This is a genomic window from Streptomyces sp. NPDC093544 (genome assembly GCF_040683495.1).
GTDB lineage: Bacteria > Actinomycetota > Actinomycetes > Streptomycetales > Streptomycetaceae > Streptomyces.
This window is the reverse complement of the sequence record NZ_JBFBEA010000006.1, coordinates 113,989-342,311: the sequence shown is the minus strand read 5'-3', so window position 1 is coordinate 342,311 and position 228,323 is coordinate 113,989. Positions and strand designations below refer to the sequence as shown.

205 protein-coding genes, 1 tRNA gene, 5 pseudogenes and 2 riboswitches (2 of these 213 only partly in view) are annotated in these 228,323 nt (G+C 69.8%); of the genes and pseudogenes, 106 read left to right on the top strand and 105 right to left on the bottom strand.

Annotated features, from left to right (window positions below; translation table 11 throughout):
• Nucleotides 1-387: the final stretch of a glycoside hydrolase family 38 C-terminal domain-containing protein gene (locus tag AB0N66_RS11575; protein ID WP_365431657.1), read on the top strand. 2,670 nt of this gene lie to the left of the window's left edge; only the last 387 of its 3,057 coding nucleotides appear in the window; the start codon falls outside the window, past its left edge; its stop codon occupies nt 385-387.
• An 83-nt stretch (nt 388-470) separates the two neighbouring features.
• On the opposite strand, the gene AB0N66_RS11570 is transcribed toward AB0N66_RS11575, so the two are convergent.
• Nucleotides 471-2,150 (bottom strand): carbohydrate binding domain-containing protein, encoded by a 1,680-nt coding sequence (locus AB0N66_RS11570; protein ID WP_365431654.1) that lies wholly within the window; start codon nt 2,148-2,150, stop codon nt 471-473.
• 151 nt (nt 2,151-2,301) lie between these two features.
• Nucleotides 2,302-3,555 (bottom strand): ATP-grasp domain-containing protein, encoded by a 1,254-nt coding sequence (locus AB0N66_RS11565; RefSeq protein WP_365431651.1) that lies wholly within the window; start codon nt 3,553-3,555, stop codon nt 2,302-2,304.
• A gap of 261 nt (nt 3,556-3,816) precedes the next feature.
• Here AB0N66_RS11565 and AB0N66_RS11560 point away from each other — a divergent pair, with 261 nt between their 5' ends.
• Nucleotides 3,817-4,725, top strand: coding sequence for a metallophosphoesterase (locus AB0N66_RS11560; RefSeq protein WP_365431648.1), 909 nt, complete (start codon nt 3,817-3,819; stop codon nt 4,723-4,725).
• A complete protein-coding gene (locus tag AB0N66_RS11555) occupies nt 4,673-5,362 on the top strand; it encodes a 4'-phosphopantetheinyl transferase superfamily protein (RefSeq protein WP_365431645.1) in 690 nt (229 codons plus the stop codon). Before AB0N66_RS11560 ends, AB0N66_RS11555 begins: the two co-directional genes overlap by 53 nt.
• Nucleotides 5,363-5,393: 31 nt before the next feature.
• On the opposite strand, the gene AB0N66_RS11550 is transcribed toward AB0N66_RS11555, so the two are convergent.
• Complete coding sequence (locus tag AB0N66_RS11550; RefSeq protein ID WP_365431642.1) at nt 5,394-5,630, bottom strand: hypothetical protein; 237 nt, start codon at nt 5,628-5,630, stop codon at nt 5,394-5,396.
• Between the two features lie 287 nt (nt 5,631-5,917).
• Here AB0N66_RS11550 and AB0N66_RS11545 point away from each other — a divergent pair, with 287 nt between their 5' ends.
• Nucleotides 5,918-6,955, top strand: coding sequence for an alpha/beta hydrolase (locus AB0N66_RS11545; protein WP_365431639.1), 1,038 nt, complete (start codon nt 5,918-5,920; stop codon nt 6,953-6,955).
• Nucleotides 6,956-6,998: 43 nt separating this feature from the next.
• On the opposite strand, the gene AB0N66_RS11540 is transcribed toward AB0N66_RS11545, so the two are convergent.
• From AB0N66_RS11540 to AB0N66_RS11530, 3 genes are read right to left on the bottom strand one after another with little or no spacing between them, the layout of a single operon-like run.
• The gene (locus tag AB0N66_RS11540) at nt 6,999-8,198 is read right to left on the bottom strand and encodes an MAB_1171c family putative transporter (protein ID WP_365431636.1); all 1,200 of its coding nucleotides are present in this window, start codon (nt 8,196-8,198) and stop codon (nt 6,999-7,001) included.
• Between the two features lie 6 nt (nt 8,199-8,204).
• A complete protein-coding gene (locus AB0N66_RS11535; RefSeq protein ID WP_365431767.1) occupies nt 8,205-8,735 on the bottom strand; it encodes a toxin-antitoxin system, toxin component in 531 nt (176 codons plus the stop codon).
• Between the two features lie 32 nt (nt 8,736-8,767).
• Nucleotides 8,768-9,424 carry a helix-turn-helix transcriptional regulator gene (locus AB0N66_RS11530; RefSeq protein WP_365431633.1) on the bottom strand — a complete coding sequence of 219 codons (657 nt, stop codon included), beginning with the start codon at nt 9,422-9,424 and terminating at the stop codon, nt 8,768-8,770.
• A 222-nt stretch (nt 9,425-9,646) separates the two neighbouring features.
• On the opposite strand from AB0N66_RS11530, the gene AB0N66_RS11525 reads away from it, so the two are divergent.
• The 7 genes from AB0N66_RS11525 (at nt 9,647) to AB0N66_RS11495 (ending at nt 18,809) form a co-directional block, all read left to right on the top strand.
• Nucleotides 9,647-10,303 carry a hypothetical protein gene (locus AB0N66_RS11525; RefSeq protein WP_365431630.1) on the top strand — a complete coding sequence of 219 codons (657 nt, stop codon included), beginning with the start codon at nt 9,647-9,649 and terminating at the stop codon, nt 10,301-10,303.
• Nucleotides 10,304-10,595: 292 nt separating this feature from the next.
• On the top strand, nt 10,596-11,594 hold the full coding sequence (locus AB0N66_RS11520; protein WP_365431627.1) for a LacI family DNA-binding transcriptional regulator: 999 nt from the start codon (nt 10,596-10,598) through the stop codon (nt 11,592-11,594).
• Nucleotides 11,595-11,739: 145 nt separating this feature from the next.
• On the top strand, nt 11,740-13,086 hold the full coding sequence (locus AB0N66_RS11515; protein WP_365431624.1) for a sugar ABC transporter substrate-binding protein: 1,347 nt from the start codon (nt 11,740-11,742) through the stop codon (nt 13,084-13,086).
• An 8-nt stretch (nt 13,087-13,094) separates the two neighbouring features.
• Entirely contained in the window at nt 13,095-14,057 is a 963-nt protein-coding gene (locus AB0N66_RS11510) for a sugar ABC transporter permease (RefSeq protein WP_365431621.1), read from the top strand.
• Nucleotides 14,054-14,929, top strand: a complete 876-nt coding sequence (locus AB0N66_RS11505; protein WP_365431618.1) for a carbohydrate ABC transporter permease — start codon at nt 14,054-14,056, stop codon at nt 14,927-14,929. Before AB0N66_RS11510 ends, AB0N66_RS11505 begins: the two co-directional genes overlap by 4 nt.
• Nucleotides 14,930-14,967: 38 nt before the next feature.
• Entirely contained in the window at nt 14,968-16,578 is a 1,611-nt protein-coding gene (locus AB0N66_RS11500; protein ID WP_365431615.1) for a glycoside hydrolase family 13 protein, read from the top strand.
• A 65-nt stretch (nt 16,579-16,643) separates the two neighbouring features.
• Nucleotides 16,644-18,809 carry a discoidin domain-containing protein gene (locus tag AB0N66_RS11495; RefSeq protein WP_365431612.1) on the top strand — a complete coding sequence of 722 codons (2,166 nt, stop codon included), beginning with the start codon at nt 16,644-16,646 and terminating at the stop codon, nt 18,807-18,809.
• Here the strand turns inward: AB0N66_RS11495 and AB0N66_RS11490 are convergent.
• Genes AB0N66_RS11490 through AB0N66_RS11475 form a run of 4 tightly spaced genes read right to left on the bottom strand, consistent with a single transcriptional unit; the run spans nt 18,781 to nt 22,161 of the window.
• Nucleotides 18,781-19,587, bottom strand: a complete 807-nt coding sequence (locus tag AB0N66_RS11490; protein ID WP_365431609.1) for an ABC transporter ATP-binding protein — start codon at nt 19,585-19,587, stop codon at nt 18,781-18,783. The two genes, AB0N66_RS11495 and AB0N66_RS11490, sit on opposite strands and share 29 nt — an antisense overlap.
• A gap of 20 nt (nt 19,588-19,607) precedes the next feature.
• The gene (locus tag AB0N66_RS11485; RefSeq protein WP_365431764.1) at nt 19,608-20,372 is read right to left on the bottom strand and encodes an ABC transporter permease; all 765 of its coding nucleotides are present in this window, start codon (nt 20,370-20,372) and stop codon (nt 19,608-19,610) included.
• 50 nt (nt 20,373-20,422) lie between these two features.
• Nucleotides 20,423-21,196 (bottom strand): ABC transporter permease, encoded by a 774-nt coding sequence (locus AB0N66_RS11480; RefSeq protein WP_365431607.1) that lies wholly within the window; start codon nt 21,194-21,196, stop codon nt 20,423-20,425.
• A complete protein-coding gene (locus tag AB0N66_RS11475; RefSeq protein WP_365431604.1) occupies nt 21,193-22,161 on the bottom strand; it encodes an ABC transporter substrate-binding protein in 969 nt (322 codons plus the stop codon). The genes AB0N66_RS11480 and AB0N66_RS11475 overlap by 4 nt, the downstream gene beginning before the upstream one ends.
• Before the next feature lie 211 nt (nt 22,162-22,372).
• On the opposite strand from AB0N66_RS11475, the gene AB0N66_RS11470 reads away from it, so the two are divergent.
• On the top strand, nt 22,373-23,188 hold the full coding sequence (locus AB0N66_RS11470; protein WP_365431601.1) for an IclR family transcriptional regulator C-terminal domain-containing protein: 816 nt from the start codon (nt 22,373-22,375) through the stop codon (nt 23,186-23,188).
• Here AB0N66_RS11470 and AB0N66_RS11465 read toward each other — a convergent pair.
• The 29 genes and pseudogenes from AB0N66_RS11465 to AB0N66_RS11325 all read right to left on the bottom strand — a co-directional run bounded on the left by AB0N66_RS11465 (nt 23,139) and on the right by AB0N66_RS11325 (nt 50,227).
• Nucleotides 23,139-24,092, bottom strand: a complete 954-nt coding sequence (locus AB0N66_RS11465) for a PDR/VanB family oxidoreductase (protein ID WP_365431598.1) — start codon at nt 24,090-24,092, stop codon at nt 23,139-23,141. The two genes, AB0N66_RS11470 and AB0N66_RS11465, sit on opposite strands and share 50 nt — an antisense overlap.
• Entirely contained in the window at nt 24,089-24,304 is a 216-nt protein-coding gene (locus AB0N66_RS11460; RefSeq protein ID WP_365431595.1) for a hypothetical protein, read from the bottom strand. The genes AB0N66_RS11465 and AB0N66_RS11460 overlap by 4 nt, the downstream gene beginning before the upstream one ends.
• A complete protein-coding gene (locus AB0N66_RS11455) occupies nt 24,301-25,365 on the bottom strand; it encodes an aromatic ring-hydroxylating dioxygenase subunit alpha (RefSeq protein ID WP_365431592.1) in 1,065 nt (354 codons plus the stop codon). The genes AB0N66_RS11460 and AB0N66_RS11455 overlap by 4 nt, the downstream gene beginning before the upstream one ends.
• Nucleotides 25,366-26,271: 906 nt before the next feature.
• On the bottom strand, nt 26,272-26,694 hold the full coding sequence (locus AB0N66_RS11450; RefSeq protein ID WP_365431589.1) for a transposase: 423 nt from the start codon (nt 26,692-26,694) through the stop codon (nt 26,272-26,274).
• Nucleotides 26,695-27,178: 484 nt separating this feature from the next.
• Complete coding sequence (locus tag AB0N66_RS11445; RefSeq protein ID WP_365431586.1) at nt 27,179-28,084, bottom strand: alpha/beta hydrolase; 906 nt, start codon at nt 28,082-28,084, stop codon at nt 27,179-27,181.
• 121 nt (nt 28,085-28,205) lie between these two features.
• Nucleotides 28,206-29,972: a biotin carboxylase N-terminal domain-containing protein gene (locus AB0N66_RS11440; RefSeq protein WP_365431583.1), complete on the bottom strand. Its 1,767-nt coding sequence runs from the start codon at nt 29,970-29,972 to the stop codon at nt 28,206-28,208.
• 86 nt (nt 29,973-30,058) lie between these two features.
• The gene (gene ahcY, locus AB0N66_RS11435) at nt 30,059-31,456 is read right to left on the bottom strand and encodes an adenosylhomocysteinase (protein WP_365431580.1); all 1,398 of its coding nucleotides are present in this window, start codon (nt 31,454-31,456) and stop codon (nt 30,059-30,061) included.
• Nucleotides 31,437-32,302 (bottom strand): annotated as a pseudogene (gene metF, locus AB0N66_RS11430) (methylenetetrahydrofolate reductase [NAD(P)H]). The gene ahcY and the pseudogene metF overlap by 20 nt, the downstream one beginning before the upstream one ends.
• 61 nt (nt 32,303-32,363) lie before the next feature.
• Nucleotides 32,364-33,347, bottom strand: a complete 984-nt coding sequence (locus AB0N66_RS11425) for a carbohydrate kinase family protein (protein WP_365431577.1) — start codon at nt 33,345-33,347, stop codon at nt 32,364-32,366.
• A 1-nt stretch (nt 33,348) separates the two neighbouring features.
• The gene (gene metK / locus AB0N66_RS11420; RefSeq protein WP_365431574.1) at nt 33,349-34,584 is read right to left on the bottom strand and encodes a methionine adenosyltransferase; all 1,236 of its coding nucleotides are present in this window, start codon (nt 34,582-34,584) and stop codon (nt 33,349-33,351) included.
• A complete protein-coding gene (locus AB0N66_RS11415; protein WP_365431571.1) occupies nt 34,581-35,657 on the bottom strand; it encodes a methyltransferase in 1,077 nt (358 codons plus the stop codon). The genes metK and AB0N66_RS11415 overlap by 4 nt, the downstream gene beginning before the upstream one ends.
• Nucleotides 35,654-35,881, bottom strand: coding sequence for a hypothetical protein (locus AB0N66_RS11410; RefSeq protein ID WP_365431569.1), 228 nt, complete (start codon nt 35,879-35,881; stop codon nt 35,654-35,656). The genes AB0N66_RS11415 and AB0N66_RS11410 overlap by 4 nt, the downstream gene beginning before the upstream one ends.
• Nucleotides 35,874-36,203 (bottom strand): TcmI family type II polyketide cyclase, encoded by a 330-nt coding sequence (locus AB0N66_RS11405; protein WP_365431566.1) that lies wholly within the window; start codon nt 36,201-36,203, stop codon nt 35,874-35,876. Before AB0N66_RS11405 ends, AB0N66_RS11410 begins: the two co-directional genes overlap by 8 nt.
• 42 nt (nt 36,204-36,245) lie before the next feature.
• Entirely contained in the window at nt 36,246-37,376 is a 1,131-nt protein-coding gene (locus AB0N66_RS11400) for an acyl-CoA dehydrogenase family protein (protein WP_365431563.1), read from the bottom strand.
• Between the two features lie 45 nt (nt 37,377-37,421).
• Complete coding sequence (locus AB0N66_RS11395; protein ID WP_365431560.1) at nt 37,422-38,627, bottom strand: acyl-CoA dehydrogenase family protein; 1,206 nt, start codon at nt 38,625-38,627, stop codon at nt 37,422-37,424.
• Nucleotides 38,624-39,106, bottom strand: coding sequence for an SRPBCC family protein (locus AB0N66_RS11390; protein WP_365431557.1), 483 nt, complete (start codon nt 39,104-39,106; stop codon nt 38,624-38,626). The genes AB0N66_RS11395 and AB0N66_RS11390 overlap by 4 nt, the downstream gene beginning before the upstream one ends.
• A 2-nt stretch (nt 39,107-39,108) precedes the next feature.
• Nucleotides 39,109-39,369, bottom strand: a complete 261-nt coding sequence (locus AB0N66_RS11385) for an acyl carrier protein (protein WP_365431554.1) — start codon at nt 39,367-39,369, stop codon at nt 39,109-39,111.
• Nucleotides 39,370-39,427: 58 nt separating this feature from the next.
• Entirely contained in the window at nt 39,428-40,648 is a 1,221-nt protein-coding gene (locus tag AB0N66_RS11380) for a beta-ketoacyl synthase N-terminal-like domain-containing protein (protein ID WP_365431551.1), read from the bottom strand.
• The gene (locus AB0N66_RS11375) at nt 40,645-41,907 is read right to left on the bottom strand and encodes a beta-ketoacyl-[acyl-carrier-protein] synthase family protein (protein WP_365431548.1); all 1,263 of its coding nucleotides are present in this window, start codon (nt 41,905-41,907) and stop codon (nt 40,645-40,647) included. Before AB0N66_RS11375 ends, AB0N66_RS11380 begins: the two co-directional genes overlap by 4 nt.
• The gene (locus AB0N66_RS11370) at nt 41,904-42,299 is read right to left on the bottom strand and encodes a cupin domain-containing protein (protein ID WP_365431545.1); all 396 of its coding nucleotides are present in this window, start codon (nt 42,297-42,299) and stop codon (nt 41,904-41,906) included. The genes AB0N66_RS11375 and AB0N66_RS11370 overlap by 4 nt, the downstream gene beginning before the upstream one ends.
• 49 nt (nt 42,300-42,348) lie before the next feature.
• The gene (locus AB0N66_RS11365; RefSeq protein WP_365431542.1) at nt 42,349-43,494 is read right to left on the bottom strand and encodes an amidohydrolase family protein; all 1,146 of its coding nucleotides are present in this window, start codon (nt 43,492-43,494) and stop codon (nt 42,349-42,351) included.
• Complete coding sequence (locus AB0N66_RS11360; RefSeq protein WP_365431539.1) at nt 43,491-44,378, bottom strand: NAD(P)-dependent oxidoreductase; 888 nt, start codon at nt 44,376-44,378, stop codon at nt 43,491-43,493. The genes AB0N66_RS11365 and AB0N66_RS11360 overlap by 4 nt, the downstream gene beginning before the upstream one ends.
• Nucleotides 44,375-45,106 carry a SchA/CurD-like domain-containing protein gene (locus AB0N66_RS11355; RefSeq protein WP_365431536.1) on the bottom strand — a complete coding sequence of 244 codons (732 nt, stop codon included), beginning with the start codon at nt 45,104-45,106 and terminating at the stop codon, nt 44,375-44,377. Before AB0N66_RS11355 ends, AB0N66_RS11360 begins: the two co-directional genes overlap by 4 nt.
• Nucleotides 45,103-46,323, bottom strand: coding sequence for an FAD-dependent monooxygenase (locus AB0N66_RS11350; RefSeq protein ID WP_365431533.1), 1,221 nt, complete (start codon nt 46,321-46,323; stop codon nt 45,103-45,105). Before AB0N66_RS11350 ends, AB0N66_RS11355 begins: the two co-directional genes overlap by 4 nt.
• On the bottom strand, nt 46,320-46,673 hold the full coding sequence (locus AB0N66_RS11345; RefSeq protein WP_365431530.1) for an antibiotic biosynthesis monooxygenase family protein: 354 nt from the start codon (nt 46,671-46,673) through the stop codon (nt 46,320-46,322). The genes AB0N66_RS11350 and AB0N66_RS11345 overlap by 4 nt, the downstream gene beginning before the upstream one ends.
• Nucleotides 46,670-47,785 (bottom strand): Gfo/Idh/MocA family oxidoreductase, encoded by a 1,116-nt coding sequence (locus AB0N66_RS11340; RefSeq protein ID WP_365431527.1) that lies wholly within the window; start codon nt 47,783-47,785, stop codon nt 46,670-46,672. The genes AB0N66_RS11345 and AB0N66_RS11340 overlap by 4 nt, the downstream gene beginning before the upstream one ends.
• A gap of 41 nt (nt 47,786-47,826) precedes the next feature.
• The gene (locus AB0N66_RS11335; protein ID WP_365431524.1) at nt 47,827-48,483 is read right to left on the bottom strand and encodes a flavodoxin family protein; all 657 of its coding nucleotides are present in this window, start codon (nt 48,481-48,483) and stop codon (nt 47,827-47,829) included.
• 243 nt (nt 48,484-48,726) lie between these two features.
• A complete protein-coding gene (locus AB0N66_RS11330; protein WP_365431521.1) occupies nt 48,727-49,515 on the bottom strand; it encodes an SDR family NAD(P)-dependent oxidoreductase in 789 nt (262 codons plus the stop codon).
• A gap of 46 nt (nt 49,516-49,561) precedes the next feature.
• Nucleotides 49,562-50,227 carry an NAD(P)H-dependent oxidoreductase gene (locus tag AB0N66_RS11325; RefSeq protein ID WP_365431518.1) on the bottom strand — a complete coding sequence of 222 codons (666 nt, stop codon included), beginning with the start codon at nt 50,225-50,227 and terminating at the stop codon, nt 49,562-49,564.
• A gap of 98 nt (nt 50,228-50,325) precedes the next feature.
• On the opposite strand from AB0N66_RS11325, the gene AB0N66_RS11320 reads away from it, so the two are divergent.
• Nucleotides 50,326-50,859, top strand: coding sequence for a MarR family winged helix-turn-helix transcriptional regulator (locus AB0N66_RS11320; RefSeq protein ID WP_365431515.1), 534 nt, complete (start codon nt 50,326-50,328; stop codon nt 50,857-50,859).
• A gap of 40 nt (nt 50,860-50,899) precedes the next feature.
• On the opposite strand, the gene AB0N66_RS11315 is transcribed toward AB0N66_RS11320, so the two are convergent.
• The 3 genes from AB0N66_RS11315 to AB0N66_RS11305 form a co-directional block, all read right to left on the bottom strand.
• Entirely contained in the window at nt 50,900-53,683 is a 2,784-nt protein-coding gene (locus tag AB0N66_RS11315) for a LuxR C-terminal-related transcriptional regulator (RefSeq protein ID WP_365431512.1), read from the bottom strand.
• A gap of 78 nt (nt 53,684-53,761) precedes the next feature.
• A complete protein-coding gene (locus AB0N66_RS11310) occupies nt 53,762-55,285 on the bottom strand; it encodes an FAD-binding oxidoreductase (protein ID WP_365431509.1) in 1,524 nt (507 codons plus the stop codon).
• A gap of 70 nt (nt 55,286-55,355) precedes the next feature.
• Nucleotides 55,356-56,390, bottom strand: coding sequence for a methyltransferase (locus tag AB0N66_RS11305; protein WP_365431506.1), 1,035 nt, complete (start codon nt 56,388-56,390; stop codon nt 55,356-55,358).
• Between the two features lie 966 nt (nt 56,391-57,356).
• Here AB0N66_RS11305 and AB0N66_RS11300 point away from each other — a divergent pair.
• From AB0N66_RS11300 to AB0N66_RS11285, 4 genes and pseudogenes are all read left to right on the top strand, one after another.
• Nucleotides 57,357-58,211 (top strand): methyltransferase domain-containing protein, encoded by an 855-nt coding sequence (locus tag AB0N66_RS11300; RefSeq protein WP_365431503.1) that lies wholly within the window; start codon nt 57,357-57,359, stop codon nt 58,209-58,211.
• A 53-nt stretch (nt 58,212-58,264) separates the two neighbouring features.
• The gene (locus AB0N66_RS11295) at nt 58,265-59,293 is read left to right on the top strand and encodes a methyltransferase (RefSeq protein WP_365431500.1); all 1,029 of its coding nucleotides are present in this window, start codon (nt 58,265-58,267) and stop codon (nt 59,291-59,293) included.
• A 336-nt stretch (nt 59,294-59,629) separates the two neighbouring features.
• Nucleotides 59,630-59,803: pseudogene (locus AB0N66_RS11290) on the top strand (IS701 family transposase); the annotation flags it as partial.
• Nucleotides 59,804-60,074: 271 nt separating this feature from the next.
• A complete protein-coding gene (locus AB0N66_RS11285; protein ID WP_365431782.1) occupies nt 60,075-60,317 on the top strand; it encodes a hypothetical protein in 243 nt (80 codons plus the stop codon).
• A 756-nt stretch (nt 60,318-61,073) separates the two neighbouring features.
• Here the strand turns inward: AB0N66_RS11285 and AB0N66_RS11280 are convergent.
• Nucleotides 61,074-62,294: a metallophosphoesterase gene (locus AB0N66_RS11280; protein WP_365431497.1), complete on the bottom strand. Its 1,221-nt coding sequence runs from the start codon at nt 62,292-62,294 to the stop codon at nt 61,074-61,076.
• 149 nt (nt 62,295-62,443) lie between these two features.
• Nucleotides 62,444-63,133 carry a GMC family oxidoreductase gene (locus AB0N66_RS11275; protein ID WP_365431494.1) on the bottom strand — a complete coding sequence of 230 codons (690 nt, stop codon included), beginning with the start codon at nt 63,131-63,133 and terminating at the stop codon, nt 62,444-62,446.
• On the opposite strand from AB0N66_RS11275, the gene AB0N66_RS11270 reads away from it, so the two are divergent.
• Nucleotides 63,042-63,671 carry a class I SAM-dependent methyltransferase gene (locus AB0N66_RS11270; protein WP_365431491.1) on the top strand — a complete coding sequence of 210 codons (630 nt, stop codon included), beginning with the start codon at nt 63,042-63,044 and terminating at the stop codon, nt 63,669-63,671. The two genes, AB0N66_RS11275 and AB0N66_RS11270, sit on opposite strands and share 92 nt — an antisense overlap.
• Nucleotides 63,672-63,680: 9 nt before the next feature.
• Here AB0N66_RS11270 and AB0N66_RS11265 read toward each other — a convergent pair whose 3' ends face one another.
• Complete coding sequence (locus AB0N66_RS11265) at nt 63,681-64,277, bottom strand: helix-turn-helix domain-containing protein (RefSeq protein WP_365431488.1); 597 nt, start codon at nt 64,275-64,277, stop codon at nt 63,681-63,683.
• Between the two features lie 93 nt (nt 64,278-64,370).
• Between AB0N66_RS11265 and AB0N66_RS11260 the strand changes: the two genes are divergently transcribed.
• Both AB0N66_RS11260 and AB0N66_RS11255 read left to right on the top strand, forming a co-directional pair.
• Nucleotides 64,371-64,796 (top strand): nuclear transport factor 2 family protein, encoded by a 426-nt coding sequence (locus tag AB0N66_RS11260; RefSeq protein ID WP_365431485.1) that lies wholly within the window; start codon nt 64,371-64,373, stop codon nt 64,794-64,796.
• On the top strand, nt 64,793-65,647 hold the full coding sequence (locus tag AB0N66_RS11255) for an NAD(P)H-binding protein (protein ID WP_365431483.1): 855 nt from the start codon (nt 64,793-64,795) through the stop codon (nt 65,645-65,647). Before AB0N66_RS11260 ends, AB0N66_RS11255 begins: the two co-directional genes overlap by 4 nt.
• A 60-nt stretch (nt 65,648-65,707) precedes the next feature.
• Here AB0N66_RS11255 and AB0N66_RS11250 read toward each other — a convergent pair whose 3' ends face one another.
• The 3 genes from AB0N66_RS11250 to metE all read right to left on the bottom strand — a co-directional run bounded on the left by AB0N66_RS11250 (nt 65,708) and on the right by metE (nt 69,668).
• A complete protein-coding gene (locus AB0N66_RS11250) occupies nt 65,708-66,436 on the bottom strand; it encodes an FAD binding domain-containing protein (protein WP_365431761.1) in 729 nt (242 codons plus the stop codon).
• A 179-nt stretch (nt 66,437-66,615) separates the two neighbouring features.
• Entirely contained in the window at nt 66,616-67,206 is a 591-nt protein-coding gene (locus tag AB0N66_RS11245; protein ID WP_365431480.1) for a histidine phosphatase family protein, read from the bottom strand.
• A 143-nt stretch (nt 67,207-67,349) separates the two neighbouring features.
• A complete protein-coding gene (metE, locus tag AB0N66_RS11240) occupies nt 67,350-69,668 on the bottom strand; it encodes a 5-methyltetrahydropteroyltriglutamate--homocysteine S-methyltransferase (RefSeq protein ID WP_365431477.1) in 2,319 nt (772 codons plus the stop codon).
• Nucleotides 69,669-69,833: 165 nt separating this feature from the next.
• A riboswitch (cobalamin riboswitch) is annotated at nt 69,834-70,053 on the bottom strand.
• A gap of 369 nt (nt 70,054-70,422) precedes the next feature.
• Between metE and AB0N66_RS11235 the strand changes: the two genes are divergently transcribed.
• Nucleotides 70,423-72,474, top strand: coding sequence for a phosphocholine-specific phospholipase C (locus AB0N66_RS11235; protein ID WP_365431474.1), 2,052 nt, complete (start codon nt 70,423-70,425; stop codon nt 72,472-72,474).
• 61 nt (nt 72,475-72,535) lie between these two features.
• On the opposite strand, the gene AB0N66_RS11230 is transcribed toward AB0N66_RS11235, so the two are convergent.
• Entirely contained in the window at nt 72,536-73,489 is a 954-nt protein-coding gene (locus AB0N66_RS11230; RefSeq protein WP_365431471.1) for a DMT family transporter, read from the bottom strand.
• The gene (locus tag AB0N66_RS11225) at nt 73,486-74,373 is read right to left on the bottom strand and encodes a phosphatase PAP2 family protein (protein WP_365431468.1); all 888 of its coding nucleotides are present in this window, start codon (nt 74,371-74,373) and stop codon (nt 73,486-73,488) included. Before AB0N66_RS11225 ends, AB0N66_RS11230 begins: the two co-directional genes overlap by 4 nt.
• 254 nt (nt 74,374-74,627) lie before the next feature.
• Between AB0N66_RS11225 and AB0N66_RS11220 the strand changes: the two genes are divergently transcribed.
• Complete coding sequence (locus AB0N66_RS11220) at nt 74,628-75,242, top strand: TetR/AcrR family transcriptional regulator C-terminal ligand-binding domain-containing protein (protein ID WP_365431465.1); 615 nt, start codon at nt 74,628-74,630, stop codon at nt 75,240-75,242.
• A 179-nt stretch (nt 75,243-75,421) separates the two neighbouring features.
• On the opposite strand, the gene AB0N66_RS11215 is transcribed toward AB0N66_RS11220, so the two are convergent.
• Genes AB0N66_RS11215 through AB0N66_RS11205 form a run of 3 tightly spaced genes read right to left on the bottom strand, consistent with a single transcriptional unit; the run spans nt 75,422 to nt 78,909 of the window.
• Nucleotides 75,422-76,399 (bottom strand): DUF2510 domain-containing protein, encoded by a 978-nt coding sequence (locus tag AB0N66_RS11215; protein WP_365431462.1) that lies wholly within the window; start codon nt 76,397-76,399, stop codon nt 75,422-75,424.
• A 55-nt stretch (nt 76,400-76,454) separates the two neighbouring features.
• Complete coding sequence (locus AB0N66_RS11210; protein WP_365431459.1) at nt 76,455-77,609, bottom strand: anhydro-N-acetylmuramic acid kinase; 1,155 nt, start codon at nt 77,607-77,609, stop codon at nt 76,455-76,457.
• A 4-nt stretch (nt 77,610-77,613) separates the two neighbouring features.
• Nucleotides 77,614-78,909, bottom strand: a complete 1,296-nt coding sequence (locus AB0N66_RS11205; protein WP_365431456.1) for an MFS transporter — start codon at nt 78,907-78,909, stop codon at nt 77,614-77,616.
• Between the two features lie 259 nt (nt 78,910-79,168).
• Between AB0N66_RS11205 and AB0N66_RS11200 the strand changes: the two genes are divergently transcribed.
• Nucleotides 79,169-81,838 carry an AAA family ATPase gene (locus AB0N66_RS11200; RefSeq protein WP_365431453.1) on the top strand — a complete coding sequence of 890 codons (2,670 nt, stop codon included), beginning with the start codon at nt 79,169-79,171 and terminating at the stop codon, nt 81,836-81,838.
• A 120-nt stretch (nt 81,839-81,958) separates the two neighbouring features.
• Here AB0N66_RS11200 and AB0N66_RS11195 read toward each other — a convergent pair whose 3' ends face one another.
• The 8 genes from AB0N66_RS11195 to AB0N66_RS11160 form a co-directional block, all read right to left on the bottom strand.
• Nucleotides 81,959-82,753 carry an SDR family NAD(P)-dependent oxidoreductase gene (locus AB0N66_RS11195; protein ID WP_365431450.1) on the bottom strand — a complete coding sequence of 265 codons (795 nt, stop codon included), beginning with the start codon at nt 82,751-82,753 and terminating at the stop codon, nt 81,959-81,961.
• 115 nt (nt 82,754-82,868) lie between these two features.
• Complete coding sequence (gene pcaD / locus AB0N66_RS11190) at nt 82,869-84,017, bottom strand: 3-oxoadipate enol-lactonase (RefSeq protein WP_365431447.1); 1,149 nt, start codon at nt 84,015-84,017, stop codon at nt 82,869-82,871.
• Complete coding sequence (gene pcaB / locus AB0N66_RS11185) at nt 84,014-85,363, bottom strand: 3-carboxy-cis,cis-muconate cycloisomerase (protein WP_365431440.1); 1,350 nt, start codon at nt 85,361-85,363, stop codon at nt 84,014-84,016. The genes pcaD and pcaB overlap by 4 nt, the downstream gene beginning before the upstream one ends.
• Entirely contained in the window at nt 85,360-85,923 is a 564-nt protein-coding gene (gene pcaG / locus AB0N66_RS11180) for a protocatechuate 3,4-dioxygenase subunit alpha (RefSeq protein ID WP_365431437.1), read from the bottom strand. The genes pcaB and pcaG overlap by 4 nt, the downstream gene beginning before the upstream one ends.
• Nucleotides 85,924-85,925: 2 nt before the next feature.
• Nucleotides 85,926-86,696, bottom strand: a complete 771-nt coding sequence (gene pcaH, locus AB0N66_RS11175; RefSeq protein WP_365431433.1) for a protocatechuate 3,4-dioxygenase subunit beta — start codon at nt 86,694-86,696, stop codon at nt 85,926-85,928.
• Between the two features lie 10 nt (nt 86,697-86,706).
• The gene (locus AB0N66_RS11170) at nt 86,707-87,909 is read right to left on the bottom strand and encodes an acetyl-CoA C-acyltransferase (RefSeq protein WP_365431758.1); all 1,203 of its coding nucleotides are present in this window, start codon (nt 87,907-87,909) and stop codon (nt 86,707-86,709) included.
• Nucleotides 87,910-87,911: 2 nt separating this feature from the next.
• Entirely contained in the window at nt 87,912-88,559 is a 648-nt protein-coding gene (locus tag AB0N66_RS11165; protein ID WP_365431430.1) for a CoA transferase subunit B, read from the bottom strand.
• The gene (locus tag AB0N66_RS11160) at nt 88,559-89,341 is read right to left on the bottom strand and encodes a CoA transferase subunit A (protein WP_365431427.1); all 783 of its coding nucleotides are present in this window, start codon (nt 89,339-89,341) and stop codon (nt 88,559-88,561) included. The genes AB0N66_RS11165 and AB0N66_RS11160 overlap by 1 nt, the downstream gene beginning before the upstream one ends.
• 266 nt (nt 89,342-89,607) lie before the next feature.
• On the opposite strand from AB0N66_RS11160, the gene AB0N66_RS11155 reads away from it, so the two are divergent.
• Nucleotides 89,608-90,072 carry a MarR family transcriptional regulator gene (locus tag AB0N66_RS11155; protein ID WP_365431424.1) on the top strand — a complete coding sequence of 155 codons (465 nt, stop codon included), beginning with the start codon at nt 89,608-89,610 and terminating at the stop codon, nt 90,070-90,072.
• 129 nt (nt 90,073-90,201) lie between these two features.
• Here AB0N66_RS11155 and AB0N66_RS11150 read toward each other — a convergent pair whose 3' ends face one another.
• Both AB0N66_RS11150 and AB0N66_RS11145 read right to left on the bottom strand, forming a co-directional pair.
• Nucleotides 90,202-91,224: a DUF3048 domain-containing protein gene (locus AB0N66_RS11150; RefSeq protein WP_365431421.1), complete on the bottom strand. Its 1,023-nt coding sequence runs from the start codon at nt 91,222-91,224 to the stop codon at nt 90,202-90,204.
• 189 nt (nt 91,225-91,413) lie between these two features.
• Nucleotides 91,414-92,484: an ATP-dependent DNA ligase gene (locus AB0N66_RS11145; protein ID WP_365431419.1), complete on the bottom strand. Its 1,071-nt coding sequence runs from the start codon at nt 92,482-92,484 to the stop codon at nt 91,414-91,416.
• A 74-nt stretch (nt 92,485-92,558) separates the two neighbouring features.
• Here AB0N66_RS11145 and ligD point away from each other — a divergent pair, with 74 nt between their 5' ends.
• Nucleotides 92,559-93,575: a non-homologous end-joining DNA ligase gene (ligD, locus tag AB0N66_RS11140; protein WP_365431416.1), complete on the top strand. Its 1,017-nt coding sequence runs from the start codon at nt 92,559-92,561 to the stop codon at nt 93,573-93,575.
• A gap of 82 nt (nt 93,576-93,657) precedes the next feature.
• On the opposite strand, the gene AB0N66_RS11135 is transcribed toward ligD, so the two are convergent.
• Together AB0N66_RS11135 and AB0N66_RS11130 are read right to left on the bottom strand one after the other, a co-directional pair.
• A complete protein-coding gene (locus tag AB0N66_RS11135; RefSeq protein ID WP_365431413.1) occupies nt 93,658-95,874 on the bottom strand; it encodes a family 16 glycoside hydrolase in 2,217 nt (738 codons plus the stop codon).
• The gene (locus tag AB0N66_RS11130; RefSeq protein ID WP_365431755.1) at nt 95,874-98,303 is read right to left on the bottom strand and encodes a ThuA domain-containing protein; all 2,430 of its coding nucleotides are present in this window, start codon (nt 98,301-98,303) and stop codon (nt 95,874-95,876) included. Before AB0N66_RS11130 ends, AB0N66_RS11135 begins: the two co-directional genes overlap by 1 nt.
• Before the next feature lie 274 nt (nt 98,304-98,577).
• On the opposite strand from AB0N66_RS11130, the gene AB0N66_RS11125 reads away from it, so the two are divergent.
• The 5 genes from AB0N66_RS11125 (at nt 98,578) to AB0N66_RS11105 (ending at nt 102,626) form a co-directional block, all read left to right on the top strand.
• Nucleotides 98,578-99,531 (top strand): multicopper oxidase domain-containing protein, encoded by a 954-nt coding sequence (locus AB0N66_RS11125; RefSeq protein ID WP_365431410.1) that lies wholly within the window; start codon nt 98,578-98,580, stop codon nt 99,529-99,531.
• A gap of 479 nt (nt 99,532-100,010) precedes the next feature.
• Nucleotides 100,011-101,057, top strand: a complete 1,047-nt coding sequence (locus AB0N66_RS11120; protein WP_365431407.1) for a LacI family DNA-binding transcriptional regulator — start codon at nt 100,011-100,013, stop codon at nt 101,055-101,057.
• Nucleotides 101,058-101,106: 49 nt separating this feature from the next.
• Nucleotides 101,107-101,343 (top strand): hypothetical protein, encoded by a 237-nt coding sequence (locus AB0N66_RS11115; protein ID WP_365431404.1) that lies wholly within the window; start codon nt 101,107-101,109, stop codon nt 101,341-101,343.
• A 19-nt stretch (nt 101,344-101,362) separates the two neighbouring features.
• Nucleotides 101,363-102,154, top strand: coding sequence for a VOC family protein (locus tag AB0N66_RS11110; RefSeq protein ID WP_365431401.1), 792 nt, complete (start codon nt 101,363-101,365; stop codon nt 102,152-102,154).
• A 199-nt stretch (nt 102,155-102,353) separates the two neighbouring features.
• The gene (locus AB0N66_RS11105; RefSeq protein WP_365431398.1) at nt 102,354-102,626 is read left to right on the top strand and encodes a WhiB family transcriptional regulator; all 273 of its coding nucleotides are present in this window, start codon (nt 102,354-102,356) and stop codon (nt 102,624-102,626) included.
• Between the two features lie 349 nt (nt 102,627-102,975).
• On the opposite strand, the gene AB0N66_RS11100 is transcribed toward AB0N66_RS11105, so the two are convergent.
• From AB0N66_RS11100 to AB0N66_RS11090, 3 genes are all read right to left on the bottom strand, one after another.
• The gene (locus AB0N66_RS11100; protein WP_365431395.1) at nt 102,976-103,953 is read right to left on the bottom strand and encodes an acyl-ACP desaturase; all 978 of its coding nucleotides are present in this window, start codon (nt 103,951-103,953) and stop codon (nt 102,976-102,978) included.
• Between the two features lie 259 nt (nt 103,954-104,212).
• Nucleotides 104,213-104,989: a dimethylargininase gene (ddaH, locus tag AB0N66_RS11095; RefSeq protein ID WP_365431393.1), complete on the bottom strand. Its 777-nt coding sequence runs from the start codon at nt 104,987-104,989 to the stop codon at nt 104,213-104,215.
• A gap of 152 nt (nt 104,990-105,141) precedes the next feature.
• On the bottom strand, nt 105,142-106,776 hold the full coding sequence (locus AB0N66_RS11090) for an ABC-F family ATP-binding cassette domain-containing protein (RefSeq protein WP_365431390.1): 1,635 nt from the start codon (nt 106,774-106,776) through the stop codon (nt 105,142-105,144).
• A gap of 338 nt (nt 106,777-107,114) precedes the next feature.
• Between AB0N66_RS11090 and AB0N66_RS11085 the strand changes: the two genes are divergently transcribed.
• Nucleotides 107,115-107,795 (top strand): GPP34 family phosphoprotein, encoded by a 681-nt coding sequence (locus tag AB0N66_RS11085; protein ID WP_365431751.1) that lies wholly within the window; start codon nt 107,115-107,117, stop codon nt 107,793-107,795.
• Between the two features lie 119 nt (nt 107,796-107,914).
• Nucleotides 107,915-108,160, top strand: coding sequence for a hypothetical protein (locus tag AB0N66_RS11080; RefSeq protein ID WP_365431387.1), 246 nt, complete (start codon nt 107,915-107,917; stop codon nt 108,158-108,160).
• An 18-nt stretch (nt 108,161-108,178) separates the two neighbouring features.
• Here the strand turns inward: AB0N66_RS11080 and AB0N66_RS11075 are convergent, their stop codons facing one another.
• On the bottom strand, nt 108,179-108,595 hold the full coding sequence (locus tag AB0N66_RS11075; RefSeq protein WP_365431384.1) for an SsgA family sporulation/cell division regulator: 417 nt from the start codon (nt 108,593-108,595) through the stop codon (nt 108,179-108,181).
• Between the two features lie 294 nt (nt 108,596-108,889).
• Here AB0N66_RS11075 and AB0N66_RS11070 point away from each other — a divergent pair, with 294 nt between their 5' ends.
• The 4 genes from AB0N66_RS11070 to AB0N66_RS11055 all read left to right on the top strand — a co-directional run bounded on the left by AB0N66_RS11070 (nt 108,890) and on the right by AB0N66_RS11055 (nt 111,398).
• Nucleotides 108,890-109,951: an oxidoreductase gene (locus AB0N66_RS11070; RefSeq protein WP_365431382.1), complete on the top strand. Its 1,062-nt coding sequence runs from the start codon at nt 108,890-108,892 to the stop codon at nt 109,949-109,951.
• A gap of 89 nt (nt 109,952-110,040) precedes the next feature.
• Nucleotides 110,041-110,370 (top strand): plasmid stabilization protein, encoded by a 330-nt coding sequence (locus AB0N66_RS11065; protein ID WP_365431379.1) that lies wholly within the window; start codon nt 110,041-110,043, stop codon nt 110,368-110,370.
• Nucleotides 110,371-110,478: 108 nt separating this feature from the next.
• On the top strand, nt 110,479-111,168 hold the full coding sequence (locus AB0N66_RS11060; RefSeq protein WP_365431376.1) for an endonuclease V: 690 nt from the start codon (nt 110,479-110,481) through the stop codon (nt 111,166-111,168).
• A gap of 83 nt (nt 111,169-111,251) precedes the next feature.
• The gene (locus AB0N66_RS11055; RefSeq protein ID WP_365431779.1) at nt 111,252-111,398 is read left to right on the top strand and encodes a hypothetical protein; all 147 of its coding nucleotides are present in this window, start codon (nt 111,252-111,254) and stop codon (nt 111,396-111,398) included.
• Between the two features lie 102 nt (nt 111,399-111,500).
• Here the strand turns inward: AB0N66_RS11055 and AB0N66_RS11050 are convergent, their stop codons facing one another.
• Nucleotides 111,501-112,691 carry a saccharopine dehydrogenase NADP-binding domain-containing protein gene (locus AB0N66_RS11050; RefSeq protein WP_365431373.1) on the bottom strand — a complete coding sequence of 397 codons (1,191 nt, stop codon included), beginning with the start codon at nt 112,689-112,691 and terminating at the stop codon, nt 111,501-111,503.
• Nucleotides 112,692-112,808: 117 nt separating this feature from the next.
• Between AB0N66_RS11050 and AB0N66_RS11045 the strand changes: the two genes are divergently transcribed.
• From AB0N66_RS11045 to AB0N66_RS11020, 6 genes and pseudogenes are all read left to right on the top strand, one after another.
• Nucleotides 112,809-113,189, top strand: a complete 381-nt coding sequence (locus tag AB0N66_RS11045; protein ID WP_365431370.1) for an MmcQ/YjbR family DNA-binding protein — start codon at nt 112,809-112,811, stop codon at nt 113,187-113,189.
• A gap of 129 nt (nt 113,190-113,318) precedes the next feature.
• On the top strand, nt 113,319-114,458 hold the full coding sequence (locus AB0N66_RS11040) for a CaiB/BaiF CoA-transferase family protein (RefSeq protein ID WP_365431367.1): 1,140 nt from the start codon (nt 113,319-113,321) through the stop codon (nt 114,456-114,458).
• 61 nt (nt 114,459-114,519) lie between these two features.
• Entirely contained in the window at nt 114,520-115,662 is a 1,143-nt protein-coding gene (locus AB0N66_RS11035; protein WP_365431364.1) for an acyl-CoA dehydrogenase family protein, read from the top strand.
• Between the two features lie 21 nt (nt 115,663-115,683).
• Nucleotides 115,684-116,898, top strand: a complete 1,215-nt coding sequence (locus tag AB0N66_RS11030) for an acetyl-CoA C-acetyltransferase (protein WP_365431361.1) — start codon at nt 115,684-115,686, stop codon at nt 116,896-116,898.
• Between the two features lie 94 nt (nt 116,899-116,992).
• Nucleotides 116,993-119,224, top strand: a complete 2,232-nt coding sequence (locus AB0N66_RS11025; RefSeq protein ID WP_365431359.1) for a 3-hydroxyacyl-CoA dehydrogenase NAD-binding domain-containing protein — start codon at nt 116,993-116,995, stop codon at nt 119,222-119,224.
• Nucleotides 119,225-119,375: 151 nt separating this feature from the next.
• A pseudogene (locus tag AB0N66_RS11020) lies at nt 119,376-119,894 on the top strand (SDR family oxidoreductase); the annotation flags it as partial.
• Nucleotides 119,895-119,948: 54 nt separating this feature from the next.
• Here AB0N66_RS11020 and AB0N66_RS11015 read toward each other — a convergent pair.
• Complete coding sequence (locus tag AB0N66_RS11015; RefSeq protein ID WP_365431748.1) at nt 119,949-120,647, bottom strand: MerR family transcriptional regulator; 699 nt, start codon at nt 120,645-120,647, stop codon at nt 119,949-119,951.
• Nucleotides 120,648-121,199: 552 nt separating this feature from the next.
• On the opposite strand from AB0N66_RS11015, the gene AB0N66_RS11010 reads away from it, so the two are divergent.
• The 3 genes from AB0N66_RS11010 to AB0N66_RS11000 all read left to right on the top strand — a co-directional run bounded on the left by AB0N66_RS11010 (nt 121,200) and on the right by AB0N66_RS11000 (nt 123,897).
• Nucleotides 121,200-121,934: a dienelactone hydrolase family protein gene (locus AB0N66_RS11010; protein ID WP_365431356.1), complete on the top strand. Its 735-nt coding sequence runs from the start codon at nt 121,200-121,202 to the stop codon at nt 121,932-121,934.
• 305 nt (nt 121,935-122,239) lie between these two features.
• Nucleotides 122,240-122,719: a macro domain-containing protein gene (locus tag AB0N66_RS11005; protein ID WP_365431353.1), complete on the top strand. Its 480-nt coding sequence runs from the start codon at nt 122,240-122,242 to the stop codon at nt 122,717-122,719.
• Between the two features lie 236 nt (nt 122,720-122,955).
• Complete coding sequence (locus tag AB0N66_RS11000) at nt 122,956-123,897, top strand: adenosine kinase (RefSeq protein WP_365431350.1); 942 nt, start codon at nt 122,956-122,958, stop codon at nt 123,895-123,897.
• Here the strand turns inward: AB0N66_RS11000 and AB0N66_RS10995 are convergent.
• Nucleotides 123,891-125,402, bottom strand: a complete 1,512-nt coding sequence (locus tag AB0N66_RS10995) for a M1 family metallopeptidase (protein WP_365431347.1) — start codon at nt 125,400-125,402, stop codon at nt 123,891-123,893. The genes AB0N66_RS11000 and AB0N66_RS10995 overlap by 7 nt on opposite strands.
• Before the next feature lie 182 nt (nt 125,403-125,584).
• Between AB0N66_RS10995 and AB0N66_RS10990 the strand changes: the two genes are divergently transcribed.
• From AB0N66_RS10990 to AB0N66_RS10980, 3 genes are all read left to right on the top strand, one after another.
• Entirely contained in the window at nt 125,585-127,546 is a 1,962-nt protein-coding gene (locus AB0N66_RS10990; RefSeq protein WP_365431344.1) for a Xaa-Pro dipeptidyl-peptidase, read from the top strand.
• An 11-nt stretch (nt 127,547-127,557) separates the two neighbouring features.
• On the top strand, nt 127,558-128,826 hold the full coding sequence (locus AB0N66_RS10985; protein ID WP_365431745.1) for a M14 family metallocarboxypeptidase: 1,269 nt from the start codon (nt 127,558-127,560) through the stop codon (nt 128,824-128,826).
• An 80-nt stretch (nt 128,827-128,906) separates the two neighbouring features.
• Nucleotides 128,907-130,580, top strand: coding sequence for a BCCT family transporter (locus AB0N66_RS10980; protein WP_365431341.1), 1,674 nt, complete (start codon nt 128,907-128,909; stop codon nt 130,578-130,580).
• Between the two features lie 221 nt (nt 130,581-130,801).
• On the opposite strand, the gene AB0N66_RS10975 is transcribed toward AB0N66_RS10980, so the two are convergent.
• Nucleotides 130,802-131,755, bottom strand: a complete 954-nt coding sequence (locus AB0N66_RS10975) for an FAD-dependent oxidoreductase (RefSeq protein ID WP_365431338.1) — start codon at nt 131,753-131,755, stop codon at nt 130,802-130,804.
• A gap of 66 nt (nt 131,756-131,821) precedes the next feature.
• Between AB0N66_RS10975 and AB0N66_RS10970 the strand changes: the two genes are divergently transcribed.
• Nucleotides 131,822-132,841, top strand: a complete 1,020-nt coding sequence (locus tag AB0N66_RS10970; protein ID WP_365431335.1) for an oxidoreductase — start codon at nt 131,822-131,824, stop codon at nt 132,839-132,841.
• Nucleotides 132,842-132,970: 129 nt separating this feature from the next.
• Nucleotides 132,971-134,611: an ABC-F family ATP-binding cassette domain-containing protein gene (locus tag AB0N66_RS10965; protein WP_365431332.1), complete on the top strand. Its 1,641-nt coding sequence runs from the start codon at nt 132,971-132,973 to the stop codon at nt 134,609-134,611.
• A gap of 254 nt (nt 134,612-134,865) precedes the next feature.
• Here AB0N66_RS10965 and AB0N66_RS10960 read toward each other — a convergent pair whose 3' ends face one another.
• The 3 genes from AB0N66_RS10960 to AB0N66_RS10950 form a co-directional block, all read right to left on the bottom strand.
• Entirely contained in the window at nt 134,866-137,256 is a 2,391-nt protein-coding gene (locus AB0N66_RS10960) for a Tex family protein (RefSeq protein ID WP_365431329.1), read from the bottom strand.
• 124 nt (nt 137,257-137,380) lie between these two features.
• Nucleotides 137,381-137,512 carry an LPFR motif small protein gene (locus AB0N66_RS10955; protein ID WP_365431326.1) on the bottom strand — a complete coding sequence of 44 codons (132 nt, stop codon included), beginning with the start codon at nt 137,510-137,512 and terminating at the stop codon, nt 137,381-137,383.
• Between the two features lie 52 nt (nt 137,513-137,564).
• Complete coding sequence (locus AB0N66_RS10950; protein WP_365431323.1) at nt 137,565-138,437, bottom strand: hypothetical protein; 873 nt, start codon at nt 138,435-138,437, stop codon at nt 137,565-137,567.
• A 124-nt stretch (nt 138,438-138,561) separates the two neighbouring features.
• Between AB0N66_RS10950 and AB0N66_RS10945 the strand changes: the two genes are divergently transcribed.
• Complete coding sequence (locus tag AB0N66_RS10945; protein WP_365431320.1) at nt 138,562-139,515, top strand: GlxA family transcriptional regulator; 954 nt, start codon at nt 138,562-138,564, stop codon at nt 139,513-139,515.
• A 28-nt stretch (nt 139,516-139,543) separates the two neighbouring features.
• Nucleotides 139,544-140,173 carry a DJ-1/PfpI family protein gene (locus tag AB0N66_RS10940; RefSeq protein ID WP_365431317.1) on the top strand — a complete coding sequence of 210 codons (630 nt, stop codon included), beginning with the start codon at nt 139,544-139,546 and terminating at the stop codon, nt 140,171-140,173.
• Here AB0N66_RS10940 and AB0N66_RS10935 read toward each other — a convergent pair.
• Nucleotides 140,165-140,914 (bottom strand): enoyl-CoA hydratase/isomerase family protein, encoded by a 750-nt coding sequence (locus tag AB0N66_RS10935; protein ID WP_365431314.1) that lies wholly within the window; start codon nt 140,912-140,914, stop codon nt 140,165-140,167. The genes AB0N66_RS10940 and AB0N66_RS10935 overlap by 9 nt on opposite strands.
• 259 nt (nt 140,915-141,173) lie before the next feature.
• On the opposite strand from AB0N66_RS10935, the gene AB0N66_RS10930 reads away from it, so the two are divergent.
• Nucleotides 141,174-141,680, top strand: a complete 507-nt coding sequence (locus AB0N66_RS10930) for an ATP-binding protein (RefSeq protein ID WP_365431742.1) — start codon at nt 141,174-141,176, stop codon at nt 141,678-141,680.
• A 13-nt stretch (nt 141,681-141,693) separates the two neighbouring features.
• Here AB0N66_RS10930 and idi read toward each other — a convergent pair whose 3' ends face one another.
• The 3 genes from idi to galE form a co-directional block, all read right to left on the bottom strand.
• The gene (gene idi, locus AB0N66_RS10925) at nt 141,694-142,287 is read right to left on the bottom strand and encodes an isopentenyl-diphosphate Delta-isomerase (RefSeq protein WP_365431311.1); all 594 of its coding nucleotides are present in this window, start codon (nt 142,285-142,287) and stop codon (nt 141,694-141,696) included.
• A gap of 416 nt (nt 142,288-142,703) precedes the next feature.
• Nucleotides 142,704-143,642 (bottom strand): cation diffusion facilitator family transporter, encoded by a 939-nt coding sequence (locus tag AB0N66_RS10920; protein ID WP_365431308.1) that lies wholly within the window; start codon nt 143,640-143,642, stop codon nt 142,704-142,706.
• A 135-nt stretch (nt 143,643-143,777) separates the two neighbouring features.
• Nucleotides 143,778-144,758 (bottom strand): UDP-glucose 4-epimerase GalE, encoded by a 981-nt coding sequence (gene galE, locus AB0N66_RS10915; RefSeq protein WP_365431305.1) that lies wholly within the window; start codon nt 144,756-144,758, stop codon nt 143,778-143,780.
• A 325-nt stretch (nt 144,759-145,083) separates the two neighbouring features.
• Between galE and AB0N66_RS10910 the strand changes: the two genes are divergently transcribed.
• The 20 genes from AB0N66_RS10910 (at nt 145,084) to AB0N66_RS10815 (ending at nt 166,278) form a co-directional block, all read left to right on the top strand.
• Nucleotides 145,084-146,880, top strand: a complete 1,797-nt coding sequence (locus tag AB0N66_RS10910) for a DUF5941 domain-containing protein (protein ID WP_365431739.1) — start codon at nt 145,084-145,086, stop codon at nt 146,878-146,880.
• Nucleotides 146,877-147,629, top strand: a complete 753-nt coding sequence (locus AB0N66_RS10905; protein ID WP_365431302.1) for a phosphocholine cytidylyltransferase family protein — start codon at nt 146,877-146,879, stop codon at nt 147,627-147,629. Before AB0N66_RS10910 ends, AB0N66_RS10905 begins: the two co-directional genes overlap by 4 nt.
• Nucleotides 147,617-148,678: an iron-containing alcohol dehydrogenase family protein gene (locus tag AB0N66_RS10900; RefSeq protein WP_365431299.1), complete on the top strand. Its 1,062-nt coding sequence runs from the start codon at nt 147,617-147,619 to the stop codon at nt 148,676-148,678. Before AB0N66_RS10905 ends, AB0N66_RS10900 begins: the two co-directional genes overlap by 13 nt.
• The gene (locus tag AB0N66_RS10895; RefSeq protein ID WP_365431296.1) at nt 148,656-149,438 is read left to right on the top strand and encodes a CDP-alcohol phosphatidyltransferase family protein; all 783 of its coding nucleotides are present in this window, start codon (nt 148,656-148,658) and stop codon (nt 149,436-149,438) included. Before AB0N66_RS10900 ends, AB0N66_RS10895 begins: the two co-directional genes overlap by 23 nt.
• 26 nt (nt 149,439-149,464) lie before the next feature.
• The gene (locus tag AB0N66_RS10890) at nt 149,465-150,337 is read left to right on the top strand and encodes a glycosyltransferase (protein WP_365431737.1); all 873 of its coding nucleotides are present in this window, start codon (nt 149,465-149,467) and stop codon (nt 150,335-150,337) included.
• Nucleotides 150,338-150,437: 100 nt separating this feature from the next.
• Nucleotides 150,438-151,367: an ABC transporter permease gene (locus AB0N66_RS10885; RefSeq protein WP_365431294.1), complete on the top strand. Its 930-nt coding sequence runs from the start codon at nt 150,438-150,440 to the stop codon at nt 151,365-151,367.
• Nucleotides 151,360-152,139: an ABC transporter ATP-binding protein gene (locus tag AB0N66_RS10880; RefSeq protein ID WP_365431291.1), complete on the top strand. Its 780-nt coding sequence runs from the start codon at nt 151,360-151,362 to the stop codon at nt 152,137-152,139. Before AB0N66_RS10885 ends, AB0N66_RS10880 begins: the two co-directional genes overlap by 8 nt.
• A gap of 357 nt (nt 152,140-152,496) precedes the next feature.
• Entirely contained in the window at nt 152,497-153,399 is a 903-nt protein-coding gene (gene hpnC / locus AB0N66_RS10875) for a squalene synthase HpnC (protein ID WP_365431288.1), read from the top strand.
• Nucleotides 153,396-154,346: a presqualene diphosphate synthase HpnD gene (hpnD, locus tag AB0N66_RS10870; RefSeq protein ID WP_365431285.1), complete on the top strand. Its 951-nt coding sequence runs from the start codon at nt 153,396-153,398 to the stop codon at nt 154,344-154,346. The genes hpnC and hpnD overlap by 4 nt, the downstream gene beginning before the upstream one ends.
• Nucleotides 154,346-154,486: a DUF6380 family protein gene (locus AB0N66_RS10865; protein WP_365431282.1), complete on the top strand. Its 141-nt coding sequence runs from the start codon at nt 154,346-154,348 to the stop codon at nt 154,484-154,486. The genes hpnD and AB0N66_RS10865 overlap by 1 nt, the downstream gene beginning before the upstream one ends.
• The gene (gene hpnE, locus AB0N66_RS10860; RefSeq protein ID WP_365431279.1) at nt 154,483-155,898 is read left to right on the top strand and encodes a hydroxysqualene dehydroxylase HpnE; all 1,416 of its coding nucleotides are present in this window, start codon (nt 154,483-154,485) and stop codon (nt 155,896-155,898) included. Before AB0N66_RS10865 ends, hpnE begins: the two co-directional genes overlap by 4 nt.
• On the top strand, nt 155,898-157,025 hold the full coding sequence (locus AB0N66_RS10855) for a polyprenyl synthetase family protein (RefSeq protein ID WP_365431276.1): 1,128 nt from the start codon (nt 155,898-155,900) through the stop codon (nt 157,023-157,025). The genes hpnE and AB0N66_RS10855 overlap by 1 nt, the downstream gene beginning before the upstream one ends.
• 112 nt (nt 157,026-157,137) lie before the next feature.
• Nucleotides 157,138-159,141, top strand: a complete 2,004-nt coding sequence (gene shc, locus AB0N66_RS10850; protein ID WP_365431273.1) for a squalene--hopene cyclase — start codon at nt 157,138-157,140, stop codon at nt 159,139-159,141.
• A complete protein-coding gene (locus tag AB0N66_RS10845) occupies nt 159,141-159,782 on the top strand; it encodes a 1-hydroxy-2-methyl-2-butenyl 4-diphosphate reductase (protein WP_365431270.1) in 642 nt (213 codons plus the stop codon). Before shc ends, AB0N66_RS10845 begins: the two co-directional genes overlap by 1 nt.
• A 5-nt stretch (nt 159,783-159,787) precedes the next feature.
• On the top strand, nt 159,788-160,810 hold the full coding sequence (gene hpnH / locus AB0N66_RS10840; RefSeq protein WP_365431267.1) for an adenosyl-hopene transferase HpnH: 1,023 nt from the start codon (nt 159,788-159,790) through the stop codon (nt 160,808-160,810).
• Between the two features lie 4 nt (nt 160,811-160,814).
• Nucleotides 160,815-161,972 carry a flavodoxin-dependent (E)-4-hydroxy-3-methylbut-2-enyl-diphosphate synthase gene (ispG, locus tag AB0N66_RS10835; protein WP_365431264.1) on the top strand — a complete coding sequence of 386 codons (1,158 nt, stop codon included), beginning with the start codon at nt 160,815-160,817 and terminating at the stop codon, nt 161,970-161,972.
• 28 nt (nt 161,973-162,000) lie between these two features.
• On the top strand, nt 162,001-163,896 hold the full coding sequence (gene dxs, locus AB0N66_RS10830) for a 1-deoxy-D-xylulose-5-phosphate synthase (RefSeq protein ID WP_365431261.1): 1,896 nt from the start codon (nt 162,001-162,003) through the stop codon (nt 163,894-163,896).
• Entirely contained in the window at nt 163,893-165,362 is a 1,470-nt protein-coding gene (locus AB0N66_RS10825; RefSeq protein ID WP_365431258.1) for an aspartate aminotransferase family protein, read from the top strand. Before dxs ends, AB0N66_RS10825 begins: the two co-directional genes overlap by 4 nt.
• A 116-nt stretch (nt 165,363-165,478) precedes the next feature.
• Nucleotides 165,479-166,129 (top strand): XRE family transcriptional regulator, encoded by a 651-nt coding sequence (locus AB0N66_RS10820; protein WP_365431255.1) that lies wholly within the window; start codon nt 165,479-165,481, stop codon nt 166,127-166,129.
• Entirely contained in the window at nt 166,126-166,278 is a 153-nt protein-coding gene (locus AB0N66_RS10815) for a DUF6126 family protein (protein WP_365431252.1), read from the top strand. Before AB0N66_RS10820 ends, AB0N66_RS10815 begins: the two co-directional genes overlap by 4 nt.
• A 31-nt stretch (nt 166,279-166,309) precedes the next feature.
• Here the strand turns inward: AB0N66_RS10815 and AB0N66_RS10810 are convergent, their stop codons facing one another.
• On the bottom strand, nt 166,310-167,107 hold the full coding sequence (locus tag AB0N66_RS10810) for a tyrosine-protein phosphatase (RefSeq protein ID WP_365431249.1): 798 nt from the start codon (nt 167,105-167,107) through the stop codon (nt 166,310-166,312).
• Nucleotides 167,108-167,682: 575 nt separating this feature from the next.
• Nucleotides 167,683-167,858, top strand: a riboswitch (cyclic di-AMP (ydaO/yuaA leader).
• Nucleotides 167,859-167,862: 4 nt separating this feature from the next.
• On the opposite strand from AB0N66_RS10810, the gene AB0N66_RS10805 reads away from it, so the two are divergent.
• Both AB0N66_RS10805 and AB0N66_RS10800 read left to right on the top strand, forming a co-directional pair.
• Complete coding sequence (locus AB0N66_RS10805; RefSeq protein ID WP_365431246.1) at nt 167,863-168,813, top strand: LysM peptidoglycan-binding domain-containing M23 family metallopeptidase; 951 nt, start codon at nt 167,863-167,865, stop codon at nt 168,811-168,813.
• Nucleotides 168,814-169,085: 272 nt separating this feature from the next.
• The gene (locus tag AB0N66_RS10800; protein ID WP_365431734.1) at nt 169,086-169,871 is read left to right on the top strand and encodes an SGNH/GDSL hydrolase family protein; all 786 of its coding nucleotides are present in this window, start codon (nt 169,086-169,088) and stop codon (nt 169,869-169,871) included.
• 223 nt (nt 169,872-170,094) lie between these two features.
• On the opposite strand, the gene AB0N66_RS10795 is transcribed toward AB0N66_RS10800, so the two are convergent.
• Both AB0N66_RS10795 and AB0N66_RS10790 read right to left on the bottom strand, forming a co-directional pair.
• Nucleotides 170,095-170,715, bottom strand: a complete 621-nt coding sequence (locus AB0N66_RS10795; protein WP_365431243.1) for a TetR/AcrR family transcriptional regulator — start codon at nt 170,713-170,715, stop codon at nt 170,095-170,097.
• Nucleotides 170,716-170,798: 83 nt separating this feature from the next.
• Nucleotides 170,799-171,977, bottom strand: coding sequence for a Glu/Leu/Phe/Val dehydrogenase dimerization domain-containing protein (locus tag AB0N66_RS10790; RefSeq protein WP_365431240.1), 1,179 nt, complete (start codon nt 171,975-171,977; stop codon nt 170,799-170,801).
• 338 nt (nt 171,978-172,315) lie between these two features.
• Between AB0N66_RS10790 and AB0N66_RS10785 the strand changes: the two genes are divergently transcribed.
• The 11 genes from AB0N66_RS10785 to AB0N66_RS10735 all read left to right on the top strand — a co-directional run bounded on the left by AB0N66_RS10785 (nt 172,316) and on the right by AB0N66_RS10735 (nt 184,055).
• Nucleotides 172,316-173,551 (top strand): MBL fold metallo-hydrolase, encoded by a 1,236-nt coding sequence (locus AB0N66_RS10785; RefSeq protein WP_365431237.1) that lies wholly within the window; start codon nt 172,316-172,318, stop codon nt 173,549-173,551.
• Between the two features lie 393 nt (nt 173,552-173,944).
• Nucleotides 173,945-176,215, top strand: coding sequence for an ATP-binding protein (locus tag AB0N66_RS10780; protein ID WP_365431234.1), 2,271 nt, complete (start codon nt 173,945-173,947; stop codon nt 176,213-176,215).
• A gap of 80 nt (nt 176,216-176,295) precedes the next feature.
• Nucleotides 176,296-176,730, top strand: coding sequence for a roadblock/LC7 domain-containing protein (locus tag AB0N66_RS10775; RefSeq protein ID WP_266835426.1), 435 nt, complete (start codon nt 176,296-176,298; stop codon nt 176,728-176,730).
• Between the two features lie 2 nt (nt 176,731-176,732).
• Entirely contained in the window at nt 176,733-177,104 is a 372-nt protein-coding gene (locus tag AB0N66_RS10770; protein ID WP_365431231.1) for a DUF742 domain-containing protein, read from the top strand.
• Nucleotides 177,082-177,681, top strand: coding sequence for an ATP/GTP-binding protein (locus AB0N66_RS10765; protein ID WP_365431228.1), 600 nt, complete (start codon nt 177,082-177,084; stop codon nt 177,679-177,681). The genes AB0N66_RS10770 and AB0N66_RS10765 overlap by 23 nt, the downstream gene beginning before the upstream one ends.
• A gap of 132 nt (nt 177,682-177,813) precedes the next feature.
• The gene (locus AB0N66_RS10760) at nt 177,814-178,431 is read left to right on the top strand and encodes a GAF domain-containing protein (RefSeq protein ID WP_365431226.1); all 618 of its coding nucleotides are present in this window, start codon (nt 177,814-177,816) and stop codon (nt 178,429-178,431) included.
• Between the two features lie 250 nt (nt 178,432-178,681).
• Nucleotides 178,682-179,710 (top strand): L-threonine 3-dehydrogenase, encoded by a 1,029-nt coding sequence (gene tdh / locus AB0N66_RS10755; protein WP_365431223.1) that lies wholly within the window; start codon nt 178,682-178,684, stop codon nt 179,708-179,710.
• Nucleotides 179,711-179,729: 19 nt separating this feature from the next.
• Entirely contained in the window at nt 179,730-180,923 is a 1,194-nt protein-coding gene (locus AB0N66_RS10750; RefSeq protein WP_365431731.1) for a glycine C-acetyltransferase, read from the top strand.
• A gap of 97 nt (nt 180,924-181,020) precedes the next feature.
• Nucleotides 181,021-181,923, top strand: a complete 903-nt coding sequence (locus tag AB0N66_RS10745) for a LysR family transcriptional regulator (protein ID WP_365431220.1) — start codon at nt 181,021-181,023, stop codon at nt 181,921-181,923.
• A 196-nt stretch (nt 181,924-182,119) separates the two neighbouring features.
• The gene (locus AB0N66_RS10740) at nt 182,120-182,479 is read left to right on the top strand and encodes an MmcQ/YjbR family DNA-binding protein (protein ID WP_365431217.1); all 360 of its coding nucleotides are present in this window, start codon (nt 182,120-182,122) and stop codon (nt 182,477-182,479) included.
• Nucleotides 182,480-182,744: 265 nt separating this feature from the next.
• On the top strand, nt 182,745-184,055 hold the full coding sequence (locus AB0N66_RS10735) for an MFS transporter (RefSeq protein WP_365431728.1): 1,311 nt from the start codon (nt 182,745-182,747) through the stop codon (nt 184,053-184,055).
• 187 nt (nt 184,056-184,242) lie between these two features.
• Here the strand turns inward: AB0N66_RS10735 and AB0N66_RS10730 are convergent, their stop codons facing one another.
• Nucleotides 184,243-185,154 carry a transketolase gene (locus AB0N66_RS10730; RefSeq protein ID WP_365431214.1) on the bottom strand — a complete coding sequence of 304 codons (912 nt, stop codon included), beginning with the start codon at nt 185,152-185,154 and terminating at the stop codon, nt 184,243-184,245.
• 53 nt (nt 185,155-185,207) lie between these two features.
• Entirely contained in the window at nt 185,208-185,909 is a 702-nt protein-coding gene (locus AB0N66_RS10725; RefSeq protein WP_365431211.1) for a transketolase, read from the bottom strand.
• Between the two features lie 152 nt (nt 185,910-186,061).
• On the opposite strand from AB0N66_RS10725, the gene AB0N66_RS10720 reads away from it, so the two are divergent.
• A tRNA-Pro gene (locus AB0N66_RS10720) sits at nt 186,062-186,135 on the top strand.
• A gap of 117 nt (nt 186,136-186,252) precedes the next feature.
• Entirely contained in the window at nt 186,253-186,417 is a 165-nt protein-coding gene (locus AB0N66_RS10715; protein WP_365431208.1) for a hypothetical protein, read from the top strand.
• A gap of 19 nt (nt 186,418-186,436) precedes the next feature.
• Here the strand turns inward: AB0N66_RS10715 and AB0N66_RS10710 are convergent, their stop codons facing one another.
• The 10 genes and pseudogenes from AB0N66_RS10710 to AB0N66_RS10665 form a co-directional block, all read right to left on the bottom strand.
• On the bottom strand, nt 186,437-188,218 hold the full coding sequence (locus AB0N66_RS10710) for an FAD-dependent oxidoreductase (RefSeq protein ID WP_365431205.1): 1,782 nt from the start codon (nt 188,216-188,218) through the stop codon (nt 186,437-186,439).
• Nucleotides 188,218-188,478: a UBP-type zinc finger domain-containing protein gene (locus AB0N66_RS10705; RefSeq protein ID WP_365431202.1), complete on the bottom strand. Its 261-nt coding sequence runs from the start codon at nt 188,476-188,478 to the stop codon at nt 188,218-188,220. Before AB0N66_RS10705 ends, AB0N66_RS10710 begins: the two co-directional genes overlap by 1 nt.
• A gap of 6 nt (nt 188,479-188,484) precedes the next feature.
• A complete protein-coding gene (trxA, locus tag AB0N66_RS10700; protein ID WP_365431199.1) occupies nt 188,485-188,943 on the bottom strand; it encodes a thioredoxin in 459 nt (152 codons plus the stop codon).
• Entirely contained in the window at nt 188,940-191,579 is a 2,640-nt protein-coding gene (gene clpB / locus AB0N66_RS10695) for an ATP-dependent chaperone ClpB (RefSeq protein ID WP_365431196.1), read from the bottom strand. Before clpB ends, trxA begins: the two co-directional genes overlap by 4 nt.
• Nucleotides 191,570-191,938, bottom strand: coding sequence for a MerR family transcriptional regulator (locus AB0N66_RS10690; RefSeq protein ID WP_365431193.1), 369 nt, complete (start codon nt 191,936-191,938; stop codon nt 191,570-191,572). The genes clpB and AB0N66_RS10690 overlap by 10 nt, the downstream gene beginning before the upstream one ends.
• Nucleotides 191,938-192,873, bottom strand: coding sequence for a J domain-containing protein (locus AB0N66_RS10685; protein ID WP_365431190.1), 936 nt, complete (start codon nt 192,871-192,873; stop codon nt 191,938-191,940). Before AB0N66_RS10685 ends, AB0N66_RS10690 begins: the two co-directional genes overlap by 1 nt.
• 2 nt (nt 192,874-192,875) lie before the next feature.
• Nucleotides 192,876-193,460, bottom strand: a complete 585-nt coding sequence (locus tag AB0N66_RS10680; RefSeq protein WP_365431187.1) for a nucleotide exchange factor GrpE — start codon at nt 193,458-193,460, stop codon at nt 192,876-192,878.
• A gap of 10 nt (nt 193,461-193,470) precedes the next feature.
• Nucleotides 193,471-195,378 carry a molecular chaperone DnaK gene (gene dnaK, locus AB0N66_RS10675; protein ID WP_365431185.1) on the bottom strand — a complete coding sequence of 636 codons (1,908 nt, stop codon included), beginning with the start codon at nt 195,376-195,378 and terminating at the stop codon, nt 193,471-193,473.
• 68 nt (nt 195,379-195,446) lie between these two features.
• Nucleotides 195,447-195,728, bottom strand: a complete 282-nt coding sequence (locus tag AB0N66_RS10670; protein ID WP_365431182.1) for a hypothetical protein — start codon at nt 195,726-195,728, stop codon at nt 195,447-195,449.
• Nucleotides 195,722-195,841 (bottom strand): annotated as a pseudogene (locus tag AB0N66_RS10665) (glycine zipper family protein); the annotation flags it as partial. The pseudogene AB0N66_RS10665 and the gene AB0N66_RS10670, both read right to left, overlap by 7 nt.
• 409 nt (nt 195,842-196,250) lie before the next feature.
• Here AB0N66_RS10665 and AB0N66_RS10660 point away from each other — a divergent pair.
• Nucleotides 196,251-197,960: a helix-turn-helix domain-containing protein gene (locus AB0N66_RS10660; protein ID WP_365431179.1), complete on the top strand. Its 1,710-nt coding sequence runs from the start codon at nt 196,251-196,253 to the stop codon at nt 197,958-197,960.
• A 686-nt stretch (nt 197,961-198,646) separates the two neighbouring features.
• Here AB0N66_RS10660 and AB0N66_RS10655 read toward each other — a convergent pair.
• From AB0N66_RS10655 to AB0N66_RS10635, 5 genes are read right to left on the bottom strand one after another with little or no spacing between them, the layout of a single operon-like run.
• The gene (locus tag AB0N66_RS10655; RefSeq protein WP_365431178.1) at nt 198,647-199,957 is read right to left on the bottom strand and encodes an MFS transporter; all 1,311 of its coding nucleotides are present in this window, start codon (nt 199,955-199,957) and stop codon (nt 198,647-198,649) included.
• Nucleotides 199,958-200,001: 44 nt separating this feature from the next.
• Nucleotides 200,002-200,985 (bottom strand): PDR/VanB family oxidoreductase, encoded by a 984-nt coding sequence (locus tag AB0N66_RS10650; protein WP_365431176.1) that lies wholly within the window; start codon nt 200,983-200,985, stop codon nt 200,002-200,004.
• Complete coding sequence (locus tag AB0N66_RS10645; RefSeq protein ID WP_365431174.1) at nt 200,982-201,464, bottom strand: hypothetical protein; 483 nt, start codon at nt 201,462-201,464, stop codon at nt 200,982-200,984. The genes AB0N66_RS10650 and AB0N66_RS10645 overlap by 4 nt, the downstream gene beginning before the upstream one ends.
• 34 nt (nt 201,465-201,498) lie before the next feature.
• Nucleotides 201,499-202,785: a Rieske 2Fe-2S domain-containing protein gene (locus AB0N66_RS10640; RefSeq protein ID WP_365431172.1), complete on the bottom strand. Its 1,287-nt coding sequence runs from the start codon at nt 202,783-202,785 to the stop codon at nt 201,499-201,501.
• A gap of 21 nt (nt 202,786-202,806) precedes the next feature.
• Nucleotides 202,807-203,991, bottom strand: a complete 1,185-nt coding sequence (locus tag AB0N66_RS10635) for a zinc-binding dehydrogenase (protein WP_365431170.1) — start codon at nt 203,989-203,991, stop codon at nt 202,807-202,809.
• A 105-nt stretch (nt 203,992-204,096) separates the two neighbouring features.
• Here AB0N66_RS10635 and AB0N66_RS10630 point away from each other — a divergent pair, with 105 nt between their 5' ends.
• Entirely contained in the window at nt 204,097-204,852 is a 756-nt protein-coding gene (locus AB0N66_RS10630) for an IclR family transcriptional regulator (RefSeq protein WP_365431168.1), read from the top strand.
• Here the strand turns inward: AB0N66_RS10630 and AB0N66_RS10625 are convergent.
• Both AB0N66_RS10625 and AB0N66_RS10620 read right to left on the bottom strand, forming a co-directional pair.
• Nucleotides 204,842-205,231 (bottom strand): annotated as a pseudogene (locus AB0N66_RS10625) (thiamine pyrophosphate-dependent enzyme); the annotation flags it as partial. The gene AB0N66_RS10630 and the pseudogene AB0N66_RS10625 sit on opposite strands and share 11 nt — an antisense overlap.
• Nucleotides 205,232-205,301: 70 nt before the next feature.
• Nucleotides 205,302-206,282: a pyridoxal-phosphate dependent enzyme gene (locus AB0N66_RS10620; RefSeq protein WP_365431166.1), complete on the bottom strand. Its 981-nt coding sequence runs from the start codon at nt 206,280-206,282 to the stop codon at nt 205,302-205,304.
• A 341-nt stretch (nt 206,283-206,623) separates the two neighbouring features.
• On the opposite strand from AB0N66_RS10620, the gene AB0N66_RS10615 reads away from it, so the two are divergent.
• The 16 genes from AB0N66_RS10615 to AB0N66_RS10540 all read left to right on the top strand — a co-directional run bounded on the left by AB0N66_RS10615 (nt 206,624) and on the right by AB0N66_RS10540 (nt 225,417).
• Nucleotides 206,624-206,911: a hypothetical protein gene (locus AB0N66_RS10615; protein WP_365431164.1), complete on the top strand. Its 288-nt coding sequence runs from the start codon at nt 206,624-206,626 to the stop codon at nt 206,909-206,911.
• Entirely contained in the window at nt 206,908-209,172 is a 2,265-nt protein-coding gene (locus AB0N66_RS10610; protein ID WP_365431162.1) for a heavy metal translocating P-type ATPase, read from the top strand. The genes AB0N66_RS10615 and AB0N66_RS10610 overlap by 4 nt, the downstream gene beginning before the upstream one ends.
• Before the next feature lie 187 nt (nt 209,173-209,359).
• A complete protein-coding gene (locus AB0N66_RS10605; protein ID WP_365431160.1) occupies nt 209,360-209,881 on the top strand; it encodes a copper chaperone PCu(A)C in 522 nt (173 codons plus the stop codon).
• Between the two features lie 258 nt (nt 209,882-210,139).
• Nucleotides 210,140-210,874 carry a DJ-1/PfpI family protein gene (locus AB0N66_RS10600; protein WP_365431158.1) on the top strand — a complete coding sequence of 245 codons (735 nt, stop codon included), beginning with the start codon at nt 210,140-210,142 and terminating at the stop codon, nt 210,872-210,874.
• 108 nt (nt 210,875-210,982) lie between these two features.
• Nucleotides 210,983-211,735: an aspartyl/asparaginyl beta-hydroxylase domain-containing protein gene (locus tag AB0N66_RS10595; RefSeq protein WP_365431156.1), complete on the top strand. Its 753-nt coding sequence runs from the start codon at nt 210,983-210,985 to the stop codon at nt 211,733-211,735.
• Nucleotides 211,736-211,959: 224 nt separating this feature from the next.
• Nucleotides 211,960-213,363, top strand: a complete 1,404-nt coding sequence (locus tag AB0N66_RS10590; RefSeq protein WP_365431725.1) for an MFS transporter — start codon at nt 211,960-211,962, stop codon at nt 213,361-213,363.
• A gap of 81 nt (nt 213,364-213,444) precedes the next feature.
• Nucleotides 213,445-214,518 carry a beta-ketoacyl-ACP synthase III gene (locus AB0N66_RS10585; protein ID WP_365431154.1) on the top strand — a complete coding sequence of 358 codons (1,074 nt, stop codon included), beginning with the start codon at nt 213,445-213,447 and terminating at the stop codon, nt 214,516-214,518.
• Entirely contained in the window at nt 214,515-214,754 is a 240-nt protein-coding gene (locus AB0N66_RS10580; RefSeq protein WP_365431152.1) for an acyl carrier protein, read from the top strand. The genes AB0N66_RS10585 and AB0N66_RS10580 overlap by 4 nt, the downstream gene beginning before the upstream one ends.
• Nucleotides 214,755-214,791: 37 nt before the next feature.
• Complete coding sequence (locus tag AB0N66_RS10575) at nt 214,792-215,682, top strand: TauD/TfdA family dioxygenase (protein WP_365431150.1); 891 nt, start codon at nt 214,792-214,794, stop codon at nt 215,680-215,682.
• Nucleotides 215,679-216,206, top strand: a complete 528-nt coding sequence (locus tag AB0N66_RS10570; RefSeq protein WP_365431148.1) for an FcoT family thioesterase — start codon at nt 215,679-215,681, stop codon at nt 216,204-216,206. Before AB0N66_RS10575 ends, AB0N66_RS10570 begins: the two co-directional genes overlap by 4 nt.
• Before the next feature lie 55 nt (nt 216,207-216,261).
• Nucleotides 216,262-217,824, top strand: a complete 1,563-nt coding sequence (locus AB0N66_RS10565) for a long-chain-fatty-acid--CoA ligase (protein ID WP_365431146.1) — start codon at nt 216,262-216,264, stop codon at nt 217,822-217,824.
• Nucleotides 217,825-217,856: 32 nt separating this feature from the next.
• Nucleotides 217,857-218,114 (top strand): phosphopantetheine-binding protein, encoded by a 258-nt coding sequence (locus AB0N66_RS10560; RefSeq protein ID WP_365431144.1) that lies wholly within the window; start codon nt 217,857-217,859, stop codon nt 218,112-218,114.
• A complete protein-coding gene (locus AB0N66_RS10555; RefSeq protein WP_365431142.1) occupies nt 218,101-222,432 on the top strand; it encodes an amino acid adenylation domain-containing protein in 4,332 nt (1,443 codons plus the stop codon). The genes AB0N66_RS10560 and AB0N66_RS10555 overlap by 14 nt, the downstream gene beginning before the upstream one ends.
• Nucleotides 222,433-222,522: 90 nt before the next feature.
• On the top strand, nt 222,523-223,554 hold the full coding sequence (locus AB0N66_RS10550) for an ABC transporter substrate-binding protein (protein ID WP_365431140.1): 1,032 nt from the start codon (nt 222,523-222,525) through the stop codon (nt 223,552-223,554).
• 62 nt (nt 223,555-223,616) lie between these two features.
• Entirely contained in the window at nt 223,617-224,591 is a 975-nt protein-coding gene (locus AB0N66_RS10545; protein WP_365431138.1) for an iron ABC transporter permease, read from the top strand.
• Nucleotides 224,592-224,616: 25 nt separating this feature from the next.
• On the top strand, nt 224,617-225,417 hold the full coding sequence (locus AB0N66_RS10540) for an ABC transporter ATP-binding protein (RefSeq protein WP_365431136.1): 801 nt from the start codon (nt 224,617-224,619) through the stop codon (nt 225,415-225,417).
• A 76-nt stretch (nt 225,418-225,493) separates the two neighbouring features.
• Here AB0N66_RS10540 and AB0N66_RS10535 read toward each other — a convergent pair whose 3' ends face one another.
• The 3 genes from AB0N66_RS10535 to AB0N66_RS10525 form a co-directional block, all read right to left on the bottom strand.
• Nucleotides 225,494-227,149 (bottom strand): allantoin permease, encoded by a 1,656-nt coding sequence (locus AB0N66_RS10535; protein ID WP_365431134.1) that lies wholly within the window; start codon nt 227,147-227,149, stop codon nt 225,494-225,496.
• Nucleotides 227,150-227,268: 119 nt separating this feature from the next.
• Nucleotides 227,269-228,027, bottom strand: a complete 759-nt coding sequence (locus AB0N66_RS10530) for a GntR family transcriptional regulator (RefSeq protein WP_365431132.1) — start codon at nt 228,025-228,027, stop codon at nt 227,269-227,271.
• A 155-nt stretch (nt 228,028-228,182) separates the two neighbouring features.
• Nucleotides 228,183-228,323: the 3' end of an FAD-dependent monooxygenase gene (locus AB0N66_RS10525; protein ID WP_365431130.1), read on the bottom strand. It continues 873 nt past the right edge of the window; 141 of the gene's 1,014 nt are visible here — the last part of the coding sequence; the start codon falls outside the window, past its right edge; the stop codon is at nt 228,183-228,185.

Here is a 228,323-nt window from a genome sequence, read left to right as displayed (position 1 = left end):
CGCTTCACCTACTCGCTCCTGCCGGGCGCGAGCATCGAGGACGCGGTCGCGGAGGGCTATGCGCTCAACCTGCCGCTGCGGGTGGCGGAGGCCGGGCCGACCGAGCCCGTCGTCTCCGTGGACGGCGAGGGCGTCACCATCGAGGCGGTCAAGCTCGCCGACGACGCCTCGGGCGATGTCGTCGTACGCCTCTACGAGTCCCGCGGCGGCCGCGCCACCGGCACCCTGCGCACCGGCTTCGCGCTGGCGGGCGCCAAGGTCACCGACCTCCTTGAACGCCCCTTCGCGGAAACCGGGGCGGAGGTGGATGTGGACGGTGACGCGGTGACGGTGTCGCTGCGGCCGTTCGAGGTGCAGACGCTGCGGCTGGCGCGGCGCCGCCCGTAGGACACGGAAGGGTGCCCGGCCTTTGTCGGCCGGGCACCCTCCTTCGTGCGTCTTGTCTTTGTGCGTCTTTTTTCTTGTGCCTCTCAGCCGGTGAAGCCGGCCGTGATGGAGGTGAACTGCCAGTTGGTCTGGCTGATACCGGAGCAGTTGCTGACCACTCCGCCGCCGGCGCACGGCCGGTCGCGGTTGACCGCCCAGTAGGCGAGCCGGGCGATGTGGTGCGAGTTCGACCAGTCGCGGATCTGGGTCCAGATCGCCGGTGAGGTGAGCTCCTGCTGGTCGCTGAGCCCGTTCATGCCGGAGATACCGATGTGCGCGTACGCCGTGGCGTCGTCCCAGCCGAAGGTGGACTTCAGCTTGGTCTTCAGCCCCTCGGTGGCGTTCACCGTGTTGCCGTACATGTCGGCGCCGCCGCTGAAGTCGAACGGCATGATGGTGAACACGTCGATGTTCGCGCCCAGTGCCGAGGCCCGCTCGATGAGCCGGTTGCCCCAGGTGGTCGGGCCGGTCGTCGACGTACCGAAGGTGACGATCGTACGCAGACCCGGGTTGTTCGCCTTGACGATCTTCAGAGCGTTGAGGATCCGGTCCTGGACGACCGCGTTCTCGAACTCGTCCGTGTTCTCGATGTCGACGTCGATCGCCTTGAGCCCGTACGCGTTGATCACCTGCTGGTACGCGCCGGCCAGCGCCTCCGGCGTCGAGCAGTTCGGCCCGAGCTTGTTACCGCTCCAGCCGCCGATCGACGGCACGATGTCACCGCCCGCGGCGCGGACGGAGTTGATGACCGACTGGTCGTTGCCGCCGGTCAGCGGGCGTGTCCCGTCCCAGGCCGCGTTGCAGCCGCCCGAGGAGAGGATGAACGCCATCGTGAACCACTTGATCCCGGTGGAGTTCATCACCGTACTCACGGCCGGCGGATCGCCCCAGCCGAGGTAGAGGTACGGCGCCGCCTGCTTGAAGCTGGTGCTGGGGGTGCCCGCGTTCGTCGTCACGGAAAGGGAGTTGGAGGCGGCGGAGAGGTTCCCGGCCGCGTCCCGTGCCCGCACCGTGAACGTGTAGGCGGTGCTCGGCGACAGCCCGCTGACCGTCCCGCTGGTGCCCGAGACGCTGAGCACCTGGTTGGCGCCGCTGTAGATGTTGTAGCCGGCGACACCGACGTTGTCGCTCGACGCACCCCACGACAGGGACACGCTGGAGGACGTCTTGCTGGGAGAGGTCAGGCCGGTCGGGGCGGTCGGTGCCTGGGTGTCCGTGCTGCCGCCCGGGCCGTCCAGGCTGACGTCGTCGGCGTAGTAGGTGCCCTGGCCGTACCAGCCGTGCGTGTAGATCGTGGCGCTGGTCTGGGAGGCACCGGACGTGAAGTTCACGGTGAGCAGGCTGTACGCCGACGTGGATGTCGTCCACGTCGCGGCGCCGCCGTCCACGCCCAGGTACACATAGCTGCCGCGCACCCAGGCCGTCAGCTTGTACGCGGTGTTCGGCTGGACGGTGACGGTCTGACTGCACTTGGCGTTGTCGCTCGAACTAGCCGCCCCTGCCAGGGCCTTGGTGCCGCCGTGCACGGGGGTGGAGACGATCGAGCCCAGGTTCCCGGTGCAGGACCAGGGGGACACGGCGCCCGACTCGAAGCCGGGGTTGGTGAGGATGTTGGCCGCATGGGCCGTAGTGGGCAGGGCGACCGCCCCGGCCAGAGCCAGGGCGGCGGTGCCGAGCAGAGCGATGAGGCGACGTCTGGAACGTCTGAGGTAGTTGATGCGCACGCGATCTCCCTGAAGAAATGGGGGTGCTCGGGAGTGCTGAAGGGTGCGCACCTAAGTTGGTATGGACCAATCAAGCTGTCAAGATGCTGTGCGTTGATTGGTCCAGACCGGTAAGCGAGAGCGAGGGGCTGGGAGGGGAGCGGGGGCGGGGTCAGGCAGGTGCGATGGCGGCGTTGGCGGACGCGGCTGCGGCTGTGGATGCCGGGGCGATACCTGACGCAATGGCGGGTGCCGCCGCAGGAGTGATGACCGGTGTGACGGTCGGCGTGAGCGCGCTCTCCGTCGCCGGGGCGCTCGTGGTCTCCGCGACCGGAGGCACGGCGGCCTCCGTGGTGGGTGCGGTCGCGGTCGGCAGCGTCTCGGCCCGCTGCTGCGGCAACGTCACCGGACGCACCGGACGCGGTCCCGTGACCACGGCGTAGTCCTGCCCGAGGTGTGACGGGATCAGCTCGCCGGTCTCCTCGCCGAGCGCCAACTGCACTGCCGCCCAAGGGGCGTTGATCCCGCACAGTGCGAGCTGGTGCAGTCCGCCGGCCGGCCGGGTGTTGACGTCCATCAGAACCGGCTCGTCCCCGAACATCCGGAACTGAATGTTCGTCAGATAGTGCAGTCCGAACGCCTCCGCGAGCCGGCGTGCGGGGGCGATCCAGGTGGGGTGGAGCGTGAAGCCGCGGCGGCGCCCGTTCTTGGTGCGGCCCACCGCCATCCGGACCCGGCCGTCGGGCCCGGTGAGGCAGTCGACGGACACCTCGGGCTCCGCCAGGAGCGGCATCACCAGCCAGTCGACCGGCTTCTCGGCCCCCCGCAGGGCGTCCTGGACCAGGCTCAGCGGCACGTACGAGCTGGGGAATCCATTGAGGTGCATGAGGGAGAAGGGGGCGCGGGTGATCACGCGGAAGCCCACCCCGCCGGCACCGGCCGCGGGCTTGAAGCAGGCCTTGTGGCCGGCGGCCTCCAACGCCTCGACGGCGACGAGGAGTTCCTCCTCGCTGCGTACACGCCACCACGGCGGCACCGGAATGCCCACGGCCTGAAGCGCCTGATACGCCGTCACCTTGTCATGGAAGATGGCCACGGCCTCGGAGGGCGGCGCGAGCAGCGCCGTACCGAGCGCGGCGAACTCCGCGCGATGCGCCACGATCGCCGACTGGTGGAGAACGGGCACGAACACGTCGATCTCGTGCCGGGCGCACTGGTCGAGGGCGTACTCGACGTACGCGGCCCGGGAGAGGCCCTCGGGCTCCATGGCGGCGGTGTCGGCAGCGGCCAGGATGGGCGAGTCGGCGTCTCCGTGCGTCGCATGGATCTCGACCGGACGGCGCTGCGGATTATTTCGCAGCTGATCCATGAAGAACACGTTCTCCGCGTACGTGCGGTTGAGCCAGACGCGTACGCGAGAACCCATGCAGGCCGCCTTTCAAGGTTCCGGGCACAGCGGAGCAGGCCGTGCCCGGCCAGGGGAGAGGGAGGTACACCAAGCCGCCGCACACCGAGGGAGGTTCAGGGCGGTGGTGTTGGGGCGATCATAAGGGGCGCGGGACGGGTGTGACGCTACAGGCGTGTTACGGATTTCCGAATTGTGGACCCCCGGCCCCGCGGGACGGTCTTGTCCGGCCCCGGTCGATGTGTTCTCGTGTTGCTATTCGTGTTCGTGGAAGGGGCGAGGGTGGAGTCGACGGCCGGCCGTGCGGGACAACTGTTGGCCATCAGTGATCTGCACATCGGGTACGCCGAGAACCGCGCCCTCGTCGAGAAGATGCACCCCCAGTCGGACGACGACTGGCTCCTGGTCGCCGGTGACGTCAGCGAGAACGTGGCCGACATCCGCTGGACCCTCGAAACGCTCAGCGGCCGCTTCCGCAAGGTGATCTGGGCACCCGGCAACCACGAGCTGTGGACCCACCCGACGGATCCGGTACAGCTGCGCGGCGTCGCCCGCTACGAGCATCTGGTCGCGCTCTGCCGGGAGTTGGGCGTCACGACCCCCGAGGATCCGTACCCCATTTGGGACGGTCCTGGCGGCCCCGCTGTCGTCGCCCCGCTCTTCCTGCTCTACGACTACTCGTTCCTGCCGAAGGGCTGCACGACCAAGGAAGAGGGGCTCGCCTACGCCGAGGGCACCGGGGTGATCTGCACCGACGAGCACTTCCTGCACCCCGACCCCTATCCGAGCCGCGAGGCCTGGTGCCGGGCCCGGGTCGCCGAGACCGAGCGCAGGCTCGCCGAGCTGCCCGACGACCTGCCCGTGATCCCGGTCAACCACTACCCGCTGGACCGTCATCCGACGGACATCCTGCGCTACCCCGAGTTCGCGATGTGGTGCGGCACCAGGCTGACCGCCGGCTGGCACCGCAGGTTCCGCATCGAGACCATGGTCTACGGTCATCTGCACATCCCACGGACCACCTGGCACGAGGGTGTCCGCTTCGAAGAGGTGTCCGTGGGTTACCCCCGCGAGTGGCGCACCCGCACGGAACCGCCCGGTACGCTGCGCCGCATTCTGCCGATGGAGGTCGGAGCCGGTGATCGAGGAGCTGCTCCCGGAGTCCGTCGTGGCCGTGGAGAGCTACGGTGACGACGGCGCCGAGGGTACGACCCTGTACCCCGAGGAGCAGGCGCTCCTGACCCGCGCCGTGGCGAAGCGGCGTCGCGAGTTCACCGCCGTACGCGGCTGCGCCCGGCGCGCCATGGAGAAGCTCGGCGTGGCCCCGGCGCCCATCCTGCCCGGCGAGCGCGGCGCCCCGCAGTGGCCCGCGGGCGTGATCGGCAGCATGACGCACTGCGAGGGCTACACAGCCGCCGCGGTCGCCCGCGCCACCGACCTGGCCTCCCTCGGCATCGACGCCGAACCCCACCTGGTGCTCCCGGACGGCGTCCTGGACGCCGTGGCCCTGCCCGCCGAGGTGGACCGACTGGGCAGCCTCGGCGTCCGGATCCCCGACGTGCACTGGGACCGGCTGCTGTTCAGCGCCAAGGAATCGGTCTACAAGGCGTGGTTCCCGCTCACCGCGAAGTGGCTGGACTTCTCCGAGGCGGACATCGACATCTTCGTGGACCCCGGGGCGGGGGTCCACGCGCTGTCGGGGCGGCTGCGCGCGAAGCTCCTCGTACCGGGCCCGCTGGTCGGCGGCGACCGCCTCGGGATCTTCGACGGGCGCTGGACCGTCCAGCGGGGCCTGGTCACGACGGCGGTCACGGTGCCGCACGCCTGAGGCTTGCCATCGGGCCAGGCGGCCACCGTCCTCAGAGCTGCGTCGGCTCGGGGCACCAGGTGTGCAGCAGCCGGAAGAACGACTCCTCGTTGCCCGCGAGCCCGGCCGCCTCCAGTGCCCGCTCCGCCTCGGCCAGCGCGGAGGGCGGCACCACGGGTGGTCGGCGCCCGTCCGGCGGACCGTCGAAGGCGGCTCGGACGGTCTGGAGGAGACGCAGATAGGCCTGCACGGCGGCGCGTTCGTGATCGGTCAGTACGGCGGTCGGCATCGGACGGCTCTCCCCGGGTCGGCTTGTCCAAGCGGTACATGGCGGTACGTGACTCCAGCTTGCCGTCCGCCACTGACAATGCCGTTCGGGTAGGCGGAGGTTCGCCCGCTTAGCGGAGGCGAAACCTCACGGAAATCCCTTGGGGGACGGGGGCCCTAGGCTGGAGCGGAGACCTGGGAACCGCTTTCGCGGCGGCTTGCGAGCCGCCTTCACGGCGACCTTGTCAGCTGCCTTCGCGGCGGCTTGTCAGCTGCCTTCGAGGCGGCCTGGGGAAAGGAGGTGAGCCCATGGTCGACGTACCGCCCAGGCGCCCGCGGCGCACTCTGCGCTCGGTGGGCGAAGGGGAGCTGCGCCTGCACCACCGTGTCGTGCACGGGTACCGGCGCGCCTACCGGATGGCGGGCGAGGGTCCTGTACTCGTCCTGATCCACGGCATCGGCGACTCCTCGGACACCTGGGGAGAGCTGATCCCCGACCTGGCCCGCACCCACACGGTGATCGCGCCCGACCTCCTCGGCCACGGGGCGTCCGACAAGCCGCGGGCCGACTACTCGGTGGCCGCGTACGCCAACGGGGTACGTGACCTGCTCACCACGCTCGGCATCGAGTCCGCCACGCTGGCGGGGCACTCGCTGGGCGGCGGCGTCGCGATGCAGTTCGCCTACCAGTTCCCCGAAAGGACCGAGCGGCTGATCCTGGTCAGCGCGGGCGGCGTCGGGGGCGAGGTCAACCCCGTACTGAGGGCGGTGTCGCTGCCCGGCGCCCACCTCATGCTCTCGGCACTGCGGCTGCCCGGCATGCGCCTCCAAGTCGGCCTGTTCTTCCGCCTGATGAGGATCCTCAACACCGATCTGGGCCAGGACGCGCCGGAGTTGCTGACCCTCGTGGACTCGCTGCCCGACGCGACGTCCCGCAGCGCCTTCATCCGCACGCTGCGCGCCGTGGTCGACTGGCGCGGGCAGGCGGTCACCATGCTCGACCGCTGCTATCTGACCGAGGGCATGCCCACGATGCTGCTCTGGGGGGACCGGGACAGCGTGGTGCCGGTGCGGCACGCGTACGGAGCGCACCAGGCGATGCCGGGCAGCCGGCTGGAGATCTTCGAGGGCGCCGGCCACTTCCCCTTCCACAGCGACCCGGCGCGCTTCCTCGCCCTGATCGAGGAGTTCACGAGCACCACGAGCCCCGCCGACTGGAGCCGCGAACACTGGCGCGAGCTGCTGCGGGCAGGCCGCCCAGGCACGGCCGTCGGACAGCCGGACACGGAGCAGAACCGAGCGAGGGAACGGGACCTGCGGGAGGCGAGCGAACGCAGCGCGACGTGACGCAGCCGCTCCCTGACTCCGTCTCGTGTGCCCAGGACCTGTCCTAGCCGATGTGTTCGTGAGATCCGGACGCGACCCGTTCCCGCACGGTCGCGACGACGGGGGAGCGGCGCAGGGCGAGTGACATCCCCACCAGGTCTCGCGGACCGCCGGCCGAGGTGGTGGACGGGGTGGCGTCCGCCGTCGCCGCGCTGATGATCCTGCCCTCCGGATCGTCGGCCCTGGCCCGCAGTGCCGCGGTCACCATCGTCGCGTCGGCCTCGGCCCGCGCCCGGTTCTCGCCGGAGCCCGCTGCCACGGCCGCGTCGTAGGCTCGGGCCCGCACCTCGGGGTCGAAGTAGGGGTACAGGTTGAGCAGACCGTCGTGGATGTCGGACTCCCGCTGGGTCACCTGCAGTTCGGCCGGAGACCACCAGGCGATCCGCACCGCGTGGTCACCGTGGTCCCCGGAGGGCCGCAACTCCCGCCAGAGCGGACCGAGGTGACGGTACGTCGCCCAGGTGCTCCAGACGTCTCCGAAGCGCTGACAGGCCATCGGGACGCAGAATCCGATCGCGCAGAACAGCTCACCCGCGGCGGCCAGGACAGGGGCGACGTCGGTGCTCAGGTAGTCGAGGTCCCTGCCGGTCCAGCGGGCGACGACGGCAGTCAACTTGGCGGCGTCGAAAGCGATGTTGGTCAGGAAGCCGAACACGATGACGATCAGCCCGGCGCGCAGCCAGCCGCGTACCTGGAGTGCCCAGCGCCAGCACATCATGACCATCGCGACGTTCGCGAAGGTGAGCGCGGCGAGATAGAGCACGATCATCTCGCGGATGAACGGCGTGTTGGCGTAGTACGTGTCGAGGTCCCGTAGGCGCTCTTCCGGTGCGTGCCCGAGGGCGAACAGCGTCACGCACGCCACGATCACCACGGAGTACCCGGCGATCCAGCGGCGCGAGGCGCGTCGGGTGACCTCCGAAGGGCCGCCGCGCCAGTGGATGATCAGCACCAGGCAGGAGGCGCTGAAGGCGCTCAGCAGGCTGTACACGAGTGGCGCGGAGACGTTGGGGATGCCGGTGAGGTGGTTGACCCGGCTGATCGTCGGCGGGGCCGCGAAACAGAACACCAGGGCGGACAGCGCGAGCAGCGCGTACACGGACCGCAACAGCGGATCGCGCCAGGCGCGCAGCACCGCGGGACCCTTGAGGACAAGGGCGATCGCCATCGCGACCGTCGGTATGTAGTAGCTGGAGTCGTGCACGGCGTGTCAGCCCTGCGGCCCGCGGTAGCCGAGCGACGCCTCGATCCGGCCCGCGAGTCCGTCCCGCTGCACCGGCCTGCGCAGCGATGAACCGGCCAGCCAGGTACGGCACTTGCTGGCGAGCAGCAGGCCGAAGTTCTCGGCCTCGGCTTCGTCCGCGAGGTGCGACCGGGTGCGTGCGGCGACCTTGAGGACGGTCTCCTGGAGGTCGGCGGTGTCGCTGAGCAGACGGGCCGCGACGGCCGCGCCCTCGACGTGGTGGCTGCAGTGCCCGGCCTGCATGTGCCACAGCTCGTGGCCCAGGATCACCAACTGGTGGTCGGGCGCGGTGCGTTCCTCGACGACGACGAGGTCCTGTTCGGCCATGTCGAGCCAGAGCCCGCTGGCGGTCCCGGGCGGGAACGCGGCGGTGCGGAACTGGACGGGGCGTCCGCGGCGTCTGCTCATGGCGTCGCACAGCGCCGCGTAGAGGTCGGCGGGTTCAGCCGGCGCCGAGAGTGTCAGTTCCCCGACCAACTCGCCGCACAGGCGGCGCATGTCCCTTTGGATGCCCACAGTTCTCCCCGTGCTCACGACTCGGGCCGCTTGACGCTTTCCAGGAGCATGTCCAGCCACTCGGCGACCTTGTCCCGGTGCTGGTCGGTGGGCAACTGAGCGGCCCGCCAGGCGATTCCGCGGACGCCGTGGTCCAGCAGCAGTCGCTCCAGCGGATCGGCGGCCACCGAGGCCGCCGCGCGCTCGCGGTCGGCGAGTCGTTGCAGCAGCTCCTGCTCCGAGCGCTGGAGAGCGCCCACGAGCGCCTCGGAGTCCTCGGCCGTGAGGAACCCGGCGTGCACTCTGAAGAACCGCTGAATGGCGTCGCAGTGCTCCATGGTGGGGCGCCGGTCGCCGTTGATGAGGGCGCCGGCCTGCTGCCGCGACATGCCCGCGCCGTCCGCGATCTCCTGCTGCGTGTACCGGCGGCCGTTGGGCTTCAGCCGGGTGCGGCGCAGCAGGTCCAGACGTTGCAGGAATCGGGCCTGTAGATCGGGCTCGCCGCCGCGGTGGCCGCTCAGCAGGGCTCGCACCACGGGTTCGGGGACACCGGACCCGGCTGACAGGCGCCGGACGTCGAAGACCTCGGCGTGCCGCACACCGAGCCGGTCGGCGAGCACGGTGACCCGGGCCACGACGGCCTGCAGCAGAACCGTCGCCGTGGCGGCCGGAACTTCGAAGCCATCCGTCACCGACAGATCTCCTACGTCTTTTCTCAGGTCTCTCACAAGATGGTCAGGAACCATCGGGAGACTAGCCCCTTGCTCGAACTCACATCCAGGTCTCGCCACAACTGTGGCGAGATTCAGCCGTCAACCGACGCCAAATGCCACGATAGTTGACACGGCAACACTCCGGGAAGCAGGATCGGGGCGCCGCGTGAAGGCCGCAGAGGCAAGAGGGGTGACCTCCCGATGGCGTACCAGGCAGGATGGCAGCGGTCCCAGCCGCGACCTGTCCCCGAGAGTCTCGAGGCGCAGGCGTATCTCCAGGACTACGCCGACCTCCTCGAGGCCGTCCCCTTCCCCTCCGTCGTCTTCGACCACCGCTGGGACGTCGTCCTGTCCAACGATGCGTTCGAGACACTTTTCGCCGGCGTCGGACCGCACCCGACGGCCATGCCCGGTGACAACTTCCTGCGGTTCGTCCTGTTCCATCCGGACGCGAGCACCGTCCTCGGCGAGCACGAGTCGAGCTGGTGCCTGCCGATGCTGGCCCACTTCGCGGACGCGGTGGAGCGGAACGACCAGGATCGCGCACTGCAGTCGATCCGCCGGGACATCGCCCAGGACCCGATCATGGACGCCGCCTATCGGCACGGGCTGCCGCACTGGATCCGCGCGGTCGGCCCGGACGGCGTCGAGTCGGACGGCGCCGTACGCCCGCTGGTGCACCCCGACCCGCGCTGGGGTCGTACGGACTGCCGAATCGTCAGCGACACCCCCAAGTCCCTTCAGGACATGGGCTACACGCGGATGACGCTGGTGCTGCGCGAGGCACGGCACGCGGCCACAGGACCGGGCAAGATGCGCAAGACCCGCAACGGCGCGGCGGAGCTGCGGGCGGTGTGAGCCCCGCGGCGGGTCATGTCATGGCGGTGTGAGCCCCCGGTGGGTCGTGCCACGGCGATGTGGGCCTGCTCAGCCGCGTGATACGTGCGCTACCACGAGTGCAAGCGGAACCCGGTCGCACGGCGCCAGCCGCATCCCTTCGAAGCGCGCGGACGAGGTCCGCTCCGCGCGGAAGCTCGCCGCCCGCTTCGGCGTCTCGGCCCGGGATCCAGCTGATCCACTCGCACGGGATCCAGCCGATCCGCTCCCCATTACGCAAGCCGTTTGCGTATCTTGCGCTATTCTTGCGCTCATGACGCGACGACTTGCTCAGGTGGCGAAGAAGGTCGGGGTCAGTGAGGCCACGGTCAGCCGGGTGCTCAACGGCAAGCCCGGAGTCTCTGATTCCACCCGGCAGGCGGTGCTCTCCGCCCTCGACGTCCTCGGCTACGAGCGGCCCACGCAGCTGCGCGGCGAACGCGCCCGGCTCGTCGGCCTGGTGCTGCCCGAGCTGCAGAACCCGATCTTCCCGGCGTTCGCAGAGGTGATCGGCGGGGCGCTCGCGCAGCTCGGTCTCACCCCGGTGCTGTGCACCCAGACCAAGGGCGGCGTCTCCGAGGCGGACTATGTGGAACTACTGCTTCAGCAGCAGGTCTCCGGCGTGGTCTTCGCGGGCGGTCTGTACGCACAGGCGGACGCGCCGCACGATCACTACCGGCAGCTCGCGGACCGCAAAATTCCGGTGGTGCTGGTGAACGCGGCCATCGAGCACCTCGGCTTCCCCTGCGTCTCCTGCGACGACGCCGTCGCTGTTGAGCAGGCCTGGCGCCACCTGGACTCGCTCGGCCACGAGCGCATCGGGCTCGTCCTCGGCCCCGGCGATCACATGCCCTCAGGCCGCAAGCTCGCTGCGGCGCGCGCGCTCGCCCCCGACCTGCCCGACGAGCACATCGCCCGGGCCATGTTCTCCCTGGAGGGCGGCCAGGCCGCGGCCACCCGGCTGCTCGACCGAGGGGTCACCGGCATCATCTGCGCCAGCGACCCGCTCGCGCTCGGCGCCGTACGGGCCGCCCGCCGCAAGGGGCTCACCGTCCCCGGCGAGATCTCCGTAGTCGGCTACGACGACTCGGCGTTCATGAACTGCACCGAGCCGCCGCTGACCACCGTGCGCCAGCCCATCGAGGCCATGGGGCGCGCGGCCGTCGAGCTGCTGAACGCTCAGATCGGTGGCAGCAGTGTCACGCCCGAAGAACTGCTGTTCGAGCCCGAGTTGGTGGTCCGTGGTTCGACAGCGCAAGCGCCGCGCCACTGAGCAGCACGTGACTGTCAAATAATTACATATTCTGCGCGACATCTTGCGGACGGATGTCGTCGGTGCTTGAGTGTGCGGCGCCCACCGCTCCAGGCCACGGGTTGCCAAAAGGGTTCCACCCGCTCCTGCCCAAAGGGGTCCACCGATGAGAAGCACCGGGTTCCGCCGTACCTTCATCACGCTCATGGCGTGTTCTTTCGCGCTCACCGCCACTGCCTGCGGTTCGAGCGACGACACGGCCGACGGCAAGACCAGCATCACCGTCAACTGCATGCCGCCCAAGAGCGCGAAGGTCGACCGCTCGTTCTTCGAGGCGGACATCAAGGCCTTCGAGAAGGCCAACCCGACCATCGACGTCGTCGCGCATGACGCGTTCCCGTGTCAGGACCCCAAGACGTTCGACGCCAAGCTGGCCGGCGGTCAGATGGAGGACGTCTTCTACACCTACTTCACGGATGCCAAGCACGTCGTCGACATCAACCAGGCCGCCGACATCACCAGTTACGTCAAGGATCTCAAGAGCTACGACACCATCCAGCAGCAGTTGCGCGACATCTACACCGTGGACGGCAAGATCTACGGCGTCCCGCGCACCGGCTACTCGATGGGTCTGATCTACAACAAGAAGCTCTTCAAGGAAGCGGGCCTCGACCCCGAGAAGCCCCCGGCGACCTGGGAGGAGCTGCGCGCGGCCGCCAAGGCGATAGCCGGGCTGGGCAACGGCACGGTCGGATACGCCGACTACAGCGCCCAGAACCAGGGCGGCTGGCACTTCACCGCCGAGCTCTACTCGCAGGGCGGCGACGTCGTCAGCGAGGACGGCAAGAAGGCCACCATCGACACCCCCGAGGGCAAGGCCGTCCTGCAGAACCTCAAGGACATGCGCTGGACCGACAACTCCATGGGCACCAAGCAGCTCCTCATCCTCAATGACGTCCAGCAGATGATGGGCTCCGGGAAGCTCGGCATGTACCTCTCCGCGCCGGACAACATCCCGATCCTGGTCAAGGAGAAGGGCGGCAACTACAACGACCTCGCCCTCGCGCCCATGCCCGGCGGCAACGGCACGCTCATCGGCGGCGACGGCTACATGTTCAACAAGAAGGCGTCGCCCGAGCAGATCAAGGCGGGCCTGAAGTGGCTCGACTCGATGTTCCTCACCCCCGGCGACGGCTTCATCGGTGACTACGCCCGCGCCAAGAAGAACAACGCACCCGTCGGCCTGCCCGAGCCCCGCCTGTTCACCGGCGCCGCCGACGCCAAGGACCAGCAGGTCAAGGAAGCCAACGCGAACGTTCCGGTCGAGAACTACCAGGCCTTCCTCGACGGCAGCGAGAGCCTGGACAAGAAGATCGAGCCGCCGCAGGCCCAGCAGATCTACTCGGTCCTGGACGGCGCCGTCTCCGCGGTGCTCACCAAGAAGGACGCCGACATCGACAAGCTCCTGAGTGACGCGTCCGGCAAGATCGACTCCATTCTGGCCCGGAGCTGACACCGTTCATGAAGACCGCATCGAAGCCCGCGGTGCCTCCACCGACGACTGTACGGTCGGTGGAGGCACCGCGGCCAGGACCCCACAAGCGGCCACTGCGCCGGCGCCTGGCGGACCAGTCGCGCGCGTACGCCTTCCTCATCGGCGGCCTGCTCTGCTTCGCGCTGTTCTCCTGGTACCCGGCGATTCGCGCGGTCGTGATCGCCTTCCAGAAGTACACGCCCGGGGCGGAGGCGGAATGGGTCGGCACCGAGAACTTCACCCGCGTCTTCCACGACCCGGAGTTCGCGGACGCCTGGCGCAACACCCTGACCTTCACGCTCCTCGCCCTGCTCATCGGCTTCGCCGTCCCCTTCGTGATGGCGCTGGTGCTGAACGAACTCCGGCACGCGAAGTCGTTCTTCCGAGTCGTGGTCTATCTGCCGGTGATGATTCCGCCGGTGGTCAGCGCCCTGCTCTGGAAGTGGTTCTACGATCCCGGAACGGGCCTGGCGAACGAGGCGCTGCGCTTCCTGCACCTGCCCACCTCGAACTGGTCCAACGGCGCCGACACCGCCCTCGTATCGCTCGTGATCGTCGCCACCTGGGCCAACCTCGGCGGCACCGTCCTCATCTACCTGGCCGCACTGCAGAGCATCCCCGGTGAGCTGTACGAGGCGGCCGAGCTGGACGGCGCGAACATCTGGCAGCGCATCCGCCATGTGACGATCCCGCAGACCCGCTTCATCATCCTGATGCTGATGCTGCTGCAGATCATCGCCACGATGCAGATCTTCACGGAACCGTTCGTCATCACAGGCGGCGGCCCCGAGAACTCGACCGTGACGGTCCTGTACCTGATCTACAAGTACGCCTTCCTCTACAACGACTTCGGCGGAGCCTGCGCCCTGAGCGTCATGCTCCTCGTCCTGCTCAGCGCCTTCTCCGCGCTCTATCTGAAGCTGACCAGCTCGGGAGGCGACGACTCATGAGCACCCGCACGCTCGTCTCGCCGCTCACCCTGGCCCGCCGCCGCGGCAAGACCCTCTACTGGAGCGTCTTTTCGGGGGTGGTCCTGCTCTTCGCGCTGGCCTTCCTCTTCCCCGTCTACTGGATGATCACCGGCGCCATGAAGTCGCCGGACGAGGTCAGCCGCACGCCTCCGACGCTCGTCCCCGACAAGTGGAGCCTCAGCGGCTACACCGATGCCTGGGACCTGATGGACCTGCCCACTCACCTGTGGAACACGGTGGTGCAGGCCACCGGCGCCTGGATTCTCCAACTGGTCTTCTGTACGGCCGCCGCGTACGCCCTGTCCAAGCTGAAGCCCGCCTTCGGCAAGATCCTCCTCGGCGGCATCCTCGCCACCCTGATGGTCCCCGCCCAGGCGCTGGTCGTCCCGAAGTACCTGACCGTCGCCGACCTCCCGCTCATCCACGTGAGCCTGCTCAACGACCCGCTCGGCATCTGGCTGCCCGCGGTGGCCAACGCCTTCAACCTCTACCTCCTCAAGCGCTTCTTCGACCAGATCCCGCGTGACGTCCTGGAGGCCGCCGAGATCGACGGCGCCGGCCGGCTGCGCACCCTCTGGTCGATCGTGCTGCCCATGTCCAGGCCGGTCCTGGGAGTTGTGTCGATCTTCGCCCTGGTCGCTGTCTGGCAGGACTTCCTCTGGCCGTTGATGGTCTTCTCCGACACCGACAAACAGCCCATCAGCGTGGCCCTCGTCCAGCTGTCGCAGAACATCCCGCTGACCGTTCTGCTCGCCTCGATGGTGATCGCCAGCATCCCGATGGTCGCGATGTTCCTGGTGTTCCAGCGGCACATCATCGCCGGGATCAGCGCGGGCAGCACGAAGGGCTGACCCCACCCCTTCCAGAGCTACACAGAAAGGTAGGCACCGTGGGACAGCATTCCCCTGCCCGCATTCAGGGCGAATGGTGGCGCTCCGCCGTCATCTACCAGGTGTACGTCCGCAGCTTCGCGGACGGCGACGGCGACGGCACCGGCGACCTCGCGGGCGTCCGGGCCAAACTCCCGTACCTCGCCGAACTGGGCGTGGACGCCCTGTGGTTCAACCCCTGGTATCTGTCACCCATGGCCGACGGCGGCTACGACGTCGCCGACTACCGCGCCATCGACCCGGCCTTCGGAACGCTCGCGGAGGCGGAGAAACTCATCGACGAGGCACGGGAGCTGGGTATCCGCACCCTCGTCGACATCGTGCCGAACCACGTCTCCGACCAGCACGCCTGGTTCCGCGCGGCTCTCGCGGCGGGTCCGGGCAGCCCGGAGCGCGAGCTGTTCCACTTCCGCCCGGGACGCGGTGAGCACGGTGAACTCCCGCCCAACGACTGGCCGTCCCAGTTCGCGGGCTCCACCGAACCGGTCTGGACCCGGCTGCCCGACGGCGACTGGTACCTCCACCTGTTCACCCCCGAGCAGCCCGACCTCAACTGGGCTCATCCGGCGGTACGGCAGGAGCACGAGGACGTCCTGCGCTTCTGGTTCGAGCGGGGCGTGGCCGGCGTCCGCATCGACTCGGCCGCGCTGCCCGCCAAGGACCCGGACCTCCCCGACTTCGTCGAGGGCCGCGACCCGCACCCCTTCGTCGACCGCGATGAACTCCACGACATCTACCGCGCCTGGCGCACGGTCGCCGACGACTACGACGGCATCTTCGTCGGCGAGGTCTGGCTCCCCGACACCGAGCGCTTCGCCCGCTACCTCCGCCCGGACGAGCTGCACACCGCCTTCAACTTCTCGTTCCTGTCCTGCCCTTGGGACGCCGGACAGCTGCGTACGTCGATCGACGAGACGCTCGCCGAGCACGCCCCGGTCGGCGCGCCCGCCACCTGGGTGCTGTGCAACCACGACGTGACGCGCACGGTCACCCGCTACGGCCGCACCGACACCGGCTTCGACTTCGCCACCAAGGCCTTCGGCACCCCCACCGACCTCGCCCTCGGTACCCGCCGCGCCCGTGCCGCCGCTCTCCTCTCGCTCGCATTGCCCGGCGCCGTCTACGTCTACCAGGGCGAGGAACTCGGCCTGCCCGAGGCGGAGGTACCCCGCGAGAGCATCCAGGACCCGATGCACTTCCGCTCCGGCGGCGCGGACCCGGGCCGGGACGGGTGCCGGGTCCCGCTGCCCTGGACCGCCGACTCGCCGCACGCGGGTTTCGGCGGTGAGCCCTGGCTTCCGCAGCCCGCGGGCTGGGCCGCGTACGCGGCCGAGAGCCAGGCGGCCGATCCCGGCTCGATGCTCGCGCTCTACCGCGAGGCACTCCGCGTCCGCCGTACCGAGCCCGGCTTCGGCGACGGTCCGCTGACCTGGTTGCCCGCCCCCGACGGCGTCCTCGCCTTCGCCCGCACGGACGGGATGCGCTGTGTGATCAACCTCTCCGACGAACCGGCCGAGCTCCCCGTGCACAATGAACTGCTGCTCACCAGCGGCTCCCTGGATGCCGAGGGGCGGCTTCCCCAAGACACGGCGGCCTGGCTGCGCGCCTGACACCGCAGCCCGGCCGCCGCTCCAACCCGCTATCCCGGCACCCCCCACACGAAAGGGATCAGCATATGTCCAGAACTGTCAGGCGCATGCCAGCAAGCGCGGCCGCAGTGGCCGTCGCTCTGGCCGCCGGCATGCTCAGCGTCACGGCGGCACACCCCGCGGCGGCGGCCTCGGGCGCGACCCTGCCCTTCACCTCGGTCGAGGCCGAGTCCGCCACCACCACGGGCACGAAGATCGGCCCCGACTACACCCAGGGCACTCTTGCCTCCGAGGCGTCCGGGCGACAGGCCGTGCGGCTGACCGCGGGGCAACGCGTCGAGTTCACCGCGCCGCGCGCGGCGAACGCCGTGAACCTCGCGTACAGCGTCCTCGACGGGCAGTCGGGCTCGCTCGACGTCTACGTCAACGGCACGAAGCTGGCCAAGACGCTCGCCGTCACCTCCAGGTACTCGTACGTCGACACCTCCTGGATCGCGGGCGCCAAGACCCACCACTTCTTCGACAACTCCAGGCTGCTGCTCGGCGTGAACGTGCAGGCGGGCGACAAGATCGCCTTCCAGGCGACCTCCGTCCAGGTCACCGTCGACGTCGCCGACTTCGAGCAGGTGGCCGCGGCCGCCACCAAGCCGGCGGGAGCCGTTTCCGTCGTCGACAAGGGCGCCGACCCCAGCGGCGTGGGCGATTCGACGGCGGCCTTCCGGTCGGCGATCGCCGCCGCGCCCGGGGGAGTGGTCTGGATCCCGCCGGGCGAGTACAAGATCACGTCCTCGCTCAGCGGCGTCCAGAACGTGACCCTCCAGGGCGCCGGCAGCTGGTACTCCGTCGTGCGCACCTCGCGCTTCATCGACCAGACCAGTTCGTCCGGAGCGGTCCGCCTCAAGGACTTCGCGGTCATCGGCGACGTCACCGAGCGCGTCGACTCCAACCCGGACAACTTCGTCAACGGCTCCCTGGGCCCGAACTCGACCGTCTCCGGCATGTGGATCCAGCACCTCAAGGTCGGCCTCTGGCTGACGGGCAACAATGACAACCTTGTCGTCGAGAACAACCGCATCCTCGACACCACCGCCGACGGTCTCAATCTGAACGGGAACGCGCACGGTGTCCGCGTCCGCAACAACTTCCTGCGCAACCAGGGCGACGACTCCCTCGCCATGTGGTCGCTCAACTCGCCCGACTCCAACAGCAGCTTCGAGAACAACACCATCTCGCAGCCGAACCTGGCGAACGGCATAGCCATCTACGGCGGCACCGACATCGCTGTCAGGAACAACCTGATCTCCGACACCAATGCGCTGGGCAGCGGTATCGCGATCTCCAACCAGAAGTTCCTCGACCCCTTCTACCCGCTGGCCGGCACCATCACGGTCGACGGAAACACGGTCGTGCGGGCCGGTGCGATCAACCCCAACTGGGGTCACCCGATGGGTGCGTTGCGCGTCGACTCCTACGACAGCGCGATCAACGCCACGGTCAACATCACCAACACCACGGTCACCGACAGCCCGTACAGCGCCTTCGAGTTCGTGTCGGGGGGCGGGCGCGGCCTCGCGACGAACAACGTGAACGTGACCGGCGCCACGGTCAACAAGGTCGGCACGGTCGTAGTCCAGGCCGAGACGCCGGGCGCGGCGAAGTTCACCAACGTCACGGCCACCGGCGTGGGCGCGGCGGGCGTCTACAACTGCCCCTATCCGAGCGGCACCTTCACGCTCACCAACGGTGGCGGCAACTCCGGCTGGGACAGCACCTGGTCCAATTGCTCCGCCTGGCCCCAGCCCGGGACCGGAAACCCGGCCCCGGACCCGACCACCAACCTCGCCAAGGGCCGCAGCGCCACCGCCACCAGCTCGGTGGACGTCTACACGCCCGCCAAGGCCGTCGACGGCGACGCCAACACCTACTGGGAGTCCGCCAGCAACGCCTTCCCACAGACCGTGACGATCGACCTCGGCTCGACTCAGGCCGCCCGGCGGGTCGTTCTGAAGCTGCCGCCCGCCACGGCCTGGGGCGCGCGCACCCAGACGCTGTCCGTGCAGGGAAGCGCCGACGGCTCGTCGTACTCGACCGTCGTCGCCTCGACGGGCTACCGCTTCGACCCGGCCACCGGGAACACGGCCACCGTGTCCCTGCCCAGCGGCACGAACCTGCGCTACCTGAGGGTCAACGTCACCGGCAACACCGGCTGGCCGGCGGGCCAGCTCAGTGAGGTGGAGGCGTATCTGTCCTGAGGTCGGAGACCGTCCCGCGCTTCGCCGCCTGGATCTGCTCGTACACATGGGTCCGTAGTTCGGCGAAGCGCGGGGCGACCCGGGTGTGCAACTGGTCCCGCTCGTCCGGGAGATCGACCTTCAACTGCTCCTGTACGACGGTGGGGGAGGCGGAGAGGATCAGCACCCGCTCCCCGAGATAGACGGCCTCGTCGATGTCGTGGGTGACGAACAGGATCGTGATCCCGCGCTCCCGCCACAGCCCCCGCACCAGATCCTCCAAGTCGGCGCGAGTCTGGGCGTCGACCGCCGCGAACGGCTCGTCCATCAGCAGTACATCGGGCTCGTACGCGAGCGCGCGGGCGATGGCGACGCGCTGCTGCATACCGCCGGACAGCTGCCAGGGGTACGCGTCCGCGGCATCCGTGAGCCCGACCGACTCCAGTGCGTCCGCGACCAGCTCCCGGCGCCGCACCTTGCTCAACCGCTTCTGTTTCAACGGGAGTTCGACGTTCTCGCCGACCCGCATCCAGGGGAACAGACTGCGCCCGTACTCCTGGAACACGAACGCCATCCCGGGTGGCGGCCCACTCACCCGTCGGCCGCCCAGCAACACCTCGCCCGCGGTCGGGGTGAGCAGCCCGCCCATGCATTTCAGCAGCGTGGTCTTGCCGCACCCCGACGGGCCCACCAGACAGACCAGTTCACCGGCTTCCACGGTGAAGGTGAGATCCCGTACCGCCTCCACCCGGCGGCCGGAACCCTCGTAGACCTTGTTCAGGCCGCGTATGTCGAGCATGGACCGACCTTTCGCGAGCTTCACGGGGACCGCCGGGAGGATGCGCGCAGACCGTGGTACCAGCCGAGGACCCGGCGCTCGACCAGTTGGAAGACGACCGAGAGCAGAAATCCGAGCAGGCCCAGAACCAGAATTCCGGTCCACATGTCGGGGATGGCGAAGCTGCGCTGGAACTGGACGATGGTGAAGCCGAGACCGTTGCTGGCCGCGAACATCTCGCTGATGACCATCAGGATGATGCCGATGGACAGCGCCTGACGCAGGCCCGCGAAGATCTGCGGGCTCGCCGCTCGCAGGACCAGGCTCCGCAGCCGGGCGACGCCCGTGATGCCGTACGAACGCGCCGTCTCGGCCATCACGGAGTCCACCGCGCGCACGCCCTCGACGGTGTTGAGCAGGATCGGCCAGACGGCCCCGCTCGCGATGACCGCGATCTTCATGGTGTCGCCGATGCCCGCGAACAGCATGATGACCGGGACGAGAACGGGTGGAGGTATGGCCCGCAGGAATTCGAGGACCGGCTCGCAGAAGGCCCGAACGCGCCGGTACGAGCCGATGACCGTGCCCAGTGCGACTCCGACGACGGCCGCCGACGCGTAGCCGGCGAGGAGTCGCACCATGCTCGGCAGGACGTCGGCGCGCAACCGCTCGCCGGTCCAGACGTCCGGGAAGGTCTTCAGGATCGTGCGCAGGGGCGGCCAGAAGACATCGGTGCTGCTGTCGGAGGCGAACCACCAGACCGCGACGAGCAGTGCGGGTAGCGCGACGACGTAGAGCGACCGCAGCAGTGCGTTGCCCCAAGCGCTCGGCCTCGCTCGACGAGGGGAATCCTTCTTCACACCGCCACCTCCCCGCGCACCGACTGATGCCAGGCCAGCGCCCGTCGCTCCACCGTGCGGGCGCCCACGTTGATCAGCAGGCCGAGCAGACCGGTGACCACGAGGAGGGCGTACATCTCCGGGACGGCCTGCGAGACCTGGGCGACCGCGATGCGTTTGCCCAACCCCGGTGCACCGATGACGAGTTCGGCGGTCACGGTGAGGATGAGGGCGACGGCGGCGGCGAGGCGGACACCCGTCATGACATACGGCAGGGCCGAGGGCCACAGCACATGGCGGGTCCGCGCCCAGGTGCCGAGGCCGTACGAGCGTGCCGTCTCCTCCGCCACCGGGTCGACGTCCTGGACGCCGTACAGGACCTGGATGAGCACCTGCCAGAACGAGGCGTAGACGACGAGGAGGAGGACGGAGCGGAGTTCGGTGCCGTAGAGGAGGACGGCGAGGGGGATGAGGGCGACGGAGGGGATCGGGCGGAGGAACTCGATGGTGGAGGCGGTGGCTTCGCGCAGATGCGGCACGACCGAGATCAGTCCGCCCGCCAGGATTCCGGCGGTCACCGCGATCGCCAGGCCGAGCGCCCAGCCGGTGAGGGTGTCCCCGAGCGCCGTCCAGAACGCGTCGTCCCGGGTCTCCTGCCAGAGCGCCTCGGCGATGCGGCTGGTCGGCGGGAAGTAGACCTCCTTGACCAGGCCGAGCCGCGGCACCGCCTCGCCCAGGGCGAGGAAGACCGCGAGCCCGGCCGCACCCAGTGCGGCGTTCAGTCCCTTCACGGAAGCAGCTTGTCCAGGTCCGGGGACGACTTGAAGAGACCGTCCTGCTCGCCCAGCTTCGCCAGCGCTTCGATCGACGCCCGGTTCGGCTCGGCCGGCCACTTCGGCAGTACTACGTCTCCCAGCACCGCCGCCGGGATCTTCGTGTACGTGGTGACGATGTCCCGGGCCTCGTCCGGATGGGAGTCGGCGTAGGCCAGGGACTCCGCGGTGGCCTCCTGGAACTTCTTGACCAGCTCCGGATTCTGCTGTTGGTACTGCGTCGATGTGAAGTACATGGCGATGGTGAGGTTCGGCGCGACGTCGAGGAACGGCGAGGCGATCTCCCGGCCGCCCTGGCTCTTGACGGTGGCGAGCGCCGGCTCGACCACCATGGCGGCGTCGACCTGGCCGCTGTCGAGGGCGGCGGGCATCTGGTCGAAGGCCATCTCGACGAACTTCACCTTGTCCGGGTCGCCGCCCGCCTTGCTCACGGACGCGCGCACCGCGGTCTCGTTGATGTTCTTGAGGGCGTTGTTGGCGACCGTCCTGCCCTCAAGGTCCTTCGCCGTCTTGATGGCGCTGTCCTTCTTCACCGTGACGGCGCCGAAGTCCTTGCCCTGCACGCCTGTTGAGGCGATGGCGTTCGCAACGGCCTGCACGGGCACATTGCTGGTCTGGGCGATCATCAGCGAGGTCACGTTGGAGAACCCGAACTGGAACTGGCCGCTGACGACACCCGGCACGATCGCGGCGCCGCTCTGCGCGGTGGTCACGTCCAGTTTCAGGCCGTGCTTCTCGAAGATGCCCTTCGCCTGGCCGAGGTAGAGGGGTGCGACGTCGACGATGGGGATGAGCCCCACCTTGACCGTGGTGACACCGCCGGACGACGAGCCCTTGTCCGACGACCCCGAGTCGGACGAACCGCAGGCCGATGCGGTGACCAGGACGGTGGTGGCCGTGAGGCCGATGAGCAGACGACGCATGACTCCTCCTGTGGGGACCCGAAGTACTCCGACAGGCTGTGCGCAGACAGCACACAAGTTCTCAGCGCGAACGTAGAGTGCCGGTGAACGAGGGTCAATGCTCTCGACCATGTCGAATCAACGGCCTTCCCATTCAAGGTCGTTGACAGTTCTCAAACCGCACTCATAGCGTGCGCACCACGCACGCTCGTGCGCTCCCGGGGAGGCGCCCATGCCTGCTTCAGCCCGCGAACCGCACTTTGTCCGGTCCTTCGAGCGCGGCCTCGCCGTGATCCGCGCCTTCGACGCAGACCATGTGGAACTGACCCTCAGCGATGTGGCCCGGGCCTGTGACCTGACCCGTGCGGCGGCCCGCCGCTTCCTGCTCACGCTCGCCGACCTCGGCTACGTCCACACCGACGGCCGGATGTTCCGGCTCACCCCGCGTGTCCTGGAACTCGGCTATTCGTACCTCTCCAGCTTCACCCTGCCCGACCTCGCCGAGCCGCATCTGGAGCAACTGGCCGCGCAGGTGGGGGAGTCGTCCTCGCTCTGCGTCCTCGATCGCGACGACATCGTGTACGTGGCCCGGGTCCCCACCCGCCGCATCATGACCGCCACGATCACCGTCGGCACCCGCTTCCCGGCCCATGTCACCTCTGTCGGCCGGGTGATGCTCGCCCATCTGCCGGACGAGGAGATCGACGCCCGGCTCGCCCGCGCCGAACTACGGCCCCTGACGGCGCGCACGATCGTCTCCGCCGAGCTGCTCAGGACGGAACTCGGGCGCGTACGGCGTCAGGGGTACGCCATCGTGGACCAGGAGTTGGAGGAGGGGCTGCGGTCGGTCGCCGCCCCGGTGCGGAACCGGGACGGCGAGGTGGTGGCGGCCGTGAACATCCCGGTGCACGCGAGCCGCAACTCCGTGGAGTCCGTACGGCGCGACCTGCTGCCCCACCTCCTCGCGACCGTGGCCCGCATCGAGGCGGACCTCCGGGTCACAGGTCCAGCACGAGCCGCTTCCCCCGGCAGCGAGAGACGCAGATGAGCATCGTCTCGCCCGCCTCCCGCTCCTCGTCGCTGAGCACCGAGTCCCGGTGGTCCGGGGTCCCGTCGAGGACGTCCGTCTCGCAGGTCCCGCAGGTGCCCTCGGTGCAGGAGTACAACACCTCGACGCCCGCCGCCCGCACGGCGTCGAGGAGGGAGACCTCGGCGGGGACGGTCACCGTGCGCCCGCTCCGGGACAGCTCCACCTCGAACTCACGGTCCGGGCCGGTCTCCGCACCCTCCGGGCCGGCCTCCTGGACCTTCGGCTGGAAGCGCTCGACGTGCAGCAGTCGGGCGGGGCACCGCCTCTCGACCGCGTCCAGCAGCGGCCCGGGCCCACAGCAGTAGACGAGAGCGTCAGGGGCGTCGAGAGGGGCCAGATCCAGCAGTCCGGTCTCGTCCTGCGGGGCGATGGTCACCCGGTCCCCGTAGCGGCCCAACTCCCCTGTGAAGGCCATGGAGTTACGCGTGCGTCCGCCGTACAGCAGTGTCCACTGCGCGCCGGCCGCCTCCGCCGCGGCGAGCATCGGCAGGATGGGCGTGATCCCGATACCGCCGGCGACGAACCGGTAGCGCGGGGCATCCCGGAGGGCGAAGCGATTACGCGGGCCGCGCACCCGCACCTTGTCGCCCTCGCTCAACTCATCGTGCACGTACGACGATCCGCCGCGCCCGTCCGGCTCGCGCAGCACGGCGATCCGCCACACGCCACGGTCGGCGGGATCGCCGCACAGCGAGTACTGCCGTTCCAGATCCGGACCGAGTGCCACGTCGATGTGGGCGCCCGGCTCCCAGGTAGGGAGTTCCTCGCCGAGGGGGTGGCGAAGGATGAGGGCGAGCACGCCGTCCGCCGCGAACTCTCGCTGCGCGACGACGAGTTCGAGTTCGGCCTCGTACAAGGTCATTGTCCGTGTCCTCGGGGCTCGTGGCTGGGTGCCTCGGAGCTTTGCGCCTTGGAGACCGGTGGCTCGTGGCCGTCGGGATGGGCGAGCATCCACGCCCACATCTCGATCGGGTCCTGGGCGGTGTGCTCGGCGCCGCAGTGACAGGTGCCGTGCAGGACGTCCGTGCCCGGGAGCCAGTCGACCCGGTAGATCTCGCCGGTGGGACTGCTCACTGGACCTTCTCCATCGGCTTGTCGCCCTCGTCGACCAGACGGGCGAGGATACGGCGGGCCGCGAGTCCCCCGGTGTCGATGTTGATGCTCAGTTCCTGATACCCGGTCCGCTCCGAACCCAGCGTCCTCTGCAGCAGGTTGAGCGCGTCGACGTCCTGCATGACGACGGTGTGGTTGAAGTCCCGCAGGAACGTGGTGACTTCCGCGTCGTCGCGGGCGAAGTCGCGGGAGACAGCCCAGAAGTCGTAGACGTGACCGTCGCCGGACGGCGTGATCGCGTAGGTGATCTCGGTGTGGAACGCGTTCGGGTCGCTGCCGTCCGGCTCAGGCAGCACACCGGCCGGTGCGACCCGGCTGTGCAGCAGATACAGACACGGCGCGAAGTACTCGATGTCCTGCCAGCGAGTGATCCGGCCCTCGATGCCGGTCGAGCGGGCGTAGAACGGCGGACACTCGGCGTCGTCCATGTGCCGGCTGACCCGCACGATGCCCGCGCCCTCGTCGACCTCCGTGCTGATCGGCGTCTCGGCGACCTCGGGGGTGCCGATGTAGCCGCCGTGCAGGTAGGTCTCGTGGGAGAGGTCGAGCAGGTTGTCCACCAGGAGGCCGTAGTCGGCGTCGATGGGCTCCATGCCGCAGACGGTGACCCAGTCGGGGGAGCCGAGGTGGCGGGCGCGCGGGATGGTCCCGGGGTCGGCGAGGTCCGGGTCGCCGATCCAGACCCAGATCAGGGCGTCCTGCTCGACCAGCGGGTAGGAAGCCACGCGGGCGGTGCGCGGTATGCGTTTCTGCCCCGGCACGTACACGCAGGCACCCGTCGTGTCGTACGTGAACCCGTGGTACCCGCAGACGATCCTGTCGCCGTCGAGCCGGCTCGCCGAGAGCGGGAAGCGGCGGTGCACACACCGGTCGGAGAGGGCGACGGCCGTTCCGTCGTTCTCGGTCCGGTAGAACACGAGCGGTTCACCGAGAATCACCCGCCCGAACAACTCGCGCCCCACCTCGTGGGAGTAGGCGGCGACGTACCACTGGTTCCTGGCGAAGGCGGTCGTGTGCGGCATGGCGTTCCCGTCCCTGAGTGCGGGGCGCCGTCGCCCCGCGAGCCGTGGTTGGACCTAGCGTCCTGACGGGTGCGGCAGCTGTGCAAGGCGTCTTCTGCCAGACGGAAGGGCTTCAGTGAAGAGGCTGGTCAGAGCATTGCTTTCTGCCCGCGGCCACCAGCGCAGACGTCGGGCTGGTGCTTCCGTTCGGTTCATACCTGAGGCGGCCGTAGACGGAGACGAGCAACAGATCACCTGCCGCACGGCCATCATTGCCCCCAAATATCCGTCCTGTGAGTGTCTGTGACTTTCTCTTCGCCGGTATGTGTTCGGTACAACGGCAAGAATCGGTATCGCCACAGGTCAAGTGCTGATCGTTTCGCCAGGGAAGGCCTCCGGGTCGAATCTGCACCCGCTGTCACCGCTCTGCGTGTTGTTGCTGGTCAGGAGGGTGTGAAGCCCTCGCATCCGAGGCCGAGATCCAGGCCATTCCTGGACCAATTCGCCATCCGCCGCCGACAACGCTCCCGTCTCCGCAGGTCAGCGGAGGTTCCTCGCGTGTACCACCCGGCATGCCTTCAGCGGCATACCGGTCGCGGCTACTCGCCACGGCGGACCCTGCACGCAAGTGAGTTCAGCGCATCTTGGGTTCAGACCAGCCCCCGGGTGTCCAGTGGCTCAATAAACAGACCTGCCGACACACCCAGTCGCTTGAACGGCCCGGCTCGGTGAGGGTTCCCGTCTGGCTGCGGCCAGCTACATCCCGAGACCGGGAAAGTGCTGCTCGGGCGGATTGCGGCGTAGAGCAAACAGCGGACTCATAATCCGTCGGCCGTGGGTTCGAGTCCCACCCGCCCCACCTGTGCAGGCTTCTGGTCCGAAAATGAGAGATGAGCCCAGTTCAGCGAGGTAGTGGCTGGCGTGTGTTCATGCGGCTTGGATGGGGTCGAAGCGGACAGTGAAGCCGAGTGCGTTGGCTTGTCGGGTGATGCGGCGCATGGCGCGTTCGGGGTCGTACTTGGCGTAGTAGTCACCGCCGAGGTCGGCGTACTCGACGTCGTCAGTGAGCATGTGCCAGATCGCGGTGATGATTGAGTGCTCGACGGCGACCAGGGCACGGAGCGGGCCGCGGCGGGCGGTCAGCCGCTTGTAACGGGCCTGCAGGTAGGTGTCCTTGGTTCTGACCGCGCCGAATGCCGCGAGGCCGAGGGCGCCTTTGAGGTAGGGGTTGCCTGGCCGGGTCTTGGTGTTCTTGGTTCGGCCGGCGGACTCGTGGTGGCCGGGGCAGACCCCGGCCCAGGAGGCGAGGTGTCTGGACGATCGCGATGGGACGCCGGTCGGCGTCGACACCCCTTTTCGGGGTATTCAACTGCCGTCCCCCGCCACTCTGCTGACCTTCGACGTCGCCACCGGCTCCCTCGACCAGCACATCTGGTGGACGCTGACCGACCGGCAGCCCTTCACCGGCACCTACTCCGAGGCCCTGGCCCGCTACTCCGTCGCCCTGACCGAGCAGGTTCCCCTCAGGGCGCCCTCCTGCGACTTCGCGCTCTTACTGTCCGGGGGACTGGACTCATCGGTGCCGGCCTCGGCCAGTTGGCCACGGAACCCGGCGAAATCTGTTCGCCGGACAGGATCAGCAGCCGCAGCCACTCACCCGTGCCCGCGTCGGCCAACAGCGGATGACCTGTTCCCGCAGCGGGCAGCTCGGCAACGGTGACCCGAGCGTGCCGCAGGGTGGCGGCCACGTCTTGGGGGCTCCAGCGGGCGGCGTCCCGGAGCACCAGGCCCCTGTTCCAGTGCGCGTTGACGTGTTCCGGGGAGGGCGGATTCACTATGACGGGTGCGCGGCGGGCCGGTTGATCTCGCGTGACACAAGGCATGCTTCCAGGAACGCCAGAGCACGTAGGTGATACGAGCGTGCGGCCCAGCCGAGGCTCATGTTGTGACCGGCGTCCGGCTGGCGATCGACGACGACGCGTGGTGCGGCCCCAAAGGCGCCGGTCAGCCCGGTGAGTGTGTCGGGATCGTGTCGCCACCATGACTCGTGCTCCGCGAAGGTCAGCCGCACCGGTACGCGGACACGCGGAGCTAGGTCGTGGAAGCGGTCGGGCCAACTGGCGGTGTCGGCGCTCTCCTGGGCAGGTATCGGCTCGGCCGGGACACCACCTGGTCGGAACGTGCCGGGCGGGTAGAGGCGCAGTGGGCCCCAGTTCCGCCTCCAGCCGCCGTTCCGCGTGGCATCGCGCGGGTCGGGCCGCTCACTCTCGTACACATGGCCGATGCCCGACAGATCCAGGCCGAGCAGGCTCTCGTCGGCGAGGTCTGCGGCCGCGCCGAGTGCCACCTTGCCGCCGAAGGAGTGCGCCAGGAGCAGGATTCCCGCGCCCGTCGCGTGGCGGGAGGCGAAGTCCTGGAGTGCCGCGCGTACGGACGCGGCCTGGTCCAGCAGACGTTGGCCCAGCGGCAGACGCGTGGCGGACAGACCGTAGCCGGGACGGTCGAGGGCGAGCACGGTGTACCCGAGGCTCGACCCGAGTGTCAGAAGCGACAGGCCAGGGCGCGAACGGGCGTCGAAGTACCCGGAGTGCAGTCCGCCGCCGTGCAGCGCCACCACCACAGCGCGTGTCGGCGTGTGTTGTGGTTCGCTGAGCAGTCCGGACAAGGTCAGTCCGTCGGCGTCGACGGTGATCCTGCGGACCGAACGGGAGTCGTCTCCTCGTGCTGCCGACGCGGTCATGGTTTCCTGTGCGCGAGGCGTAGGCGAGGTCGAGTGGGCATGACTGCTCCTGCGGTGAGATGAGAGGGGCGGGGTGAGAGGCGGCCGGCTGATCGTGGCCGTGGACTGTTCAGGGAATCACTCAGTCCTTGATTTCACGGATGGGTGTGCCGGAGGTGAGGGAGGCGCCGGCCTCGGCGGTGAGGCCCTTGATGGTGCCGGAGCGGTGGGCGTTGAGGGGCTGCTCCATCTTCATGGCCTCCAGGACGACGATGAGGTCGCCTTCCTTGACCTCCTGGCCCTCCTCGACGGCCACTTTGACGATGGTGCCCTGCATGGGGGAGGCGAGGGTGTCGCCCGAGGCCACCGGCCCGGACTTCTTGGCCGCCCGCCTCTTGGGCTTGGCGCCCGTCGCCAGACTGGTGCGGGCCAGGGACATGCCCAGGAAGACGGGGAGGGAGACCTTCAGGCGCTTGCCGCCGACCTCGACGACGATCGTCTCGCGGTCGGTGTCGTCCTCCGCCTCACCGTCGGTGGGGGCGGTGAAGGGCTTGATCTCGTTGACGAACTCGGTCTCGATCCACCGCGTGTGGACCGTGAACGGGTCCGTGGAGAGGGTGAGTTCGGGGGCGAGGGCGGGGTCGGTGACCACCTTGCGGTGGAAGGGGATGGCGGTGGCCATGCCCTCGACGGTGAATTCCTGCAGAGCGCGGGCGGCGCGCTGCAGGGCCTGCTGCCGGGTGGCGCCCGTGACGATCAGCTTGGCGAGCAGCGAGTCCCACGCCGGGCCGATCACGCTGCCGGACTCGACGCCCGCGTCCAGGCGCACGCCCGGGCCGGACGGCGGGGTGAAGGTGGTGCCGGGGGCGGGCAGGAAGCCGCGGCCCGGGTCCTCGCCGTTGATGCGGAACTCGAACGAGTGACCGCGCAACTCCGGGTCGCCGTAGCCGAGGTGCTCGCCGTCCGCGATACGGAACATCTCGCGTACGAGGTCGATGCCGGCGACCTCCTCGGTGACCGGGTGTTCCACCTGGAGACGGGTGTTGACCTCCAGGAAGGAGATCGTGCCGTCCATGCCGACCAGGAACTCGACGGTCCCGGCGCTGACGTAGCCGGCCTCCTTCAGGATCGCCTTGGAGGAGGCGTACAGCTCCTCGACCTGGGCGTCGGAGAGGAAGGGCGCGGGGGCCTCCTCGACCAGCTTCTGGTGGCGGCGCTGGAGCGAGCAGCCACGCTTCGACACGACGACCACGTTGCCGTGCGAGGCGGCCAGGCACTGCGTCTCCACGTGCCGGGGCTTGTCGAGGTAGCGCTCCACGAAGCACCCACCGCGTCCCAAGGCGGCGACGGCCTCACGTACGGCGGAGTCGAACAGCTCGGGGACCTCCTCCAGCGTGCGGGCGACCTTCAGGCCGCGCTCGCTACCGCCGAAGGCGGCCTTGATCGCGATGGGCAGCCCATGCTGCTCGGCGAACGCGACGACCTCGTCGGCACCGGACACCGGGTCCGGCGTACCGGCCACCAGTGGGGCACCGGCGCGCTGGGCGATGTGACGGGCGGCGACCTTGTCACCAAGATCGCGGATGGCCTGCGGGGGCGGGCCGATCCAGGTCAGACCGGTGTCGAGGACGGCCTGGGCGAAGTCGGCGTTCTCCGAGCGGAAGCCGTATCCGGGATGGATCGCGTCCGCCCCGGAGTCCTTGGTGGCCTGCAGCACCTTGGCGATGTCGAGATGGCTGGTCGCCGGGGTGTCACCGCCCAGGGCGAACGCCTCATCCGCGGCGCGGACATGCGAGGCGTCCCGGTCCGGCTCGGCGTACACGGCCACGCTCGCGATCCCGGCATCCCGGCAGGCCCGGGCAACGCGGACAGCGATTTCGCCACGATTGGCGATGAGCACCTTGCGCACGATTGAGGCTCCCTCTCCTCAGAACATGGGGCTCGCAGGACATGGGGGCCCACGCTCCTCGACGTTGGCCCCTCAGGTGTGCGGACTCAGTAGCGGTATTGGTCCGACTTGTACGGGCCATCGACCTCGATGCCGAGGTAGGCGGCCTGCTCGGGGCGGAGCGTCGTCAGCTTCACGCCGAGCGCGTCGAGGTGGAGGCGGGCGACCTTCTCGTCCAGGTGCTTGGGCAGCACGTACACGTCGGTCGGGTACTCCTCGGGCTTGGTGAACAGTTCGATCTGGGCCAGCGTCTGGTCCGCGAACGAGTTGGACATCACGAAGGAGGGGTGACCGGTGGCGTTGCCCAGGTTCAGCAGGCGGCCCTCGGAAAGGACGATGAGGACCTTGCCGTCGGGGAACGTCCAGGTGTGGACCTGCGGCTTGACCTCGTCCTTGACGATCCCGGGGATCTGCGCCAGGCCCGCCATGTCGATCTCGTTGTCGAAGTGGCCGATGTTCCCCACGATCGCCTGGTGCTTCATCCTGGCCATGTCGCCGGCCATGATGATGTCCTTGTTGCCCGTCGTGGTGACGAAGATGTCGGCCTTGTCGACGACCTCGTCCAGCGTCGTCACCTGGAAACCGTCCATCGCCGCCTGCAGCGCACAGATCGGGTCGATCTCGGTGATGATCACCCGGGCGCCCTGTCCGCGCAGGGACTCCGCACAGCCCTTGCCCACGTCGCCGTAGCCGAAGACGACCGCGGTCTTGCCGCCGATGAGGACGTCGGTGGCGCGGTTGATGCCGTCGATCAGAGAGTGGCGGCAGCCGTACTTGTTGTCGAACTTCGACTTGGTGACGGCGTCGTTCACGTTGATCGCCGGGAACAGCAGGGTGCCGTCGCGGTGCATCTCGTAGAGACGGTGGACACCGGTCGTGGTCTCCTCGGTCACGCCGCGGATCTCCGAAGCGAGCTTCGTCCAGTCGAGCGCGTTGTGCTCCAACAGGGCGCGTACGACGGCGAGTTCGTCATCGGTCGCTTTCGGCAACTCGGCCGTCTTCTGGTACTCGACGCCCTTGTGGACGAGGACCGTGGCGTCCCCGCCGTCGTCGAGGATCATGTTCGGGCCCGTGTGTCCGGGCCAGGTCAGGGCCTGCTCCGTGCACCACCAGTACTCCTTCAGGGTCTCGCCCTTCCAGGCGAAGACCGGGATCCCGGCGGCGGCGATCGCGGCGGCGGCGTGGTCCTGGGTGGAGAAGATGTTGCACGAGGCCCAGCGGACCTCGGCGCCCAGGGCGACCAGGGTCTCGATGAGGACGGCGGTCTGCACCGTCATGTGCAGGGAACCGGTGACGCGGGCACCGGCCAGTGGCTGCGCCTCCGCGTACTCCTTGCGGATGGACATCAGACCGGGCATCTCGTGCTCGGCGAGGGTGATCTCCTTGCGGCCGAACTCGGCCAGGGAGAGGTCTGCGACCTTGAAGTCAGCGAACTCCGTGGACACTGAGGCTCCTTGAGCTCTGGACGTTGCGGTGAACGTCGAGGGCGGCGGTGGCGCGGTTCAGGGTGATGTAGTGCAACCCGGGCGCTCCTTCGGCGAGGAGACGTTCCGCCATGGCGGTGGCGCGTTCGACTCCGATGCGGTGCCCCGCGGCGGGGTTGTGGCGAGCCGCTTCGAGGCGGTGGGCGAGGTCCTCGGGGAAGGTGGCGCCGGACAACTCGGCGAAGCGGCGGATCTGGCCTACATCGGTGGCGGGCATGATCTCCGGGATGATCGGGATGTCACAGCCCGCGGCAGCGACCCGGTCGCGCAGCCTCAGATAGTCCTCGGCCCGGACGAACATCTGCGTGATGGCGTAGTCGGCACCGGCACGGCACTTCGCCACGTAGTGCCGGACGTCCGACTCCCAGTCCGCCGACCGCGGGTGTGTCTCGGGGAAGGCGGCCACACCAATCGTGATGTCGCCCAAGGACCGTACGAGTTCGACGAGCTCGCGTGCGTAGGTGAAACCCCGCGGGTGTGGTGTCCAGCGGCCCCTGGGGTCGCCGGGCGGGTCCCCGGGAGCACCAGTACGTCCCGAATGCCGGCATCCGCGTACATGCCGATGATGTGGCGCAGCTCGGCGACCGAGTGACCGACCGCGGTGAGGTGGGCAACGGGACGCAGTGTGGTCTCGGCGGCGATGCGCCTGGTGACGTCGATCGTCCGGTCGCGTGAGGAGCCCCCCGCCCCGTAGGTGACGGAGACGAACGTGGGGCGCTGGGCCTCCACCCGGCGGATGACGTCCCAGAGGGTGTGCTCGCCCTTCGTGGTGCGGGGCGGGAAGAACTCGAAGGAGAACGTCGTCATGAGCCCCGTCCAGCCTCGCGAGGGGCGGAGGAAGGGTTCGCGGTCGTCACCGGCCTGGCGGTCATCCCTGGCCCACCACGTGTGCCGCGATCTCCGCTGCCGCTGCCGGTCCGTAGGTGTCGGCGACACGGGTTGAGAACTCCGTGGGGACCAGCTTGTACTCCTGGGTGCCGACCGTTTCCAGGACGGTGGTCGCCAGGGCGGAGCCGGCCTGTGCCGAGCGTTCCGGTGACAGACCGCGGCCCAGGCCGGCGAGGTATCCGGCCCGGAAGGCGTCGCCGCCGCCCGTCGGATCGGCGATGCGCTCGGTCGGTACGGCGGGAACGGTGAGGGCCGGGGCGCCGGTTGCCCTGACGGTCGTACCGGCGCCGCCGCGGGTGACGATCCAGGTGCCGACCCGGTCGAGGACCTGCTCCTCGGTCCAGCCCGTACGTTCCTGGAGCAGTGCGGCCTCGTACTCGTTGGTGAACAACAGCTGGGCGCCGTCGACGAGTTGACGTGCCTCCTCGCCACTGACGCGGGCCAGCTGCTGCGAGGGGTCGGCTGCCCTGGCGATGCCCAGGGCCCGGCTCTCGGCGGTGTGCCGCGCCATGGCTGCGGGGTCGTCGGGGGCCACCACCACCAGGTCGAGTCCGCCGGTGCGGGCCGCGACGTCGGAGAGCGCGATGTCGCGGGCCTCGCTCATGGCGCCGGCGTAGAAGACGGCGATCTGGTTCTGGTCGGCGTCCGTCGTACACATGAAGCGGGCGGTGTGGCGGGTCCGGCTCACCTTCACCGAGCCGGTGTCGACGCCGTGGTCGCGCAGCCAGTCGTCGTACTCCGCGAAGTCAGTGCCGGCGGCGCCCACCAGTACGGGGGTGAAACCGAGGAGGCCCAGCCCGAAGGTGATGTTCGCGGCGACTCCTCCTCGGCGTACCTCCAGCTTGTCGACGAGGAAAGACAGGGAGACGGTATCCAGCCGGTTGGCGATGAGCTGTTCGGTGAAGCGGCCGGGGAAGACCGTCAGATGGTCGGTGGCGATGGAGCCGGTGACGGCGATCCGCATCTCAGACCCCCGCGGCCGTACGCAGGGCCGCCACCCGGCCTGTCTTCTCCCAGCTGAAGTCGGGCAGTTCGCGGCCGAAGTGGCCGTACGCCGCCGTCTGGGCGTAGATCGGGCGCAGCAGGTCGAGGTCGCGGATGATCGCGGCCGGGCGGAGGTCGAACACCTCGCTGATGGCGCTCTCGATCCGGCTCATGTCGACCGTGTTCGTGCCGAACGCCTCCACGAAGAGGCCCACCGGCTCGGCTTTGCCGATCGCGTACGCCACCTGGACCTCGCAGCGCGAGGCCAGACCCGCGGCGACGACGTTCTTCGCGACCCAGCGCATCGCGTACGCCGCCGAACGGTCCACCTTCGACGGGTCCTTGCCCGAGAAGGCGCCGCCACCGTGACGGGCCATGCCGCCGTACGTGTCGATGATGATCTTGCGGCCGGTCAGGCCCGCGTCACCCATCGGACCACCGATCTCGAAGCGGCCGGTGGGGTTGACCAGGAGGCGGTAGTTCTCGGTGTCCAGTTTGACGCCGTCGTCGAGGAGGGCCCTGAGCTCGGGCTCGACGACGAACTCGCGGATGTCGGGGGTCAGGAGCGCGTCCAGGTCGATCGCCGGAGCGTGCTGCGAGGAGACGACGACCGTGTCCAGGCGGACAGCCTTGTCGCCGTCGTACTCGATGGTGACCTGGGTCTTGCCGTCGGGGCGCAGATACGGGACGGTCCCGTTCTTGCGTACCTCCGAGAGCCGGTGGGAGAGCCGGTGGGCGAGGTGGATCGGGAGCGGCATCAACTCCGGCGTCTCGTCGCACGCGTAGCCGAACATCAGGCCCTGGTCGCCGGCGCCCTGCTTGTCGAGCTCGTCCTCAACGCCGTCGACCCGCTTCTCGTACGCCGTGTCGACACCCTGCGCGATGTCGGGCGACTGGGCGCCGATCGACACCGAGACCCCGCATGAGGCGCCGTCGAAGCCCTTGGCCGAGGAGTCGTAGCCGATCTCCAGGATCCGGTCGCGGACGAGCTGCGCGATCGGCGCGTACGCCCGTGTGGTCACTTCCCCGGCGATGTGCACCTGACCGGTGGTGATCAGGGTCTCGACGGCGACCCTCGAGGCCGGGTCCTCGGTCAGCAGCGCGTCGAGGATCGTGTCGCTGATCTGGTCGGCGATCTTGTCGGGGTGGCCCGCGGTGACGGACTCCGAGGTGAAGAGGCGCAGCCTCTTGTTCTGCCGTGGTGGTGCGCCGGTCATCGTTCGGTCCTCTCGTCGGAGCGGGAGTTGGAGGCGGCGCCGGTAGCGGCCGGTGTGGCCAGGATCAGTGCCTCCGCCCAGGGTGCTTCCTGGCCGACCTCGGGCATCTGTACGTCGGTCAGGCGGAAGCCGGCGCGGTCCAGCAGCGCCGTGAGTTCGTCGAGCGTGCGTTCCTGACCGCCGAGCACGACCAGCATCTGGAGGTCGGAGAACTTGCCCGGATGGAATCCGGCGACGTCGGGGATCACCTTGTCGATGAGGACCAGCCGCGCGCCCGTCGGCATCGCCTCGCGGACGGTGCGCAGGATGCGCAGCGCGTCCTCGTCGTTCCAGTCGTGGATGACGCGGGACAGGATGTAGCTGTCGCCGCCGGTGGGAACGGAGTCGAAGAAACTCCCTCCCCTGATCTCCGCCCGGTCCAGCACATCGCGGGACCGGAACAGGTCCGGGGCCTGTGTGACGCCGGCGGGAGTGTCCAGGAGGATGCCCTTCAGCTTTGGGTTCCGCTCCAGGAGGTGGGCCAGAAGTCCGCCCGCACCGCCGCCGACGTCCACGACGACCTGGTCGCCGTCGAAGTCGCAGCGGTCGACCGTCTCCGTCGGCGCGCCCGTCTTCGCCATCGCGTTGAAGGAGGTGCTGGCGCCGGACTCCCGGGCGAGATAGGCGAAGTGCGAGAGGCCGTAGACGTGATCGAAGGCGGCCTCGCCGGTGCGGACGGTGTGCATCACCTCCGACCAAGCGCGGAAGCTCTCCTCGCCGTTGACGATGATGAAGTGGCGCAGACCGCGCGGGGCGTCGGAGCGCAGGGCCGCCCCCGTCGCGGTCGTGCCGAAGACCTGGCCGGGGTGCTCGTCCAGCACGCCGAGGGCCGCGAGGGCCCGGCAGAAGCGGTAGAGCGCCCCGGGGTGCGCGCCGGTCTCCTCGGCGAGGTCGGCACTGGACCTGGGCCCCTGCGCAAGTGCGTCCGCGAGGCCGAGCTTGGCTGCGACGTACAGGCTCTGGAAGGCCCACGGGGCGGTGGTGACGACCAGTTCGTTGAGTGCGACGGCGTCCGGCCGGGGGGCTCCGCTCATGGTGTGCCTTCCTCTGAACTCCGGTCGGGTGAGTGCCGGTCGGGTGAGTGCAGGTCGAGGAACATGAGATGCGGCTGGGCCAGGCCGTACCACCAGCCCAGATGCATGAGGCCGAACGCGAAGGAGCACCAGATCCGGTACGACAGCGGTGCGCACGGGGGCACCTTGTAGCCGTACTCGAACGGGTCCAGCATGCGGTGGCCCTGGCGGGTCCGCTCAAGCATCGCGTTCCCAGCGGTAGAACTCGTGGGCCATGGCGTCCTTCGGCTCGCGCCAGGTCTCCGGGTCGTACGCCGCCACGAAGGGGCCGAGTTCCTCGCTGATGCGCCGGAACTCCGGGTGCTTGCGGTTGCGGGTGACGGCGGCCTCGACCGGCTCGACGCCCTCCACGAGGTGGAGATAGACCCCACCGAACTGGAAGAGGGTGCGCGAGCGGACGCCGATGGTCTTCGGCAGGTCGGAGTCACGGTCGGAGCGCCCGAAGATGTCCGCGATGTCAGGGGCGGCATCGGGGAGCATGCGGGCGACGATCAGGCTTCGGTACATCTGGCTCTCCTGGTTCGACGACGGTCTTCCGGGCGGGGGCGGTCAGATGAGGAAGTCGGGGACGTCCTGGCCGAGCAGGACGGAGCCGACGCGGCGCTGCGCCTCCAGGCCGAAGGCGATGTGTTGTGCGGCGGTCTGGACGTCGCGGAAGTAGCGCTGGAGCGGGGCCCGGTTGTAGAGCTGGCTCGCTCCGCAGGCCCGCATCGCGGAGTCGGCGACATCGAGCGTGGCCCGCATGGCGTGCTGAACGGCGCTGGTCAGCCGGGCACGGGACTCCGGTGTGGCGACACCGTCCCGGGTCTCCTCCCAGACCCGGCCCACCGCCTCGTACACGAACGCCCGGGCCGCGCCGACGGTGGCCTCGCAGCGGGCGATCTCGGCCTGCACGATGGGGGTCTGCGCGAGCAGTGTGCGCTCGGTGTTGCGCTTGGCGAGGACGATCCCCCGGTACTCGTCCACGATGCGCCGGGCGGCCCCGAGCGGGAAGCCGGCCATGGCGACGAGCAGGTAGGTCATGTACGGCAGCCGGTACAGCGGGCCCTCCTCGCGCGCCGGGCCGTACGGGTCGAAGGTGAAGCGGTGCGGGACGAGCAGGTCGGTGGCTTCGATGTCGTGGCTGCCGGTGCCGCGCAGCCCGGCGACGTGCCAGGTGTCGTGGATGGTGACGGCGGCGCGGGGCAGCAGGGCGAAGCGGGGCGGCCCGGCGGCCGGGCGGTAACCGGCCACCAAGTGGTCGGAGAGCCCGCAGCCGCTGGTGTAAGGCCAGCGGCCGGTGAGTCGGATACCGTCGTCGCCGGCGTCGGCAGCCGTACCGAGGGGTGCCATCGAGCCGGTGATCAGCGGTGCCGGAGTGGCGCTCACGATCTCCTCGGCCACCTCGGGGTCCAGCCAGGCCAGATAGCCGGCGCCCTGGCCGATCAGGACGGTCCACCCGGTGGCGGCGTCGCCGCGGCTCAGCTCTTCGACGACCCTGACGATCGTGAGCGGTTCGGCTTCGTGGCCGCCGAGCGAGGCCGGCGTCATCAGGCTGAACAGGCCCGCGGCGCGCAGTTCGCCCGCCAGGTCGGCCGGGACGGTGCGGCCGGACTCCACTTCCAATGCCCGGTCCGGGAGGGTCGCCGCCAGTCGGACGGCCTCCTCCACCGGGGAACTCTCCAGTTTGGTGACGGACATGGTCCCTGCCTCACTTGTCTGGGTCGGTGGGCTCGGTGGTGGCGCTCACACGCCGAAGAACGCGGGCGCCGTCTGCAGGCCGAGCCGGGCGTTGGCGATGCGCTTGCGGGAGTCGAAGGAGAAGGCCACGTGCTGGGATCCGGCGACGAGGTCGCGCATGCAGCGCTGGAGCGGGTTGGTGTCGAGAACGGCGGCCGTTCCCGCGAGCCGGAACACGCCCTGCACCAGTTCCCGGCCGGTGTCGTAGACGTGGATGACCGCGGCGGCCAGCCGGGCCCGCGCCGCGTAGTCGAGCGGGTCGTGGGCGAGCGCGCCGAGCAGCTCGTCCAGGGTGTCCAGGAGCTGTCGGCGGGCCGCGTCCAGGGCCGTCTCGTGCTTGAGCATCGCGACCTGGACGGCGGGGTCCTCAAGGTACAAGGTGCCGCTGCTCAGCAGCTTCCGGTCGGCGAACTGCGACCGGGCCTCGTCGAGGGCGCGGCGGGCGACACCGAGGGGGAAGCCCGACATGACGGTGAGCAGGAGGTTGTAGGCGGTCAGCCGGTACAGCGGGTCGTCGTACGTGGCGCGCTCGAAGTAGGGCACGGAAGTGTGGGCGAGGGGCAGGTCGATGCCCTCGGCGACGATGTCGTGGCTTCCGGTGCCCTGGAGGCCGGCGACGTGCCAGGTGTCGTCGATCCGGGCCTGGCCGGCCGGGAAGTGGGCCACTCCCATGATCGGGGCGCCCCACTGGTTGGTCTTCGGCCGGTCGTTCTCCATGACGATGAAGCCGCCCATGAACCAGTGGGCGTGCAGGCTTCCGCTACCGAAGGGCCACCGCCCGGTGAGGGTGTATCCGGTGCCGTCGGGCTTCGGCACGGCCTGGCCGAGGGGGGCCTGGCCGCCGGCGACGATCAGGTCCGGGGTCTCGGACAGGATCTGCCGGGCGACCTCGGGGTCGAGCCAGGCGAGGAACGCGTTGCCGATGTTTCCGATGAGCAGGGACCAGCCGGTCGCGCCGTCGCCGCGGGACACCTCCTCGATGATCTCGACGATGGTGCGGGGCGAGGCGCCTGTGCCGCCGAGTGCGGTGGGCATGGCGAGCCGGAACAGGTCGTGCTCGGTGAACTCCTTCACCAGGTCCGGCGGGAGCGTGCCGGCGGACTCGATGTCGAGGGAGCGTGCCGGGAGGCCGGCCGCGATGCGGCGCGCGGACTCCAGCAGGGTCCGGTCCGTCTCCGCCGCGGCCGGGGTGGTGTCGATGCCGCTGGTCATGCGCGCGTCTCCTTCGACTGGGCGAGGCGCTCCTGGGCGCGTGCCTCGACGCGCCGCCGGATCAGATCCATCTGCGCCACGCTGTTGCGGTTGATGTTGCCGGTCATCCAGGCGTCGTCCACGGGGGCTTCGGGCTTCATCGCGAAGTCCTGCTTCCAGTCCATGCGGACGCCGCCGGGCACCTCGGTGTAGGCCCAGTGGATGTGCATGTGGGCGAAGGGGCCGGTCTCGACGCGGTGCGCCTTCACGGTGCGGGTCTCGGGGTCCGTCTCGCGCTGCGAGACCCAGCTCCAGACCTGGCCCTGTTCGTCGGGGTGCATGGTCAGCCGGAACACCACACGGTGGCCCTCGCGTTCGAGGATCTCGACGGAGGCGTACTCGCTGAACAGCTGCGGCCAGTTCTCCACGTCATTGGTCATGTCCCAGACGAGGTCGAGGGGCGCCGCGATGACCACGGAGTTGCTGGTGCTCGCGCTCATGGTCAGGCCGCCGATCGGAGCAGGGTGTTGGCCATGTCGAGCAGTTCGTCCGGGGACGCGCACTGCTCGGCGTCCGAACCGAGCGGGATGCCGAGGATCTGCTCCAGTTCGGCGACGATGCCGAGCAGGCCGAGGGAGTCGACGGCCAGGTCGGCGAAGGTGGGCCGGGTGTCGCGGAGCACGGCTCCGTCGGTGCGGGCTCCGGCGCACCTGGTGATCACTTCGGCGAGCGCCTCATGGCTGAGCGCCGTGGATGCGGACATGTTTCTCCTCCGGAGTGGTGGTTGCGGAACGCTGTTCAGGGCTGGGGCAGAGGTTGGGTCAGGGAGTGGCGCGCAGGACCAGTGCCGAGTTGCCGCCCGCCATGCCCCGGGCGAGGACGAGTGCGGCACGCGCCCCGGTGGGACGGGGAGCACCCGTCACCAGGTCGATGTCGTACGGGGTTCCGGTGACGTAGGGGGTGGGCGGGACGAGGCCGTGGCGCAGGGTGAGGGCGGCGAGCGCGACGTCGAGGGCGGCGGCTCCCGCGTACGCCCGTCCGAAGCCGGACTTGGGGGCGGTCACCTGGACGGAGTCGAGGGCGGGGCCGAAGACGTCCCGCAGGGCGGTGACCTCCGCGCGGTCCGCGGCCGGGACGCCCAGCCCGTCGGCGAAGACCACGCCGATGTCGTGGGGTGCGCACTCCGCCTCGTCGAGGGCACCGAGGATGGCCTTGGCGAGTCCTTCCGCGCTCTGCTCGTGGCGCAGTGCGCCGGTGTGGGTGCCGGCGTGGCCCGCCAGGTACGCCCACGGTTCGGCGCCGCGGGCGTGGGCCGCTTCCGCTTCCTCCAGGACGAGCATGGCCCCGCCCTCCGCGGGGGTGAAGCCACGGGCCCCGGTACTGAAGGGCAGGTAGGCGTGGTCCGCGTCCTGTGCCTCGCTGAGCAGTGCGTGGCCGTACTGGCAGGCCATGGAGAACGGGGCGAACGGTGCCTCGGCGCCGCCGACGAGCATGGCGGTGGCGCCGTAGCGGATGTCACGGGCGGCGTGCGCGATGGCGTCCAGGCCACCGGACTCGTCGGCGACGAGGACTCCGCAGGGTCCCTTGAGGCCGTGCCGGATGGACAGTTGCCCGGTGCTGGCCGCGTAGAACCAGGCGATGGACTGGTACGGGCCGACGTGCCCCGGTCCCCTGCTCCACAGCCGTTCGATCTCGCGCTGCCCGAACTCGACTCCCCCCGCGGCGCTCGCCGTGACGGCGCCGAAGGAGTACCGCGGCAGCGTGTCGGGGCGAAGGTCGGCCTGTTCCAGGGCGAGGTCGGCGGCGGCGAGCGCGAACTGGGTGAAGCGGTCGGTCTGCACGGTGATGCGTGAGTCGATCGCCGAGGCGGGGTCGTAGTCGCGCACCTCGCCCACGATGGTCAGGGGATATCCGTCGGAGGGGTACCGGGAGAGCCTGCCGAGGACTCCGCGGCCGTCCAGCGCGGAGCGCCAGAACGTGTCGGCTCCCACGCCGGAGGGCGCGATCACCCCGATGCCGGTGAGGGCGGTCCGCCTGGTCATCGCGCGTGCTCCCCCGGAGTGAGGACGACGGCGGACTGGAAGCCGCCGAAGCCGCTGCCGACCGACAGGACGTTGCGCAGCGGGGCCTCGCGTGCCTGGTGCGGCACGTAGTCGAGGTCGCACTCGGGGTCCGGGACCTCGAGGTTGGCGGTCGGCGGCACCGTGTCGTTGTCCATCGCCAGGACGCAGGCGACGAGTTCGATGGCGCCGATGGCGCCGAGCGAGTGCCCGACCATCGACTTGATGGAACTGACGAGGGTGTCGTGGGCGTGCGCGCCGAGTGCCTTCTTGACGGCGGCGGTCTCATGGCGGTCGTTCTGCTGGGTGCCGGAGCCGTGGGCGTTGACGTAGTCGATGGTGGAGGGGTCCACGCGGGCCTGCCACAGGGCCTGGTCGATGGCCTCGGCCATCTCCACGCCCTCCCTGGTCAGGCCGGTCATGTGGTAGGCGTTGCCCCGGGTGGCGAAGCCGCTGACCTGGCAGCGGATCCGCGCGCCGCGCCGCCTGGCGTGTTCGGCCTCCTCGATGACGAGTACGGCGGCTCCTTCCCCCAGCACGAACCCGTCGCGGGTGCGGTCGAAGGGCCGCGAGGCGTGGGCGGGGTCGTCGTTACGGGTGGAGGTGGCCCGGATGGCATCGAAGCAGGCCACCGTGATCGGCGAGATGGGGGACTCGGCGGCGCCGGCGATGACGACGTCCGCCTTGCCCTCCTCGATGAGCCGCAGCGCGTATCCGATCGCGTCCAGCCCGGAGGTGCAGCCGGTGGACACGGTGGTCACGGGCCCCCGGGCACCGGCCAGTTCGGCGACCTCACCGGCCAGCGGTGCCGGGGAGAACACCCGGAACAGGTCGCTGGTGACCTTGCGGTGGTCGACCGTCCAGGTGGCACCGCGGGCGCTGGCGGCGACGTACTCGGCCTCCAGCCGGGTGGTGCCGCCCACCGCGCTGCCCATGGAGACGGCGGTACGCCAGGACGCCTCCTCGTCGGGTTCGAGTCCGGCCTCGACGAGCGCCTCCTGCGCAGCGGCCACGCCGAACTGCACGTAGCGGTCCATGCGGGTGATCTGTTCCGGGGTCAGAACGGTCCCCGGGTCGAAGTCGCACTCGGCGGCGATACGGGAGCGGAAGCCCTCCGGGTCGAACAGGGTGATCCCCCGGGTGGCGGTGCGGCCAGAGGAGAGAAGGTCCCAGAATGCCTTGGCGCCGGTGCCGCCCGGGGCGACCACGCCCACGCCGGTCACCACCGCGCGTCGGGTCACGTCAGCACCTCGGTGTCGATGTGGCCGAGTTCGGGCCGGGGGGCGAGGGGACCGAGGTGGAAGACGATGCGCGCCTCCTCCTCACCGGTGTTGCGTACGCGGTGCCGGACACCGATCGGAACCAGAAGCCCCTGCCCGGCCCGTGCCTCGTGGGGCACGCCGTCGAGGTCGACGGTGATCTCACCGGTGGTCAGATACAGGAACTCCTCGGAGTACGGGTGGTAGTGCTCCACCACGCGCTCTCCGGGCTGGAGGATCGCCACGCCCAGGAAGCCCGAGGTGGAACCGACCGTGCCGGGGCTGAGCAGGGTGCGCATGTCACCGCCGCGCTTGCGGTTGGCGGGGACGTCGTCGATGCCGACGATACGGATGGTGGGCTTGCTGGTGGTCACAGAGACTCCAAGCGGGCTGGACGGTCCGGAAGATGGTGGTGTGCGGTGGTTACGCGCCGGCCGGGACCGGGCTCGGCAGTCCGGCTCCGAACAGCGTGCGAGCGTTGTCCTCGCGCACGGCCTGGCGCTGCGCCTCGGAGATGCCCAGGCGCTCGACCAGCTGAAGCCCTCCCTCGACCGACGCACCGGGCAGGGGCGGCGAGTCGGTGCCGTACAGCACTTTGTCCGGGCCGAAGACCCGCAGGGCCAGCTCCACGGCGGCGGCGGAGGGGGTCGCGGTGTCCACCCAGATGCGGTTCAGATAGCTGCTGGGCGGGTGCGGGAGACGGTGGGCGGCGGGCCCGAGCCGGGCGCCGCGGCCGGGACCGGAGCCGGAGCCGGAGCCGGGCCCGAATCCATTGCCGAGCTCCGGGCCAAGAGCATCGTCGGAACCAGCGCCGGAACGCGGACCGCCGCCGGAGCCGAGGCCCGGGCCGGAGTCGGAGCCGAGGCCTGAATCCGGCGCGGCGCCGGCGGGCCTTTCCCGCTGCCAGTGCTCCGGCGACCAGGCGCGGTCGAGCTTTTCCACGAGCAGGGCGAGGGCGCCGCCCGCGCCCTGGGCAACGAGCCGGAGGCCGGGGTGGCGCTCCAACCAGCCACCGAGGACGCAGCAGGCGAGGCCGATGGTGACGTCGGCGAACCGGCCGAGTTGTTCCAGCGCCATCAGGTCCGCGAGGCCGCTGCCGGCGGCGGGGGCGGCGGGGGCGTGCAGGAGGACGGGCGCCTCGGTCTCGGCCGCGAGGGCGAAGAAGTCGGCGGCGTCGGGGTGGTCGAGGTAGCGGCCCGCCACGCTGGTGTTGGCGATGAGCCCGACGAACTCGTCCTGGCCGAGCCGGGCGCGGGCGGCCTCGAGGTGGGCCTCGCCGCCGAACGGGTTGACGTAGACGTACGCGCGCAGATGGCGCGGGTACCGGGCGACCAGCTCGCCGAGCCAGTCGTGGAAGCGGGCCAGTTCCTCTTCCGACTGCGCGTAGTTGTCCATGCCCGGGACGGGAACCATGGCGCCCGCGCCGACGGGGCTGCCGATGATCGTGAGGTCGACGCCGGCGGCGAGCTTGGTCTCGATCATCGCCTCGGCGTCCCCGAGCGAGCGCGGCATGGGAAACCTGCGCAGCGACTCCGGCGGGCTGAGATGGCCGTGCACGTCGATGGTCACGGCCGCGCTCCCTTCCCGTGCGGCGCCGCGACGGTGCGCGAGACGGCGGCGCAGTCCAGGTCGCCGTCGCCCCGGCGTACGGACTCCTCGTGGGTGGCCAGGGCGGTCTGGACGAGGGGCAGGCTGAGGCCGGTCCGGTCGGCCTCGGCCACGGCGAGGCCCAGGTCCTTGGCCATGAGCCGGAGCCGGAAGTCGGGGTCCTCGTACCGCTCGGCGGCGAGCCGCCGGGCCTTGAAGCCCATGACCGGGGTAGCGAATCCGCTGACGGTGATGGCGTCGAGGACGGCCCGGCGGTCGAGCCCGACGGACTCCCCGAGGGCGGTGGCCTCGGCCATGGCTTGCACCTGAATGCCCATCAGGGTGTTCATGAGCAGCTTGAGCCGCATGCCGTCACCGGGGCCGCCGATGTGCACCACCTGCTTGGCGATGAGGTTGAGGACGGGCTGTGCCCGGGCCAGGTCCTTGTCCGTTCCGCCGACGTAGACCCGCAGTTCGCCGTTCTTCGCGTGGTCGCCGTTGCCAAGCAGTCCCAGATCGAGGACCTGGGGCGTGCGCTCGCGCAGGACGCTCAGGAGGCCCGGTGAGATGGTGCTCGCGGAGGCAAGGACGCCGTCGAGCGGGCCATCGGCGAGGACGCCGTCCGGGCCGAGCAGCGCCTGTTCGGTGGCCGCGCCGTCCGCGAGGGAGACGAGGACGACATCGGCGTGCCGGGCCGCCAGAGCGGGCGTCGGCGCCACGTTCGCCCCGAGTTCGGCGAGCGCCTCGGCGGGCTCGGGGGAACGGTTCCAGACGGTCGGGGTGATGCCCTGGCCGAGGAGGCGGCGGGCGATGCCGCCGCCCATTACGCCCAGGCCGACGACCGCAACAGTGGTGGTGCCGCTCATGACGGCGCTCCGATCCGGCGGTCCGTGAGCATGCGCACGGAGATCCGCTCCAGGAAGGCCCGGAAGCCGTCGGTGTCATGGAGGTTCTCGTCGGCCGCGACCAGCGCGGCCAGCTTGTCGGCGCTGCCAGAGCGGACTGCCGCCGTGGCGATCCGGTCGAGGGCCTCGCTCGTGTCGCCGTGCACCTCGGCCAGGCGGAGGACCACGTCACCGCGCCGGAAGATCGTGGTATGGGCGAGGGTGGTCGGGGTGTCCGGGCGCAGGACCCGGGTGCCGGCGAGGAGTTCGGCGAGTTCACCGCCGCTTCCCGGCCGGGCCGGGTAGAGCAGCGCGACCCGGTTTCCCCGGTGTTCGGCCGGGCTCTCGGGCAGCAGGTGCTCGGCGGTGGCCCGGTCGTGGACGACCGGGAGGAGCGCACGGTGCAGGAAGGCGCGGATGCCGTCGCCGCTGGACAGGTCCCGGGGCTCCTGGAGGTGCAGGTCGAGTGCTTCCTCCACCGCCCTGATCTGGGGCTGCTCCGCGAGGTGCGCCATGACTTCGCCGAGCCTGCCGTCGACGTCGATCACCCGGATCACCCGGTTCCCGGCGAGGAACACCGAGGTACGGCGCAGCAGCGGGGGGCCACCGGGCCTGCGGCCCGCGGCGGGGCGGCCGTAACCGGACAGGATGCGGGCGACCTCGGGTTCGCTGCCCGGTGTCACGGTGAAGGTGAGTGCATAACGGTTCATCGGGCGCTCCTGGAGGCAGCGGTGGATGCCGGGCCGAGGCCTTGGCGGCTGAGCCATTCGGCCTCGGAGACGGCTTGGAGACGGCGGTCCCGAAGGGCGACCTGCTCCGGATCCCGTTCGTGGTGCAGCCGCCCGAGGTGCCAGGCGGCCTGTGCGGCACCGGTGGCCACCGGGAAGCGCTGCTCCTCGAAGTGGTGCAGGCGCCCGGCCAGACCGTGGTGGTCGTAGAGGTCGGCACCACGCAGTACGTCCGCGACCGCGATGGCGTCCAGCAGCGCCTGCCCGCCGCCCTGGCCGGTGGTGGGCACCATGGGGTGGGCCGCGTCGCCAATGAGCAGCGTGCGTACGGTGGACCAGCCGGCGAGGGGCGGACGGTCGAGGATCGGGGTCCGGACGACCTTCGCGGGTGCGGTCGCCTCGATCAGTGCGACGGCCTGCGGTGGTGCCTTGCGGAAGGCGTCAGCCAAGGCGGCGTGATCCTTCGGCGTGTGTGCGGAGGCGCCTGTCCAGGGGGTGAGTCCGGCCGTCTCCCGCTCCTCGTCCGCGAGGGTCGCGACCCAGTACGTCCGTCCGCCGGGCAGCGGCCAGGATCCGAACGTGGCTCCCGAGCCGAGTATCTGACGTGCCGTCAGAGAACTGTGGTCTTCGGCCGCCTTGTCACTGACGGCCCGCCAGGCGGTGAAGCCGGCCGGACGCGGTGGGGTGTCGCCGTGCATCTGTCGGCGGACGGCCGAGTGCAGTCCGTCTGCGCCGATGAGCAGATGACCGCGTTCGAGGGTGCCGTCGGACAGCAGGAGTTCGACGCCGGCGGCGGTCTCGCGGTACCCGGCGACGGTGGATCCGAGGCGTAGTTCCCCGTCGGACAGGGCCGCGTGGAGGGTCTGATGGAGGCGGGCGCGCGGCAGGGTGATGCTGGGTGCGCCGAACGCCGCGGAGACCTTGGTCTGCGGCCAGCCGCCGATGCGTTCGCCGTTCCAGTTCAGCAGCTCCCAGCGGTGCACCTCGGCGCCGCTCTCGATCACCGGACCGTCGAGCCCGAGGGCGCGCAGGGCCAGTACGGCCGCCGGGTTCAGGCCCAGAGCGGAGCCGACGGCGCCGAAGCCGTCGTCCGCCCGCTCATGGACGGTCACCTCGAATCCGGCACCGCGCAGGGCGATGGCGGTGGCGAGGCCCGCGATGCCGGCGCCGGCGATGAGGACACGTCCCCGGGCGGTCATCGGGACCCTGCCTTCTGGGCCTTCTGACGCGTTTCCCGCCGTACGGCGAAGCGCAGGGAGCGGCGCGAGGTGGTCTCCGCGACGAGCGGCATCGCCAGTTCGCGGTGTCCCTCGCCCGACTCCCAGGTGAGGAAGTCCTCGGCGTTGCGCCACTCGCTCGTGATCACCCATTCACGGGGGTCGGTGAGCGACTGGCACACCTGGTCCGTCACGTGGCCCGGGACGTCGGCCACATCGGCGCAGATCCGGTCGTAGGCGGCGAGGAAACGATCCTGCGCCTCCTCCTCGACCGTCAGGAAGAACATCACCCGCAGGTGGTCGCTCGGGACCGTGGGGGCTTGCTCGCTCACACTTCCTCCCAGCATCGGGTCGTATGGCTGCGCTTCACGGCGTCGACGATGCGCGCCACGTGCCAGCCGTCTTCGAGAGTCGGATGGTCCTGGGGAGTTCCGGTGCGGACGGAGGCGAGGAAGGCCGTGGCGAGCCACTCCCACCGCCGCAGGCCCACCTCGTGGCGGGTGTTGGCCCCGGAGCCGGACATGCCCTCGACCGTGAGGGGCTCCGCGGACCCGCCGGTTGCCCGGAAGGTCAGTCCGTCCGTGCCACCCCAGGTCAGGGCGCCCTCGTCGCCGATGACGGTCACTTCTTCCTCGGCGGGTCCGGTGAGGTGGGTGGACTCCCACAGCCGCACCCGTACTCCGGTGTCCAGCTCGGCCAGGACGTCGTAGCCGACGTCTGCGGTGACCTCGGCCTGCGCCGCCGCTTCGTGGTCGCGTCCGTGGTTGTCCCGGGCCCAGGCGAAGGAGTCGAGGGTGTTGTGGAACTCGGGGCCGACCGGTGCGGTGCGTACGTCGTGGGAGAGCCGCCCGCACAGGGAGGTGAACTCGGCGTCGAGCAGCCAGCGCAGCCGGTCGATGACGTGGGTGCCGTGCTGCATGAGCCCGCCGCCGCCCGCCGACTCGTCGTAGATCCAGTTCATGGCCATCCGGGGCGCGCCGAGGGCGCAGGTGCTGTGGACCTCGCGCACCCGGCCCACGCGCCCGCCGCGGACGAGGTCCCGCATCCGGGACAGTCCGGGGTCGCCGCGCCAGATGAAGCCGGTGGCGTGCTGGACGCCTTTCTTCGTGGCGGCGGTGAGCATGTCCTGCACCTCGTCGGCCGTCATGGCGACCGGCTTGTCGCACAGCACGTGGCAGCCGGCCTCCACGGCCTGGAGGACCTGTTCGTGGTGGGCGGGCGGCGGCGAGGCGATCGACACCACGTCGGGGCGGGCCTCGCTCAGGAGTTCGCCGAGGGTGTCGGCGACCACGGGCACCTCGTACCGGGCGGCGAGTTCCTCGGCCCGGCTCCGGGTGCGGCTGAAGACACCGACCAGTTCGGCGCCCGCGCGCCGGAAGCCTTCCAGGTGCAGTCCGCCGGCCCAGCCCGCGCCGACCACCGCCACTCGTGTTCTCGCGTTCATCGGAGCCTCTCGCCTTGGTGATGGGGATGGGAGCTCTGGAGTCACGCGCGCCGGGAGTCCACGACGGCGAGGGTTCCTACGGGGCGCACGGGCAGATCGGCCGACCAGAGGTCCCGTACGGCGTGCAGGCCGACGGGGCCGTGCTGGCGGGCCATCCGGACGATCCGGCCGCCGACGAAACGCGCCGCCTCGATCTGGTCGGCCGTCAGCGCGCCCGAGTCCGGCGCCGTCACGGACAGGCCGTAGGGATTGCCGCCGACCCTGCGCAGCACCGGGTGCGTGTATCCGGTGGGCACGATCAGCGAGCCCCAGTGGAACATCGTGTGGTACAGCGCGAGCAGTGCGGCCTCCTGGCCCCCGTTGGGCAGCGAGGCACTGGTGAAGCCGGTGACGGGCTTGTCCGCCAGCCGGCCGTGCAGCGCCAGCGGGCTCGTGGTGTCCAGGAACGCCTTGAGCGGTGCTGCCACGTTGCCGAACCAGGTGGGCGTGCCAATCAGCAGTCCGTCGGCCCAGTCGAGGTCGTCGAGCGTCGGCTCGACGGGCCGGCCGGCTCCCGGTGCGGGGTTCTCGCCGGGCGCGCCCAGGGCTCGTACGCGGACGTCCGCGTTCTGCGCCGTGGCCCCTTCCGCCAGGTGCTCGGCAACCTGGGAGATCACCCCGCTGGAGCTGAAGTAGACGATGGCGATTCGGGGTTGCATGAGCCGCTGCCCTTCCTCTCCCCTGTGTGGGCGGCTCCGCGCCGCCCTTCCTCAGCCATCGTCCGGGGCGGGACCCCACGAGGGCGTCAGAGCAGTACCGTGACAATCTCCGTCACCCCGTGCCGCGCGACAGGTCACGGAGTGCAGCCGAGGGCGACGCGGGCTGTCCGGGCACGAAAAAACGGGGTTCCGTCCGACGATGTCGGACGGAACCCCGGTCAGGGTCGAGAGGGTGCTACGGCATCAGGGGCCGATGTGGGGGGCCCGGGCGGCGGACGAGCCGTCGCGGACCACCTCGCCCGTGAGGTTGCCGTTGGCTCCCGAGCCGAGGAACAGGACGAGCTTGGCGACGTCGTCCGCGTCGGACAGGCGGCGGGTGGGCGTGCCGGCCGCCAGCTTGTCGGTGATGAACTTGGGGATGGGCGCACGGCTGTCGGTCAGGGTGAGGCCGGGGGCCACCACGTTGACGAGGATGCCGTCCCGGCCGGCCTCCCAGGCGAGGCTGCGGGCGAGGCCGTAGAGCCCGGACTTGGCCGTTCCGTACGGACCGGGGCCCGGCAGGCCCTCCTCCGCGACGCTGGAGGAGATCAGCACGATCCGGCCCCAGCCGCGCGAGCGCATGCTCGGCAGGACCGCGCGGACCTGGGCGGCGGCGCCGATCAGGTTGGCACTGATCATGGCCTGCCACTCGTCCAGCGGCACGTCCTCGAAGCGGATGCTCGGGTCGGGCGGACCGTCACCGCCCCAGCGCACGGCGTTGGCGACGAGCACGTCGATGCTGCCCCAGCGTTCGACGACGGTGTTCACGGCCTCCTCGACGGTGCGCAGGTCCTCCAGATCGAGCCGGACCACGAGGGCCTGCCCGCCGGCGGCCTCCACCTCAGAGGCCACCTTCTCGGCCTTCTCCGGGCTGTCGCGGTAGGTGATGGCGACGCGGGCGCCCTCCTGGCCGAAGGCCCGGGCGGTCGCGGCGCCGATGCCCTTGGAAGCGCCGGTGACCAGGACCACACGGTCCTTGAGTGCGGTATCCATCGTGCGGGGTGTCCTCTCTTCGTACGGGAGTGCGGGCTGGGACGGCTCAGGCCGCGGGGGTCTCGACCGGCACCCGGGTGGCCAGGGCCTCGACCGCGTCCAGCGCAGCGGTCCGGGACTCCTCGTGGGCGTCCCGGAACTGCGCCAGGAACGGCATGACCGGGGCGTGCGTGAGCTCTGTGTGCACGAACTCCACGTCCTCAAGCCCGAGCGCGGAGAAGTAGGCGCGCAGGTACGGCTCCTGGAAGTCCATGGGCTCCCGGGGCGTGCCGGGGCCGTAGGCGCCGCCGCGGGCGCTGAGGATCACCGCGGACTTCCCCGCGAGCGGCAGCCACGGCAGGGTCACCCGGTCCATCCAGGTCTTGAGCGAGCCGGGGACGCTGAAGTTGTACATGGGCGTTCCGATGAGCAGGACTTCGGCCGCGAGGAGCTGCTCGATGAGGGGGCGGGTCGCCGCCCAGGCCCCGGCCAACTCGGGCGCGGCGGCCACTTCGTCCATCGCCGCTAAGTCCCGCACCCCGTTCACGGAGGACTGGGTGGCCAACCGGACCCGGGCCTCGTCGATGGGCGCGACCGGCTCCGCCACCAGGTCCCGGTATGTGTAGGAGGCTTCCGGATGGGCGGCCTTCCAGTGTTTGACGAAGACCGCGCCGAGCTCCCGTGAGAACGAGTCACTCCGGGCGCTGGCGTCCAGATGCAGCAGATGCGCCACAGCATTCCCTTCCAGGCAAGATGATCTGAAGTCGAAACCAGACTAGGCCAAGATAATCTCAAGTCAAGACGATTTTGGTCCTTTGCTATTCTGCTGGCATGTCCCTCACCACTCCCGCCGACGACCGGGCGTCAGCCTCGGCGACGCCGATCGCGGGCAGCCGGCTCCACGGCGATCTCCACTGGGTGTTCGCCCGGCTCAAGCAGGGGCTCGCCGCCGCGGAGGTCTCGGTCGTGCGCAAGCACGGCATGACCCTGTGGGGCTACACGGTTCTGATGGCCATCGTCGAGGCGCCCATAAGGAGTCAGCTCGCCCTCGCCCAGGCCGTCTCGGTGGACAAGAGCAAACTCGTGCTGGTCCTCGACGAGCTGGAGGCGGCCGGTCTGGTCCGCCGCCGGCCCGACCCCGCCGACCGCAGGGCCCGTATCGTCGAAGCGACCGAGGATGGCCGCCGTACCCTCGACGCCGCCCGCGAAGATGTCGAGGCGATCGAGAACCGTCTGCTGGACGACCTGGACGCGCCGGCTCAACAGGCCCTGCGATCTGTGCTCCGGCAGCTCGTCGGCGCGCCGGTCGTGCGGATCGAGGACGGGCACCAGGCCGACAATGCCTGCGTCCCGCCCCGGACCTGACGGCCCGCGGCGGAGGGCGCGACCGAACGGCTCTCCCCGCTCATGCCTGGAGCACCCGGCCGAGTTCGGAGCGGCCCTGGATACCGAGCTTGCGGTAGGCGCGTGTCAGATGGGTCTCGACGGTCCGCCGGGTCACGAACAGCTCGCGCGCGATCGATCCGTTGGTCCGGCCGACGGCGGCCAGCAGCGCCACCCGGTACTCGCTCGCGGTGAGCGACTTGGCGCCAAAATGCTCGCAGCGCCGGGGCAGACCGCCGGCGGCCAGCAGCTCGGCGTGCACCCGCGCGGCCAGCCGTACGGCCCCGAGCTGCTGGGCGAGCGCCAGTGCCTGCCGAAGCGTCTCGCGGGCCGCGCGCCGGTTGTTCCGGCGCCGCTGGACGATACCGAGGCCGGCCTCGGCGTACGCCGTCTCCAGGCGGGCCGACCCGGACCGCAGCACCTCCACGGCCTCGGTCAGGGCGGCCAGCCCCTCCGCGTCGCCCAGGATCAGGCCCTTGGCCCGCAGGGCGACACCGATCGCACGCGGGGTGCCCCACAGGCGCGCCGCGTGTAGTTCGTCCTCCACCAGGCGGAGCGCGCCCGCGACATCCCCCAGCTGGTTCCGCATGAACGCGGCCTCGGACCGCCAGCGCGAGATGGCGGGGTTGGCCGTTCCCCAGCTGTCCATGCGGCGGCCGGCCTCCGTGAGGTCCGCCAGCGCGCCCTCGGTGTCGCCGCGGGCACCCTTCAGCCGCCCGCGCGCCGCGAGCACCATGGTGTGCGGCCAGAGTTCGGGAAGGGCCCCGGCGCAGCCACGGGCCATCAGGAGGGCGACGGCCTCGTCCGTGCGGTCGAGTTCGGTGAGCACGTTCAGCAGCGGCGCGAGCACCAGGGACTGGACCGGATCGGTGGCCTCCTGCCCGCCGAGCAGCTCCAGCGCCTGCCGGGCGTCGCGTTCCGCTCCTTCCAGCCGCCCGGCCTCCAGCTGCGAGGTGGCCCGCAGGGCCAGCGCGATCACGGTGGTGGGCAGGCTGCCCATCCCCGGCTGCCCGGTCAGTACCGCGTCGCACCACCGGTCGACCGGTTCCAGTTCGTCGGCCCACAGGAAAGTGAAGACCGTGTACGGCATCAGAGGGGACTCTTGGCCGTTGTGCGCGAGTTCCCGGTCGAGGGCACGGACCACCGTCTGCGCGGACGTCCGCCCTTCCATCGCTGCCTGAAGTGCCTCCAGGGACACCTTGTGCAGCGTGTTGCCGGAGCCGTCGTCGGAGAGCTTCGCGAGCAGGTCGGCGATCTGCGCCGCCCCGGAGGAGCCCAGCAGGGCGGCCATCGCCTCCGCGATGTCGATGTGCCGGAGCAGAGTGTCCCGCGACCGTGAGGGAGGTATCGCGGTGAGGCCGGCGCGGCAGTCCTCCAGGGCCTCGGCCGCCTCCTCGGTCCGATGGGTGCGCAGGAGTACCTGCGCGTAGGCGAGGACGGTGCTCACCCTGCTCTGCGCCGACTGCGCCGTGCCCAGGCGGGCCCGCAGCCTGGGCAGCAGGCCCTGCGGATTCGTGACCAGCTCGACACAGTCCAGTTCCGCCTGTGCCTCGTCGCGCGCGTCCTGTAAGAGCGGTTCCTCGAGCGCGCGCTGGAGCAGCGCATGAGCCTCGGCCGGCCTGCGCTCGCCCACGGCCGCCGTGGCCGCGGCCCGCAGCGCCTCGACGGCCCAGCCCGTGCCGACCGGTCCGGTCCGCATCAGATGCCCGGCCACCTCGGTCGGTGGGGCGTTCCGCCGGTGCAGGGCCTCGGACACGCGGCGGTGCACCCGGTCCGGCGCGACGGCCTCCGGCAGCCGCCGCAGGGCGTTGCCCACCACGGGGTGGACATAGGTGGGCAGGGCAAGGTCGGTCAGCAGGCCCATGCCGACCAGGACGGCCAGCCCGTTGGCACCCTCCCGCTCCGGTATGCCCGCGGCCTCGGCGATGAGGGCGCCCTCTGTTTCTCCTTCCAGGAGAGCAATCGTTTCGGCGACACGCGGCACACCGGCGGGCAGATGCGCGAGCCGGGTCCGCACCGTGGTGCCGACGAGCCGTTCGAGGCTGCCCGCGGACAGACCGGCACCCACCGGTTCGTGATGGGGGCCGCCGGACGTCCTCAGTATCGCGTTCAGGAACATCGGGTTGCCCGCGGTCAGCCCGTGCATCTCCTCGACGACGGAGCTGGGCGTCGGGCCGAGAAGACCGTCGACGAGCTCCCCCGTGCCCGCGGCGGTCAGCGGGGCAGGCCGCAGCACGGTCCACTCGCCGGCCTCCTGCAGCGCCGCCAGCATGGGCGGCGTGGTCACCGGCTCGCCGAGCCTGAGGGTCCCCACGATCGCGACCGGCCAGTCCTTCAGACGCCGGGCCACATAGGCGAGGACGTGCAGGGAGGACGCGTCACAGAAGTTCAGGTCGTCGACGGCCAGGATGACCGGGGTCTGCTCGGCGAGGCGGCGGATGGCCCAGAGCATGCCGTTCAGGACATGGACGTCGCTCGCTCCCTCGGCCGAGTCCATCACCTCGAGCAGCTCGCCGGCGATCCGCGCGGACTCGGTGGGCCCGGCCGCCAGGGTGGAGAGGTGCGGTTCGAGGAGCTGGTGCATCACTCCGTAGGAGAAGTCGGCCTCCAGAGTGCTGCAGCGCGCGGTGCACATGGCCAACTGACGTGCTCTGGCCATCTGTTCGAGTTCGAGCAGCAGGGCCGTACGGCCGATGCCGCATCCTCCCTCGATCATCAGCAGATCGCCGATCCCCTGGCACAGGGTGTCGACTGTGCGGTTGAGAACGAGTAACTCCGACCAGCGTTCTACCAAGATATGGTGCACAACTCCCCCGGACGCTAAGTTCTCTCTCTCCTCGACCCGGCAGGTGACCGGCCCTGCGGGCCGGTCACCTTTCGGAGGTCAGGTGATGCTCTGGGTGAACCGGAAATAATTGCTCGGGTCGTAGTGTCTCTTCACGGTCCGCAACCGCGTCAGGTTCTCCTTGTAGTAGGCATCGGCCCAGTCGGGCAGCACACGGTCCAGGTAGTTGACGTAACTCTCGCCGTTGGAATACGGGTTGACCGTGTCGAAGACATGGCCGGCCCAGTTGCGCGCGATGGTCTGGTCGGCCGCGGGCGGCGTGCCCGTGGGCAGCCCGGTGGCGATGCTCATGACGATCTCGGAGTCGCGGTGCACATAGGCGGTGTCGGTGCGGGCGAGGTCGTTCGCCCGGCCGCCGAGCACGATGGTGCGGATGAACCGGGAGTGGCCGGCGACCCGGTCGGCGTCGAAGGCGGTCAGCAGCGCGTCGACGCCCGAGGCGGGGATGGCTTCGCTGAAGAGGCGGCTGCGGTCGAAGGACCAGCCGAAGCGGTTGATCTGGCCCTCTCCGGTCGTGCCCTGGAGGTGGCACTGGGGCACCGTCAGGTTGGCGCAGTTGTACCAGGCCAGCATTCCGGCGGTGTAGGTGCCGTCGTCCACGGTGCGCGTCGACGGGGCGTGTCCGACCTCGCCGACCAGGGTGTCGAGAAGCGGCGGCAGTTCGGCCGGGTCGCCCATCCAGACACCGGACACGCCCACGAAGGGTGTGGTGCCGGGCGCGGCGTCGAAGAGCGCGAGGACGGGGCCCGAACTGAGTTTGCGCGGGGACGCGATGGCCCACTGCTGCCAGGCCGTCAGCATGTCTGCGGCCTGCTCCCAGGTCCAGGTGAGGCTGAAGCGCGAGAGGGTCGGCACCGGGGTCGCTGCCATGCGGTAGGACGTGACGACGCCGAAGTTGCCGCCGCCACCGCCACGCAGGGCCCAGAAGAGGTCGGCGTTCTGCGTCTCAGAGGCGGTGACGACGGTGCCGTCGGCCAGTACCACGCAGGCGGACTGGAGCGTGTCGGAGGCCATGCCGAGGTGCCGTGTCTGCCAGCCGAGTCCGCCGCCCTGGATGAAGCCGCCCGCGCCCACGGTCGGGAAGAGACCGCCGGGCAGTGCCAGACCGGTCCCGGACAGACTGCTGATCGTGTCGATCTGGAGCGCTCCGCCGCCCATGGTGACCGTGTTCCCGTCGGCCGTGACGCCGTTGAGCCGGGACACGTCGATGACCAGCCCTGTGGTCAAGGAGAAGCCCATGAAGCTGTGCCCGCCGCTGCGCGGTGTCGCCGGGATCCCGTTGGCCCGGGCGAACTTCAGACAGGCGCTCACGTCGGCGGCGGACTGGCAGTAGGCGACGGCCGCGGGCCGCAGGGTGTCGTACTCGGTCCACGAGATCTGCTTCGCCGTGGCGTACGCCGTGTCGGCGGGCAGGACGAGGGTGCCGTTCAGGTGCTTCTGCAGCAGCGCCCAGTTGGGCCCGGCCACCGCATGGGCGAGGACCGCCGGCAACGCGGTCGTCGCGGTCGCTGCGGCCAGTGTCGCCGTCGCTCCCGCACGGATGAACGCTCTTCGGGAAACCATGTGCAAGTGCCTCTTCTCCATTGGGACCAGCAGGAAGGCGGGTCTGGTACGGCGGGTGGGCGGGGCCCGGTCAGTGCCGTACGGCCTCGACGAGGGCGTGTACGAGGGTGTCGCCGGCGTTCTCGGCCTGGACCGCGCGCGTCATACGGAAGCCTGCTTCGTCGAGCAGCAGGCGCCAGTCCCGCTCGGTGCGCTCCTTGCCGCCGAGGATGACCATCATGAAGAGGTCGGCGAGCATGCTGGGGTGCAGTCCGCCGCCGTCGGGGACGACGCTGTCGATGACGATGAGCCTGGCGTGCGGCGGCATCGCCTCGTGCACCCGCCGGAGGATCTTCAGGCAGTCCTCGTCGCTCCAGTTGTGCAGCACCCGGGAGAGCACATAGGCGTCGGCGCCGGGCACGACCGAGTCGAAGAAGCTGCCGCTGACGACCTCGACACGGTCCTGGACACCGTGTTCCGCGAGGTGGGCGGGGGCTTCGGCGGTGACGGCCGCGAGGTCCTGGACGACGCCGGTCATCCCGGGGTTCAGCTCCAGGACGGCGGCGATCAGGGTGCCGACGCCACCGCCCACGTCGACGAGGCGCTTGATGCCGGTGAAGTCGTAGCGCTTGAGGGCGGCGATGGCCGGGGCCAGGGAGGTGACACCCATGGCGCGGTTGAACAGCTCGTTCTCCGCCGGGTTGGCTTCGAGGAAGTCGTAGTAGGCGGCGCCGTGCACCTTGTCGAAGGCCGGCTCGCCGGTGCGGACCGTGTGCATCACCTCGGTCCAGGCGCGGAAGCAGGCGCCGCTCTGCAGCATGACTCCGTAGCGGAAACCGCCGGGAGCGTCGCTGCGGAGCATGCCGCCCGCCTCGGTGAGAGAGAAGCCGCGGTCGGGGTGGGCCTGGAGCACGCCCATGGAGGCGAGGACGCGGCAGAACCGGTAGAGGACCTCCTCGTTCGCCTCGGTGGCGGCGGCGAGTTCCGCGACAGGAATCGGTTCCGGACCCAGGTGGTCGGCGATTCCGAGTTCGGCGGCGACATAGAAGGTCTGTCCGATCCAGGGACCCCCCATGTGGTAGAGCTGCATGAGATCCGGACTCTGGGTCGGCGTTGAGGCAGGCACAGTATTCCTCCTTGAGCAATGCTTTCGGGCAGGAAACTCCGTGTTCTGGCATGGCTTCATGGGGCAGGGATATCGCGACGCGAAAAGAATCCCCGGAATTCGGCAGTCCGAACTAGCCGAGACGGATCTACGCACACCGGGATTGACGAGCCGATCTCATGGCCCGATTCTTCCAGCCACCGGACGTGATCTCGTAAGGGAATTTGACATCAGGCCGCCGAGGAGTGTGCGGCAAATCCGGTGTTCGGCAGCTCAACTGCCCCGGCAAATGTCGGGAACGTCCGCCCACTCCGGACAGGAAAAGCGGGACCGGCCTCTCGGCGCTTTCGGCGTCCCGTACCTCGCCCCGCGTCGCAGCATGAATGGACAGCGCTGAAGATCTCTACGCGCAGCACCACAAACCCCCGTAAGTGAAACCACAAAACTATTTTGCCAATCAATTGCCGAATGGAGGGCAACCAGGCTGGCGAGCCGGAGCCCGGCCAAGTAGACCTTCCCCACGCACCCTCATCGGCAAAACCAGTGAAACACCACGAGAGTTTCGATGACAGGCCCTGCACTTGCTTTCGGCCAGAATTGGCCGAAACGGTGAACTCCCTGCGGCGCACCCGACCGCAGGGATAGAGAACGACGGCCCCCGGATCAGGTGCACGACACCCCGGCAGCGGCACCCATTCCCCTCTCCACCAGGGCAAACGCCCTCTCCGGACCTGCGGGGACGCCGGCACACCGGCACGCCCGGCAACGCACACGCCGGACCGGGCGCCCGCACTAGCGGCCAACGCTCCTCATGCGTCGAAGCGAATACGCGTCATCCGTACGCCACCGAAACAAACACCGAAACAATTCTGCGCCCGAAATAAATGTTGCCCCGTTCGCAAAGGAGTTGCTAATGTTCCCGGCGATGCATGGCGCACCAACCAACGCTCGTACCGCCCAGCGCAGTCGACCGGGATGGAGAAGCACATGTCTCAGGCGAAATCCGATGCCGTAAACCAGGTAGGAACCCTCTACGACCAAATGGCCGGCTTCGAGTCGGACAATTTCGGCGGCGATCACAACCTGCACTTCGGATATTGGGACGATCCCGAGGACACCTGGCCCCTGGAACGCGCGGAAGAGCGTTTCACGGAACTGATGATCGAGAAGCTCAGGGCCAAGCCCGGCGACCGAGTTCTCGACGTCGGCTGCGGAATGGGGACCCCGGCGATCCGCCTCGCGCACTCCACCGGCGGCAAGGTAGTCGGCGTCACCGTCAGTCATGAGCAAGTAAAGCGGGCCGGTATTCGCGCGACCGCTGCGGGGTTGGCGGACCGGGTCTCTTTCCAGTACGCGGACGCTGCGGCCCTGCCCTTCGAGGCGGGTTCTTTCGACGCGGTCTGGGCACTGGAATCCATCATTCACATGCCCGACCGTGTCCAGGTGCTACGGGAAATGGCCCGGGTTGTCAGGCCCGGCGGCCGGGTCGTACTGACCGACTTCTTCGAGCGCGCCCCCGTTCCGGAGCGCAAACGTGCCGCCGTCGAGAAGTTCTACGAGAACTGGGTCATGGGCCCCATCGTGAGAATCGATGACTATCCGGGTCTGGTCCGGGAAGCCGGCCTGCGCCTGGTCGAGGTGTCCGACATCAGCGAGCAGGTGATGAAGCGGACCCTCGAAGGAATCGCCGAGCGGATCAACCACGACAAGAAGCACATCGACAACACGCTCGGCGCCGAACTGGTCGACGATCTCGACCTCTCGGATCTCATCGAGGTGTGGGAGCTCGGCTACCTCCTGGTCGTCGCGGAGCTCCCCGGAAACGACACCCGGAGTTCCTGAGGATCTCGAACCGGTCAACGCCGGGGACAGCAGTCGACTCAGAGGGGGAGAACATGTCTAGCGACGCCCGATCAGGGCCGGATCTCCAGGAGATGTACCACGCGTCCGGCCCTTGGATAGGCCAGACGCTCTATGTGGCCGCCTATCTGGGTCTCGCCGACCTGCTGGGCGAGGAGCCCATGGGAATCGGGGAGATCGCCAAGGCGACCGACAGCGACGAGGACGCCCTGTACCGGTTCTGCCGGGCCCTCACCGCCCTCGGCATGCTGGCCGAGCATCCCGGGAAGTCCTTCACCCTGAAGGAACCGGGCAAGGCGCTCGCCCAGGATGCGCCCGACGGCTTCCGTGACGGGGTGCTTCTGCAGAGCGGTGCCGTCTTCCGCGCCTGGGCGGGCGTGATCCACACCGTGAAGACCGGACGCCCCGCCTTCGACGAGGCGTTCGGGATGGACTACTTCGAGTTCCTCGCCGCTCATCCCGAGGAGGCGCGCGTCTTCAATCGCGCCATGGGCGCCACCATGCCCGCCGCGATAGCCGCGCTGCAGCGCTACGAGTTCGAGGACTGCCACACGGTCGTCGACGTCGGCGGTGGCGACGGCAGGCTGATGGCCTCGGTCCTCGCACGCCACCCGGAGCTGCTCGGACTGCTCCAGGACCTGCCCGAGACCGTGGCGCAGGCCGAGGCGAACCTGGCCGGGGCCGGCGTGACCGACCGGTGCACGCTCGTCGGCCAGAGCTTCTTCGACACGGTCGCCCCGGGCGGAGACGTCTACGTCCTGTCCCGGGTCCTGCACGACTGGAACGACGACAACGCCCTGAAGGTCCTCCGGAAGGTCCGGGCGGCCATGCCGTCGCACGGCAGGCTCATCCTCGTCGAGACCGTCCTGCGGCCCACCGAGGGCGACGTCCGGAGCGTGCTGGGCGATCTGCTCATGCTGGTCGTCCTCGGTGGCAAGGAGCGCACGGAGAACGAGTGGACGGAACTCCTGGCGGCAGCGGGATTCACGATCCGACGGATTCTGGACGACCCGGGCATGGCCACCACACGTGGGCACAGCGTCATCGAGGCGGTCGCGGGGTAGCAACGCCCCCGTACCGAAGCAGGCCAGGGACGGCGCGGAGGCCGTGCGGCCTCCGCGCCCGGGTCGGCTGCTGGTTCGTCTTGGGCAGGCCGGGCGGGTTGATCTCCGACTTGGTCACGGCTTTGTCGGACAGGCCCCAACGCGCTAGTACTCCAGCAGGATCTCGCTGTCTGACCTGCGGGTTTCGCTGGGCGACTGGAGTGTAGCGGGCTGTGGAGTGGCCGGGGGCGGTCTCACGGAGGCCGCCCCTCGAACGTGCGACAACGCCGCAGGTAATGACAGCGGGCGGGAAAGCCTCCCCGTGTGATCACCGAGTGTGCTGCCGAACAGTGGGACCTGGAACTGGACGACCTCTTCGTGACCATCGGTCATCGCTTCGGCCGCGTGGAACTTCGCCGCCGTATGCGTGACTACGTACGCGGACGGCTCGCCCCGGTGGCCCGAAAGAACAACTGGCAGCTGGCCGAACAGGCAGGCCACGCCACCCCCGATGGTCTGCGGCACCTGCTCGCCGGCGCGAAGTGGGAGCCCGACGACATCGTTCGCCGGCGTGGTGCAGCGGGCCGCCCGCGGTCTCGGCGAAGTTCAGATGCGCCCGCAGCACCCGCAGCGCGGTCCGCCCTCGCTCCCCGCGCCAGGGCGTGGTCTCGATGCGGTCCCGCAGCGCGGCGAGCACCTCGTAGGCGTCATGGCGCGACTCCAGCACTCTCGTACTGCCGACCGCGGCCGAGGCGCTGGCCCGCACCCTGCGGATGTAGTCCAGAGCGCGTGACTGCCCGGAGTGCAGCGCGATGTGCCGGGCGTGCCGCCCGCCTTCGTGCTCCGGGTGCAGCAGGAACTGCGTCAGTTGGTCGACGGTTCCGCCGGCGCGCGCCACATGGCAGGCGATGGCCGCGGTCATCCGGTGCCCGTGCTCGGCCGCACCCTGGCGATCTCCGCGCAGGGCCAGAGTCCGGGTGTCAGAGGCGAGGCGACTGTAACTGCCGGTGGCGTAGCGGCCGGTGAGATCGCCGAGCAGGATTAGATCAGCCGCTGCCGACGGAAGTCGGGATAGGCCCAGAGGGCCGCAGGGGTGGGGGAACTGTCGTTGGGGGAGTGGCTGGTGGATGCTGTCTGGCACGGTGGGGTCGTCTCGCAAAGACGTGGACGCCACCCAGGCCCGCAAAAACCACGGGTGGTGTCCGAGACCAACCTCTATCGGTGCCGGCGAAGTCCCCAGGATTCCCGTCCTGGAGGACCTCGTACATCTGGCCCCGAGCAGAGGCAGGCGTCCCCAACGCGGCTCGACCAGAGGACGAATCAGAGTGCCCGTCAGAGTCGCCACCCGTGATCCACACCGTCCAACTCGGGTCCCTCAGAGCCCAGTTCCACAGGGTGATGCCTCTGACTGGCTCTGAGCGACCCGGGTCGAACCGGGGTCGAATCAGAGCGTTTTCCCCTGACTGCCTCCGCTCGCCTCTGCAACCCGTCCTAGCAGGTCACAGCCTCATCGACCCCACACAAGCGCAGGTCAGAAAGGTGCGCTAGCTGTACCACTGGTTCCTGGCGAAGGCGGTCGTGTGCGGCATGGCGTTCCCGTCCCTGAGTGCGGGGCGCCGTCGCCCCGCGAGCCGTGGTTGGACTTAGCGTCCTGACGGGTGCGGCAGCTGTGCAAGGCGTCTTCTGCCAGACGGAAGGGCTTCAGTGAAGAGGCTGGTCAGAGCATTGCTCTGTTGCCCCCGGATGCCTGTCTGTGTATGCCTGTGACGTCTCTTCGGCGGATGTGTTGGCCCGCTCGGTGCTACGGCGAGGTGGGCAGGTGCGGGGAGCGGAGCACGAGCAGGGTGATCTCGCTGGGGGCGAAGACGCGGAACGGCGGGCCCCAGAAGCCGGTGCCGCGACTGGTGTAGAGGAGGGTGCGGGTGCCGTGGCGGCTGAGGCCGGCGAGGGCGGGCTGGTCGAGGCGGACCAAGTGGTGGAAGGGCCAGATCTGGCCGCCGTGGGTGTGGCCGGAGAGCTGCAGGTCGATGCCGTCGGCTGCCGCCCGGTCGACGAACTTGGGCTGGTGTGCCAGGAGCAGAACGGGCAGGTCGGGGTCGGCGCCGTTCAGGGCTCCGGCGAGGTTGGCGCGGTGGCCTGCCAGGCCGGAGGACTCGGCGGTGACGTCGTCCACGCCGGCGACCACGAGGGTGTCGCCTCCGCGTTCGATCAGCAGATGACAGTTGCGCAGCGGCTCCCAGCCCAGCTCGCCCATCAGGTCGACCCAGCCCTGGGCCTCGCTGTAGTACTCATGGTTGCCGGTGACGTACACACGGGCCCGGGTGGCTTGCACGGTACCGAGCGGGACGGCCTGAGCGCGGCGGCGTTGGGCCGTGCCGTCCGCGATGTCACCGGTGTGGCAGACCAGGTCGGCCTCCAGAGTGTTCACCGTCTCGCACACCCGCTCCGACCAGCGAGCGCGATCGAGCGGGCCGTAATGGGTGTCGGTGATGAGGACGACGCGGAGGCCGTCCAACCCGGCGCCCAGCCGCGGGAGTTGCACGTCGAGGCGGCGCACGCGTGGCACGCGGCGGGCTTCGGCGTATCCCCAGGCGAGCAGTGCGGCGGTTGTGCCGAGGATGGCCCAGGTGACGATTCGGGCGCGGTCCTGGCTCTCGCCGACGCCGGCCACGGTCAGGGCGAGCCGCAAGAGGACGCCGAGCAGAACGGACCAGGTGAACAGAACCCAGCTGGCGCCCAGCAGGGTGTCACCGATGATCGCGGCCCAGTCCTGCTGGCGTCGGCCGTGGCCGCGCCCCATCGCGAGCGGCATAGCGATCAGGCCGAGGACGAACAGGGCGGTGCCGGCCAGCGTGACGGGCAACGGCCAGTGCTGGCCGGTGTACAGGAGCACCCAGCAGGGCACGGCCCACAGCAGGACGGGGGCGATCAGGGGGATGTAGCGCATCAGGCGGTGCAGTCGGCTCTGCCGCGGAGCCTGCACTTCGCTGTCGGCGGATCGGGTGTCGCTGGTGTCGGTCACGCTTCCCCTCTCTGACCGGGCTGCCGTCTCGCGCACTGTATCCGGTCGTCCACAAGCGCAGGTCAGAAAGGTGCGCCAGCTGACCATTGGTTCCTGACGAAGGCGGTGTTGTGGGGCATGGGGAAGGACTTCACAAGGTCACTTGCGCCTCACGGAAGAGGGGCGGGGCCCGTCGTCACGACGGGCCCAGGAGCAGGTGTCAGGAGGCCGGCGCCCGTTCCGGGACCGTGTCGGTCGAAGCGGTCGGCGAGCAGTTCGGCGGCCATGATGACGGTCAGGTTCGTGGCCACGGACGGCGCGTCGGGCAGGATCGACGCGTCGGCCACCCGCAGACCCGGGACTCCGTGGACCCGCCCCAACGCGTCGACCACCGAGGCCGGGTCGGAGGCGGGGCCCATCGGGGCGGTGCCGCACAGGTGCGGGTAGGGTTTGACGTTGGCCCGCAGGTACGCCGTGAGTTGCGCATCCGAAGTCACGGCGGGGCCCGGGGCGATCTCGGTGAGACCCAGGTCGCGCAGCGGCGTGGTGGCGGCGAGCCGGCGGCCGAGCGCGACCGCCTCCGCCGGCTTGCGCCGGTCGCGCGGATCGTCGAGCAGCCCAAGGCTCAGGCGGGGAGCGGTAGTTGGGTCGGTGTCGGTCAGCCGGAGGGTGCCGTGACTGCCGGGCTCGGTGCGTGTGACGGAGAGCAGGAAACCGAGCCCGCTGCCCTGCGGATACGCGCTGGAACGGACCAGGTGGCTGGGCGCGATGTGCAGGTCGGGTTCGGAGTTCTCCCTGCGCGAGGACCCGGTCCTTGCCGGGCTGCGCGAGGAGACCGCCGCGCTGCCCGACCGGATCATGCAGATCCTCCCCGAGGAAGCCCAGTTCCTGGCCCTCCTGATCCGCCTCACCCGGGCGCGTACCGTCCTGGAGATCGGCACCTTCACCGGCTACAGCTCGCTGTGCATGGCCCGCGCCCTGCCGGCCGGCGGTGAACTCATCACCTGCGACATCAGCGAGGAATGGACCACGATGGCCCGCCAGGCCTGGCAGCAGGCGGGCGTCGCCGACCGCATCGACCTCCGCCTCGGCGACGCGGTGGAGACCTTGGACGGCCTGTTGCTCGAACGCGGCCCCGACTGCGTCGACTTCGTCTTCATCGACGCGGACAAGGCCCACTACCCGGAGTACTACGAACAGTCCCTCGCCCTCACCCGGCCGGGCGGCCTGCTCGTCCTGGACAACACCCTCTGGTCGGGCCGCGTCACCGATCCCGCCGTCCAGGACGCCGACACCCTCGGCGTACGGAAGGTCAACCGCACCCTCCTCGAAGACCAGCGGGTCGACCTGTCCATGCTCCCCATGGCCGACGGAGTCACCCTCGCCCGTAAGCGTTGACGGGCCGGTTCAAGCGAGCGGCGTACGGGAATCCAGGATCCTGGCGGTGAAGGCCGCCAGCTGGGCCCGCATCTGGTCACGAGTCGCCCGCTGTTGGCCTACGAGGTATTCGACGAGGTCGGCGCGGGTGGCGGCCAGTAGGGCGTGCGCGGTGAAATCGCTGTCGGCGAGTCCGGGAATCTGATCGAGCGCGGTCTTGAGTGTGCTGTGCCATCGCTCGTAGTGCGCTGCCTGATAAGGGCTGCTGTCGCCGCCGGTTCCCTCCAGCGCCAGGGCGAGGTGCCGGTGGTCGAGCTTGAAGCAGAGGACGGCGTCGAGGAGGGCGGGTACGCGCTGGATCGGCGGGGTCGCGGGTCCCAGAGGTGGTGGCCCCTCCTCGGTGGCGAGCCTGACGGGTGCGAGCCGCAGCTCGTAGAGCGCGTGGATCAGGCCCGTACGGTCACCGAAGCCGCGGAAGAGCGTTGCCTTGCCGACGCCGGCCGCTGCCGCGATGTCGGCCATGGTCACCGCCTCGGGGCTCTCGCACTGGGCGAAGAGGGTGTCGGCAGCCGCGAGGACGGCCTCGCGGTTGCGAGTGGCGTCTGATCGTGGCTTGCGTTCGGCCATGCGGTTCCTCCGATTGCAAAGCGGACCTCGGGTCCGTATCGTCAGTCACGTGAAGCGGACCCACGGTCCGCATTCTACGGGACGGAGCACCCCATGACCACGAACACCGCACCGGCGGACCTGTACCGCCAGGGCCTGCAGCTGCTGCTGGACAAGGACATCCCCGCCTGGGTCGGCCTCTGGGACGAGGACGGGATCCTCGAGTTCCCCTTCGCGCCGGAGGGCTGGCCGAAGCGGCTGGAGGGCAAGGCGGCCATCGGCGAGTACATGCGTGACTATCCCGACCACATAGACATGCACGACTTCCCCTACGTCGAGATTCACCAGACTCTCGTCCCGGAGACCATCGTGGTCGAGATGCGCGGTGTGGGCCGCCTGGTGGACACCGACAGCCCCTTCGAGATGACCTACATCGCCGTGGTCACCGTCAGGAACGGCCGCATCACCAGCTACCGCGACTACTGGAACCCGCTCGCCGTCCAGGACCCCGCCACCAACTTCGCCGGGAGCAACCGATGAACCCTCCCGAGGAGTTCGCCCTGGTCATCGGGGCAACCGGCACCACCGGCAGCCGTGTCGCCGCCCGGCTGGCCGCCGAGGGCCGGCGCGTCAGGGCCGCGAGCCGACGTGCCACCCCCGTGGACGGGGCTTCTCCCGTCCGGTTCGACTGGGACGACCCCACGTCCTACGACGGCGCCCTCGAAGGCGTGGACCGGGTCTATCTCATCCCACCGCTCGGCGCTCCGGACCCGGCAGCCGTCATGCTGCCCTTCCTCCAGCAGGCCCGTGCGGCGGGAGTACGTCGCGCGGTGCTCCTCAGCTCGTCGGCGATACCCGCGGGCGGCCCTGCCGTGGGGCAGGTTCACCGAGCCCTGCCCGGACTGTTCGCCGAGTGGGCGGTCCTGCGGCCCTCGTGGTTCATGCAGAACTTCACCGGCGACCACGCACACGCCCGGACGATTCGAGCGGACGGGACCATCCGAACGGCAGCGGGCGAGGGCCGCGTCGGATTCGTCGACGCCGACGACATCGCGGCCGTCGCCGTCCACGCACTGACCGACGCGCAGGCGCCGAACACCGACCTGATCATCACCGGGCCGACAGCGCTGAGCTACAGCGAGATCGCAGCCGTCCTCACCGAGGTCACCGGCCGGACCGTCACCCACGGTCGACTGACCTACGAGCAGATGCGCGACCGGCTGACCGCCGACATGCCCGTCGAGTTCGCCGCGATGCTCGCCGGCATGGACCAGGCCATCGCCGAGGGCGCCGAGGACCGCACCACCGACACGGTCCAGCGCCTCACCGGTCGCCCGCCGAGCAGCTTCCGCGCCTTCGCGGAACGGGAGTCGGGCCGACTCCGGGTCTGACGTCCCCGGTCCGCGCACGAGGGCGGCCACCGCGAAAACCCCCGGCGAAATCGCGCGTCCTCAACGGACGGCAGGGCGCGCCAAGAGCTCGGTGACCTGCCGGCGGACCACTTCCCAGGCCGCCGCGTGAAGTCCGCCGACAGCTGTACGACGCAGGGCGTGGAGGACCTGTTCGGCATCGGCGTCGGCGTCACACGCGGTGCTGTCGCTGAGTACCTCGTAGCCGTCGCGGACGGCGACCCGAAGGCGGTTTCGTCCGCCGTCGTCGGTGTGCACAGCCGTGGCGACGACGAGGGGCGGCGCCCCACCCGCTTCGCCCGCCTCCTTGTAGTACGCGCTGGCGATCGGTTCGCGCCAGTGGAGGCTGAGCAGCAGGTGGCGCTTGGCCAGCACCTCGGCCAGGTCGGTCTCGTAGACGCTGTCCCGTTCCAGGACTGTCGCATGGGCGTCCAGTACGAGTGCCGCGGGCAGCAGACATCGCAGCGTGCTCCCGACGAGATTGCCGCCGACCGTGGCTGTCCGGCGTACCGCTCCGGTTCCCACGGAGGAGGCCGCCCGGCGCAGCGTCTCCGGCAGGTGGTCATCGATCCGGTTCAGCACCACGGCCGCGCCCAGTGCCTCGCGCCCGATCACATTGGCCTCCGGCAGCTCGCGCAGCGACATGGCCTGCTCGGGAAACCCGTCCCGCTGCCAGGTGGCCCACACCAGAGTCGCCCCGCCTATCGGCACCGCCCCTTCGGCCATGCACTCCTGTGCTTCGGACACGGACGTGGGCAGACGCAACAGCACGGTGGCCGACCTGCCTTCCTGGAAGTTGGGGGGTGAAGTACGAGATACCTCAACCACATGACCGATGGCATGGCGCATTTTTCCCGCGCACGCGGGGGCGCGTACAGGGCTCACTCCTGCACGCTGTGCTCCCTCGCGTGCGGGCCCGCAGTACGGCGCTGTTGATCGACGGTTCAGCCTCAGTGTCCAGCGCTGGTGCCCGGCGTTCCGAGCGTCCGTCCGAGCCGCAGATTCCAGCGCCCGGAGCGTCCGCTGATCTCGGTCGCGGTCAGTGGTGGTACGTCGAGCCGCCAGAAGGCCGCCTCGGGTGCCTTGAGGACTGTGACCACCACGGCCCGTACGATCTCCGGCTCCACCACGGCGAGAGTCCTGCCCGCGACCTCCGCGGACGCGTCCAGCCACCCGGCGACCCGCTCGCACAGGGCCCGCACCGATTCCCCGCCGGGTGGGGCCGCGGCCGGGTCCGTCAGCCAGCGGGCCACCGTGTCGGGTTCTCCGGCGCTGACCTCGTCGAGCGTCCGACCCCGCCAGCGGCCCATGTCCAGCGCACTCAGCGCGGGTTCGTCCAGCGCGGCGAGCCCGAGCGCCGACGCCGTCTCCCGGCAGCGCACCGTGGGGGAGACCAGCACCCGGTCGGCGGTGGGAAGCGTGTCGGCGGCGGACTCGGCGCGTGCGGCGCCGCTCGTATCGATCGGGCTGCCGTCGTCGAACCGGGCCTCCCGCAGCGATCGGTTCATCGCCGGTGAGATCAATGTGACGCGGCTGGTCACTACTTCGCTCCTGTTCTCCGTGCCGAAGGATGGGCACGTGCTTCGGGTACGACATCACAGCCACGCGCCACATGCGTACCGGGCACCGACCAGGGACGGCCGAGAAGGGGCCGGCGCACGCCCTCTCGGCCGTCCCGGCGGAGTCAGGACCCGGCGAGTTCCGTGCGGACCGTCCGGGCCGCTGCGACCAGGTTCTCCAGCGAGGCGCGGGTCTCGGGCCAGCCGCGGGTCTTCAGGCCGCAGTCGGGGTTGACCCACAGCCGTTCGGCGGGGATGGCCTCAAGTCCCTTGCGCAGCAGGGCCGCTGCGTCGTCCGTGCTCGGCACGCGCGGGGAGTGGATGTCGTAGACGCCCGGTCCGGCCTCGCGGGGGTAGCCGTGTTCGGCCAGTTCGCGGGCGACCTGCATGTGCGAGCGGGCGGCCTCCAGGCTGATGACGTCGGCGTCGAGGTCGTCGATGGCCTGGACGATGTCGCCGAACTCGGCGTAGCACATGTGGGTGTGGATCTGGGTGTCCGGACGCACGCTGCTCGTGCTGAGCCGGAACGCCTCGGTGGCCCACGCCAGGTAGGCCGGGCGGTCGGCGGCCCGCAGCGGGAGTGTCTCGCGCAGGGCGGGCTCGTCGACCTGGATGACCGAAGTGCCTGCCGTTTCCAGGTCGTTGACCTCGTCGCGCAGGGCGAGGGCGACCTGACGGGCGGTGTCGCCGAGGGGCTGGTCGTCGCGGACGAAGGACCAGGCGAGCATGGTGACCGGCCCGGTGAGCATGCCCTTGACCGGCTTTTCGGTGAGGGACTGGGCGTACGTCGTCCAGCGCACCGTCATCGGCTCGGGGCGGGAGATGTCGCCGGCCAGGATCGGCGGGCGGACGTAGCGGGTGCCGTAGGACTGCACCCAGCCGTGCTGGGTGGCGAGGTAGCCGGTGAGCTGCTCGGCGAAGTACTGGACCATGTCGTTGCGTTCGGGCTCGCCGTGCACCAGGACGTCCAGGCCGGTCTTCTCCTGGAAGGAGATCACCTCGCCGATCTCGGCCCTGATGCGCTCCTCGTACCCGTCGTTGTCGATCCGCTTCGCACGCAGGTCGGCCCGCGCGGTGCGCAGTTCGGTGGTCTGCGGGAAGGAGCCGATGGTGGTGGTCGGCAGCAGGGGCAGGCCGAGGTGGGCGCGCTGGGCGGTGGCGCGTTCCGCGTACGGCTGGGTGCGGCGGGCGTCGGCCTCCGTGACGGCGGCGGCGCGGGCGCGGACGGCAGGGTCGCGGGTGATCGGCGAGTCGGCGCGGGAGGCCAGGGCGGCCCGGTTGGCGGCCAGTTCCGCGGTGATGGCGTCGGTGCCGAGGGTGAGGCCCTTGGCGAGGGTGGCGATCTCGGCGGTCTTCTGCCGGGCGAAGGCGAGCCAGCCCACGATCTGCGGGTCGATGTCGCGTTCGGCGGCGGCGTCGAGCGGGACGTGGAGCAGCGAGGAGGAGGCGGCCACGTCGACCTGACCGGCCAGGCCAAGGAGGGTGCCCAGCGTGGCGAGTGACCTCTCCAGGTTGTTGACCCAGATGTTGCGTCCGTTGACCACCCCGGCGACCAGGCGCTTGCCCGGCAGACCGCCCACGGCGGCGAGCGTGTCCAGGTTGGCCGCGGCCGCGTCGGTGAAGTCGAGGGCGAGCCCGTCGACGGGGGCCTTGGCGAGCACGGGCAGGGCGTCGCCGAGCCGGTCGAAGTACGAGGCGACCAGGAGCTTCGGGCGGTCGGTGAGCCCTCCCAGGTCGCGGTAGGCGCGTTCGGCGGCGTTCAGCTCGGCGGGAGTGCGGTCCTGGACGAGGGCGGGTTCGTCGAGCTGCACCCATGTGGCGCCTGCGGCTCGCAGATCGGCGAGCACCTCGGCGTACACGGGCAGCAGCCGGTCCAGCAGGGTCAGCGGATCGAAGTCCGCGGCCACGCCGGGGGCGGGCTTGGCGAGCAGGAGATAGGTGACCGGGCCGACCAGCACGGGCCGGGCGGTGAGGCCGCGGGCGAGGGCTTCGCGGAGCTCGTCGACCTGCTTGGTGGAGTCGGTGGTGAAGACGGTGTCGGGACCCAGCTCAGGCACCAGGTAGTGGTAGTTGGTGTCGAACCACTTCGTCATCTCCAGCGGCGCGACGTCCTGGGTGCCGCGTGCCATGGCGAAGAAGCCGTCCAGGGCGTCCGCCTCGACAGCGTCCCGGTGGCGGGCGGGGATCGCGCCGACCATGACCGTGGTGTCCAGGACGTGGTCGTAGTACGAGAAGTCGCCGGTCGGTACCTCGTGGATGCCGGCCTCGGCCAGCTGCTGCCAGTTGGTCCGGCGCAGGTCGGCGGCGGTGGCACGGAGGGTCTTCGCGTCGACGCGGCCCTTCCAGTAACCCTCGATCGCCTTCTTGAGCTCCCGGTTCTGGCCCTGGCGGGGGTAGCCGTACACGGTGGCCTGTGCTGCCGCGGCTGCGGGCTTGGTGGTCACGGAAATCTCCTTCGCGAGATGAATCCCTGAGATCCCGGCGACGGGACGAGAGCGCGAAGGGGTGACACACCGAACGCAACGATTCTTGCGCGCAAAGGCGCGGTCGTCCGTCTGGATATGTGCGCCGACCCGCCCACGAGGTCACCGGGATGTCCGCGCACGATGGCTCGCGCGCGGGCAGCGGGCAGGTCTTCGGACTTGTGGGCGCGTCCCAGTCGTACGAGACACCTACTGGCCGTCGCTTCCCAGCCCCTCCCGGGTCCAGTGCGTATGACGGCGGTCGTTCCCACTCACCGCTGCGGGGCAGTCCCGGATTCCCACCGGGTTCCCTCTTACGACGCCTCCCGTCTGGCGGACGGGGCGAACCAGCTGCACAGACCAGCGTAGAGGGCTTCGGGTGGCCGCGGGGACAACGCCCACATGCCGGATGGTGAGATGAGACATGCGGTCCGTGTCCGGACCCACTCCACTTCGCCGCGGGTTTTGCCCGATGTTGGTTGCGGGAGTCGAGATTGGCGTTCGGTTGACATCCGTTCGCCGCACGTACCGCCTAGTTTCACGCAGGGGCCACGAGGCCCTTCCTTGTCGTTTGGTGCTCTTGTAACACTCCAATCGCACACGTTCCAGCAGCAACCCGGCTACCCGATCATCCCGGCCACCCGATCATCCCGGCCACCCGATCATCCCGGCCACCCGGTCATCCCGTACTTCCGTTACTCCCATCACTTCCGTCAGGACAAGAGGTCACCCACCCATGCCTCAAGTGAATCGGCGCCGATTCCTCCAGCTCACCGGCGGCACAGCGGCGTTCACCGCGCTGTCCAACAGCATCGAGCGGGCCGCGGCGCTGCCCGCGCACCAGGGCTCCGGCACGATCGACGATGTCGAGCACATCGTCGTCCTGATGCAGGAGAACCGTTCGTTCGACCACTACTTCGGCTCGCTCAGGGGTGTCCGCGGTTTCGGCGACCCGCGTCCGGCCACGACATCGGGTGACAAGTCGGTCTGGCACCAGTCGGACGGCGCCAAGGACGTGCTCCCCTTCCGTCCGGACGCCGACGACCTGGGCCTGCAGTTCATCCAGGACCTCCCGCACGGCTGGAATGACGGACACGCCGCCTTCAACAAGGGCAAGTACGACAAATGGGTGCCCAACAAGTCGTCGACGACGATGGCGTACCTGACGCGCGAGGACATTCCGTTCCACTACGCACTGGCCGACGCGTTCACCATCTGCGACGCCTACCACTGTTCGCTCATCGGCTCCACCGACCCGAACCGCTACTACATGTGGACGGGCTACACCGGCAACGACGGCACCGGCGGCGGCCCGGTCCTCGGCAACGACGAGGTCGGCTACGACTGGACGACGTACCCCGAGCGCCTCGAAGCGGCCGGCGTCTCCTGGAAGATCTACCAGGACATCGGCGACGGCCTGGACGCGAACGGCTCCTGGGGCTGGATAGACGACGCCTACCGCGGCAACTACGGCGACAATTCGCTGCTGTACTTCAACAAGTACCGCAACGCCAAGCCCGGCGACCCGCTCTACGACAAGGCCCGCACCGGCACCGACGCCCGCAAGGGCGAGGGCTTCTTCGACCAGCTGAAGGCCGACGTGCAGGGCAAGAAGCTGCCGAAGATCTCCTGGGTCGTCGCGCCCGAGGCGTTCACCGAGCACCCCAACTGGCCCGCCAACTACGGTGCCTGGTACATCTCCCAGGTCCTGGACGCGCTCACCTCCGATCCCGAGGTGTGGGGCAAGACGGCCCTGTTCATCACGTACGACGAGAACGACGGCTTCTTCGACCACCTCGTACCGCCGTTCCCGCCGCAGTCCGCCGCGCAGGGCAAGTCCACGGTCGACGTCGGCCCGGACCTCTACGCGGGCGACGCGAGCCACACGGCGGGCCCGTACGGGCTGGGCCAGCGGGTGCCGATGCTCGTCGTCTCGCCCTGGAGCAAGGGCGGTTACGTCTGCTCCGAGACGCTCGACCACACCTCCATCATCCAGTTCATGGAGCGCCGCTTCGGCGTGCACGAGCCCAATATCTCGCCCTGGCGGCGCGCGATCAGCGGCGACCTCAGCTCGGCCTTCGACTTCGCCCACAAGAACGCCTTGCCGGTCGCGCTGCCGGACACCGACGGCTACGAGCCGCCGGACAACGACCGGCATCCCGACTACGTGCCGACCCCGCCCGCGAACCCCGTCCTGCCCAAGCAGGAGCGTGGCTCGCGCCCGGCCCGCCCGCTCAAGTACGCGCCGGTGGTGGACGGTTCGGCGGACGTGGCGGCCGGCAAGTTCACGCTCACCTTCGGCTCGGGCGCCAAGGCAGGCGCCGCCTTCCTCGTCACGTCCGGCAACCGCACCGACGGCCCCTGGACCTACACGACCGAGGCAGGCAAGAAGGTCGCCGACACGTGGAACTCGGCGTACTCGAACGGCTCGTACGACCTGACGGTGCACGGTCCGAACGGCTTCCTGCGCACCTTCAAGGGCCCGGGCAAGAAGGCCGGACCCGAGGTCACCGCGCGGCACGTCGGCGACAACGTCGAGCTGACCCTCTCCAACAAGGGCTCCGGCACGGTCAACCTGAAGGTGAGCGACGGCTACGGCGGCCGGTCGAAGTCGTTCAAGGTGCGGTCGGGCACGACCGTGAAGCACACGGTCGATCTGCGGGCGAGCAAGCGCTGGTACGACCTGACCGTCGTGTCCGACGCGGACGCGAGCTTCCTGCGCGAGTTCGCCGGACACGTGGAGAACGGCCGGCCGGGCGTGAGCGACCCGGCGATCGTGACCGGCTGACACGGCGCCATGGGGAAGGGCGGTCGCGAAGTGTCCGCGACCGCCCTTCCCCATGGCGGTTCTACAGGGCGGTGAGATGCCCCGCGTTCGGTGCGTTCGGTTGCTGAGGCAGCAACGAGGGTTCGTACGCCGCTGACTCGGGCTCAAGGGCCAGCACCGCGGCGACCGGGTGGTCGTCGTCGACCAGCAGCGGGAACTCCGGCGCCGACCGCGACAGCGTCACCACGCCCCATGCCGCGATCCCCGCTCCCACGAGGGCCAGCAGCACACCCGCCGCGCCGCCCTGCAGACGTTCGCCGAGCAGGGACAGGCCGATCACCGCGGCGGCCACCGGATTGGCGAGCGTCACCACGGCCAGCGGCGCGCCGAGACCGCCCCGGTACGCGGTCTGCGACAGGAACAGTCCGCCCACCGCGAAGGCCGCCACGAGCACGGCCACCACGATCACCTGGGCGCTGAGCAGCGAATCCGAGCGGTCGGTCGCGGCCACCGTCACCGTCTGGGTGAGCGCCGAGGCGACACCGGAGGCGAATCCCGAGGCGGTCGCGTGCCGCAGCCCCGGCCGTGCGTTCCGGCGCGCGAGGGCGCCGATCACTACGGCGGTCGTGGCGGCGACGCCCAGCGCCTGCGGCACGCTCAGCACGTTGTCGGGCGCGGGGCCGGACGCCGTGACGAGCAGCGCCGCCAGTCCGGTCAGGGTGAGCGCGGTGCCGCGCCACTCGACCGCGCTGACCCGCCGCCCGGCGACCCGCGCCCCCAGCGGCACCGCGGCCACCAGGGTGAGCGCACCGAGCGGCTGCACCAGCGTGAGCGTGCCGTACTTGAGCGCGGCGACATGCAGCAGCGCGGCGGACGCGTTCAGCGCGACCGACCACCACCAGGCCCCGCTGCCCAGCAGCCGCAGCATGCCGGAGTCCGAGCTGCGGGACGCGAGCCGCTCCTGTGCCACGGCCGCGGCGGCGTACGCGACGGCCGAGAACAGCGACAGCACGACGGCGGCGACAGTGGAGTTCATCGGCCGGCTCCCACGAGCTGCGATATGTCCCGAACGGAGTCGTCGGCACGTTCCTGGGTGCGCCCCGCTGATGTCGTCGTCGGGTGGGGCAGGCGGATCACCGCGAGGGCGATCCCGAGCAGCGCGGCCGCCACGATCGCGTCGAGCCAGTAGTGGTTCGCCGTACCGACGATCACCAGCAGGGTGATCAGCGGATGCAGCAGCCACAGCCAGCGCCACCGGGACCGGGTCGCGGCGATCAGGCCGATCGCGACCATCAGGGCCCAGCCGAAGTGCAGCGACGGCATCGCCGCGAACTGGTTCGCCACCGCGTCGGTCGCGGGGTGCGCGCCGTACACCGTGGGTCCGTACGCCTGCCCGGTGTCCACGAGCCCCGTGACCTTCAGCAGACGCGGCGGTGCGAGCGGGAAGAAGAGATGCCCCACCAGAGCGGCGCCGGTGACCGCCGCGAGGACGCGGCGCGCCCACACGTAGTGGGCCGGGCGCTTCAGATACAGCCAGACCAGGAAGGCCACGGTCGCCGGGAAGTGGACGGTCGCGTAGTAGGTGTTGGCGATGTGCACGAGGGTGTCGCTGTGCAGCAGCAGGCCCTGTATGTCGCCCTCGCCCGGCAGATGGAGGGCCCGCTCCCAGTCCCATACGCGGTCCGCGTTGCGGAAGGCCTCGGCGGTGTGGCCGGTGGCCAACTGCCGGCCGATCTTGTAGACGAGGAAGAGTCCTACGACGAGCAGGAGCTCGCGCAGCAGCGGCGGGCGTGCGGAAGTGCCGTTCGGCGGGTGCGCCGCCTTCTCGTGCGCCGCCTTGTCGTTCGGTGCCGCCCGGCCTGTGGCCGCGTCGGTCTCCGGTTCGGTTGCGGATTCTGCAGGCTCGGTTCGGGAATCCATCCCCCGGCCCCCTTGCTGACGGTCTTGCGTGGGGTGGTGCGTGATGAGCCCAGGACAAGGTCCACTTCATGCCGGTCCACTTGAGGTTCGCTCGAAACGGAGTGGGTCCTGTCCAAGACTCATCGATACGCCAGTGTACCGATACGAGAGTGTACCGATACGCTTGCGTTCCGGTACAGTGGCGTATCGATTAGACTGTGTGAGACGGACCACCGAAACCCACCGTGTCGAACCGACCGAGTGAGGAGAAGAGCATGACGTCGCAGGCCGCGGACGGACCGGAGACGGTCGTCGCCTCGCGCCGCTCCAAGATCACGCCTGAGCGTGAGCAGGAGTTCTACGACGCTGTGATCGACCAGCTCCGTGAATGCGGCTATGACGCGTTCACCATGGAGGGCGTGGCGGCGAGCACCCGCTGCAGCAAGTCCACGCTCTACCGGCAGTGGAAGACGAAGCCCCAATTCGTGGCGGCGGCGCTGCGCGCCAACCGCTGCCCTCGGTTCCTGGGTATCGACACCGGCTCACTCGCCGAGGATCTGCGCGAGGCGGCGAGCGCCGCGGGCGAGTGGTCGGGCCAGGACACGCGGCTGATCCAGGCGCTCGGCCACACCATGATGGCGGACGAGGAGCTCCAGCGGGCGTTGCGCGAAGCGCTCGTCGAACCCGAGGTCGCCGCGCTGAAGGAGATGATCCAGCGCGCGGTCGACCGAGGTGAGATCGCCGCCGATCACCCCGCGCTGGAGTTCATTCCGGCCCAGGTCATCGGCGTGATGAGGGTCCGTCCCGTATTGGACGGACAGTACGCGGATGCGGCGTATCTCACACAATTCGTGGAGGCCGTCGTGATTCCGGCCCTGGGCCTGACCTAAGACTCAGGCCGCCGTCCGAGGGGATGACCGGACGTCGGCCTGCGCGCGCCGCACCGTGGGGACGGGGGCGGCGCGAACCCCCGGCCGGGTGGGGTTCCCCTTGAGCGGAGGGGCACCCCACCCGGCCGAACTTTTCCTGTTCCGTGTCCGGCGCGATCCGCCGGACATGCGGTACGGCCCTACACGCCCTGCCCGCTGCCGGTCCCGGACGACACCTTGATGCCCTTCGTGATCGTGTCGATCACGTCCTGCTTCTCACTGACGTCGACGCCGAAGCGGATCACGACGAGCTGTTCGGCATTGGCCGGGGAGGGGAAGGCGAGCGACTCGACATAGCCGTCCTCGCCCTTGCTGGTGACGGCCTTCCAGCGGACCAGGTAGCCCTTCTGCCCGGCCACGGTGACCGCCTTGGAGGCGAGTACCTCGTGCGAGGTGATCTCGCCGTAGGACTTGCCGCCGTAGGACTCCTCGGCGTTCTTGGAGATGTCCTCCTTCGCCGCCGCCTCGGCCGTGGTGGCCTTCAGCTCCAGCGCCACCGCCGGGGCCGAGTACAACCCGCCGGCCGTGCAGGTCGCCGTGGTGTCGCCGGGGCACTTGTAGGAGTCGTCCGAGGTCACCGCGGCGCCCACCGTGATGCTGGAGCCGGTCCAGCCGTCGGGCACCGGGATGCTGATGCCGTTGATCGGGTCGGTGGCGAAACCGTCCTCGGTCTGCGGCGGAAGGGACTGCCCCGGATCGGGGGTCTGGCCGCCGGAACCGCCCGAGCCGCCACGACCGCCGGGACCACCACTGGGACCGCCGCTGGGAGCACCGGACGGACCGCCCTGGAGCCCGCCGGGACCTTGGGAGTTGGCGGTGCTGTCGCTGCCGCTGTCGTTCTTCGTCAGCGCGTACACCCCACCCCCGATGCCCGCGAGGACCGCGATCGCCACGGCGACGGCTATGCCCGTGCGCAACCCGCGCCGGGGCGCACCCGGCGGATAGGCCGGATACGGTCCGGCGGCCGGCGGCTGCGCGGGGGGACCCCATGCGGCGGCCGACCCGACGGGCCGGGTCTGGTCCGTCCATGTCTTACCGTCCCACCAGCGCTCGGCGGCGGGACTGTCATCTGTCTGCCCGGGGTCGGGATACCAGCCGGGAGGAGTCTCCTGCGTCATGGTGCCCACCGTATGAGGCCTGAGTGAAAGACGGATGAGAGGGGCCGGGGAAGGTTCATTTCAGGACCAGCTGAAGAGGTGACCGGACCGCTCGCGGCGGCAGTCGCAGGCCGTCGCGCCCCGGTGTGATGGACCCGAGCACGCTGGGATGCCGGGCCCCGGTGCTCGCCGGGTCGGTGCCCGCGAGTCCGTGCAGGGTCAGAAACCCGAGCACGGCGAAGGCGTACGCCTCCTTGGCGGCCGAGGGCAGGCCCAGCGCGTCGGAGGTGCACAGCGTGACGCCGGGGAGTTCGGCGCCGAGCATCGCCATGAGTACGGGGTTACGGGTGCCGCCGCCGGAGGCGATCACCTCGGTGGCTCGCACCGTGCGCGCGGCATCGGCGACGGTGCGGGCGGTGAGCGCCGTGAGTGTCGCGATGACGTCCTCGGCGGTCAGTGTCCCGAAACCCGTCAGCGCGTCGCGCAGATAGCCGAGGTGGAACAGCTCCTTGCCGGTCGTCTTGGGCGCGGGCAGCCCGTAGTAGGGCTCGGCGAGCAGGCGCCGCAGCAGCGGGCCGTGGACGGTGCCGCGGGCGGCGAGGGCGCCGTCCACGTCGTGGTCGAGGCGGCCACCGCTGAAGCCCCGCGCCGCCGCGTCGAGGAGCGCGCACGCGGGCCCCGTGTCGAAGGCGGTGCCGTCCGGCGCGGTGAGGTTGGCGATGCCGCCGAGGTTCAGTGCAACCGGTGTCCCCGGCCTGCCGCGCAGCCACAGCAGGTCGAACAGGCTGACCAGGGGTGCGCCCTGCCCGCCGGCGGCGATGTCACGAGGCCGGAAATCGGCGACCACGGGCAGCCCCGTCGCCTCGGCGATCCAGGCCGGCTGTCCGAGTTGGAGGGTCCCGTGCACCCGCCCGTCCGCCACCCAGTGGTAGACGGTCTGGCCGTGCGAGGCGACCAACTCGGCTCCTGCGTCGCACAGTTCGCGGTCTGCGCGGACGGCCGCCGCCGCGAAGGCCTGCCCGATCCGGGTGTCCAGGCGGCACACCTCGGCCAGATCGGTCGCGGCCGGAGGGAGCGCCGCCGCCAGTGCGTCGCGCAGCTCGGGGGCGTACGGCTCACTGACGAACCCGAGAGGTCGCAGTACGAGGCTGTCCTCGTCGAGGGTCAGCTCGGCGGCCGCCGCGTCGATGGCGTCGTACGACGTGCCGGACATCAGGCCGATCACCCGCACCCTCTCAACTCCCTTGCTTCTGCTGCCCTTTGGGGAGTGTGGACAGTGCCAGGACGCTGACGGCACAGGTCGCCGCCGCGTAGTACCCGGGAATGTCCACGTTCCCCGTCCGTTTGATCGTCTCGGTGATGATGAGCCCCGCGCAGCCCGAGAACACCGCATTGGACAGGGCGTAGGCGAGTCCCAGGCCTGTGTAGCGGACGCTCGTCGGGAACATCTCGGAGAGCATCGCCGGTCCGGGCCCGGCCATCAGCCCGACCACGGCACCCGCCAGGAACACGGCGACACCCTTCATGGCGTTCGAAGTCCCGCTGTCCTGAATGACGTTGAGCAGCGGGATCGCCGTCACGGTGACCAGGACGGCCCCTGTGAGCATCACCGGGCGCCGTCCGATCCGGTCGCTGAGCAGGCCCGCCGGGATGATCGTGGCCGCGAATCCGAGGTTGGCGACAACGGTGGCGAGCAGCGCCTGCTGGAAGGTGGCGTTCAAGGTGCTCTGGAGATACGAGGGGAGTACGACGAGGAAGGTGTAACCGGCCGCCGCCCAGCCCATGACGCGTCCGGCGCCGAGCGCGATTGCCCGGGCCAACTCCCGTACTGGTGGGCGCTCTTGCAGTCGCTCCCGCGCGAAGGCCGGTGTCTCGTCCAGCCGCAGACGCAGCCACAGCGCGCCGAGGCCGAGCGGCAGCGTCAGCAGGAAGGGGAGCCGCCAGCCCCAGTCGCCCAGCTGCTGTGCGCTGAGCACCGTGGCCAGCAGCGCCGCGACCCCCGCGCCGACCAGCAGCCCCAGCGCCACCGTGAAGGACTGCCAGGACCCGTACAGCCCACGCCTGCCCGGCGGCGCGAACTCCGTCATCACCGATACCGCGCCCCCGAACTCCCCGCCCGCGGACAGCCCTTGGAGCACCCGGAGAAAGGTGAGCAGCCAGGGAGCGAGGGCGCCGACAGTGGCGTATGTGGGCAGCAGGCCGATCAGAGTCGTCGCGGCCGTCATCAGGACGATCACCAGGATCAGCACCGGACGGCGCCCGATCCGGTCGCCGAGCCGTCCGAACAGCGCGGCGCCGACGGGCCGGAAGAAGAACGCGAGTGCGAAGGACGCATACGTCTTCACCAGAGCCTCGACCTCGCTGCCGCCCTCCGGTGTGAAGAAGCGCGCCGCGATGATCGTCGCGAAATAGCCGTAGACCCCGAACTCGTACCACTCGATGAAATTCCCCACGGAGCCCGCGAACAGGGCTCTGCGGGACTGCCCGGGCGGAGAGGCGCGCAGGTCGGAGTCGTGCGCGGGGGCGCTCATGCCGGTTCCTCCCGGGGCGCGCCGGGGTCGGGTGGCCCCGGCCGGCGGTGGGGACTGATGTTGGAAAGTTAGTTTCAGTTCGTGGGTGGTTGACTGTCAATAACTTTCACCCGGGCTGGTCGGAGCATCGGCGCGTCGTCTGCGGAACCCCGCCGTCACTCGTCTCGGCAACAGCTGCCCGGACCCGCCGACATGGCGGCTTCGAGAGGGCTACGCTCGTTGCCTGTACGTCGTTTGGGCGACCTGGGGAGGTAGCGGGATGACGGAGGCACGGCCAGGAGTGGCCGCCTCGGCTCCCCTGTGGGAGCGCGACGAGGAAGTCGCCACGCTCGAACAAGCGATCGGCGCCCTGCGTGCGGACTCCGCCACGTCGGGAAGCCTGCTGGTGGTCAGCGGTGACGCAGGGCTGGGCAAGACCGCGCTCCTCGCCGAGGCGCGCCGGATCGCGGAGAGCGCCGGCTGTGCGGTGTGGTCGGCGCGCGGCGGCGAGACGGTCACGTCCGTCCCCTTCAATGTCGTACGGCAGCTCCTGCAGCCGGCGCTGGTGTCGTTATTGCCCGAGGAGGCGCGCGAATACCTGGGCGACTGGTACGACATCGCGGGACCCGCGCTCGGCATAGCGGAACCGGGCGACCGGCAGCCCGACCCGCAGGGCGTCTGCGACGGCCTGGTCGCGGCCGTGCGACGGCTGGCCAAGCGCGAGTGGCCGCTCGTCCTCCTCATCGACGACGCGCACTGGGCCGACCAGGAGACCCTGCGCTGGCTGGCCGCGTTCGCGGAGCGCCTCGAAGACCTGTCCGTCCTCATCGTGGTGGCCCGCCGCCCGGGCGGCGTGAGTGGAGTGAGCGCCGGTCACCTCGACACCATCGCCGCCGCGGCCCGCCCGATCGCCAGCCTGAGCGCGCTGACCCCGTCGGCGTCCGAAGGGCTGACCCGTGCCACGGTCGGCGAGCACGCCGACGCCCCGTTCTGCCGCGAGGTGTGGGCGGTCACCGGCGGCAACCCGTACGAGACCGTCGAGTTGCTCGCCAAGGTCCAGGACAGCGGGCTCGATCCGGTAGAGGGGTCGGCCGCCGAACTGCGCGCCCTGAACCGCTCGGCCCGCGGCCGCGGACTCGTCGCCCGCCTCGAAGGACTCGGCATCGACGCCACGCGGTTCGCCTGGGCGGCAGCGATCCTCGGCACCGGAATCTCCCTCGACCTCGCCGCCCACCTCGCCGGAATGCCGGCCGATGAGGCGGTGCGCTGCGCCGAACTGCTCGGCGTCGCCCGCATCCTGACCAGGACCGCGCCCGTGAACGGCCGGGTGACCGAAGGCGACCTGGAGTTCGTGCACCCGCTCATCGCCAGCGCGGTCTACCGCTCGATCCCGGACGCCCTGCGCACCGCGATGCACGGCCAGGCCGCGTGGGCGGTCACCGACTCCGGGCGGGGCGCCGCGGCCGCCTCCCGACACCTCCTCGAAGTGCACCCCGACGAGGACCCCGAACTCGTCGAGCAGATGCGCGAGGCCGCCCGCGAACACCTCGCCGTCGGCGCGCCCGACGCGGCCAGGCGCTGTCTGGAGCGCGCACTGGCCGAACCCCCGCTCCCCGACGTCCACGCGCGCGTGCTCTACGAACTGGGCTGCGCCACGCTCCTGACCGCGCCCGCCAGGACGATCGGCCATCTTCGGGCCGCGCTCGACAGGCCCGGCCTCCAGGGCGACCTCCGGGTGGACGCGGTCTTCCGCCTCTCCCAGGCACTCGTCCACAACGACCAGCTGGAAGAGGCTGTTCGCACCGTCGACACGGAGGCCGCACGGCTCGATCAAGGCCCTGCCCGGATGCGGCTCCAGGCCGTGCACTACATGTGGGAGGGCATCCACGCCGGCGAGGACCAGGCCTCGGGACGCTCCAGCGGTCTCACCGAGCTCACCAGAACCTGCACAGGCCGCGACAACTCCGAGCGCGCTCTGCTCATACTGCGCGGCTTCGACGCGATGACCCGTGGCGAGAACGCCGAGGAGGTCGCGGAACTCTGCGACCGCGCCCTCGTCAACGGCCGCCTCGCACCGGGACTGGGCTGGACCGACACCGAATGGGGCGTCGAACTCCTCCTGATGCTGGGCAGCGCGTACGCCTACGCCGACCGGCTCGACCGCGCCGAGAGCCTGTTCAGCGAGGCCCTGCACGCCTACATGAAGGCCGGCTGGAGCGGCGGCCACCTCGCCCTTGCCAACGCCTACCTCGGCCTCGCGCACCGCAGAAGGGGTCGTCTGACCGACGCGGAGACCTACCAGCGCGAGTCACTGCGCCTCGCCGAACGGGTCGGGCGCGGGCTGCCCCTGTACTGGTCCGCGACCTGCGGGCTCATCGACACGCTGCTCGCCCGCGGCCACGTCCTGGAGGCGGAGGAGATCGCCGAGGAGTACGGCTTCGTACCGCCGTACCCGTCCACCATCGTCCTCCCCGACACCCGCTCCGTACGCGGCCGTCTGCTGCTCGCCGCCGGCCGTACGAAGGAAGGCATCAACGAACTGGAGGCAGCCGAGAAGGCCGCCGCCCTGCGCGGTCACCACAACACGGTGCTCGCTCCCTGGGCGGTCGACCTCGCTCGCGCTCTCGCCACGGAGGACCCGGCGCGCGCCGCGGCGCTGGCCGCCGACGCCCGCCGCCAAGCCGAGCGCTTCGGCACGGACACGGCCATCGGTGAGGCCCTGCGCTGTGCGGCGGCGCTGGAATCCGGCCAGCGCGCGGTACGACTCGCCGCCCAGGCGGTCGCCTATCTGGAGGCCTCGCCCTGCCAGTACGAGCACGCGGCGGCCCGCGTCGAGTACGGCATCGTCGCCCGGTCGGTGTCCGAGCTCAACAAGGGCCTGACGCTGGCCCGTTCGTGCGGCGCGGACGGAGTGGTGGCACAGGCGGAGCGGGCACTGGCCGGCTTCTAGGCCGGCCAGGCGCGGGGGCTCCGGCTATCCGGCGGGCAACTGCGAGGTGGTCGCCTCCAACGGGCGTGCAGCCGACAGGTGGTCGCCTCCAACTGGCGTGCCGCCGATAGGTTGTCGTCTCTAACCGGCGAGCAACCGCTCGGTGGTCGCCTCCAGCCGCTTCCAGACCTCGCGGTCGTACGTCTCCCTGTGCGCCCGCGAGGGACTTGTACCGTCGAAGTAGCCGCCCGTGCCCAACTCCGTTGTTGCCAGGGCGAGTACACCGGCAGCTCCGTCGGCGACGCTGGACCACGGCTCGACGCCGCCCTCGCGGACCATCGCCGTGTCCATGTAGGTCGCGGGGTGCAGCACGTTCACCGAGATGCCGGTGCCCGCGAGCTCCTCGGCCAGCGCGAACGTATGCGCCGCGAGGGCGAACTTGCTGCGCCAGTACGCCGATCGGCCGCTGTAGCCCCGGGTGAGCTCGGGGTCGTCGAAGTCCAGGGGCTCCTGGCCGGCCGAGCCGACGTTGACGATCCGGGACGGGGCGCTCGCACGGAGCACGGGAAGCAGCGCGCGGGTGAGCACGACCGGGGCCAAGTAGTTCACGGCGAGACGTAGTTCATGCCCGTCGCGGCTCACCTCGCGGCCCGAACCGGGGGAACCGAAGCCCACCCCGGCGTTGTTGACCAGGATGTCGAGGCGGGGATGCGCTGCGGCGACCTCCGCGCCGAGCCTCCGTACCTCGTCCAGCGAGGCCAGGTCGGCGACGAACCCGTGCGCCGCACCGCCCTCCGCCCTCAGCTCCGCGACAAGCTGCTCTGTACGTGCGCGGTCACGCCCGTTCGCCAGGACGACGTATCCGGAGCGGACCAGCTCGAAGGCGACGTACCGACCGAGGCCGGAGGTGGCACCGGTGATCAGGACAGTGGGCACAGGGGCTCCGTTCACGGGGGGATCTCCGTCCAGCGTAAGCACGGGCGGGCGCTGCTACCTGGTGCTGTTGTCACTACGCTCGGCAGGGTTACCGTGCCGGACCGGCCGCCCGGGCTCAGGCCCCCGCCCCGTCCTCCTCCGCCAGCACCCGCTGGGCCACCGCGAACGCCGAGTTGGCCGCCGGGACCCCGCAGTACACGGCGGTCTGGAGCAGCACCGCGCCGATCTCCTCGGGGCTGAGCCCGTTGCGCCGGGCCGCGCGGACGTGCATCGCGAGTTCGTCGTAGTGGCCGTGGGCCACCAGCGCGGTGAGCGTGATCATGCTGCGCTCACGGCGGGAGAGTGTCGGATCCGTCCAGATCTCGCCCCAGGCGTAGCGGGAGATGAAGTCCTGGAAGCGGGCGGTGAAGGGGGTCTGGCCGGCCTGTGCGCGGTCCACGTGGGTGTCGCCGAGCACCTGGCGGCGTACCTCCATACCGCGCGGCGCGTACCCGTCGAAGTGCCCGCGCAGCGCGGCGAGCACGGCCTCCGGGCGCTCGGCAGGCGCCAGGTGCGAGGCACCGGCGATCTCGGTGAGCGTGGCGCCGGGCACCGCGTCCGCGATCTCCCGCAGATGCGCCGGCGGCGTCGCCGGATCCTCGCGACCCGCGATCAGCAGGGTCGGCGCGCTGATGGACGAGAGCCGGTCGCGGATGTCGAACGCCGCGAGCGCGTCGCAGCAGGCGGCGTACGCTCCCGGGTCGGCGGTGCGGTGGTCCTCGACCAGCTCCGGCACGGTGAAACCGGGCGTGAACCAACGGGAGTTGGCGGTGTCGGCGAGCGCGGCGAGGCCCTCGCGGCGTACGGCCTCCGCACGCTCCTCCCACGGCTTGGAGCCGTTGAAGTGGGCCGAGGAGCAGACGACGGCCAGCGACGACACCCGCTCCGGGTGGTACACGGCCAGCTGCAGACCCACCGCACCGCCCAACGAGACGCCCGCGTAGGCGAATTGGTCGATGCCGAGCGAGTCGGCGAGGGCCAGCACCAGTCCGGCCAGGTCGGCGACGGTCGCGCCGGGCCCGATCAGGTCCGCCGGGGAGCCGCCGTGGCCCGGCAGGTCCCAGCGGATCACCCGATGCGTCACGGACAGCTCGGGGGCGACCTTGTCCCACAGCGCGCTCGACGTGCCGAGCGAGGGCCCGAGAAGCAGCGGGGGAGCGGTGACCGGCCCTTCGGCGCGGTGGTGCGGCAGCTTGCCGTCAGAGAGGGTCGGCTGGGTGGTCAACGTCGCTCCAGGGCACGGTCGGTGAGGGCTCCCGCAGAGCCCGTGTATCGGGTGGGGTCGGTGAGGTCCACGAGGTCGAGATCCTTGAGGTCCGGCTCCTCGCCGAGCAGATCGAGAAGAGGCCGGTTCTCGGTGACCGCCCGTTTCGCTGCCGCCGTCAGCAACTCCTTCGCGCGGGCCCGCCCGAGCACCGGAGCGAGCGAGGCGGCCAGCCGCTCGGAGACGATCAACCCGTGTGTGAGGCCGAGGTGTTCACGCATCACCTCGGTGTGCACCCGCAGCCCCTCGGTCAGTTCCGCGGCATCGCGCGCCGCCCCGCCGACGAGCCTGAGCAGTTCCCGCAACGGTTCCCATTCGGCATGCCAGGCCCCGGCCGGGCGCTCGTCCTCGGCGGCCATGGCCCCGTACAGCGTGGCCGCGAGCTGCGGTGCGCGCCGGGCGGCGGCCGCGACGAGGGTGGCCCGTACGGGGTTGGCCTTGTGCGGCATCGCGGACGACCCGCCACCGCTGCCTTCGGCGACCTCCGCGATCTCGGTACGGCCGAGGGTGAGCACGTCGACCGCGGTCTTGCCCAGCGCTCCCGCCGTGAAGGCCAGCGCTCCGGCCAGGTCACCGATCGGCGTCCGGAGGGTGTGCCAGGGCAACACGGGCCCGGCGAGGCCGAGTTCACGCGCGTACGCCGCCATCAGGGCCTCAGTGTCCACCGCGACAGCCTGGGTGTCCGCCGCGCCGAACGCGGTGAACGCCGCCAACGTCCCCGCCGCACCGCCCAGTTGAGCGGGCAGCGAGCCCCGTACGGCAAAAACCCGGTCCCTGGCGTCAAGAACCAGCGACCGCCATCCCGCCGCCTTCAGCCCGAAGGTCGTCGGCACCGCGTGCTGCGTCAGCGTCCGGCCCGGCATCACCGTGTCCCGGTGCTCCGCCGCGAGCCGGGCCATCGCCCGTTCCGTACGGTCCAGATCCCCCAGGACCAGATCCAGCGTGCGTGCGGCGACCAGCATGGTGGCCGAGTCCATGATGTCCTGGCTCGTCGCACCCCGGTGGACGTACGCCCCGTACTCCTCGCCGACCGCCTTCGTCAGGTCCGCGACCAGCGGGATCACCGGATTGCCGCCGTCACGGGCGCGCAGCGCGATCGACCGTACGTCGAAGCCGGAGACCTCGGCCGCGGCATCCACGGCGGTGGCCGCCTCCGCCGGAGCCAGCCCCAGGGACGCCTGGGCGCGGGTCAGGGCGACCTCCGCGTCGAGCAGTGCCCGCAGATACGCGGTGTCGCTCGTCGCGGCGGAGGCCGGGGAGCCCGCCCACCCGGGGGCGAGCAGGGCTTCGGAATCACCGAATGTCACTGGAACTCCAGGAAGACCGTTTCGCCTTCGCCCTGAAGGCGGATGTCGAAACGGTACGTCCGGTTCGTGCCCGCGGCCGCGATCAGCGTGGCGCGCCGGCCGGCCGGGAGAGCGTCGAGCAGCGGGTCGGCGCCGTCGGCGAGGTACGCGCGGGTGAAGAGGTGGTTCGTCAGGCCACGCGCGAACACGCACACGCTGATGTACGGCTGCCCGGCGTTGCCCGGCGGCAGCGTCCGCAGCTCGTAGTGTCCGTCGGCGTCGGTGGGGACCCGCCCGAAGCCCGTGAAGTCGGTGCCGTTGCGGCCGAGGAAACCGCCCGTGGACGGGTCCCGACGCATCGAACCGGGGGCGCCTTTCAGAGAGCCGTCGGGCGCCGCCTGCCAGAAGTCCAGCATGGCGTCGGGGATCGCCTTGCCCGCGCCGTCGAGCACGTACCCGTGCAGGGTGATCGCGTCTGGGTGGCCCTGGGGCACGACCTGCCCGCCTTCGGGGAAGGGGAGCGCGTAGCCGTAGAAGGGGCCGATGGTGTGGGACGGGGTGGGGAGCAACTGCTCGGTCATGTTCAACGGCCTTCCTCGATCCAGGTGGCGGAGGGACCGTCGAGGACGATGTCCCATTCGTAGCCGAGCGAGAACTCGGGCGCGGAGAGATCGTGGTTGTAGGTGGCGATCAGACGGTTGCGCGCCGCCGAGTCGGTCACGGAGTTCAGGATCGGGTCGTACGGGAACAGCGGGTCGCTCGGGAAGTACATCTGGGTCACCAGCCGCTGGGTGAACGCCGTACCGAAGACCGAGAAGTGGATGTGGGCGGGCCGCCACGCGTTGGTGTGGTTGCCCCAGGGGTAGGGGCCCGGCTTGATCGTGGTGAACGAGTACCGTCCCTGATCGTCCGTCAGGGTCCGCCCCACGCCGGTGAAGTTGGGGTCGAGCGGCGCCGGGTGCAGCTCGCGCAGATGGGCGTAGCGGCCGGCGGCGTTGGCCTGCCAGACCTCGACGAGCTGGCCGCGTACGGGACGGCCCTCGCGGTCGAGCAGCCGGCCCGAGACGGTCATGCGCTCGCCGATGGGCTCGCCCCGGTGGTGGCGGGTGAGGTCGTTGTCGATCTCGGTGATGTCGGTGACGCCGAAGACCGGACCCGACAGCTCGACCGTCTCCGGGTCACCGCCGCTCACGGCGACCAGCGGCTGCTTGGGGTGACGCAGCACCGAGCTGCGGTACGGGGCGTAGTCGCGTTGCGCGTGGTGCAGGACCGGGGCGCCGCCGGCGACCGCCTTGTCGTACGCGTCCTGGCGGTCCTTGATCTCGACGTCGATGTCCGACTGGGTGAGAGCCATGACCCGTTTCCTATCGTTCGAGGACGAGGGCGAGGCCCTGGCCCACGCCGATGCAGAGGGTGGCGACGCCAACTCCGCTGCCCTTATGTGCAAGTTGGTGGGCGACCGTGCCGGCGAGGCGGGCTCCGGAGGCGCCGAGGGGGTGGCCGATGGCGATGGCACCGCCCCGCGGGTTGAGGATCGCCGGGTCGAACTCGGGCCATTCGGCCACACAGCCGAGCACCTGCGCGGCGAAGGCCTCGTTCAGCTCCAGAGTTGACAGGTCGTCAAATGTCTTGCCCGCCTTGGCGAGTGCACGGTTGACGGCCTCGACGGGGGCCAGTCCGAAATACTGCGGTTCGATCGCGGAGACGCCGGTCGCCGTCACGCGGGCGAGGGGCTCGCGGCCAGTGGCCTTCAGGCCCTCCTCGTCGACGAGAAGCAGGGCTGCGGCCCCGTCGTTGAGCGGGGAGGCGTTGCCCGCCGTCACCGTGCCGTTCTCGGTGCGGAAGGACGGCTTGAGCTTGGCCATGGCATCGAGGGATGCCGACGCGCGGACGGATTCGTCGGCGGCGAAGACGACCGGCTCGCCCTTGCGCCGGGGGATGGACACGGGAGCGATCTCGGCGTCGAACAGGCCGTCCGCCTGCGCCCGCGCGGCCTTCTGGTGGCTGGCGAGCGCGAACTCGTCCTGCTGCTCACGCGTGATCTTGTGCTTGTCGGCGATGAGTTCGGCCGACTCGCCGAGCGGGATCGTCCACTGCGGGTCCATCCGCGGATTGACCATGCGCCAGCCGAGCGTGGTGGAGTACAGCTCGGCATGCCCGGCGGGGAAGGGCTTGTCGCTCTTGGGCAGGACGTAGGGGGCGCGGGTCATCGACTCGACGCCGCCGGCCAGGGCGATGGAGGCGTCGCCGACCGCGATGGCCCGCGCGGCCTGGATGACGGCTTCGAGCCCGGAGGCACAGAGCCGGTTGACCGTCACACCGGGCACGGAGGTGGGCAGTCCCGCCAGCAGCGCGGCCATCCGGCCGACGTTGCGGTTCTCCTCACCGGCGCCGTTGGCGTTGCCGAAGTAGACGTCATCGATCCCGGCGGGGTCCAAGTCCGGTGTACGGGCGAGGAGTTCACGGATGGCGTGCGCGGCCAGATCGTCCGGACGCACGGACGCGAGCGAACCGCTGTACTTGCCGATCGGGGTCCGTACGGCATCGACGATGTACACGTCGCGCAGGTTCATGACTGGATCTCCTCGGGGATGTGGACCTTCGCCGCGGTCTTCGCCACGATCTCCTCCGCTGTCACGCCGGGCGCGGTCTCGAACAGCACCAGCCCCTCCGGCGTGACGTCGAGGACACCGAGATCGGTGATGATCCGGTTCACGCACGCCCTGCCGGTGAGCGGCAGCGCGCACTCCTCAAGGATCTTCGGCGAGCCGTCCTTGGCGGTGTGTGTCATCACGACGATGACTGTGCGGGCGCCGTGCACGAGATCCATCGCCCCGCCGATCCCGGTGATCATCTTTCCGGGGATCGCCCAGTTGGCGAGGTCGCCGCCCGCGGACACCTGCATGGCACCGAGTACGGCGACGTCGATGTGCCCGCCGCGGATCATCCCGAAGGACAGCGAGGAGTCGAAGTACGAGGCGCCGGGCAGGACCGTGACGGTCTCCTTGCCGGCGTTGATCAGGTCAGGGTCGACCTGGTCCTCGGTGGGGTAGGGGCCGGTGCCCAGGATGCCGTTCTCCGACTCCAGGACGACCTCCACACCCGGCGGGAGGTAGTTGGGGATCAGCGTCGGCAGGCCGATGCCGAGGTTCACGTACTGGCCGTCCTGAAGCTCGCGCGCGGCGCGGGCGGCCATCTGTTCGCGGGTCCAGGCCATCAGCTGTTCACCGTTCCGTCCGCGGCGGGCGCCGAAACCGTCCGCTGCTCGATCATCTTGGCCTGCGCCTGCTCGGGGGTGAGGGCGATCACGCGCTGCACGAAGATGCCCGGCAGGTGCACCGCGTCCGGGTCGATCCCGCCCGGTTCCACGAGCTCCTCCACCTCGGCGATCGTGATGCGGCCGGCCATGGCGGAGAGGGGGTTGAAGTTGCGGGTGGACTTGTTGAAGACCAGGTTCCCGTGCCGGTCGCCCCTGGCGGCCCGTACGAGCGCGAAGTCGGTACGGATGCCACGCTCCAGCACGTACTCGGTGCCGTCGAACTCCCGCACCTCCTTCGGCGGCGAGGAGAGGGCCACGCCGCCCTGGCCGTCGTAGCGCCAGGGCAGTCCGCCGTCGGCGACCTGGGTGCCGACCCCTGCCGGGGTGTAGAACGCGGGGATCCCGGCGCCGCCCGCGCGCAGCCGCTCCGCGAGCGTGCCCTGCGGGATCATCTCGACCTCCAGCTCACCGGACAGGTACTGGCGGGCGAACTCCTTGTTCGCGCCGATGTACGAGCCGGTGACGCGTGCGATCCGCCCGGCCGCGAGCAGCACCGCGAGGCCGGACTCCATCGCCCCGCAGTTGTTGGAGACCACGCCGAGCCCGCTGACACCGCGTTCGTAGAGGGCCTGGATCAGCACGTTCGGTACGCCGCTGAGGCCGAAACCGCCGACCGCGAGCGTCGCGCCGTTCGGCACATCGGCCACCGCCGCCGCGGCTGTGGCGACCACCTTGTCCATCCGAGAAGCCCCATCTCTCCCGAGCGTCATCTCCCCGAGCGTTCAGCGCCTCATTTAATCAGGGCACTGATTATTTCTTCGAGGTTTCAAACACGCTGCCACCCTGGCCTCCTTCCGTCAAGACCTCCAGGGAATGTGCAGGTAGGTGTCTTGGAACGGGGCGAGACAGGTGACCCTGCGGCCGGGTATCGTTCAGTGCACCTACTAATCTGATCCCGCTGTGCGGCGCGTTCACGGCGCCGCGCGGGCCGAGCCGAGGAGCGCACATGGCCGCGGTGGACCTCTCCACCCACCCCGGGCACCTGGCCCGGCGGCTACAGCAGGCGCACTACCTGCTGTGGAACACCATGGTCTCCGAGGAGATCACCTCGCCGCAGTTCGCGGTCCTGAACGCGCTCGTCGCGGAGCCGGGCCTGGACCAGCGCACCGTGGGGGAGCGGGTGGGCCTGGACCGGTCCACCATCGCCGAGGTCATCAGCCGGCTCGGCCGCCGCGGTCTGCTCGACAAGGTGCGCGACCCGCAGGACGGCCGCCGTTTCCTGCTGCGCCTCACGGACGACGGGGCGCGAACGCACAAGAAGCTGACCGTCCGCACCGCCCGTATGAACCAGGTCTTCCTGGCCCCGCTCTCCGCCGACGAGCAAGCCGTGTTCTTCGACCTCATCCAGCGCGTCTCGGACGCGGCGGAAGGACTCCGCAATCCGGCGGATCCGCTTGTCGTCCAGCGCTAGGGTCTGTCCCGCGTGTCCGGCATGATCCGCCGGACAGGCCCTAGGCAGGCATGCAGACGCCCGACGCCGCCGCCCGCACGGAGGCGGGAGCGGCGATCGAGCACCGGCCGGGGCGATGTCACTTCCCGGTCATGCCTTCGCGAAGACCACCCACACCTGACCCTTCGCGAAGTTCATCGGCGCACCGTCCGCCGTCGTGAACTCGGTGCCGTCCTTGGCGCTGGGGCGCGCCCAGTTCACGTTGAAGGCGCGGCCGTCGCGCAGCACCTTCGCCCTCCCCGAGCCGACCGTCTCCGTGTACGGCGTGTTGTTGCCGAGGACGTCGTGGAACTTGGACTCGCGGACCTTCACGTACTGCACGACGACCGTCGCGGGAGCCACCGTCTTTCCGTCCGTCGTCACGGTCGGCGTGCCGTCCATGTCCACCAGCCAGCGCTTCCGGCTCGCGGACCAGGTGAAGGTGAAGCGGGCGGCGGGGAAGCGCACGGTCTGCGAGGTCTGCGGGCTGCCACTTGTGGGCGCCGCACCGAAGTGGAACCCGGTGGTGAGGGCGGCGGAGCCCGGCGCGGTGGGGGTCAGCCGCTGGGGGCGCAGGAACAGGTTGTGCGGTGAGGCCTTCCCGGTGCCGCGGTAGTAGGCGTCACCGGATGTCGTGTCCGGCGAGTACGCGTGCAGTGGCGCCCGGTCGATCAGTGGCAGCAGCTTCTGCTGCGCCCCCGAGAAGGCGAGCGTCGGCTCGTCGAACTGGCGCAGCAGCTCCAAGTCCGACTCGCGCGCGCTGCGCACCGGGCCGATGACCTTCGGCAGTTTGCTCGCGTAGACCGCCATCAGCCGGCTCAGACCGCCCTCGACCTGCTCCGCGTACACGATGTCCGCCGCTTCCAGACCCGTCTGGGGGCGGGCCGCGTGTACGTTGTCGATCTTCACGGCGAGCACCGAACCGGCGGCGGCAGTCGGACTTGGCGTCGGCTTCTCCTCGCCCACCTGGCTCGGGTTCGGACTCGGGCTCACGCTGGGTCTTTGACTGTGCCCGCGCCCGTCGTCGCTCGTGCTGCCTCCCGAGGTGCAGCCCGTCATCAGGGGAGCTGTCACCGCGGCGGCCAGCAGCGCCGCCGTCATCGCGCCGCGCCGCATTCGCGCCATCTGTCGCATGCCCACCGTGCCACCCTGTCCCGTGTCATCGATTGTCCGCTTATACGTTCAACGGTGGACATACCCGTTCGGTTCTGATCACGCGCGCTCAGTGGGCCGATCGGCTCAGCGAAAGCCTCGGAGGTGGTGGGTGAAGGCAGCGGGAGCCGCCAGACGGCGGTCAGAAGTGGCCGGGGCGGTCGGGGGCGGTCAGTCCTGTGGGCCGAAGATCTCCGCGAGCTCGTACCCCACAGGCTCCTCCAGCTGGCTGTACGTGCAGCTCTCGGCGGTGCGGTCGGGGCGCCAGCGACGGAAGCGGGCCGTGTGGCGGAACCGCACGCCGTTCTCCATGTGGTCGTACGCCACCTCGGCCACCCGCTCGGGACGCAGGGGCACCCAGGAGAGGTCCTTCTTCGACGACCACCGGCTGGGGGCGCCCGGCAACCGTGCCGTCTCGTGCGCCGACTCGTCCGCCCAGGCCGCCCACGGATGCTCCCCGACATCTGCAAGGCGCAGCGACTCCAGCTCCTCCACCAGCTCCGCGCGCCGTTTCATCGGGAACGCGGCGCTCACCCCCACGTGCTGAAGGGTGCCCGTGTCGTCGTACAGCCCAAGCAGCAGTGAACCGATGATCGGCCCGCTCTTGTGGAAGCGGTAACCGGCGACGACGACATCCGCCGTCCGCTCGTGCTTGATCTTGAACATGGCGCGCTCGTCCTGCCGGTAGAGCAGGTTGAGCGGCTTGGCGATCACCCCGTCAAGACCCGCGCCCTCGTACTGCTCGAACCACTGGCGCGCCACGTCGATGTCCGTCGTCGCCGGCGCGACATGGACGGGGGCGGTGGCGCCGGACAGCGCCATCACCAGCAAGGCGCGCCGGTCGCCCAGCTCGACGTCCAGCAGCGCCTTGTCGGCCAGCGCCAGCAGGTCGAAGGCCACGAAGGAGGCGGGCGTCCGCTCGGCCAGCGTCCGCACCCGCGAGGCCGCCGGGTGGATCCGTTCCGTGAGTGCGTCGAAGTCGAGCCGCCCGTCCCGGGCGATCACGATCTCGCCGTCCATCACACAGCGCCCCGGCAGCCGCTCCCGCAGCGCCTCGACCAGCTCGGGGAAGTACCTGGTCAGCGTCTTCCCGGTGCGACTGCCGATCTCGATCTCGTCGCCGTCGCGGAACACGATCGCCCGGAAGCCGTCCCACTTCGCCTCGTAGTGCATGTCGGGCGGGATCCTCGCCACGGACTTGGCGAGCATCGGCTTCACGGGCGGCATCACCGGCAGGTCCATGGTTCGATTCTGCGCGGTTCCCGGGCCGTCCGCCCGGTGTGCGTGGCAGGCATCTCGGGCCTACCGTGGCTCGCATGGCAGAAGCGGTGGAACTGGAAGCAGCCGGGAGGACCGTACGTCTGTCCAGCCCGGGCAAGATCTTCTTCCCGGAACGCGGCTTCACGAAGCTGGACCTCGCCCAGTACTACCTCGCCGTCGGCGACGGGATCCTCCGCGCACTGCGCAACCGCCCCACCACCCTGGAGCGGTATCCCGACGGCGTGACCGGCGAGAACTTCTTCCAGAAGCGGGCGCCCAAGAACATGCCCGACTGGATCCCGACCGCCCACATCACCTTCCCCAGCGGTCGCAGCGCCGACGAGATGTGCCCCACCGAACCCGCCGCCGTCCTGTGGGCGGCCCAGTTCGGCACGCTCACCTTCCACCCGTGGCCGGTGCGCCGTGACGACGTCGACCATCCCGACGAACTCCGCATCGACCTCGACCCGCAGCCCGGCACGGACTACGCCGACGCCGTCCGTGCCGCCCACGAACTGCGTGCCGTCCTCGACGAGTTCGGCGGCCTGCGCGGCTTTCCCAAGACCTCCGGCGGGCGGGGCATGCATGTCTTCGTACCGATCGAGCCGCGCTGGACGTTCACGCAGGTTCGCCGGGCCGCCATTGCCGCCGGGCGTGAACTGGAACGCCGGATGCCCGACGCCGTGACCACCAAGTGGTGGAAGGAGGAGCGCGGGGAGCGGATCTTCGTCGACTACAACCAGACCGCCCGCGACCGGACCATCGCCTCCGCGTATTCCGTACGGCCCCGCCCGCACGCCCCTGTCTCCGCGCCCCTGCGCTGGGACGAGGTGGACGACGCCGTGCCCCGTGACTTCGATATCGCGACCATGCCGGCGCGCTTCGCCGAACTCGGCGACGTGCACGCCGACATGGACGACCGGGCCTTCTCGCTGGAGGCCCTGCTGGAACTCGCCAATCGTGACGAGCAGGATCACGGTCTGGGCGACCTGCCGTATCCGCCCGAGTACCCGAAGATGCCGGGCGAGCCCAAGCGGGTACAGCCGAGCCGGGCCAGGCACGAGGCCGACTGAACAACAGGGAGGCCCCGAGGATGCCCCGGAGCCTCCCCGATCAGAGCGTTGGCTCCGGAGCCTCCCCCGCACAGAGCGTCGGCTACAACTCCTTGATCCGGATGTCCCGGTACGAGACCACATCCGTCGTGCCGTGCACCTGAAGCCCGACATAGCCGGAGGCGAACCGTCGCCCGTCCGTGCCCGGGTCGTCCGAGCGCGGCGGGGTGAAGTCCTGGCCGCCGATGTTGTCGAACTCGTTGATGAGCACGCCGTTACGGAACACCGAGTAGTGCTGGTCGACCACGCGGATCTCGTAGTCGTTCCAGGTGCCCTTCTGGGTCACGCCCGCGCCGGCGAGGCCCACCCGGTCGAAGCCGTAGACGGACCCCGTCTTGTACATGTCGCCGTCGGGCTTGTCGAACACCTGCACCTCGTGCCCGTACTTGATGGCGACCCACTCCGGACGCGACTCCTCGGGGTGGTCGTGGACCCACGGGAACCGCACGAACACACCGGAGTTGGCGTTCCCGGTGCCCGGAGCGTCGTCACGCCACTGGAGCTTCAGCGAGAAGTCGCCGTACTTGCGCTGCGGGAACCACAGCATGCCCAGGCCCTGGACCGTGCTGCCGCTGGTGATCGACCCGTCGGCATTCAGCCCGAACGAACCGCCGCCCACCTGCGACCACTTGGCGAACGACTCCGGCGAGCCGTCGAAGATCGTGCTGTAGCCCTCGGTCTGGCCCGGCTTGCCGATGCCGGACTCCTCGGCCGCTTCGGTGACCGTGTCGTACTCGCGCTGGTCGATGACACCTTCCTTGAAGAGCTTGTCCAGTACGGTCTTCACGTGCTTGAGGAAGAGGGCATGAGAGGTCCAGTCCTTCTCGTCCTCGATCAACTCATTTATGCGGCAGCGGTTGTTGGTCACCCGGTTGGGCACGCCCGAGTCGACCGTGCCGACGATCACCGTCAACCGTTCGTCGAATTCTGGGCAGTTGGGTGCGGGCACCCCACCGCCCGACGCGACCGTGAAGCTCACGGACCGCGCCGCGGACGTGTTGCCCGCCTTGTCGCTCGCCCGGTACGCCACGGTGTGCGCACCGACGCGGTCGACCAACACCGAGGCGGTGTAGGCGAGATAGGGCCCGGCGTCGAGCGAGTACTCGATCGCGGCGACCCCCGAACCGCCGTCGTCATTCGCGCTCACCGTCACCTTGGCGCTATTGACGTACGCACCGTCCGAGTTCTTCGTCCCGTCGACGGTCACCCCGGTCACCGGCGGTGTCGTGTCGGAGGCCGGCGGCGCCACCACCGTGAACGCGACACTCTTCTCGGCGGCCGCGTTGCCCGCCTTGTCGGTCGCGCGGTAACGCACCTGGTGCGCGCCGAGCGCGTGCACCATCACGGGCGCCGTGTACGGCTGCCAGGCGCCGGAATCGACCGCGTACTCGATGGTGTTGACGCCGGAACCGGTGTCGGAGGCGGAGACAGTGACAGTCGCCATGTCGATATAGCCCCCTGCGGTATCACGCTCGCCGCTCACCGTCGCCGAGGTCTCCGGCGGAGTGGTGTCGTCCGTCGGCGGCGCCACCACGGTGAACGCGACGTCCTTCTCGGTCGCCGTGTTGCCCGCCTTGTCGACCGCTCGATAGCGGAGCCTGTGATCACCGACCTGGTCGACCACGACTGGCGTGGTGTACGGCTGCCAGGCGCCCGCGTCGCCGAGCGCGTACTCGACCCGCTCGACACCGGAGCCCGCGTCCGTCGCGTTGACGGTGACCGTCGCCGAACCCACGTACGCGCCCTGCGAGTTCTGGGACCCGGTCACGGCGGCCGAGGTCTCGGGCGCCGTCGTGTCCTCGCCGCCGCCCTCGGTGACGACGAGGATGCCCTGCATCGATCCATGGCCCGGAATCGTGCAGTGGTAGAAGTACCGGCCGGGTGTGAGGGTGACCTCGGCGGTGTGCAGGCCGCCCTGGTCGTCGAACGGGTTGGCCAGGATGTTGAGTTGGACGTCGTTGTTGAACTCGGGGTCGGAGGTCACGAACGTCAGCGTGTGCGGCATCCCGGTCGTGTTACCGGTCGCCTCGCTGTTCTCGAAGACGATCGTGGTCGGTCCCGCCACGGCCGTCGTCGGCGCGGACGTGTACTTGGTGATGTCGTCGCCCGCCGTCCAGGTGAGCGTCTGGGCGGCCGCGGTGCCCGAGGGGGCGTCGTCCGTACGCCCGAACGCGGACGTCGACGCCAGCCCGAGCACCATCAGCAGGGACGCCAGCAGGGCCGTCCACAGACGTCCTGTTCTTCGCCTTCGTACGTGCATCACTCCGCCTTCCTGGCGAGCCGGTCGGCGGCCGGAGTCGGTCCGCCGCCTGTGTAAGTCACCTTCCACAGCGCGGACTTGGAGTCCGAGGTGAAGAAGCCGCGGCCGTAGTCGAGGACGTACAGCGTGCCGTCCGGTGCGAACTTCCAGTCCATGAGGTTCTTGATGCCGTCGTTGCCGATGGGCACGATCTTCTTCAGGGACTCCGCGTGGACGGGGAGGCCGCCGTCCCCGGCGGTCTTCGGGTCGGTGATCACGGCATTGCGCGGCTGGTCGGCGTCGTAGAAGTCACCGACGAACCACTTGCCGTCCCAATAGGCGGGCCATTGACCGGTGTTGGTGACCGCTGCGTCGTACCGGTAGACCGGCCCGTTCATCGCCGCCTGGCCGCCGCCCTTCAGCCACGGAAGCAGATAGGTGGCCTCCTCGTTCTTGTACGAAGGGATGCCATTGGCGTCGCGTGGGAAGTCCGGGGCGCCGCCCTGGGGCGAGTACCAGATGTTGTTGCCGGTGACCGGCGGGATGTTGACGAGACCGTTGTTGTTGGGGGACTCGTTCTTCGGGTGGTCGCAGTCGTACCAGCCGAGCGGCTGCGTCGGATCCGGCAGATTGCGGTCACGGTAGGGCTGCTTGTTGCCCATGCAGTACGGCCAACCCCGGTTGCTCGCCTTGGTGATGACGGCGAAGGTGTCGTACTTGGCCGGGCCCCAGGTCGTGGAGGGCGCGCCCGCGTCAGGGCCGACCCATCCGGCGTACAGGGTGTCGGTGCTCTTGTCGACGGAGATGCGGGCCGGGTTCCTGACGCCCATGACGTAGATCTCGCCGCGGGTTTTGCCGCCGCCCTCGTCGGTCTCCTTGCCCGTGAAGAGGTTGCCCTCCGGCAGCGTGTATGTGCCGTCGGTCTCCGGATGGATGCGCAGGATCTTGCCGTTGAGGTTGTTGGTGTTGCCCGCGGTGCGGCGCGCGTCTGCGAACGAGACGCCCTTGTAGTTGGGCTGGGGATTATTGCCCGAGTAACCGTCGCTGAAGCCGCTGGAGTTGTTGTCGCCGGTCGCGATGTAGAGGTTGCCCTTGGAGTCCCAGGCCATCCCGCCGCCCGCGTGGCAGCAACTGTGGATCTGCACCGGCCATTTGAGGAGCACCTTCTCGCTGCTCAGGTCCAGTTTGTTCGTGGCAGGAGTGAGGGTGAAGCGGGAGACGCGACGCTCGGCCATCCGTGTGTCGCGGTTGATCTCGGAGTGCGGCGTGTAGTGGAGATACACCCAGCCGTTCCGCGCGAAGTCCGGGTCCAACTCGATACCGAGCAGGCCCTCTTCGACCTTGACCAGTTCGTCGCCGCCGCCTTTGTTGCCGAACACGGTGAGTGCGCCGGCCAGGGTGACCTTCTTGGTCTTCGGGTCGTAGACGTGGATCTCGCCCCTGCCCTTGCCGATGTCCGGGTTGTTCCAGTCGGTGATCACGGGCTGCGAGGAGTCCGCGCCGCCGCGACCGATGTAGAGCACCCGTCCGTCGGGCGCGGTCACCAGGCCGTGCGGCTCGCCGATCTGGTCGTTCTGGCCCGGCTGATTGGGCTGGGTCAGGCGCTCCGCCTTGTAGTTGGCGTTGATCGTCGCCTTGCAGTCGGCCTGCGCCAGCCGCGTCGTCCAGAGCAGGGCGCCGCGCAGATGCGCACGGAAGTCGGTCTCGTCGTACGCGGAGACCGTGCCGCCCATGCCGGTGTAGAAGGACCGCCCGCCGTCGTAGTCACGGCACCAGCTCACCGGGTGGTCCGAGCCGTTCTTGCTTTGGCCCGGCTGATACGTCGACTCACGCACCCGCGCCACGGTGTGCACGTCGCCCGAGGGATTCTTCACCCAGTTGAGCCACTGGTCGGGGCGCTTCCACTCGGTGGGCAGGTCCTTGGTGGCGGGATGCTGCCGGTCGCCCACCTCAACGGTCGCCCGCTGTACGGCTGTTGGGCTGGTGCTCGTGGGGCGGGCGCCGACGAGTCCGGTGAACCAGTCCGAGTAGGGCTCGGCGCGGGCCGCGTCATGGATGCCGAGGAATCCGCCGCCCGCCTCCATGTAGGACTCGAGGCCGGCCTCCTGCTCGGGGTCGAGGACATCCCCGCCGCCCGTCAGGAAGACGATGGCGTTGAAACTGCCCAGCGCCGTCTCGTCGGTGAAGACCGAGGCGTCGTCCGTCGCCTCCACCGCGAACCGCTGGGCGGCCGGGCCCGACAGGCCGATCTTCTCGATCGCCTCGATCCCGGCGTTGACGACCGGCGATTCGTCCCCGGCCGCGGCGGAGCCGTGGAAGAGCAGCACCCGTACGTTGGCGCCGCCCGGTGGCGACGTGATGGACATCGTTGTCAGCGCCGGATCCGGCGCCGGGCGCGCACTCGCGGACGGGGCGGAGAGCGCCCCGGCGGTGATGGCTCCGGCGGCCAGGGCGGCCGCCCAGGCGCGACGGTGCCTGCTACGTCTTCTCGCGCTCAACTCTCGTAAAACGGACGGTGTTTGATGCGATGTGAGCCGCATGTGGTCATCCACTCCTCGCCGGTCACAGACAGCGCATAGGAAGCTAGACCTCTTTTCGCGGCTCGCCAATAGGTATGACCGGGATGGAACGAACTTTGTCCTGAGTGTGGATAAACGGAGGTGGCGCGGCTACCGTCTCACAGGTTCAGCTCCGTAAATTCCGTACCAGGGTGGGGAGTTCGCCATGGACAGACGCGGTTTCAACCGGCGGATGCTGCTGGGCGGGGCGGCAGTCGCGGCCGGTGCGACATCGTTGTCGTCGGCCACGCAGGCGGTGAGCGTCGATGTCCCGGCGCGCACCGCGCCGGCCGGCGGCGAGGTCCGGCACATCAAGCTGTACGCCGAGAAGTTCGCCGACGGGCAGATGGGTTACGGCTTCGAGAAGGGCAAGGCCTCGATTCCCGGGCCGCTGATCGAGCTCAACGAGGGCGACACGCTGCACATCGAGTTCGAGAACACGATGGACGTGGCGGCGAGCCTGCACGTCCACGGGCTGGACTACGAAATCTCCAGCGACGGAACGAAGTTGAACAGGAGCGACGTCGAACCGGGCGGCACCCGCACCTATACCTGGCGCACCCACGCTCCCGGCCGCCGGGCGGACGGCACCTGGCGCGCGGGCAGCGCCGGCTACTGGCACTACCACGACCATGTCGTCGGCACCGAGCACGGTACCGGCGGTATCCGCAAAGGCCTCTACGGCCCGGTGATCGTCCGCCGCAAGGGCGACATCTTGCCCGATGCGACCTTCGCGATCGTCTTCAACGACATGCTGATCAACAACAAGCCCGCCCACTCGGGCCCCAACTTCGAGGCCACGGTGGGCGATCGCGTCGAGATCGTGATGATCACGCACGGCGAGTACTACCACACGTTCCACATGCACGGTCACCGCTGGGCCGACAACCGCACGGGGATGCTGACCGGCCCCGACGACCCGAGCCAGGTCATCGACAACAAGATCGTCGGGCCTGCCGACTCGTTCGGCTTCCAGGTGATCGCGGGGGAGGGGGTCGGGGCCGGGGCGTGGATGTACCACTGCCACGTCCAGAGCCATTCCGACATGGGGATGGTCGGGTTGTTCCTGGTGAAGAAGACGGACGGGACGATTCCGGGGTACGAACCGCACGAGCACTAGGGCCTGTCCGGCGAATCAGGTCGGAGGAAGGCAACGGCTCCCTGTAATCCCAGGTGAGCGGGGTCTGGTGCGTGCAGCTGCAAGGCGGAGGAGGGCGGCGACGCGGAGCGTCGGCAACCGACGACAACGCCGGAGATGGGCGTGCCAGACCCCGCGTCTCCGGCATGATCGGCCGGACAGGCCTTCTAGGTCTCGCTGATGTCCGGCACGCTCCATTCCAGATATGGGTCCTCGCGTGATGCACCGGAGTTCTCGCCGTCGGGAGGGCACCGAAGGCCCGTCCCGCATAACGCGCGCGGAGGCGGACGAACGGGGCCGGCGGAGTCGTGGAGCGGCTGCATGTGTCTTTCTCCTCGTCATACGGTGATCGTCGACGCCGCCGGCTGCCCGGCGTAACGGGATTCCGTGGACCGAGAGCGCTCTCACCCGGGCGGCGGCGCGGCTATCCTGATCCGCAACCGTCGAGGAGGTGCCCAGAGGTGACCGAGACAGCGTCGCGCCCCACGTTGGAGGCCGTGGCCGCGCGGGCCGGGGTGTCCCGGGCCACCGTGTCACGCGTCGTGAACGGGGGCGACGGGGTTCGCGAACCGCTCGTCGAGCGTGTCAAACGAGCCGTCGAGGAACTGGGGTACGTCCCCAACCAGGCGGCGCGCAGTCTCGTCACCCGGCGCCATGACGCGGTGGCCGTCGTGATCGCCGAACCAGAGACCAGAGTCTTCGCCGACCCCTTCTTCGGACTCCAACTCCGGGGCATCAGCAAGGAGTTGACGGCGCACGACTCCCAGCTCGTGCTGCTGCTCACGGAGGGCCGCGACGACCATGTGCGCGTCGGCCGCTATCTCGCCGGCGGGCATGTCGACGGCGCGCTCGTCTTCTCGCTGCACCTCGACGACCCGCTGCCCGGCCTGATCCACGGCGCGGGTGTCCCCACCGTCTTCGGCGGGCGTCCCGGCTGGGGCGACGGCCCACGCAAGGCCGTATCCGCCGTGTACGTCGACTCCGACAACCGGGGCGGCGCCCGCGAGGCCGTACGTCACCTCGTCGGACTCGGGCGTACGCGCATCGCGCACATCACCGGCGCTCTCGACCAGACGTCCGCGGTCGACCGGCTCGACGGGTTCCGGGACGTCATGGTCGACGGTGATCCGCGGCTCATCGCCGAGGGCGACTTCACTCCCGCGGGCGGCGAACGCGCGATGCGGGAGCTCCTGGAGCGCCGCCCGGACATCGACGCGGTGTTCGTCGCGAACGACCTGTCGGCCTCCGGTGCGCTGCGCGTCCTGCGCGAGCAGGGGCGGCGGGTGCCGGAGGACGTAGCCGTGATCGGCTTCGACGACATGCTGCCGGTCGCCGAGCAGACGGACCCGCCCCTGACGACGGTCCGTCAGGACATAGAGGAAATGGGCCGGTTGATGGCACGACTGCTGCTGCGCGGCCTCGACCGCCGGGGTGGCGAGGAGAGCCTGGGAGGCGCGCCCTCCAGTGTGGTGCTGCCGACCACCCTGGTGCGGCGGGCCTCGGCGTAGGAACGCGCGAGACGTCGCCCCATGGCGTACGGCGGCATGGACGGCCGAGATGGTCTTCTCGAACCTCAGTTTGAAGCTGAAGCTGAAGTTGAAGCTGAAGTTGAAGCTGATGGTGATGGTGATGGTGATGGTGAAGCTGAGGCTGAAGCTGAGGCTGAAGGCGTCCGTGTCCCACGGTCCCGGTAGCCCCTCCGGCGTCCAACCCGAATATCCGGGAAGATCTGGTCGCGGCTCCGACAGCGATTGTCAGTGGGCGGTGCAAGACTCGGCGGTGCAGGCAATGTGACCCCTCAAAGGAGGGCATCATGCTCACCACCCGTTTTGTCACCGGCGCTCCGAACTGGATCGATCTCGGCACACCCGACATCGACGGCGCCACCTCCTTCTATGGAGGCCTCTTCGGCTGGCAGTTCCAGTCCGCGGGGCCCGAGTCCGGCGGCTACGGCTTCTTCCAACTCGCCGGAAAGACCGCCGCGGGCGGTATGCAGACCACTCCGGAGCAGGGCCCGCCCTCCTGGACCGTGTACTTCCAGACCCCCGACGCGGAGGCCACGGCCAAGGCGGCCGAGCATGCCAAGGGCTCCGTGATGATGCAGCCCATGGACGTGATGAGCGAGGGCCGCATGGCGATCCTCGCCGACGAGGCCGGGGTGCCCTTCGGTATCTGGCAGCCGGGTGGGCTCAAGGGTATCGACGTGGCCGGTGACCCCGGCTCGCTGTGCTGGGTCGAGCTCTACACCGCGGACATCCCCGCGGCGGCCGCGTTCTACTGCACGGTGTTCGGCTGGGAGACCTCGGCCACGCCGTTCCCGGGTGGCACATACACCTGTATCAACCCGGCGGGCACCGAGGACGAGGACATGTTCGGCGGCGTCGTCCCCCTGGCCGACGACCCGATCGAGGCGGGGTCCGGCGCGTACTGGCTGCCGTACTTCGAGGTCAGCGACACCGACGCCACGGTCAGCAAGGCCCAGGCGTTGGGCGGCAAGGTCCGCCTGCCCGCCACGGACGTGGAGGGCGTGGGCCGCGTCGCCAAGCTCGCCGACCCGTACGGGGCACGCTTCGCGGTGATCAAGAGCGTGCCGCACCAGAGCTGACGGCTGTCCCCAGGGCTTGGAGGCGGGAGGGCAGGCACGGTCGCCCGGAAAACCCGGTGACCGTGCCGCGCGCCGCCGTGCGGGCGGGGTGTGGGCCGGGCCATCATCACGGAGGTCGTGTCGCCGGACGGCATCGGATTGACACGGCGTTGATCGGCCATTGATTGAACGTTTTTCATCAGGCGGCACGATCTTCGCCATGCACACCGATACCTATAGCGATGCCGACACGGACCCCGACACCTCGCCCGACATCGGCTGGCAGGACCAGGCGCTCTGCGCGCAGACCGGGGCCGAGTTCTTCTTTCCCGAGCCTGGCAGCTCGGTCCGGGAGGCGAAGCGAATCTGCGGTATGTGCGCGATGCGCTCCGCGTGCCTTGAGTACGCCCTCAACAACGACGAGCGCTTCGGAGTCTGGGGCGGCCTCTCCGAAAAGGAACGGCTCAGCCTTCGGCGCAACGACCGGGACTGATCCACGGCTGCCCCAACTCCGCGACAGGTTCGGTGAATTCACGTCGGCCGACCCGAGCAGGCTACTGAGGCTGCTGCTCACACCGGCTGGACCTGCCGCGCCGCGCGGCCCCAAGTCCCGCTCTCCCTGGACGCCCTAAAACACCCCGTACGCAACGATATCGGCGGAGTGGGGTGAAATCGGGCCGCCCGGCGAGAGCACTGCGCCGCCACCCGGTAGCCGACGTGCGCGATGCGGCGTTGGACCAGGTGACGGCGTACGAGTGAGCGAGGCGGACCCGGAGGTCCGCTCCGAGGTCGCCGGAAGGGCAGGGCGTCAGGTCGGCGGCGTAGGCCGCCGCGCCAGGGCGTCAGCCGGCGGCGCGGGCCGCCATGCGGGCCTTGCGGGCCGCGAGCTTCACGTCGAACTTGGAGGCCTCCGAGTTGAGGCCGCCCATGTAGAGGCCGAGCTCTTCCTGGGCCTGGAGGCCGAGCGGGTTGAGGCCGTCGATGTCCAGGACCTTCAGGTGGCGCAGCACCGGCTGGAGCACGTCGTCGTGGTGGATGCGCATGTTGTAGACCTCGCCGATGGCCATCTGTGCGGCGGCGCGCTCGAAGCCGGGCATGCCGTGGCCGGGCATCCGGAAGTTGACGACGACGTCACGCACGGCCTGCATGGTCAGGTCGGGGGCCAGCTCGAACGCGGCCTTCAGGAGGTTCCGGTAGAAGACCATGTGCAGGTTCTCGTCGGTCGCGATGCGGGCCAGCATGCGGTCGCAGACCGGGTCGCCCGACTGGTGGCCGGTGTTGCGGTGCGAGACACGGGTCGCCAGCTCCTGGAAGGCGACGTACGCGACGGAGTGCAGCATCGAGTGGCGGTTGTCCGACTCGAAGCCCTCACTCATGTGCATCATGCGGAACGCTTCGAGCTGGTCGGGGTCGACGGCGCGCGAGGCGAGCAGGTAATCGCGCATCACGATGCCGTGCCGGCCCTCTTCAGCGGTCCAGCGGTGCACCCAGGTGCCCCAGGCGCCGTCACGGCCGAAGAGCGAGGCGATCTCGTGGTGATAGCTGGGAAGGTTGTCCTCGGTGAGCAGGTTGACGACCAGTGCGATGCGGCCGAGCTCGGTGACCTTGGACTGCTCCTTGCCCCAGGCCTCGCCGTCCTCGAAGAAGCCGGGGAAGTTGCGGGCGTCGCCCCAGGGCACGTACTCGTGGGGCATCCAGTCCTTCGCCACTTTCAGGTGGCGGTTGAGCTCGGTCTCGACCACTTCCTCCAGCGCGAACAGCAGCCGAGCGTCGGTCCAGTCGGAGGACGGGCTTGCGAGGTGGGGAGAAGTGATCGTCACAGGTGCTCCAGGGGGACGGGGCGGGAACGCGAATACTGAGCGGGGACGCAAGCGGGGACGCAAGCGGGGACGCGAGCGGCGTGCAACCTACGGCATCGTAGGCTACGTATCCGTAGGTTACGAAACCGTAGGTTAAGCAGAGTGTAAAGAGCCCCTGATCAGCAGGGGTGTCCGAGGTAGATCCAGTGCTTTCGGCAGTTGTCCGAACCCGCCCCGGAGGCCCAGGTCCCGGGGCCGATCGGGTGTCTCGATCACCCATTCAGACGTACAGCTCCCGAAGTCGGACCGAGAGGCATGTCACACAGCCTTCGAGCTTCTCGAACTCGCTGATGTCCACGAGCACGGGTTCATGGCCGAGGTCCGCGAACAGCTCCGCGGTCTTCGGAGCGCTCGACGCCATCAGCAGCTTTCCGCCGCCGAGCAGGACGACGTGCGAGCCGGACTCCTCCGGCACCGGCAGAAAGCGCGGGAACAGCGACGGAGTGTCCACATCCGGGAGGTGGCCGATGACGGTCCCGTCCGGCAGCGCCGTGACCGCGGACTTCAGGTGCAGGACTTTGCTCAGGGGTACGGCGACGACCTCGGCCCCGAGCGGTTCGAACGCCGCCCGCACCTGCTCGACCCCGGCGGCGTTGGTGCGTCCGCCCCGCCCCACGTACACCGTGTCGCCGATTTTGAGGATGTCGCCGCCGTCCATGGTGCCCGGTTCCCAGACCCAGTTCACCGAGCAGCCGAGGCGCGCCACGGCCTCCTCGACCCCGGCGGTCTCGCCGCGCCGGGACTCGGCGCCGGGGCGGGCGATCAGCGCGACATTGCGGAAGACGACCACGGTGTCCTCGACGAACACGGAGTCCGGGCAGTCGTCGGCCGGATCCACCTCGACGGTCTCCCAGCCGTGCGTACGCAGTGCCTCCGCGTACGCCTCCCACTGCTCGACCGCCAGGTCGACATCCACCGTCTCGCGCTCGACGTGCGTCACCAGCCCCTCGGCGAGGCGGGGGCTGGGCCGGCGTATGAGCGCTTTCTGGCTGGGCACGTGCGGGTCTCCGAATCGGCAGGGGGCGTCGGCGCACATCATGCAGCGCCGGTACGCGCCGACAAAAGCCCCCAAGGTCCACGCAAGGCGGTCCCGGGTGCCTCGCCGGGCGACCCCTGTGCCCGAAACTATGCGGTTCGCCCTGCCCAGCGCTAGGAGGGATACCCCACAGCTTCCCGATCGATTTCTTTCAGTTCTCCTCCTTCCAAGTGCAATCTGCGCGTGATTCCGAGCGATTCCAGGAACGGCATGTCATGGCTGACCACGATCAGAGCCCCCTCGTACGAGGCCAGCGCCGCGGTCAGCTGCCGGACGCTCGCCATGTCGAGGTTGTTCGTCGGCTCGTCCAGCAGCAGCAACTGCGGCGCGGGGTCGGCGAGCATCAACGCCGCCAGCGAGGCCCGGAAGCGCTCGCCGCCCGAGAGCGTGTCCGCCCGCTGGTCGGCGCGCGCCCCCTTGAAGAGGAACCGTGCGAGGCGAGCCCTGATCACGTTGTTGGTCGCCCTGGGTGCGAAGCGCGCCACGTTCTCGGCGACGGTCAGCGTGTCGTCGAGAACGTCGAGCCGCTGCGGCAGGAACCGCATCGGCACATGGACCTCGGCCCGGCCCGCGACCGGGGGCAGGTCGCCCGCGATCGTCCGCAACAGCGTGGTCTTGCCCGCGCCGTTGCGCCCCGTGAGCGCGATCCGCTCGGGACCGCCGATGGTGAGGGCGCGCGAGGCCCCGGTTCCGTACGCGATTTCCAGGTCCTCGACAGTCAGCACGATCCTGCCGTAGGGGACTGCCGTAGACGGCAGATCGATCCGGATCTCCTCGTCGACCCGTACCGTTTCCTCCGCTTCGCTCAGCCGCCGGCGGGCGTCGTCGAGCCGGCCCTCGTGCAGGTGCTTGTTCCGGCCGGCAGTCTCCTCCGCCCGGCGCCGCATCGCGTCCATCAGCGCCTTGCCGTGGCTGCCGCTGGCCGCAAGCTGCCGTCCCTTGCGGTCGGTACGCGCCTGCTTCGTCTGCGATTCGATCAGTTCGCGCTTCTGCCGTCGCACATCCGACTCGGCGACCCGCACCATCCGTTCGGCGGCCTCCTGTGCGACGGCGAGCGCCTCCTCGTAGGCGGTGAAGTTGCCGCCGTACGTGGTGATCCGGCCGTCATGGAGATCGGCGATCTGGTCGACCAGGTCGAGGAGTTCACGGTCGTGGCTGACCACGACCATGATGCCGGACCAGGCCTCGACGGCCGCGTACAGCCGTCGGCGGGCATACAGGTCGAGGTTGTTGGTCGGTTCGTCCAGCAGGAGTGCGTCGGGGCGGCGCAGCAGGAGCGCGGCAAGGCGCAGCAGCACCGACTCGCCGCCCGAGACCTCGCCGACGGTGCGGTCCAGGTCGATGTGGCCGAGCCCGAGTTCGCCGAGCGTCGCGAGCGTTCGCTCCTCGACGTCCCAGTCGTCTCCTACGACGTCGAAGTGCTCCTCGGTCGCGTCACCCGCCTCGATGGCGTGCAGCGCGGCGCGGGTGGCGGCGACGCCGAGCGCTTCGTCGACACGCAGAGCGGTGTCGAGCGTGACGTTCTGCGGCAGGTAGCCGACCTCGACCGCCACACGGACCGTGCCGTCGGCCGGGGTGAGTTCTCCGGCGATCAGCTTCAAAAGGGTCGATTTTCCGGATCCGTTGACGCCGACGAGGCCGGTCCTGCCCGGTCCGAAGGCGACCTGGAGGTCGTCGAAGACGGCCGTGCCGTCCGGCCAGGCGAAGGAGAGGGAGGTGCAGGTGAGGGAGGTGGGAAAGGTTGACAAGGTGGCCTCACGGTTTGCCGGGTGCGTTCAGGGGCACGTGTGGAGGACACCGCGAGGTGGGACGATCAAGGTACGAGGCAGATCAAGTCCGAGGACGGATCCGGTTCCGAGGGCAGCGAAAAGGCCCTGTACCGGAAGGACGGCTCGTACGCCGAGGTCGCACGCTGCGCACACGGACGCCAGCAAAGAGTGGCTGTGTGTGACGCGGTGTCTCCGACCTCAGACGAGCAACGTCCTTCTCCATTCGACGGCAACAGGACCACTCCACACGGTAGGGAGCGGCCCTGACTCCTGTCAAAGGAATTAGCGTGGCCCTCAGACGACGCGAAGGAGACCCCGTGCCCGACGGCTCGCTCTCGCTGCCCGCCCGGCTCTACCTGCTTTCCTGGGACACCACGAAGCTCAAGGTCACCGGAGCGACCCACCTCCACCACCTGGTGCGCGCCGGAGCCCTCACGGAACTCGCGCAGCGCGGCCTGCTCGCGGACGTGGAGGGCATCGCGACCCCCGTCGACCCCGACGCACACACGGGGGACCTGGTCCTGGACGGGCTCCTGGAACTTGTCGAGGAGTCCCGGCCCCGGAAGTGGAAGGCATGGGTGACGCTGCGGGCTCGCGTCACCCTGGACGCCGTACGCGCGCAGCTCGCGGCCGAGGGTTACCTGCGGGCGGAGAAGAAGCGCGTGCTCGGGCTGTTCCCGTCCGTGGAGTACGAGCTGGAGCGGGTGTCCACCGTGGACGCACTGCGTGAGGACGCGCGGCGGGTGCTGGTCGGCTCCGTGCCCGTCGCCGATGTCTCCGACCGCGACGCGGCCCTCGTCGCCCTGGCCGCCGCGGCCGAACTCCGCCCCCTCCTGACGGGCAAGGACCGCAAACTCCACAAAGACCGCATCGAGGAACTGACCGACCGCAGCGGCGCGGCGGCTCCGGCCTTGAAGAAGGTCATCCAGGAGGTACGTACCGCGGTGATCGTGGCGGTGACCACGGGCGCGGCGACCGGGGCGGCCGCGGGCGGCTGACGGGCGGCTGGAGGCGCTTGACGGGTGGCGGGGAAGACCGAGGAAACCTCGGAGCGGGCAGGCGCCTGTCCGGCAACCTGAGCCGACGGTGTCTTCGTCACCCGGAGTCGTGGATCCCGGTGACCGTCAGAACTCTCGTCGAGGGCGTCGAGGGCCCGTTGAACGTGATGGTGGATCCAGGGCGCAGTCCGTCGCCCGACCGGCCGCGCCAGGGGTGGCGCGTATCAGCGCGGGTCGGGCATCGCGCAGCCGCGCACGCCGTGGTCCGTCGCGCCGCACGGGAGCTGCGGGGGACGGGAACCTACGACTCGCCGGCCGAAGGGCACGACTGGGCCCAGCTCAACGCGCTGATGGGCAGTCGCTGAGGAGTGGCGGGGAGCCGCTCAGCAGGGGCCGCGCATGAGCTCCGCGAGGTCGTGGTCCAGGTCCACCTGGAGGTGCTCAAGCCCGGTGGGCACGAGTTCCGTCGTACGCGACAGGAAGCTCCGCACCTCACCTGAGCGCACATGCACCACCGCGGTGCCCTCGGGCGCGTGGAACTCCAGAACGGTGCGGTCGTAGCCGTACGGCCGCACTCGTACGTCCCCGCAGCCCACCGCGTCCTCCAGCCCCGACACGAGCAGCTCGCGGGCGAAAGTCCAGCACACCTCCACGCCTTCCAGCGTGGCGGGGGCGGGGAAGGTCATGCGGACGGCGAAGGGATCGCTTCGGTCGTAGTGAAGGGTTGCGGGAATACTCGGCATCCTCGGCGCGGCGGCGACGAGGCGGGCCTCTACGGGCTGCTCGATGACGATGGACAACGCCTTGCTCCCTTGTGACAGCTGAACGAACTCCGGGCGGATGAGGCCGGTCAATAGAAGAGACGAAGGAACAGGCCAATCCGTGCACATGAAACCTGAGTGACCTGTGTCACCGCTTTCATTCGCTGTGGTGATCCTTTTCTCGTCCTGTGTTCTCCGGACAACCGAGAGGACACTCGGTCGGGGTCCCGAGGTTCCCGAAGGACGCCATCTGGACGTCACCTGGGGAGTGGGCTAGCTTCGCCCGCCATGAGGGGCTTGGGAAACACGCGACGGACGAGACGTACGAGTCGGATGGTCACCGTGGGGCTGTGCGCAGGAGCACTCGCCGCCGCGCTGACAGCACCCGCACAGGCGCAAGGGGCGGCACACGTGGTGGTCAAGGCGCCCCACTGGGAGTTGAAGGACAGCGGCACGGACGTACGCTTCCGCGGACTGTCGGCCGTCAGCAGGAACACCGCCTGGCTGGCTGGTTCCGCCGGCACCGTGCTGCGTACCGGCGACGGCGGCGCGAGCTGGCGGAACGTCTCGCCACCCGGCGCCCAGGACCTGCAGTTCCGCGACATCGAGGCCTTCGACGCGCGGCACGCCGTGGTCCTGGCCATCGGTGAGGGAGAGGCCTCCCGTGTGTTCAGGACCGACGACGGCGGCGCGACCTGGACCGAGTCCTTCCGCAACACCGACGCCAGAGCCTTCTACGACTGCATCACCTTTTTCGACAGCCGCCACGGCCTGGCGATGAGCGACCCGGTGGACGGCAAGTTCCGCATCCTGTCCACCAGCGACGGCGGCCGCTCCTGGAAGGTACTGCCCGACGACGGCATGCCCGCGTCCCAGGCCGGCGAGGCGGGCTTCGCGGCCGGCGGGCAGTGTCTCGTGAGTTCGGGGCCGCGTGATGTGTGGCTGGCCACCGGCGGGGGCGCACGCGCGCGTGTGCTGCACTCCGACGACCGGGGCCTGACCTGGACCGCCGCCGACACGCCCATACCAGCCGGCACCTCGGCGCGCGGTGTCTTCGCCCTCGCCTTCCGGGACCGCACCCACGGCCTCGCGGTCGGCGGCGACTACAACCCCGACCAGGCCTCTCCGCAGGCGGCGGCGTTCACCCCGGATGGCGGCCGCACCTGGAAGCCCGCGGCACAGCCGCCGCCCGCCTACCGCTCCGGCGTCACCTGGTTCCCGTACAGCCGTACGTCCGCGCTCGCGGTGGGGCCCACCGGCACCGACCTGACGACCGACGGCGGCCGCACCTGGCGCACGCTGGACACCGGCTCGTACGACACCGTGGACTGCGCCCCCGACCTCGGATGCTGGGCGTCCGGCGAGAAGGGCCGCGTGGCACGCCTTGAGCGTTGACCGTGCTCTGTCCGCCCGGATGCGGGGTACCCGTGCCACGAACAAAGTGAAAGGGACCGCCCCGAAGCCCGAAAGGCGAGTGATCAGTGATGCCACGCGGTTCGAGCCCCAAGCGGGAACGCCAGTACGAACAAATCAAGGAGAGCGCCCGCGACCGGGGTGAGAGCGAGAAACGCGCCGAGGAGATCGCCGCCCGCACCGTCAACAAGGAACGCGCCCGCTCCGGCGAGTCGAAGACCGCGAGCCGGACCTCCACCGAGGACATGTCGTCCGCCAAGCGTGGCGGTCAGCGCTCACACAAAGGCGCCCAGGGGCCGACGTACGACCAGCTGTACGCGGAGGCCAAGCGGCGCGGCATCCACGGACGCTCGGACATGAACAAGCAGCAGCTGCGGCGTGCACTGGGCGACAAGGACTGACGGATCGACGGACTGACGGACTGACGGATCGACGACGGCCCGACCGGACGTACCCACCCCACCCCTGCCCGGCCGGCCCCACTCCCTGGTCGTACGCTCGTTCCCACCATGACGACCGTGAGGATCCCCGCGGGCTGGCCCGCCACCGAAGAGCAAGCACGCGCCGTACAGGACGAGTTGCGGGGGCGAGTGGTCCTCGGAGAGGCGGGACCGCCACCCGGAACCGGCCGAGTGACGGGGGTCGACGTGGCGTACGACGACGAGCGGGACGTCGTCGTGGCCGCGGCCGTCGTGCTCGACGCGGCGACACTCGATGTCGTGGCCGAGGCCACCGCCGTCGGCCAGGTCTCCTTCCCCTACGTTCCCGGACTCCTCGCCTTCCGCGAGATCCCGACCGTCCTGGCCGCGCTCGACGCCCTGCCCTGCGCACCGGGTCTCGTCGTCTGCGACGGCTACGGCCTGGCCCACCCGCGCCGCTTCGGCCTCGCCAGCCACCTCGGCGTGCTGACCGGGCTGCCCACGATCGGGGTCGCCAAGAACCCCTTCACCTTCTCGTACGAGGAGCCCGGCGCCCGGCGCGGCAGCGCGTCGCCGCTCGTCGCGGGTCAGGACGAGGTGGGCCGTGCCTTGCGCAGCCAGGACGGCGTGAAGCCGGTGTTCGTGTCGGTCGGCCACCGTGTGAGCCTCGACAACGCGTGTGCGCACACGCTCGCGCTCACTCCGAAGTACCGCCTCCCGGAATCCACTCGACGCGCGGACTCCCTCTGCGGGCGGGCGCTCCAGGAGGCAACTCACTGAGCCATCCGCACCATTGACTGAGTACGTGTTCTGAGTACGAGTACGGATGCGGGCGCACCGTCATGATCGGCAGGCTGTGCAGCATGACGACGCACCGCGCCCCGAAGCCCGAAGCCAACCCCACCCAGCCCGTCGAGCGCGCCGTGATGGCCGCGCTGTTCCTCGCCGTGATCGCCGGAGTCGCCTGGATAGGCGGGATGGTCTACACGGTCACCGGGTGGACGTTCTGAGTCCCTACAGGTGAGTGCCTACGAATGAGCCTCTACAAGTGAGCTCCTAGAGGTGAGCTCCTAGAGGTGAGCTCCTACAGGTGAGCTCCTAGAGGTGAGCCCCTACAGGGTGGCTGCCACCCGGAACGTGATCCCCGCCCCGCGGAGCCGTTCCGTCAGCGCGTCACCCATCGCCACCGCCGTCGTGACCTGCCCGGCCGTCTCCGGCAGTTCGTCGAAGGCCAGCGAAAGCGCGGACTCCGCGAGCATCTTGGCGGTCTCGCCGTAGCCGGGGTCGCCTCCAGCGACCTCCGTGAAGACGCGGCGCCCGCCGCCCTCGCCCACGAACCGCACCGAGAACCAGCTCTTCGCACGCAGCGCGGCGCTCGGTCCTTCCCCGGGCTTGAACCGGTCGGACAGCCAGCGGCGTGCGGGCGGCAGCTGGGCGGCCGCGAAGAGCGCACCCGTCGCGGCGACGCCGCCCAGCGCGATGGGCAGCCGTTCGACGGCCGCGTAGTGGCGGTAGCGGAAGTCGGGCCCGTACCGCTCCAGGGCCTGTGCGGACCGCCGCACCACCTGCGGGTCGAGCGTGGGGAGCGGCAGTGCCCACGCCCCGATCTCCTTGGCGAACCGCGGAGCGCTCGGCGGTGCCTCCGCCCGCCGTCCCACCAGCCGAGGCTCGTGCCGACGGCGATCGCGTGCCGCGGCCAGCATCTGCCGCCCGCGCGCGAACTGGCCGAGCGCCGAGGCGAACGTGCCGCCCGAGAACATCGCCTGGGTGCGCACGAACCCGTCGACCCGCAGCGGAACGCCTTCGGGAAGCTGGCGGACGGTGAAGTACGCGCCCAGGTCGTGCGGAACCGAGTCGAAACCGCAGGCGTGCACGAGCCGCGCGCCGGTCTCCCGCGCGCGTGCGTCGTGCCGGACGTACGTCAGGTCGACGAACTCCGGCTCACCGGAGAGGTCGACGTAGTCGGTACCGGCGTCGGCGCAGGCGGCCACCAGCTCCTCGCCGTACGTGACGTACGGCCCGACCGTCGTGGCCACCACGCGCGCGCGGCGGGCGAGTTCGCGCAGCGACTCCGGATCGGACACATCCGCGTGAAGGGCATCGGGAGCGTCGGGAGTGCCGGTCAGCCGCTCCCGCAGCCGGTCCAGTTTCTCCGGGCTTCGCCCCGCGATCGCCCACCGCAGCCCTTTGGGCGCGTGCGCGGCGAGGTACTCCGCGGTGAGTTCCCCGACGAACCCCGTGGCTCCGAAGAGCACGATGTCGTACGCGCGATCCGAGCGATCCGTCTCGTTGGGCCTGCTCATGACACTCCTGCTCCTGAACCGCGCAGCTGTGCGCGAAGCGCCGTTGTCGGTGGCTGAGGCTAGCGTGAGGTACGAGCAGCCGGACAATGAGGTCGGACGAAGAGGTCGGAGGTCGCCGTGGCCGTGCCGAGGAACGCCCTGAAAAAATGGGAGAAGGTGCGCGAGTTCGCCCTCGGGCTGCCCGGCGCCACCGAGGAGTTCCCCTGGGGTGAGTCCGTCGCCAAGGTCAACAAGAAGGTGTTCGTCTTCCTCGGCATGGACGACGGCAGTTATCCGCTGGGCGTCACCCTGAAGCTCAAGGACGAGGAGGCGCACGCCCACGCCCTGACCTCGCCCGGCGCCGAGCCCGCCGGTTACGGCCTCGGCAAGGCCGGCTGGGTGCGCATACCCCTGGCGGAGCAAGGGGCTCCGGCCGCGGAGCTGCTCTGCGACTGGGTCGAGGAGAGCTACCGCGTGATCGCGCCGAAGAAGCTGGTCGCGGAGCTGGACGCCCGCTGAGGAGTCCTGCTCGACTGTCGACGCCCTGGAATTTAACTAAGCGCTTGCTCGTTCAGGGCTTGCCCGATGTGGAACACGTTCTTAACATCACTGATGTCACATCAGTAGTGTCACAGAGCTGGGGGCTTGATGGCAGTGACGGGTACGGCAGGGCACGGCCCGCTCGCGGGAGTGCGCGTTGTCGAACTGGCGGGGATCGGCCCCGGCCCGTTCGCCGCGATGCTCCTTGCCGACCTCGGCGCTGACGTGGTCCGCGTGGACCGTCCCGGTGGTGCCGGGCTCGCGATCGATCCCGAGTACGACGTCACCAACCGCAACAAGCGGTCGGTCGTGATCGACCTCAAGGCCGAGGACGGGCCCGCCCGCGTCCTCGACCTGGTCGAGCGCGCCGACATCCTCGTCGAGGGCTACCGCCCGGGCGTCGCCGAGCGCCTCGGCGTGGGCCCTGCGACCTGCCACGCCCGCAACCCCGGGCTCGTCTACGGACGGATGACCGGCTGGGGACAGGAGGGCCCGCTCGCCCAGCGTGCCGGGCACGACATCGCGTACATCGCCCTGACCGGCACGCTCGGGATGATCGGCAAGCCGGACGAGCCGCCCGTGGCCCCCGCGAACCTCCTCGGCGACTACGCGGGCGGCTCGCTCTACCTCGTCGTCGGTGTCCTCGCCGCGCTCCACCACGCGCGCGCGACCGGCGCCGGACAGGTCGTGGACGCGGCGATCGTCGACGGCGCGGCGCACCTCTCCGCGATGATCCACGGCATGCTCGCCGCCGGGGGCTGGCAGGACCGGCGAGGCGCCAACCTGCTCGACGGCGGCTGCCCGTACTACGGGACGTACGAGACGTCGGACGGGCAGTACATGGCAGTGGGCCCCCTTGAGCAGCAGTTCTACGACGAGTTCGTGGACCTGCTGGGACTCAAGGACCAGGCACCGGCCCGCAAGGACCTGTCGCGCTGGGGCGAACTGCGCGAGAGCGTCACGGCCCGCTTCAAGACCCGTACGAGGGACGAGTGGACGGCCGTCTTCGAGGGCTCCGACGCGTGCGTGGCGCCGGTCCTCTCGCTGCGCGAGGCCCCGGCCCACCCGCACCTCGCAGCCCGCGGCACCTTCACCGACCACGGCGGCATCACCCAGCCCGCCCCCGCGCCCCGCTTCTCCGTCACCCGCACCTCCGTCCGCAGCGGGCCTGCCCAGCCGGGCGCCGACACGGTGGACGTGGCCCGCGACTGGGGCGTACCGGACCTTTTGAAGGGCAGCCCCGAATGAGGCGGCAGATCTTCGAGGCCCGCGACTGGGGCGTACCGGACCTTCTGAAGGGCAGCCCCGAATGAAGCGGCAGATCTTCGAGCCCGAGCACGACGCGTTCCGCGAGACGGTGCGCACCTTCCTCGCCAAGGAGGTGCTGCCGTACTACGAGCAGTGGGAGAAGGACGGCATCGTCTCGCGCGACGCCTGGCGGGCGGCCGGGAAGCAGGGGCTGCTCGGGTTCGCGGTGCCCGAGGAGTACGGGGGCGGCGGCAACCCGGACTTCCGCTACAGCGCCGTACTGGCCGAGGAGTTCACGCGCGCGGGGGCCGCCGGAATCGCGCTCGGACTGCACAACGACATCATCGGGCCGTATCTGACGGGCCTCGGCACCGAGGAGCAGAAGCGGCGCTGGCTGCCCGGCTTCTGCGACGGCTCGCTGATCACGGCGATCGCCATGACCGAACCCGGCGCCGGATCCGACCTCCAGGGCATCACGACGCACGCCGAGGACCGCGGCGACCATTGGCTGCTCAACGGCTCCAAGACCTTCATCTCGAACGGGATCCTCGCCGATCTGGTGATCGTGGTGGCGAGGACGACACCCGAAGGCGGTGCCAAGGGACTGTCCCTGCTCGTCGTCGAACGGGGAACGGCGGGCTTCGAGCGCGGCCGCAACCTCGACAAGATCGGCCAGAAGGCGCAGGACACGGCCGAGTTGTTCTTCAACGACGTCACCGTTCCCAAGGAGAATCTGCTCGGCGAGCTGAACGGCGCCTTCGTCCATCTGATGACCAACCTCGCGCAGGAGCGCATGGGCATCGCCGTCGCCGGGATCGCCGCCGCGGAGTACCTGGTCGAGATCACCACGGAGTACGTCAAGGAGCGCGAGGCGTTCGGTCGGCCGCTGTCCAAGCTCCAGCACATCCGCTTCGAGATAGCCGAGATGGCCACTGAGTGCGCCGTCACCCGGGCCTTCCTCGACCGCTGCATCGTCGATCACTCGAACGGGGAACTCGACGCCGTGCACGCCTCGATGGCCAAGTGGTGGGCCACCGAGCTGCAGAAGCGGGTCGCGGACCGCTGTCTCCAACTGCACGGCGGCTACGGCTACATGACCGAGTACCGCGTTGCCAAGGCCTTCACCGACGGCCGCATCCAGACCATCTACGGCGGAACCACCGAGATCATGAAGGAGATCATCGGCCGTTCCCTGCTCGGCTAACCCTCCCCGAAAGGCTTACCAGTGAGCACCGAAGCGTATGTGTACGACGCGATCCGCACCCCGCGCGGCCGCGGCAAGGCGAACGGCGCCCTGCACGGCACCAAGCCCATCGACCTCGTCGTCGGGCTCATCCACGAGGTACAGCGTCGCTTCCCCGGCCTCGACCCGGCCGCGATCGACGACATCGTGCTCGGTGTCGTGGGCCCGGTCGGCGACCAGGGCTCCGACATCGCCCGGATCGCCGCTCTCGCCGCCGGACTCCCCGACACGGTCGCCGGAGTCCAGGAGAACCGCTTCTGTGCCTCGGGCCTGGAAGCCGTCAACCTGGCCGCGATGAAGGTCCGTTCGGGCTGGGAGGACCTGGTGCTCGCGGGCGGCGTCGAGTCGATGTCGCGGGTGCCGATGGGCTCGGACGGTGGCGCCTGGTTCGCTGACCCGATGACCAACCTGGCCACCAACTTCGCGCCGCAGGGCATCGGCGCGGACCTCATCGCCACCATCGAGGGCTTCACCCGCCGCGATGTCGACGAGTACGCGGCGCTGTCCCAGGAGCGGGCGGCTGCCGCGTGGAAGGACGGGCGCTTCGAGAAGTCCGTCGTCCCGGTGAAGGACCGCAGCGGGCTCGTCGTCCTGGACCACGACGAGCACCTGCGCCCCGGCACCACCGCCGACTCGCTCGCGAGGCTGAAGCCGTCGTTCGCCGACATCGGTGACCTGGGCGGCTTCGACGCGGTGGCGCTGCAGAAGTACCACTGGGTGGAGGCGATCGAGCACGTCCACCACGCCGGCAACTCCTCCGGCATCGTGGACGGCGCGTCGCTCGTCGCCGTCGGCTCGAAGGAGGTCGGTGAGCGCTACGGCCTCACCCCGCGCGCGCGGATCGTCTCCGCGGCTGTCTCCGGCTCCGAGCCCACCATCATGCTCACCGGACCCGCTCCCGCGACCCGCAAGGCGCTCGCCAAGGCCGGTCTGACCATCGACGACATCGACCTCGTCGAGATCAACGAGGCCTTCGCGGCGGTCGTCCTCCGCTTCGTCAAGGACATGGGCCTGTCCCTGGACAAGGTCAACGTCAACGGTGGCGCGATCGCGCTGGGCCACCCGCTCGGCGCCACCGGCGCCATGATCCTCGGCACGCTCGTCGACGAACTGGAGCGCCAGGACAAGCGCTACGGCCTCGCCACGCTGTGCGTGGGCGGCGGCATGGGTATCGCCACGATCGTCGAGCGCGTCTGACCTTTCCCAACGGATCAACGGATCAACGGATCAACGGATCAACGGACAAAGGATCCAGGGACAACGGATCCACGGATCAACGGAGCAACCCCTGATGAGCACTGAGCCCACCACCATCCGCTGGGAACAGGACGAGACCGGTGTCGTCACCCTCGTCCTCGACGACCCCAACCAGTCCGCCAACACCATGAACCAGGCCTTCAAGGCCTCGATCGCGGCGATCGCCGAACGCGCCGAGGCCGAGAAGGACTCCATCCGCGGAGTCATCTACACCTCCGCCAAGAAGACCTTCTTCGCGGGCGGCGACCTCAAGGAGATGATGAGCGTCGGTCCGGACAACGCCCAGCAGGCGTTCGAGACCGGCACGGCCATCAAATCCTCCCTGCGCCGCATCGAAACGCTCGGCAAGCCGGTCGTCGCCGCCATCAACGGCGCCGCACTCGGCGGCGGTTACGAGATCGCCCTCGCCTCCCACCACCGCGTGGCCCTCGATACCCCCGGCACCAAGATCGGCCTGCCCGAGGTCACCCTCGGCCTGCTCCCGGCCGGCGGCGGCGTCACCCGCACCGTCCGTCTGATGGGCATCGCGGACGCGCTGCTGAAGGTGCTGCTCCAGGGCACCCAGTACTCCGCGCAGCGGGCGCTGGAGAACGGTCTCGTCCACGAAGTGGCGGCCACGCCCGAGGAGTTGCTCGCCAAGGCGCGCGCCTTCATCGACGCCAACCCCGAGTCGCAGCAGCCGTGGGACAAGCCGGGCTACCGGATCCCGGGCGGTACGCCGTCGAACCCGAAGTTCGCCGCCAACCTGCCCGCGTTCCCGGCCAACCTGAAGAAGCAGCTGAACGGCGCCCCCTATCCGGCGCCGCGCAACATCCTCGCGGCCGCCGTGGAGGGCTCGCAGGTCGACTTCGAGACCGCGCTGGTCATCGAGGCGCGCTACTTCACCGAGCTGGTCACCGGGCAGACCGCCAAGAACATGATCCAGGCGTTCTTCTTCGACCTCCAGGCGGTCAACTCCGGCGCCAACCGGCCGAAGGGCATCGCACCGCGCCAGGTCCGCAAGGTCGCCGTCCTCGGTGCCGGGATGATGGGTGCGGGCATCGCGTACTCGTGCGCCCGCGCGGGCATCGACGTCGTCCTCAAGGACGTGTCGGCGGAGGCGGCGGTCAAGGGCAAGGCCTACTCCGAGAAGCTCTGTGCGAATGCCGTCTCCAGGGGACGTACGACGCAGCAGAAGGCCGACGCGCTGCTCGCCCGCATCACGCCCACCGCGGACCCTCAGGACCTGGCCGGCTGCGACGCCGTGATCGAGGCCGTCTTCGAGGACACGTCGCTCAAGCACAAGGTGTTCCAGGAGATCCAGCACCTCGTCGAGCCCGACGCACTGCTCTGCTCCAACACCTCGACCCTGCCGATCACCGTGCTCGCCGAGGGCGTGGAGCGCCAGAGCGACTTCATCGGGCTGCACTTCTTCTCGCCGGTCGACAAGATGCCGCTCGTCGAGATCATCAAGGGCGAGCGGAGCGGCGACGAAGCGCTGGCGCGTGCCTTCGATCTCGTACGCCAGATCAACAAGACGCCGATCGTCGTCAATGACTCGCGCGGCTTCTTCACCTCCCGCGTCATCGGGCAGTTCATCAACGAGGGCGTCGCGATGGTCGGCGAGGGCATCGAGCCCGCGTCCGTCGAGCAGGCGGCCGCCCAGGCGGGCTACCCCGCCAAGGTCCTCTCCCTCATGGACGAGCTGACGCTCACCCTGCCGCGCAAGATCCGCAAGGAGTCCAAGCAGGCCGTGGAGGAGGCGGGTGGCACCTGGGTGACGCACCCGGCCGAGGCGGTCATCGACCGCATGGTCGACGAGTTCGGCCGCACGGGCCGCAGCGGCGGCGCGGGCTTCTACGAGTACGGGGCGGACGGCAAGCGCGGCAAGCTGTGGCCAGGACTGCGTGAGCACTTCACCAAGCCCGGCTCCGAGATCCCGTTCGCCACTGTGCCGTTCAAAGACATGCAGGAGCGCATGCTCTTCTCCGAGGCGCTGGACACCGTCCGCCTCCTTGAGGAGGGCGTGCTGACGTCGGTAGCGGACGCCAACATCGGCTCCATCTTCGGGATCGGCTTCCCGGGCTGGACCGGGGGTGTCCTGCAGTACATCAACGGGTACGACGGCGGCGCCGGGGCGGGTTCCGGCACCGGCGAGGCTGGGGGTCTGCCCGCGTTCGTGGCACGCGCGCGTGAGCTCGCCGAGCGCTACGGGGAGCGGTTCACGCCTCCGGCACTGCTGGTCGAGAAGGCGGAGAAGGGGGAGCGGTTCAGCGACACCCGATGAGGGATCCGATGACGGACCCGGTGAGGGATCGGACGACGGACCCGACGACGTATCGCTGAGCGACACGCTGCCCTTGCTCCCGGTGGTACGGGGACCCGACGCTGACCGCGCACCGGTCGCCGTCATCCCCGTACCCACCGAGGAGCCCCCCATGGGTCGCCGCCCCGCCCTCGCCCTGCTGGAGATCCTGCGCGGCGAGGGCGCGGACCGCGTGTTCGGCAACCCCGGCACCTCCGAACTGCCCTTCCTCGCAGCCCTCATGGACGCCGAGGACGCGCCCGAGTATGTCCTCGGCATCCACGAGGGCGCCGTCGTCTCCATGGCAGACGGGTATGCCCGCGTCACCGGCCGTCCCGCGTTCGTCAGCCTGCACATAGCGGCCGTCCTCACCGCGCCGCCGACGATGGTCGCGTACGTCTCCTCGAAGGCGGGCCTGATCGGCTTCACGCGCGCACTGGCCTCCGAGCTCGGGCCCCGCGGCATCACCGTCAACGCGATCGCGCCGAGCATGGTCCGCACCGCCACCGCCGAGCGGACCGTCGGCGCGGACGGCGGCTTCGAACACGCCCGCGCCCAACAGGCCGTCCCCAGGACCCAGGAGCCGTCCGATCTCGACTCGACCCTGCTGTACGTCGTCGACGAGGGCAGCGGCTTCCTGACCGGCCAGGCCCTCAATGTGGCGGGCCGGTCCGCCTACTTGCAGCCGCTTGTGGAGTCGGGCGGCTCAGGACTCCTTGAGCCACTCCCGGAGTTCCTCCTTCAGCGAGCGCTGGAACGTCGTCAGCAGCGCCTGCACCACCAGCGGCTGCATATGCGCCGACAGCGACTTCACCGCCGCCACGGACTCACGCTCGCCCACCGCGTCACGCAGCAGCGCGGACAACTCGTGGGCCGCCGCCCGCGAGTGCTCCAGCAGTACGGTCCGCGCCGCGAGGATCGTCTCGTGCGCGATGGGTACGTCGAGAAGCTGTACGCCGAGCCGCAGCAGCCCCGGGTCCACGCGGAAGGAGTCCGCGGTCCGCGTGATGACACTCATCGCGACGAGCCGGTCCAGCTCCTCCTCGCCCAGCGAACGCCCCGCCCGCCGCTCCAACTCCTCACGCGTCACGTACTCCGCGGCGTCGGGCGCCCAGGAGGCCACCACAGCACGGTGGATGGCGAGGTCGTGAGCGCTCAGGTCGGGCGGCAACTGCTGAAGATGCCGCTCGATCGCGGCTAGCGTCATGCCCTGGTGCTGCAACTCCTCGATGAGGGCGAGCCGGGCCAGATGCTCCTGGCTGTAGTGACCCACCCGCCGAGGACCGATCACGGGCGGCGGCAACAGACCCTTGGTGCTGTAGAAACGCACCGTACGGACCGTAACGCCCGCCCGCGCAGCCAACTCGTCAACCGTGAGCACCGGCTCCTCGATGTCGGTGGTCATGGCGGGCCCTGCCTCTCCGGGTTGTGCAGCGATCTGGTGCAACAGTATTGCTGTCTCACCGGTGTTGCGAAAGCGCCGCCAGACGGCGCACGTCCCGTGCCCGCCCGGCTGTAGGTACTCGCAATCCGCGTCGTGTTCTCGCGAGCGATGACCTCTGAATAGCACTTATGACGCGATGCTGAGATTCCCAGCTCGGCATGAGGGAGTGTTGCGAAGTGCGGTGAGGACTGTGCAGCCGCAAGATCGGTATTTCAGTCACAGGCAGCGCGTCGACCGAGGACAGGGTCCGAGGTGTTGGCCGAGATCGTTCTCGCGAACGGCACTGTGGACTGGGGAGGGCTGGCATCGATCCCGTCCGGTGGGCTACGTTATGCGGCTATGACTACCGGGACGGCATTGCGCCACACACGGATTGGTGACCCGGCGCTCCTCTGAGCGCCGTACGGGCCGGTGCCGGCCTGCTGTTGGACCGAGGATCTGGCGCTGCTGCGCGGGCTCCGCCTCCTGTCGTGTTGATGACAGCTCGACTCGTCAACCACGACAGGAGAATTCATGCTCACCAAGACGCTGCACATTCCCACCGCGGACGGCCAGGCCGACGCTTTCGCCGCTTTCCCCGACGATGGTGAGCGGCACCCAGGGGTGCTGATGTACGCGGACGGCTTCGGCATCCGGCCCGTGCTGAGGGAGTTGGCCCTCGAACTGGCCGGGCACGGGTACTACGTGCTCGTCCCCAACTTCTTCTACAGGCACGGCCCGGCTCCGGTGATCCCACTTCCCGAGCACATCGGAGAAGAGGTCCGGCACGCGGTCTTCGCCCAGCTGATGCCCTTGATCGAGGCGCACACGGCCGAACGTGCTCTGCGCGACGCCGACGCCTACCTCAGGTTCCTCACCACCCAGCCCGAGGTCGACGCCGGACCGGTCGCGGTGACCGGCTACTGCATAGGCGGCCTCCTGGCGATGCGCACCGCCGCGGCCCACCCCGGCCAGGTGGCCGCCGTCGCCGCATTCCACGGCCCCGTGGGCGTCGACGGGCCAGACCTCTTCTCGAAGCTCACCGCCCAGGTCCACCTTGGGCACGCCGAAGGCGACATGACGCCCGAGGCTCTCGGCGAGCTCAACCAGGCCCTGGACGCCGCGGGGGTCGGCTACACCTCCGAGATCTACCCCGGCACCGTCCACGGCTTCACCATGTCCGACACCGATGCCTTCAACTCCTCCGCACTCCAGCACCACTGGGACCGCCTGCTCCCTCTCCTGGACCGCACCTTGGCCAACAGTTGAGGCTCCGGCTTGGACACCGACCCTCGGAGATGCCGTACGCGGCCGAGCAGTGGCGGACGTTCCGCTGGTACATGGGGCAGAAGCACTACAGCTGGCCACCGGCAAGGTCGGCGGCATGAGGAATTGCCGCCGAAGTGAGACGGGAAACGTGGGACACCCGGTGAGACTGCAGAACAAGCAGCAGGTCACCGCGGACCGGAATGACAACGGCGGCGGCGAACCTACACCGGCATCCGCCCACTGTCCGCCCGTCCGCCCGTCCGGTCTCGACGGCCACTGTCAGTGGCAGCACCTACCGTGGCGTCATGTCCGAGATCATGTACGTCAGGGGCGACGCCACCACTCCGCTGGGGAAGGGCGTCAAGGTGGTCGCCCATGTCTGCAATGACATCGGGGGATGGGGGAAGGGCTTCGTGCTCGCCGTCTCGCGCCGCTGGCCGGAGCCGGAAGCGGCGTATCGCGCCTGGCACCGCGATCGCGCGCAGAACGACTTCGGCCTGGGCTCGGCGCAGTTCGTCCAGGTTCAGCGATACGTGTGGGTGGCGAACCTGGTCGGCCAGCGAGGCATACGCACGGGCAGTAAGGGGGTGCCCGTGCGCTACGAGGCCATCGGCACCGCCCTCGGACTGCTGGGCGACAAGGCCGCCGAGCTCGGCGCCTCCGTCCACATGCCCCGGATCGGCTGCGGTCTCGCCGGCGGCAAGTGGTCCCGTGTGGAGCCGCTCATCGCGGAGCGGCTGGTGAAGCCGGGGATAGCCGTGACGGTGTACGACCACGGGGACTGAGCATCGCCAACGGCCAACGGCCAACGGTCGACGGCCAACGGTCGACGCGTGCAACGGTCGACGCGTGCAACGGCAACAGCTTGCGGAAAGATTCCGCAAGCTGTTGCCGATGCCTCCAAGACCTTGCTTGACTCACCTGCCGACAGGCGCAGTCGACGAGATGCGATCGCGGTGCTCCCGTACAGAGTTGCTCGGCGACCGCTCTCGGGAGTTGGCCAGAGGCGAGAGGAACCCCCATGAGCTCCGAGATCGACGTCCTCGTCCTGGGAGGCGCGGGTGTGGACACGATCGTGTACGTCCCCGAACTGCCGCTTCCGTTCGCGGACAGCTACATGATCCGGCCCGGTATCGAGACGCGGGCCGGCCAGAGTGGGGACTTCGTCGCTCTTGGTGTGCACGCTCTGGGGCTGCGCGCGCACCATCTCGACATGCTCGGCGACGACCACGAGGGTGAGCTGGTCCGGGCGCTGCACCGCGACCGGGGTATCCCGCTCACCGATGTCCGCCAGCCCGGTGGCACCAAGCGTGCGGTCAACCTCGTGGACCCGGAGGGACGGCGGCTGTCGCTGTACGACGTGAGTCGCTCGCGGGACGGCGACCGGCTGCCGGAGGAGACCGTCCGGGCGCTGGCCGGGGCGAGCCGCCACGCGCACGTCGTCATCACCCACCCGTGCGCCCACACCCTTCCCGCGCTGCGGGAGGCCGGGGTAACCCTCTCGACCGACCTGCACAACTGGGACGGCGAGAATCCGTACCACGAGCCGTTCGCCTACACCGCCGACCTCGTGTTCGTGTCCACCACCGTGCTGCCCGACCCGGAGCGGACGATGCGGCAGATCGTCGAGCGGGGCCGGGCCGAGGTGGTGGTCGCCACGGCCGGAGCCGACGGGGCGTATCTGCTGGCGGACGGCGAGGTGACCCACATCCCGGCGGTCACACCCCCGGCCCCGGTCGTGGACTCGAACGGCGCCGGCGACGCCTTCGCCTGCGGTTTCCTCCTCGGCTGGCTGGCCGGTGAGCCGCCGCACCGTTGCGCCCTGTACGGCGCGGTGGCCGGTGCCCACGCCTGCACCGTGCCGTCGACACGGGCGGACGCCATCAGCCGCGATGAACTCCTGACCCGGGTCAAGGAGTTGGAACGCGACGGCGCCCGCCCGCCATACGACACACCTCAGTGATCGTGAACCGAATCAGTCGCAGCGATCTTCTTCCACGACTTCGGCTGAGCAGGAACCTTGGAAGAAGTCCCGTCCGTCCCCGCGGCCCGAGCGATCGACGCGCCCTGCGCCGCAGGCGCCGCCGGCTTCGACGGCTCGAACAGCCACGTGTCGAAGAACGAGCCGAGCGACTGGCCCGACACCTTCTCCGCGTACTTCTGGAAGTCGCCGACCGTAGCGTTCCCGTACGCGTGCTCGCTGGGCCACCCCTTCAGGATGGCGAAGAACGCGTCGTCCCCGACCTCGTTGCGCAGCGCCTGAATGGCCAGCGCCCCTCGGTCGTAGACCGCGATGTCGAACTGGTTCTCCGGACCCGGGTCGCCGGGCGCGACCGTCCAGAAGGCGTCGTCCGCCGGGTGCACGGCATACACGTAGTCCGCGAGCTCCTGCGCCGTCCCCTCGCCCTCGTGCTCCGACCACAGCCACTGCGCGTACCGGGCGAAGCCCTCGTTGATCCAGATGTCCTTCCACCCGGCGACGGACACCTCGTCCCCGTACCACTGGTGGGCCAGCTCGTGGACGACGACGGACACGTTCGAGCCGTTCGCGAACTGGCGCGGGCTGTAGAACGGCCGCGTCTGCGTCTCCAGCGCGTACCCGGTGTTGGTGTTCGGGACATACCCGCCGAGCGCGTTGAAGGGGTACGGGCCGAAGTACTCGGTGAGGAAGTCGGCGACCTCACCGGTGCGTTCGATGCTCGCCCGCACCGCCCCGGCGTTGTCACCGAGGTCCTTGCTGTACGCGTTGATGATCGGGATGCCGCTCTCGGTGGTCCCGGTCGTGATGTCGAACTTGCCGATCGCGAGCGTGGCGAGATACGTGGCCTGCGGCTTGTTGGACCGCCAGTTGTAGCGCGTCCAGCCGAGCTTCGAACTGGTCGACTGGAGCGTGCCGTTGGAGATCGCCTGCGTGCCGTCGGGGACGTTGACCGACACGTCGTACGTCGCCTTGTCGAGCGGGTGGTCGTTGCTGGGGAACCACCACGCCGCCGACTCGGGCTCGTTCGCGCCGACGCCGCCGTCCGGAGTGCGGTGCCAGCTGGTGAACCCGTACGCGGTCTTCGATGACGGCACACCGCTGTAGCGGACCACGATGGTCACGGCCTTGCCCTTGGCCAGCGGGGTCTTCGGGGTGACCTCCAGCTCCTGCTCACCGGAAGTGGCGAACGACGCCTTCACGCCGTTGACCCGCACCTCGCTCACGTCGAGCAGAAAGTCCAGATTGAATCGTGAGAGATCCTGCGTGGTGGTCGCCAGGAGGGTTGCCGTGCCCTCCAGTTCATCTGTCTGCGGCTGGTACTGGAGGCGTAGATCGTAGTGCGAGACGTCGTAGCCGCCGTTGCCGTAGTCCGGGTAGTAGGGGTCGCCGATGCCCGGCGCCCCGGGGGAGTAACTGGCCGCCGATGCCGGGATCGCCAGCAGGAAGGAGGCCGCGAGAGCGCCCGGGGCGATGAGTCTGCGGTGCACGTCAAGCTCCAAGTCGTGGGGGCGTGAGGTCTGTTCTGAGCCTATTCAGTCCCTGTGGCCCCGGTCATGTCCACGGCCACCCCTGTCACACGATCGCCATTCGGCCGTCATGAGCAATCCCGCCCCAGGGACCTTTCACAGTCCCTCTTTTGCGCGGGAGTCGACCGGGGTACCTTCCGCGCATGCCGATACGTGCGCGCCGTATGCGCTTCACGACCTGGAGATCGCTCGCGACGGCGGCCACGGCCGCCCTGATGGCAACCCTGCTCACCCCGGTCGCAGCACACAGCGCCCCTCGGGAGAGCACCCCGATCTACTCGTACGACAACGCGATCCGCGAGTCCGTGTGGGTGGACACCGGTCTGGACGGCGACAGTGACGGGAAGACCGACCGCGTCGCCGTCGACATCGTCCGGCCCCGCGAACTCGCCGCGTCGGGCCGCAAGATACCCGTGATCATGGACGCCAGCCCGTACTACTCCTGCTGCGGACGCGGCAACGAGAGCCAGAAGAAGACGTACGACGCGAGCGGCAACGTCGTCCAGATGCCGCTGTTCTACGACAACTACTTCGTGCCCCGCGGCTACGCCTTCGTCGGCGTCGACCTGGCCGGAACCAACCGCTCCGACGGCTGTGTGGACGTAGGAGGCCGCTCCGACATCCAGTCCGCGAAGGCGGTCGTCGACTGGCTCAACGGCCGGGCCAAGGCGTACACCACGCGCACCGGCACCGCCGCCGCCAAGGCCACCTGGACCAACGGCAAGACCGGCATGATCGGCAAGAGCTGGGACGGCACCATCGCCAACGGCGTCGCCGCCACCGGCGTCAAGGGTCTCGAAACCATCGTGCCGATCAGCGCTATCTCCTCCTGGTACGACTACTACTTCAGCGAGGGCGCCCCGCTCTACGACTCGGGCCCGGACTGGCTGTCCGACTACGTCGACAGCCCCGATGCCCGCGCCAAGTGCGCCGCGGTCCAGCAGAAGATCGTCGACGGGGCACCGCGCACCGGTGACTGGACCTCGTTCTGGACCGAGCGCGACTACGTGAAGGACGCGAGCAAGGTCAGGGCGAGCGTCTTCCTGGTCCACGGCGCTCAGGACCTCAACGTCCGTACCCAGCACGTCGGCCCGTGGTGGGACGCGCTCGCCGAGAACGGCGTCGACCGCAAGATCTGGATCTCGCAGACCGGCCACGTCGACCCCTTCGACTTCCGCCGAGCCGAGTGGGTCGACACCCTGCACCGCTGGTTCGACCACGAACTCCTCGGCTACGACAACGGCATCGACGACGAGCCGATGGCCGACATCGAGCGCCACCCCGACCAGTGGGTGACCTCCAGCGTCTGGCCGCCCCGCGGCACCGACACGACAACCCTCCGCCCGGCCACCGGCTCCGCGGCGGGCGTCGGCACCCTCGGACTGACCAAGGGCTTCGGAACCGAGTCCTTCACCGACAACCCGCAGCTGAGCGAGACCGACTGGGCCGCGTACATCGACCAGCCGACCCCTGACAAGGCCGGCTTCGTCACCCAGCCGCTGACCCGGGATCTGCGCCTGTCCGGCTCGTCGAAAGTGACGGTCACCGCCACTCCGACCACCTCAACGGCCCATCTCACCGCGGTACTTGTCGACCTCGGACCGGACACCATCCGCGACTACGCCGCCTCCGGCGAGGGCATCAGCACGCTCACCGACCGCACCTGCTGGGGTCCGAGCACGACCGGCGACAGTTCATGCTTCAAGGAGACCCGGTCGAAGAACGCGGACGTCGACTACACGGTCTTCAGCCGCGGCTGGGCCGACCTCGGCAACTACGCCTCGGCGACGAAGGGTGTCCCGCTCACCCCCGGCAAGGCGTACACGATCACCCTCGACCTCGCCGCCACCGACCACGTCGTCCCCAAGGGCCACCGGCTCGCACTCATCGTCGCGGGCACCGACAAGGACCTCATCGACCCGCCGTCCACCACCCCGACCCTGAAGCTCGACCTGGCCCGTACCTCGGCCAAGGTCCCGCTGGTCGGCGGCGCCAAGGCCTTCAGCAAGGCCACGACGGGGTCCGCAGCGACTCCGAGCCCCTCCGTCCTCGACGGCGTACGCGACCCGCGCGCCGCCCTCCGAGTCCCGGGAGAGAGCAGTTGACCGGCTTACACATCCGCGCCCTGGCCGTGGCGGTCACCGCCACGGCCCTGGCCGCGCCCCTGCTGACCGCACCCGCGTACGCGGCGGACAAGCCGCCGCGCACCGGCTTCGAGCAGACCGACGGGGCCCGCTGGACCAGCCAGCCCGAGGAACAGGACTTCCTGACAGCCCTCGACAAGGCGAGCGACCGTGTCTCCGTGTCCGGGATCGGCACGACCAAGCAGGGCCGCCCGCTCCAGCTCGTCCGAGTCGGCGCACCCCGTGCCGCCACCACCGTGCTCCTCGTGTGCAGCCAGCACGGCGACGAGCCGTCCGGACGCGAGGCCTGCCTCACCACGATCCGCGACCTGGCGTACGCGAAGGACCAGCGCACCCGGAGCTTCCTGAAGACAACCACCCTGCTCGTCGTGCCCACCGCCAACCCGGACGGCCGCGCCGCAGACACCCGCGGCAACAGCGACGGCGTCGACATCAACCGCGACCACCTCGCCCTCCAGACCGCCGAGGCCCGCGCGACGGCCGCGGTCCTCCGCGACCGCAAGCCCGACATCGTCTACGACCTGCACGAGTACGGCGCCACGCCCCCGTACTACGACAAGGACCTCTTCGACCTGTGGCCGCGCAACCTCAACACGGACACGGCCGTGCACGACGAGGCGCAGACCCTGTCACTCGACTACGTACGGCCCGCCGCCCAGGACGAGGGGTACTCGACGGGCACGTACGGCATCTGGACCGACCCCGTGACCGGCGATCCGATCCAGCAGGTGGCGGGGGACGGACAGGAACGAATCCTGCGGAACATGTCGGGCGTCAAACACTCCGCGGGACTCCTCATAGAGAGCCGGGTCGACCCCCTCACGGAGGCCGAACAGGCGGACCCGGCGCTGAACCACCGCCGCCGCGTCGACTCCCAACTGGCCGCGCTGGGAGGCCTGTTCACCTTCACCGCTGAACGTCGCGAGCAGGTCGAGAGGGCCACCTCGGCAGCCCGGCTCGCGGGTTACCTGGACACCGGCCCGGTCTACCTCGGCGGCGCCGACAACGACCCGGCCGAACCGGCCGAGGTGATCCAGGACCCGCCCTGCGGTTACCGGCTCACGGCGGACCAGTACACGGACCTGCGCGACGAGCTGAGCCTGCACGGTGTCCGCGTACAACGCGAGGGCGACGGCGTACTCGTACCGCTGCGCCAGTCCCTGCGCGCTCTCGTCCCGCTGCTCCTCGACGAGCGCGCGCCGTACCACCTCACTGCCGGGGAGCCCGACACCGACTGCTGAGACGCTGAGCGCGGCCGCACCTGTGATAGGGCGTATGGGGGCAGTAACTCCCATACGCCCTATTGTGAAAGGTGCAGCCCATGACGGGGCAAAATGAAGAGACGGCTCACGGCGGGCGGACGGATCGCGTGGTGTTCGGCGTCACCGCCGTGCTCACCGTCGCGTTCGTGATCTGGGGCTCGGTCGCGACCGACTCGCTGGAGAGCGCCTCCACCACGATGCTCAACGGGTTGATCCACAACGGCGGTTGGGCCTTCATGCTGGCCGCCTCCTGCTTCGTGGTCTTCGCGCTCTGGCTCGCGATCAGCCGCTACGGGAAGATCCACCTCGGCGACGAGGGCGAGGAGCCCGAGTTCCGCACCGTGTCATGGGTCGCGATGATGTTCAGCGCCGGCATGGGAATCGGCCTGATGTTCTACGGCGTGAGCGAGCCGCTGGCGCACTACACGACACCCCCGCCGGGCACCACGCCCGCCGACTCCGGCGAACGCATGGAGACGGCGATGGCCACCACCCTCTTCCACTGGACGCTGCACCCCTGGGCGATCTACGCGGTGGTCGGCCTCGGCATCGCCTACAGCACCTTCCGCAAGCGCCGGCGCCAGACGATCAGCGCGGTCTTCACACCACTCATCGGCGAGCGGCACGCCAACGGCGCCTGGGGCCGGGTGATCGACATCCTCGCGATCGTCGCCACCGTCTTCGGCTCCGCGGCCTCACTGGGCCTGGGCGCGCTCCAGATCGGCTCCGGGTTCAAGGAGCTGGACTGGATGGACAAGGTGAGCAACGGCCTGCTCGTCACGATCATCGCCGTGCTGACGGTGGCGTTCGTGGCCTCGGCCGTCTCAGGCGTGGAGAAGGGCATCCAGTGGCTGTCCAACATCAACATGGTCCTTGCGCTAATCCTCGCCGTCTTCGTGTTCATCGCGGGACCGACCATCATCGTCCTCGACCTGCTGCCCACCTCGATCTTCGCCTACCTCGGTGACCTGCCCCAGCTCGCCGGCCGCACCGAGGCCAGCGGCGGCGAGGGCGTCGCGGCCTGGCTGGGCAGCTGGACCGTCTTCTACTGGGCGTGGTGGATCTCCTGGACGCCGTTCGTCGGCATGTTCATCGCCCGCATCAGCCGCGGCCGCACCATCCGGCAGTTCGTCGGCGGCGTGATCCTCGTCCCCAGCAGTGTCAGCCTGGTCTGGTTCGCGATCTTCGGCGGTACGTCGATGAAGCTGAAGGAGACCGGGCACCTCGGTGGCGAGTCGACACCGGAGGGCCAACTCTTCGGTGTGTTGGCCGAGTTTCCCATCGCCACCGCCACCAGCCTGCTCGTGATGATCCTGGTCGGCATCTTCTTCGTCTCGGGAGCGGACGCGGCGTCCATCGTGATGGGCGCGCTCTCCCAGAGGGGCGCGCTCGAACCCGGCCGGTTCGTGGTGGTGTTCTGGGGTGTCCTGACCGGGGCGGTCGCCGCCATCATGCTGCTCGCCGGCAGCGAGGGCGACGCACTCACCGGCCTGCAGAACCTCACGATCCTCGCTGCCGCACCCTTCGTCATCGTGATGATCGGCATGTGCGTCGCGCTCCTGCGTGACCTGCGCAAGGACCCGCTCATCGTGCGAGGGGAGATGGCCTCCGAAGCCGTCGAACTCGCCGTGATCGAGGGACACAAGCAGTACGACGGCGACTTCGAGATCACCATCGGTCCGGGGCCGGGCACGGACACGGAGGGGGACCCGCTCGGGCACGACCACGGGTGACCGTCGGTGGGCCGGGGATTTGGTCCGGCCCGACCGCGGATGGCTGTCCGTGGGTCGGGCATTGATCCGGCCCGACTACGGGTGACTGTGCGTGGGTTGGGGACTTCGTCCGGCGCCCGACCGCGGATGGCTGTCCGTGGACAAGGGACTTGGTCCGGCCCGACCGCGGATGCTTGTCCGTGGGCCGGGGATTCGAACCGGCCCGCGACCGCGGATGACCGTCAGCGGGAGGCGAGCCCCGCCGCCTCCCGAGCACACCCCCACGCCACCGTGACGCCCGCGCCGCCGTGACCGTAGTTGTGCACCAACACCCGTCCGTCCGGGAGCGGTTCACGCTCCAGACGGACCGTGCCGCGCACCGGCCGCAGACCCACCCGGTGGCCGAGCACGCGCGCCCCGGCGATCTCGGGGCGCAGTGCCGCACACCGCTCGACGATCTCGGCGGCCGCGGCCGGGTCGGGCGTCAGCGACCAGTCGTCCTCGTCGGTCGTGCCGCCCAGGACCAGCCGGTCCGGCTGCGGGAAGAGGTACGTGGTCGTCCCGGCGGCCGCGTCGGTCGACACCAGCCAGGTGGTGACGCCGGGGTTCTCCACGATCACGAGCTGCCCACGCACGGGCCGTACGGCCGGATCCGGTACGAGGTCGCGGGCGCCGAGCCCCGTGCAGTTGACGACGACCGGTGCCGCCGCCTCCGTGAGGTCAGTCAGCGGGCGGACCTCGAACGCCCCTCCGGCCCGCAGGAACCGCTCGCGCAGCCACCGCAGATGCACCGGCATGTCCAGCAGCGGCAGCCGGGCCCACAGGCCGGTCCCCGCGTACTCCGCAGGCGTCGAGGCCCGCAGCCCCGGCACCCGGGCGGCCACCCACGGACCCTGTTCGTCCAGCCGCGACTCACCCAGTACGCCCTCGACCATGCGTACGCCCGTCTCCTCGGGCCGCGCCGCCAACTCCTCGTACACGGAGAGTGATTGGAGGGCCCAGTCGCGGGCCAGTGTCTCCGGCTCGATGCGGTACGGCCACCACAGCGCGCCCGCAACCGCCGAGGTGGTCCGCTCGGCGGGCTCCCGCGCCCACACCCGTACGCGCCTGCCGCTCTCGGCCAGAACAACGGCCGTCGTCAGCCCGATGACGCCGCTGCCGACCACGATCACATCGTCGCCTCGCTCGGTCTTCACGCCGGGACGGTAGCGGAATATGTCATGCCGTGCTCAGATCACTCCCACTCTGGGGATACTCACAGCATGTCTGCCGAGTACGCGACCTTTGGCCTGGCACCGGCGATGCGTGCCGGTGGAGTCCTCGCCAACGGTGACTACCAAGTGCACCGGGATTTCGTCGACTTCATCGTCGACGGCCGCCCGCTGCTTTTCCAGCTCTCCGACCTCGACGCCGTCTCCCCGCTCGCCTCCGACGTACCGCCCGCGATCTTCACCGCCCAGGTGCGCAGCCTTCTCCTTGAGGCCGACGCTCCGCTCGACGGTGGCCGGTACGTCATCTACGGCTGCCCCGAGTGCGAGGGCCTCGATTGCGGCGCCGTCACCGCCGTCATCGAGAAGGCCGGCGACGACTATGTGTGGCGCGACTTCGCCTGGCAGACCGACGAGCGGCCCGATCTGGAGCTCAACGGCTACCACGGGATAGGACCGTTCCGCTTCCACGGCGCCGAGTACCGAAGCGCCCTGAACTCCCTGCTGAACGGCGACTCCGGACCCCGCCGCCGGGTCCTCCTCATCGGCGCCCGGGTCGCCGTCCTCGCCAAGCTCGCCGCCGCCCTGCGCACCATCGGCATCGGCGCCGACATCACACGGGACGCCACGGACGTCCCGGCCGACGAACTCCGCAACTATGGCGCGGTGGCCTTCGGCCGCGCCGTGGGCGAGGAGGAACGTGCCGCCGTACGACAGTCCTTCGACCGCGCGAGCGTCGAGGTGACGTACGTCGAGGGCCTCGCCCCGATCATTCCGCTCCTCGTCGCCCAGATAGAACACGCTCTGGACCGCAGCCCGCGCGAACTGCGCCGACTCACGCGGCTGGTCGCGGCCGACGGCGAGGCGGGCATCGAGGTCACCTCGACCTGCCGCGTCCAGCTGACGGCGTACCGTCTCGACCGCCTGTACCGCACCCACGCGCAGGAGGTCTTCGACGGGGTCCTGGAGGCGGGCCGGCACCGGCTCGCGCTGGACGCCAAGGCCGTGCGGGGGGAGTCCTTCATCGTCGCGCGTACCTCGGGGAGTGTGCTGGTGGAGGCGATGGTCCACTGACAGCGGTTCACTGAGAACCGGGGAGACGGCCCACGGAAACCGGAGCGATGGACCACGGAAACCGTGGCGATGGCCAACGGAAAACCGGGGCGATGGGACGGCGGCGGGGCCGTTAAGATCGGCCATCTGATGACTGCCACCCTCGTCGCCAAGAATCTCGCCGCCGGACACGGCGACCGCTCCCTCTTCGCCGGACTCGACCTCGTCGTCGCGCCCGGCGACGTGATCGGGCTGGTCGGTGCCAACGGCGCGGGCAAGTCCACGCTGCTCCGACTGCTCGCCGGTCTCCTCGCGCCGGAACAGGGCGAGCTGCGGCTCTCCCCGCCGTCGGCGACCGTCGGGCATCTGCCGCAGGAACCGGAACGCCGGGAGGGCGAGTCCGTACGGGACTTCCTCGCGCGCCGCACGGGCGTGGCCGAGGCCCAGCGCGTGATGGACGAGGCCACCCAGGCGCTCGTCGATGGCGCGCCCGGTGCGGACGACGCGTACTCCACCAGCCTGGAGCGCTGGCTCGACCTCGGCGGCGCCGACCTCGACGAGCGTGCCGAGGAGGTCGCCGACTCCCTCGGACTCGGCGTCGGCCTCGACCAGCTGATGACCTCACTGTCCGGCGGCCAGGCGGCCCGCGCCGGACTCGCGTCCCTCCTGCTGTCCCGCTACGACGTGTTCCTCCTCGACGAGCCGACGAACGACCTGGATCTGGACGGCCTGGAGAGGCTCGAGCGATTCGTGAGCGGCCTGCGCGCGGGCACGGTCGTCGTCAGCCACGACCGGGAGTTCCTGACCCGCACGGTCACCAAGGTGCTCGAACTCGACCTGGTGCAACAGCAGATCACGCTGTACGGCGGCGGTTACGAGGCATACCTGGAGGAGCGCGACACCGCACGCCGGCATGCCCGTGAGGACTTCGACGAGTACGCCGACAAACGGTCGGCGCTGGAGGGGCGCGCCCAGATGCAGCGCGGCTGGATGGACAAGGGCGTGAAGAACGCCCGGCGCAAGGCGAGCAACGACAACGACAAGATCGGCCGCAAGTTCCGCAGCGAGGCCAGCGAGAAGCAGGCCTCGAAGGCCCGGCAGACCCAGCGCATGATCGAACGCCTCGACGTCGTCGACGAGCCGCGCAAGGAATGGGAACTGCGGATGGAAATCGCGTCGGCCCCGCGGTCCGGCGCGGTCGTCGCCACGCTGCGTGACGCTCAGGTGCGGCGCGGTGACTTCAGCTTCGGCCCGGTGACGCTGCAGATCGACTGGGCGGACCGCGTCGCGGTCACCGGCGCGAACGGCGCGGGCAAGTCGACGCTCCTGGGCGCCCTGCTCGGCCGCGTCCCGCTGGACGCCGGGCATGCCGCCCTCGGCCCCGGCGTCGTCGTCGGCGAGGTCGACCAGGCCCGCAAGCTCTTCCTCGGCACCGAACCGCTGCTCGACGCGTTCGGCGCGGCCGTCCCCGACACCGAGCCCGCCGAAGTCCGCACCCTCCTCGCCAAGTTCGGCCTCAAGTCCCACCACGTGCTGCGCCCCGCGGCCACCCTCTCCCCGGGCGAGCGCACCCGCTCTGCCCTGGCCCTCCTCCAGGGCAGAGGCGTCAACCTCCTCGTCCTCGACGAACCGACCAACCACCTCGACCTCGCCGCGATCGAGCAACTGGAGTCGGCCCTCGACGCCTACGAAGGCACGCTGCTCCTGGTCACGCACGACCGTCGGATGCTGGACGCGGTCCACACGACCCGCCGCCTGGAGGTGGCGGGGGGCAAGGTGACGGAGCGGTAGCGGGGGAGGGCTTCATTCGCCCCCTCCGCCCCTTCCCGTCCCTTGTTCCTGGGGCTCCGCCCCAGACCCCGCTCCTCAAACGCCGGAGGGGCTGAAAATCTCACCCGCGCCGGAGATCTTTCAGCCCGTCCGGCGTTTGAGGACGAGGCCGTTCAGGCCGACAGCGGGGGTCTGGGGGCGGAGCCCCCAGGTACGGGACGGGTAGGGGCGGAGGGGGCGAAAAACCCTCCCCCACCCCCGGCGCCACCGAAACCTCAGCCCCGCCCCCGCTTGGGATCCGTCAACCCCGCCCGCCGCAACGCATCCGCCATCGCACTGTTGGCAGGCGGCGGTGCCGCCTGCCGGGACCCCCCACCGGAGCGCCCCTGCCCCTGCCCTTGGCGTGGCTGCTGCCGCTGCTGAGGCGGCCGCCCTCCACGCTGGGCCCGCCCCCCACCCTGCTGCTCCCCTTGAGGCACCGCCTCATCGTCCAACCGCAGCGTCAACGAAACCCGCTTCCGCGGAATGTCGATCTCAAGCACCTTCACCTTGACGATGTCCCCGGGCTTCACCACATCCCGAGGGTCCTTGACGAAGGTCTTGGACATCGCGGACACGTGCACAAGACCGTCCTGGTGGACACCCACATCCACGAACGCCCCGAAGGCGGCGACATTCGTGACGACCCCTTCGAGCACCATCCCGGACACGAGGTCGGAGAGCTTCTCGACACCGTCCTTGAAGGTCGCCGTCTTGAACGCGGGCCGGGGGTCACGCCCCGGCTTCTCCAGCTCCTTCAGGATGTCCGTCACGGTCGGCAGACCGAACGTCTCGTCCACGAAGTCGACCGGCTTGAGCGAGCGCAGCACCCCGGAGTTGCCGATCAGCGAAGCGACTTCGTTCCCCGCCGTCTTCACCATGCGCCGCACCACGGGGTATGCCTCGGGGTGCACGCTGGACGCGTCCAGCGGATCGTCCCCGCCCCGGATCCGCAGGAAACCCGCGCACTGCTCGTACGCCTTCGGTCCGAGCCGGGCCACGTTCTTGAGGGCGGTACGGGACCGGAAAGGCCCGTTCGCGTCGCGGTGGGACACGATGTTCTCGGCGAGCCCGGAGGTGATTCCGGAGACGCGGGTGAGCAGCGGCGCCGACGCGGTGTTCACGTCCACACCCACGCCGTTCACACAGTCCTCGACCACCGCGTCCAGCGACCGGGACAGCTTCACCTCGGACAGGTCGTGCTGGTACTGCCCGACCCCGATGGACTTCGGGTCGATCTTCACCAGCTCGGCGAGCGGGTCCTGGAGCCGGCGCGCGATGGACACGGCACCGCGAATCGACACGTCCATGTCGGGCAGCTCCTGCGAGGCGAACGCGGACGCCGAGTACACCGACGCCCCGGCCTCGGAGACCATCACCTTGGTGACGTTCAACTCGGGGTGTTTGGTGATGAGTTCACCGGCGAGCTTGTCCGTCTCGCGGGACGCCGTGCCGTTGCCGATCGCGATCAGCTCGACCGCGTGCTCCTTGGCGAGCCGTGCGAGCTTGGCGATGGCCTCGTCCCACTTGTTGGCCGGGACGTGCGGGTAGATGACGTCAGTCGCGACGACCTTGCCGGTCGCGTCGACCACAGCCACCTTCACGCCGGTACGGAACCCGGGGTCGAGACCCAGCGTCGCGCGCGTGCCCGCCGGGGCGGCGAGCAGCAGGTCCCGCAGGTTCGACGCGAACACGTTGACCGCCTCGTCCTCGGCGCCCGTCCGCAGCCGAAGCCGCAGGTCGATGCCGAGGTGCACGAGAAGGCGGGTCCGCCAGGCCCAGCGGACCGTGTCCGTGAGCCATTTGTCGCCGGGGCGGCCGCGGTCGGCGATCTGGAAACGGTGGGCGACGATCCCCTCGTACGAGGAAGGACCGGGCTGCTCGGAAGGCTCCTCGGGCTCCAGGACGAGGTCGAGGACGTCCTCCTTCTCGCCGCGCAGCATGGCGAGGACGCGGTGTGAGGGCAGCGCCTTGAAGGGCTCGGCGAAGTCGAAGTAGTCGGCGAACTTCGCGCCGGCCTCCTCCTTGCCCTCCCGCACCTTGGCGACGAGCCGCCCGCGCACCCACATGCGCTCGCGCAGCTCGCCGACCAGGTCGGCGTCCTCGGAGAACCGCTCGGTGAGGATCGACCGGGCGCCGTCAAGGGCGGCCTGCGGATCGGCGACGCCCTTGTCGGCGTCGACGAAGGCGGCCGCTGCGGCGAGCGGGTCGACCGACGCGTCCCGGAGCAGCCCCTCGGCCAGCGGCTCCAGACCCGCCTCGCGCGCGATCTGCGCCTTCGTCCGCCGCTTCGGCTTGAACGGCAGGTAGATGTCCTCAAGACGCGCCTTCGTCTCGGCGCCCCGGATCTGCGCCTCGATCTCCGGGGTGAGCTTGTCCTGCTCGCGCACCGATTCAAGAATCGCGGTGCGCCGCTCCTCCAGCTCCCGCAGATAGCGCAGCCGCTCCTCGAGGGTGCGCAGCTGCGCATCGTCGAGCATCTCGGTCGCTTCCTTGCGGTAGCGGGCGATGAAGGGCACCGTCGAACCGCCGTCGAGCAAGTCGACGGCGGCCTTGACCTGCCTCTCCCGTACGCCGAGCTCCTCGGCGATCCTGCCTTCGATGGACCCTACGAGGGGTGTCGTCACGATCCCGTACCGCCTTCTCCACTGGGGTTGCGCGGCAATTGTGGCAGGTGACACCGACAACGGTGGATCAGGGCGGCAACGGAACCCGGACCGGGCCCGAAACCGGACCCCGGGCCGGGGTTCCTCAGGTCCTGCGGGACCGCCCGGAGTGCGAGGCGCCCCCGAACAGCCGTGCCAGTGCCCGGAACGGCAGCGTGACGACCGTGGCTATCGCCGAGCCGATCTGCCGCAGGACGTCTGCGATCGCGCGGAACATAAGTTTCCCCTTTCGTCTCCCGAGCCGTGGTGCCGGGAGATGTACGGGTACCTCATCCTTTGCCGATCATGCCTTCCGGATACGCACCGGCGGCGAAAGCCGTCAGCAGCGGCTTCTTCGCGAGCTCCGTGAGCCGTTCCACGCCCGCGGCGCCAAGATGCTCGTACGGCGCACGGTCCAGCCGGTCCGTCCGCGCCTCGATCTCCTTGCGGAGGGCCACTCCCGCCTCGGTCAACTCCAACTCGCCCTCGGGGTCGAGCAGTCCGCGCTCCCGTAGCCGTACGACTGCCGCCTCCCAGTCCGTACGTGGCCAGCCGCGCGTGCCCAGCGCCCACTTCGGGGTCATGCCCCTGCCGGTCGCGGTGTGGCTCACCAGGGCCTCGACCGGGTCGAGTTCCGCGTCGAGCAGCGCCGCGAGGTGACCGTCGCCGCGGTGCTCACGCAGCAGTGTGGCCGCGTGGTAGAGGGCGAGGTGCGGTGCGTCGGGGACGGGCAGGTCCGCGTGGGCGGCGTACAGCGGGCGCGCGCTCCTGGTACAGGCCTCGGCCGCCCGCAGTCCGAGCTCCGCCGCCTCGGCCACCTCCTCGGAGGCGATGACCTCCTCGCCGAGCAGCCGCCGCAGCGTCGCGTCGATGGCGCTCTCGCGTGCCGCGAGCACGGTCTCCGGGGAGGCTGTGAGCCACACCGCGGGCACGTGCTCCGCCACCAGCTCGTGGCTGAAGTTGTAGAACGTCGCCGTCACGGTGCCCGGGCCCACCGCGCCCATGGCCGCCGCCCGGGTCGCGAAGTACGCGCCGTTGCTGTCCTTGATCCCGATCGCGGCCAGTTCCCGGCCAAGGTCGGGAGAGAAGTACAGCGTCGCGGCGATCGAGTTGAGGACGTTGTGGCAGCGCCGCCCGGCACGCTCCGGCAGAGATGTGGTCATGCCCCGCACGTTACCGACTGGTTGGTACGCAGGGAATCCCGGGAGGCACAAGTGGGTGGGCGTGGCAGAAAAAGTGGGGTGCTCGTCATTGCGGACATCGCCGCGCCCGCCAACAATCGAGGACATGCGAACCGTCCTGGTCGTCCTCTTCGACGATGTGCAGAGCCTCGACGTCACGGGCCCCGTGGAGGTCTTCGCGGGCGCCGAGAAGCGCCACGCCGGCTCGTACCGAATCCGCACCGCCTCCCTGGACGGCGCCCCGGTGCGCACGTCCAGCGGACTCACCCTGGTCCCGGACCACACACTCGCCGACGCGCCCACCCCGCACACCCTGCTCGTCCCCGGCGGCGCGGGCACCCGGAACCCGGACCCCCGTCTGACCGACTGGCTGCGTGAGCACGGCCCGCGCGCCGAGCGGCTGGTCTCGGTCTGTACCGGCGCCGTGCTGCTCGCGAGGGCGGGCCTCCTGGACGGCCGCCGCGCGACGACCCACTGGGCGTACTGCGAGCAGCTCGCCCGCGACCACCCGGCGGTCGAGGTCGACCCGGACCCCATCTACGTACGCGACGGGCATGTCTCCACCTCGGCGGGCGTCACCTCCGGTATCGACCTGGCCCTCGCGCTCGTCGAGGAGGACCTCGGGCGCGAGGCCGCGCTCACCATCGCGCGCCACCTGGTCGTCTTCCTCCGGCGCCCGGGCAACCAGGCCCAGTTCAGCGTCCAGCTGGCCGCCCAGACCGCCCAGCGCGAACCCCTGCGCGAGGTCCAGCAGTGGATCACCGAACACCCGGGCGCGGACCTGAGCGTCGAATGCCTCGCCGCCCGCGCCCGGCTCTCGCCCCGCCACTTCGCCCGCGCCTTCCAGACCGAGACCGGCACGACACCCGGCCGCTACGTCGAACAGGTCCGCCTCGAACACGCCCGGCGCCTCCTGGAGGACACCACCGACGGCATCGAGGAGATCTCCCGCATCTGCGGCTACGGCACCCCGGAGGCGATGCGCCGCGCCTTCGTCAGAACCCTCGGCTCGGCCCCGGCCGAGTACCGCCGCCGCTTTCGCCCCGCACCCGCCCGCTGACCGGCGGCCGCTCCCCGAAGGGAACTCCATGCAGGTCGCGATCGTCCTCTACGAGCGCTTCACCGTCCTCGACGCCATCGGTCCTTACCAGATGCTCGGCGGCATCCCGGACGCCGAAGTCGTCCTCGTCGCCGAGCGCAGGGGTCCCGTACGGGACGACCGGGACAGCCTCTCCCTGGTCGCCGACCGCTCCTTCGCCGAGGTCCCGAGCCTCGACATGCTCGTCGTCCCCGGTGGCCCCGACCCGAGCGCCGAGATGGGCAACGCCGTCATGCTCGACTGGCTGCGCGCCGCCGATGTCACCACCACGTGGACGACATCCGTGTGCACGGGTTCGTTGATCCTTGCCGCCGCGGGCCTGCTCAAGGGCCGCCGGGCCACCTCGCACTGGCTCGCGCTGGAGGAACTGGAGCAGTTCGGAGCCGAGCCGACCGGCGAGCGCGTGGTGACCGACGGCAAGTACGTCACCGCGGCCGGGGTGTCGGCGGGCATCGACATGGGGCTCACCCTGGTGGGCAGGATCGCCGGTGAACGGGCCGCCCAGTCCGTCCAGCTGCTCACCGAGTACGACCCGCGGCCGCCCTACGACGCGGGGTCCCCGGAGAAGGCCCCGGCCGATCTGGTCGCGCAGTGGCGCGGCACCGATGCCTCAGCCTGACGCCGGCCAGGTGAAGCGCGGCTCGCGGCGCTCAAGGAACGCGGCGACCCCCTCCGCGGTGTCGCCGCTGCCCCGCGCCCGCTCGGTCCAGTACGCGTCCCGGTCCATGTGTCCGTTCGCGAACTCCTTGGCCGCCGCCTGGGTCAGCAGTGACCGCGTGGCCAGCAGACGCGTGAACTCACCGACACGCTTGTCGAGTTCACCCTCGGGCAGCACCTCGTCCACGAACCCCGTGCGCAGGGCCCGCTCCGCGTCGATCAACTCTCCCGAGAACAGCAGGTACTTGGCGGTGGGCGGGCCCACCAGAGACACCAACCGCCGGGTGGAGGACGACGGATAGACGATCCCGAGCTTCGCCGGAGTCACCCCGAACCGCGCCCCTTCCTCCGCGAACCGCAGATCGCAGGCCGCCGCGAGCTGGGACCCGCCGCCCACGCAGTAACCGCGGATCGCCGCGAGCGTCGGCTTCGGGAACGCCGCGAGCGCTTCCTCGGCGAGCACGGCCAGGCCCTGTGCCTCGTCCGGCGAACTCCGCAGCGTCGAGATGTCGGCTCCGGCACAGAAAGTGTCACCCTCACCGGTGAGCACCAGCGCGTGGACATCGGCGTCACCGGTCAACTCGTCGAGCAAGGACGGCAGCGCCCGCCACATGCCGGCCGTCATGGCATTGCGCTTGGCCGGATGGTCGATGACGACGGTGGCGACCCCGTCGGTGACGCTGTGCTGCAACTGAGGCTCCATGAGCCGGATGTTATCCACACCGCGTCACCGCACCGTGCGGAACCAATCGGACGAGCCCGGCGTCAAACCCGTACAACCCGAACAGATCTCGAAGTTGGCACAACGGGGACAGGAACAGTCCCACAACTGACCGTGTCATACGCCGACGATCAGAAGCTGTCGATAGTCGCTGACTTCTGTTCAGTTATCCGGTACGGACCTGCCCACTATCAACACTCATTGCGTGGTGACAATCGAGCGCAAGGGCGGCGACCGGACGATGGACGACCTCGGGCGGGGGTCCGACCCGAGTTCCGGAGGCGGCGGGGAGATGCCTCCCGACGGGAGACCTCCGGGCCCGCTTCCGTACGAGGGAGTGTGGCGGTTCACCGCCCCGGCTGTCGATGCCTCGGTTCCGCAGGCGCGGCATGCCGTGCGGGACCTGCTGGTCCGCCAAGGGGTGCCCGTCTCGGACGAACTCGTCCAGGGGCTCCTGCTGATCGTTTCCGAACTGGTCACCAACGCGGTCCGGCACGCGGCGCTCCTCTCGCCGGTGCTGGCCGTGGAGGTCGCCGTCGGCGCCGAGTGGGTGCGGGTCTCCGTGGAGGACAACCACCCCTACCGCCCGACCGCCCTGGAGGCCGACCACGGGCAGACCGGTGGCCGGGGCCTGCTGCTCGTGAGGGAGGTCACCAGGGAATCGGGCGGGGTGTGCGACGTCGAGCACACGTCGAGCGGCGGCAAGGTGATCTGGGCCGCCCTGCCGCTCACTCCGAGCGTGGTCTGACGAAGCGCTCCGTTCACCAGTCGGCGGACGGGCCCGTCAGTTCCCTGACCGCCGGACGCGCCGCGTCCAGGACCGTCATGAACCACGAGGAGAAGGTCTCCTTGGCGTGGCGCTCCGCCAGCTCGGCGGCGCTCACGAATGCCGTCGCCTCGACCTCTGCCGGGTCGGGGCGCAGCGGCGACTGCACCATCCCGACGAAGAGGTGGTTGTACTCCTGCTCCACCAGGCCCGAGTCCGGGTCCGGGTGGTTGTAACGGACCGTGCCGGCCTCGGCGAGCAGTGACGGGGAGACGCCCAGCTCCTCGTACGTCCGCCGGGCCGCCGCCGCGAAGGGTGCCTCGCCGGGGTAGGGGTGGCCGCAGCAGGTGTTGGACCAGACACCGGGGGAGTGGTACTTGCCGAGGGCGCGCTGCTGGAGCAGCATCCGCCCGCGCTCGTCGAAGAGGAACACCGAGAACGCCCGGTGCAGCTGCCCCGGCGCCTGGTGGGCGGCGAGCTTCTCCGCCGTACCGATCGTGTTGCCGTCCTCGTCGACCAGTTCCAGCAAGATCGCTTCAACGGTGCCGTTCGACGAACTGTGCGTCGCGGTGGCAGGTGTGATCGGCATACCCATCCTTCGCATCGGTCTTCAAGCCTCAAGTCTGCCGTACGAAACCGGCACTCCTGGCACTTCGCGGCTCCCCGCATGTCCCGCTCCGGGAGCCCGGAACGGGGCGCGCGGGCCGAGGTACGTCACGCACCGAAACCGCCGGACACCTGATCGTGCCCGGTGTCACGGACCAGGAACCGTGCGGGACAGGGGCCGTCAGGTGTTCGGGCGGCGCGTCGAATCCGGGCCGGATGCGTTACGCCGAAGCGGGCGGACGGCGTACCGCGTGTACCACCCGTACGGCTGCCGGTACGTCTCGCCGGGGTCGTACGGCGAGGGGTCACTGACGGCGTAAGGCGAGGGAGCAGGGCGTCGTAAGGCGACGGGTGAGCGACGTCTTAAGGCGACGGTGAGCGACGTCGTGTGGCGACGGGTCAGTGACACAGCTTCGCCTCGTGCTCCGCGTGGCCGCTCGGCTCCAGCTGGAACGTGCAGTGTTCGACGTCGAAGTGGTCGCCGAGGCAGACCTGGAGTTCGTGGAGCATCTTCTCGTGGCCGATGGCGTTCAGGACGTCGGAGCTGACGACCACGTGCACGGAGAGCACCGGCATGCCGGACGTGATGGTCCAGGCGTGCAGGTCGTGAATGCCCTCCACCCCGGGCAGCGCCAGGATGTGCGCGCGGACCTCCGCCATGTCGACGTCCTTGGGCGCCGCCTCCAGGAGCACGTTGAGCGTCTCCTGGAGCAGCTTCCAGGTGCGCGGGACGATCATGAGGCTGATGGCGATGGAGGCGATCGGGTCGGCGGCCTGCCAGCCCGAGGTCATGATGACCACGGCGGAGATCAGCACCGCCACCGAACCCAGCGCGTCCGCCGCCACTTCCAGGAACGCGCCGCGCACGTTCAGGCTGTCCTTCTGTCCGCGCATCAGCAGCGTGAGCGAGATCATGTTCGCGACCAGACCGATCAGACCGAACACGATGGTCAGACCGCCCGAGGTGTCGGCGGGCGTCATGAAGCGCTGGATCGCCTCGTACAGGACGTAGCCGCCGACGCCGAGCAGCAGCAGGCAGTTCGCGAGGGCGGCGAGGATCTCGGCCCGCGCGTACCCGAAGGTGCGGTTCCCGGTGGGCGGGAGGTTGGCGAAGTGGATGGCGAGCAGGGCCATGCCGAGGCCCAGTGCGTCCGTCGCCATGTGGGCCGAGTCCGCGATGAGCGCGAGTGAATCGGCGAGAAGACCGCCCACGATCTCGACCACCATGACGGTGAGCGTGATCGACAGCGCGATGCGCAGCCTCCCCTGGTACGCCGCAGCCGCCGTACCCGTGCTGGGAGCGCCGTGCGCGTGCCCGTGATCGTGCCCAGCCCCCATGGAAGCCGCCTCCCTTTTGTCTGCCCTGAATCACAGTGAACTACGGGCACGGGGTATCGGGCAACGCGGCACTGAACACCGTTGTCATATGCTCTGACCTGCGGAAACGATGCGCAGGTCAGAGCGTCGACAAGATCACTGAGCCGGTGTCCGGGAATGCTGCGACTGCCAGCCCTGCCAAGCCGACTCCACCATCTCGCGTACCCCGCGTCGCGCGCTCCAGCCCAGCTCCCGCGCGGCCCGCTCGGCCGAGGCGACCGCCCGCGGCGCGTCACCGGGGCGGCGCGGCTCGACGACCGCGGGTGTGGTGTCGCCGCTCGCTTCCGCGATGAGCGTGATCAGTTCGCGCACCGAAACACCTTCCCCGCGGCCGATGTTGACCGTCAGGTCGCCCGTCGATCCCTCGGTGAGCCGCCGGGCCGCCGTCAGATGGGCCTCGGCGAGATCGGCGACATGGATGTAGTCGCGTACGCAGGTGCCGTCCGGGGTCGGATAGTCGTCGCCGAAGATCCGTGGGGCCTCGCCGCGGGTGAGGCGGTCGAAGACCATCGGGATGACGTTGAAGACGCCGGTGTCGGCCAGCTCGGGTGTGGCCGCGCCCGCCACGTTGAAGTAGCGCAGGCAAACGGTCGCGATGCCGTGCGCCCGGCCCGCCGCCCGGACCAGCCACTCCCCGGCCAGCTTCGTCTCGCCGTACGGGCTCATCGGGGCGCAGGGCGTGTCCTCCGTGATGAGATCCACATCCGGGTTGCCGTAGACGGCCGCCGAGGAAGAGAAGAGGAAGCGCTTGACGCCCGCCTCGGCGACCGCCTCCAGGAGCGTCGCGAGAGCGCCCACGTTCTCCTGGTAGTAGTACGCCGGCCGCTCCACGGACTCGCCGACCTGCTTGCGTGCGGCGAGATGCACCACACCCGTCACCGTGTGTTCAGCCAGGACCTTCTTCAACAGGTCCCCATCCAGCGTCGAGCCCTGAACGAGCGGGACGGTTTCCGGGAGCCGGCCCGGAACGCCGGCCGAGAGGTCGTCGAGCACGACGACGCGTTCTCCGGCCTCGGCCATCGCCCGCGCCACGTGAGCGCCGATGTATCCGGCTCCGCCTGTGATCAGCCATGTCATGGGCGCCAACCCTATGCCGGTCCTCCGGTCCGGCAGCCGTGTGCCGGTGCCGGCCTGTGCGGATGGGTGCGCAAAGGTCCGTATCAGATGCCTTGAATAGGACGATATGGCGGCACGGTTTGTGGCGCGGGCCCCGGATCCCTGATGATGATCGCGGCGGAGGTAGCTACGCAGATCTGGTTGATCGGGCCATGAACGGTCAGTGAACAGCCGCTTCCATTCATCCGATAGCCTCTGCCGACACGCCGCCCGGTCCAGCCCCTGGGCGCCCCATCACGTACACGCCCGGCGCCAGGCCGCGCCGGCCACCCAGGGAGTGAGTTCGCTGTCGACCGCCATCCTCACCGGTCAGCCGGTCCCCGGATCGTCGCTCGAAGGCGATCTGCGGTCGCTCGGGTTCGACGTGCGGCTCGCCCACGACGCCGGTGACGCCGGGACACTCCTGGCCGCCGTGCCGGCCGATCAGCGGGTCGCCGTCGTCGACGCCCGCTTCGTGGGGCACGTGCACGCGCTGCGCCTCGGCCTCACGGACCCCCGCTTCCCCGTCGCCGCACTGCCCGGCGCCGTCGCCGTGCAGCCCGCCGCGCGCCGGGCGCTGACCGGGGCGGTCGCCCGCGAGAGCTCCACAGCGGGCGGCATAGCCATCGCCACGGAGAACCTCGCCGACCGCATCACCACGGCCCTCGACGCCGACGGCGTGGACGTCCACCGCCCCGAACTCGGCACGCTCGTCGCCGCCGTCCCGGCCGACCCGCAGGAACGCAACGAGGCCCGCCAGGCCGTCTCGGCCGTGGACGACGAGGCCGTACGACTGCGCAGTGCCGTGAAGGCCCGCGACGGCTTCTTCACGACGTACTGCATCAGCCCGTACTCGCGGTACATAGCGCGCTGGTGCGCACGCCGCGGCCTCACCCCCAACCAGGTGACCACCGCCTCACTTCTCACCGCCCTGATAGCCGCTGGCTGCGCCGCCACCGGCACCCGCGCCGGCTTCGTCGCGGCCGGCCTGCTGCTCCTCTTCTCCTTCGTCCTGGACTGCACGGACGGACAGCTCGCCCGCTACTCCCTTCAGTACTCCACCCTCGGCGCCTGGCTCGACGCGACCTTCGACCGCGCCAAGGAGTACGCCTACTACGCGGGCCTCGCCCTCGGAGCGGCCCGCGGCGGCGACGACGTGTGGGCGCTCGCCCTCGGCGCGATGGTCCTGCAGACCTGCCGCCACGTCGTCGACTTCTCCTTCAACGAGGCGAACCACGACGCCACCGCCAACACCAGCCCCACCGCGGCCCTCTCGGACAAGCTCGACAGCGTCGGCTGGACGGTCTGGCTGCGCCGCATGATCGTCCTGCCCATCGGCGAACGCTGGGCAATGATCGCCGTCCTCACCGCGCTGACCACACCTCGCATCACCTTCTACGCGCTGCTCATCGGCTGCGCCTTCGCGGCGACGTACACCACGGCGGGCCGCGTGCTGCGCTCGCTCACCCGTAAGGCCCAACGCACCGACCGCGCGGCCAAGGCCCTCGCCGACCTCACCGACTCGGGGCCGCTCGCGGAGCTGTTCACCCGCTTCATCCGCGGGGCCTTCAGCCGTGGTCCGGCGTACATCGCGTTCGTCGCCGGAGCCCTCGTCGTGCTCGGCGCCGCGCTTGCCCCGTACGGCAGCTGGTGGCCCGTCCTGGGTGCCGCGCTCTACGTGCTGCTGTCGCCTGTGGCCCTCGCCCGCCCCCTCAAGGGCGCCCTCGACTGGCTGGTCCCGCCGATCTACCGCGCGGCTGAATACGGCACCGTTCTGGTGCTGGCAGCCAAAGCGGAGGTGAACGGAGCACTTCCCGCAGCTTTCGGCCTGGTGGCCGCTGTCGCCTACCATCACTACGACACGGTGTACCGCATTCGCGGCAACGCCGGCGCGCCGCCGCACTGGCTGGTGCGGGCGATCGGCGGGCACGAAGGCAGGACGCTGCTGGTCGTCGTTCTGGCCGCGCTGCTCACCGCCGAGCAGTTCACGGTCGCGCTCACGGCGCTCGCCGTGGCCGTGGCCCTGCTGGTGCTCGCCGAGAGCATCCGCTTCTGGGTGTCCTCAGGGGCGCCCGCCGTACACGATGAAGGAGAACCCGCATGATCGGCCTCGTGCTGGCGGCCGGCGCAGGCCGACGTCTGCGCCCCTACACCGACAGCCTGCCCAAGGCTCTCGTGCCGGTGGGCCCCGCGGGTGCAGAGGACAGCATCACGGTTTTGGACCTGACCCTCGGCAACTTCGCGGAGATCGGTCTGACCGAGGTCGGCATCATCGTCGGCTACCGCAAGGAAGCCGTGTACGAGCGTCAGGCGGCCCTTGAGGAGAAGTACGGCCTCAAGCTCACCCTCATCGACAACGACAAGGCCGAGGAGTGGAACAACGCCTACTCCTTGTGGTGCGGTCGTGACGCCCTCAAGGGCGGCGTGATCCTCGCCAACGGCGACACCGTGCACCCGGTCTCCGTCGAGAAGACGCTGCTCGCCGCCCGCGGCGACGGCAAGAAGATCATCCTCGCCGTCGACACGGTGAAGAAGCTCGCCGACGAGGAGATGAAGGTCGTCGTGGACGCCGTCCAGGGCGTCCGGAAGATCACCAAGCTGATGGAGCCCAGCGAGGCCACCGGCGAGTACATCGGCGTCACCCTGATCGAGGGCGCGGCAGCCGACGAGCTGGCCGACGCCCTGAAGACGGTGTGGGAGACCGACCCGCAGCAGTTCTACGAGCACGGCTACCAGGAGCTCGTCAACCGCGGCTTCCAGATAGACGTGGCGCCGATCGGCGACATCCCCTGGGTCGAGATCGACAACCACGACGACCTCGCCAAGGGACGTGAGATCGCGTGCCAGTACTGACGAGGCTGATCCCCTCGCCAGTCGTCGTCGACATCCGTCCGGGTGCCCTGGACGACCTGGCGGGAGTGCTCTCCGACGAGCGGATCTCGCACTCGGGGAAGCTGGCCGTCGCGGTGAGCGGCGGCTCCGGAGCCAGGCTGCGCGAACGGATCGCCCCGGATCTGCCCGGCGCCACCTGGTACGAGGTCGGCGGCGGCACCCTCGACGACGCGATCGAGCTGGCCGGCGCCATGAAGGCCGGGCACTACGACGCGGTCGTGGGCCTGGGCGGTGGCAAGATCATCGACTGTGCGAAGTTCGCCGCGGCACGCATCGGCCTTCCGCTGGTCGCGGTGCCCACGAACCTCGCGCACGACGGCCTGTGCTCGCCGGTCGCGACACTCGACAACGACGCGGGGCGCGGCTCGTACGGCGTGCCGAACCCCATCGCGGTCGTCATCGACCTCGATGTGATCCGTGAGGCCCCCGCGCGTTTCGTGCGCGCAGGCATCGGCGACGCCGTTTCCAACATCTCCGCGATCGCGGACTGGGAACTGGCGAACCGTGTCAACGGCGAGCGGATCGACGGCCTCGCCGCCGCGATGGCGCGCCAGGCCGGTGAGGCCGTGCTGCGGCACCCCGGCGGCATCGGCGACAACGGCTTCCTCCAGGTGCTCGCCGAGGCCCTCGTCCTCAGCGGTGTCGCCATGTCGGTGTCGGGCGACTCACGCCCCTCCTCCGGCGCCTGTCACGAGATCAACCACGCCTTCGACCTCCTCTTCCCCAAACGTGCGGCGAGCCACGGCGAGCAGTGCGGCCTGGGCGCGGCCTTCGCGATGTATCTGCGCGGGGCGCACGAGGAGTCGGCGTACATGGCCGAGGTGCTCCACCGGCACGGGCTGCCGGTGACACCGGAGGAGATCGGCTTCACCGTCGACGAGTTCTGCCAGGTCGTGGAGTTCGCCCCGCAGACCAGGCCCGGCCGCTACACGATCCTCGAACACCTAGACCTGAAAACCCACCAGATCAAGGACATCTACGCCGACTATGCCAAGGCCATCAGTAGCTGAACTCCGCCCCGTCGTTCACCCCCAAGGGGTGAAGGACCGGCGCAGCGGCGAGCACTGGGCGGGACGCCTGTACATGCGAGAGATCTCGCTGCGGGTGGACCCGTACCTGGTCAACTCCAGGATCACGCCCAACCAGCTCACCTATCTGATGGTCGTCGCGGGCGTCCTGGCCGGTGCGGCGCTGCTCGTGCCGGGCCTGACCGGGGCGCTGCTCGGCGCGATCCTGATCCAGCTGTACCTGCTGCTCGACTGCGTCGACGGCGAGATAGCCCGCTGGCGCAGGCAGACCTCGATCACGGGCGTCTACCTGGACCGCATCGGCCATTACCTGTCCGAAGCGGCTCTCCTCGTGGGCTTCGGCCTGCGCGGCGCGGACCTGTGGGACGGCTCCGAGAGCCCCGAGTGGCTGTGGGCCTTCGTGGGCACCCTGGCCGCGCTCGGCGCGATCCTGATCAAGGCCGAGACCGACCTGGTCGACGTGGCGCGGGCCCGCAGCGGCCTGCCGGCGGTCAAGGACGAGGCGTCCGCGCCGCGCTCCTCGGGGCTCGCCCTGGCCCGCCGGGCCGCCGCGGCCCTGAAGTTCCACCGGCTGGTGGGCGGCGTCGAAGCCAGCCTCTTCATCCTCTTCGTCGCGGTCCTCGACCTGATCGGCGGCGACCTCTTCTGGACCCGCCTCGGCATCGCGGTCCTGGCCGGCATCGCGATCCTGCAGACCCTGCTGCACCTCGTGTCCATCCTCGCCTCCAGCAGGCTGAAGTGAGTGCGGCGATGGAGGCGGGTGCGGCAGTGAAGGTCGGCGCGGTCATCCTCACCATGGGCAACCGCCCCGAGGAGCTACGGGCCCTCCTCGACTCGGTCGCCAAGCAGGACGGCGACGCGGTCCAGGTGGTCGTGGTCGGCAACGGCTCGCCCCTGCCCGTCGTCCCTGAAGGCATACGCACCGTCGAGCTGCCCGAGAATCTCGGCATACCCGGCGGCCGGAACGTAGGCATAGAGGCGTTCGGCCCCGGCGGCAGCGAGGTCGACGTCCTCCTCTTTCTGGACGACGACGGCCTCCTCGCCCGCCACGACACCGCCGAAATGTGCCGTCAGGCCTTCACGGCCGACCCGCGGCTCGGCATCATAAGTTTCCGCATCGCCGACCCGGAGACGGGCGAGACCCAGCGCCGCCACGTCCCGCGGCTGCGGGCCTCCGACCCGATGCGCAACTCCCGGGTCACCACCTTCCTCGGCGGCGCCAACGCCGTCCGTACGAAGGTCTTCTCCGAAGTCGGCGAACTCCCGGACGAGTTCTTCTACGCACACGAGGAGACCGACCTGGCATGGCGGGCTCTCGACGCGGGCTGGATGATCGACTACCGGTCCGACATGGTGCTGAACCACCCCACGACGGAGCCCTCGCGGCACGCGGTCTACCACCGCATGGTGGCCCGCAACCGCGTCTGGCTCGCGCGCCGCAACCTCCCCGCCCCCCTCGTCCCGGTCTACCTGGGCGTGTGGATGCTCCTGACCCTGGCCCGCCGTCCCTCGGGTCCCGCCCTGCGGGCCTGGTTCGGCGGATTCCGGGAAGGCTGGACAAGTCCGTGCGGCCCCAGGCGTCCCATGAAGTGGCGTACGGTGTGGCGGCTGACCCGACTGGGCCGACCTCCTGTCATCTGACAAGCTCATTTCTGAGACCATTCGTGGCCGTACCCAGGTCCCTGGCTCATGCCTACGCCCGACCAGGCTGTGCGCATCTTGAAGACGAAAGTTTCCACTTGTGAGTGAGACAACGCATGACGGCGGAGTCGCGGTGAGCGAACGACCGTCGCCCGATGACGGGCTCTCCGCGGCCGAGGTGGCCGCCAAGTACGGGCTCGCGGTCAGCGGTGCCCGGCCGGGGCTTGCCGAGTACGTGCGTCAGCTGTGGGGAAGACGGCACTTCATCATCGCCTTCTCGCAGGCGAGACTGACCGCCCAGTACAGCCAGGCCAAGCTCGGCCAGCTGTGGCAGGTCGTGACCCCGCTGCTCAACGCCTTTGTGTACTTCCTTATCTTCGGGTTGATCCTGCAGGCCGACCGCGGCATGTCGGTCGAGGTGTACATCCCGTTCCTGGTGACGGGGGTCTTCACCTTCACCTTCACCCAGAGTTCGGTGATGTCCGGAGTGCGGGCGATCTCCGGAAACCTCGGGCTGGTGAGGGCGCTGCACTTCCCGCGCGCAGCGCTGCCCATCTCGTTCTCGCTGCAACAGCTCCAGCAGCTGCTCTTTTCGATGATCGTGCTGTTCGCCGTCGCGATCGGATTCGGCAGCTACCCGACTCTGTCGTGGCTGCTGATCGTCCCGGTCCTCGCGCTGCAGTTCCTCTTCAACATCGGCCTCGCGCTGATCATGGCGCGGCTGGGTTCCAAGACCCCGGACCTCGCGCAGCTCATGCCGTTCGTGATGCGTACGTGGATGTACGCGTCCGGCGTCATGTACTCCATCCCTGTGATGCTCGCCTCCAAGCCGCAGTGGATCGCCGACGTCCTGCAGTGGAACCCCGCCGCGATCTACATGGACCTGATGCGTTTCGCACTCATCGACTCCTACGGCTCCGACAACCTGCCCCCGCACGTCTGGGCGGTCGCGGGCGGCTGGGCCGTCTTCGTCGCGGTCGGCGGGTTCGTGTACTTCTGGAAGGCGGAAGAGAGGTACGGACGTGGCTGAGCAGCGCACCGACTCCCACATCCCCACCGTCATCGCCGACGAGCTGCACATCGTCTACCGCGTCAACGGCGCCAAGACCGGCAAGGGCAGCGCCACCTCCGCGCTCAGCCGCATGTTCAAGCGCGGCGAGGAGCGGGGCGTACGCAAGGTGCACGCCGTCCGGGGCGTCTCCTTCGCCGCCTACCGGGGCGAGGCCGTCGGCCTGATCGGCTCGAACGGCTCAGGCAAGTCCACCCTCCTGCGCGCCATCGCCGGACTGCTGCCCGCGGAGAAGGGCAAGGTCTACACCGACGGCCAGCCCTCCCTGCTCGGCGTCAACGCCGCCCTCATGAACGATCTGACGGGCGAGCGGAACGTCATCCTGGGCGGGCTCGCGATGGGCATGACCCGCGAGCAGATCAAGGAGCGCTACGAGGAGATCGTCGACTTCTCGGGCATCAACGAGAAGGGTGACTTCATCACCCTCCCGATGCGCACCTACTCGTCCGGCATGGCGGCCCGCCTGCGGTTCTCCATCGCGGCCGCCAAGGACCACGACGTCCTGATGATCGACGAGGCCCTGGCCACCGGTGACCGCAAGTTCCAGAAGCGCTCCGAGGAGCGCATCCGGGAGCTGCGCAAGAGCGCCGGCACGGTGTTTCTGGTCAGTCACAACAACAAGTCGATCCGCGACACCTGCGACCGCGTGCTCTGGCTGGAGCGCGGTGAGCTGCGGATGGACGGCCCCACCGAAGAGGTCCTCAAGGAGTACGAGAAGTTCACGGGCAAGTAGCCCATTTCGCCCAGGGCCCCGCCGGAACGATTCGGCGGGGCCCTGCGTCTGCAAAGGAAACGCCAACTCACGGCGTGCTTAGGAATCTTGACGCCAATCGGTGTGTTGTTGTGATGTGCAGGACACCCCGACGGACTGTGCCGCGTTGTACAACGTAAGCTGTACCGGTGCTGATTCGCGGCAAGTAGGGCGATAATGCGCGCACCCGGCACGGCTGCGCCGCGCGGACATCTGCGCGGCGTGTCCGAAATGGGCACTATTGGGTGAGCAGTGTAGAACGGGAGATGTGACGGCAATGGCTACGGAAACTCTCCAGCTCCGCGATGCGTGTGCCGTCCCCGCGCCGGGCGGCGAGCGGTGACCGAAGCCGGGACGGCACGCACCGGGGACCCGGAGCGCGACACCCTCGACAAGGCCGCGGACGAGAACTTCCCCGTGGCGCCCTTCTTCCTGCCCAAGGCCTGGCGCGACGACCTGATGGCCGTGTACGGCTTCGCCCGCCTCGTCGACGACATCGGCGACGGCGACCTGGCCCCCGGTGGCGCGGACGCCCGCCTGCTCGGCGTGGCGCCCACCGAGGCCGAGGACCGTCTCGCCCTCCTCGACGCCTTCGAGGCCGACCTGCACCGTGTGTTCGACTCGACCCCGCGCCACCCGCTGCTGCGCCGTCTCCAGCCCACGGTCCGGCGCTCCGGCCTCACCCCCGAGCCCTTTCTCGGCCTGATCGCGGCGAACCGCCAGGACCAGCTGGTCACGCGGTACGAGACCTATGACGATCTCGTGGCCTACTGCGAACTCTCCGCCAACCCCGTCGGCCGCCTCGTCCTGGCCGTCACGGGCACCGAGACCCCCGAGCGCGTCCGCCGCTCCGACGCGGTGTGCACGGCCCTGCAAATTGTCGAACACCTTCAGGACGTCGCCGAGGACCTCGGCCGCGACCGCATCTATCTCCCCGCCGAGGACATGAAGCGCTTTCATGTCCAAGAGGCTGATCTGGCCCTGCCCACGGCAGGCGCATCGGTGCGCGCACTGGTTGCATACGAAGCAGAACGCGCCCGGAACCTCCTGAATGAAGGCACCCCCCTCGTGGGTAGCGTCCACGGCAGGCTCAAGCTGCTGCTCGCGGGGTTCGTCGCGGGGGGAAGGGCGGCGATCCGTGCGATCGTCGCCGCCGAATATGACGTACTTCCCGGCCCGCCGAAGCCCGGCAAGCTCCAGTTGCTGCGCGAGGTGGGAGTGACCCTGCGAGGAAAGGGGTGATCCGGACCGTGGAGTCGGACCCGCACGTGCCCGCGCCGGTACTCGCCGCTTACAGCTACTGCGAAGCAGTAACGAGTCAGCAGGCGCGTAATTTCGCGTACGGCATCAGACTTCTGCCGACATCCAAGCGACGCGCGATGTCGGCGCTCTACGCGTTCTCACGGCGCGTGGACGACATCGGCGACGGTGCGCTCCCGACGGACGTGAAGGCGTCCCGGCTGGAGGACACCCGGGCACTGCTCGCCCGGGTGCGCGACGGATCCGTCGACGAGGACGACACCGACCCGGTCGCGGTCGCCCTCAGCCATACCGCCGAGTACTTCCCGGTGCCCCTCAGCGGCCTCGACGAACTCATCGACGGCGTCCTCATGGACGTACGCGGTGAGACATATGAGACGTGGGACGACCTGAAGGTCTACTGCCGGTGTGTGGCCGGGGCGATCGGGCGGCTCTCGCTCGGCGTGTTCGGTACGGAGCCGGGGGCGCGCGGAGCCGAGCGAGCGCCGGAGTATGCCGACACGCTCGGGCTCGCGCTCCAGCTCACCAACATCCTGAGGGACGTACGTGAGGACGCCGAGGGCGGGCGTACGTATCTGCCCGCCGACGACCTCGCCAAGTTCGGCTGCTCGGCCGGGTTCAACGGGCCGACGCCGCCGCCCGGCTCCGACTTCGCGGGCCTCGTGCACTTCGAAGTGCGCCGGGCCCGCGCTCTTTTCGCCGAGGGCTACGGGCTGCTGCCCATGTTGGACCGGCGCAGCGGCGCCTGTGTCGCGGCCATGGCCGGCATCTACCGCCGCCTCCTGGACCGCATCGAGCGCGAGCCGGAGGCCGTGCTGCGCGGCCGTGTCTCGTTGCCGGGGCGCGAGAAGGCGTACGTCGCCGTGCGCGGCCTCTCGGGACTCGACGCCCGGCACGTATCCCGCCGGACCGTCAGGAGGCGCGCCTGATGGACAATTTGGGCCAAGGTGATTCCATTGGCGAAAAGTGGCACGCAACCCTCCGCAGCCGCGGGGCGTCCCTGACTTCAATGGCCTGCCGCCCACTGTTCGATCTCCGCGGTACGGCCCAGGGGGAGAGTGCACGATGAGTGACGTCACGCAGCCCGCGGACACCGCGGGTCGCCCGGGCACGGCAGCCGCCGTGGTGGTCGGCGGCGGGCTCGCCGGGATCACCGCCGCGCTGGCACTCGCCGACGCCGGGGTGCGCGTGACGCTGCTCGAAGGCCGGCCGAGGCTCGGCGGGCTCGCCTTCTCCTTCCAGCGCGGCGACCTCACCGTGGACAACGGTCAGCATGTGTATCTGCGGTGCTGCACCGCCTACCGATGGTTCCTCGACCGCGTCGACGGAGCCTCGCTCGCGCCACTGCAGGATCGTCTCGACGTGCCCGTTCTCGACGCCGAGGCGAAACCCGGGCGGCGGCTCGGCAGAATCGGCCGCACCGCTTTGCCGGTACCGCTGCATCTGGCGAAAAGCCTCGCGACCTATCCCCATCTGTCGCTCGCCGAGCGCGCCAAAGTCGGGCGGGCCGCCTTGGCGCTCAAGGGGCTCGACCTCGCCGATCCGGCGCTCGACGCGCAGAACTTCGGCAGCTGGCTGGCCGCGCACGGTCAGTCGGAGCGTGCCGTCGAGGCACTATGGGACCTGGTGGGGGTCGCCACCCTCAACGCGGTGGCCAAAGACTCTTCGCTCGGGCTCGCCGCGATGGTGTTCAAGACCGGTCTGCTGTCCGACCCGGGCGCGGCCGACATCGGCTGGGCGCGCGTCCCGCTGGGCGAACTGCACGACACCCTGGCCCGCAAGGCGCTCGACTCCGCGGGCGTCCGTACCGAAGTCCGTACACGCGTCACCTCCATCTCCCCTAACGGGAACGGGCGCTGGAGGGTTCAGGTTCCCGGCGAGACACTCGATGCCGACACGGTCGTCCTCGCCGTACCGCATCGTGAAGCCCACGATCTGCTGCCCGAGGGCGCACTCGACGCCCCGGAGCGGCTCCTCGAGATCGGCACGGCGCCGATTCTCAACGTCCATGTCGTCTACGACCGCAAAGTGCTCACGCGGCCGTTCTTCGCGGCGCTCGGCTCCCCTGTGCAGTGGGTCTTCGACCGCACCGAGGCCTCCGGACTGAGGGAGGGGCAGTACCTGGCCCTCTCGCAGTCGGCCGCACAGGACGAGATCGACGAGCCGGTGTCCGTACTGCGCGAGCGCTATCTGCCGGAGCTGGAGCGGCTGCTGCCCGGCGCGCGCGGTGCGCAGGTGACGGACTTCTTCGTGACCCGGGAGCGTACGGCGACGTTCGCCCCCACCCCAGGCGTCGGGCGGCTGCGGCCCGGCGCTCGTACCAAGGCTCCCGGTCTGTATCTGGCCGGAGCGTGGACCGCCACAGGGTGGCCCGCGACCATGGAGAGTGCGGTCCGCAGTGGTCTCAGTGCGGCGGAAGCCGCGCTGGGCGCCCTGGGCCGGCCCCGCGAGCCCCTCTTCGAAGCAGAGGAGGCAGCCTGATGCTCGATCAGCGCGCGGCCGACCCCCGCACTCTCGGTACCGCAACAAGAGGAGAGACTGTGCCCACTGTGCCCCCGGCCGAAACGGCTGCCGACGCGGTGGACGTGACCGCGCTCCTGGAGCGCGGCCGGACCCTGGCCACACCGGTGCTGCGAGCGGCCGTCGACCGCCTGGCGCCTCCCATGGACACTGTCGCCGCCTACCACTTCGGCTGGATCGACGCCGAGGGAAACCCCGCGGACGGCGACGGCGGCAAGGCCGTACGCCCCGCGCTCGCCGTCCTGTCCGCGCAGGCCGCCGGTGCCGCTCCCGAGGTGGGAGTGCCGGGCGCGGTCTCCGTCGAACTGGTGCACAACTTCTCGCTGTTGCACGACGACCTGATGGACGGCGACGAACAGCGCCGCCACCGCGACACCGTCTGGAAGGTGCACGGGCCCGCCCAGGCGATCCTCGTCGGCGACGCCCTGTTCGCACTGGCCAACGAGCTCCTGCTGGAGATCGGGACGGTCGAGGCGGGCCGCGCCACCCGGCGCCTGACCGCAGCCACCCGCGCCCTCATCGACGGCCAGGCCCAGGACATCTCCTACGAGCACCGCGAGCGGGTCACCGTCGAGGAGTGCCTGGAGATGGAGGGCAACAAGACGGGCGCCCTGCTCGCCTGCGCCTGCTCCATCGGCGCGGTGCTCGGCGGCGCGGACGACCACATGGCCGACACCCTGGAGAAGTACGGCTACCACCTCGGCCTCGCCTTCCAGGCCGTCGACGACCTCCTCGGCATCTGGGGCGACCCGGAAGCCACCGGAAAGCAGACCTGGAGCGATCTGCGCCAGCGCAAGAAGTCGCTGCCGGTGGTGGCCGCGCTCGCCGCGGGCGGGCCCGCCTCCGAGCGCCTCGGCGAACTGCTCGCCGCCGACGCCAAGTCCAGTGACTTCGAGAACTTCTCCGAGGAGGAGTTCGCCGTGCGCGCCGCGCTCATCGAGGAGGCCGGCGGCCGCGACTGGACCGCCCAGGAGGCGCGTCGCCAGCACACGATCGCCGTCGAGGCCCTCGACACGATCCATATGCCGGAACAGGTGCGGGCCCAGTTCGTGGAGCTCGCCGACTTCGTCGTCGTACGGAAGAGATGATCAGTATCGGTCGAATAAACCTCGCGTAGTCGCCGGCCGGTGCCGCGGGAGAACGCGCACCGGCCGACGGCGGACCCACAGCAGAGACATGCCACTGCACGAAGGGGAAGCCATGACAGCGACGACCGACGGAAGTACCGGGGCCATGCCGCCCCGCACTGCCTCGGCCCGCGAAACCGCAGAAACGACAACTCCCGGGGCGGCCGGGACAGTCGAGACCCGAGACGCCGCCACGCGCGCGATAGAGCGCGCCACCGACTTCCTGCTCTCGCGGCAGGACGCCGAGGGCTGGTGGAAGGGCGACCTCGAGACGAACGTCACGATGGACGCCGAAGACCTGCTCCTGCGGCAGTTCCTGGGCATCCGCGACGAGACGACCACCCGCGCCGCCGGACTCTTCATCCGCGGCGAGCAGCGCGACGACGGCACCTGGGCCACGTTCTACGGCGGACCGGGTGAACTCTCCACCACCATCGAGGCGTACGTCGCCCTGCGGCTGGCCGGGGACGCCCCGGACGAGCCGCACATGGCGAAGGCGTCCGCGTGGATCCGCGAGCGGGGCGGTATCGCCTCGGCCCGTGTCTTCACCCGGATCTGGCTCGCCCTGTTCGGCTGGTGGAAGTGGGACGACCTGCCCGAACTCCCGCCGGAGCTCATCTACTTCCCGAAGTGGATGCCGCTCAACATCTACGACTTCGGGTGCTGGGCGCGGCAGACGATCGTGCCGCTCACCATCGTCTCGGCGACGCGTCCGGTGCGGCCCGCGCCGTTCCCGCTCGACGAGCTGCACACCGACGCCCGCAATCCCAACCCGGTCAAGCCCCTTGCACCGGTGGCGAGTTGGGACGGCGTGTTCGAGCGCCTCGACAAGGCTCTGCACCAGTACCGCAAGGTCGCGCCGCGGCGGCTGCGCAGAGCGGCGATGAACACGGCGGGGCGCTGGATCATCGAGCGACAGGAGAACGACGGCTGCTGGGGAGGAATCCAGCCGCCCGCCGTGTACTCGGTCATCGCACTCCATCTGCTCGGCTACGACCTCGAACACCCGCTGATTCGTGCCGGGTTGGAGTCGCTGGACCGTTTCGCCATCTGGCGGGAGGACGGGTCCCGGATGATCGAGGCCTGCCAGTCGCCGGTGTGGGACACCTGTCTGGCCACGATCGCCCTCGCCGACGCGGGTGTCCCCGCCGACCATCCGCAGCTGGTGAAGGCCGCGGACTGGATGCTGGGGGAGGAGATCGTCCGGCCCGGCGACTGGTCGGTCAAGCGGCCCCATCTGCCGCCGGGCGGCTGGGCGTTCGAGTTCCACAACGACAACTACCCCGACATCGACGACACCGCCGAGGTGGTCCTCGCACTGCGCCGGGTCAAGCACCACGACCCGGAGCGCCTCGAGAACGCCATCGGGCGCGGAGTGCGCTGGAATCTCGGTATGCAGTCCAAGAACGGTGCCTGGGGCGCCTTCGACGTCGACAACACCAGCGCCTTCCCCAACCGGCTGCCGTTCTGCGACTTCGGCGAGGTCATCGACCCGCCGTCCGCCGACGTCACCGCGCATGTCGTCGAGATGCTCGCCTTCGAGGGGCTCTCGCACGATCCGCGCACCCGCCGGGGCATCGAGTGGCTGCTCGCCGAACAGGAGGCGAACGGCTCCTGGTTCGGGCGCTGGGGCGTCAACTACGTGTACGGAACAGGGTCGGTGGTGCCCGCGCTGGTCGCCGCCGGACTGCCCGGTTCACACCCGGCGATCCGCCGGGCCGTGGCCTGGCTGGAGACCGTACAGAACGACGACGGGGGCTGGGGCGAGGATCTTCGCTCCTACCACGACGTCCCCGAGTGGAGCGGCCGCGGCGCCTCGACGGCCTCACAGACCGGGTGGGCGCTGCTCGCACTGCTCGCGGCGGGGGAGCGCGACTCCAAAGCCGCCGAGCGCGGCGTCGCCTGGCTCGCGGAGACCCAGCTGGCGGACGGCTCCTGGGACGAGCCGTACTTCACCGGCACCGGGTTCCCGTGGGACTTCTCGATCAACTACAACCTCTACCGCCAGGTCTTTCCACTCACCGCACTCGGCCGGTACGTCCACGGCGAGCCCTTCGCCGTGGCCAAGGGGGGCTGATGGGTACGAAGCCCGAACCGGCCCCGCTGCTCATCGCCTGCGCGCTCGGCATCGAGCACCTCGCGCTGCGCAGCGGCGACCGTGGCGGCGCCGACGGGCCCGTCACCGTGCTGCGTACGGGCATGGGGCCCAAGGCCGCCGAACGGGCGGTCACCCGGATCCTCGCGGACCCGGCACTGAGCGAGGCGGCCGTCCTGGCCACGGGGTTCTGCGCGGGGCTCGCCCCGGGCATGCACCCCGGGGACCTGGTCGTCGCCGAGGAAACACGGGACGCGCACGGCAGCACGCCGTGCGTGGGTACCGAATTGCTGGTCAAGGAACTGGTGCGTGCCGTGCCTGGGCGCACCGTCCACACGGGGCCGCTCATGGGCTCCGATCACGTCGTCCGCGGTCACGAACGGTCGGATCTGCTCGCAACCGGCGCGATCGCGGTCGACATGGAATCGGCGTCCACGCTCCAGAGCGCCGTGCGCACGGGCGTGCGCCCGGTTGCGGCCGTACGGGTGGTCGTGGACGCTCCAGAACATGAACTCGTCCGTATCGGTACGGTGCGCGGTGGAATATCAGCTTTCCGTGTTCTTCGTGCCGTCCTTCCCGCTTTTTATGAATGGCACCGTTCTTTGCTGCTCCCTCGGAGGTGAGCCAGATGGCCATGCCACTTCGGCAGTCCATGAAGGTCGCTGCATACCTGTTTGAACAGAAGCTCAGGAAGCGGGACAAGTTCGCGCTGATCGTCGAGCTGGAACCCCTCTTCGCCTGCAACCTCGCGTGCGAGGGCTGCGGGAAGATCCAGCACCCCGCCGGGGTGCTGAAGCAGCGGATGCCCGTGGCCCAGGCCGTGGGCGCGGTGCTCGAGTCGGGCGCGCCGATGGTGTCCATCGCCGGCGGCGAACCGCTGATGCACCCTCAGATCGACGAGATCGTGCGGCAGTTGGTGGCCAAGAAGAAGTTCGTCTTCCTGTGCACCAACGCGATGCTGCTGCGCAAGAAGATGGACAAGTTCAAGCCCTCGCCGTACTTCGCGTGGGCCGTGCACATCGACGGGCTGCGCGAGCGGCACGACGAGTCCGTCGCCAAGGAAGGCGTCTTCGACGAGGCGGTCGAAGCCATCAAGGAGGCCAAGCGCCGCGGCTTCCGGGTCACCACCAACTCGACGTTCTTCAACACCGACACCCCGCAGACCATCATCGAGGTCCTCAACTTCCTCAACGACGACCTGAAGGTCGACGAGATGATGCTCTCGCCCGCCTACGCCTACGAGAAGGCTCCCGACCAGGAGCACTTCCTCGGCGTCCAGCAGACCCGGGAGCTCTTCAAGAAGGCCTTCGCGGGCGGCAACCGGCGCCGCTGGCGCCTCAACCACAGCCCGCTCTTCCTCGACTTCCTGGAAGGCAAGGTCGACTTCCCGTGCACGGCCTGGGCGATCCCGAGCTACTCGCTCTTCGGCTGGCAGAAACCCTGCTATCTGATGAGCGACGGGTACGTACAGACGTACAAGCAACTCCTGGAGGAGACCGACTGGGACTCCTACGGCCGCGGCAAGGACGACCGGTGTGCCAACTGCATGGCGCACTGCGGCTACGAGCCGACGGCCGTCCTCGCCACCATGAGCTCCCTCAAGGAGTCCATCCGCGCCTCACGCGAGACCTTCATGGAAAGCCGCGTGTGACGTCATGACCGCCATTTCCTTGGGCCTCCCCGAGGTGCCGGTCCGACCGATCGCGGAGCGCCGTGTCTCGCGGCAGATCCAGGTCGGACCGGTGGCGGTCGGGGGCGGAGCGCCGGTGTCGGTGCAGTCGATGACGACGACGCGTACGTCGGACATCGGTGCCACCTTGCAGCAGATCGCGGAACTCACCGCGTCCGGCTGCCAGATCGTCCGCGTCGCCTGTCCCACACAGGACGACGCGGACGCCCTCGCGACCATCGCCAAGAAATCGCAGATCCCGGTGATCGCGGACATCCACTTCCAGCCGAAGTACGTGTTCGCGGCCATCGACGCCGGCTGCGCGGCGGTCCGCGTGAATCCGGGCAACATCAAGCAGTTCGATGACAAGGTGCGGGAGATCGCGCGGGCGGCCTCCGCCGCGGGAACTCCGATCCGGATCGGGGTCAACGCCGGGTCGCTCGACCAGCGGCTGCTGAAGAAGTACGGCAAGGCGACGCCCGAGGCGCTCGTCGAGTCGGCTCTGTGGGAGGCGTCGCTCTTCGAGGAGCACGGGTTCCGGGACATCAAGATCTCGGTGAAGCACAACGACCCCGTGGTCATGGTCAACGCGTACCGGCAGCTGGCGGCCCAGTGCGACTACCCGCTGCATCTCGGTGTGACGGAGGCGGGACCGGCGTTCCAGGGGACCATCAAGTCGGCTGTCGCCTTCGGGGCGTTGCTCAGCGAGGGCATCGGGGACACCATCCGGGTGTCCCTGAGCGCGCCGCCCGCCGAGGAGTGCAAGGTCGGCATGCAGATCCTGGAGTCGCTCGGGCTGCGGGAGCGGCGCCTGGAGATCGTCTCGTGCCCGTCCTGCGGGCGCGCCCAGGTCGACGTGTACAAGCTGGCCGACGAGGTCACGGCCGGCCTGGAGGGGATGGAGGTCCCGTTGCGCGTCGCGGTCATGGGCTGCGTCGTCAACGGCCCCGGTGAGGCGCGGGAGGCGGACCTGGGGGTCGCTTCCGGCAACGGCAAGGGGCAGATCTTCGTCAAGGGTGAGGTCGTCAAGACCGTGCCCGAGTCGAAGATCGTGGAGACCCTCATCGAAGAGGCGATGAAGATCGCCGAGCAGATGGAGAACGACGGCGTCGCGTCCGGCGAACCGGCCGTCACCGTGAGTTGATCAGCACGGACCGAGAGGGGGCCCGAGCGTGACGATTCTGGAGAGCATCCGGGGACCACGCGACCTGAAGGCGCTGTCCGAGGCGGAGGTCGGTGAACTGGCCGATGAGATCCGGGAGTTCCTGGTGCACGCGGTCGCGAGGACCGGCGGTCACCTCGGGCCCAATCTGGGGGTGGTGGAACTCTCCATCGCGCTCCACCGGGCCTTCGAGTCGCCCGTCGACCGCATCCTGTGGGACACCGGCCATCAGAGCTACGTACACAAGCTGCTGACGGGGCGTCAGGACTTCTCCAAGCTGCGCGGCAAGGGCGGCCTGTCCGGCTACCCGTCGCGTGAGGAGTCCGAGCACGACATCATCGAGAACAGTCACGCCTCCACGGTGCTCGGCTGGGCGGACGGGCTGGCCAAGGCCCGTCAGGTGCAGGGCGAGAAGAGGCACGTCGTCGCGGTCATCGGCGACGGCGCGCTCACCGGGGGCATGGCGTGGGAGGCGCTGAACAACATCGCCGCGGCGAAGGACCGGCCGCTGATCATCGTCGTCAACGACAACGAGCGCTCGTACTCGCCGACCATCGGCGGTCTCGCCAATCACCTGGCGACCCTGCGTACGACGGACAGCTACGAGCAGATCCTCGCCTGGGGCAAGGACGTACTCCAACGCACGCCTGTCATCGGGAACACCGTCTACGAGTCGCTGCACGGAGCGAAGAAGGGGTTCAAGGACGCCTTCGCGCCGCAGGGAATGTTCGAGGACCTGGGGCTCAAGTACGTCGGGCCGATCGACGGGCATGACGTGGGGGCCGTGGAGTCCGCGCTGCGACGTGCGAAACGTTTCCACGGTCCTGTGCTGATCCACTGTCTGACGGAGAAGGGGCGCGGATACGAGCCCGCGCTCGCGCACGAGGAGGACCACTTCCACACGGTCGGTGTGATGGACCCGCTCACCTGCGAGCCCCTCGCGCCCTCCAACGGACCTTCCTGGACCTCGGTGTTCGGCGACGAGATCGTCAGCATCGGGGCGGAGCGCGAGGACGTCGTGGCGATCACGGCGGCCATGCTGCATCCGGTGGGGCTCGGCAAGTTCGCCGAGAAGTTCCCCGACCGGGTGTGGGACGTCGGCATCGCCGAGCAGCACGCCGCGGTGTCCGCGGCCGGGCTCGCAACCGGCGGACTGCATCCCGTCGTCGCCGTCTACGCCACCTTCCTCAACCGCGCCTTCGACCAGCTCCTGATGGATGTGGCACTACACCGGTGCGGTGTCACCTTCGTCCTGGACCGGGCCGGAGTCACGGGCGTGGACGGTGCCTCGCACAACGGCATGTGGGACATGTCGATCCTCCAGGTCGTGCCGGGGCTCAGGATCGCCGCGCCGCGCGACGCCGACCAACTGCGGGCGCAGCTGCGGGAGGCGGTCGCCGTCGACGACGCGCCGACGCTGATCCGGTTCCCGAAGGAGTCGGTGGGGCCGGCCATCCCGGCCGTCGACCATGTCGGCGGGATGGATGTCCTGCACCGGGGGGACCGGCCGTCGGTGCTCCTGGTGGCCGTCGGCGTCATGGCGCCGGTCTGCCTCCAGACCGCCGAGCTGCTCGAAGCCCGCGGTATCGGGTGCACCGTCGTCGACCCGCGCTGGGTCAAGCCGGTCGATCCCTCGCTGCCCGGGCTTGCCGCCGAGCACCGCATGGTGGCCGTCGTCGAGGACAACAGCCGGGCGGCCGGGGTCGGCTCGGCGGTCGCGCTGGCATTCGGGGACGCTGAAGTCGACGTACCCGTACGGCGGTTCGGCATTCCGGAGCAGTTCCTCGCGCACGCCAAGCGTGCTGAGGTGCTGGCCGACATAGGTCTCACGCCGGTCGAGATCGCCGGGCGGATCAGCGCCGGTCTGGCAGTCAAGGACGAGCTGTCCAAGGAGAAACAGGAATGACCATCCCTTCAGCTTCAGGGAAGTCGTCTTCTGAGGAGACCTCCTCCTCCGGGAAGTCGTCTTCCCTGAAGTCCCCATCCGGGGCGCAGGAGTTCGACCTCGGTGCGCTGCTCGCCGAACGCGGAGCCGAGCGCTACGAGCTGCACGCCAAGTACCTGAACCACCAGCTCCCGCGCATGCTGCACACCATCGGCTTCGACAAGGTGTACGAGCGGGCCGAGGGCGCGCACTTCTGGGACGCGGACGGGGCGGACTACCTGGACATGCTCGCCGGGTTCGGGGTGATGGGCCTGGGCCGCCACCACCCCGTGGTCCGCCAGGCGCTGCACGACGTCCTCGACGCCTCGCTCGCCGACCTCACCCGCTTCGACTGCCAGCCGCTGCCCGGGCTGCTCGCGGAGCGGCTGCTCGTCCACAGTCCGCATCTGGACCGGGTGTTCTTCGGCAACAGCGGTACGGAAGCTGTCGAGACCGCGCTGAAGTTCGCCAGATACGCGACCGGGAAACCGCGGATCCTGTACTGCCCGCACGCCTTCCACGGGTTGACCACCGGGTCGCTGTCCGTGAACGGCGAGGACGGTTTCCGCGACGGCTTCGCGCCCCTGCTCCCCGACACGGCCGTCCCGCTCGGTGATCTCGACGCCCTGGCAGCGGAGTTGAAGAAGGGCGACGTTGCCGCGCTCATCGTCGAACCCATCCAGGGCAAGGGGGTTCACGAGACACCGCCCGGATATCTGCGCGCAGCCCAGGAGTTGCTGCACAAGCACAAGGCGCTGCTCATCGTCGACGAGGTGCAGACCGGGCTGGGGCGGACCGGGGACTTCTACGCCTATCAGCACGAGGAGGGTGTGGAGCCGGACCTGGTGTGTGTGGCCAAGGCGTTGTCGGGCGGCTATGTGCCGGTCGGCGCCACGCTGGGCAAGGACTGGATCTTCAAGAAGGTCTACTCGTCGATCGACCGGGTCCTGGTGCACTCGGCGAGCTTCGGGTCGAACGCGCAGGCCATGGCGGCGGGCCTTGCCGTGCTCTCGGTCATGGAGAACGAGCAGATCGTGGCCAACGCCCGTGCCACGGGGGAGCAGTTGAAGTCCCGGCTCGCGGCGCTCGTGGACAAGTACGAGCTGCTGAGTGACGTACGTGGCCGGGGGCTGATGATCGGCATCGAGTTCGGGCGGCCCAAGTCGCTGAAGCTGCGCAGCCGTTGGACGATGCTGCAAGCCGCACGCAAGGGGTTGTTCGCGCAGATGGTGGTCGTGCCGCTGCTACAGCGGCACCGCATCCTCACCCAGGTCTCCGGCGATCACCTGGAGGTGATCAAACTGATCCCGCCGTTGGTCATCGACGACCGGGACGTGGACCGCTTCGTGGATGCCTTCACTGCCGTGATGGACGACGCGCACGGCGGGGGCGGGCTGATGTGGGACTTCGGCAAGACCCTGGTGAAGCAGGCGGTGGCGAACCGCTGAGAGTGCGGGCAGTGGTGAACTGAACTGCTGGGAGTGCGGGCAATGCCGAACCGTCGGGTGTTTGCCTCTGAGGCAAGAAATTTGCCTCAGAGGTAAGGCTCGGGCTCAATGGAGGCATGAGCACCGCCGAGGGCATGGACCCTTCCCCTCCCCCGCAGGGGACCGCTGACGAGCTGCACGTCGTCGCACCCCAGCTGCGTGGGCTGCGCCGCCATGCCTCCCTGACCCTGGAGGCCGCGGCTCGTGCCGCCGGGCTGTCGCCCGCCCACCTCTCGCGCCTGGAGACCGGGCAGCGCCAGCCCTCGCTGCCGATGCTGCTCGCACTCGCGCGTATCTACGGTACGACGGTCTCCGAGCTGCTCGGCGAGACGGTCCCCGAGCGTGACGCCGTGGTGCGCGCCGGCGACATGGAGCCGACCGCGGCGGGCGGCTGGACCTACTGGCAGGCCGGCGGCTCGGGCCGCGGGATGCAGGCCCTGCGCGTGCACGTCCCGTACGGCTCGCAGGGCGACATCGTGCGTGTCCACCCCGGTGAGGAGTGGCTCCACGTCCTGAGGGGGCGACTGCGGCTGCGCCTCGGTGACAGCGCGCATGTGCTTGCCCCGGGGGACGGCGCGCACTTCGACTCGCTCACCCCGCACCGCATCGCCGCCGCCGACCGGGACGGCGCCGAGCTCCTCTTCGTACACACCCTGCTGCAGAGCCCCACCACCGCGCTGTGCCTCGGCCCGGTGACGGAGCACGCGACCCCAGGAGAGACGCCATGATCGAACCCACCGGATCCGGCCCGCGCCGCGACATGGACGACAAGCTCCCCCGCGCGCTATGGGTGCGGCTGATCATCTACGTCGCCGTCGGCCACCTCTTCGCGGGCTTCGTCTACCTGCTGTTCACGCTGGGCGCGCAGAACCAGTAGGCGCACGTCAGCCGGGACCGGGAGACCTGCGTCAGTCGAGGAGCCGCTCGCGCAGCCGGTCCCGCAGCTCAGGGGTGATCCCCAGCCCCTGCTCCAGGTAGGCGTCGACGCTGCCCCAGGTCTCCTCGATCGTCTCGAAGGCCGCGGTCAGGTACTCGGCGCGCGCGTCGAACAGCGGGCTGAGCAGCTCCATGACCTCCGACGAGTAGGCCGATGCGGAGGAACTGCTGCGGTGGACCTTGTAGCGACGGTGCGTCGCGTTCGACTCCAGGTAGTCGGCCACGATGGCCTCGCGCTCGACGCCGAGGGCGAGGAGTGTCACGGCTATGGAGAGGCCGGCGCGGTCCTTGCCCGCGGCGCAGTGCATCAGCGCGGGCACGCTGTCCTCGGCCAGCGAGCGCAGCACCTGGGAATGCTCGGCGGTGCGCTCCTTGATGATGGCGCGGTAGGACCTGATCATCCGGTTCGCCGCCTTGCCGTCCGCGAGGAGCGCGCGCAGCTGCTCAAGATCGCCGTCGCGGACCATCTTCCAGAACTCGGATCCGTCAGCCGGGTCGGTCAGCGGGAGATTCACGTTCCGCACGCCCGGCAGCTCGACGTCCGGACCCTCCAGCTTCTGGTCCGCCGCGTTGCGGAAGTCGAAGATCGTGTGCAGGCCGAGGGAGGTGAGGAACGCCGAGTCGTCCTCCGTGGCGTGCGCGAGATGTCCGCTGCGGAACAGCACCCCGTACTTCACCCGGCGGCCGTCCACGGTGGGCAGGCCGCCCACGTCCCGGAAGTTGCGCACAGCGGTCAGCTCGGGTTCGGTCGACGGGACCTGCTGTGTCACGGGGGCTCCTCCCAGTCAGCCGTCGGCGCTGCTCGGCGTCGCCCGCCGACGGACGTTGCGCTCTCGACGATACGACATGGGTTCCTGGGGCAATAAGTTGTCCACAGGCGGTGTCTTCCCAGGTGCGGAGCTGTGCCTCCGGGGCGCCGGGCGCGCGATGATATTGGTAGCCGGTCGCGCCTGATCACATCTGCGATGACTTCAACGGCCGCGAGGAGTATCCCGTCGAGGGCCGGACGAGGGCCGGACAGGGGTCTCGATGTGACAGTTATCCGACCGTGTCGCATATAGCTGTTCTGTCCGAATTAACTGCTTCATTCCAACTGGCCCTGGAATAAGGCATCCTGGGCCGACGTGCGTGAGCAGCGTCATATTCGTGACGATGTGTTGCGACGTCTTTTTGTCAACCCGCCGGAATTCCCTGGTGATTTGACAGGCCCGAGAGGTGTTTTGTCCACAGAGGGTGACGGTAATTCCGAAAATGGATCAAGGGCGGGGCCTGCACAGAAAACCCACATGGTTGTCGACGCGGTCTCATTTCGCTTACCTTCGCCCTCAATCCGGACGGACGCCCAATCCTGCCGCCGCCCGGAATCCGCACACTCACCCGTATGTGGCAGGAGCGGGGGACCCACAGGTTCCACGCCTGTTCCGGTCTCCGGAACGGCTAGGGGTATAGCCGCGCTGCCGCGCGGCCGGGCATCTCCAGCCCGCACCCGACAGCTCACCTCGCAGGCGCCGGAGAGGAATTCGTCATGCCCGCGAAGGGTAAGCACCGCCGTCCCAAGTCCCAGCGTTTCACGCGCTCGATCGCCGTGGCCGGAACGGGTGGCGCCGCGCTCGCGCTGCCGCTCATAGGGGCCACCGGGGCCCATGCCGCGACCTCGGCTTCCACGGTTTCCTCGGCTTCGGAAAAGGCTGCCACGGCTGCCACGACGGCTTCTGGGAAGGCCGCCACTTCCGCTCCCGCCGCGGCTGAGAAGATCGCGACGAAGACTGCAACGAAGACCTACTCGGTAAAGGCCGGAGACTCCCTCTCGAAGATCGCCGACGACCAGAGCGTCAGCGGCGGCTGGAAGAAGCTGTACTCGGACAACCGCAAGGCCGTCGGCGAGGACCCCGCTCTGATCCACCCGGGTCTGAAGCTGTCGATCGGCAAGAAGGCCACCACGTCGAGCGACACGGCCAAGTCGTCCAGCGAGGCGTCGAAGTCGTCGAAGGCATCCGAGTCGTCCGTCAAGACGGCGGCCGAGCCCACGGCCAAGGCCGACGACACCGCGGACTCCAGCAGCAGTTCCGGCTACACGTTGCCGGTCGAGGGCGCCACCATCGGCACCGGCTACAAGGTCGCCGGCAGCATGTGGTCCAGCGGCTACCACACGGGCGTGGACTTCGTGGTCCCGACCGGCACCACCGTCAAGTCCGTCGCCGCGGGCACCGTCGTCTCGGCGGGCTGGGGCGGCGCGTACGGCAACCAGGTCGTCATCCAGCACGCCGACGGCCAGTACTCGCAGTACGCCCACCTCTCCTCCCTCTCCGTCTCGGCGGGCCAGACCGTGACCGAGGGGCAGCAGATCGGCCTCTCCGGGGCGACCGGCAACGTCACCGGACCGCACCTGCACTTCGAGATCCGCACCACGCCGGACTACGGCTCGGACGTGGACCCGGTCGCGTACCTGCGCTCGCACGGTGTCACCGTCGGCTGACGCCTCTCCCTTGCCACTGAAGGCCGGACCCCACGATCCCCGGGGTCCGGCCTTCAGCGTTTCGTGATCAGCGTGCCGCGTTCTCGCGCAGGGAGTTCCAGACCTGGCGGCTGTTCAACTACCCCCGCGGGGCCCTTATTCCGAGCTTGACCCAGACTTTATGAGTGGCTTATCTCACCCTCCGTCAACCCCTTCTTACGGTCGCGTAGCTCACACTCGAAGGTGAATCATGGGCCGATGTGGCAGACGATTCGAAGAGTGGCAACAGATCAGTGATCGGGTCGTACGTAGCGGTGGGGGACAGCTTCACCGAAGGCGTCGGCGACCCCGGGCCTGACGGGGCCTTTGTCGGTTGGGCGGACCGGTTCGCGGTACTGCTCGCCGACCGGCGGCCCGAGGGCGACTTCACCTACACCAACCTCGCCGTCCGCGGGAAACTGCTCGACCAGATCATCGAACACCAGCTCTCGCGGGCGAAGGAGCTCGCGCCGGACCTGGTCTCCTTCTGCGCGGGCGGCAACGACATCATCCGGCCCGGCGTCGACCCCGACGAAGTCGCGGAGCGCTTCGAGCGCGCGATCGCCGACATCACCTCCGCCGTCGGCACCGTCCTGGTGACGACCGGCTTCGACACCCGTGGCGTGCCCGTGCTGAAACACATGCGCGGCAAGATCGCCACGTACAACGGGCATCTACGGGCCATCGCCGACCGGTACGGCTGCCCCGTCCTGGACCTGTGGTCCCTGAAGACGATTCAGGACCGCCGCGCCTGGGACGGCGACCGCCTCCACCTGTCACCCGAGGGCCACACCCGCGTCGCGCTCCGGGCCGGCCAGGTCCTCGGCCTCGAAGTACCGGCCGACCCGGACCAGCCGTGGCCGCCGCTCCCGCCGCGCGGCACGCTCGAGGTCCGGCGCGACAACATCCACTGGGCGCGCGAGTACCTGGTCCCGTGGATCGGGCGGCGGTTGCGTGGCGAGTCCTCCGGGGACCATGTGGCGGCCAAGGGGACGCTCTCGCCGGACGACATCAGGACATGGATCGACGCGGTGGCCTGAGCCGGGCTGTGATGCCGGGCTGCACAGCAGCGTGGCGCAGGACGGGCGAGGGGTGGTGCGCGGCGTTGGAACTTCGACGCCGCGCACCACCCCTCGTCGTCTTCCAGGAGAGCCAGCGGGCGTACGAGCTTCCTGAGGCGTACGAGCTTTGCCAGACGTACGAGGTGGAGCGGGCCGTGGCACCGGCGGTGGTTCGGAGTGTCCGACGGAAGAGGTACGCCTCTCAGCGCACCGTCGCCGTCAAGGCCTCCCGCTCAAGGCCGAGTTCGCGCGCGAGTGCCTCGTCCACCCACTCATGGGTCCGAGCCCGCGACACCGGACCCTCGTACACGGTCATCTGCACGGCGAGCCCGTCGAGCAGCGCTGTCAGCCGAAGGGCCGTGCCGGTGGGGTCCGGGCAGCGGAACTCACCCGCGGCCACTCCCTCCGCGATCACCTCGATGATCGCGGCCTTCCACTGCTTGTCGAGGTAGCACGTGACCTCCCTGAGCGCTGGCTCGCGCAGTGCCGCCGCCCAGCCCTCGATCCACAGCCGCCACCCCTTGGCCTGTCCGGTCGGCGCGTACCAGCGCACCGCCGCCCGCAGCCGGCGCAGGGCCGAGGTACGACGGCCGAGCAGCTTGCGCAGATGGGCGAGGTCGTCCTCGGCGGCGTAGGTGAACGCCTCCGCGAGCAGCTTCTCCTTGGTCGAGAAGTGATACAGCACCAGCGCGTTGCTCACCCCGAGCGCCGATGCCACATCGGCGATCCGCACCGCCGCCACACCCCGCGCCTCGATCTGCTCGACGGCGGCGCGCAGCAACTCCTCACGCCGCTCCGCCACGTTCAACCGCACTCTTGCCACGCGGCAACCCTAATCCCTCGCCAGAGGGGGTGTTGGCGTCGGGTCGCCGGGGTCGAGCAGGCGATACCGGTGCCCCGACGCGGTCATCCGTACCAGCCGAACCGCTCGGCGATCACCGGCAGCCGGTCGGCGACGATGGCGTGCGCGGCCGCCCGCGGAGTGGTCCCGTCGGCCTCGGCGCGGGCCAGCATCTGGTCGATGAGGGCGCGCATGGAGCGCCGTATGTACCTGAACGCCTCGTCCTCGTCCGCGCCGATGTCGCCGAACAGCGTCCACCACCACCAGGCGTTCGTGCCGGAGTTGACCACGACGTCCGGCAGGACGGTGACGCCGCGAGCGGCGAGCAGTTCCTCCGCCTCGGCCAGAACGGGCATGTTGGCCGCCTCGACGATCCAGCGGGCGCCGATCAACTGCTGGTTCACGGTGTCGATCGCGTACGAGACCGCGGCGGGCACCAGTACCTCCGCCTCGGCCGACAACCAGGCGTCGCCCGGCAGTTCACGGTCGGCCGGGCGCAGCGCCGAGCGGTCCACCGTCCCGTACACGTCCCGTGCCGCGAGCAGCGCGTCGACGTCGAGGCCGTCTGGGTTGCCGATCGTGCCCTTGATGTCGGCGACTGCCACTACCGTGAGTCCCGCGCGCGTGAGGAAGCGTGCCGTGGCCCCGCCCATGGTGCCAAGGCCCTGCACGGCGACGCGCGTCCCCGCGTACGGCATCCCGGCGCGGTCCAGGGCCGCGAGCACCGACTCGGCGACACCGCAGCCGCCGACGAGCTCATCGAGCCCGATCCCGTCCACCTCGACAGCGAACGCGTCCGCGAGCCGCCGTCTCGCCGTCACCTCGTCGTCGAGCAGCGGGTACACGGCCTGGATGGAGGAGACGAGGCCCGCCTCCACGACGGCCCGGTCGACCAGGTCCTGGGTGAGGCCGAGGTCCTCGCCCGTGGTCCAGAAGCTCTCGATGTACGGGCGCATGGCCCGCAGGTAGCGCACCAGAAGTTCGTACGCCGCCGGGTCCTGGGGATCGCAGTCGATGCCGCCCTTGGCGCCGCCGAGCGGGATGTAGCGGCCCTCGGGGTGGTAGTGCAGGGCTTCTTTCATGGTCATGCCGCGGGCGAGTCCGGCGACCTCGTCGAGCGTGCAGCCCTTGCGCATCCGCAGTCCGCCGCTGGCGACACCCCGTACGAGCCGGTCGACCACGAGGAAGCCCTGATGGCCGGTGACGTGGTCGGTCCAGGTGAGCGTCATCAGGGGAGCGGTCACGGGGTCTCCTCGGGATACGGCGATCAGGTGGCCGGCCGGCGCGAGGCCCACCGCCGTGGGGGTGTCGGAGCCCTCGGTACATGGTGTCTTCAAAGGCGGCCGGATGGGCGGGGCCGGATGGTCACAGTACGCGTACTGAACAGCCAGTCAGTAATCGAGTTCCTGGTCATGGAAACGGGCACGCGCCCACCCCCAAGGCGAGGAAGAAGCGGGCGCTCCGCGGGGTTGAGGAGATACAGGCCGTACGGTCACGGACATCACGTTGTGACGGGGCTGCCCCGGCGCTGTCAGGGGCGGCGACGATAATGAAAGCCTGACTGACTCCACCTGGAGGTACTGTGACCGGTTTCCGTCCCCTGAGCTCCGGGCTCCGCGCGCTGCGGCCCGCCGCCTTCGGCGCGGATCCGAGTGGTGAGCGTCTGGCGCGCATCCGCAGATCGCCCAACTTCGCGGACGGTGTCTTCAAGAACCCGGCGGGTACCCCGCGGCCCGACGGCGCCATGCGCGAGGCCGCGAAGGCCTACTTCCGTAAAGAAGAGCGCGTCCAGCGCGCCCCGGCCGGCACGGTGCCGGTGCACGCCACGACGCTCGCCGACCTCGCCAAGCCCGCGCCGAGCGGGCTGCGGATCACCTGGATGGGGCACTCCAGCGTGCTCGCCGAGATCGACGGGCACCGTGTGCTCTTCGACCCGGTCTGGGGCGAGCGATGTTCCCCGTTCGACTTCGCCGGACCCAAGAGGCTGCATCCAGTACCGCTGCCGCTGGCCGCGCTCGGACCCGTCGATGTCGTCGTCATCTCGCACGATCACTACGACCACCTCGACCTGCCCACGATCAAGGCCCTGGCCGGCACGGACACCGTGTTCGCGGTGCCGCTCGGTGTCGGCGCCCACCTGGAGCACTGGGGCGTGTCGTCGGACCGGCTGCGCGAGCTGGACTGGAACGAGTCGACGAAGATCGGCGGCATCTCCCTGACCGCCACCCCCGCCCGCCACTTCTGCGGCCGGGGCCTGCGCAACACCCAGCACACGCTCTGGGCGTCCTGGGCGGTGGCCGGTGATGAGCACCGGATCTACCACAGCGGTGACACCGGCTATTTCGAGGGCTTCAAGGACATCGGCGCCGAGCACGGACCGTTCGACGCCACGATGATCCAGATCGGCGCGTACAGCGAGTTCTGGCCCGACATCCACATGACGCCCGAGGAGGGCATGCGCGCCCATCTGGATCTTCAGGGCGGGCGGCAGGGTCTTGAGGGTGGCCGGCCCGGCGGCGTCATGATGCCGATCCACTGGGCGACGTTCAATCTGGCGGCCCACCCCTGGGCGGAGCCCGGCGAGGGGACCGTCGCCGCCGCCGACGCGGTCGGTGCACGGGTCGCGCTGCCCCGCCCCGGCGAGCCCTTCGAACCGACGGCCGAGACCGTCCCGTCCGAGCCCTGGTGGCGCGCCGTGGCCGTCGCGCCGGAGGGCGGATGGCCCACCGCGGAGAAGACCGCGGCCAACACACCGGGTGACGCCGCCGCTGGGACCGCGGAGGGCACCGGGGAGCCGGAAACGGTGCCCGCGGGCTGAATTCCCGATCACCAGGACCGCGTTTCCGATCGACGGCGAGGGCCGAGGAGCACATTGCTCCTCGGCCCTCGCCGTTTGCCGCTGACCGCTTCTGACCAGCTCTGATCGAATCCATGCTCTACGGGAACGCGTGTCCGAGGCTGTTATCGGTCTGTCGTACGACGGCTCATACCAGAGCGGGACCCAGCCCGGGGGACTTTGTCAACTGCCCACCGCACATGATGCGTTGCCGACTACTGTCAGTTGCCGTCGGGCGACGAGGGGTCGAGTTTTTCGGTTCTTCTCGACCGGCACCGCGATGACGCACGACGGAGTCGAGCAGACCCGCGGGAGCCCCAGGGGATGTCCGACCTGTCGGTCCCCTACCCCCGACGTACCAGTACAAGGACGCCGATGTCTCACCTTCGCGCACCGGCCGCACGCGCAGACCGCCGTGAGGGCGGACGGCACGGACGGCCGGTCGCCCACACAGCCCCCTCGCTGCCCGAGACCCACCTACGGCCCCAACTGCTGCGCCTGGCGGTGCTGCCGCCGACCGCGGTGGCCCTCAGCGCGTGCGCCGCCGTGCTGTTCACCGTCCGCTCCACCGGCGCACGGCCCGGCCTCACGCTGTGGGCCGTGCTCGCGGGAGCGCTGGGCGTGGCGCTCGTGGGCATCGTGATCGCCGCCGTGGCCGCCGACCGCGCCGCCATGTCCGTACGGGACCGGATACGCGCCCTGCGCCGCACCAGCGCCCGCACCGAGGGGGAACTGCACGCCCTCGTCGAGGGACTGCGCCGGGGCGAGAGTCCGCCCGCACGCAAGGCGCATCGCCAGCCGCCCGCGGACGCCGACGACTTCGAGCTGCTCGCCGCCGACCTCTCCCGCGCCCACGACGGTGCCATCACGGCCGTCGTACAGGCCGCGCAGCTCTCCAGCCACGCGGGCAGCGAGCAGAAGGTCGAGGTCTTCGTCAATCTGGCGCGGCGGCTTCAGTCCCTCGTGCACCGCGAGATCTCGATCCTCGACGAGCTCGAGAACGAGATCGAGGACCCGGATCTGCTCAAGGGTCTTTTCCACATCGACCACCTCGCCACCCGCATCCGGCGGCACGCCGAGAACCTCGCCGTGCTCGGCGGGGCCGTCTCGCGCCGCCAGTGGAGCAACCCCGTCTCCATGACCGAGGTGCTGCGGTCCGCGATCGCCGAGGTCGAGCAGTACTCGCGGGTCAAACTGGTGCCTCCGATCGACGGCACCCTGCGCGGACACGCCGTCGCCGACGTCATCCATCTGCTGGCCGAACTCGTCGAGAACGCCACGGTGTTCTCGGCCCCGCACACTCAAGTGCTGCTGCGCGTCAACCTCGTGACCTCCGGACTCGCCGTCGAGGTCGAGGACCGGGGCCTCGGCATGCCGCTGGGCGAACAGAACAAGATGAACGCCCTGCTCGCAGACCCCGACCAGGTCAATGTCGCCAGCCTGCTCCAGGACGGCCGCATCGGGTTGTTCGTGGTTTCGCAGATCGCGCGACGGCACGGCATCCACGTACGGCTGCAGACCAATATCTACGGCGGTGTCCAAGCCGTACTCGTCGTGCCGCAGGCCCTGTTGGGAACGGCGCAGGGTGACCCCGGAGACGTGACGCGGGCGCAGCCCCATGAGACGGCCGGGGGCCGGCGCCTGTCGGCGAGCTCGGGGGCCACGCAGGCGGCCCAGTCGCCCGCGCCGCCCGGGAGCGGTGCGGTTTCCGCCATGCCTCGCCAGACACAGCGGGACCGGGCGCCGCATGGCGCGATGACTGCGGGGCGCGGTGGTCCGGCGCCGCTGCCCATGCGCGGTACCCGCGTGGAGCGGCCCAATCCGGCCGAGGCCGTGCCCGGTATCCGTCCCGACGACCGGCACGCGGTGACGGAGAACGAGGGGATGCCGCCCACAGCACGGGACGGTGTGGTCCGCGGCACCATGGGCATGGGCAAGCCTCAACTGCCCACGCGGCGCGCCCAGGAACACATCGCACCCCAGTTGCGCGACGGGCCCGCACCCCGCCAGGACACGGAGTACGTCGCGGTTCACGACCCCGGCCTCATGGCGGCGTTCCAGCGCGGGATCGGGCTCGCGGAGGCGGCCCACGCGGAATCGGCCCACGCGGAATCGGCGCGCGCGGAGCCCTCGGGCATGGAGGCTCGGCCCCTGGGCGGCTCGGCCACGCTGCCGCCGCTGGAAGTCGTTCGGGTGGATTCGCCGGTCGTGGGTGTGGCCCATATGGGTCACACCCACGTGAACGCTCTCGGCGCTTCCCATAGGGAGCGATCGCACGTGGAGCAACTCCACGTGGATGCCTCGCACATGGAGCGATCGCACGTGGAGCAACCCCACGGGACTGCCTCGCACGTGGAAGGGCTGCATATGGATGAGCGGCCCATGGATGGGGTTGCGCGAGTCGACGGCGTGACGTCCGCGGACGCCGCCCCCATGGGCGTACGGCCGATGGATGTGCTTCCGGCGGGCGGGCCGCAGCCTGACGGGTCGCCCGGAGCGCCCGTCGGTGCGGCGCGTATAGCCGAGGCGCACACGACCCATGCGCCCGCGCCGCACGAGGCGCAGGGGGCGCGCGACGCCGCGTCCGGGCCTGCGACCGGACAGGACTTCACCACCCGGCACGACGGGAGCGCACCGGCCGGATGACCAGTGGCCTCTCCACCCCCACCCCCACCCCCACACCCACCGCTCTCGCGGACCTGCGTACCTCAAGGAGTCGATCCCCCATGGCGAGCGATGCGCCGACCGGCCATGTATCCGATCTCGACTGGCTGATGAGCGGCCTCGTGCAGCGCGTGCCGCACACCACGAGCGCGGTGCTCCTGTCCTGCGACGGACTCGTGAAGTCGGTCCACGGCCTCGACACGGACAGCGCCGACCACATGGCCGCGCTGGCCTCCGGCCTTTACTCCCTGGGCCGCAGCGCGGGCATCCGCTTCGGCGACGGCGGCGACGTACGGCAGGTCGTCGTCGAACTCGACTCGACCCTGCTGTTCGTCTCCACGGCCGGATCCGGCACCTGTCTCGCCGTACTCGCCGGGCGTGAGGCCGACGCGGCGGTGCTCGGCTACGAGATGGCGATGCTGGTCAAGAGCGTCCGGCCGTACCTGATGACCGCACCCCGTCAGCCCGCGGCCGAACCTTCGGCGATGAGGCCTTGAGCGTGGCCGCGGCCGGCGACGGGCCCTGGCTCGATGACGCGGCCGGTCGGCTGGTGCGCCCTTACACGGTCAGCAACGGCCGGACCCGGCCCAGCACCGCGCTCGACCTCCTGTCGCAGGTGATGGCCACCGGCGCCACCCCCCTCGGCTATCTCGGGCCCGAGCACACCCTGGCACTCGAACTGTGCCGGGCCCCCATCTCGGTCGCGGAGATCGCCGCACACCTGAAGCTGCCGGCAGCGGTCACCAAGGTGCTGCTGTCCGACCTCGTCGACTGCGGGGCGCTGACGACGAAGCCTCCCGTGTTCGACCACAACCCCACTGACCAGTCTCTTCTGGAGGCAGTGCTCGATGGACTACGACGACAGCTCTGACCCGTTCCCCACCGCGCTGAAGATCCTCGTGGCCGGAGGGTTCGGAGTCGGCAAGACGACCTTCGTCGGCGCGGTGAGCGAGATCGCGCCGCTCAGCACGGAGGAGCTGCTCACGACGGTCAGTGCCGCGACCGACAGTCTCGACGGCGTCGAGAACAAGGTGGAGACAACCGTGGCGATGGACTTCGGCCGCATCACCCTCGATCCGGAACACGTGCTGTATCTGTTCGGGACGCCGGGGCAGGAGCGGTTCTGGTTCATGTGGGACGAGCTCTCCGAGGGGGCGCTCGGCGCGGTGATCCTCGCCGACACGCGCCGCCTGGAGGACTGCTTCGCGGCCGTCGACTTCTTCGAACAGCGCGGTCTCGGCTTCATCGTCGCGGTCAACGAGTTCGACGGCTCCCACCGCTACGACCCCGAGGAGGTGCGCGCGGCCATCGACCTCGATCCCGAGATCCCCATCGTGCGCTGCGACGCCCGGATCTCCAGCTCGGGCGTGCAGACCCTGCTCGTCCTGGTGCGGCACCTTCTGGCTCATGCGCCGGCCCACTCACCGAGCCACGGAGCCCACACATGACGCGCGCTCGCCCCGAGTCACGCAACCCGCATCTGACGCGCTCCCGCCCCGAGTTGCGCAACCCGCACCTGACGCCCGTACCCAGTAGTGGAGCTCGCGTATGACACATGCCCCAAGTCGTGGAGCCCGTATATGAGTTACGAGCCCCGGCGTCCTGCCGGTCGTCTGCTGTTGACCCCGGAGGACAAGGACGCTCCCGCCCGGGTGCGACGGCTGCGCCGGCTGGGCCTGGGGGAGCGTGCGGAGCCCGCCTTCGACGCCTTCGCGGACAGACTCGCCGAGGTCGCCGCCGTGCCGTACTCGATGGTCAACTTCATCGACGAGAACCGGCAGTTCTTCGCGGGCCTGCACACCCCGGACGGCAGTGGCCCGAGTGCCGGCGGCTCGGGTGACCGGCTGCTCAGGGCCGCCACAGCAGCGGACGGCTCAGGCCTTGGCGTGGGCCGCTGTCTGACACGCGACTATGGTTTCTGCCCCCATGTGGTGGTCCGACGTAAGGCGCTGGTCCTGGAGGACGTCTGCGACTACCCGCGGTTCGCCGGTAATCCCGTCGTCGACGAGATCGGTGTCCGTTCCTACCTGGGCGCCCCGTTGATCGACCACACGGGTATCGCCCTCGGCACGGTCTGCGCCGTCGACACAGAGCCGCGCCCTTGGGGGAGAGCGGGCCTTGAGACCATCAAGTCGATGGCGGCGGAGCTGGTCGAGCAGATCGAGCTCCGGGAGAGCGGCCTGCTACTGGAGGAGTGAAGCGCGGGGCGGCGTGAAGCGAGGGGGCGGCGCGAAGCGCGGGGGGAGTGAAGCGCGGGCCGGCGTGAAGCGCGAGGCGGTGTGAAGCGCGAGGCGGTGTGAAGCAGAGCTGTGGCCGCGCTTAAGAAATCCTCGATGGACCAGGGCGCCCTCGTACGGCAGATTTCTAGGGGATCTCACCCCTCTCCCTGGCATGGGCCGGCCGCTTCGGCGTGCCCTGCTCCGGGACCTCACTGACAGGAGCCGTGGCGTGAAGGCGCTGGTCAAGGAGAAGGCGGAGCCCGGGCTCTGGCTCGTGGACGTTCCGGAGCCGCAGGCCGGCCCCGGCGACGTACTGATCAAGGTCCTCAGGACGGGAATCTGCGGCACCGATCTGCATATCCGGTCCTGGGACGGCTGGGCGCAACAGGCTGTCCGGACGCCGCTGGTACTCGGGCACGAGTTCGTCGGCGAGGTGGTCGAGATCGGTCGCAACGTCGCCGACATCCGGATCGGTGACCGTGTCAGCGGCGAGGGCCATCTGGTGTGCGGCAAGTGCCGCAACTGTCAGGCCGGGCGGCGTCACCTCTGCCGTGCCACCGTCGGCCTGGGCGTCGGCCGTGACGGCGCGTTCGCCGAGTACGTGGTCCTGCCCGCCGCCAATGTGTGGGTGCACCGCGTCCCCGTCGACCTCGACATCGCCGCGATCTTCGACCCGTTCGGCAACGCCGTGCACACGGCCCTCTCCTTCCCGCTGGTCGGCGAGGACGTACTCATCACCGGCGCCGGACCCATCGGCCTGATGGCCGCCGCGGTGGCCCGGCACGCGGGTGCCCGCAACGTCGTCGTCACCGATGTCAGCGAGGAACGACTGGAGCTCGCCCGCAAGATCGGCGCGAGCCTCGCCCTCAACGTCTCGGACGCGACGATCGCCGACGGCCAGCGCAAGCTGGGGCTGCGCGAGGGCTTCGACATCGGCCTGGAGATGTCGGGGCGTCCCGAGGCGATGCGCGACATGATCGCCAACATGACGCACGGCGGCCGGATCGCCATGCTCGGCCTGCCCGCCGAGGAGTTCCCGGTCGACTGGTCGCGGATCGTCACCTCCATGATCACGATCAAGGGCATCTACGGCCGCGAGATGTTCGAGACCTGGTATGCGATGTCGGTCCTCCTCGAAGGCGGCCTCGACCTCGCACCGGTGATCACCGGCCGGTACGGCCACCGCGACCACGAGGCGGCCTTCGCCGACGCGGCGAGCGGCCGCGGCGGCAAGGTCATCCTCGACTGGACCCTCTGAGGACTTGAAGGAACTGATGATGTTCGATTCCGTACGCGACGATCTGCGCACCACCCTCGACGAGATCCGCGCCGCCGGTCTCCACAAGCCCGAGCGCGTCATCGGCACCCCGCAGTCGGCGACCGTGAGCGTCACCTCGGGCGGGCGTCCAGGCGAGGTCCTCAACTTCTGCGCCAACAACTACCTCGGCCTCGCCGACCACCCCGAGGTCGTCGCCGCCGCCCACGCGGCCCTCGACCGCTGGGGCTACGGCATGGCGTCCGTGCGTTTCATCTGCGGTACGCAGGAGGTGCACAAGGAGCTGGAGCAGCGGCTGTCCGGGTTCCTCGGGCAGGAGGACACGATCCTCTACTCCTCCTGCTTCGACGCCAACGGCGGCGTTTTCGAGACCCTCCTCGGCGCCGAGGACGCGGTCATCTCCGACGCCCTCAACCACGCCTCGATCATCGACGGCATCCGCCTGTCCAAGGCACGCCGCTTCCGGTACGCCAACCGTGATCTGGCGGACCTGGAGCGACAGTTGAAGGAGGCGGCGGGCGCCCGGCGCAGGCTGATCGTCACCGACGGCGTCTTCTCCATGGACGGGTACGTGGCTCCGCTGGGCGAGATCTGCGACCTCGCCGACCGCTACGACGCCATGGTCATGGTCGACGACTCGCACGCCGTCGGCTTCGTCGGCCCCGGCGGCCGCGGCACCCCCGAACTGCACGGCGTGATGGACCGCGTCGACATCATCACGGGCACGCTCGGCAAGGCGCTCGGCGGTGCTTCCGGTGGTTATGTCGCCGCCCGCGCCGAGATCGTCGCGCTGTTGCGCCAGCGTTCGCGGCCGTACCTCTTCTCGAACACGCTCGCCCCCGTGATCGCCGCCGCCTCCCTCAAGGTGCTCGACCTGCTGGAGTCGGCGGACGACCTGCGGATCCGACTCGCCGAGAACACCGCGCTGTTCCGCCGCCGGATGACCGAGGAGGGCTTCGACATCCTCCCCGGCGACCACGCGATCGCGCCCGTCATGATCGGGGATGCGGCAAGGGCGGGGCGCCTGGCGGAGCTCCTCCTGGAGCGCGGTGTGTATGTGATCGGCTTCTCGTTCCCGGTCGTGCCGCAGGGGCAGGCGCGTATCCGCGTGCAGTTGTCCGCCGGGCACTCGACGGCGGACGTGAATCGGGCGGTGGACGCGTTCGTGGCGGCCCGCGCGGAGCTGGACGCCTGAGCGGGGGCCGGTTCCGGTTCGCCCGATCTGTTCGTCTGAATCTGTTCGTCCGACCTGTTCGCTCGACCTGTTCGCTCGACCTGAGAGAATCGGTCGCATGATCGAAGCGCGGCGCCTCCACATCCTTCGTGCGGTGGCCGACCACCGCACGGTGACGGCGGCGGCCGCCGCGCTCTATCTCACGCCCTCGGCGGTCTCCCAGCAGCTGACCGCGCTGGAGCAGGAGACGGGCCACCGGCTGGTGGAACGCGGTGCGAAGGGCGTACGGCTGACTCCGGCCGGTGAGATCCTGCTCAGCCACACCAACACGGTCCTGGCCCAGCTGGAGCGGGCGGAGGCGGAACTCGCCGCCTACAGTTCGGGTGCGGCCGGGACGGTCACGGTCGCCTCCTTCGCGACCGGCATCGTGCTGGTCGTCGCACCCGCGGTGGCCCGCCTCGCCGTGTCGGCGCCAGGCATCCGTATCCGCGTCCAGGACGCCGAAGGCGACGCCAGCCTGCCGATGGTCCTCGATCGGCAGGTCGACGTCGCGGTCGCCGTCGAGTACCGCGGGGCCCCGCGGGCCGACGACCCCCGCCTGACCCACGTACCGCTGTACGCCGAGCCCTTCGACGCGGTGGTCCCGGTCGGCCACCGCCTCGCCGCCGACGACGAGGTGCCGCTCGCCGAGCTGGCCAAGGACCCGTGGATCGGCCCGTACCCCGGAAACCCGTGCCACGAGGTGGTGGTCCTGGCCTGCGAGAGCGCCGGCTTCCAGCCTCGCCTTGAACACTCCTCGGACGACTTCCGCGCGGTGGTGGCCCTGGCCTCGGCCGACGCGGGGGTGGCCCTCGTACCGCGCTCGGCGCTGCACGGCATGGACCTCACCGGTGTGGTCGTCCGCCCGGTCGATGGGGTGGCGCCGACGCGTCGGGTCTTCGCGGCCGTACGGCGGGGAGCGGAGGGGCATCCGCTGATCCGGCCGGTGCTGGACGCGCTCGGAGTGGCCGCGGAGGGGTAGCGCGGGCTTTTATTGGTTGAGCTGCCTCTCGTGCGGGCGGGGGCGTCGGCCTTGAGGCGCGGGCCGGCTCTGCGTCTGCGAGGTCTGGAACCGGGTTTCGGCGTGGTCAGAGCCCTCTCGGTCGCGGTCGGCTGCATCAAGAGGGTGGGACGGGGGCCCGGCGCGATTGTCGGTGCCATTGGCTACGGTGCCTCTCATGCCGGATGCCGAAGACGTACGCCGTATCGCCCTCTCCCTGCCGGACACCACGGAGAAGATCGCCTGGAGCATGCCCACCTTTCGGGTCGCGGGAAAGATGTTCGCCACGCTGCCCGAGGTCGAGACCTCCATCGCCGTGCGCTGCCCGAAGGAGGAGCGGGACGAGCTTGCCAGGGCCGAGCCCACGAAGTTCTGGATCGCCGACCACGAGGCGGGCTTCGCCTGGGTCCGCGTCCGCCTCGTGGCCCTGGAGGACGACGACGAACTCCGCGACATCCTCGCCGACTCCTGGCGTCAGGCGGCCCCGACCCGACTGCTCGAGTCCTACCCGGAGTTGGGCCTGCCGTCGGTCGACTGAAACTCCCGAGACGTCGTTGTCAGTGCGCCGTGGAATGATCCGAAGGCGGGGGTGAGGGTCGGGCGGGGGTGGGGTGCGGGGCTCCGTAGGGGAGTTGTAGGGATCGGTGGGGCGGGGAGGGGCGAGCAGGGTGGGCGGGGAAGCATCGGCCAGGCAGGTCGGGGCGGGGAGCGAGGCTTCCGGCCGTGGACCGGGCGAGGTCTCTGGCCGTGGGCAGGGCAAGGTCTCTGGTCGTGGACCGGGCGAGGGCTCTGGTCGCCGTGACCTGGCCGCCGAGCGCGACCCGCGGCCTGTCTGGTCACGGGACTTCGCGTTGTTCTTCGTCGCCCGAGCCTTCGCCCGGCTCGGCGACACCATCCTGCCGGTGGCGCTGGCCGCGGGACTGCTGCAGTACGGGTACGGGGTGGGCGCGGTCGGCCTTGCGATGGCCGCGTCGGCCGCCCCCTTCGCGGGGCTGGTCATCTTCGGCGGCGTCATCGCCGACCGGTTCAGCACGCGCAAGCTGATGATCGGCGCCGACCTGGTGCGGCTGGTCACCCAGGCCCTCACGGCCGTGCTCTTCTTCGCCGGCCATGTGGTCCTCTGGCAGATCTGTCTGATCGGCGCGGTCAACGGCGTGGCGGGCGCGGTCTTCCAGCCCGGCGTCGCCAGTACCGTGCCGCGCCTGGCCACCGACGTACAAGGGGCCAACGGCGCGATACGGATCGCCGAGTCGGCCGCCCAGCTCGCGGGCCCCGCCCTGGCGGGCCTGCTGGTCGCGTTCGCCTCGGCCGGAGCTGTCTTCGCGGCCCACGCGAGCACATACGCGCTCAGCGCCCTGTGCCTGCTGCTGCTCCGGCTGCCACCGGCCGCACCTGGTAGCCACGTTCGCCACGGCAGCAGCTTCTGGGCCGAACTCGCCGAGGGCTGGCGGGAGTTCAGGTCCAGGACGTGGCTTTGGAGCGTCATCGTCGTCTGGTGCGTGTACATGATCTTCTGTTGGGGCCCGACAGTTCCCCTGGTGGCTACGGAGGTGGTCCAGCAGTACGGCCCACGTGCCTACGGCCTGGTCAACTCCGCCCTCGGCGCCGGCACCGTCATAGGCGGACTGATCGCGCTGCGACTGCGTCCTCGCCGCATGCTGCGGGTCGGTTCGATCGCGCTCTTCGCCTTCGCCTGTTTCCCGGCGTCCGTCGGGGCGGGGCTCGGCGTCGTGGCCATGTCGGCGGGAGCGATGATAGCGGGGGCGGGCCTGTCGGTGTGGGGCGTGATGTGGGCGACCAGCGTGCAGACGCAGGTCGCGCCCGACGTCCTCAACCGCATCCACGCGTACGACGTGGCGGGCTCCCTCGCGATGATGCCCGTCGGGCAGGCCCTGGCGGGACCGGCTGCGTCGGTCCTCGGCGCGGACAACGTCCTCCTCGTCGCCGGCGTCATGACCCTGGTCGCGGCGACGGCTCTGCTGTCGGTGCCGGCGATACGTGATCTGGTGCGCGTCGACGCTTCCGCTTCCAGCCCCGCTTCCGCTCTCTCTCTTGGGGCGCAACCGCGTTCGACCGGGGCGATACCAGGACCGGCGCGACGGGATCAGCGCTGAGGCGTGCGCTGACAGGGGGGAGGGGGGAGGGGGGAGGGGTGCCAGGTCAGGTGGGCATGTGGTGCGGTGGGCACGCTGGTTTCCGGGGAAGTCGCTGGTCGTACGTTGCTGGTCATAAGCGGACGCTTGCGCCCCCCCCGGTCGGCGACGGCGACACATGGACGCTTGTCGCCCCGCTGCCTACGGTTCAGACGCCCACGGCAACTCCCAGGAAGCGCCCGATCCGCTCCCGCAGCGAACCAGCGTCGAGGCCGTGTGCGGCCAGGTGCTCCTCGACGATCCCGTAACGGCGCAGCTCACGGCGGCCCACGCCGAGACCGAGGACGCGGTGTCGCACGTCGGCGAGAGCGTCGGCCGCGGCGGCTGTGGACGTGCCGGCCAGGTACGGCTCGACGAGGACGACGTCGGTGCCCGCCGTCTCGGTCGCCCGGCGTAGGGCGGTCTTGTCGAAGGGGCGGACAGTCGTCGCGTACAGGACGGTGACGTCGAGCCCTTCCGTGGCGGAGAGCGTGGCGTCGAGCAGCGGGCCGACGGCGACAACCACCCCTGCGTGCCCTTCGCGGACGGTGACGAAGCGCGCCCCGTCGACCCGAAGCCCCTGCGCGTTGGACTGTACGGACAACCGCACATACACCTTGTCGTCCCCGGCGGCGACCGCGTGGCGCAGCAGCGTTTCGGCCTCGTCCGGATGGCCCGGCACATGCACGGTCCAGCCGTCGAGCGTGTCGAGCAGGGCCACATCACCGGGCGCCATGTGGGTGTACCCGCCCGCGGGCCAGTCGAAGGACGCGGCCGCGCTGACCAGCACAGCGCCCGCGTCCTGGTGTCCGAGGTCGAGCTTGACCTGCTCGAATGGCCGCTCGACGAGGAAACTGGCGAAGGTGTGCACCACGGGCCGCAGGCCGGTCAGCGCCAGGCCCGCGGCCGCCCCGATGAGGAGTTGTTCGCGGATGCCGACGTTGATCACCCGTTCCGGGTGCCTGCGCCGAGCTGCCTCGAAGCCGTCCGTGCCGATCTCGGCGAGGACGACGGCGACGCGTGGATCCTCGTCGAGCAGTTGGGAGACGACGGGGCCGAAACGGTCACGCATGGTGTCCACGGGATCTTGTGTCCTTTCAGGGTGCTTGCGGGGAAACGGGGCCACAGCTCGCCTCAGGCGAACTTGGGCTCGACCTGGGCGACGACGACCCGTGGACGGCCCGGATGAGGAGCGGTGAAGGCGGCGTACAGCGCCTCGTGGTCACGGCCGTCGACGGTCGTCGCGGACCAGCCGGCCGCCACGAACCGTGCGGCGATTCCGCCCGGCCGGGCGTGGCTGGCGGAGGAGTTGTCGATCACGACGGTGTGCAGCCGTTCCAGACCGGCCGGCCCCGCGTAGGCGATCGCTTCGTGGTTGCTGCCCTCGTCCAGCTCCGCGTCGCCGGTCAGTACCCACACGCGCGGTTCGTCGAGCCCTTGCGCCCGCAGTCCCAGCGCCATGCCGACGGCGATCGGCAGCCCGTGCCCCAGCGACCCGCTGCCGATCTCGGCACCCGGCACCAGCAGCCGGTCCGGGTGGTGCCCGAGGGGCGAGTCGTACGAACCGAACCCGGGCAGCCACGCGACGGGCAGGAAGCCCCTGGCCGCCAGCACCGCGTAGTACGCCATGGGCCCGTGCCCCTTGGACAACAGGAACCGGTCCCGCTCCGGATCGCCCACCCGCTCGGGCCCCACCCGCAGCACCCGGTCGTACAGCACCCACAGCGCGTCCAAGGTGGACGTCGCCGCCGGCCCGTGTTTCTCGTCGCCGGTCATCAGCCCCATCAACCGCGGCAGGTCGGCGTACGCGTAACTCTGCTCCGCTGTACTCGTCATACCGAAGACCTTGCAACCTCAACCAAACTTCAGGTCAACCCTGCCGCGAGCCTCGGCCGGCCCCGTAGAAACGAGGGCGCGATCACCAGCACGAGTGCGGTATTGTTTCGAAGCACGTTCGGCCAGGGGGAAAGCCCAGGTCAGGCGGGCATCGGGACGTGGCGCAGCTTGGTAGCGCACTTGACTGGGGGTCAAGGGGTCGCAGGTTCAAATCCTGTCGTCCCGACGGTGCGAAGGGTCTTCGCAGGCGAGAGTCTGCGGGGGCCCTTTTCGTATGGGTCGTTTCCGATCTTCGAGGTTGAGCACGCCGCTCATAGGCGCCTTTACGCGGAGGCCGGCGAAGATGCCGTTGCTGGACCTGGACAAGATCACTGCGGGGTTGTCGAAGACCTGGTCGGGTTTTCTGCGGGACTGGGACCGCTCGCTGCGGTCGGGGAATTACCCGGAGGCCACCCGGTACAACTATCTGCCGGCGGTCATTCCCACCGCCGCAATCTCCGTCTTGTGATCTCGTCGCCCGTTGGGTGTCATGCGAGCCAAGCGGACTCCTTCGGACGGGTGTGCGGGGAGCGGTCGGTACCGCCGTGCGCGGCCGTGTGGCCCAGGTAGCGGTGCACGAAGTGGATGCTCATCGCGCCTTCGCCGACCGCGGAGGCCACGCGCTTCACCGAGCCGCTGCGGACGTCGCCGGCTGCGAAGACGCCAGGCAGGCTGGTCTCCAACGTCAGGCAGTCGCGGCCCTGGCTCTGCCACAGTTCGGGAACGGAGCAGGCTTGTGCCTCCGCGCCGGTGAGCACGTAGCCGCGTGCGTCGAGGGCGAGCGCGCCGGACAGCCACTCGGTGTGAGGGTCGGCGCCGGTGAAGACGAACAGGGCCCGCACCGCGAGGTGGCGGTGCTCGCCCGTACGGTGGTCGACCACGTTGACCGCATCGAGCGCCTTGTCGCCGAGTGCCTCCGTTATCTCGGTGTTCAGCAGCACGCGCACCTGCGGGTGGCGCTCGATCTGATCGATCAGGTAGCGGGACATGTCCGCCTCGATGCTCGGCCCACGGACGAGTAGATACACCTGTGGTGCGTACCCGGCCAGGAAGAGCACGGCCTGGCCGGCGGAGTTGCCACCGCCGACCACCGCCACCGGGTCGGCACGGCACTGCTGGGCCTCGTAGACGGTCGCCGAGTAGTGGACGCCCGTGCCCTCCAACGGCTCGATGCCGGGCACATGGAGGCGGCGGTAGCGGGCGCCGGTGGCCAGGACGACGGTACGGGCGGTGATCTCGCTGCCGTCGGCGAACCCGACGGCGTAGTGGTCGTCCCGCCGTTCGAGCCGGGCCGCCTCCGCCGGGACGCTGATCCGGGCGCCGAACTTGCCCGCCTGGAGCACAGCGCGCTCGGTGAGTTCGGCCCCGGAGATGCCGGAGGGGAAGCCGAAGCAGTTCTCGATGCGGGAGGACGTCCCGGCCTGGCCTCCGGTGGCCATCGCCTCGACCACGGTCGTGCCGAGGCCCTCCGAGGCGGCGTTCACCGCGGCGGCGAGACCGGCCGGACCGGAGCCGACGATGAGGAGATCGTCGCGGCCGTTGCCCGAGGGCAGGGGTGGCAGGCCGATGAACCGGGCCAGTTCGGCGTTGCTCGGATTGCGCAGCAGGGTCGTGTCCCGCCAGATCACCAGCGGCGTCTGCTCCGGACCAACCGCGAAGCGGCGCAGCAGCGCCTCGGCCTCCTCGTCCGTCTCCAGATCGATCCAGCGGTGCGGCAGCCGGTTGCGGGCGGCGAACTCGCGCAGCCGCCGGGTGTCGGGCGAGTAGCGCGAGCCGATGATGCGGAAACCGGAGCCCTGCCCGACGAGCAGGGCACGGCGGCCCAGGCAGGCGCGCAGCACCACATCGCCAAGGAGGGAGTCCCGGGTCACCAGGTCACGCAGCTGATCCATCGACAGGGCGAGGACCTCGCCGGGGTCCCTGACCGTGGCGGTGTAGAAGGCCACCTGTCCGTTCAGGAGGCCGAGTTCGCCGATGAAGCGACCAGGGCCGTGCACACGCAACAGGTTTTCATCGGGTGTGCCGTAGCCCTCGACGATGGCGATCGAGCCACTGAGGACGACGTAGAACGTCTCGCACCGCTCCCCTTCACGGATCAGCACGTCACCGGCGTCAACCGCGCGCCTCCGGCCGTGCTGCGCCAGGCGGGCCATCTGGTCGTCCGACAGGCGGGGATAGGCGCCGTAGATGTCGGGGGTCTCGAAGGGGACGCTCTCGTCCGTCTCGTCCGGCACCGGCGCCGCGCCCGGCCGCGTCTCGTCGCCGGGCATCACACGAACGCCTCGTGGACGAAGCACCACCGCCAGTCCTCGCCGGGCTCCAGCGACGTCACGATCGGATGGCCGTCGGCGGCGGCGTGACGGCGGGCGTGCCGGTTCGGAGAGGAATCGCAGCAGCCGACGTGGCCGCAGGTCAGGCAGAGCCTGAGGTGGACCCAGGGGGAGTGCGTGGCCAGGCATTCCTCGCACCCCGGGGCGCGCGGGGTGACGGGGCGTACGAGGGCGAGGTGGGGGTCGGTCCGTACGGTCATGGCCGATCATCCTTTCCCGGCCGGTTCGCGGCCGGCGATCGACTGCTCCACCCACCGCCGCAGGGCAGGGGCAGGTGCGGCACCCGCCTGCCGGGCGATGGTCTGTCCTTTGTCGAGGACCAGCAGCGTCGGTACGGCCTGGACCTCGAACCGCCGCGCCAGGCGCGGGTTCTTGTCGATGTCGACCTTGACCAGCTTGATCGTTCCCGCGAGATCGGCGGCGACCTTCTCCAGCGCGGGGCTCACCATGCGGCAGGGGCCGCACCAGGTGGCCCACAGGTCCACGACGACGGGCACGGTGGCCTGCTCGACGACCTCGGTGAAGTCGTCCTCGCCCGCGTCGGCCATCCACGGCAGAGGCTGCTTGCAGTTGCCGCACCTGGGACGGCCCTCGGCGGCCACGGGTACCCGGTTGGTGCGCCCGCAGCGCGGGCAGGTGACGGTGGTGGCCTGCACGGTACTCATGCCGCCCTCGCTCCCTTCACGTCCTCGGGCTGGTCGTAGGTGACCACCAGTTCTCCGTGCTCGGCGTCGACGCGGACCTTCGCGCCGTCCTGGACGTCGCCGCGCAGCAGGGCGCGCCCGACCAGTGTCTCGACCTCGTGGGAGATGTAACGCCGCAGCGGCCGTGCCCCGTACACCGGGTCGTAGCCCTGGTGGGCGATCAACTCCCGAGCCGCATCGGTGAGTTCGACGGTGATGCGGCGTTGGGCGAGCCGCTGTCGCAGCTCGTCGAACTGCAGCTCCACGATCCGCTCGATCTGCCGCTCACCGAGCGGCTTGAACAGCACGATGTCGTCGACGCGGTTGAGGAACTCCGGGCGGAAGTGCCCGCGCAACTCGCCCATCACCAGGGCGCGGGCGTTGGGCTTGATCTCTCCCTCGGCGGTGGCGCCGTCGAGAAGGTGCTCGGAGCCGATGTTGGACGTCATGATGATCACGGTGTTGCGGAAGTCGACCGTGCGGCCCTGCGCATCGGTGATGCGGCCGTCGTCGAGGATCTGCAGCAGGGTGTTGAAGACATCGGTGTGCGCTTTCTCGATCTCGTCGAACAGCACAACCGAGTACGGCTTGCGGCGTACGGCCTCGGTGAGCTGGCCGCCTTCCTCGTAGCCGATATATCCGGGCGGTGCGCCCATGAGTCGGCTGACGGTGTGCCGCTCCTGGTACTCGCTCATGTCGAGGCGGACCATGCTCTCCTCGGAGTCGAACAGGGTCCGGGCGAGGGTCTTGGCCAGCTCGGTCTTCCCGACGCCGGTGGGGCCGAGGAAGATGAACGAGCCGATGGGGCGGCGAGGGTCGCGGATACCGGAGCGGGCGCGGATGATGGCGTCGGCGACGAGCTTGACGGGCTCGTCCTGGCCGATGACGCGCTCACGCAGGATGTCGTCGAGGCGCAGCAGTTTCTCGCGTTCGCCCTCCTGGAGGCGGGAGACGGGGATGCCGGTCCAGGCGGCGACGATCTCGGCGATCTCCTCCTCGGTGACGACCTCGCGCAGCAGCCGGTTCTGCCCTTGTTTGGCGGCCAGTTGCTCCTCCTCTGCGGCGAGTCGGCGCTCCAGGTCCTGGAGGCGGCCGTAGCGGAGTTCGGCGGCACGGTTGAGGTCGTAGGCGCGTTCGGCCTCCTCCGCCTCGTGGCGGACCTGCTCCAGCTCCTGGCGCAGTTCCTGCACACGGCGGATCGCCTGCCGTTCGGCCTCCCACTGGGCGTGTTTGGCGTCGGCCTCGCCGCGGAGGTCGGCCAGTTCCCTGCGCAGTTCCTCCAGGCGGGCCTTGCTGGCGGGGTCGGTCTCCTTGGACAGGGCCGCCTCCTCGATCTCCAGGCGGGTCACCCGCCGGGTGATCTCGTCGAGTTCGGCGGGCATGGAGTCGATCTCCGTACGCAGCCGGGCGCAGGCCTCGTCGACGAGGTCGATGGCCTTGTCGGGCAGAAAACGGTCGGTGATGTAGCGCTGGGAGAGCGTCGCCGCCGCGACCAGGGAGGTGTCCTGGATCTTGACGCCGTGGAAGACCTCAAGGCGTTCGCGCAGGCCGCGCAGGATGGAGATGGTGTCCTCCGCGCTGGGCTCGTCGACCAGTACCTGCTGGAAGCGGCGTTCGAGGGCGGCGTCCTTCTCGATGTGCTTGCGGTACTCGTCCAGGGTGGTCGCGCCGATCATGTGCAGTTCGCCGCGCGCCAGCATGGGTTTGAGCATGTTGCCCGCGTCCATGGCGCCCTCGGCGGCGCCCGCGCCGACGACGGTGTGCAACTCGTCGACGAAGAGCAGGATCCGCCCCTCGGCGGCCTTGACCTCGCTCAGAACGGCCTTGAGACGTTCCTCGAACTCGCCGCGGTACTTGGCGCCCGCCACGAGTGAGCCCATGTCGAGGGCGAACACCGTCTTGTCGCGCAGGCCCTCGGGCACGTCACCGCGCACGATGCGCTGGGCCAGTCCCTCCACGATGGCGGTCTTGCCGACGCCGGGGTCGCCGATCAGGACGGGGTTGTTCTTGCTCTTGCGGCTGAGGATCTGGGTGACGCGGCGGATCTCCGCGTCCCGGCCGATGACGGGGTCGAGCCGCCCGGACCTGGCCTCGGCGACCAGGTCACGGCCGTACTTCTCCAGGGCCTCGTAGGCCACCTCGGGGTTGGCGGAGGTCACGCGCTGGTTGCCGCGGACCTGGGTGAGCGCGCCGAGGAAGGACTCCCGGGTCACGCCATGCTCTTTCAACAGGTGTCCGGCGGCGGTCGCCGAGCCCTCCTCGGCCAGGGCCAGCAGCAGGTGTTCCACGGACACGTACTCGTCCTTGAGGCGTTTGGCCTCCCGCTCGGCCGCGTCAAGCAACCGGGCGAGGCGCTGGGTGACGAAGACCTGGCCGGGCGCCGCGCCCGGGCCAGTCACCCTGGGCCGGCGGGAGAGCTCCTCGCGTACGGCCGCACGCAACTCCTTGGGCTCGGTGCCCGTCTGCTGCAGCAGACGCGGGATCAGGCCCTCCTCCTGGTCGAGGAGGGCGAGCAGCAGATGCTCGCCGTCGACCTCGGTGTGCCCCAGGCGGCCGGCGGCGCTCTGGGCCTCCTGCAGGGCTTCCTGGGACTTCTGGGTCAGGCGGTTCATGTCCATGGTGGTAGATCACTCCTCACGCCTGCACGCCGCAGCGCGGCTTCGAGCAAGCTGATGTGGTCGAGCAGGTCGAGCACCAGACCGAGAGACGCGTAGTTCAGGCACAGCCCGGTGCGCAACCGCTGGACGCGGGCCAGGGCGGCCGGGGCCGTGGGAGCGAACACCAGCTGTCCGGAGGCGTCGAGGTCCGCGTCCACCAGTCCGAGGGCGACGAACCGACGGATCAGGTCGGGATGGAGGCCTGAGTGGCGGGCCACGGCCTCCAGGGAGAGCACGGGTACGGGCACGATGGCGTACTGCACGCCCACCTCGGTCGTGCGTGCGCGGGGCGGGCGGGCCTCGGCAGGTCGGTCGCTCATCAGGTCCTCCTGGGGTCGAACGAGGAGACAGCGGCAAGTTCCTCCAGCAGCTCGCGCTCCCGGTCGCTCAGCCGTGGCGGCACCATGATCCGCACCTCCGCGTACAGGTCTCCGTTCGTGCCGCGCGGGCCCGGCATGCCCTCGCCGCGCAGCCGCAGGCGCCGTCCGCTGGAGGACCCGGCGGGCACGGTCACCTTGGCCGTGGCGCCGCTCGGCGTGGGCACCGGTACGGTCGCGCCCAGCGCCGCCTCCCACGGGGTGACCGGAAGCCTCACGTGGACGTCCCGGCCGTCGAGGCGGAACTCGGGGTGCGGTCGGATACGCACCCTCAGGTACAGGTCCCCGGCGGGAGCGTCGTCGCCGCTCCCGCGCCCGCCCTCCCCGGCCAGCCGGATGCGCTGCCCGTCGGTGGTGCCGGGCGGAACGTCGACCTGGTAGCGCCGCTGCCCGGCCGGCCCGGCGAGGGTGACCGTACGGCGGCCGCCCCGATAGGCCTCCTCGACGGTGAGCGGCAGTTCGGCCTCCTGGTCGGCGCCGGGCACACGCATCCGCCCGGCGCCGCCGAACAGCGAGCCGAACAGATCCTCGACGTCCACCCCCTCGCCCTCGAAGCCTGACGTGGAGTAGCGCACCCGGGGACCTCCGTCGGCGGTCCACCGGAAGCCGCTGCCGGCTCCGGCACCGGCGGCGACCGGCTCCTCCCAGTTTTCCGGGATCTTCCGGAAGTCCTCGCCGAAGCGGTCGTACCGGGCTCGCTGCTCCGGATCGGACAGGACGCTGAAGGCCTCATTGATCTCCTTGAACCGCTCCTCCGCCTGGGGGTCCTTGTTGACGTCGGGGTGGTACCTGCGGGCCAGGGTGCGGTAGGCCCGCTGGATCTCGTCCCGGTCGGCGGTGCGCGGAACGCCGAGCACCTCGTAGAAGTCGTGTGCCATGGTCACTCCCGCTTGGCGACGGTCACGGCGGCCGGCCGCAGCTGCCGCTCGGCCTCCCCGTAGCCGGGTCGCAGCACTTGGACCACGGTGTTCGGATCGGCATCGGGATCCTGGACCACGCCGACCACCTCGTGCCGGGACGGGTCGAACGCCACGCCTCTCTCTGCGTGGCGCGGGTAGCCCAGCCGCTCCAGGACGTTCACGGCCTGGTCACGCACAGCCCGGACACCTTCGACAATCGCACCGGGGTCGGCGGCCGCGTGGCTCAGAGCAAGTTCCAGGTTGTCGATGACGGGCAGGAAGGCCGCAGCCGTACGGGCGCGTTCGGCCGCGGCCTCCCGCTCCAGCTCCCTGGCGTGGCGTTTGCGCAGGTTGTCGAGGTCGGCCAGGGCGCGGCGCCAGCGGTCCTCGGCCTCGCGCAGCGCGGCCGCGTATGCGTCGTCGGGTGCGGCGCTGCCGGTTGCGGCGTCGGGCCACGGCTCGGCTTCCTCGGTCGGCGGTCGAGGCTGCGCAAGGTCCCCGCGCGGCGGTTGTACCGCGCCTTCCGGCGGCGGGTCGGGCTCTCGGCCCTGGGGTGGGATGGGCATGGCGGGCACCTCAGCCCTTGTCGAATTCGGCGTCGATCACATCGTCGCCGCCCTCGGCGCCGCCCGGCGCGGCCCCGGATCCGTCCGGTGAGCCGGTGTCCGCCGGACCGCCCGCGGCGGATCCCGCCTGGTGGGCCGCGAGCCCCGCGAAGACCTGCTGGAGTTCGGATGTCAGAGGCCGGACCTTGTCCACCCCGGCCTCTGTCTTGACCGCCTCGCGAGCCTCGGCCACCAGCATCTCGGCGCGGGCCTTCTCATGTGCGGGTGCGGCGTCGCCGAGCTCGCCGATGCGCTTTTCGACCTGGTAGGCGATGGCATCCAGTTCGTTGCGGGCATCGACTGCCTCGCGCAGGGCCTGGTCCTGGCCGCGGTTGCGTTCGGCGTCCTGGACCATCCGCTCGACCTCGCTGCGGTCGAGGTTGGAGCTCTCGCTGATGGTGATTCCCTGCTCCTTGCCGGTGTCCTTGTCCCGCGCGGTGACGTTGAGGATGCCGTTGGCGTCGACGTCGAAGATGACCTCGACCTGCGGCTCGCCGCGCGGCGCGGGGCGGATGTCGGCGAGCTGGAAGCGACCCAGGACCCGGTTGTCGGCGGCCCTCTCACGCTCGCCCTGCAGGACGACGACGTCGACGGCGGGCTGGTTGTCCTCGGCGGTGGAGAAGGTCTCGGTGCGGCGCACCGGGATGGTGGTGTTCCGCTCGACGATCTTCGTCATCACGCCGCCGCGTGTCTCCACACCAAGCGACAACGGGGTGACATCGAGCAGCAGAACGTCCTTGACCTCGCCCTTGAGGACCCCGGCCTGGATCGCGGCACCCATCGCCACGACCTCGTCGGGGTTGACACTCATGTTGGGTTCCTTGCCGCCGGTCAGCCTCCGCACCAGGGCCTGGACGGCGGGGATGCGGGTGGAGCCGCCGACGAGGATGACCTCGTCGATGTCGTTGTCACTGACCTTGGCGTCGTCCATGGCCTGCCGCACCGGGCCCAGGCAGCGCTCCACCAGGTCGCCGGTGATCTGCTCGAACGTGGACCGCATGATCGTCGTGGTCAGGTGCTTGGGCCCGGAGGCGTCGGCCGTGATGAACGGTAGGCTGACCTGCGTCTGGCTCACCGAGCTGAGCTCGGTCTTGGCCTTCTCGGCGGCCTCGAACAGGCGTTGCAGCGCCTGCGGGTCCTGGCGCAGGTCGATGCCGTTCTCCTTCTGGAAGCCGTCGGCGAGCTGGTCGACCAGCCGGCGGTCGAAGTCGTCGCCGCCCAGATGGCTGTCGCCCGCCGTGGACCGTACCTCCACCACGCCGTCGCCGACGTCGAGGATGCTGACGTCGAAGGTTCCGCCGCCCAGGTCGAAGACGAGCACCGTCTCGTGCTGCTTCTTGTCCATGCCGTAGGCGAGGGCGGCCGCGGTCGGCTCGTTGATGATCCGCAGCACTTCCAGCCCGGCGATCCGTCCGGCGTCCTTGGTAGCGGTGCGCTGGGCGTCGTTGAAGTAGGCGGGCACCGTGATGACCGCCTCCGTGACCCGCTCTCCCAGCTGCTTGGAGGCGTCGTCGGCGAGCTTGCGCAGCACCTGCGCGCTGATCTCCTCGGGCGCGTAGAGCTTGTCGCGCACCTTGAAGCGGGCGGCGCCGCCGTCTCCCTCGACCACGTCGTACGCGACGGCCTTGGCCTCTTCGGAGATCTCGTCGAAGTGCCGGCCGATGAACCGCTTGGCCGAGTAGATGGTGCCCTTGGGGTTGAGGATCGCCTGGCGGCGGGCCAGCTGGCCCACCAGGCGCTCGCCGGTGTCGGTGAAGGCCACCACGGAGGGCGTCGTGCGGTTGCCCTCGCTGTTGGGTAGGACCGTCGACTCGCCGCCCTCCCAGACGGCGATCACCGAGTTCGTGGTGCCCAGGTCGATGCCTACTGCCTTGGCCATGAGGAACTCCTTCCGCGACGGACGGGCCCCGTTTGCCCTCGGGGTCGCGCCCGGTCTTCCGCATTCGCTCAGGTGGCGGCGGGACCGCTCCGCGGGCGGCTGCTCTTCCAAGCCCCGCTGCTTGTGCTGGTGCCGGTCCCGCTGGGAAGTTCGGCCGGCAGCTGCACCGCCTCGTCGGCGGCGACGTCGTACCGGCTGGGCTGCAGGCACCTCACCGAGGCGAAGTCCCCGCGGCCACGCTGGGCCGCGTTCACCAGCAGGCCGGGCAGAGCGCCGACGAGTGCTCCGAAAACCAGCCCGTACAGGGTGAGCAGCAGTCCCGACACGAGCGGGTCCAGCCGGTTCAGCAACCCGGGGATCCCCCGATCAGTGCCCCGCTCGCCGCGCCGTGCAGCGCGGCCCCGCCATGTCCCGTGCGGCCGGTCATCCGCTCTACCGTGCGCACGTCATGCCTGATGATGGCCGGCCTCTCGACCGGAAAACCCTGATCGGAAAGGTGATCGACGGCGCGTTCCGCCTCCTGCTAGGTCGTGTACGAGGCGATGGTCCTGCGGGCCTCCTCGTTCATCAGCCAGTCCTTCATGCCACGGCCACCGATGCGCCGGGCGATCCCTGACAAGCACAGAGTCTCAAGAGAGCAGCACGCTCCGCCTGAACCCGGCAGGTCGGAAATCGACGCAGTCGGTCGGCCCACGAGAACAAGTCTCAAATTAAGACAAGTCGGATTTCCTTGCCTAGGCTGGGTGCTCAGGGCTTGCCCAGGCGTGGATCCCACAACTCGCTCGACCGCCTCCAATGGCCGGGGGAAAACGGAGTGATCTATGGCCTGCCATCCGTCGCAGAGGCGGTCCCCTCACGTCTCCGACCAGGAAGTGACCCGTCACCCGAGCGACACCGCGGGCACCGAACGGCACGACCCCCGTCCGGTCGCGGCGCTGGACCCACACGGGCTGCTGGTGCTGTCCCACACCCTGTTCACCTGCGCGGAGCAGAGTGAGATCGTGCGGTTGGCCATGCGGCATGTCAGTGCCCTTGGGCCCTACCGCGCCGAGGCCGGATATCTCGCGACGGGTGACGGTTTGTCCCGCGTACCCGGCCATGGCGCGGGAGCACCAACGGTCGACGAAACACAGATGAAGGAGTTGGGCGAGGCTGACGGCTCCGTATCCCTTCCAGAGCGGTCCTGGAACTGGGCGTTCGGCCTGCGCGAAGCCGGCGGTCTGCTCGGGTACATCGTGGTTTCCTCCCACTCCGGGCCTGATGAGCAGGGGCACGTCCTCCTCTCGACCCTAGTGGGGCTCACATCGGTGGCCCTGTCACTGGCGGGCACGCGCACCGTGCACCACGACGACGCCGGCGAACTGAGCCGACTCCGCACCGAACGGGACACCGCGCTCCGGCAGTTGGACACAATGCGCTCCGAACTGAATCTGCAGAACACCGTGCACGAGACACTCGCCCGTGTCACTGCCCGGGGCGGCGGCGAGGACGCCATCACCCAAGCGCTGTACGAGCTCACCGGGCTGCCGACGCTCATCGAGGACCGGTTCGGCAACCTGAGGTCCTGGGCCGGTCCCGACCGGCCCGACCCGTATCCGGTGCGGTCCCTGACCCTCCAGGAAGAGATGCTGCGGCAGGTCGCGCGCGAAGCGGGCCCGGTCAAAGTCAAGGACCGGCTGATCGCACTGGCCCGGCCGCACGGCGACGTCCTCGGTGTACTCGCCATCGAGGACCCCGAGGCGACGGCCAACGAGCACACCATGTTCGCCTTGGACCACGCCCAGCGGTTGCTGGCCCAAGAGCTCATGCACATGCGCGAACTCACCGAGGTCGAACTGCGGCTGCGGCGCCAGCTGATCGACGACCTGTTGGAGGGTACTGACCAGAAGAGCGCCTACGCCCGGGCCGAAGCCGTCGGCCATGACCTGCGGCGTACCCATTATGTCGTCGTGGTGCACTCGCCGGGCAACGCCGCAGACGACTGCTTCACCCGTGCCGTCGAGCAAGCGACGGCCACCACGGCGCCCCGTCCGCTGATCACCCGTCGCGGCGACCAGGTGGTCCTGCTGACCGAAGCGAGGCCCAACGACGATGCCGTGCACGCGGCGCTGGCCCATGAGCTGGTGACGCCCGACGGAGCGATCGGGGTGAGCACCCGCTGCGACTCTCCGGACAGCGTTCCCCGTTGCTATCAGGAGGCACTGCGGGCCCTGGAGGTGCGGCAGAACTCCCGCCAGCGCAGCGGGACGACGTTCTTCGACAACCTCGGGCTGTACCGGATCCTGGGGCCCGGCAACGATCTCCAGGAGCTCGAAGGCTTCGTGCGAGAGTGGCTCGGCCAGCTGATCGACTACGACGCACGGCACGACACGGAGTTGGTGGAGACGCTCACGCGCTACTTCGACTGGGGAGGCAACTACGACGATGCGGCCGTCGCGCTGACGGTCCACCGCAGCACCCTGCGCTACCGGCTGCAGCGCATCCGTGAGATCAGCGACCGGGACCTGGCGGATGTGGACACCCGGCTCAATCTGCAGGTGGCAACGCGCGTCTGGAAGATCATTCTGTGTGGCGGGCGCTGACCGCGGACACCCGGAGGGCCGACGCTGCGGGTGAGCCCGGCACAGAGTCGGTGTCGACCAGTCCCCCCAGCCGGCCCGGCGATTCGAGGTACAGGCGGTGCCCACCCCGCTGTTGCTCCGCAAAGGGCAGGTCATCGCCCGGCGGCGCGGCACCCGTGGACGTCCTGCGCCCGTGGGTCGAGAAAACCCTCCCCGGACACCGGCCCGGCCCGCCTCCGGCAAGGGCATGAGTACCGTCCAGGCCGGCCCGCGCCGGTTCGTCGACGGCGCCGACCGGGTGCTGATGAGCACTGCCGCCGGGCCCTCCATGCCGTCACGGTATCCAGGGCGGCGGGCACGGCCGGCCACCCTGAACAGGGCTTTCAGGCATATATGAGCCCGGGTCAGCCCGGCGATGATGCACACCTACTTCGGTACGTCACCACCCTTCGGGTACGTCACCACCGAGTACCCGCGCGGCGCCGGGCACGGCATGCGCCTGGTCCGGCTGTACGTCGCCACCACCGGGAAGCGCGCCGGACTCGGGGTCGTGAAAACAACCCCCGTGCCTTCCGGCACTCGTTCGTTCCGCGACCGACAGCCGTGGCGGCTGCCCCAACTTGTGGCGCATACGCTCCAGTCGTTGGTACGACTCGCCACATCGGGGGCCCGGGTAAGCAGTGCGGTCCCTCAGGTACGCGGACCGTTCACCGGGGAACGCGTGCGGCCGACCCGTGCGCGTTCCCGCCGGCCGGTGTGGCGTCCTTGTGGCGGGTGGCCGTGGACGTCGGCCGGTCGGTGACGGCCAACATGATGAGGCATCCGGTGAATGGTCCGGCGGCGAGGGTGAGGAAGGCCGCGCTGAAGGAGCCGGTCGCGGAGAACACCGCGCCGACGACGACGGGCACAACCACGCTGCCCAGTTGCCAGGTGGCGTTCGCGATGCCGGATGCGGAGCCGGTCACCGAGGGAGGGACCAGCCTGGGGACGAGGGCGACGACCAGGGGGGTCCATCCGTAGGCCGCTGCGCCCAGCAGGGGGGCGAGCCAGATGAGCGCGTTCGAATCTCCGAGTTCGCCGAAGCACACCAGCGTGACGCCGAAGACCGCGAGAATCGCGATCGTCGGGGTCTTGCGGGCGCCTCCGAAGAAGCGGTCCGTGACGAATCCGACGACCGGTTTCACGGCGATGGCGGTGACGGCGAAGACGGACACGATCAGGCCGGCGGTCGCGGGGGAGACTCCGTGCCCCTTGATCATCAGGGCGTTCGCCCAGGTGATGAACCCGTACAGGCCCCAGAAGCCGCAGAACCCGGTCAGGCAGGTCAGGACGAGGTTGCGGTTGCGCGCCAGGCCGCCCAGGTCGAGTCTGCGTCCGGGGCGGTCGTCCCCGGAGTCGGCGGTGTCGAGCATCGGGCCGGGGCGCACCAGGAAGAAGAGCAAAGCGGCCAGCACGATCGAGATGACGCCGAACACGTGGTACGAGGTGTGCCAGCTGTATCTGGCGATGAGGGCGGGGACCACGGTGTTGGCTATCGCGGTGCCCAGGGAGGTGGCGGTCGTGAACAGTCCCAGAGGCAGGCCGAGGCTCGCCGCGGGAAACCAGCTGGTGATCAGTCGGATGCCGGCCGAGTAGTCGGCGCCGGCGAAGAGACCGACCAGTGCCTGGAGCGCGATGCCCGCCGTCGCTGACGTGGTCGAGCCGAAGGCGGTCATGCCGAGGCCCGCGCCCAGCAGGGAGATGGTCAACAGGATGCGGCCACCGTAGCGGTCCACGCCCAGTCCGCCCAGGGCGTTGGAGACGACGTAACCGATGTAGTAGGCGGTGGCGAAGGCGCCGAGGCCGGCCAGGGGCATCGCCAGGCTTTCGCCGACGAAGACGGAGGCCGGACCCCATGTGGAACGGTCGATGGACGTGAGGGTGAAGGAGGCCCAGCAGGCGATCAAAACGACCCAGCGGTACGGTGACGGCCGCGAGTGGTCGGACGGCTGGGCAGGCTTGTGTGACGACAGGTTCACCGTTGAACCTCCGTGAGTGTGGAATGGGCTTACCGCTGGAGGCGTCAGAGGTCCAGGACCAGGCGGCGTGAGGCGCAGCCGCCGACGCAGATCATCATCGTCTTGCCGACTGCCCGCTCACCTTCGCTGAGGATGGTGTCCCGATGGACGGGTTGGCCTGCGATCACCTTTGTTTCGCAGGTGCCGCAGAAACCCTCCTCGCAGGAGTACAGGACGTCGGGCCGGACTTCGCGTACGGCATCGAGGATGGAGGCTCCGGGCTCGACGGTCACGGTCTCGCCGGTGCGGGCGAGTTCGACCTCGAACGCGGCGGCAGGGGCGGAGTCCTCGCCGATCGGGACCGGCGCGGGTGACTCGGCCGCGGTGAACTGCTCGGTGAGCAGGGTCAGATCGGCGCGTTCGGCGTCGACCGCGGCACGCAGGGCGGCGAGCATGCCCGCAGGGCCGCAGGCGTAGAGCAGGCTGTCCTCGGGGGCCTCGCGAACGATCTCTGTCAGGGGCAGGGCCCCCGCGGTGTCGTCGCCGCGCAGGCTGAGGGCCGCACCCGCCTGGTGGCTGAGTCGGCGGAGCTTACCGGCGAACGCCATGGTGTCGGCGTGACGTCCGCCGTAGTGCAGTGACCAGGGGACGCCGTGCCGGGTGGCATGGCGAGCCATGGACAGGATGGGGGTGACTCCGATGCCGCCGGCCACGAAGACGTAACGGGCAGCGGGCTGGAGCATGAAGTGGTTGCGGGGTCCGCGCAGCGTGAGGGTCCTGCCGACAAGCGCGGTGTCGTGGATCTCGGCCGATCCGCCGCGCCCCGCGTATTCGCGGAGCACGGCAATTGTGTAATGCGGCTGGTCGGGATCGCCGCACAGCGAATACTGCCTGATCAGGCCCGAGGGCAGGCGCACATCGATGTGAGCGCCCGCCTCCCAGCTGGGCAGAGCTCCGCCCGCGGGGGGCGAGAGCACCAGGGAGATCACCTGGTCGGCTTCCAGGCGGACTTGGGTGACGACGACCTGGAACCAGTCGGTGTCCGTCATGACCGGTCTGCCTCTCTTCGGATCGGGCCGGCCTTGTCAGCGGTCTGGGGACCGCCGCGCAGCACCCGCAGCAGCGCCACTGCCGGCGACATGTCGGTGAGGACCACGACGGTGTCGGCGGCGGCCCGCAGTTCGGTGGCCGTGCGCCGGGCCTCGGGGCCGTCCCAGCTCCGGTCGGGGCTGATGACGATCGCGCCGACCAGAGCACCGGACGCCCGGGCCGAGGCGCTCACGCGGGTGACGAGGCCGGGGTCGACCATGGCGAGGTCGTGGGCCAGCATGACCACGACGTCGGGCCGGGACACGCCGTCGGGACGAAAGCCCGTGTCACCCAACGGGGTATCGGTGCCGGCTATGGCGATCCCGTTGAGCGCGTCGAACGGGGCCGGGCTCTGGACGGCCGCCCGGGAGCACGGTTCGAGGGGGACGAGGAGTACGTCGGCCTGGTAGGACCGGCGAGTGCAGGAGGCTGACGACATGGCGGCAAGCCCTCCTTCCGGGTGTGCGGGCGGATCAGATGGAGATGAAGTCCTCGCCGGGGTGGACGACGAGAGCGTCCTCGGCGCCTTCCTGGAAGGGGACGGACCGGGGCAGCAGCACCGAGGCCGACCGCACCCGGTGGTGCTCGGCCCGATCGCCCGGCAGCGGCTCGCTCTCGTCTGCGGCCTCGGCGGCGGCGAGCAGACGACGGCGAGCCAGGATGATCGCGGCGTCGGACGTGCCGAGGCGCTCCTTGGTGCGGTCGACGATGGCGCCCATGCTCTCCTGCAGGGAGAAGTCCTGGGCGGCGATGCCCTCGACGCCGCTGAAGCTGCGCTTCTCGCGCTGGGCCTGGCGGTCGATCAGGTAGTCATTGGTCTTGTTCGCGGCCGTGCGGTAGGTACCGGGAAGGTACTTGACGTGGATGCCCTCACCGCGCCGCATCGCGTCGAGCTCGTCCTCCCGGAGGGGACGGGTGGGATGGTAATTGACGCTCCAGGCCCAGCAGTTCTCGTCGTCGATGGGAACCCAGGCGTGACCGCCCAGCGGGTTGTGGGTGCCGAACGGCGGGATGATCGTGTACCAGGGCATGATCCACTGCGTGACGCGCCAGTAGTAGTTGTCCTCGTCCGCTTCCCGTCGAGCGCCGATCAGCAGACCCCCGTCGGACTCGACGACCTCGAACTTGGGCCGCGTGTCCGCCTTGAGGTAGGCGATGCCGGCGGTGCCCGCGTGCATCGGATCGTCGTCCATGTTGAAGCGGTGAGCGAAGGAGACGTGGCTGGAGTCGATCCCGCCCTCCATCGCCTGCATGAAGTTGGTCTCCTGCAGCCGCTTGGAGACGAACACGTTCTCGGGCGGCAGGGTGGCCCACTCCAGCTCGGGCAGCTCGGGCTTCAGCTCCGGCGGGCCCATGTAGGTCCAGATGACACCGCCGCGCTCGACGCAGGGGTAGGCGGTCTGCTTGATCCTTTCGTGGAAGCGGCTGGTCGGCGGTTCGGACGGCATGTCCACGCAGTTGCCTTCGACGTCGTACTTCCAGCCGTGGTAGGCACAGCGCAGACCGCACTCCTCGTTGCGGCCGAAGAACAGTGACGCGGTGCGGTGGCTGCAGAACTCGTCGAGCAGACCGATGCGCCCATGGGTGTCGCGGAAGGCGATCAGGTTCTCCCCGAGCAACTTCACCCGGACCGGCGGGCAGTCGGGCTCGGGGATCTCCTCGGCGAGCAGCGCGGGAATCCAGTACCGGCGCAGCAGGGTGCCCATCTCGGTGCCTCGCTCGGTGCGCACCAGTCGTTCGTTCTGTTCCGGGGTCAGCATGCGGCTCTCTCCTTGATGTGGTCAGGGACGCTGGGTGTCGGGGCGACTGAGATCGGGCCGGACGACGATGTGCGGTGAGCGCGGTCCCGCGCCGGTCGCGAGCCGGGCGAGCATGTCGCCCACCTCGTCGAGGGTGATTTCGACGGTGGGCACGTGCTCCAGCCCCGAGGTGCCCTCGGTCAGCGAGGCGATGGCCACGCCGATCGCCTGCGCCGGACGGCCGCGGACCGCGGTCAGCGTCAGGCAGCGCCGGATCATCGCGGCGGTGTCGGCCGGGACGGCGGCCGGCTGCTTCGGCGTGGTCAGCACCAGGCGGCCGCCTTGTCCCAGCAGGTCCACGGCGACGTCGACCACGCTCGGGTCGGAACCGCTGGTGTCGACGACGAGGTCGCACGAGCCGCCGCCCAGGGCCGCCCGTACCGCCGCGCCCCAGTCTCCGAACCCTTCGGCGATCACCGCGGTGGCGCCCAGTGCCTCGGCCATGCCCAGCCGCTCGGCGTCGCGGGGCAGGCCCACGACGACGACCTTGCCCGCCTCGCCCAGGCGGGCCGCGGCGGTCACGGCGAGACCGTGGTAGCCGGGGCCGAGCACGACGACGTTCTGCCCGGCTCTCAGCCGGCCGGCTCGCAGGACCCAGTCGACGGCGTTGGCGTACGGCAGGACCCAGGCCGCGAGTTCCTGCGGCAACTGCGGGGGCAGCCGGTGCAGGACGGCGTTGTCGGGGAGGAACATGAACTCGGCGTTGCCGCCGAACAGCGCGGGGTCCTCGCTGACCGGCACCGTGCCGATGCGCCGCCCACCGCCCCACAGGTCGGTCTGCGGGCACAGCCGGTAGGCGCCCGACGCACAGTCGGGGCACCGGCCGCAGGGCAGGTACTCCTCCACCAGCACGCGGTCCCCGGGGCCGACGCGCCAGCGGTGCGCCGCCTCCGGACCGACGGCCGCGATCCGGCCGACGACGTGGTGCCCGAGCACCGTCGCGGCGGGCACTCCCCGCTGGAACAGGCCGACGTCCGTCCCGCAGATCCCGGACGCGGTGACCTTCAGCCAGCCTTCCCGCGGCCCGGCGGCCCGTAGCGGGAAGGTCCGCAGCGCACTGCGTGCGCCCGGCAGCACCACGCTCGCCCGCGCCGTTTCCGGCAGCGGGTCCACGCCGGTGTGCCGGGGTGCCGCGGAACAAGGGGCAATCGGTGGTGAACCGTCCACCACACTCTCCTTACTATCGCTGTGCGATAATGTATTATCGCTGTGTGATTTCGATACAGTAGGTCGGGATGCGACGGGCGTCAATGGGTGGAAGAGCGGAGAACGGTGGCACCTTCGAAGGCGGGCGCGGACAGCGGGCGCAGGGCCCTGGAGTTGCTGTTCGCCTTCACGGAACAGCGGCCTGTGGCCACGGTCCGTCAACTGGCTGAGGATCTGGAGATCCCCGCGCCCACGGCTCACCGATATGTGGCGCTACTGCGCGACATGGGCCTGATCGAGGAAGGCGACCGCGGGCAGTACCACCTCACGATGCGGGTCGCGGCACTGGGCCGGGCCGCCCGGCGGGCAACTCCGCTGGTGGATGTGGCCGAGCCATTCATGCGCGAGCTGTCGCAGAGCACCCAGGAGACGGTGATCCTCAGTCGGCTGGTGCACGGACTGCCCGTGTGCATCCATCGCGTGGAGAGCCTGCGCCCGTTCCGGCTGTCCTTCGAACCCGGGCAGCACCTGCCGGCCCTGCGGGGTGCCAGCGTCCGTCTCCTGCTCGGCGGTCTGTCCGTGGCGGAGCGCCTGCGCCACATCGACGAGGCCCTCGCCGGCGGCGCACTCCCCCCGGTCAACGGTCGCGAGGCGTTCCTCACCGAGATCGACCACGCGGTACGGCAGGGCTGGGAGGTCAGTCACGAGGAGATCGACGAGGGGGTCTGGGCCGCCTCCGCCCCGGTCAGGGAGGGATCGCAGATCGTGGCCGCGCTGTCGGCGCCGTGCCCGGCCTTCCGCCTCGATGAGGCGCAGCGAGCGTCAATCATCGACCAGGTGGTGAAGACCGCGGACCGCATCTCGCAGGCTCTCAGCACCTGAGGGGTCCCGCTACGGCACCGGCCCGGCCGCTGTTGCGGCAGGGCTCCTCGGACTGTGCGGCGCCAGCGGGTGTGCGGCTCCGCAAGGTGTGCAGCGCGACGGGGTCCCAGGCGTCCTCGACGTCCTTCACCCCCTGCTCGTCGAGCTCCTTCAGCTCGTCCTCGGTGGCGTGGCCCTGTTCGATGAGGCACGCGCGGAAGCGGGGTGCCGGGTCATTCTCGATCTTCGACGCGACTTCGCCCGTGGCGATGTACCCCATCGCGTCGTAGCGGGTGTGCCCGCGCAGGCGGTAGGTCATCGCTTCGATCAGTGTGGGGCCGCCACCCGTTCGGGCCCGGATGATCGCCGCCGTCATCTCGTGCCACAGGGCGGGGACGTCGTCCCCGTCGACGACCGTCTTCGACTGTCTGCTCGCTCACGTGCGTCATGCCCGCACCCGCGAGCAATTGTCAGGGCCTGTGGAGGGGAGCCGCGCCGACCCAGCGGTGGTAGGCGTCTACGTCGACGTTGCTGCCGCACACGATGGTGACGACGTGTCGGCCGGCGAAGCGGTCACGATCTTCGAGGATCGCCGCGATGCCTAGCGCGGCCGAAGGTTCGACGACGAGGCCGGCGTGGTCGAGGAGCATCCTCATACCGGCGATGATCGACGCCTCCTGGACCAGGACGGCGTCATCAGCGACCAGGAGGAGGTCGTCCAGGACGGCCGGGATGGGACGCCGGCCGGCGACGCCGTCAGCGATGGTGTTGGTCGAGTCGGTGGTGACGACACGTCGCCTGTGCCACGAGTGTGTCATCGCCGGTGCGCCCAGCGGCTGGACACAGATCACCTCGACTTCGGGTGCCAGTGCCTTCACCACATGCCCCACGCCGGTGGCCAGTGCGCCGCCGCCGAGAGCAATCAGGACGGTGTCGAACGACGGCGGGGTGTCCATCAGTTCCAGGCCGATGGTTGCCGCGCCTTCGCAGGTCTCGATGTCCAGGCTGTCCTCGACCAGCCTGATGCCGTCGTACCGTGCGATGGCCGCCGCCCGCTCGCGAGCCAACTCGTGGTCGCCGTCCACCAGTTCCAGCCTGGCGTCCAATGCGCGGATGCGATCAAGCTTGGCCCGAGTCGCAAAGCGGGATGCCACGACGGTCACGTCGAGCCCCCGGCCGCGACCGGACCACGCGAGGGCTTGGCCAAGGTTGCCCGCACTCGCACACACCGCGGCTCGCGAGGCATTGTCGGCCAGGAGGCTCGCGACCACCTCGGTGCCGCGGGCCTTGAAGCTGCGGACCGGGTTCGCCGTTTCGAGCTTGATGCTCACCGTGCACCCGACGCCGGGCTCCAGCGCCTCGCACCGGTACAGCGGAGTGTCGAGAAAGACCGGGTCGATCACCCGGCGAGCCGCCCGGATCCGGGCAATGTCGAGACGCGTCTCCTGCACGACACAACAACGTAGCGCCACCGGCGCCGGTTCCATCTCGGTCGACCGCTTGCGTTGAAGCGACTGACCTTATGTCCCTTGGCCAGCCACCCTCCTCTGACCTGGGCAGATAGGCGCGGCATCCAGATATTGGTCGGGGTCGCCGCGTACGCCTCGTACGTGCACCAGTGGGAGTTTGCGCTGCAGGGCGGGGCAGACACCGTCAACGCATGGGGCGAGCGTCCCTAGTGTGACGCGCGCCACACGCATGCTCCGGAACTCGGTCCGAGGTTGGTCCGACTACTGAGTCGGTACGGTGCGATCCGAGCGACGCCGTACGACGTGACCTGGAGACGCGGTTGATGGACGAGTCCCGGCAATCCTCCTTGTCCGGCGCGGGTGCGGTCCTGCGGAAAGCGGCGCTCCCGCCCGCACTCTGCGGCTTCCTACTCCTGCTGGCCCTGATCTTCACTGTGTCCTACGCCGTCGGTGCCGCCGCGGGCCCCGTCGCGCCCGGAATGCATGGCACCGGCGACACCACGGGCGACGCCACAGGCGGCGGCACCGGCGAAAGCGGCGGGAGCGGGGACGACGTGGGCGACGTGGGAGACATGGGAGGCATGGACATGCACGAGGGTGGCAACGGATGAGCGCCGATCCGGTGACCGCCTTGGTGACGACCGATCTGACCGTCGGCGGCATGACCTGCGCGGCCTGTGTGTCCCGTGTCGAGAAGAAGCTCGGCAAACTGGATGGAGTCACGGCGACCGTCAATCTGGCCACCGGGCGGGCCCGGGTGAGTCATCCGGCGGGCGTCAGCTCCGCGGAGCTTGTCGCGACCGTGGAGAAGGCCGGTTACACGGCCGCCCTGCCCGAGCCGCCCAAGGACAAGAAAGAGGAGCCCGCGGAGGGCGACGAGTCCGAGGGCGTGACGCGCGAGCGTGACCGGTTGGTCGTCACGGCCCTGCTCGCGCTGCCCGTGCTCGTCCTGTCGATGGTGCCCGCTCTGCAGTTCCGCAACTGGCAGTGGCTGTGCTTCGTCCTGACGGCGCCCGTCGCCGTGTGGGGGGCCTGGCCTTTCCACACGCGGGCGGTACGAGGGCTGCGGCACTCGGCGGCGACCATGGACACCCTGGTGTCGCTGGGTGTGGTGGCCTCCTTCTCCTGGTCGGCGTACGCGCTCTTCCTCGGGGGAGCCGGCGATCCCGGGATGCGGATGCCGTTCACGCTCGTACCCACCGCCTCGGACGGCGTCGCCCACATCTATCTCGAAGCGGCCGTCGGCGTACCGCTGTTCGTGCTGACGGGACGGTTCCTGGAGGCACGGGCCCGGCACGGGACCGGGGCGGCGCTGCGATCGCTGGCCCGACTCGCGGCCAAGGACGTCTCGGTACGCGAGGACGGTATTGAACGGCTCGTCCCCATCGAGGAGTTGAGAGCCGGGCAGGTCTTCGTCGTGCGGCCGGGGGAGCGGGTCGCCACCGACGGCGAGGTGGTGGAGGGCGGTTCCGCCGTGGATCTGTCCCTGGTCACGGGAGAGAGCGAGCCGGTCGAGGTCGGGCCGGGCTCGGCGGTGGTCGGCGGGGCCGTCAACGCCGGTGGGCTGCTGCTCGTACGGGCCACGGCAGTCGGCGCCGACACGCAGCTCGCCCGGATCACCCGGCTCGTCACCGATGCGCAGGCGGGCAAGGCGCGCGCCCAGCGGCTGGCCGACACGGTGGCCGGTGTCTTCGTACCCGTCGTGCTGGCGCTGGCCGTCACCGCGCTGGGGTTCTGGCTGGGTGCGGGTGCCGATCCACAGGCGGCGATCACGGCGTGTGTCGCCGTTCTGGTCGTGGCCTGCCCGTGCGCGCTGGGACTCGCGACCCCGACCGCGCTGATGGCCGCGACCGGCCGGGGTGCCCAACTGGGTGTCCTCGTCACAGGCCCGCAGGCGCTGGAGGGGCTTCAGCACATCGACGCCGTCGTCCTCGACAAGACCGGCACACTCACCTCCGGCCATATGAGCGTCGCCCGGATCACCGCTGTCCTGGACGGGCTCGGGCGCGACGCGGTACTGCGGCTGGCAGGGGCTGTCGAGCAGGGCTCGGAACACCCGCTCGGCCGGGCTGTCTCGGCGTACGCCCGGCGGGAGTTGGGCGCGGAGCGACTGCCGGACGTGAACGGGTTCACTGCCCTGCCTGGGCGCGGAGTGCGCGGCCGGGTCGAGGGGCGGCTGATCGAAGTCCTCGCCCCGGACGAGGAGTTGCCCGCAGTGCTCGCGAAGGCCCTGTCGGTGGCCGAAGCCGCCGCTCACACGCCTGTGTTGGTACGTGTGGACGGCACGGTCGAAGCCGTGATCGAGGTCGGCGATGTCGTACGGCCCGGGAGCTACCGGGCCGTTGAGCGACTGAGGCATCTCGGTGTACGTCCCGTGCTCGCGACCGGCGACCGTGAGGCGCCCGCCCGGGCCGTCGCCGAGGCGTTGGGCATCGACGAGGTGCACGCCCGCCGCACGCCTGAGGACAAGGCCGACCTCGTACTGGACCTCCAGGAACAGGGGTATCGGGTCGCGGTCGTCGGTGACGGTGTGAACGACGCCGCCGCGCTGGCCGGCGCCGACCTGGGCATCGCCATGGGCAGCGGCACCGATGTCGCCATCGGGGCCGCCGATGTCACCCTGGTGCGCGGCGACATCGAGGCCCTCGCGGACGCGATCCGGCTGGCCCGGCGCACGCTTGGCACGATCCGCGTCAACCTGGCGTGGGCCTTCGGCTACAACGTCGTGACCATCCCGCTGGCCATGGTCGGCCTGCTCAACCCGATGCTCGCCGCGGCGGCCATGTCGGCCAGCTCGGTGCTGGTCGTCGCCAACAGCCTGCGGCTGCGCGCCTGGCAGCCGTCGCCCGCGGCTCGGAGGCGTACCCGATGAGCGGCAAGCTCCTAGCGTTCTCCCGCCGCTCGGAGGCGTACCCGATGACCGCCAGCCCCTGGCAGCCCTCCCGCGGCTCGGAGGCGTACCCGATGAGCGGCAAGCTCCTAGCGTTCTCCCGCCGCTCGGAGGCGCACCCGATGTCCGCCAGCCCCTGGCAGCCCACCCCCGCCCGGAGACGTACCCGATGACCGAACAGCGCCTCTGGCGGCCGACTCGCCGCCGGCTCACCGACACCCTGCTCGCCGCCCTCGCGCCCGTCGTCGTCTGCGCCCTCGCCCTCGGCGGTCTGAGCATGTGGACCGCCTACGGCAACGCCGGCACCCCGGCCCGTATCGCGGTCACCGAAGGCCGGTTGTTCCTGCCCTCGGGTGGCACTCCGGACACGGCGGCCTTCTTCCGGATCACCAACAGCGGGGGCTCGGCGGACCGGCTGCTGAAGGTGACCGCCGCCGACGTCGACGGTGCCATCACCCTCAGCCGCCATCTCATGACCAGTAGCCGATCGGCCTCCTCGCAGACGGTGGCCTCGGTCGCCGTCCCGGCCGGCGACAGCATTGCCATGTCCCCCTCCGAGCTTGACGTGATATTGCCGTCGAACACGGACTGGCACCTGGGTGATCTCGTCGCGTTCACACTGCACTTCGAGCGCAGCGAGGCAGTGAAAACCCTAGCGGTCGTGGTCCGCCCGGGTCAGGACGGAACGTGACCTTCCCACCCTTTCGGGCCCGGCTTTGCGTTGGTGGACGATGTCCGCCGGGTTCGGCGGCGACCGTGTGACGCCACGGTCCGGTTTCCTCAAGTGCCGCCACAACAAAGAAAATTGGCCCGAAGACGCGGGAACTCAAGCCCACCGGCGACCGACTACTGGTTCGACAGCGCAACTCGACACCTGCTGACCACCGTGCGAGGTCGACGGGTCGGCGGGTCGGGGCGCGGAACTTCGGGCGAAGGTGGTTCGGCACACGTGGAGCGAAGACGTCTGTTGCAATCCTCTGTGGCGGCGGTCGGCGCCCTTTCGGCGACCCCGCTCGCCGTCGGCGCCGCCCACGCCGTCGCCCCGGGGCGCGCCCCCGGCGACGACGGTGAGGCACTGCGCGTTCACATCGTCACCTTCGACGGCGTCGAAGAGCTCGATGTCTTCGGCCCGTTCGAGGTCTTCTCCGTGGCCGCCCGGGCCCATCCGGTCACGGTGAAGCTGGTGACCGGCGGGAAGGCGGCCGAGGTGACCCACAGCTTCGGCACGAAGGTGGCCGCAGCGGCCTGGTCCCCACACGACGCCGATCTGGTCGTCGTACCCGGCGGAGGCTTCGGCCGACGCGACGGCCCCGGAGTCTGGGCGGAGATAGACAAGGGGGAGCTGCCGTCCGCGCTGCGGGCGGCCCACGAAGCCGGAGTGATGGTCCTCGGCGTCTGTACGGGGGTGATCGTGCTGTCCGCCGCCGGTCTGACCACGGGCCGTACGTGCACCACGCACCATCTGGCCAGGAGCTACCTCGCCGAACAGGGGGCCCGGGTCGTGGACCAAAGGGTCGTCGACGACGGTGACCTGGTGACAGCCGGCGGGGTCTCGTCCGGCATCGACGGCGCCCTGTGGCTGCTGGAACGCGAGTTGGGAAGTGCAGCCGCCACCTACGCGGAGGCGATCGTGGAGTTCGAGCGCCGGGGGACGGTGCTCCGGACGGCGACCACATCCCCGTGATCGCGGCTGAGTGACCACATCCCTGTGATCGCAGCTCCGTGACCACATTCCCGTGACGCAGCTCCGTGACCGCGCCCCTTCCCCTGTCACCGAACTCCGGAGAACCGTGTGACACCAGAGATAGAGAACGCCTTCGCCGCCATCAGAGCCGAGTTCGGCGCCGAATCGATTGTTCGGGTCGAGGAGATGCTGGAGCCGGGCGGGAGCGATCGGCATCCGCTGCAGAAGGCCGCCAAGTGGATCATGCCGGGGCTCTCTGCCACTCCCTGGCACGATCCCTACGCCTATCCCGAACTGGCCCCCGTCGTCCGCGAACTGGAGGCCGGTCATCAGGCGATCAAGAAGGAGCTGAACGTCGCATGGGCGGCGCGACGGGAGGCGTTCTCGGACTACGAGCACTATCTGACCCGACAGGAGAACTGGCAGGCCCTGTATCTCTTCCGTGAAGGTGGTCTTGTCGAAGAGTCGGCTGCCACGGTTCCCACGGCCTATCAGGTGCTGAAAGACGTCGTCGTCGACACGGAGAAGATATGTCCTCTCCTTGAATGTCATTTCTCCACCTTGTTGCCGGGTGCCGTCATCGAACCCCACTGTGATCTGTGGAACTTCAGCATCAACCTGCATCTCGCCGTGGACATCCCCGACGGGTGCAGCATCACGGTCGCCGGGGAGACGCGCTCGTGGGAAGAGGGCAAGTGCCTGCTCTTCGACTACTCCTTCGAGCACGAGGCGCGCAACGCGGGTAACCGTCCGCGGACCTGCCTGCTCATCGACCTCTGGCATCCGGAAACCACCCTTCCGGAGCGCCGGGCGCTGGTCTCCCTGATGACCGAGATTCGTCGGCTCATGGGAGACGGTTGACGCGGAGACAGTAATTCGGTGAATCCCTGAATTCCCTCACCCGACAGTTTTTGACTGCCGGGTGCCAGGGCTGCCCTGATATTCCATCAACACGCAATCGCTGTATGGAATTTGGCCATTCACAAGCCAGAGCCGGGCTGCTACCGTGACTCGAAACGATCGACCTGGTGGAATTCTCGCCGTGGGAATTTCGGGTATTGCGATCCCGAGGGGGGTGATCGATGATGTCCGCGACAGAGCCGGTAAAGGCTCCACTCCGAAAGCCACTTGGGCTTCCCCTGCTTGTGCTGGCATTGGGGCAGCTCGTCATCTCGCTCGACTACAACATCGTGTACGTCGCCCTGCCGGACATCGGCGCCGGGCTGGGATTCTCCGACCACGACCTGCAGTGGGTGGTGAGCGCCTACGTCGTGGCCACCGGAGGCTTCCTGCTGCTGGGTGGCCGGGCCGCGGACCTGCTGGGCCGACGCCGGATGTTCGTCCTCGCGGCGCTGCTGTACGCGGGGTCGTCCCTCGTGGGCGGGCTGTCGGAGACGCCCGGCGTCCTGGTCGCCGTCAGGGCGGTCCAGGGCATCGGCGGGTCCCTGCTGTTCCCCGCGACGCTGTCCCTGATCACCACCATGTACGACGAAGGGCCCGACCGGAACCGGGCGTTGGCGGTGTGGGGCGCCGCCGGAGCGGGCGGGCTCTGCTTCGGGTCCCTCCTCGGTGGGGTCCTGGTGGAGGCGTTCGGCTGGCCGTCGGTGTTCTTCGTCAACGTGCCCGTGGCAGGGGCCATCGCGCTGGCCGGGCGGTCGCTCTTCCCGGCGGACGGTCCGCGGGACCGCTCGCGGCACTTCGACGTGGCAGGTGCGCTGACCGCGACGGGCGGGATCACGCTCCTGGTGTTCCTGCTGGTGCAGGCCCCCGCGGAGGGCTGGGGCAGGCCCGCGGCCCTCACGAGCGCGGTGCTGGCCGCCGGGCTGCTGACGCTCTTCGCCGTCGTGGAGAGGCGCTCCCGCGATCCGCTCGTACCGGCAAGGCTGTTCGCGCACCGCGGCCTGCTCGTGGCCATGGGAGTGACCGCCCTGTTCAGCGCCACGTTCAGCTCGGTGCCGTACTTCCTGACGCTGTACTTCCAGACCGTCCATGGCTACCGCCCGGTTGCGACCGGGCTCGCGTTCCTCGTGCCCGCCGCGGTGGTGGCCGTCGGTACGCAGGTCGGCGAACGGGCCGTGTCCGCCTTCGGCGTGCGCCGCATGCTGGTGGGCGGCATGGCGCTGGGCGCCGCCGGAGCCGCGGCCCTCGGTCTGGCGCTCACCTCGGACGGCTCGTACCCCAGCCTCGTGCCGGGGATCGTGCTGCTGGGTCTCGGCCAGGGGGCCGCCTGGACGGGGATGTGGATCGCCGCGTCCGCCGGAGTGGCCCCCGGCGACCAGGGCATCGCCTCGGGACTGGCGTCGACCACCCTCCAGGTGGGCGGCGCGGTGGGACTCGCCGTACTGGTCGCGCTCGCCGGCGGAGTGGGGCAGAACGCCTCCGGTCCCGGGCTCCTCGACGGCATCCGTACCGCGGTCTTCGCGATTGCGGCCGGTATCGGCTGCGGTGCGCTCGCGCTGCTCGCGCTCCGCAGGACCACCGGTCCCTAGGCCGCTCCTCCGTCCACCTCTTCTTCCTCTTTCCTCGTCCGGGCTGCCCGGTCCTTCCTCCGTCATGCCAGGAGAACCCCCATGTCCACTACCGTCGCCGGTACTTCCGCTCCTCCGGCCGCCGTCCTGTGCGGGCTGGCGGGTTGGGTGCCGTCCCGCGTGGTGACCAACGAGCACCTCGCGCGACGGCTCGACACCGACGACGCGTGGATCCGCACCCGGACCGGGATCCGCCGACGGCACGTCGTCGACCCCGGACAGGCGACCTCCGACCTGGCCGTCGAAGCAGGCCGCAGGGCCCTGGTCTCCGCCGCGACGGACCGGGTCGACGCCGTCGTCGTCGCCACGACGACCCCGGACCACAGCTGCCCGGCCACCGCGCCCGCGGTCGCCGCACGGCTCGGTCTGACGGGGGCGGCCGCCTTCGACATCAGCGCCGCGTGCACCGGGTTCGTCTACGGGCTCGCCTCGGCCGCCGGGCTGATCGCGGCCGGCGTGGCCGAACGGGTCCTGCTCATCGGGGCGGACACCTACTCCACGATCGTGGATCCGCTGGACCGGGCCAACGCGATCATCTTCGGAGACGGTGCCGGAGCCGTCGTCCTGCGCGCCGGACATGCCGACGAGCCGGGCGCGGTCGGCCACTTCGACCTCGGCAGCGACGGAGCCCACGAAGACCTGATCATGGTGGCGGCGGGCGGCTCCCGCCAGCGCTCCCGGCCGGGCGAACCCAGCAGCCAGGACCGGCACTTCAGCATGCGGGGCAAGGAGGTCTACCGCCACGCGGTGACGCGCATCGCGGAGTCGGCGCGCGCCACGCTGTCCCGGGCCGGCTGGAAGATCGACGACGTCGACCACTTCGTACCCCACCAGGCAAATCTGCGGATCCTGCACTCGGTGGCCGACGACCTGGGTCTGCCTCGGGAACGGTGCGTGACTCATGTCGAGTCCGTCGGCAACACAGGTGCCGCGTCCATACCGCTCGCCCTGGCCGACGCGGCCGCCGGCCAAGTGGTCCGGCCCGGCGACCGGCTCCTGCTCACCGCCTTCGGAGGCGGCCTCACCTGGGGCTCCTGCCTCCTGACCTGGCCCGCGCTGCCCGCGTCGGCCCATCCGTACGACCCCCATGTCCAAGGAGAACGGACGACGTCATGAGCACAACCTACGAGCAGTTGGTCGACATCCTCGCGAGGCTGCACGACGCTCCCGCAGACCGGATCCGTCCCGAGGCGACCCTCGGCGAACTGAACGTCGACTCGCTGACGACGGTCGAGATCAGCATCCGCATCGAGCGCGACCTCGGTGTGACCGTCGGCGACGACGAACTCCAGCCCGACCTGACGCTCGGCGACATCGCGGGACTCGTCGACGCCCGACAAGCGTGCGTCTGAGCTCTCCATCCTCCAACTCCTCGAAAGGCAGCACCTCATGCAGATCAAGGAACAGCCCGGCAACGCGATCGGTGCGACGGTCGAGGGATTCGACCACGTCACCGCCTCGGCCGCCGACATCAAAGCCCTCAAGAACACCCTCTACACGAAGAAGATCGCAGTCCTGAAGAGCCAGGATCTCTCTTCCCATGAGTTCCTCGAACTCGGCAAGCGTCTTGGCCGCCCGGAGACGTACTACGAGCCGATGTACAAGCACCCGGAGGTCCCGGAGATATTCGTCTCCTCCAACGTGCCGAAAGACGGAAAGCAGATAGGCGTCCCGAAGACCGGCAAGTTCTGGCACGCCGACTACCAGTTCATGCCGGACCCCTTCGGAATCACCCTGATCTACCCCCAGGTAATTCCGGAGAAGAACCGCGGTACGTACTTCATCGACATGGGCCGGGCGTACGAAGGGCTGCCCGAGGAACTCAAGAAGGAGATCGGCGGAACGTACTGTCGGCACTCCGTGCGCAAGTACTTCAAGATCCGACCCCACGATGTCTACCGCCCCATCTCCGAGATCATCGAAGAGGTCGAGCGGAAGACCCCGGCCGTCGTCCAACCCACCACGTTCACCCACCCCATGACCGGCGAGACGGTCCTCTACATCAGCGAGGGCTTCACCGTCGGCATCGAGGACCAGGACGGCAAGCCGCTCGACGAGGAGCTGCTCAAGCGGCTGTTCGAGGCCACCGGCCAGCTCGACGAGACCTTCGAGCACGACAACATCCATCTGCAGAGCTTCGAGCAGGGCGACCTGCTGGTCTGGGACAACCGCAGCCTCATCCACCGCGCCCGGCACACCACCACCCCCGAGCCGACCGTCTCCTTCCGCGTCACCGTGCACGACGAACGCAAGCTCCACGACGGGATCAAGGCGGTATGACGGTCCCTTCCGCGGTCCGGCACCCCACGGACGAGGACCTGTTGGCCCGCGTACTGGTGCCCTACAAGGACCACTGCAAGTACCTGCGCTCGGCCGCCGTCGTGGCCGAGCGCGCCGGACAGGCCGCCGCCCACTGCGAGTTCGCGATCCCGGAGTCGTGCTACATCGACGACACCGGCCATCTGAATTCCGTCGAGGTGAACATCTGCTACAACCAGATGATGTATTACCTCGTCGCCAAGTCCGTAAAGGAAGGACTGCTGGCGGGGTTCGAATCCTGGACGCTGGACGACTTCTGGAAGCACCAGCTCCCGGACATTCTGATCGCGAGATTCGCCTCCAATTTCCGGAGACCGGTCAACCCCCGTGAATTCTCGGGAGAGATGGAATTCCGGTCCGTCACGCGCCGTACCCCAGGTGGCGGCAAGCCGTTCCTCCACGCCGAAACCGCCTACTGCTACTGGGACGCCGACTCGGGCCGCTGCGACGGCGAGGCGGTCCTGGCGTTCGTCAACGTCCCCTGACGCGCCCACCCCCTGCCATCCCAACCAGCGGCAAGAGAGGACGGAGAGAACTCCCATGTCCATGGACAGGCTTCACCACCCGCAACTCCAGACGCTCGTCCAGACCACGAGCTTCCACGCACAGCACCAGCCCGCCACCCCCGCGGTCCTCTGCGAGGGCCGCACTCTGACCTACGAGCAACTGCACCGCGAGAGCAACCGCATCGCCCACGCCCTCCAGGCCGCCGGACTCAAGCCGGGCGACCGGGTCGCGTACCTCGGCAAGGAGTCCGAGCACTACTACGAGATCCTCTTCGGCTGCGCCAAGAGCGGCACCGTGCTCGTACCCGTCAACTGGCGGCTCACCGCGCCCGAGGTCAGCCACATCCTGCGGGACTCCGGCACCCGACTGCTCTTCCTGGAGGACGAGTTCGGGCCGATCGTCGAGAAGATGCCGACCGCGCCACCCGAAACGGTCGTCACGCTCGGAGAGCGCTTCTCCGTTTGGAAGGCGTCCCACCCGGACACCGAACTGCCTGACCTCGCCACCCCCGACACCCCCGTCGCCCAGCTCTACACCAGCGGCACCACCGGACTGCCCAAGGGCGTCGTGCTCGCCCACCGCAGCTTCTTCGCGATCCGTGACGCCCTGGCGAGCGAGGGGCTCGACTGGATCGACTGGCGCGCAAGCGACATCGCACTGATCGGCATCCCCGGGTTCCACATCGGCGGCCTGTGGTGGGCCACGCAGAACCTCAACGCCGGAACCACCGTCGTCGCGATGCGCGCCTTCGCCGCACGCCGGGCCGTCGACCTCATCCGCGACCTCGGCATCACCACCGTCTGCGTCGTGCCCGCCATGCTCCGCATGATGCTGACCGAACCGGGCGTCAGCGCGAAGGACTTCACCACTCTCCGCAAGACGGTCTACGGCGGCTCGCCGATCTCCGAGACCCTGCTGGAGGAGAGCCTCGCCGTCCTCGAATGCGAGTTCGCCCAGATCTACGGCCTCACCGAGACCGGCAACACCGCCGTCTGCCTGCCTCCTGCCGCCCATGTCCCCGGTGGTTCCCTCATGCAGGCGGCCGGCCACCCTTATCCGGGTGTGCGCAGCAAGGTGATCGACGGCGACGGGCGCGAACTGCCGCCGGGCGCAGTCGGGGAGGTCTGCCTCGCCACGCCCGCCCGCATGGTCGAGTACTGGGGACTGCCCGACAAGACCGCCGAGACCCTCGTCGACGGCTGGATCCACACGGGGGACGCCGGCTACGTCGACGAGGACGGCTACATCTTCATCCGCGACCGCATCAAGGACGCCATCCTGGTCGCCGGTGAGAACGTCTACCCGGCCGAGATCGAGAACGTACTGGAAGGCCACCCCGGCGTGGCCGAGGCGGTTGTCGTCGGCGCGCCCGACGAGCGCTGGGGCGAGTACGTGCACGCCTTCGTCGTCCCCGTTCCCGGGCAGCAGCCCAGCCCCCGGGACCTCCACACCTTCCTCGTCCCGCAGCTCGCGAGCTTCAAGCTGCCCGCCCGCTACGAGTTCATCGACAGCGTCCCGCGCAACCCCAGCGGAAAGATCCTGCGCCGCGAGCTGCGCGACCGCTTCTGGGGCGGATCGGCACGCAAGGTCAACTGACCTTCCACCAGGCTCGATTGAGAGAGAACGACATGCCTGCTCCCCTCACGCTGGAGGGCTTCCGCGCGGACCTGGCGGAGTTCCTGTATCAGCAGCCCGACGAAGTCGACCTGGAAGAGAACCCCCTCTACGCGGGACTGGACTCGCTGCGCATCGTCACTCTCATCGAACGGTGGCGGGAGACCGGCGTGGACGTGGGCTTCGTCGAACTCGCCGAATGCACCTCGTTCGACCAGTGGTGGCAGTTGCTCGCCGCACGTCAGGGGGGAGCAGACCATGCCACCGCGTGACGAAAGCACGGAGATACGCCATCCGTTGCTGGCCGCCCAGGAAGGCATCTGGACCGGCCAGCAACTCGATGTGGACAGCCCCGCGTACAACACGGCCGAGTACGTGCACATCCACGGGCCGGTGGACGCGGCTGTCTTCGACGCGGCCCTGCACCATGTGGTCGCGGAGACGGATGCCCTGAACGTCGCCTTCGTCGTCGACCACCAGGGCCGGCCTTGGGAGACAGTCGCCCCTGCCGACGACTGGCTCCTGCACACGGCAGACCTCACCGCAGAGCCCGCCCCGCACGCGGCGGCCCTGGCCTGGATGGACCGGGACATGGCCCGCCCCGTCGACCTCGCGCGCGGCCCCGTCTTCGGTCACGCGCTGCTGCGGATCGCACCGGAGCAGTACCTCTGGTATCACCGCGTGCACCACATCGCCCTCGACGGTTTCGGCCTGTCGCTGGTCGCCCGCCGGGTCGCCCAGGTCTACACAGCCCTGACGTCGGGCGAACCGCTGGAGGACAGCGGCTTCGGCACCCTGGCCGCGGTGCGGGACGAGGAACACGCCTACCGGGAGTCGCCCCGCTTCGCCAAGGACCGCGCCTACTGGACGGACCGGTTCGCCGACCGCCCGCCCGTTGCGACACCCGCCGGGCGTACGGCCCTGCCTGAACGCACCTTCCACCGGCGGGTGATGGACCTCGACGCGGCGCAGACCGAGACCCTGCGTGCCGTCGCCCGCGACCTCAGACTCACTTGGTCCGAGGTCCTGCTGGCCGTCACCGCGGCCCAGCTGCACCACGCGACCGGAGCACCGGAGATCGTTCTCAGCCTGCCGGCGATGGGACGCCTCGGCTCCGTCTCGCTGCGCGTCCCCTGCATGGTCCGCAACATCCTGCCCCTGCGCGTGACGGTCACCGCGTCGGACAGCCTGCGCGACCTCGCGGTCCGGGTGTCCCGCGAGCTGCGCGCCGGTCTGCCGCACCAGCGCTACCGCTACGAACAACTGCGACGCGACCTCAGACTCGTGGGCGGGCAGCGCCGGTTGTCCGGTCCCGGTGTCAACATCATGCCCTTCGAGTACGACCTGCGTTTCGCCGGACACCGCAGCACTGTCCACAACGTCTCCGCGGGCCCCGTCGACGACCTGTCCGTCAATGTCTACGACCGCTCCGAGGGTGCCGGCCTGCGCATCGCCGTGGACGCCAACCCCGACCTCTACGACGAGGCGGACGTCGCCGCACTCCAGGAGGGACTGCTCGCCCTGCTCGGGCAGGCCCTCGCCGCCCCCGACCGGGCGCTCGGTGAGCTGCGTACGCGCGAAGCCGTCCCCGTCCTGGACGGGGGACCGTTGCCCGGACCCGTGCGTCCGGTCCTCGACCTGATCGCCGACCATGCCGCCCGGCGCGGGGGATCCGTCGCCGTGGAGCACGACGGACGCAGCGTCACCTATGCGCAGTTGCTCGGCTCGGCACGTGATGTAGCCCTCCGCTTGGCTGCCCGTCAGGTCGGCCGCGGGGACCTGGTGACCGTCGCCCTGCCCCGCGGCATCGACGCGATCACCGGCATCCTCGGCGTGCTGCTCTCCGGTGCCGCCTACAGCCCGATCGACCCGGCAGCGCCCCCAACTCGCCGGGCGGAACTGCTGGACGACGCCCGGCCCGCGCTCGTCCTGACGGCCAGCACCCACGCCGACGACTACGAGGGCAGGGACGTACTGTTCCTTGACCAGCCAGAGCCCGGCACTGCCGGCACCGCTGTACCGACCGCACCGACACCTGACAACCTCGCCTACGTCATCCACACCTCGGGCTCCACCGGCCGCCCCAAGGGCGTCGAGGTCGACCACCGCGCCCTCGCGCACTTCGTCGCCGGCGCCACGCACCGCTACGGCCTCCACCACCGGGACCGCGTACTGCAGTTCGCCCCCCTGCACTTCGACACCAGCGTCGAGGAAATCTTCCTCACCCTGTGCGCGGGCGCCACGCTCGTCGTCCGTACGGACAGCATGATCGAGTCGGTCCCCGGCTTTCTGGACGCCTGCGCACAGCTGCGGATCAGCTTCCTCGACCTGCCCACGGCTTACTGGCACGAACTGGCCTACGCCGTCTCGACCGGCGCCGCCGCGCTGCCCGCCGAGGTGCGCACGGTCGTCATCGGCGGCGAGGCGGCCCTCCCCGAGCGGGTCGACCGCTGGCGCAAGGCCGTCGGCACATCCGTCCGGCTGCTGAACACCTACGGCCCGACCGAGGCCACCGTGGTCGCCACCGTCGCCGACCTCCACGACCCCTCCCTCGCCCCGGGAGACGTCCCCATCGGACTGCCGCTCCCTGGTACCCGGGCTGCGGTCGTGGACTGCGAACTGCACCTTCTGGGCGACAACTTGGCCGTCGGCTACCGGGGAGACCGGCCCCCGGACGCCTCCCGCTTCGCCCCGCTCGACGCGCTGCCCGGCGCACCGCGCGCTTACCGCACCGGTGACCTGGTGCGGATCGGCGACGACGGTCAACTGCGCTACCTGGGCCGGTCGGACACCGAGTTCAAGATCAGCGGACACCGTGTGCACCCTGCTGAGGTCGAGAGCGCCCTCCTGGCCCACCCGGGAGTCCGCGACGCCGCCGTGGTCGGACAGGTGCTGGACGACGGGACGCGGCGCCTGGTCGCACACGTCGTCCCGGAAGGACCGGCCTCGGCCATGGCCCCGGCCATGTCCCTGATCAGGGACCACCTCCGAGCCGCGCTGCCCGCGGCGATGATCCCGTCGGCGGTCGAATTCCTGGACAGTCTGCCCCGGACGAGCTCAGGGAAGGTCGACAGGAACGCGCTCGCCACGACGGCAACCGCCCCCACTGCACAGACGGCCCCGTCCGACAGCTCACTGGAGCGCACTATCGCCGCCGTTTGGCAGCAGGTACTGGGCGTGGTCGCCGTCTCGGCGCGCGACGACGTCTTCGACCTGGGCGCCCAGTCGCTCCAGGCCATCCAGGTCGCCAACCGACTCGGCGTCGAACTGCACCGCGAAGTGAAGGTCGCCTGGCTCTTCCAGCACCCGACCTCCGCCGGTCTGGCGGGCTTCCTGGAACAGCAGACGCAGGCGCATGCGCGGCCGGAATCCCCTGGCCTTCCGGCGGCCCTCCTCGCCGACGCCGTCCTCGACCCGGACATCCGACCCGCCGAAGGTCCCCAGACAAGCGGAACACCCGACAAAATCCTGCTCACCGGCGCCACCGGCTTCGTCGGCGTACATCTGCTGGCCGAACTCCTGACGAGCACCGGCGCGGAGATCGTCTGCACCGTCCGTGCCCCGAGCCCCGCCGAGGCCACCGCGCGCATCCAACAAGCCCTGGAAACACACCAGTTCCACCTCACGGACGCGACGCGGAGACGCATCACGGCGATTCCCGCTGACCTCGCCCGCCCCCGCCTCGGCCTGGACGAGGCGCTTTTCGCGGAACTCGCCCGAACCTGCGGCGCGATCTTCCACAACGCCGCGACCGTCAGCATCATGCGCGAGTACGCCACCCTCCGCGCCACCAACACCGAGTCCACCAGGGACCTGCTGCGTATGGCGGCCGTGCGCTCGATCCCCCTGCACTTCGTGTCGACCCTCTCCGTCGCTCCGCCCCTCGGCCTCGCCCCTGAGGTGCCGGAGGAGTTCCTCCCGCCCCATCCCGGACTGCGGTACGGCTACCAGCAGTCGAAGTGGGCGGCCGAGCGCCTGCTCGAACAAGCCGCCGAGCGGGGTCTGCCGGTCACCGTGCACCGGCTCGGACGGATCGTCGGCCCGCACGCAACCGGTTACGTGAACGAGCGGGACTTCCTGTGGAGCGTGCTGCGCGCCGGGGTCCCCGCGGGCATCGTCCCCGACCTCTTCGAGGAGGAGACCTGGACACCGGTCGACCACGTCGCCAAGGCTGTCGTACACCTCTGCCTCGGACAGCGCCCAACGACCGCGAAGGTCTTCAACCACGCCGCCACCACCCTGGTGCGGCTGGCCGACGTATACGACTGGCTGGAGGAGTACGGCTACCCGCTGCGGCGCATGCCGCTCGCCCAGTGGCGTGCCGAGCTGTCCCCGGCCTCGGGCACGGCGGTGGCGACGCTCGCCTTCTTCGACTCATGGGACACGGCAGCCGATACCGCGACCGGTCCCGACCTACGTCTGGGACGCGTCCGCGCCGACAACGTCCTGACCGGTCTGCACGGAAGCGGCATCACCTCCCCTCCCGTCGACCGCGACCTCGTCTTCCGCTACCTCGACCACTGCGTCACCACCGGAACCATGCCCGCCCCGGCCGGGAAACCGGGCCACCTCTCCACTCCCGCAAAGTAGTTGGGCCTCTCCGGGAACTTCCGCGCTCGACCTCCCGACTACTGCAGCAGAACCCGTCGCCGCACGAGCATTCCGCAACAAGGAGCCAGCATGCCGAAGAAACGGCCGGTCGCCATCGCCCTGGCCGGCGCTCTCTGTCTGGTCACCGCGGCATGCGCCGACTCGACCGACGAGACCGGCGACAAGGCGTCCGCGGCCGCCGCGACATCCGGCTACCCGGTGACCCTCGACAACTGCGGAGTGTCCGAGAAGTTCACCAAGGCGCCCAGCCGTGTGGTCACCATGAACGGCGCCTCGGTCGCCGAGGTCTCCACGCTGCTCGCCCTCGGTCTCGGCGACAGCATTGCCGCCAACCAGCAGACCTACGGGATGTCCGAGGTCGCGGGACGGGCCGACGCCATCAAGGCCCTGCCCAACGGTGACGTCAAGCTCAACGACGCCTACGACATCCCGCGCGAGGCGATGATCGGGCTGCGCCCCGACCTGGTGCTGTCCACGACCTCCTACGGCTTCGACGAGAAGAACGGCTTCGCCACCCGCGAGCAGCTCAAGGACGTCGGCGCCAACACCTATGTCTCTCCGCAGGGTTGCGACCAGGACACCTCGAAGATGACCATCGCGGACAGCTACCGGCTGCTGCGCGACCTGGGCAAGATCTTCAATGTCAGTGACAAGGCCGAGCAACTGATCGCCGACTCCGAGAAGAACATCGCGGCGGTCTCGGGCAAGGTCGAGGGCGAGAAGAAGCCGAAGGTGATGGTGCTCTTCTCCAACATGACCATGGGCGGCAACGACTTCAGCTCGGTCGTCGCCAAGGGCATCTACAACGACATCCTCACCAAGGCCGGCGGCAGCAATGCCTTCGAGTCGGCCTCCAAGACCTCCTTCGCCGACCTCAGCAAGGAGAAGGTGGCCGCCACCGACGTCGACGCGCTCGTCGTCATCGGCTACAACGACCCCGACCCGGCGGCCTACGCCAAGAAACTGCTGAAGGAGTTCCCCCAGTGGCCGGCCGCGAAGAACAACACGTACGTGGCGCTGTCGGACTCGATGTACCTCGGTCCCAGCAACGACCTGGCCGTCGAGAAGATCGCCAAGGCGCTGCACCCCGACAAGTTCTGAGCCCGAACCGCATTCGACTGTCGCTCGCCGTTGTCGGCCTGCTCGTCGTCCTCGTCGCCGTGATGGTGCTGGCGGTGAGCATCGGCGCGGTGAACATCCCGGTGGCTGACGTGTGGGGAATCCTCCTGCATCACATCACCGGCCAGGGAACCACCGGTGACCCCGCGCTGGACCAGATCGTGTGGACCTTCCGGGCACCGCGCGTCGCCCTGGCCGCCCTGGTCGGCGCGGGTCTGGCGGTCGCGGGGGCAGTGCTCCAGACCTTGGTCTCCAACCCGCTCGCGGACCCCGTCGTCCTCGGCTTCTCCTACGGCGCCTCGCTGGGCGCCGTGCTGGTCATCACCCTGGGTGGCGCCGCGCTCGGCGGCCTGGGCGGGCTCGGCGTGTCGGGCGCGGCGTTCGTTGGCGCACTGGCGGCGGGGGCCCTGGTCTTCGCCCTGGGACAGCGAGGCGGCCGGCTGGCACCCACCCGGCTGGTGCTGGCCGGGGTCGCGGTCGGCTACGTCCTGCTTTCGGTGACCAGCTTCGTCCAGTTGCTGGCGACGCCCACCGAACTGCGGACCGTGATGTTCTGGATGCTCGGCAGCGTCGCAGGCGCCCAGTGGGACCAACTGCCCACCGTCACGGTGGTTGTCCTGTCGAGCACCGTCTTGCTGACCCTGTTCGGACGGCGACTCAACGCACTGCTGGCCGGTGACGAGTCCGCCACCGCGCTCGGGGTTGACGTCAACCGGCTGCGCGCCGTCCTGCTGGTCATCAGCGCGCTGCTCACCGGCACCGTCATCGCCGTCGCAGGCGGCGTCGGCTTCGTCGGCCTGATGATCCCCCACCTGGTCCGCCTCACCACCGGCGCCGACCACCGCAGGCTGCTGCCCCTGACCGCACTCCTGGGTGCCACCTACCTCGTCCTCGTCGACCTGCTCTCCCGCACCGTCAACCGCCCCAACGAACTGCCGCTGGGCATCCTCACCGCCCTGCTCGGCGCCCCCTTCTTCCTGTGGCTGCTGCGCCGCAACAAGGGCCTGGACAACGTATGAAGCAGCGACGAGGGCTGGACACCGTATGAAACTGACCGTCGACCAGCTCCACATCACCCTCGACCGCAGGCCGATTCTCCGCGAGGTGAACCTGGAGGCCGCCAAGGGCGACATCGTCGGGCTCGTGGGCCCCAACGGCAGCGGCAAGTCCACCCTGCTCCGCACGGTCTACCGCTCGCTACGGCCCGCCGACGGTGTGGTCAGGGTGGGCGGCGACGACGTATGGGAGCTGTCCCCGCGCACCGCCGCCCGCCGTACGGCGGCAGTCCTCCAGGACGCCGGCACCACCACCGGCCTGACCGTGACCGAGATCGTCGCCCTGGGACGTACGCCTCATCACGGCCTGTTGGGACGGGACGGCACGGAGGACCACCAGGCCGTGGCCGAAGCGGTCGACCGCTGTGGTGTCGCGCCCTTCGCGGACCGGGACTACGCCACCCTGTCCGGCGGCGAGCGCCAACGCGTCCTGCTGGCCCGCGCCCTCGCCCAGCGGCCGCAGCTCCTGGTCCTGGACGAACTCACCAACCACCTCGACATCCGCGCCCGGTTCGAGCTCCTGGACCTGATCCGCAGCACCGGGATCACCACCCTGGCGGTCCTGCACGACCTCGACCTCGCCGCCCGGCTCTGCGATCATCTCGTCGTGCTCCACGAGGGTGCGGTGGTGGCGGCGGGACCCGTACTGGAGGTCCTGACACCGGACCTCCTCCGCGACGTCTTCGGCGTGCAGGGCGGCACGGAACGGCATGCCGACGGCGTCGTCCGCATCACGTACGCGGCCCAGCCGCTCGCTCTGGACCGAGCGGCCGAGCTCGCCGACAGTTGACGCGCCGTCATCAACCGCGCGACTCCTCCAGGAGGTGCGGCCGGGCGGCGATCTCCTCGCCGCCCGGCTGTTGGGTTCAGGCGGCGGACGGCTCTATGGGCAGTACGTGGTCGCCGACCTTGTCGGTGCTCAGGCACAGGGAGCAGACGTGCGCGTCGTGGGTCTGGCAGGCGGCCAGGTCGGGGCGCTCGTAGGGCTGGTGGCAGACGTGGCAGTCGTACGTCGTCGCGCTCGGGTTGCCTTCTGTGTCGAGAAGCGGCTCGTCGATGCCGTCGTCGGTGCGGCGCAGGTAGTACTTGCCCTTGGTGACGACGGCCATCAGCGGGGTGAGGACGAAGGCGAGGACGGCCGCGGCGACGGGGGAGTACGGCTGGAGGGTGTCGCCGAGGGCGTGGAAGTACATGGTGATGGACAGGCCGGAGGCGGCGACGAAGGCGACGACACCCACGGGGTTGACGGCGTAGAGCATGCCGCGGCGGAACTCGGGCTGGAGCGGGGACAGCTTCAGCAGGTATTTGTTGACGCCGATGTCGGTGGCGACGGTGACGATCCAGGCGATCGCGCAGTTCGAGTAGAAGCCGAGGATGTCGTTGAGGAAGCTGAACATGTCGGCTTCCATCAGAGCGAGCGCGAAGCCCAGATTGACCAGGACGAAGACCATACGGCCGGGGTAGTGCTTGGTGACACGGGTGAAGGAGTTCGTCCACGCGAGCGAGCCGGAGTAGGCGTTGGTCACGTTGATCTTGATCTGGCTGATCACGACGAGGGCCACGGCCAGCGGGAGTACGAGCCAGGACGGCATCATCGCGTCGAAGGCGCTGCGGAACTGCTGGATCGGCTCGGGCGCGGCCTCCGGTCCGACCTTGGCCAGGATGTACACGGCGAGAAAGACGCCGATGGCCTGCTTGAGCGCGCCGAGCACCACCCAGCCGGGGCCGGCCATGATGACCGCGGTCCACCAAGTGCGCTTGTTCGCCTCGGTCTTGGGCGGCATGAAACGCAGGTAGTCGATCTGCTCGCCGATCTGCGCGATGAGGGAGAGACAGACGCCGGCGCCCAGCAGCACGGAGGCGGTGTTGATGCCGCCCTCGCCGTCGGTGCCCGCGTAGTTGAGGAAGCGGTCGACCGTGCCCGGGTCGGTGGAGATCAGATAGACCAGCGGGCCGACCATCAGCACGAGCCAGACCGGGGTCGTCCACACCTGGAGCTTGCTGAGCGCCTTCATGCCGTAGATCACCAGCGGGATGACCATCAGCGTGGAGAGCGCGTAGCCCAGCCACAGCGGGAGTCCGAGGCCCAGCTTGAGGCCCTGGGCCATGATCGAGCCTTCGAGGGCGAAGAAGATGAAGGTGAAGCTGGCGAAGATGACGCTGGTGAGGACCGAGCCGTAGTAGCCGAAGCCGGAGCCGCGGGTGATCAGGTCCAGGTCGATGTTGTAGCGGGCGCCGTAGTAGGCGAGCGGGAAGCCGGTGACGAAGATGACGACGGCGGCCACGGCGATCGCCACGAGCGCGTTGCCGGTGCCGTGGGCCAGGCCGATGCCGGCGCCGATGGAGAAGTCGGCCATGTAGGCGATGCCGCCGAGCGCGGTCGTCGCCACGACCATCGGGGTCCAGCGCCGGTAACTGCGGGGCGCGAAGCGGAGGGTGTAGTCCTCCAGCGTCTCCTTGGTCGCCTGGCTGGTTGGGGACACCGGCGCTGTGGCCGTCTTGGATGACTCGGTGGTGCTCATAGTCAGCCCTTCGGGGATGCGGGGGAGTGCTGGGGGCGGATGCGGTGAGCGGTGGAGCACCCCCGGTCGGCGTCGTCGGCAGCCGGGGAGTCGAAGGCCGGGATGGATTTCCCGGGGTTTCAGAGGCGGTCCGAGTGCAGGGCCATCTGCGTCATGGCGTGCTGGGCGCACTCCAACACCACGGCCATCGAGTCGCCGACATGGGCGTGCAGGGCCCGGTAGCCCTCGTCGAGGCGGCCGTCGCGGACGAGCTCCATGATCTCGATGTGCTCGGTGATGGTCGTCTCCACCCGGTCCTGGGTGAGGAAGTCGTACATCCGCACCCGGCGGATGCGCTCACTGACCGTCACGAGTGCATGGGTGAGGGCGGAGTTGCCGGAAGCGCGGGAGAGCTCGGCGTGGAACTTCTCGTCCTGGACGACGAACCGCGGGTCCACTGCCTGCGGCCGCTCACGCATCGCGTACCAGCGGTCCAGCTCGGCAGTGAGGATCGCCGTGTCGTGCTTGATCGAGGAGTCCTCGATGGCGCGGGCGATCCCGCGCAGCTCCAGGGTGACCCGGAGCTCGTAGAAGTCCTTGAGCTGGGTGAGGTTGGGGATGGTCACGAAGAAACCGCCGTCGCCCCGCTCGATCAGCCCGTCGGACGCCAGCCGCGCCAGCGACTCGCGTACCGGGGTCCGCGACACCCCGAACCGCGCGGCCAGCCGCATCTCGGCCAGTCGCTCGCGAGGGCCGAACCCGCCGTCGAGCACGGCCGCGCGCAGCTTGGCGTAGACCGCCTCACGCAGCGAGGAACCAGCTGACGGAACCGCCGGTGCGCCGGGGGCGACCGACTGCGCGTCAGCTGTGTCCGACTGCGTATACAGCTCTGTATCCATGAGCGGACACGCTAGAAACCGCTTGTTCCCGGCAACCCCTCACGCTGTGAACTGCTCGTTTCCGGGATCTCACGCCCGTGGCGTCCGGGTCCTCGCGTCGGCTTCGAACACCCGAATGGCTGCGCGCCGACGCGGAAGGGGAACCGACCCGGCCGCTACTGCAGTGCGCGGACCGCGGCCGAGAACACCGGGGGCATCCGGGACGCTGCGGGGACGATGAGACGGGCGGTGCCAGGACGGCGGCTCGCGGCCAGCAGGGCCCCGGTCAGCAACCGGTGGCGCCGGGTCAGCCGGGC

Excerpts from the sequence above, each read along its gene's own strand:
- AB0N66_RS10685 (WP_365431190.1), bottom strand. The coding sequence starts at position 192,873 with ATGGCACACGACTTCTACGAGGTGCTCGGCGTTCCGCGCACCGCCGAC.
- AB0N66_RS11360 (WP_365431539.1), bottom strand. The coding sequence starts at position 44,378 with ATGAGCGGCACCACCACTGTTGCGGTCGTCGGCCTGGGCGTAATGGGC.
- AB0N66_RS11225 (WP_365431468.1), bottom strand. The coding sequence starts at position 74,373 with ATGGATTCCCGAACCGAGCCTGCAGAATCCGCAACCGAACCGGAGACC.
- AB0N66_RS10865 (WP_365431282.1), top strand. The coding sequence starts at position 154,346 with ATGGACAATTTGGGCCAAGGTGATTCCATTGGCGAAAAGTGGCACGCA.
- AB0N66_RS11115 (WP_365431404.1), top strand. The coding sequence starts at position 101,107 with ATGGTCTTCTCGAACCTCAGTTTGAAGCTGAAGCTGAAGTTGAAGCTG.
- AB0N66_RS11355 (WP_365431536.1), bottom strand. The coding sequence starts at position 45,106 with ATGAACCGTTATGCACTCACCTTCACCGTGACACCGGGCAGCGAACCC.
- AB0N66_RS10805 (WP_365431246.1), top strand. The coding sequence starts at position 167,863 with ATGCCCGCGAAGGGTAAGCACCGCCGTCCCAAGTCCCAGCGTTTCACG.
- AB0N66_RS10605 (WP_365431160.1), top strand. The coding sequence starts at position 209,360 with ATGACCGAACAGCGCCTCTGGCGGCCGACTCGCCGCCGGCTCACCGAC.
- AB0N66_RS11330 (WP_365431521.1), bottom strand. The coding sequence starts at position 49,515 with ATGGATACCGCACTCAAGGACCGTGTGGTCCTGGTCACCGGCGCTTCC.
- AB0N66_RS10530 (WP_365431132.1), bottom strand. The coding sequence starts at position 228,027 with ATGGATACAGAGCTGTATACGCAGTCGGACACAGCTGACGCGCAGTCG.
- AB0N66_RS11035 (WP_365431364.1), top strand. The coding sequence starts at position 114,520 with ATGAAGCGGCAGATCTTCGAGCCCGAGCACGACGCGTTCCGCGAGACG.
- AB0N66_RS11200 (WP_365431453.1), top strand. The coding sequence starts at position 79,169 with ATGACGGAGGCACGGCCAGGAGTGGCCGCCTCGGCTCCCCTGTGGGAG.
- metK (WP_365431574.1), bottom strand. The coding sequence starts at position 34,584 with ATGACCGGCGCACCACCACGGCAGAACAAGAGGCTGCGCCTCTTCACC.
- AB0N66_RS10540 (WP_365431136.1), top strand. The coding sequence starts at position 224,617 with ATGAAACTGACCGTCGACCAGCTCCACATCACCCTCGACCGCAGGCCG.
- AB0N66_RS11010 (WP_365431356.1), top strand. The coding sequence starts at position 121,200 with ATGCTCACCAAGACGCTGCACATTCCCACCGCGGACGGCCAGGCCGAC.
- AB0N66_RS11340 (WP_365431527.1), bottom strand. The coding sequence starts at position 47,785 with ATGAACGCGAGAACACGAGTGGCGGTGGTCGGCGCGGGCTGGGCCGGC.
- AB0N66_RS10945 (WP_365431320.1), top strand. The coding sequence starts at position 138,562 with ATGCGAACCGTCCTGGTCGTCCTCTTCGACGATGTGCAGAGCCTCGAC.
- dnaK (WP_365431185.1), bottom strand. The coding sequence starts at position 195,378 with ATGGCCAAGGCAGTAGGCATCGACCTGGGCACCACGAACTCGGTGATC.
- AB0N66_RS11505 (WP_365431618.1), top strand. The coding sequence starts at position 14,054 with ATGAGCACCCGCACGCTCGTCTCGCCGCTCACCCTGGCCCGCCGCCGC.
- AB0N66_RS11520 (WP_365431627.1), top strand. The coding sequence starts at position 10,596 with ATGACGCGACGACTTGCTCAGGTGGCGAAGAAGGTCGGGGTCAGTGAG.
- AB0N66_RS11065 (WP_365431379.1), top strand. The coding sequence starts at position 110,041 with ATGCCACGCGGTTCGAGCCCCAAGCGGGAACGCCAGTACGAACAAATC.
- hpnE (WP_365431279.1), top strand. The coding sequence starts at position 154,483 with ATGAGTGACGTCACGCAGCCCGCGGACACCGCGGGTCGCCCGGGCACG.
- AB0N66_RS11475 (WP_365431604.1), bottom strand. The coding sequence starts at position 22,161 with ATGCGTCGTCTGCTCATCGGCCTCACGGCCACCACCGTCCTGGTCACC.
- AB0N66_RS10590 (WP_365431725.1), top strand. The coding sequence starts at position 211,960 with ATGTCCGCGACAGAGCCGGTAAAGGCTCCACTCCGAAAGCCACTTGGG.
- AB0N66_RS11275 (WP_365431494.1), bottom strand. The coding sequence starts at position 63,133 with ATGATCCGGTCGGGCAGCGCGGCGGTCTCCTCGCGCAGCCCGGCAAGG.
- shc (WP_365431273.1), top strand. The coding sequence starts at position 157,138 with ATGACAGCGACGACCGACGGAAGTACCGGGGCCATGCCGCCCCGCACT.
- pcaG (WP_365431437.1), bottom strand. The coding sequence starts at position 85,923 with ATGACCGAGCAGTTGCTCCCCACCCCGTCCCACACCATCGGCCCCTTC.
- AB0N66_RS11310 (WP_365431509.1), bottom strand. The coding sequence starts at position 55,285 with ATGGTTTCCCGAAGAGCGTTCATCCGTGCGGGAGCGACGGCGACACTG.
- AB0N66_RS10565 (WP_365431146.1), top strand. The coding sequence starts at position 216,262 with ATGTCCATGGACAGGCTTCACCACCCGCAACTCCAGACGCTCGTCCAG.
- AB0N66_RS11110 (WP_365431401.1), top strand. The coding sequence starts at position 101,363 with ATGCTCACCACCCGTTTTGTCACCGGCGCTCCGAACTGGATCGATCTC.
- AB0N66_RS10610 (WP_365431162.1), top strand. The coding sequence starts at position 206,908 with ATGAGCGCCGATCCGGTGACCGCCTTGGTGACGACCGATCTGACCGTC.
- pcaH (WP_365431433.1), bottom strand. The coding sequence starts at position 86,696 with ATGGCTCTCACCCAGTCGGACATCGACGTCGAGATCAAGGACCGCCAG.
- AB0N66_RS10570 (WP_365431148.1), top strand. The coding sequence starts at position 215,679 with ATGACGGTCCCTTCCGCGGTCCGGCACCCCACGGACGAGGACCTGTTG.
- AB0N66_RS10930 (WP_365431742.1), top strand. The coding sequence starts at position 141,174 with ATGGACGACCTCGGGCGGGGGTCCGACCCGAGTTCCGGAGGCGGCGGG.
- AB0N66_RS10820 (WP_365431255.1), top strand. The coding sequence starts at position 165,479 with ATGAGCACCGCCGAGGGCATGGACCCTTCCCCTCCCCCGCAGGGGACC.
- AB0N66_RS10615 (WP_365431164.1), top strand. The coding sequence starts at position 206,624 with ATGGACGAGTCCCGGCAATCCTCCTTGTCCGGCGCGGGTGCGGTCCTG.
- AB0N66_RS10765 (WP_365431228.1), top strand. The coding sequence starts at position 177,082 with ATGGACTACGACGACAGCTCTGACCCGTTCCCCACCGCGCTGAAGATC.
- AB0N66_RS11015 (WP_365431748.1), bottom strand. The coding sequence starts at position 120,647 with ATGACCACCGACATCGAGGAGCCGGTGCTCACGGTTGACGAGTTGGCT.
- clpB (WP_365431196.1), bottom strand. The coding sequence starts at position 191,579 with ATGGACATGAACCGCCTGACCCAGAAGTCCCAGGAAGCCCTGCAGGAG.
- AB0N66_RS11000 (WP_365431350.1), top strand. The coding sequence starts at position 122,956 with ATGAGCTCCGAGATCGACGTCCTCGTCCTGGGAGGCGCGGGTGTGGAC.
- AB0N66_RS11495 (WP_365431612.1), top strand. The coding sequence starts at position 16,644 with ATGTCCAGAACTGTCAGGCGCATGCCAGCAAGCGCGGCCGCAGTGGCC.
- AB0N66_RS10780 (WP_365431234.1), top strand. The coding sequence starts at position 173,945 with ATGTCTCACCTTCGCGCACCGGCCGCACGCGCAGACCGCCGTGAGGGC.
- AB0N66_RS11295 (WP_365431500.1), top strand. The coding sequence starts at position 58,265 with ATGTCTAGCGACGCCCGATCAGGGCCGGATCTCCAGGAGATGTACCAC.
- AB0N66_RS10740 (WP_365431217.1), top strand. The coding sequence starts at position 182,120 with ATGCCGGATGCCGAAGACGTACGCCGTATCGCCCTCTCCCTGCCGGAC.
- AB0N66_RS10775 (WP_266835426.1), top strand. The coding sequence starts at position 176,296 with ATGGCGAGCGATGCGCCGACCGGCCATGTATCCGATCTCGACTGGCTG.
- AB0N66_RS10645 (WP_365431174.1), bottom strand. The coding sequence starts at position 201,464 with ATGTCGTCAGCCTCCTGCACTCGCCGGTCCTACCAGGCCGACGTACTC.
- AB0N66_RS11565 (WP_365431651.1), bottom strand. The coding sequence starts at position 3,555 with ATGGGTTCTCGCGTACGCGTCTGGCTCAACCGCACGTACGCGGAGAAC.
- AB0N66_RS10845 (WP_365431270.1), top strand. The coding sequence starts at position 159,141 with ATGGGTACGAAGCCCGAACCGGCCCCGCTGCTCATCGCCTGCGCGCTC.
- ligD (WP_365431416.1), top strand. The coding sequence starts at position 92,559 with ATGGCAGAAGCGGTGGAACTGGAAGCAGCCGGGAGGACCGTACGTCTG.
- AB0N66_RS11125 (WP_365431410.1), top strand. The coding sequence starts at position 98,578 with ATGGACAGACGCGGTTTCAACCGGCGGATGCTGCTGGGCGGGGCGGCA.
- AB0N66_RS11235 (WP_365431474.1), top strand. The coding sequence starts at position 70,423 with ATGCCTCAAGTGAATCGGCGCCGATTCCTCCAGCTCACCGGCGGCACA.
- AB0N66_RS11515 (WP_365431624.1), top strand. The coding sequence starts at position 11,740 with ATGAGAAGCACCGGGTTCCGCCGTACCTTCATCACGCTCATGGCGTGT.
- AB0N66_RS10640 (WP_365431172.1), bottom strand. The coding sequence starts at position 202,785 with ATGCTGACCCCGGAACAGAACGAACGACTGGTGCGCACCGAGCGAGGC.
- AB0N66_RS11470 (WP_365431601.1), top strand. The coding sequence starts at position 22,373 with ATGCCTGCTTCAGCCCGCGAACCGCACTTTGTCCGGTCCTTCGAGCGC.
- AB0N66_RS11390 (WP_365431557.1), bottom strand. The coding sequence starts at position 39,106 with ATGAGCGCGAGCACCAGCAACTCCGTGGTCATCGCGGCGCCCCTCGAC.
- AB0N66_RS10750 (WP_365431731.1), top strand. The coding sequence starts at position 179,730 with ATGTTCGATTCCGTACGCGACGATCTGCGCACCACCCTCGACGAGATC.
- AB0N66_RS10680 (WP_365431187.1), bottom strand. The coding sequence starts at position 193,460 with ATGCCCATCCCACCCCAGGGCCGAGAGCCCGACCCGCCGCCGGAAGGC.
- AB0N66_RS10855 (WP_365431276.1), top strand. The coding sequence starts at position 155,898 with ATGCTCGATCAGCGCGCGGCCGACCCCCGCACTCTCGGTACCGCAACA.
- AB0N66_RS11405 (WP_365431566.1), bottom strand. The coding sequence starts at position 36,203 with ATGTACCGAAGCCTGATCGTCGCCCGCATGCTCCCCGATGCCGCCCCT.
- AB0N66_RS11205 (WP_365431456.1), bottom strand. The coding sequence starts at position 78,909 with ATGAGCGCCCCCGCGCACGACTCCGACCTGCGCGCCTCTCCGCCCGGG.
- galE (WP_365431305.1), bottom strand. The coding sequence starts at position 144,758 with ATGACATGGCTGATCACAGGCGGAGCCGGATACATCGGCGCTCACGTG.
- AB0N66_RS10585 (WP_365431154.1), top strand. The coding sequence starts at position 213,445 with ATGTCCACTACCGTCGCCGGTACTTCCGCTCCTCCGGCCGCCGTCCTG.
- idi (WP_365431311.1), bottom strand. The coding sequence starts at position 142,287 with ATGCCGATCACACCTGCCACCGCGACGCACAGTTCGTCGAACGGCACC.
- trxA (WP_365431199.1), bottom strand. The coding sequence starts at position 188,943 with ATGAGTACCGTGCAGGCCACCACCGTCACCTGCCCGCGCTGCGGGCGC.
- AB0N66_RS10535 (WP_365431134.1), bottom strand. The coding sequence starts at position 227,149 with ATGAGCACCACCGAGTCATCCAAGACGGCCACAGCGCCGGTGTCCCCA.
- AB0N66_RS10980 (WP_365431341.1), top strand. The coding sequence starts at position 128,907 with ATGACGGGGCAAAATGAAGAGACGGCTCACGGCGGGCGGACGGATCGC.
- AB0N66_RS10940 (WP_365431317.1), top strand. The coding sequence starts at position 139,544 with ATGCAGGTCGCGATCGTCCTCTACGAGCGCTTCACCGTCCTCGACGCC.
- AB0N66_RS10950 (WP_365431323.1), bottom strand. The coding sequence starts at position 138,437 with ATGACCACATCTCTGCCGGAGCGTGCCGGGCGGCGCTGCCACAACGTC.
- AB0N66_RS11255 (WP_365431483.1), top strand. The coding sequence starts at position 64,793 with ATGAACCCTCCCGAGGAGTTCGCCCTGGTCATCGGGGCAACCGGCACC.
- AB0N66_RS11260 (WP_365431485.1), top strand. The coding sequence starts at position 64,371 with ATGACCACGAACACCGCACCGGCGGACCTGTACCGCCAGGGCCTGCAG.
- AB0N66_RS11510 (WP_365431621.1), top strand. The coding sequence starts at position 13,095 with ATGAAGACCGCATCGAAGCCCGCGGTGCCTCCACCGACGACTGTACGG.
- AB0N66_RS10970 (WP_365431335.1), top strand. The coding sequence starts at position 131,822 with ATGTCTGCCGAGTACGCGACCTTTGGCCTGGCACCGGCGATGCGTGCC.
- AB0N66_RS10935 (WP_365431314.1), bottom strand. The coding sequence starts at position 140,914 with ATGGAGCCTCAGTTGCAGCACAGCGTCACCGACGGGGTCGCCACCGTC.
- AB0N66_RS11105 (WP_365431398.1), top strand. The coding sequence starts at position 102,354 with ATGCACACCGATACCTATAGCGATGCCGACACGGACCCCGACACCTCG.
- AB0N66_RS11335 (WP_365431524.1), bottom strand. The coding sequence starts at position 48,483 with ATGCAACCCCGAATCGCCATCGTCTACTTCAGCTCCAGCGGGGTGATC.
- AB0N66_RS11550 (WP_365431642.1), bottom strand. The coding sequence starts at position 5,630 with ATGCCGACCGCCGTACTGACCGATCACGAACGCGCCGCCGTGCAGGCC.
- AB0N66_RS10580 (WP_365431152.1), top strand. The coding sequence starts at position 214,515 with ATGAGCACAACCTACGAGCAGTTGGTCGACATCCTCGCGAGGCTGCAC.
- AB0N66_RS11380 (WP_365431551.1), bottom strand. The coding sequence starts at position 40,648 with ATGACCAGGCGGACCGCCCTCACCGGCATCGGGGTGATCGCGCCCTCC.
- AB0N66_RS11265 (WP_365431488.1), bottom strand. The coding sequence starts at position 64,277 with ATGGCCGAACGCAAGCCACGATCAGACGCCACTCGCAACCGCGAGGCC.
- AB0N66_RS11395 (WP_365431560.1), bottom strand. The coding sequence starts at position 38,627 with ATGACCAGCGGCATCGACACCACCCCGGCCGCGGCGGAGACGGACCGG.
- AB0N66_RS11060 (WP_365431376.1), top strand. The coding sequence starts at position 110,479 with ATGACGACCGTGAGGATCCCCGCGGGCTGGCCCGCCACCGAAGAGCAA.
- AB0N66_RS11135 (WP_365431413.1), bottom strand. The coding sequence starts at position 95,874 with ATGCACGTACGAAGGCGAAGAACAGGACGTCTGTGGACGGCCCTGCTG.
- AB0N66_RS11490 (WP_365431609.1), bottom strand. The coding sequence starts at position 19,587 with ATGCTCGACATACGCGGCCTGAACAAGGTCTACGAGGGTTCCGGCCGC.
- AB0N66_RS11215 (WP_365431462.1), bottom strand. The coding sequence starts at position 76,399 with ATGACGCAGGAGACTCCTCCCGGCTGGTATCCCGACCCCGGGCAGACA.
- AB0N66_RS10710 (WP_365431205.1), bottom strand. The coding sequence starts at position 188,218 with ATGCCCGGCGACGAGACGCGGCCGGGCGCGGCGCCGGTGCCGGACGAG.
- AB0N66_RS10955 (WP_365431326.1), bottom strand. The coding sequence starts at position 137,512 with ATGTTCCGCGCGATCGCAGACGTCCTGCGGCAGATCGGCTCGGCGATA.
- AB0N66_RS11025 (WP_365431359.1), top strand. The coding sequence starts at position 116,993 with ATGAGCACTGAGCCCACCACCATCCGCTGGGAACAGGACGAGACCGGT.
- AB0N66_RS10560 (WP_365431144.1), top strand. The coding sequence starts at position 217,857 with ATGCCTGCTCCCCTCACGCTGGAGGGCTTCCGCGCGGACCTGGCGGAG.
- AB0N66_RS10575 (WP_365431150.1), top strand. The coding sequence starts at position 214,792 with ATGCAGATCAAGGAACAGCCCGGCAACGCGATCGGTGCGACGGTCGAG.
- AB0N66_RS10715 (WP_365431208.1), top strand. The coding sequence starts at position 186,253 with ATGCCGTTGCTGGACCTGGACAAGATCACTGCGGGGTTGTCGAAGACC.
- AB0N66_RS11220 (WP_365431465.1), top strand. The coding sequence starts at position 74,628 with ATGACGTCGCAGGCCGCGGACGGACCGGAGACGGTCGTCGCCTCGCGC.
- AB0N66_RS11410 (WP_365431569.1), bottom strand. The coding sequence starts at position 35,881 with ATGCTTGAGCGGACCCGCCAGGGCCACCGCATGCTGGACCCGTTCGAG.
- ispG (WP_365431264.1), top strand. The coding sequence starts at position 160,815 with ATGACCGCCATTTCCTTGGGCCTCCCCGAGGTGCCGGTCCGACCGATC.
- AB0N66_RS11270 (WP_365431491.1), top strand. The coding sequence starts at position 63,042 with ATGTGCAGGTCGGGTTCGGAGTTCTCCCTGCGCGAGGACCCGGTCCTT.
- AB0N66_RS11040 (WP_365431367.1), top strand. The coding sequence starts at position 113,319 with ATGGCAGTGACGGGTACGGCAGGGCACGGCCCGCTCGCGGGAGTGCGC.
- AB0N66_RS11455 (WP_365431592.1), bottom strand. The coding sequence starts at position 25,365 with ATGCCGCACACGACCGCCTTCGCCAGGAACCAGTGGTACGTCGCCGCC.
- AB0N66_RS10550 (WP_365431140.1), top strand. The coding sequence starts at position 222,523 with ATGCCGAAGAAACGGCCGGTCGCCATCGCCCTGGCCGGCGCTCTCTGT.
- hpnH (WP_365431267.1), top strand. The coding sequence starts at position 159,788 with ATGGCCATGCCACTTCGGCAGTCCATGAAGGTCGCTGCATACCTGTTT.
- AB0N66_RS10690 (WP_365431193.1), bottom strand. The coding sequence starts at position 191,938 with ATGAGCGACCGACCTGCCGAGGCCCGCCCGCCCCGCGCACGCACGACC.
- AB0N66_RS10895 (WP_365431296.1), top strand. The coding sequence starts at position 148,656 with ATGCCAAGGCCATCAGTAGCTGAACTCCGCCCCGTCGTTCACCCCCAA.
- AB0N66_RS10990 (WP_365431344.1), top strand. The coding sequence starts at position 125,585 with ATGCCGATACGTGCGCGCCGTATGCGCTTCACGACCTGGAGATCGCTC.
- AB0N66_RS11425 (WP_365431577.1), bottom strand. The coding sequence starts at position 33,347 with ATGCGGATCGCCGTCACCGGCTCCATCGCCACCGACCATCTGACGGTC.
- AB0N66_RS11230 (WP_365431471.1), bottom strand. The coding sequence starts at position 73,489 with ATGAACTCCACTGTCGCCGCCGTCGTGCTGTCGCTGTTCTCGGCCGTC.
- AB0N66_RS11160 (WP_365431427.1), bottom strand. The coding sequence starts at position 89,341 with ATGGACAAGGTGGTCGCCACAGCCGCGGCGGCGGTGGCCGATGTGCCG.
- AB0N66_RS11050 (WP_365431373.1), bottom strand. The coding sequence starts at position 112,691 with ATGAGCAGGCCCAACGAGACGGATCGCTCGGATCGCGCGTACGACATC.
- AB0N66_RS11320 (WP_365431515.1), top strand. The coding sequence starts at position 50,326 with ATGTCCCTCACCACTCCCGCCGACGACCGGGCGTCAGCCTCGGCGACG.
- AB0N66_RS11150 (WP_365431421.1), bottom strand. The coding sequence starts at position 91,224 with ATGCGACAGATGGCGCGAATGCGGCGCGGCGCGATGACGGCGGCGCTG.
- AB0N66_RS10555 (WP_365431142.1), top strand. The coding sequence starts at position 218,101 with ATGCCACCGCGTGACGAAAGCACGGAGATACGCCATCCGTTGCTGGCC.
- AB0N66_RS11300 (WP_365431503.1), top strand. The coding sequence starts at position 57,357 with ATGTCTCAGGCGAAATCCGATGCCGTAAACCAGGTAGGAACCCTCTAC.
- AB0N66_RS10650 (WP_365431176.1), bottom strand. The coding sequence starts at position 200,985 with ATGACGGACACCGACTGGTTCCAGGTCGTCGTCACCCAAGTCCGCCTG.
- AB0N66_RS11445 (WP_365431586.1), bottom strand. The coding sequence starts at position 28,084 with ATGACCGCGTCGGCAGCACGAGGAGACGACTCCCGTTCGGTCCGCAGG.
- AB0N66_RS11165 (WP_365431430.1), bottom strand. The coding sequence starts at position 88,559 with ATGGCCTGGACCCGCGAACAGATGGCCGCCCGCGCCGCGCGCGAGCTT.
- AB0N66_RS11525 (WP_365431630.1), top strand. The coding sequence starts at position 9,647 with ATGGCGTACCAGGCAGGATGGCAGCGGTCCCAGCCGCGACCTGTCCCC.
- AB0N66_RS10745 (WP_365431220.1), top strand. The coding sequence starts at position 181,021 with ATGATCGAAGCGCGGCGCCTCCACATCCTTCGTGCGGTGGCCGACCAC.
- AB0N66_RS11350 (WP_365431533.1), bottom strand. The coding sequence starts at position 46,323 with ATGACCGCCCGGGGACGTGTCCTCATCGCCGGCGCCGGCATCGCGGGC.
- AB0N66_RS11005 (WP_365431353.1), top strand. The coding sequence starts at position 122,240 with ATGTCCGAGATCATGTACGTCAGGGGCGACGCCACCACTCCGCTGGGG.
- AB0N66_RS10705 (WP_365431202.1), bottom strand. The coding sequence starts at position 188,478 with ATGACCGTACGGACCGACCCCCACCTCGCCCTCGTACGCCCCGTCACC.
- AB0N66_RS10760 (WP_365431226.1), top strand. The coding sequence starts at position 177,814 with ATGAGTTACGAGCCCCGGCGTCCTGCCGGTCGTCTGCTGTTGACCCCG.
- AB0N66_RS10825 (WP_365431258.1), top strand. The coding sequence starts at position 163,893 with ATGACCATCCCTTCAGCTTCAGGGAAGTCGTCTTCTGAGGAGACCTCC.
- AB0N66_RS11465 (WP_365431598.1), bottom strand. The coding sequence starts at position 24,092 with ATGACCTTGTACGAGGCCGAACTCGAACTCGTCGTCGCGCAGCGAGAG.
- AB0N66_RS10965 (WP_365431332.1), top strand. The coding sequence starts at position 132,971 with ATGACTGCCACCCTCGTCGCCAAGAATCTCGCCGCCGGACACGGCGAC.
- AB0N66_RS11415 (WP_365431571.1), bottom strand. The coding sequence starts at position 35,657 with ATGAGCGGAGCCCCCCGGCCGGACGCCGTCGCACTCAACGAACTGGTC.
- AB0N66_RS11545 (WP_365431639.1), top strand. The coding sequence starts at position 5,918 with ATGGTCGACGTACCGCCCAGGCGCCCGCGGCGCACTCTGCGCTCGGTG.
- AB0N66_RS10545 (WP_365431138.1), top strand. The coding sequence starts at position 223,617 with ATGGTGCTGGCGGTGAGCATCGGCGCGGTGAACATCCCGGTGGCTGAC.
- AB0N66_RS11155 (WP_365431424.1), top strand. The coding sequence starts at position 89,608 with ATGGCCGCGGTGGACCTCTCCACCCACCCCGGGCACCTGGCCCGGCGG.
- AB0N66_RS11385 (WP_365431554.1), bottom strand. The coding sequence starts at position 39,369 with ATGTCCGCATCCACGGCGCTCAGCCATGAGGCGCTCGCCGAAGTGATC.
- AB0N66_RS11535 (WP_365431767.1), bottom strand. The coding sequence starts at position 8,735 with ATGCGCCGCCTGTGCGGCGAGTTGGTCGGGGAACTGACACTCTCGGCG.
- AB0N66_RS11400 (WP_365431563.1), bottom strand. The coding sequence starts at position 37,376 with ATGTCCGTCACCAAACTGGAGAGTTCCCCGGTGGAGGAGGCCGTCCGA.
- AB0N66_RS10920 (WP_365431308.1), bottom strand. The coding sequence starts at position 143,642 with ATGGGGGCTGGGCACGATCACGGGCACGCGCACGGCGCTCCCAGCACG.
- AB0N66_RS11055 (WP_365431779.1), top strand. The coding sequence starts at position 111,252 with ATGACGACGCACCGCGCCCCGAAGCCCGAAGCCAACCCCACCCAGCCC.
- AB0N66_RS11070 (WP_365431382.1), top strand. The coding sequence starts at position 108,890 with ATGGTCACCGTGGGGCTGTGCGCAGGAGCACTCGCCGCCGCGCTGACA.
- AB0N66_RS11145 (WP_365431419.1), bottom strand. The coding sequence starts at position 92,484 with ATGGACCTGCCGGTGATGCCGCCCGTGAAGCCGATGCTCGCCAAGTCC.
- AB0N66_RS10725 (WP_365431211.1), bottom strand. The coding sequence starts at position 185,909 with ATGACGAGTACAGCGGAGCAGAGTTACGCGTACGCCGACCTGCCGCGG.
- AB0N66_RS10905 (WP_365431302.1), top strand. The coding sequence starts at position 146,877 with ATGATCGGCCTCGTGCTGGCGGCCGGCGCAGGCCGACGTCTGCGCCCC.
- AB0N66_RS10815 (WP_365431252.1), top strand. The coding sequence starts at position 166,126 with ATGATCGAACCCACCGGATCCGGCCCGCGCCGCGACATGGACGACAAG.